The 230,686-nt window shown below is 44.8% G+C and carries 189 protein-coding genes, 7 tRNA genes and 3 rRNA genes (2 of these 199 running past the window's edge); 133 read left to right on the top strand and 66 right to left on the bottom strand.

What is annotated here, in order from left to right; genetic code table 11:
• A protein-coding gene (locus OCU35_RS11195; protein WP_102322195.1) for a LysR family transcriptional regulator crosses the window boundary here: on the bottom strand, window positions 1-358 show its 5' end (the start). Its footprint begins 509 nt before the window's first position; only the first 358 of its 867 coding nucleotides appear in the window; the start codon lies at window positions 356-358; its stop codon lies beyond the left edge, outside the window.
• A gap of 179 nt (window positions 359-537) precedes the next feature.
• On the opposite strand from OCU35_RS11195, the gene OCU35_RS11190 reads away from it, so the two are divergent.
• Window positions 538-1,941 (top strand): IS4 family transposase, encoded by a 1,404-nt coding sequence (locus tag OCU35_RS11190; RefSeq protein WP_261825301.1) that lies wholly within the window; start codon window positions 538-540, stop codon window positions 1,939-1,941.
• 36 nt (window positions 1,942-1,977) lie between these two features.
• Here OCU35_RS11190 and OCU35_RS11185 read toward each other — a convergent pair whose 3' ends face one another.
• From OCU35_RS11185 to gltB (OCU35_RS11155), 7 genes are all read right to left on the bottom strand, one after another.
• On the bottom strand, window positions 1,978-2,592 hold the full coding sequence (locus OCU35_RS11185; protein WP_017243583.1) for a trimeric intracellular cation channel family protein: 615 nt from the start codon (window positions 2,590-2,592) through the stop codon (window positions 1,978-1,980).
• A complete protein-coding gene (mtnN, locus tag OCU35_RS11180; RefSeq protein WP_017026860.1) occupies window positions 2,592-3,293 on the bottom strand; it encodes a 5'-methylthioadenosine/S-adenosylhomocysteine nucleosidase in 702 nt (233 codons plus the stop codon). Before mtnN ends, OCU35_RS11185 begins: the two co-directional genes overlap by 1 nt.
• A gap of 113 nt (window positions 3,294-3,406) precedes the next feature.
• Window positions 3,407-3,832 (bottom strand): DUF1499 domain-containing protein, encoded by a 426-nt coding sequence (locus OCU35_RS11175; RefSeq protein WP_017243581.1) that lies wholly within the window; start codon window positions 3,830-3,832, stop codon window positions 3,407-3,409.
• 9 nt (window positions 3,833-3,841) lie between these two features.
• Complete coding sequence (locus OCU35_RS11170) at window positions 3,842-5,254, bottom strand: FAD-dependent oxidoreductase (protein ID WP_261825369.1); 1,413 nt, start codon at window positions 5,252-5,254, stop codon at window positions 3,842-3,844.
• Between the two features lie 26 nt (window positions 5,255-5,280).
• Window positions 5,281-9,744 (bottom strand): glutamate synthase large subunit, encoded by a 4,464-nt coding sequence (gene gltB, locus OCU35_RS11165; RefSeq protein WP_261825368.1) that lies wholly within the window; start codon window positions 9,742-9,744, stop codon window positions 5,281-5,283.
• Window positions 9,745-10,014: 270 nt separating this feature from the next.
• Window positions 10,015-11,484 carry a glutamate synthase subunit beta gene (locus tag OCU35_RS11160; RefSeq protein ID WP_065209464.1) on the bottom strand — a complete coding sequence of 490 codons (1,470 nt, stop codon included), beginning with the start codon at window positions 11,482-11,484 and terminating at the stop codon, window positions 10,015-10,017.
• A gap of 2 nt (window positions 11,485-11,486) precedes the next feature.
• On the bottom strand, window positions 11,487-16,028 hold the full coding sequence (gene gltB, locus OCU35_RS11155) for a glutamate synthase large subunit (RefSeq protein ID WP_065209465.1): 4,542 nt from the start codon (window positions 16,026-16,028) through the stop codon (window positions 11,487-11,489).
• Window positions 16,029-16,550: 522 nt separating this feature from the next.
• Between gltB (OCU35_RS11155) and OCU35_RS11150 the strand changes: the two genes are divergently transcribed.
• The 3 genes from OCU35_RS11150 (at window position 16,551) to OCU35_RS11140 (ending at window position 20,460) form a co-directional block, all read left to right on the top strand.
• A complete protein-coding gene (locus tag OCU35_RS11150; protein ID WP_261825367.1) occupies window positions 16,551-17,489 on the top strand; it encodes a TIGR01212 family radical SAM protein in 939 nt (312 codons plus the stop codon).
• 86 nt (window positions 17,490-17,575) lie between these two features.
• Complete coding sequence (gene arcB / locus OCU35_RS11145) at window positions 17,576-19,945, top strand: aerobic respiration two-component sensor histidine kinase ArcB (protein ID WP_102322201.1); 2,370 nt, start codon at window positions 17,576-17,578, stop codon at window positions 19,943-19,945.
• Between the two features lie 50 nt (window positions 19,946-19,995).
• Window positions 19,996-20,460: a hypothetical protein gene (locus OCU35_RS11140; protein WP_017026868.1), complete on the top strand. Its 465-nt coding sequence runs from the start codon at window positions 19,996-19,998 to the stop codon at window positions 20,458-20,460.
• A 78-nt stretch (window positions 20,461-20,538) separates the two neighbouring features.
• On the opposite strand, the gene arcA is transcribed toward OCU35_RS11140, so the two are convergent.
• Window positions 20,539-21,252: a two-component system response regulator ArcA gene (gene arcA, locus OCU35_RS11135; protein ID WP_017026869.1), complete on the bottom strand. Its 714-nt coding sequence runs from the start codon at window positions 21,250-21,252 to the stop codon at window positions 20,539-20,541.
• A 417-nt stretch (window positions 21,253-21,669) separates the two neighbouring features.
• The gene (locus OCU35_RS11130) at window positions 21,670-22,182 is read right to left on the bottom strand and encodes a hypothetical protein (protein ID WP_017026870.1); all 513 of its coding nucleotides are present in this window, start codon (window positions 22,180-22,182) and stop codon (window positions 21,670-21,672) included.
• A gap of 427 nt (window positions 22,183-22,609) precedes the next feature.
• On the opposite strand from OCU35_RS11130, the gene thrA reads away from it, so the two are divergent.
• Genes thrA through thrC form a run of 3 tightly spaced genes read left to right on the top strand, consistent with a single transcriptional unit; the run spans window position 22,610 to window position 27,311 of the window.
• Entirely contained in the window at window positions 22,610-25,069 is a 2,460-nt protein-coding gene (gene thrA / locus OCU35_RS11125; protein ID WP_065209468.1) for a bifunctional aspartate kinase/homoserine dehydrogenase I, read from the top strand.
• Between the two features lie 2 nt (window positions 25,070-25,071).
• Entirely contained in the window at window positions 25,072-26,034 is a 963-nt protein-coding gene (gene thrB / locus OCU35_RS11120; RefSeq protein ID WP_017026872.1) for a homoserine kinase, read from the top strand.
• A complete protein-coding gene (gene thrC / locus OCU35_RS11115; protein ID WP_017026873.1) occupies window positions 26,031-27,311 on the top strand; it encodes a threonine synthase in 1,281 nt (426 codons plus the stop codon). The genes thrB and thrC overlap by 4 nt, the downstream gene beginning before the upstream one ends.
• A gap of 124 nt (window positions 27,312-27,435) precedes the next feature.
• Here thrC and grcA read toward each other — a convergent pair whose 3' ends face one another.
• Window positions 27,436-27,813: an autonomous glycyl radical cofactor GrcA gene (grcA, locus tag OCU35_RS11110; protein WP_017026874.1), complete on the bottom strand. Its 378-nt coding sequence runs from the start codon at window positions 27,811-27,813 to the stop codon at window positions 27,436-27,438.
• 319 nt (window positions 27,814-28,132) lie between these two features.
• On the opposite strand from grcA, the gene nfo reads away from it, so the two are divergent.
• The 3 genes from nfo (at window position 28,133) to OCU35_RS11095 (ending at window position 30,527) form a co-directional block, all read left to right on the top strand.
• Window positions 28,133-28,984: a deoxyribonuclease IV gene (gene nfo / locus OCU35_RS11105; RefSeq protein WP_261825366.1), complete on the top strand. Its 852-nt coding sequence runs from the start codon at window positions 28,133-28,135 to the stop codon at window positions 28,982-28,984.
• Between the two features lie 240 nt (window positions 28,985-29,224).
• A complete protein-coding gene (gene ung, locus OCU35_RS11100; RefSeq protein WP_102460237.1) occupies window positions 29,225-29,905 on the top strand; it encodes a uracil-DNA glycosylase in 681 nt (226 codons plus the stop codon).
• 70 nt (window positions 29,906-29,975) lie between these two features.
• Window positions 29,976-30,527, top strand: coding sequence for a hemerythrin domain-containing protein (locus tag OCU35_RS11095; RefSeq protein WP_102376575.1), 552 nt, complete (start codon window positions 29,976-29,978; stop codon window positions 30,525-30,527).
• A 57-nt stretch (window positions 30,528-30,584) separates the two neighbouring features.
• On the opposite strand, the gene OCU35_RS11090 is transcribed toward OCU35_RS11095, so the two are convergent.
• Window positions 30,585-30,770 (bottom strand): DUF3545 family protein, encoded by a 186-nt coding sequence (locus tag OCU35_RS11090; protein WP_017026878.1) that lies wholly within the window; start codon window positions 30,768-30,770, stop codon window positions 30,585-30,587.
• A 401-nt stretch (window positions 30,771-31,171) separates the two neighbouring features.
• Between OCU35_RS11090 and OCU35_RS11085 the strand changes: the two genes are divergently transcribed.
• The 4 genes from OCU35_RS11085 to OCU35_RS11070 all read left to right on the top strand — a co-directional run bounded on the left by OCU35_RS11085 (window position 31,172) and on the right by OCU35_RS11070 (window position 34,841).
• Window positions 31,172-32,626: an alanine/glycine:cation symporter family protein gene (locus OCU35_RS11085; RefSeq protein ID WP_026026043.1), complete on the top strand. Its 1,455-nt coding sequence runs from the start codon at window positions 31,172-31,174 to the stop codon at window positions 32,624-32,626.
• A 369-nt stretch (window positions 32,627-32,995) separates the two neighbouring features.
• Window positions 32,996-33,769 (top strand): peroxide stress protein YaaA, encoded by a 774-nt coding sequence (gene yaaA, locus OCU35_RS11080; protein ID WP_261825365.1) that lies wholly within the window; start codon window positions 32,996-32,998, stop codon window positions 33,767-33,769.
• Window positions 33,770-33,819: 50 nt separating this feature from the next.
• Window positions 33,820-34,374, top strand: coding sequence for a GNAT family N-acetyltransferase (locus OCU35_RS11075; RefSeq protein ID WP_261825364.1), 555 nt, complete (start codon window positions 33,820-33,822; stop codon window positions 34,372-34,374).
• A gap of 38 nt (window positions 34,375-34,412) precedes the next feature.
• On the top strand, window positions 34,413-34,841 hold the full coding sequence (locus tag OCU35_RS11070) for a VOC family protein (RefSeq protein WP_261825363.1): 429 nt from the start codon (window positions 34,413-34,415) through the stop codon (window positions 34,839-34,841).
• A 38-nt stretch (window positions 34,842-34,879) separates the two neighbouring features.
• Here the strand turns inward: OCU35_RS11070 and srmB are convergent, their stop codons facing one another.
• Window positions 34,880-36,100: an ATP-dependent RNA helicase SrmB gene (gene srmB / locus OCU35_RS11065; protein WP_017026883.1), complete on the bottom strand. Its 1,221-nt coding sequence runs from the start codon at window positions 36,098-36,100 to the stop codon at window positions 34,880-34,882.
• Between the two features lie 74 nt (window positions 36,101-36,174).
• Complete coding sequence (locus OCU35_RS11060) at window positions 36,175-36,900, bottom strand: tRNA1(Val) (adenine(37)-N6)-methyltransferase (protein ID WP_102454699.1); 726 nt, start codon at window positions 36,898-36,900, stop codon at window positions 36,175-36,177.
• A 307-nt stretch (window positions 36,901-37,207) separates the two neighbouring features.
• On the opposite strand from OCU35_RS11060, the gene brnQ reads away from it, so the two are divergent.
• Window positions 37,208-38,521: a branched-chain amino acid transport system II carrier protein gene (brnQ, locus tag OCU35_RS11055; RefSeq protein ID WP_017031283.1), complete on the top strand. Its 1,314-nt coding sequence runs from the start codon at window positions 37,208-37,210 to the stop codon at window positions 38,519-38,521.
• A 93-nt stretch (window positions 38,522-38,614) separates the two neighbouring features.
• Here brnQ and fldB read toward each other — a convergent pair whose 3' ends face one another.
• Window positions 38,615-39,133 (bottom strand): flavodoxin FldB, encoded by a 519-nt coding sequence (fldB, locus tag OCU35_RS11050; RefSeq protein ID WP_026026340.1) that lies wholly within the window; start codon window positions 39,131-39,133, stop codon window positions 38,615-38,617.
• 117 nt (window positions 39,134-39,250) lie between these two features.
• On the opposite strand from fldB, the gene xerD reads away from it, so the two are divergent.
• From xerD to lysS, 5 genes are all read left to right on the top strand, one after another.
• Window positions 39,251-40,162, top strand: a complete 912-nt coding sequence (gene xerD, locus OCU35_RS11045; RefSeq protein WP_017243565.1) for a site-specific tyrosine recombinase XerD — start codon at window positions 39,251-39,253, stop codon at window positions 40,160-40,162.
• 52 nt (window positions 40,163-40,214) lie between these two features.
• The gene (dsbC, locus tag OCU35_RS11040; RefSeq protein WP_065209476.1) at window positions 40,215-40,955 is read left to right on the top strand and encodes a bifunctional protein-disulfide isomerase/oxidoreductase DsbC; all 741 of its coding nucleotides are present in this window, start codon (window positions 40,215-40,217) and stop codon (window positions 40,953-40,955) included.
• A gap of 62 nt (window positions 40,956-41,017) precedes the next feature.
• Window positions 41,018-42,757, top strand: coding sequence for a single-stranded-DNA-specific exonuclease RecJ (gene recJ / locus OCU35_RS11035; RefSeq protein ID WP_261825362.1), 1,740 nt, complete (start codon window positions 41,018-41,020; stop codon window positions 42,755-42,757).
• Between the two features lie 117 nt (window positions 42,758-42,874).
• A protein-coding gene (gene prfB, locus OCU35_RS11030; RefSeq protein WP_102322210.1) for a peptide chain release factor 2 occupies window positions 42,875-43,973 on the top strand; the annotation gives its coding sequence in 2 pieces (ribosomal slippage) (window positions 42,875-42,949 and window positions 42,951-43,973; 1,098 coding nt in all).
• Window positions 43,974-43,985: 12 nt separating this feature from the next.
• A complete protein-coding gene (gene lysS, locus OCU35_RS11025) occupies window positions 43,986-45,491 on the top strand; it encodes a lysine--tRNA ligase (protein WP_102334348.1) in 1,506 nt (501 codons plus the stop codon).
• A 51-nt stretch (window positions 45,492-45,542) separates the two neighbouring features.
• Here the strand turns inward: lysS and OCU35_RS11020 are convergent, their stop codons facing one another.
• Window positions 45,543-45,986: a CBS domain-containing protein gene (locus OCU35_RS11020; protein WP_017031277.1), complete on the bottom strand. Its 444-nt coding sequence runs from the start codon at window positions 45,984-45,986 to the stop codon at window positions 45,543-45,545.
• Window positions 45,987-46,233: 247 nt separating this feature from the next.
• On the opposite strand from OCU35_RS11020, the gene queA reads away from it, so the two are divergent.
• The 7 genes from queA to ispH all read left to right on the top strand — a co-directional run bounded on the left by queA (window position 46,234) and on the right by ispH (window position 53,576).
• Window positions 46,234-47,286, top strand: a complete 1,053-nt coding sequence (gene queA, locus OCU35_RS11015; protein ID WP_017026893.1) for a tRNA preQ1(34) S-adenosylmethionine ribosyltransferase-isomerase QueA — start codon at window positions 46,234-46,236, stop codon at window positions 47,284-47,286.
• 205 nt (window positions 47,287-47,491) lie between these two features.
• Window positions 47,492-48,628, top strand: coding sequence for a tRNA guanosine(34) transglycosylase Tgt (gene tgt, locus OCU35_RS11010; protein ID WP_017243560.1), 1,137 nt, complete (start codon window positions 47,492-47,494; stop codon window positions 48,626-48,628).
• Window positions 48,629-48,771: 143 nt separating this feature from the next.
• Window positions 48,772-49,107, top strand: a complete 336-nt coding sequence (yajC, locus tag OCU35_RS11005) for a preprotein translocase subunit YajC (protein ID WP_017243559.1) — start codon at window positions 48,772-48,774, stop codon at window positions 49,105-49,107.
• Window positions 49,108-49,129: 22 nt separating this feature from the next.
• Entirely contained in the window at window positions 49,130-50,983 is a 1,854-nt protein-coding gene (gene secD / locus OCU35_RS11000) for a protein translocase subunit SecD (protein WP_083188935.1), read from the top strand.
• Between the two features lie 14 nt (window positions 50,984-50,997).
• The gene (gene secF / locus OCU35_RS10995; protein WP_017031275.1) at window positions 50,998-51,945 is read left to right on the top strand and encodes a protein translocase subunit SecF; all 948 of its coding nucleotides are present in this window, start codon (window positions 50,998-51,000) and stop codon (window positions 51,943-51,945) included.
• 88 nt (window positions 51,946-52,033) lie between these two features.
• Entirely contained in the window at window positions 52,034-52,465 is a 432-nt protein-coding gene (gene fkpB, locus OCU35_RS10990) for an FKBP-type peptidyl-prolyl cis-trans isomerase (protein ID WP_102359901.1), read from the top strand.
• Window positions 52,466-52,631: 166 nt separating this feature from the next.
• Window positions 52,632-53,576, top strand: a complete 945-nt coding sequence (gene ispH / locus OCU35_RS10985; protein WP_102499620.1) for a 4-hydroxy-3-methylbut-2-enyl diphosphate reductase — start codon at window positions 52,632-52,634, stop codon at window positions 53,574-53,576.
• A gap of 66 nt (window positions 53,577-53,642) precedes the next feature.
• Here the strand turns inward: ispH and OCU35_RS10980 are convergent, their stop codons facing one another.
• Entirely contained in the window at window positions 53,643-55,127 is a 1,485-nt protein-coding gene (locus tag OCU35_RS10980) for a carbon starvation CstA family protein (RefSeq protein WP_261825361.1), read from the bottom strand.
• Window positions 55,128-55,345: 218 nt separating this feature from the next.
• Here OCU35_RS10980 and OCU35_RS10975 point away from each other — a divergent pair, with 218 nt between their 5' ends.
• Window positions 55,346-55,702, top strand: coding sequence for a DUF2799 domain-containing protein (locus OCU35_RS10975; RefSeq protein WP_017243555.1), 357 nt, complete (start codon window positions 55,346-55,348; stop codon window positions 55,700-55,702).
• Window positions 55,703-55,746: 44 nt separating this feature from the next.
• Here the strand turns inward: OCU35_RS10975 and murQ are convergent, their stop codons facing one another.
• Together murQ and OCU35_RS10965 are read right to left on the bottom strand one after the other, a co-directional pair.
• Complete coding sequence (gene murQ / locus OCU35_RS10970) at window positions 55,747-56,649, bottom strand: N-acetylmuramic acid 6-phosphate etherase (protein WP_102359899.1); 903 nt, start codon at window positions 56,647-56,649, stop codon at window positions 55,747-55,749.
• An 8-nt stretch (window positions 56,650-56,657) separates the two neighbouring features.
• Entirely contained in the window at window positions 56,658-57,776 is a 1,119-nt protein-coding gene (locus OCU35_RS10965) for an anhydro-N-acetylmuramic acid kinase (RefSeq protein ID WP_261825360.1), read from the bottom strand.
• A 94-nt stretch (window positions 57,777-57,870) separates the two neighbouring features.
• On the opposite strand from OCU35_RS10965, the gene nagZ reads away from it, so the two are divergent.
• Window positions 57,871-58,860 (top strand): beta-N-acetylhexosaminidase, encoded by a 990-nt coding sequence (gene nagZ, locus OCU35_RS10960; RefSeq protein ID WP_261825359.1) that lies wholly within the window; start codon window positions 57,871-57,873, stop codon window positions 58,858-58,860.
• Here the strand turns inward: nagZ and btsR are convergent.
• Together btsR and OCU35_RS10950 are read right to left on the bottom strand one after the other, a co-directional pair.
• The gene (gene btsR / locus OCU35_RS10955) at window positions 58,834-59,559 is read right to left on the bottom strand and encodes a two-component system response regulator BtsR (RefSeq protein ID WP_017026905.1); all 726 of its coding nucleotides are present in this window, start codon (window positions 59,557-59,559) and stop codon (window positions 58,834-58,836) included. The two genes, nagZ and btsR, sit on opposite strands and share 27 nt — an antisense overlap.
• Window positions 59,552-61,237, bottom strand: a complete 1,686-nt coding sequence (locus OCU35_RS10950) for a sensor histidine kinase (protein ID WP_170962219.1) — start codon at window positions 61,235-61,237, stop codon at window positions 59,552-59,554. Before OCU35_RS10950 ends, btsR begins: the two co-directional genes overlap by 8 nt.
• A gap of 266 nt (window positions 61,238-61,503) precedes the next feature.
• On the opposite strand from OCU35_RS10950, the gene OCU35_RS10945 reads away from it, so the two are divergent.
• Together OCU35_RS10945 and tyrA are read left to right on the top strand one after the other, a co-directional pair.
• Complete coding sequence (locus OCU35_RS10945) at window positions 61,504-62,574, top strand: 3-deoxy-7-phosphoheptulonate synthase (protein WP_017243550.1); 1,071 nt, start codon at window positions 61,504-61,506, stop codon at window positions 62,572-62,574.
• A 16-nt stretch (window positions 62,575-62,590) separates the two neighbouring features.
• Entirely contained in the window at window positions 62,591-63,718 is a 1,128-nt protein-coding gene (tyrA, locus tag OCU35_RS10940) for a bifunctional chorismate mutase/prephenate dehydrogenase (protein WP_261825358.1), read from the top strand.
• 88 nt (window positions 63,719-63,806) lie between these two features.
• Here the strand turns inward: tyrA and OCU35_RS10935 are convergent, their stop codons facing one another.
• Window positions 63,807-65,210 (bottom strand): IS4 family transposase, encoded by a 1,404-nt coding sequence (locus OCU35_RS10935; protein ID WP_261825357.1) that lies wholly within the window; start codon window positions 65,208-65,210, stop codon window positions 63,807-63,809.
• Between the two features lie 131 nt (window positions 65,211-65,341).
• The gene (gene ettA, locus OCU35_RS10930; RefSeq protein ID WP_017026909.1) at window positions 65,342-67,009 is read right to left on the bottom strand and encodes an energy-dependent translational throttle protein EttA; all 1,668 of its coding nucleotides are present in this window, start codon (window positions 67,007-67,009) and stop codon (window positions 65,342-65,344) included.
• Between the two features lie 198 nt (window positions 67,010-67,207).
• Here ettA and OCU35_RS10925 point away from each other — a divergent pair, with 198 nt between their 5' ends.
• Entirely contained in the window at window positions 67,208-69,130 is a 1,923-nt protein-coding gene (locus OCU35_RS10925; RefSeq protein WP_261825356.1) for a transglycosylase SLT domain-containing protein, read from the top strand.
• 32 nt (window positions 69,131-69,162) lie between these two features.
• Window positions 69,163-69,459: a trp operon repressor gene (gene trpR / locus OCU35_RS10920; protein ID WP_017243547.1), complete on the top strand. Its 297-nt coding sequence runs from the start codon at window positions 69,163-69,165 to the stop codon at window positions 69,457-69,459.
• A gap of 57 nt (window positions 69,460-69,516) precedes the next feature.
• On the opposite strand, the gene yjjX is transcribed toward trpR, so the two are convergent.
• From yjjX to bamD, 5 genes are all read right to left on the bottom strand, one after another.
• Window positions 69,517-70,032, bottom strand: a complete 516-nt coding sequence (gene yjjX / locus OCU35_RS10915) for an inosine/xanthosine triphosphatase (protein ID WP_102429884.1) — start codon at window positions 70,030-70,032, stop codon at window positions 69,517-69,519.
• 12 nt (window positions 70,033-70,044) lie between these two features.
• Window positions 70,045-71,223: a prephenate dehydratase gene (gene pheA, locus OCU35_RS10910; RefSeq protein WP_017031263.1), complete on the bottom strand. Its 1,179-nt coding sequence runs from the start codon at window positions 71,221-71,223 to the stop codon at window positions 70,045-70,047.
• A gap of 128 nt (window positions 71,224-71,351) precedes the next feature.
• A complete protein-coding gene (gene hpf / locus OCU35_RS10905) occupies window positions 71,352-71,708 on the bottom strand; it encodes a ribosome hibernation-promoting factor, HPF/YfiA family (protein ID WP_102451323.1) in 357 nt (118 codons plus the stop codon).
• 267 nt (window positions 71,709-71,975) lie between these two features.
• Window positions 71,976-73,427 carry an MltF family protein gene (locus OCU35_RS10900; RefSeq protein WP_102376583.1) on the bottom strand — a complete coding sequence of 484 codons (1,452 nt, stop codon included), beginning with the start codon at window positions 73,425-73,427 and terminating at the stop codon, window positions 71,976-71,978.
• Between the two features lie 89 nt (window positions 73,428-73,516).
• A complete protein-coding gene (gene bamD / locus OCU35_RS10895; protein WP_102334411.1) occupies window positions 73,517-74,242 on the bottom strand; it encodes an outer membrane protein assembly factor BamD in 726 nt (241 codons plus the stop codon).
• A 142-nt stretch (window positions 74,243-74,384) separates the two neighbouring features.
• On the opposite strand from bamD, the gene rluD reads away from it, so the two are divergent.
• From rluD to OCU35_RS10840, 11 genes are all read left to right on the top strand, one after another.
• Window positions 74,385-75,359 carry a 23S rRNA pseudouridine(1911/1915/1917) synthase RluD gene (gene rluD, locus OCU35_RS10890; protein ID WP_017031260.1) on the top strand — a complete coding sequence of 325 codons (975 nt, stop codon included), beginning with the start codon at window positions 74,385-74,387 and terminating at the stop codon, window positions 75,357-75,359.
• The gene (gene pgeF / locus OCU35_RS10885; protein WP_261825355.1) at window positions 75,359-76,081 is read left to right on the top strand and encodes a peptidoglycan editing factor PgeF; all 723 of its coding nucleotides are present in this window, start codon (window positions 75,359-75,361) and stop codon (window positions 76,079-76,081) included. Before rluD ends, pgeF begins: the two co-directional genes overlap by 1 nt.
• An 89-nt stretch (window positions 76,082-76,170) precedes the next feature.
• Window positions 76,171-78,747, top strand: coding sequence for an ATP-dependent chaperone ClpB (gene clpB, locus OCU35_RS10880; RefSeq protein ID WP_261825354.1), 2,577 nt, complete (start codon window positions 76,171-76,173; stop codon window positions 78,745-78,747).
• A gap of 508 nt (window positions 78,748-79,255) precedes the next feature.
• Window positions 79,256-80,808 (top strand): 16S ribosomal RNA (locus OCU35_RS10875).
• 127 nt (window positions 80,809-80,935) lie between these two features.
• A tRNA-Glu gene (locus tag OCU35_RS10870) sits at window positions 80,936-81,011 on the top strand.
• Between the two features lie 2 nt (window positions 81,012-81,013).
• Window positions 81,014-81,089 (top strand) — tRNA-Lys (locus OCU35_RS10865).
• 37 nt (window positions 81,090-81,126) lie between these two features.
• Window positions 81,127-81,202 (top strand) — tRNA-Ala (locus tag OCU35_RS10860).
• A 35-nt stretch (window positions 81,203-81,237) separates the two neighbouring features.
• A tRNA-Val gene (locus tag OCU35_RS10855) sits at window positions 81,238-81,313 on the top strand.
• Between the two features lie 418 nt (window positions 81,314-81,731).
• A 23S ribosomal RNA gene (locus OCU35_RS10850) occupies window positions 81,732-84,621 on the top strand.
• A gap of 150 nt (window positions 84,622-84,771) precedes the next feature.
• Window positions 84,772-84,887 (top strand): 5S ribosomal RNA (gene rrf, locus OCU35_RS10845).
• Together the 16S, 23S and 5S rRNA genes with 5 tRNA genes alongside form the textbook arrangement of a ribosomal RNA operon.
• A 193-nt stretch (window positions 84,888-85,080) precedes the next feature.
• Window positions 85,081-85,157 (top strand) — tRNA-Asp (locus tag OCU35_RS10840).
• 875 nt (window positions 85,158-86,032) lie between these two features.
• On the opposite strand, the gene OCU35_RS10835 is transcribed toward OCU35_RS10840, so the two are convergent.
• From OCU35_RS10835 to rdgC, 5 genes are all read right to left on the bottom strand, one after another.
• Window positions 86,033-86,890, bottom strand: coding sequence for an EamA family transporter (locus tag OCU35_RS10835; protein ID WP_435433572.1), 858 nt, complete (start codon window positions 86,888-86,890; stop codon window positions 86,033-86,035).
• A gap of 2 nt (window positions 86,891-86,892) precedes the next feature.
• A complete protein-coding gene (locus OCU35_RS10830; protein WP_017028939.1) occupies window positions 86,893-87,348 on the bottom strand; it encodes a DUF6314 family protein in 456 nt (151 codons plus the stop codon).
• A 104-nt stretch (window positions 87,349-87,452) separates the two neighbouring features.
• Window positions 87,453-87,707 (bottom strand): YfhL family 4Fe-4S dicluster ferredoxin, encoded by a 255-nt coding sequence (locus tag OCU35_RS10825; RefSeq protein WP_017028938.1) that lies wholly within the window; start codon window positions 87,705-87,707, stop codon window positions 87,453-87,455.
• A 3-nt stretch (window positions 87,708-87,710) separates the two neighbouring features.
• Complete coding sequence (gene trhP / locus OCU35_RS10820; RefSeq protein ID WP_017028937.1) at window positions 87,711-89,084, bottom strand: prephenate-dependent tRNA uridine(34) hydroxylase TrhP; 1,374 nt, start codon at window positions 89,082-89,084, stop codon at window positions 87,711-87,713.
• Between the two features lie 139 nt (window positions 89,085-89,223).
• Window positions 89,224-90,132 carry a recombination-associated protein RdgC gene (rdgC, locus tag OCU35_RS10815; protein WP_017028936.1) on the bottom strand — a complete coding sequence of 303 codons (909 nt, stop codon included), beginning with the start codon at window positions 90,130-90,132 and terminating at the stop codon, window positions 89,224-89,226.
• A gap of 182 nt (window positions 90,133-90,314) precedes the next feature.
• Here rdgC and phoB point away from each other — a divergent pair, with 182 nt between their 5' ends.
• From phoB to OCU35_RS10800, 3 genes are read left to right on the top strand one after another with little or no spacing between them, the layout of a single operon-like run.
• Entirely contained in the window at window positions 90,315-91,004 is a 690-nt protein-coding gene (gene phoB / locus OCU35_RS10810) for a phosphate regulon transcriptional regulator PhoB (RefSeq protein WP_017028935.1), read from the top strand.
• Window positions 91,005-91,040: 36 nt separating this feature from the next.
• Entirely contained in the window at window positions 91,041-92,354 is a 1,314-nt protein-coding gene (gene phoR / locus OCU35_RS10805) for a phosphate regulon sensor histidine kinase PhoR (protein WP_017242921.1), read from the top strand.
• The gene (locus tag OCU35_RS10800) at window positions 92,351-93,304 is read left to right on the top strand and encodes a PstS family phosphate ABC transporter substrate-binding protein (RefSeq protein ID WP_065209490.1); all 954 of its coding nucleotides are present in this window, start codon (window positions 92,351-92,353) and stop codon (window positions 93,302-93,304) included. Before phoR ends, OCU35_RS10800 begins: the two co-directional genes overlap by 4 nt.
• A gap of 22 nt (window positions 93,305-93,326) precedes the next feature.
• Here OCU35_RS10800 and ppx read toward each other — a convergent pair whose 3' ends face one another.
• On the bottom strand, window positions 93,327-94,859 hold the full coding sequence (gene ppx, locus OCU35_RS10795; RefSeq protein ID WP_065210335.1) for an exopolyphosphatase: 1,533 nt from the start codon (window positions 94,857-94,859) through the stop codon (window positions 93,327-93,329).
• 4 nt (window positions 94,860-94,863) lie between these two features.
• Window positions 94,864-96,957, bottom strand: a complete 2,094-nt coding sequence (gene ppk1 / locus OCU35_RS10790) for a polyphosphate kinase 1 (protein ID WP_102360375.1) — start codon at window positions 96,955-96,957, stop codon at window positions 94,864-94,866.
• 200 nt (window positions 96,958-97,157) lie between these two features.
• Here ppk1 and OCU35_RS10785 point away from each other — a divergent pair, with 200 nt between their 5' ends.
• The 4 genes from OCU35_RS10785 (at window position 97,158) to phoU (ending at window position 102,556) form a co-directional block, all read left to right on the top strand.
• Window positions 97,158-99,338, top strand: a complete 2,181-nt coding sequence (locus OCU35_RS10785; RefSeq protein WP_261825353.1) for an ABC transporter permease subunit — start codon at window positions 97,158-97,160, stop codon at window positions 99,336-99,338.
• A 61-nt stretch (window positions 99,339-99,399) separates the two neighbouring features.
• The gene (gene pstA / locus OCU35_RS10780) at window positions 99,400-101,031 is read left to right on the top strand and encodes a phosphate ABC transporter permease PstA (RefSeq protein WP_102454658.1); all 1,632 of its coding nucleotides are present in this window, start codon (window positions 99,400-99,402) and stop codon (window positions 101,029-101,031) included.
• Window positions 101,021-101,839: a phosphate ABC transporter ATP-binding protein PstB gene (pstB, locus tag OCU35_RS10775; protein ID WP_017028928.1), complete on the top strand. Its 819-nt coding sequence runs from the start codon at window positions 101,021-101,023 to the stop codon at window positions 101,837-101,839. The genes pstA and pstB overlap by 11 nt, the downstream gene beginning before the upstream one ends.
• A gap of 15 nt (window positions 101,840-101,854) precedes the next feature.
• Window positions 101,855-102,556: a phosphate signaling complex protein PhoU gene (gene phoU, locus OCU35_RS10770; RefSeq protein ID WP_017028927.1), complete on the top strand. Its 702-nt coding sequence runs from the start codon at window positions 101,855-101,857 to the stop codon at window positions 102,554-102,556.
• Between the two features lie 41 nt (window positions 102,557-102,597).
• Here the strand turns inward: phoU and OCU35_RS10765 are convergent, their stop codons facing one another.
• Together OCU35_RS10765 and OCU35_RS10760 are read right to left on the bottom strand one after the other, a co-directional pair.
• Window positions 102,598-103,335 carry a copper homeostasis protein CutC gene (locus OCU35_RS10765; protein ID WP_261825352.1) on the bottom strand — a complete coding sequence of 246 codons (738 nt, stop codon included), beginning with the start codon at window positions 103,333-103,335 and terminating at the stop codon, window positions 102,598-102,600.
• 109 nt (window positions 103,336-103,444) lie between these two features.
• The gene (locus OCU35_RS10760) at window positions 103,445-104,053 is read right to left on the bottom strand and encodes a peroxiredoxin C (protein ID WP_102501825.1); all 609 of its coding nucleotides are present in this window, start codon (window positions 104,051-104,053) and stop codon (window positions 103,445-103,447) included.
• Window positions 104,054-104,248: 195 nt separating this feature from the next.
• On the opposite strand from OCU35_RS10760, the gene OCU35_RS10755 reads away from it, so the two are divergent.
• Together OCU35_RS10755 and OCU35_RS10750 are read left to right on the top strand one after the other, a co-directional pair.
• A complete protein-coding gene (locus tag OCU35_RS10755) occupies window positions 104,249-105,160 on the top strand; it encodes a hydrogen peroxide-inducible genes activator (RefSeq protein WP_017031251.1) in 912 nt (303 codons plus the stop codon).
• Between the two features lie 125 nt (window positions 105,161-105,285).
• Window positions 105,286-105,597, top strand: coding sequence for a DUF6482 family protein (locus tag OCU35_RS10750; protein ID WP_017031250.1), 312 nt, complete (start codon window positions 105,286-105,288; stop codon window positions 105,595-105,597).
• Window positions 105,598-105,614: 17 nt separating this feature from the next.
• Here the strand turns inward: OCU35_RS10750 and mutH are convergent, their stop codons facing one another.
• Complete coding sequence (gene mutH / locus OCU35_RS10745; RefSeq protein WP_017031249.1) at window positions 105,615-106,280, bottom strand: DNA mismatch repair endonuclease MutH; 666 nt, start codon at window positions 106,278-106,280, stop codon at window positions 105,615-105,617.
• A gap of 612 nt (window positions 106,281-106,892) precedes the next feature.
• Between mutH and rppH the strand changes: the two genes are divergently transcribed.
• From rppH to OCU35_RS10715, 6 genes are all read left to right on the top strand, one after another.
• The gene (rppH, locus tag OCU35_RS10740; RefSeq protein WP_017028921.1) at window positions 106,893-107,411 is read left to right on the top strand and encodes an RNA pyrophosphohydrolase; all 519 of its coding nucleotides are present in this window, start codon (window positions 106,893-106,895) and stop codon (window positions 107,409-107,411) included.
• Between the two features lie 12 nt (window positions 107,412-107,423).
• Window positions 107,424-109,676, top strand: coding sequence for a phosphoenolpyruvate--protein phosphotransferase (ptsP, locus tag OCU35_RS10735; protein WP_261825351.1), 2,253 nt, complete (start codon window positions 107,424-107,426; stop codon window positions 109,674-109,676).
• Between the two features lie 2 nt (window positions 109,677-109,678).
• Complete coding sequence (locus OCU35_RS10730) at window positions 109,679-110,473, top strand: sulfite exporter TauE/SafE family protein (RefSeq protein WP_198590156.1); 795 nt, start codon at window positions 109,679-109,681, stop codon at window positions 110,471-110,473.
• Window positions 110,474-110,495: 22 nt separating this feature from the next.
• Window positions 110,496-111,320 carry a prolipoprotein diacylglyceryl transferase gene (lgt, locus tag OCU35_RS10725; protein WP_065599009.1) on the top strand — a complete coding sequence of 275 codons (825 nt, stop codon included), beginning with the start codon at window positions 110,496-110,498 and terminating at the stop codon, window positions 111,318-111,320.
• The gene (locus tag OCU35_RS10720; RefSeq protein WP_261825350.1) at window positions 111,320-112,171 is read left to right on the top strand and encodes a thymidylate synthase; all 852 of its coding nucleotides are present in this window, start codon (window positions 111,320-111,322) and stop codon (window positions 112,169-112,171) included. Before lgt ends, OCU35_RS10720 begins: the two co-directional genes overlap by 1 nt.
• Before the next feature lie 115 nt (window positions 112,172-112,286).
• Complete coding sequence (locus tag OCU35_RS10715; protein ID WP_240698231.1) at window positions 112,287-113,279, top strand: Solitary outer membrane autotransporter beta-barrel domain; 993 nt, start codon at window positions 112,287-112,289, stop codon at window positions 113,277-113,279.
• 218 nt (window positions 113,280-113,497) lie between these two features.
• Here the strand turns inward: OCU35_RS10715 and OCU35_RS10710 are convergent, their stop codons facing one another.
• A complete protein-coding gene (locus OCU35_RS10710; RefSeq protein WP_017028915.1) occupies window positions 113,498-114,646 on the bottom strand; it encodes a Na/Pi symporter in 1,149 nt (382 codons plus the stop codon).
• A gap of 343 nt (window positions 114,647-114,989) precedes the next feature.
• Here OCU35_RS10710 and nhaR point away from each other — a divergent pair, with 343 nt between their 5' ends.
• Together nhaR and OCU35_RS10700 are read left to right on the top strand one after the other, a co-directional pair.
• Complete coding sequence (gene nhaR / locus OCU35_RS10705) at window positions 114,990-115,877, top strand: transcriptional activator NhaR (protein ID WP_017028914.1); 888 nt, start codon at window positions 114,990-114,992, stop codon at window positions 115,875-115,877.
• 84 nt (window positions 115,878-115,961) lie between these two features.
• Window positions 115,962-116,261, top strand: a complete 300-nt coding sequence (locus OCU35_RS10700) for an ArsR/SmtB family transcription factor (RefSeq protein ID WP_017028913.1) — start codon at window positions 115,962-115,964, stop codon at window positions 116,259-116,261.
• 95 nt (window positions 116,262-116,356) lie between these two features.
• Here the strand turns inward: OCU35_RS10700 and rpsT are convergent, their stop codons facing one another.
• Window positions 116,357-116,617: a 30S ribosomal protein S20 gene (rpsT, locus tag OCU35_RS10695; RefSeq protein WP_017028912.1), complete on the bottom strand. Its 261-nt coding sequence runs from the start codon at window positions 116,615-116,617 to the stop codon at window positions 116,357-116,359.
• A 300-nt stretch (window positions 116,618-116,917) separates the two neighbouring features.
• Between rpsT and murJ the strand changes: the two genes are divergently transcribed.
• The 18 genes from murJ (at window position 116,918) to OCU35_RS10605 (ending at window position 138,141) form a co-directional block, all read left to right on the top strand.
• Window positions 116,918-118,477, top strand: coding sequence for a murein biosynthesis integral membrane protein MurJ (murJ, locus tag OCU35_RS10690; protein ID WP_261825349.1), 1,560 nt, complete (start codon window positions 116,918-116,920; stop codon window positions 118,475-118,477).
• Between the two features lie 126 nt (window positions 118,478-118,603).
• Entirely contained in the window at window positions 118,604-119,536 is a 933-nt protein-coding gene (gene ribF, locus OCU35_RS10685) for a bifunctional riboflavin kinase/FAD synthetase (protein ID WP_017028910.1), read from the top strand.
• A gap of 94 nt (window positions 119,537-119,630) precedes the next feature.
• On the top strand, window positions 119,631-122,462 hold the full coding sequence (gene ileS / locus OCU35_RS10680) for an isoleucine--tRNA ligase (protein ID WP_261825348.1): 2,832 nt from the start codon (window positions 119,631-119,633) through the stop codon (window positions 122,460-122,462).
• Between the two features lies 1 nt (window position 122,463).
• The gene (lspA, locus tag OCU35_RS10675; RefSeq protein WP_017028908.1) at window positions 122,464-122,976 is read left to right on the top strand and encodes a signal peptidase II; all 513 of its coding nucleotides are present in this window, start codon (window positions 122,464-122,466) and stop codon (window positions 122,974-122,976) included.
• A 187-nt stretch (window positions 122,977-123,163) separates the two neighbouring features.
• Window positions 123,164-123,499, top strand: coding sequence for a preprotein translocase subunit SecG (gene secG / locus OCU35_RS10670; protein ID WP_017028907.1), 336 nt, complete (start codon window positions 123,164-123,166; stop codon window positions 123,497-123,499).
• A 15-nt stretch (window positions 123,500-123,514) separates the two neighbouring features.
• Window positions 123,515-123,598: transfer RNA gene (locus OCU35_RS10665), tRNA-Leu, on the top strand.
• A gap of 50 nt (window positions 123,599-123,648) precedes the next feature.
• A tRNA-Met gene (locus OCU35_RS10660) sits at window positions 123,649-123,725 on the top strand.
• Between the two features lie 208 nt (window positions 123,726-123,933).
• The gene (gene rimP / locus OCU35_RS10655; protein WP_017028906.1) at window positions 123,934-124,389 is read left to right on the top strand and encodes a ribosome maturation factor RimP; all 456 of its coding nucleotides are present in this window, start codon (window positions 123,934-123,936) and stop codon (window positions 124,387-124,389) included.
• Window positions 124,390-124,412: 23 nt separating this feature from the next.
• On the top strand, window positions 124,413-125,900 hold the full coding sequence (nusA, locus tag OCU35_RS10650) for a transcription termination factor NusA (RefSeq protein WP_017242909.1): 1,488 nt from the start codon (window positions 124,413-124,415) through the stop codon (window positions 125,898-125,900).
• 20 nt (window positions 125,901-125,920) lie between these two features.
• Window positions 125,921-128,611: a translation initiation factor IF-2 gene (gene infB, locus OCU35_RS10645; RefSeq protein ID WP_065599002.1), complete on the top strand. Its 2,691-nt coding sequence runs from the start codon at window positions 125,921-125,923 to the stop codon at window positions 128,609-128,611.
• Window positions 128,612-128,719: 108 nt separating this feature from the next.
• Window positions 128,720-129,115, top strand: a complete 396-nt coding sequence (rbfA, locus tag OCU35_RS10640) for a 30S ribosome-binding factor RbfA (protein WP_261825347.1) — start codon at window positions 128,720-128,722, stop codon at window positions 129,113-129,115.
• A complete protein-coding gene (gene truB / locus OCU35_RS10635; RefSeq protein WP_017031239.1) occupies window positions 129,115-130,062 on the top strand; it encodes a tRNA pseudouridine(55) synthase TruB in 948 nt (315 codons plus the stop codon). The genes rbfA and truB overlap by 1 nt, the downstream gene beginning before the upstream one ends.
• 174 nt (window positions 130,063-130,236) lie before the next feature.
• Window positions 130,237-130,506, top strand: coding sequence for a 30S ribosomal protein S15 (gene rpsO, locus OCU35_RS10630; protein WP_017028901.1), 270 nt, complete (start codon window positions 130,237-130,239; stop codon window positions 130,504-130,506).
• 370 nt (window positions 130,507-130,876) lie between these two features.
• Window positions 130,877-133,000, top strand: a complete 2,124-nt coding sequence (gene pnp / locus OCU35_RS10625; RefSeq protein ID WP_017028900.1) for a polyribonucleotide nucleotidyltransferase — start codon at window positions 130,877-130,879, stop codon at window positions 132,998-133,000.
• Between the two features lie 119 nt (window positions 133,001-133,119).
• A complete protein-coding gene (gene nlpI, locus OCU35_RS10620; protein ID WP_261825346.1) occupies window positions 133,120-134,010 on the top strand; it encodes a lipoprotein NlpI in 891 nt (296 codons plus the stop codon).
• A gap of 461 nt (window positions 134,011-134,471) precedes the next feature.
• Window positions 134,472-135,800 carry a carbohydrate porin gene (locus tag OCU35_RS10615; protein ID WP_261825345.1) on the top strand — a complete coding sequence of 443 codons (1,329 nt, stop codon included), beginning with the start codon at window positions 134,472-134,474 and terminating at the stop codon, window positions 135,798-135,800.
• 303 nt (window positions 135,801-136,103) lie between these two features.
• Complete coding sequence (locus tag OCU35_RS10610) at window positions 136,104-137,114, top strand: LacI family DNA-binding transcriptional regulator (RefSeq protein ID WP_017028897.1); 1,011 nt, start codon at window positions 136,104-136,106, stop codon at window positions 137,112-137,114.
• A gap of 25 nt (window positions 137,115-137,139) precedes the next feature.
• Window positions 137,140-138,141: a LacI family DNA-binding transcriptional regulator gene (locus OCU35_RS10605; protein ID WP_026026333.1), complete on the top strand. Its 1,002-nt coding sequence runs from the start codon at window positions 137,140-137,142 to the stop codon at window positions 138,139-138,141.
• Here the strand turns inward: OCU35_RS10605 and OCU35_RS10600 are convergent.
• Complete coding sequence (locus OCU35_RS10600; RefSeq protein WP_102360336.1) at window positions 138,138-139,010, bottom strand: U32 family peptidase; 873 nt, start codon at window positions 139,008-139,010, stop codon at window positions 138,138-138,140. The two genes, OCU35_RS10605 and OCU35_RS10600, sit on opposite strands and share 4 nt — an antisense overlap.
• Before the next feature lie 14 nt (window positions 139,011-139,024).
• Window positions 139,025-140,038 (bottom strand): ubiquinone anaerobic biosynthesis protein UbiU, encoded by a 1,014-nt coding sequence (gene ubiU / locus OCU35_RS10595; RefSeq protein ID WP_065209501.1) that lies wholly within the window; start codon window positions 140,036-140,038, stop codon window positions 139,025-139,027.
• A gap of 193 nt (window positions 140,039-140,231) precedes the next feature.
• Between ubiU and ubiT the strand changes: the two genes are divergently transcribed.
• The 14 genes from ubiT (at window position 140,232) to deoD (ending at window position 154,256) form a co-directional block, all read left to right on the top strand.
• A complete protein-coding gene (ubiT, locus tag OCU35_RS10590; RefSeq protein WP_017242906.1) occupies window positions 140,232-140,768 on the top strand; it encodes a ubiquinone anaerobic biosynthesis accessory factor UbiT in 537 nt (178 codons plus the stop codon).
• Window positions 140,758-141,261, top strand: coding sequence for a GNAT family N-acetyltransferase (locus tag OCU35_RS10585; RefSeq protein WP_017028892.1), 504 nt, complete (start codon window positions 140,758-140,760; stop codon window positions 141,259-141,261). The genes ubiT and OCU35_RS10585 overlap by 11 nt, the downstream gene beginning before the upstream one ends.
• A 7-nt stretch (window positions 141,262-141,268) precedes the next feature.
• Window positions 141,269-141,670, top strand: a complete 402-nt coding sequence (locus tag OCU35_RS10580) for a DNA polymerase III subunit psi (RefSeq protein WP_261825344.1) — start codon at window positions 141,269-141,271, stop codon at window positions 141,668-141,670.
• Entirely contained in the window at window positions 141,663-142,106 is a 444-nt protein-coding gene (rimI, locus tag OCU35_RS10575; protein ID WP_017028890.1) for a ribosomal protein S18-alanine N-acetyltransferase, read from the top strand. The genes OCU35_RS10580 and rimI overlap by 8 nt, the downstream gene beginning before the upstream one ends.
• A 267-nt stretch (window positions 142,107-142,373) precedes the next feature.
• Window positions 142,374-144,035 (top strand): hydroxylamine reductase, encoded by a 1,662-nt coding sequence (hcp, locus tag OCU35_RS10570; protein WP_017242904.1) that lies wholly within the window; start codon window positions 142,374-142,376, stop codon window positions 144,033-144,035.
• Window positions 144,036-144,102: 67 nt separating this feature from the next.
• Window positions 144,103-145,086, top strand: a complete 984-nt coding sequence (locus OCU35_RS10565) for a hybrid-cluster NAD(P)-dependent oxidoreductase (RefSeq protein ID WP_261825343.1) — start codon at window positions 144,103-144,105, stop codon at window positions 145,084-145,086.
• Between the two features lie 163 nt (window positions 145,087-145,249).
• Window positions 145,250-146,839, top strand: coding sequence for a peptide chain release factor 3 (prfC, locus tag OCU35_RS10560; RefSeq protein WP_065209504.1), 1,590 nt, complete (start codon window positions 145,250-145,252; stop codon window positions 146,837-146,839).
• Window positions 146,840-146,934: 95 nt separating this feature from the next.
• On the top strand, window positions 146,935-147,708 hold the full coding sequence (locus OCU35_RS10555; RefSeq protein WP_102382319.1) for a TatD family hydrolase: 774 nt from the start codon (window positions 146,935-146,937) through the stop codon (window positions 147,706-147,708).
• Window positions 147,709-147,910: 202 nt separating this feature from the next.
• A complete protein-coding gene (locus tag OCU35_RS10550; protein WP_017242557.1) occupies window positions 147,911-149,155 on the top strand; it encodes a NupC/NupG family nucleoside CNT transporter in 1,245 nt (414 codons plus the stop codon).
• Window positions 149,156-149,341: 186 nt separating this feature from the next.
• The gene (locus OCU35_RS10545; protein ID WP_017028884.1) at window positions 149,342-149,512 is read left to right on the top strand and encodes a XapX domain-containing protein; all 171 of its coding nucleotides are present in this window, start codon (window positions 149,342-149,344) and stop codon (window positions 149,510-149,512) included.
• A 370-nt stretch (window positions 149,513-149,882) separates the two neighbouring features.
• A complete protein-coding gene (gene deoC, locus OCU35_RS10540) occupies window positions 149,883-150,656 on the top strand; it encodes a deoxyribose-phosphate aldolase (protein WP_017031226.1) in 774 nt (257 codons plus the stop codon).
• Between the two features lie 235 nt (window positions 150,657-150,891).
• Window positions 150,892-152,226 (top strand): thymidine phosphorylase, encoded by a 1,335-nt coding sequence (gene deoA / locus OCU35_RS10535; protein WP_261825342.1) that lies wholly within the window; start codon window positions 150,892-150,894, stop codon window positions 152,224-152,226.
• Window positions 152,227-152,241: 15 nt separating this feature from the next.
• The gene (gene deoB / locus OCU35_RS10530; protein ID WP_102322051.1) at window positions 152,242-153,462 is read left to right on the top strand and encodes a phosphopentomutase; all 1,221 of its coding nucleotides are present in this window, start codon (window positions 152,242-152,244) and stop codon (window positions 153,460-153,462) included.
• 74 nt (window positions 153,463-153,536) lie between these two features.
• Window positions 153,537-154,256 (top strand): purine-nucleoside phosphorylase, encoded by a 720-nt coding sequence (deoD, locus tag OCU35_RS10525; RefSeq protein WP_017031223.1) that lies wholly within the window; start codon window positions 153,537-153,539, stop codon window positions 154,254-154,256.
• Between the two features lie 78 nt (window positions 154,257-154,334).
• On the opposite strand, the gene OCU35_RS10520 is transcribed toward deoD, so the two are convergent.
• Window positions 154,335-154,898, bottom strand: a complete 564-nt coding sequence (locus OCU35_RS10520) for a YtjB family periplasmic protein (protein ID WP_017028879.1) — start codon at window positions 154,896-154,898, stop codon at window positions 154,335-154,337.
• 108 nt (window positions 154,899-155,006) lie between these two features.
• On the opposite strand from OCU35_RS10520, the gene serB reads away from it, so the two are divergent.
• From serB to fusA, 3 genes are all read left to right on the top strand, one after another.
• Window positions 155,007-155,924, top strand: coding sequence for a phosphoserine phosphatase SerB (gene serB, locus OCU35_RS10515; protein ID WP_261825341.1), 918 nt, complete (start codon window positions 155,007-155,009; stop codon window positions 155,922-155,924).
• Complete coding sequence (gene radA, locus OCU35_RS10510; RefSeq protein WP_017028877.1) at window positions 155,924-157,303, top strand: DNA repair protein RadA; 1,380 nt, start codon at window positions 155,924-155,926, stop codon at window positions 157,301-157,303. The genes serB and radA overlap by 1 nt, the downstream gene beginning before the upstream one ends.
• A gap of 190 nt (window positions 157,304-157,493) precedes the next feature.
• A complete protein-coding gene (gene fusA / locus OCU35_RS10505; RefSeq protein WP_261825340.1) occupies window positions 157,494-159,578 on the top strand; it encodes an elongation factor G in 2,085 nt (694 codons plus the stop codon).
• Window positions 159,579-159,669: 91 nt separating this feature from the next.
• On the opposite strand, the gene OCU35_RS10500 is transcribed toward fusA, so the two are convergent.
• Window positions 159,670-161,376, bottom strand: coding sequence for an AMP-binding protein (locus tag OCU35_RS10500; RefSeq protein WP_017031221.1), 1,707 nt, complete (start codon window positions 161,374-161,376; stop codon window positions 159,670-159,672).
• 443 nt (window positions 161,377-161,819) lie between these two features.
• Window positions 161,820-162,041: a hypothetical protein gene (locus OCU35_RS10495; protein WP_261825339.1), complete on the bottom strand. Its 222-nt coding sequence runs from the start codon at window positions 162,039-162,041 to the stop codon at window positions 161,820-161,822.
• Between the two features lie 108 nt (window positions 162,042-162,149).
• Between OCU35_RS10495 and OCU35_RS10490 the strand changes: the two genes are divergently transcribed.
• Entirely contained in the window at window positions 162,150-163,592 is a 1,443-nt protein-coding gene (locus OCU35_RS10490) for a class I SAM-dependent methyltransferase (protein ID WP_261825338.1), read from the top strand.
• On the opposite strand, the gene OCU35_RS10485 is transcribed toward OCU35_RS10490, so the two are convergent.
• From OCU35_RS10485 to OCU35_RS10460, 6 genes are all read right to left on the bottom strand, one after another.
• Window positions 163,517-165,235 carry a sulfatase-like hydrolase/transferase gene (locus OCU35_RS10485; protein ID WP_261825337.1) on the bottom strand — a complete coding sequence of 573 codons (1,719 nt, stop codon included), beginning with the start codon at window positions 165,233-165,235 and terminating at the stop codon, window positions 163,517-163,519. The genes OCU35_RS10490 and OCU35_RS10485 overlap by 76 nt on opposite strands.
• A gap of 444 nt (window positions 165,236-165,679) precedes the next feature.
• Window positions 165,680-167,233, bottom strand: a complete 1,554-nt coding sequence (locus OCU35_RS10480; protein ID WP_261825336.1) for a glycosyltransferase family 39 protein — start codon at window positions 167,231-167,233, stop codon at window positions 165,680-165,682.
• A gap of 85 nt (window positions 167,234-167,318) precedes the next feature.
• A complete protein-coding gene (locus OCU35_RS10475; RefSeq protein WP_261825923.1) occupies window positions 167,319-168,041 on the bottom strand; it encodes a class I SAM-dependent methyltransferase in 723 nt (240 codons plus the stop codon).
• A gap of 10 nt (window positions 168,042-168,051) precedes the next feature.
• Window positions 168,052-168,402, bottom strand: a complete 351-nt coding sequence (locus OCU35_RS10470) for a GtrA family protein (RefSeq protein WP_261825335.1) — start codon at window positions 168,400-168,402, stop codon at window positions 168,052-168,054.
• A gap of 6 nt (window positions 168,403-168,408) precedes the next feature.
• A complete protein-coding gene (locus tag OCU35_RS10465) occupies window positions 168,409-169,350 on the bottom strand; it encodes a glycosyltransferase family 2 protein (protein WP_261825334.1) in 942 nt (313 codons plus the stop codon).
• Complete coding sequence (locus OCU35_RS10460; protein WP_261825333.1) at window positions 169,343-170,527, bottom strand: glycosyltransferase; 1,185 nt, start codon at window positions 170,525-170,527, stop codon at window positions 169,343-169,345. Before OCU35_RS10460 ends, OCU35_RS10465 begins: the two co-directional genes overlap by 8 nt.
• Before the next feature lie 651 nt (window positions 170,528-171,178).
• Here OCU35_RS10460 and OCU35_RS10455 point away from each other — a divergent pair.
• The 20 genes from OCU35_RS10455 (at window position 171,179) to OCU35_RS10360 (ending at window position 192,596) form a co-directional block, all read left to right on the top strand.
• Window positions 171,179-172,243 (top strand): phosphatase PAP2 family protein, encoded by a 1,065-nt coding sequence (locus tag OCU35_RS10455; protein WP_315972630.1) that lies wholly within the window; start codon window positions 171,179-171,181, stop codon window positions 172,241-172,243.
• A 435-nt stretch (window positions 172,244-172,678) separates the two neighbouring features.
• Window positions 172,679-172,867, top strand: coding sequence for a Flp family type IVb pilin (locus tag OCU35_RS10450; protein ID WP_261825332.1), 189 nt, complete (start codon window positions 172,679-172,681; stop codon window positions 172,865-172,867).
• 340 nt (window positions 172,868-173,207) lie between these two features.
• On the top strand, window positions 173,208-173,402 hold the full coding sequence (locus OCU35_RS10445) for a hypothetical protein (protein ID WP_261825331.1): 195 nt from the start codon (window positions 173,208-173,210) through the stop codon (window positions 173,400-173,402).
• Window positions 173,403-173,508: 106 nt separating this feature from the next.
• Window positions 173,509-173,694, top strand: a complete 186-nt coding sequence (locus OCU35_RS10440; protein WP_261825330.1) for a Flp family type IVb pilin — start codon at window positions 173,509-173,511, stop codon at window positions 173,692-173,694.
• A 49-nt stretch (window positions 173,695-173,743) separates the two neighbouring features.
• Entirely contained in the window at window positions 173,744-174,241 is a 498-nt protein-coding gene (locus tag OCU35_RS10435) for an A24 family peptidase (RefSeq protein WP_261825329.1), read from the top strand.
• Between the two features lie 31 nt (window positions 174,242-174,272).
• The gene (locus tag OCU35_RS10430) at window positions 174,273-175,595 is read left to right on the top strand and encodes an AAA family ATPase (protein ID WP_261825328.1); all 1,323 of its coding nucleotides are present in this window, start codon (window positions 174,273-174,275) and stop codon (window positions 175,593-175,595) included.
• Window positions 175,592-176,329 carry a Flp pilus assembly protein CpaB gene (cpaB, locus tag OCU35_RS10425; RefSeq protein ID WP_261825327.1) on the top strand — a complete coding sequence of 246 codons (738 nt, stop codon included), beginning with the start codon at window positions 175,592-175,594 and terminating at the stop codon, window positions 176,327-176,329. Before OCU35_RS10430 ends, cpaB begins: the two co-directional genes overlap by 4 nt.
• Window positions 176,330-176,336: 7 nt before the next feature.
• Entirely contained in the window at window positions 176,337-177,812 is a 1,476-nt protein-coding gene (locus OCU35_RS10420; protein WP_261825326.1) for a type II and III secretion system protein family protein, read from the top strand.
• Between the two features lie 11 nt (window positions 177,813-177,823).
• Window positions 177,824-178,039 carry a hypothetical protein gene (locus tag OCU35_RS10415; RefSeq protein ID WP_261825325.1) on the top strand — a complete coding sequence of 72 codons (216 nt, stop codon included), beginning with the start codon at window positions 177,824-177,826 and terminating at the stop codon, window positions 178,037-178,039.
• Window positions 178,040-178,063: 24 nt separating this feature from the next.
• Entirely contained in the window at window positions 178,064-179,293 is a 1,230-nt protein-coding gene (locus tag OCU35_RS10410) for a Tad domain-containing protein (RefSeq protein ID WP_261825324.1), read from the top strand.
• 6 nt (window positions 179,294-179,299) lie between these two features.
• Window positions 179,300-179,737 carry a TadE/TadG family type IV pilus assembly protein gene (locus OCU35_RS10405; protein WP_102551804.1) on the top strand — a complete coding sequence of 146 codons (438 nt, stop codon included), beginning with the start codon at window positions 179,300-179,302 and terminating at the stop codon, window positions 179,735-179,737.
• Window positions 179,734-180,294, top strand: coding sequence for a TadE family protein (locus OCU35_RS10400; RefSeq protein ID WP_261825323.1), 561 nt, complete (start codon window positions 179,734-179,736; stop codon window positions 180,292-180,294). Before OCU35_RS10405 ends, OCU35_RS10400 begins: the two co-directional genes overlap by 4 nt.
• 15 nt (window positions 180,295-180,309) lie before the next feature.
• Complete coding sequence (locus OCU35_RS10395) at window positions 180,310-181,530, top strand: AAA family ATPase (protein WP_102489835.1); 1,221 nt, start codon at window positions 180,310-180,312, stop codon at window positions 181,528-181,530.
• A gap of 12 nt (window positions 181,531-181,542) precedes the next feature.
• Window positions 181,543-182,991, top strand: a complete 1,449-nt coding sequence (locus tag OCU35_RS10390) for a CpaF family protein (RefSeq protein ID WP_102489834.1) — start codon at window positions 181,543-181,545, stop codon at window positions 182,989-182,991.
• Between the two features lie 2 nt (window positions 182,992-182,993).
• Window positions 182,994-183,959, top strand: a complete 966-nt coding sequence (locus OCU35_RS10385; RefSeq protein ID WP_261825322.1) for a type II secretion system F family protein — start codon at window positions 182,994-182,996, stop codon at window positions 183,957-183,959.
• Between the two features lies 1 nt (window position 183,960).
• Window positions 183,961-184,896, top strand: coding sequence for a type II secretion system F family protein (locus tag OCU35_RS10380; RefSeq protein WP_261825321.1), 936 nt, complete (start codon window positions 183,961-183,963; stop codon window positions 184,894-184,896).
• Window positions 184,897-184,907: 11 nt separating this feature from the next.
• A complete protein-coding gene (locus OCU35_RS10375) occupies window positions 184,908-185,927 on the top strand; it encodes a tetratricopeptide repeat protein (protein WP_261825320.1) in 1,020 nt (339 codons plus the stop codon).
• A gap of 197 nt (window positions 185,928-186,124) precedes the next feature.
• Window positions 186,125-189,223, top strand: a complete 3,099-nt coding sequence (locus tag OCU35_RS10370; RefSeq protein WP_261825319.1) for a beta-galactosidase — start codon at window positions 186,125-186,127, stop codon at window positions 189,221-189,223.
• 78 nt (window positions 189,224-189,301) lie between these two features.
• Window positions 189,302-190,387, top strand: coding sequence for an ABC transporter ATP-binding protein (locus OCU35_RS10365; protein ID WP_102329559.1), 1,086 nt, complete (start codon window positions 189,302-189,304; stop codon window positions 190,385-190,387).
• Between the two features lie 64 nt (window positions 190,388-190,451).
• Window positions 190,452-192,596 (top strand): alpha-galactosidase, encoded by a 2,145-nt coding sequence (locus tag OCU35_RS10360; protein ID WP_261825318.1) that lies wholly within the window; start codon window positions 190,452-190,454, stop codon window positions 192,594-192,596.
• A gap of 50 nt (window positions 192,597-192,646) precedes the next feature.
• Here the strand turns inward: OCU35_RS10360 and OCU35_RS10355 are convergent, their stop codons facing one another.
• Window positions 192,647-193,990, bottom strand: a complete 1,344-nt coding sequence (locus tag OCU35_RS10355; RefSeq protein WP_026012623.1) for an MATE family efflux transporter — start codon at window positions 193,988-193,990, stop codon at window positions 192,647-192,649.
• A gap of 295 nt (window positions 193,991-194,285) precedes the next feature.
• Here OCU35_RS10355 and galM point away from each other — a divergent pair, with 295 nt between their 5' ends.
• The 4 genes from galM to OCU35_RS10335 all read left to right on the top strand — a co-directional run bounded on the left by galM (window position 194,286) and on the right by OCU35_RS10335 (window position 198,647).
• Window positions 194,286-195,356, top strand: coding sequence for a galactose-1-epimerase (galM, locus tag OCU35_RS10350; RefSeq protein ID WP_261825317.1), 1,071 nt, complete (start codon window positions 194,286-194,288; stop codon window positions 195,354-195,356).
• A gap of 266 nt (window positions 195,357-195,622) precedes the next feature.
• Window positions 195,623-196,537, top strand: coding sequence for a carbohydrate ABC transporter permease (locus tag OCU35_RS10345; protein WP_017031198.1), 915 nt, complete (start codon window positions 195,623-195,625; stop codon window positions 196,535-196,537).
• On the top strand, window positions 196,537-197,385 hold the full coding sequence (locus OCU35_RS10340) for a carbohydrate ABC transporter permease (RefSeq protein WP_017242546.1): 849 nt from the start codon (window positions 196,537-196,539) through the stop codon (window positions 197,383-197,385). The genes OCU35_RS10345 and OCU35_RS10340 overlap by 1 nt, the downstream gene beginning before the upstream one ends.
• A gap of 35 nt (window positions 197,386-197,420) precedes the next feature.
• The gene (locus OCU35_RS10335; protein ID WP_017029105.1) at window positions 197,421-198,647 is read left to right on the top strand and encodes an ABC transporter substrate-binding protein; all 1,227 of its coding nucleotides are present in this window, start codon (window positions 197,421-197,423) and stop codon (window positions 198,645-198,647) included.
• A gap of 47 nt (window positions 198,648-198,694) precedes the next feature.
• Here OCU35_RS10335 and OCU35_RS10330 read toward each other — a convergent pair whose 3' ends face one another.
• Window positions 198,695-199,696 (bottom strand): substrate-binding domain-containing protein, encoded by a 1,002-nt coding sequence (locus OCU35_RS10330; protein WP_102322076.1) that lies wholly within the window; start codon window positions 199,694-199,696, stop codon window positions 198,695-198,697.
• A 436-nt stretch (window positions 199,697-200,132) separates the two neighbouring features.
• Between OCU35_RS10330 and OCU35_RS10325 the strand changes: the two genes are divergently transcribed.
• Entirely contained in the window at window positions 200,133-201,437 is a 1,305-nt protein-coding gene (locus OCU35_RS10325; protein WP_261825316.1) for a dicarboxylate/amino acid:cation symporter, read from the top strand.
• A gap of 118 nt (window positions 201,438-201,555) precedes the next feature.
• On the opposite strand, the gene dapD is transcribed toward OCU35_RS10325, so the two are convergent.
• From dapD to OCU35_RS10310, 3 genes are all read right to left on the bottom strand, one after another.
• On the bottom strand, window positions 201,556-202,587 hold the full coding sequence (gene dapD, locus OCU35_RS10320) for a 2,3,4,5-tetrahydropyridine-2,6-dicarboxylate N-succinyltransferase (RefSeq protein ID WP_065599225.1): 1,032 nt from the start codon (window positions 202,585-202,587) through the stop codon (window positions 201,556-201,558).
• Between the two features lie 289 nt (window positions 202,588-202,876).
• Window positions 202,877-203,170: a YebG family protein gene (locus OCU35_RS10315; RefSeq protein ID WP_102359673.1), complete on the bottom strand. Its 294-nt coding sequence runs from the start codon at window positions 203,168-203,170 to the stop codon at window positions 202,877-202,879.
• Window positions 203,171-203,224: 54 nt separating this feature from the next.
• The gene (locus tag OCU35_RS10310) at window positions 203,225-204,157 is read right to left on the bottom strand and encodes a LysR substrate-binding domain-containing protein (protein WP_261825315.1); all 933 of its coding nucleotides are present in this window, start codon (window positions 204,155-204,157) and stop codon (window positions 203,225-203,227) included.
• Between the two features lie 104 nt (window positions 204,158-204,261).
• Here OCU35_RS10310 and OCU35_RS10305 point away from each other — a divergent pair, with 104 nt between their 5' ends.
• The 4 genes from OCU35_RS10305 (at window position 204,262) to recD (ending at window position 214,740) form a co-directional block, all read left to right on the top strand.
• On the top strand, window positions 204,262-205,227 hold the full coding sequence (locus OCU35_RS10305; RefSeq protein ID WP_065599227.1) for a TDT family transporter: 966 nt from the start codon (window positions 204,262-204,264) through the stop codon (window positions 205,225-205,227).
• Between the two features lie 74 nt (window positions 205,228-205,301).
• On the top strand, window positions 205,302-208,733 hold the full coding sequence (gene recC, locus OCU35_RS10300) for an exodeoxyribonuclease V subunit gamma (protein ID WP_261825314.1): 3,432 nt from the start codon (window positions 205,302-205,304) through the stop codon (window positions 208,731-208,733).
• Between the two features lie 263 nt (window positions 208,734-208,996).
• Window positions 208,997-212,581 (top strand): exodeoxyribonuclease V subunit beta, encoded by a 3,585-nt coding sequence (gene recB, locus OCU35_RS10295; protein WP_261825313.1) that lies wholly within the window; start codon window positions 208,997-208,999, stop codon window positions 212,579-212,581.
• The gene (gene recD / locus OCU35_RS10290) at window positions 212,581-214,740 is read left to right on the top strand and encodes an exodeoxyribonuclease V subunit alpha (protein ID WP_261825312.1); all 2,160 of its coding nucleotides are present in this window, start codon (window positions 212,581-212,583) and stop codon (window positions 214,738-214,740) included. Before recB ends, recD begins: the two co-directional genes overlap by 1 nt.
• Before the next feature lie 18 nt (window positions 214,741-214,758).
• Here recD and argA read toward each other — a convergent pair whose 3' ends face one another.
• On the bottom strand, window positions 214,759-216,078 hold the full coding sequence (gene argA, locus OCU35_RS10285) for an amino-acid N-acetyltransferase (RefSeq protein ID WP_017029115.1): 1,320 nt from the start codon (window positions 216,076-216,078) through the stop codon (window positions 214,759-214,761).
• 192 nt (window positions 216,079-216,270) lie between these two features.
• Here argA and mltA point away from each other — a divergent pair, with 192 nt between their 5' ends.
• Window positions 216,271-217,356, top strand: a complete 1,086-nt coding sequence (mltA, locus tag OCU35_RS10280; RefSeq protein WP_017029116.1) for a murein transglycosylase A — start codon at window positions 216,271-216,273, stop codon at window positions 217,354-217,356.
• 265 nt (window positions 217,357-217,621) lie between these two features.
• On the opposite strand, the gene OCU35_RS10275 is transcribed toward mltA, so the two are convergent.
• Window positions 217,622-219,025 carry an IS4 family transposase gene (locus OCU35_RS10275; protein ID WP_261825311.1) on the bottom strand — a complete coding sequence of 468 codons (1,404 nt, stop codon included), beginning with the start codon at window positions 219,023-219,025 and terminating at the stop codon, window positions 217,622-217,624.
• A 171-nt stretch (window positions 219,026-219,196) separates the two neighbouring features.
• Here OCU35_RS10275 and tcdA point away from each other — a divergent pair, with 171 nt between their 5' ends.
• Window positions 219,197-220,009: a tRNA cyclic N6-threonylcarbamoyladenosine(37) synthase TcdA gene (gene tcdA / locus OCU35_RS10270; RefSeq protein ID WP_017031185.1), complete on the top strand. Its 813-nt coding sequence runs from the start codon at window positions 219,197-219,199 to the stop codon at window positions 220,007-220,009.
• Window positions 220,010-220,021: 12 nt separating this feature from the next.
• Window positions 220,022-220,453 carry a cysteine desulfurase sulfur acceptor subunit CsdE gene (gene csdE / locus OCU35_RS10265; protein WP_261825310.1) on the top strand — a complete coding sequence of 144 codons (432 nt, stop codon included), beginning with the start codon at window positions 220,022-220,024 and terminating at the stop codon, window positions 220,451-220,453.
• Between the two features lie 36 nt (window positions 220,454-220,489).
• On the opposite strand, the gene csdA is transcribed toward csdE, so the two are convergent.
• From csdA to OCU35_RS10245, 4 genes are all read right to left on the bottom strand, one after another.
• Complete coding sequence (gene csdA, locus OCU35_RS10260; RefSeq protein WP_261825309.1) at window positions 220,490-221,701, bottom strand: cysteine desulfurase CsdA; 1,212 nt, start codon at window positions 221,699-221,701, stop codon at window positions 220,490-220,492.
• Window positions 221,694-222,299, bottom strand: coding sequence for a DJ-1 family glyoxalase III (locus tag OCU35_RS10255; RefSeq protein ID WP_017242531.1), 606 nt, complete (start codon window positions 222,297-222,299; stop codon window positions 221,694-221,696). The genes csdA and OCU35_RS10255 overlap by 8 nt, the downstream gene beginning before the upstream one ends.
• The gene (gene panE, locus OCU35_RS10250) at window positions 222,289-223,179 is read right to left on the bottom strand and encodes a 2-dehydropantoate 2-reductase (protein WP_261825308.1); all 891 of its coding nucleotides are present in this window, start codon (window positions 223,177-223,179) and stop codon (window positions 222,289-222,291) included. Before panE ends, OCU35_RS10255 begins: the two co-directional genes overlap by 11 nt.
• A 115-nt stretch (window positions 223,180-223,294) precedes the next feature.
• Entirely contained in the window at window positions 223,295-224,104 is an 810-nt protein-coding gene (locus OCU35_RS10245) for a nucleoside-specific channel-forming Tsx family protein (protein WP_261825307.1), read from the bottom strand.
• Between the two features lie 290 nt (window positions 224,105-224,394).
• Between OCU35_RS10245 and OCU35_RS10240 the strand changes: the two genes are divergently transcribed.
• Genes OCU35_RS10240 through OCU35_RS10225 form a run of 4 tightly spaced genes read left to right on the top strand, consistent with a single transcriptional unit; the run spans window position 224,395 to window position 227,665 of the window.
• On the top strand, window positions 224,395-224,967 hold the full coding sequence (locus tag OCU35_RS10240) for an LON peptidase substrate-binding domain-containing protein (protein ID WP_102335064.1): 573 nt from the start codon (window positions 224,395-224,397) through the stop codon (window positions 224,965-224,967).
• A gap of 21 nt (window positions 224,968-224,988) precedes the next feature.
• Window positions 224,989-226,368, top strand: coding sequence for a DUF4397 domain-containing protein (locus OCU35_RS10235; protein ID WP_102335063.1), 1,380 nt, complete (start codon window positions 224,989-224,991; stop codon window positions 226,366-226,368).
• Window positions 226,369-226,412: 44 nt separating this feature from the next.
• Window positions 226,413-227,000 (top strand): sigma-70 family RNA polymerase sigma factor, encoded by a 588-nt coding sequence (locus OCU35_RS10230; RefSeq protein ID WP_065209549.1) that lies wholly within the window; start codon window positions 226,413-226,415, stop codon window positions 226,998-227,000.
• Window positions 226,997-227,665 (top strand): ChrR family anti-sigma-E factor, encoded by a 669-nt coding sequence (locus tag OCU35_RS10225; RefSeq protein ID WP_017029126.1) that lies wholly within the window; start codon window positions 226,997-226,999, stop codon window positions 227,663-227,665. The genes OCU35_RS10230 and OCU35_RS10225 overlap by 4 nt, the downstream gene beginning before the upstream one ends.
• Window positions 227,666-227,746: 81 nt before the next feature.
• Here OCU35_RS10225 and OCU35_RS10220 read toward each other — a convergent pair whose 3' ends face one another.
• The 4 genes from OCU35_RS10220 to OCU35_RS10205 all read right to left on the bottom strand — a co-directional run.
• Window positions 227,747-229,147: an AmpG family muropeptide MFS transporter gene (locus OCU35_RS10220; RefSeq protein ID WP_017242527.1), complete on the bottom strand. Its 1,401-nt coding sequence runs from the start codon at window positions 229,145-229,147 to the stop codon at window positions 227,747-227,749.
• Window positions 229,148-229,211: 64 nt separating this feature from the next.
• Window positions 229,212-229,757, bottom strand: coding sequence for a peptidylprolyl isomerase (locus OCU35_RS10215; RefSeq protein WP_017029128.1), 546 nt, complete (start codon window positions 229,755-229,757; stop codon window positions 229,212-229,214).
• The gene (locus OCU35_RS10210; RefSeq protein ID WP_102481079.1) at window positions 229,754-230,329 is read right to left on the bottom strand and encodes a YajG family lipoprotein; all 576 of its coding nucleotides are present in this window, start codon (window positions 230,327-230,329) and stop codon (window positions 229,754-229,756) included. The genes OCU35_RS10215 and OCU35_RS10210 overlap by 4 nt, the downstream gene beginning before the upstream one ends.
• A gap of 75 nt (window positions 230,330-230,404) precedes the next feature.
• Window positions 230,405-230,686, bottom strand: the final stretch of a protein-coding gene (locus OCU35_RS10205; RefSeq protein ID WP_261825306.1) for a methyltransferase. It continues 870 nt past the right edge of the window; the window shows 282 of its 1,152 coding nt (coding positions 871-1,152); the start codon falls outside the window, past its right edge — the gene reads right to left on this strand; the stop codon is at window positions 230,405-230,407.

Below are 230,686 nucleotides of genomic sequence, written 5' to 3'. Positions count from 1 at the left end.
TAGATAGGGCTCTATCTACTGCCCGAAAATACTCTATTTGAGTAGACAGGTAACCTGATAACAAGGTTTCTGAGCAGTCCATTTTGATGATGGCATCGGATGATAGGGTTTGCTCATCACTGATTAGGCCTTGCAGCTCAATAAAAGTAGGGCCGACATTGCGAATTAGCGCCTCAGCCGCTGGCGTTAAGCGAATGAGTCTGCCGTCGGGTTCAACTAACTTTTTGTCTAACTTCTTTTCAAGATTCGCAATGCGTTTGCTTACGGCTGATTGGCTAATATAAAGCTGAGAGCCAGTGCGGCTCATGGTTTTTTCTTTATTTAACACCAACAGTGTTTCTATACCTTCGAGTAGCATGCTCAGTCGTGAAAATGTGGAATAGATAGCTGACAGTGTAGTGCTATCAGCTACAAGCCACAAGCTAGAATCTAGAAGCTAGAAGCTAGAAGCTAGAAGCCTGACTTTCATACACAAGTCTTGTTATCTAATCTCAGTGTGATCTAATACTTCTTTTAGCTTATTAGGTCACACTTTCTATGTTTACTTCCAACTCTGAGCACTGGGCTGAATTTATTTTTGGTCGTGCACAGCTTGGCGATCCTCGTCGCACTAACCGCCTGGTTAAAGTAGCCAGTGATCTAGCTAAAAACGCTGGTAAATCGGTGAGTCGTTCTTGTGATGACCCTGCCAGTATCGAAGGTGCTTACCGCTTCATTCGTAACGATAGTATCAGCCCCGAAGCCATTGCTGAGGCTGGGTACACTCAAACTGACGAGTTAGTTCGTCAGCGCCCTTTAGTCTTAGCACTCCAAGATACTACTGGTCTGAGCTACCGCCATTCTGTTTGTGAAGAACTCGGCGAAGTCAATTCAGGGAGCGACACCCGCCACAGTAATAAAGGACGAACACTCTATGCTCATTCCACATTGATGTTGGATGCTCAGAGTGAACAAGTGCTTGGGTTGGCTTATCAACATTATTGGTACCGACAAAGTAAGCAAGTACAACAAACCCATCAATTACAATGCAGAGAGCGTAGCGAAAAAGAGAGTTATAAATGGCAACATAATGTTGAACAACTCTCATCACGACTTGAAACACTCGACAATGTCATTGATGTTTGTGATCGCGAAGCGGATATGTACGAATACCTAGACTATCAAATCAGTCAAGGTCACCGTTTTGTCGTACGAGCAAGCGACAATCGACGCTTAGTCGGCTTTGATGAAAAGCTTTTTACAGTACTCGATGCCCTTGAACCAAGCGCTCACTACACCATAGATATTCAACAGAAAGGTGGACGTCGAGCGCGAACCGCAACGATAGCATTGAGTCATACATCGGTGACGTTGCAAAAGCCTCAACGCGCTAAAGCAGAAGCCACTATTACTGTAAATGCCGTGGTCTGCCAAGAAGTCGAACCCAACGGCGAAAAAGGTAAATTACGCTGGGTACTTTATACGACCGAACCAGTGACAACTCCCGAAGAAGCTCGTCAAATAGCTCGCTACTACGAACTAAGGTGGCGCATAGAGGAGTTTCATAAAATCTGGAAATCAGAAGGTACACAAGTAGAAAGATTGCGTATGCAAAGTCGTGATAATTTACGTCGTGTAGCCGTTATTCAAGCCTTTATCGCAGTACGTTTATTTCAGTTACGGGAACTGACGCAAAACAAGGAAGAGGCGAAGAATATTCCATGCACGGTTTATTTCAGTAACGTCAGTTGGAAAATACTATGGAAAGCGGCGCACAAAACTAAGCCAATACCAACAGAGCCCCCTTCACTGCATTGGGGATATTACGCCCTCGCCAAGTTAGGTCGCTGGCATGATAGTAAACGGAATGGTCGTGTGGGAGTTGTAGCATTATGGGATGGCTGGTTACAGCTAATGCAACTAGTCGAATCCTATGAAATGCTCAAAGGACTCGACTTGTGATCAAGAGACAGGCTAGAAGCTAGAAGCTACAAGGTGTTATCGATTAAGGGCAAAGGTGGGCAAAGACAAATGCCAACGAATTGCGGCTAAGCGTATGGATAGGGTTACCGCGATACCGCCTAACATGGCGCTGGTAGAGCTCAGCCCAAGCATCAATAAGCCTACGTGCATGCTTCCTCCAGCCATACAGGCTGTGGCGTAGACTTCACTACGAAGTACCATGGGGATTTCGCGAGCGAGAATATCACGCAGGATACCACCGCCACATCCCGTGAGTACGCCCATCATCACTGCAATTAAGTGAGAGTCTTGGTAGGTCAACGCTTTTTCAACGCCAATGCCGACGAAGGCGGCTAAACCAATGGCATCACATACAGGGAGTAGGTACCAAGCCACGCGTTTGGGGCGTCGCACAATCAGCATGGTGATTAAGCTGGTGATAATTATCACCCAGATATAGCTGGTATCGCCGATCCAAAAGACCGGCGTTGCACCAAGCATCATATCGCGGATAGTCCCGCCACCAATGGCGGTAACCGATGCCAGAACCATCACCCCAAAAGGGTCCATTCTCAATCGACCTGCTAGCAGTACTCCAGAAATCGCAAAGATAGCGGTACCAAACAGGTCGATAAAGTACAGCAGGCTCATTATGCAGCTTTAACCAATGACAACATGTTAAGAACCATCTCAGACGAGCTTTCTGCTGCTAGCGGCAAGAACTCTTCAAAGCTCATTGGTGACTCTTTGTCTGCCACATCAGAAATAGCGCGAACGACAACAAAGGGTACGTTAAATTGGTGACAGGTCTGTGCAATGGCAGAGGCTTCCATCTCTACAGCAATAACAGAAGGGAAGTTTGTACGAATTCGTTGCTGGGCTTCAGCTGTGCATACGAAGGTGTCGCCAGTACAAATTAGGCCATGGACCGCGTGTTTGTCGCCCATTTTATCCAGTGCAGATTGCGCTAGATTGATCAGCTTCTCATCCGCTTTAAATGCCGCAGGTTGGCTAGCCATTTGGCCAATTTCGTAACCAAATGCCGTGACATCGGCATCGTGGTGGCGAACCTCTGTGGAGATAATCACATCACCTAGGTTTAGTGTCGAATCGAAGCCGCCCGCAGAGCCAGTATTGATGATGACGTCAGGTTGATGTTCACTGATCAGTAGCGTTGTGCCTACTGCTGCCGCCACCTTACCGATGCCCGATTGAAGTAGAACGACTTCAACACCATCGATATCGCCAGAGAAGAAGGTGCAGCCACCTTTTTTCTCTTCTTTCATTTGGTTGATAGATTGTTTTAGGATGGCAACTTCTTGTTCCATCGCGCCGATAATGCCGACTTTCATGAAAATCTCGCTCTGATCAATATAGCTATGTAGATAGAGCGAGATTGTAGCATAGGAGTTTTAGGGAGGAGAGATTTATACCAATCACACTGAGTATTTTAACCCGCTAGGTATTAAATCAATCCTGCTTGTTTCAGTGCCTCACGCAGTGCGTCAGCACGTTTGCGGTTTACCCCAAAATCCGAGTGCCCAGTGCGAGATTCCGAGCGAACGATCAGCGTGTTACCATCGATACGAAGCTCAAGATCATCCACAAAGCGGAATACTCGGCTGGTGTACTCGATCCGCAAATAGTCCTGCTCTTTGTCTGCGGTCTTTGCGCGTCCTAGACTTAATGCCGCTTTTTCAATGTCGTCCAAGCTGGCATTTTCCGTTAGCGTAAAGGGCGCTAGCGTAAACTCTTCACGGCTATCTTGCGTTGATACACAATTGGGTTTGTCACCACAAGGCTGAGCACTTCGGTCTTGCATGCTTATCTCTCCATTACTGCAGCCAAGTAGCGTTGTTGCCACTAAGGCTAATGTGAATATTTTGAACATCTTATCTCTCTATACATCAAGGAAGTCGAGTATGCCATCAGCAGCCTTGCGACCTTCATCAATAGCCGTTACCACTAAATCAGACCCTCTTACGGCATCGCCGCCAGAGAAGATCTTCTTGTTAGAGGTTTGAAACGCAAAGGCTTGATCGGCAGGGGCTTTAATTCTTCCCCATTGGTCCAAATCAACACCATGAGGTGTTAACCAGTCCATGGCATGGGGTTGAAAGCCAAAGGCCATAATCACAGCATCCGCTGCTAACACGTGTTCACTGCCAGCGACCTCAACAGGGCGGCGACGGCCGGCTTCATCGGGTTCACCAAGGGTGGTTTTTACTACTTTGACGCCGGTGACATTGCCATTGTCATCGACTTCGATTCCCAGAGGCTGCAGGTTAAATTGAAAATCAACGCCTTCTTCACGCGCATTCTTCACTTCACGTCGTGAGCCGGGCATGTTCTTTTCGTCGCGGCGGTAGGCACAAATCACATTGCTGGCATTTTGACGAATGGAGGTGCGTACACAGTCCATCGCCGTATCGCCACCACCAAGTACAACCACTCGCTTATCTTGCATGCTGACCAGTGGGTGTTTGTCCTCAAATCCCATAACGTCATAGGTGTTGGAGATCAAAAATGGCAGGGCATCATAAACGCCATTGGCATCCTCATTGTCCAAACCCGCTCGGATATTCTTGTAGGTGCCAACACCTAAAAAGACGGCGTCATGTTGTTTGATGAGTTCATCCATAGAAATGTCTTTGCCGACTTCTGTATTGAGCTGAAACTCAACGCCCATTTCAGTGAATATCTTGCGTCGGTTTTGCATCACCTCTTTTTCCAGCTTAAAAGAGGGGATGCCGAAGGTAAGAAGCCCGCCGATTTCAGGGTAGCGGTCATAAACGACAGCCTTAACCCCATTGCGAACCAAGATATCTGCTGCTGCTAATCCTGCTGGTCCAGCACCTATGATGGCGACGGTTTTGTCTGTCCATTCAACATTGGACATGTCGGGCTTCCAGCCCATTTCAAAGGCTTTATCGTTGATGTATTTCTCTATGTTGCCTATGGTGACTGCGCCAAACTCATCGTTTAGGGTACATGAACCCTCACATAATCTGTCCTGAGGACAGACTCGCCCACACACCTCTGGAAGAGAGTTGGTTTGATGAGACAGCTCTGCCGCCTCTATAATGCGTCCTTCATTGGCCAGTTTTAGCCATTGAGGAATATAATTGTGAACGGGGCATTTCCACTCACAATAGGGATTACCACAATCTAGGCATCGATCAGCTTGCGCGCTGGCTTGCTGCTTGGTAAAGGGTTCATAGATCTCCACAAACTCTATCTTGCGGATCTTCAATGGTTTCTTCGCCGGATCGACACGACTTACATCGATGAATTGATAAACATTCTGACTCATAACTCAGTATCCTTACTTCGAGCTCATTACTGAGCTTGAACCCTTAATTCAGCGGCGCTACGGCTTTGATGCCCTAGCAAGGTGTTCAAATCTGCAGCCTTTGGTTTGATCAGGTAGAACCTTGGTATCCAATGGTCAAAATTCGCCAAGATAGCTTCGGCATGAGAAGACGCTGTTTCTTCAAGATGCTCTGCAATTAAGCCACGCAAGTGTTCTTGGTGAATAACCAAAGATTCAAGAGAGATAGCCTCTACAGACTCTTGGTTTACGCGGCCTTGGAAGTCTTGGTTATGGTCAAATACGTAAGCGAAACCGCCCGTCATACCTGCGCCAAAGTTAACCCCCGTCGCCCCTAAGATAGCGACAATACCACCGGTCATATATTCGCAGGCATTGTCACCCGCACCCTCGACCACTGCTATAGTGCCAGAGTTACGCACCGCAAATCGCTCTCCAGCTCTCCCTGCCGCAAACAGTTTGCCACCCGTTGCACCGTACAAACAGGTGTTACCGATAATGGCCGCTTGCTGACTTTCAAAGGCTGAACCTAAGTGAGGTCGGATGGAAATCTTGCCGCCAGCCATGCCTTTACCTACGTAGTCGTTGGCATCGCCAGTGAGCTTAATGTTTACGCCTCCAGCGTTCCAAACCCCAAGAGACTGTCCTGCTGTGCCGTTTAGGTTTAAGCAAATAGGGGAGCCTGCGACACCTGCATTACCATATCGCTTGGCAATCTCACCAGAAAGGCGAGCGCCAATAGAGCGGTCGGTATTCTTCACGTCATAATAGAGATTCAACGGCGCTTTAGCTTCAACCGCTGCCAGTGCTTCTTCAACGATAGTTTGGTTGAGGAAGGCCTTATCAAACGGCTTGTTCGGTTCAGACCAGAATACAGGTGCACCCGTAGGAGAGACTGGAGTCTCAAGGATATCACTGAGATCAAGCTTACTTTGTTTAGCGGTAAAGCCTTCGACAACCTCAAGTAAGTCGGTGCGACCAATCAAATCTGTCAGCTTCTCTACGCCGAGTTCAGCCAGATAACCTCGAACCTCTTCGGCAAGGCCAGTGAAGTAGTTGATGACCATTTCCGGTAGGCCTTTGAAATATTCCTTACGCAGGGTTTCATCTTGAGTGGCGACGCCAGTAGCACAGTTGTTAAGGTGGCAAATTCTCAAAAATTTACAGCCCATTGCGACCATTGGTGCGGTGCCAAAACCAAAGCTTTCAGCGCCTAAGATTGCGCCTTTAATCACGTCTAGCCCTGTTTTTAAACCGCCATCCACTTGCAGGCGAATCTTGTGGCGAAGCCCATTCGCCACCAGTGCTTGTTGAGTTTCAGCAAGCCCTAGTTCCCATGGACTGCCGGCATATTTCACAGATGTCAGTGGGCTAGCGGCCGTGCCGCCGTCGTATCCTGAGATAGTGATAAGGTCGGCATAAGCCTTAGCCACACCCGTGGCAATGGTGCCAACACCCGGTTCTGAAACCAACTTCACCGATACTAAGGCATCTGGATTGACCTGCTTAAGGTCAAAGATCAATTGCGCTAGATCCTCAATGGAGTAAATGTCGTGATGAGGTGGAGGGGAGATCAAGGTTACCCCTTGCACTGAGTGCCTTAATTTAGCAATTTCTGCCGTCACCTTGTGACCCGGCAACTGACCGCCTTCGCCGGGTTTTGCTCCTTGCGCTACCTTGATCTGCAGAACATCTGCATTGGTAAGGTAATGAGGAGTAACCCCAAAGCGGCCTGAAGCGACCTGCTTAATGCGGGAGTTGCGGTTGGTACCAAAGCGACTTGGATCTTCGCCCCCTTCTCCTGAGTTGGAGTAGCCACCAAGATGGTTCATGGCTTGAGCCAGTGCTTGGTGGGCTTCAGGACTTAGAGCGCCGATGGACATAGCTGCGGAGTCGAAGCGCTTGAACAGCTCTTTAGCGGGTTCAACTTGCTCACTAGCCAAAGGTTGCGGGGCTTTCTTGAGCTGCATTAAATCACGCAAAGTCGAGACTGGGCGCTGATTTACCTGATTGGCGTAGGTTTGATAATCTTGGTTTTCCCCTGTTTTTACTGCCGTTTGCAGTTGGCTAACGACGTCAGGGTTGTAGGTATGATACTCACCACCGTGAACATATTTTAGTAGGCCACCATGTTCGATATCTTTACGTTTCGCCCACGCTTTTCGAGATAGGTTAAATAGGTCTTGTTGGAAGTCATCGAAGTGAGCGCCTTGAATACGGCTACTGACACCTTTAAAGCACAGCTCAATGATGTCTTGATGCAGACCAACGGCTTCAAATAGTTGTGAGCAGCGGTAAGAGGCAATGGTCGAAATGCCCATCTTCGACATGATCTTAAACAGCCCCTTATCTATACCCTTACGATAGTTAAGCATGACCTCGGCATACGGCTTATCGATGCCACCGTTATCGATTTGCTCTGCCAGTATTTCGTAGGCGAGGTATGGATAAACGGCGGTTGCGCCAAAGCCAAATAGAACCGCAAACTGGTGAGGGTCGCGAGCGGTGGCGGTTTTAACGATGATATTGGTATCACAGCGCAATTGCGCTTCTACCAATCGGTTTTGTACTGCGCCCACTGCCATAGCAGCAGGTATAGGCAGCTTACCTTTTTCTAGGTTTCTATCGGATAGCACTAGTAGCACCGCGCCATCACGCACCGCTTGCTCTGAGGCATCACATAGGGCTCTGATGGCTTGCTCTAGAGAAAGCTCATCTGGTGAGTAGCATAGATTAAAGTACTGATGCTTATAATGTTTCTGATTCAGCTCCAGCAGTTGTTGCATGTCAGAGTAGAGCAACACAGGAGAATCAAAGGTCACTCGATATGCGTGCCCATCGGTCTCGTTAAAGACATTCATCTCTTTACCGACACTTGTGGCAAGAGACATGACGTGTTTTTCACGTAGTGGGTCTATAGGAGGGTTGGTGACCTGAGCAAACTTCTGTCTAAAATAATCGGTCACTAGGCGCTCGCGTGAAGAGAGCACCGCCATCGGCGTATCATCCCCCATAGAACCAACCGCCTCTTGGCCCATGTCACCGAGAACCTTAAGAACTTGCTCTCGCTCTTCTCGGCTGAAGGCGAATTGCTTTTGGTAGGTCTTAAGCTCGTCATTGCTCAGGCTACGCTGTCCGATTTCATCACTGCTCAAGTCAGAGAAAGGGGTGAGCTTATGAACGTTGTTCTCCATCCATTCGCGATAAGGGTGGCGACTCTTTAAGTCGTTATCGATTTCGTCGGAGTGCCACAGCTTGCCTTCTTTGGTATCGACAACCAGCAGTTCGCCAGGACCAACTCGTCCTTTTTCAGACACCTCGTCCGGCGCGTAATCCCAGATCCCAACCTCTGATGCTAGGGTGATCAGCTTGTCTTTAGTGATGACGTATCGCGCAGGACGCAGGCCATTTCGGTCTAAGTTACAGGCTGCGTAGCGTCCATTCGACAACACAATACCTGCAGGCCCATCCCAAGGTTCCATATGCTTAGAGTTGAAATCATAGAAAGCACGTAAGTCAGGATCCATATCTGGGTGGTTTTGCCACGCAGGTGGCACGAGCATACGCATGGCCCTAAAGATATCCATGCCGCCAGCGAGGAAGAGATCAAGCATATTATCTAGGCTTGATGAATCAGATCCTGTTTCATTGACAAATGGAGCGGCGGTTTGCAGATCGGGCAGCAATGGTGAAGAGAACTTGTAGGCTCGAGCTTTCGCCCACTGCCTGTTTCCTTGAATGGTGTTGATCTCGCCATTGTGAGCAAGGTAGCGAAACGGCTGTGCCAGTGGCCAGCGAGGCTGAGTATTGGTCGAGAAACGCTGGTGGAATAAACAGATCGCAGACTCAAGGCGAAGATCCGCTAGATCAAGGTAGAAGCGCGGTAGATCCGCGGGCATGCACAGCCCTTTATACACGATCACCTTGGTTGAAAGGCTACAGATATAGAAGTCTTGTTGCTCAGAGAGTGCTTTCTCAATTCGGCGTCGCGCTATATATAGACGGCGCTCAATGTCTTTCTCGCTCCAGCCCGCAGGTGCAGAAACAAACACTTGCTCAATAGAGGGTAGGGATTCTAATGCAATAGGACCCAACACATCGCTATTGGTTGGTACGGTTCGCCAGCCTTCGACTGATAGTGTCTCTTGTCCTAGTTCTTTATTGATGGCCGCTTTGCATTGCTGACTGATAACAGGATCGCGGCTTAAGAAAAACATGCCTACGGCATATTGCTTACCTAGGTTCCATTGTTGCTCTTGGGCAATCATACGGAAGTAAGAATCGGGTTTTTGCAGCAACAGTCCACAACCATCACCCGTTTTACCATCGGCGGCAATACCACCACGGTGGGTCATTCTATCCAGTGCTGATATGGCTGTGCGTACTAATTTATGACTTGCCTCGCCTTCCATATGGGCGATTAATCCAAATCCACAGTTGTCTCTTTCTAAGCTCGGATCATACAAAGCCATCGCATTACTCCTTTTGCTCATTGCCTTAGCAATGACATCTCCATTGAATATCTATACCAATCGACTCAATAACTGTTCATTCTAGTTGGTTAAATATGTCACATTATGGATACATTTTTTTTGCATGGGTTTGACAAATTAAATCCAAAACGGAAAAAGGTCAAGGAGTGAACGATGCAGAAGTAGGGTGATGTGAGGCAGTTTACGCGAGATATAAAAAAGGCCAGCGTTGTTACGGCTGGCCAAAGATTGAAATTTTTAACTGTCTAACTATTCAGCAAGCATTAAAGAATCAGCTTTAGCTTCAAGGTTAGAGTTTTGCATTAGGTATTTGTCGATTGCGATTGCGCTCTCGCGGCCTTCGTTGATACAGCGAACAACTAAAGACTGCCCTGTGCGCATATCACCGGCAGCAAATACCCCTTTTTGGTTTGTTGCAAAGCCTTCGCTTGCGACATTGCCTCGGTCATCCAGTTTAATGTCCAACTGAGCTAAAACGCCCGTTGGCTCTGGATGCAAGAAGCCCATTGCTAGGAACGCCAAATCACAAGGGATCACACGCTCACTGCCTGCCACTTCTTTAAATGATGGACGCTCACCAGGAGCTGCATCTTGCCAAACGATATCAGCAATACGTAGACCTGTTACCTCACCCTTATCGTTACTGATAAATTCTTTGGTTAGGATGTTCCAATGACGCTCACAGCCTTCTTCGTGAGAAGTGGTTGTTTTCATGATCATTGGGTATTGCGGCCATGGCATGTTAGCAGGGCGTTTCTCTGGTGGGATCGGCATGATCTCAACCTGAGTGATGCTCGCCGCTTTATGGCGGTTAGAGGTACCTACACAGTCAGAACCCGTATCACCACCACCGATAACCACAACATGTTTGCCTGCCGCGTGAATTTCTTCACCCTTTAGGTCCATATCGTTAGCGCGACGGTTGTTTTGACCTAAGAACTCCATAGCGAAATGAACGCCTGATAGTTCGCGACCTGGGATCGGAAGATCACGCGGTACAGTCGAACCACCGGTCAGCAACACAACGTCAAAGTCTTGGCGTAATTGCTGAGCGTTGATATCAACACCAATGTGAGCGTTCACTTCGAACTTCACACCAGCTTCAGCCATAAGGTCAATCTTACGGTCGATGATGTCCATGCCTAGTTTAAAGTCAGGGATACCAAAACGCAGTAGACCACCCACTTTCTCGTCACGTTCAAATACCGTCACGCAGTGACCAGCACTGTTTAGCTGCTCAGCCGCGGATAGACCCGCAGGACCACTACCAATGATTGCAATGCTCTTGCCTGTGCGAGCACGAGGCTTCTTAGGCTTGGCATAGCCTTCTTTGTAGGCACGCTCAACAATCGTCTTCTCGATGTTACAGATAGTAATAGGGTCTTGGTTGATCCCTAATACACAGGCTGTTTCACACGGAGACGGACAGACACGGCCCGTAAACTCTGGGAAGTTGTTAGTAGAGCTTAGAATGTTCCAAGCTTCTTCCCAGCTGTCACGGTAAACCGCATCGTTGAACTCAGGAATGATGTTGCCGATTGGGCAACCGCTGTGGCAGAAAGGTACGCCACAGTCCATACAACGTGATGCCTGAGTATTGATCTTTTTGCCGAACTCTTCGTTGAGTACAAACTCTTTGTTGTCCTCGATACGAACAGATGGGTCGCGTTTTTGTGGAAGCTCACGACCGTGCTCCATAAATCCAGTAGGCTTACCCATGATTAAACTGCCTCCGCTTCTGTTTGTTGCTCAGCGACTGCCTTACGCTTCTGAAGAACCGCTTTGTAGTCACGTGGCATTACTTTCACCATTGACTGCAAGCTCACTTCAAAGTTGTCTAGGAAAGACTGAGCAACCTCACTTCCTGTGAATTGAACATGTTTAGTTAGCATATCGAGTAGCAGAGCTTTGTCTTCTGCTTCGATAGGGTCTAGGTCTACAAGCTCAGCGTTAAGCTTGCTTTCAAAATCGCCACCTTTATCCCAAACGTACGCCACACCGCCACTCATACCAGCAGCAAAGTTACGACCTGTTGAGCCAAGGATTACAGCTACACCACCTGTCATGTATTCACAACCATGGTCGCCGATACCTTCAACAACCACTTTCGCGCCCGAGTTACGAACACAGAAGCGCTCGCCAGCTAGACCACGGATGTAAGACTCACCTGAAGTTGCACCGTAGAAACAAACGTTGCCCACAACAATGTTGTCTTCAGGAATGATGCTTGAGTTAGCATCTGGATAGAGTACTAGCGTACCGCCAGATAGGCCTTTACCCCAGTAATCGTTCGCATCGCCCTCAACCTCAAACTTCACGCCCTTAGCAAGGAACGCACCGAATGACTGGCCTGCACTACCGTTGAACTTAACTTTCATTGGTTCAGGTAGGCCTTGGTCTTTGTACACCTTCGAGATTTCGTTAGACAACATGGTGCCTACGCTTCGGTCGGTGTTGATGATTGGGAATTCAGCCTCAACAGCAGCACCATTCTCTAGAGCAGGAATCGCCGTTTGGATAAGTTTGCGGTCCAATACATCTTCAAGATTATGGTTTTGCTCAATCTGGTTAAATACGCCGTCTTCTGCACGCGCTGGTTCTACGTGTAGAACTGGCGTCAAATCTAGGTTCTTGTATTTCCAGTGTGCGATATCTTCACGAACTTTTAGTTTGTGAGACTGACCAACCATCTCTTCGATAGTGCGGAAGCCAAGCTCAGCCATGATTTCACGCATGCCTTCAGCCATGTATTGGAAGAAGGTCACAACGTCTTCTACGCGGCCATCAAAGCGCTCACGCAGAGTTTTGTTTTGAGTTGCGATGCCAACAGGACAGGTGTTTTTATGACACTTACGCATCATGATACAGCCTTCAACTACTAATGCTGCGGTTGCTACACCCCACTCTTCAGCGCCAAGTAGTGTTGCCACTGCAAGGTCACGAGGAGTTTTCATTTGGCCATCAGACTGAACAACGATACGGTTACGTAGACCGTTCTTCAGTAGTGTTTGGTGAGTTTCAGCTAGACCTAGCTCCCACGGCAAACCAGTGTGACGGATAGACGACATTGGCGATGCACCTGTGCCGCCATCAAAGCCAGCAATAAGAACCACGTCGGCTTTCGCTTTCGCTACACCTGATGCGATCGTACCTACACCCGCTTCTGATACTAGCTTCACGTTAACGCGGCCAGCACGGTTTGCGTTCTTCAAATCGTAGATCAGCTGAGCCAAATCTTCGATTGAGTAGATATCGTGGTGTGGCGGTGGTGAAATTAAGCCAACTCCTGGAGTGGAGTGACGGGTTGCACCGATCCAGTCATCGACTTTATCGCCCGGTAGCTGACCACCTTCGCCTGGCTTAGCACCCTGCGCCATCTTGATCTGAACTTCGTCAGAGTTGGTCAGGTAGTAAGAGGTTACACCGAAGCGGCCTGACGCCACCTGCTTGATAGCAGAGCGTTCCCAATCACCGTTCTCTTTGCGCTCAAAACGAGATGGGTCTTCGCCACCTTCACCTGAGTTTGATTTTGCACCGATGCGGTTCATAGCAACAGCAAGGGTAGAGTGCGCCTCGTAAGAGATAGAGCCAAATGACATAGCACCTGTCGCAAAGCGCTTCAGGATGCTTTCGATTGGTTCTACTTCTTCAATTGGGATAGAACCTGCTGGGTTCTTAACAAAGTCCAACTGGCTACGCAAAGTGGCAGCGTTATCACCTTGGCTATCAACCGCTTGGGTGTATTGCTTAAACTGTGCAAAGTCTTTGTCGCGAGTTGACTGCTGTAGCAATGAGATGGTTTCAGGGTTAAACAGGTGTTTTTCACCACGCTGTTTCCACTGATAAACACCTCCGACATCAAGTAACTGTACTGGGATCTCACGCGTCGGGTAGCCGATACGGTGACGAACCATCACTTCTTTAGCGATGTCATCAATAGTTAGACCCTGAATACGAGAAACCGTACCCGTGAAGTACTTATCAACAACAGATTTGCTGATACCGAGTGCTTCAAAGATTTGAGCGCCGTGGTAAGACTGCAGTGTTGAGATACCCATTTTAGAGAAGATCTTCAGTAGACCGCCATTGACGCCCTTACGGTAGTTCTCGAATAGGTCTTTAATGTGCGCTTCTGGGTCGAGCTTCTTCGTGCGTTGCAGATCAACCATAGTTTCAATAACTAGGTAAGGGTTAATTGCGTTAGCACCGTAACCGATCAGCGTTGCAAAGTGGTGCGTTTCGCGAGCGTCGCCCGTCTCAACCACAATGTCACACTTAGCACGTAGACCTTTACGAATTAGATGGTGGTGTACTGCGCCCACTGCCAGCATCGCAGGGATTGCGGCATGGTTCGAGTTCACGGCACGGTCAGTCAGAAGGATGATTGAGTAGCCATCGACTACCGCATCTTCAGCGTATTGGCAGATACGTTTTAGGGCGCGCTCTAGCTTGCCTTTGTCTTCGCCTGCTTGGAATACGATATCCAGAGTTTTAGCTTGCAGGTGCTCGTTATCGATAGCACGCAGTTTCTCTAGTTCAGAGTTCGATAGAACCGGAGACTCAAGCTCTACTTTTTGACAGTGTTCAGGCGTTTCAGTCAGTAGGTTATGATCCTCACCAAGGTAAGTATTCAAAGACATAACCATGCGCTCACGAATTGGATCGATTGGCGGGTTGGTTACCTGAGCGAACAACTGCTTAAAGTAGTTAGAGAGATGTTGTGACTGATGCGATAGCACGGCTAGCGGCCAGTCAGCACCCATAGCAGAAAGAGGCTCTTTGCCTTCTTTTGCCATTGGTACAATGATTTCGTTGACTTCTTCAGAGCTAACACCGAATGCTTGCTGCTTGTGCAGTAGGCGATCAGGAGAAGGTTGATTGAATTCGTTTTCTGCATCTGGCAGTTTTTTCAGGCTCAATAGGTTTTCTTCAACCCACTTCTCATACGGCTGAGCGTTTGAGATTGAATCTTTCACTTCTTCATCAGAGATGATGCGACCTTGTTCTAGATCGGCAACGAAGATACGACCAGGTTGCAGGCGACCACGGAATTCAACGTTTTCTGGTTCAATTTCTACTACGCCAGACTCTGATGCCATTACTAGGAAGTCATCTTTAGTCACTGTGTAGCGAGAAGGGCGCAGACCGTTACGGTCTAGTGTTGCACCTACTTGAACACCATCAGTAAAACATACTGATGCAGGGCCGTCCCATGGTTCCATGATGTTTGCGTGATACTGATAGAAAGCACGACGCTTAGGGTCCATGTTCTTGTTCTCTTGCCATGCTTCTGGGATTAGCATCATCAGAGCATGTGGAAGAGTACGGCCGGATAGCACTAGAAGCTCTAGAGCCATATCGAAGTTGGATGAATCTGAGCTACCTTCTTGACAGATAGGTAGAAGCATGTCGATTTCAGCTTGGCTGAATAGATCCGATTCAAGAATCGCTTCACGCGCCTTCATCCAGTTCAGGTTACCGCGAACTGTGTTGATCTCACCATTGTGCGCAATATAGCGGAAAGGCTGAGCCAGACGCCATCTTGGGAAGGTATTGGTTGAGAAGCGTGAGTGTACCAAGGCAAGTGCTGTCACCATGGTTGGGTTTTGTAGGTCAAGGAAGTACTGAGGTACTTGCTCTGTGGTTAGCTGACCTTTATAAACCAATGTCTTATAAGACAGTGAGTTGATGTAGAAGTCATCGCCAATGTTAGAAACACTTTCCAGACATACTCGAACAGTATAGTTACGCAGAACGTACAGCTTTCTTTCAAGCTCTTCAGGTGTTGTGCTTGGGCCACCTGTAATGAATACGTGTTCGAATTGAGGCTCAGTGCTTAATGGGTCGGCACCCAGCATAGAGTTATCAGTAGGTAGAACGCGATAGCCTAGAACTTCAAGGTCTAGTCGTTGTGCGTTGCGCTCTAGAATGTCACGACACTGTGCACGTTTGTACTCATCACGAGGGAAAAGTACGACACCCACACCGTATTTCTCGAAAGACGGCAGGCGAATGCCCAGTTTAACGGTCTCTTCTAGTAGAAACTCATGTGGCTTCTGAAGCAGGATACCTGCACCATCACCTGAACATGGATCACAGCCTTGGCCACCACGGTGTTCCATACGGGCTAGCATATCCAATGCTTGAGTTACGACTCGATGAGATTTTCGGTTTTTGAGGTGAGCAACAAAACCGATGCCACAAGCGTCATGCTCCAATTCAGGAGTATATAAACCCTGGGCTGATTGCTCTCTATCCAACATAGGTAAATCCTTCCAATCTAATACGGCAGTGGGAGTACTCCCGTGCCATTCCTTATAATTGTCTTCTTAAGGGCTAATTGTGTGCATTAGCCTGCTTCCATTCCGTCTCTCGCTGAAAAGTTTGCGAGAAAAACATTCCTTGGTCATTTCCAATATTTAGCTTCTGATTAATAGAATCTTATAAAGGTAGGTGTGGAATATGACCGACTATTCGTCTAAATTGAAGGCTTTAAATGAGCCGATTTTAGGCGATAGTTGTAACTATCCTACAATTTTGTCTAGCTTAATTCCAACTAAAGTTGCACCAAAATGGATTTTTTATGAACAGTTATTGGTTACATTTAGTTAACAAATATGCGTTTATATTCACATGCAACCCTTTGCGTGAATAGTTAGTGCAAAAAATACCCATCGAAATAAAAAAGTGAAAATGCTAAAATACGCGACCTTTGCTTGCAGGGATGTAATTTAGTTTCATGACAGGATGTCGGCCATAAATCGCTTTTACAGGTTAATACTCCAATGCAGTTACATGAACTCGTCAATACCTTAGGTCAGGACCTTCAACGTCGTTACGGCGAAAAGGTGCATAAACTGACTCTTCATGGTGGTTTTAGCTGTCCCAATCGCGATGGCACGATTGGCCGTGGTGGCTGCACGTTCTGTAATGTCTCCTCATTTGTCGATGAAGCGACACAAGTACAAGCAATCCAAGTTCAACTGAGCGATCGCTCCAAAGAAATTAAGCGCGCTAAGAAGTACTTTGCGTACTTTCAGGCGTATACCAATACCTTTGCTGAGGTTCAGGTCCTTAGAAACATGTATGAAGAAGCCCTAGAGTCTGCCGATATCGTGGGGCTTTGTGTTGGAACACGCCCAGACTGTGTTCCTGATGCGGTGATGGACCTGCTGGTGGAGTACAAGCAAAAAGGTTATGAAATCTGGCTGGAGTTGGGTCTGCAAACTGCAAACAACGGTACGCTAAAGCGTATTAATCGTGGTCATGACTTCGAATGCTATGCAGAGATCACCAAGAAAGCCCGTGAAAATGGCATTAAGGTATGTACGCACTTGATTGTGGGCCTGCCTAAAGAGACCAAGCAAGACAACATTGAAACCCTACAAAAAGTGCTCGAAGTCGGCACTGATGGTATCAAGCTGCACGGCTTACATATTGTGGAAGGCAGTACCATGGCCAAGGCATGGAAGGCGGGAAAACTTGAAGCTCCAGAGCTAGAAGTTTACGTTGATATTGCGTCGGAATTGATTCGAATGACACCTCCAGAGGTGGTTTATCATCGTGTCTCTTCGGCTGCGCGCAGGCCTACTTTGTTATCCCCATTATGGTGCGAAAACCGCTGGTTAGCGATGACCGAAATAGGGCGAGCCTTGGATCGCGATGGTGCGCAGGGCTCTCTTATTGACCAACCCTTCATCTACACTAAGCCGGTATTGAGTTAACTTACCTCTAAATTACTCTCTTGCCTTACTTACTTTTACGGTTAGGCAAGATAGACTACAAGCAGTTACAGCAATTGGACTGCTTGATGAAACAACTGAAAACCTACTCACAATACTACGTCGACCTTCTGGTAAAACTCGGGATCTATCGATTCTCTTTTCTCATTGCCGTTGCATTGATCACTTTGGCGATCTTTGTACAGCTAGGCATTAGTTGGGTCTTAGCAGAAGAGTTTGAGTATAAGCACATGCTTCGCTCCCTCGCTTTTGGTCTGATCATGACGCCTTGGGCGGTGTACTTTATTTCGATAGTGGTTGAGCAGCTTGAAGAGTCTCGCCGTCGCCTCTCAAAACTGGTATCTAAACTCAGCGATATGCGAGAGCGAGACCTCGAACTGAATAATCAGCTTACCCAGAACCTAGATAAATTGAATCTTGAGATGAAGGAGCGCTTATCCGCTGAGGACTCCCGAGAGCAAGCGATGTTGGATCTTGAACATGAGGTGATCCAGCGAGAAGTGACCCAGATAGCCCTTTCTGAAAGAACGGCGCTACTTCGCTCATTTATCGATGCCTGTCCGGATTTATTTTATTACCGCACCGCCGATGGCGTCTTTTCGGGGTGTAACCAAGCGGTAGAAAAACTGACAGGCAAAACGGAAAAAGAGCTTGTCGGCCTAACGCCGTGGCAGGTCTATAAAAAAGAGATCGCGCAACAGATCGTAGAAACCGATCTGATTGTGTTTGAAAACAAAGAAGAACTCATTTACGAGCAATGGCTCGAGTACCCTGATGGGAGAAAGGCCTACTTTGAACTGCGTAAGGTGCCATTCTTCAATAAAGATGGCCAGCACCTTGGCTTGGTGGGCTTTGGTCGTGATATCACTGAGCGCAAACTCAACGAGAAATCTCTAGAGAAGGCGAGTCGAGATAAAACTACCTTTATCTCTACCATTAGTCATGAGTTGAGAACGCCACTGAACGGCATTGTCGGTCTTAGTAGAATGCTGTTGGGCACCAGTCTCGATAAAGAACAGCGCCAGTATATGCAAACCATCAATGTCAGTGCGATTACACTGGGGCATATCTTTAACGATATCATCGATATCGATAAGTTCGACCGCAATAAACTGGAGCTTGTGCCATCAGAGCTGAATTTTAATGATTTTGTTACTGAACTGGATAGCTTATCGCGCCTTATGGCAGAACAAAAAAGCTTAAGGTTTGAGTTAGAAAGATTGACGGATATGCCCGATAGCGTTGTTGTTGATGCTACACGGCTGCGCCAAGTGTTGTGGAACCTAATAAGCAACGCGATGAAGTTTACCGCTGAGGGGGGGGTCTTCGTCAATGTGAGTGCTGATGCTACAGAAGATAACCAAATAGCCATCCGCTTTGAAATAGAAGATACCGGTGTCGGGATCCCTGAGTCAGAACTTGAGAAGATCTTTGCTATGTATTATCAAGTGAAGTCAGAAGAAGGGAATTTGCACGCGGTGGGCACTGGCATTGGCCTAGCTGTTTCTCAATCCTTGATTCGAAAAATGGGTGGTGATATCTACGCAAATAGTGAATTGGGGCATGGCAGTACCTTTACTGTTGAGATAACTGTGCCTCGCGGTAAAGGTATCACCGAGGTTGTTGAAAACCCTGAGCCTCTGCAACGTCCCCTTTCTATCTTTATGATTGAGGACATTGAACTCAATATCACTGTGGCGCGCTCGTTGATCAATAGCTTTGGCCATTCGGTTGATGTGGCAATGACAGGCAAAGAAGCTTTGAGTAAGTTTGAACCCACCAAATACGACATCGTGCTGCTGGATATACAATTGCCGGATATGACAGGGTTTGATATCGCTAAAGAGCTACAAAGTCGCTATACAAACCTGCCTCCTATCGTTGCGCTAACAGCTAACCTTGTGAAGGATAAAACTGCTTATCGTGAAGCGGGTATGCAGGATGCTATTAGCAAGCCGTTGTCAGCAAAAGCGCTGCGAAAAATATTGAAGAAGCTTTGCTATTTAGATGATCAAAGCGTCGATGAAAAAACCCACGCCACAAAGTCTGTACTCGAAGACTCTACTGTAGAGAAAGTGGTAACAGATGAGCTGGTTGATAAAGAGATGCTCACCTCTTATATCGAGATTGTCGGTAAAAAGCCGGTATTGGATAGCGTACAGCTGTTCAAAGAGATGATGCCGGAATATGTCGCTATCTTGGATTCCAACTTGGTGGCAAGGGATCAAGAGGCCATTGTCTCTGAAGCGCATAAAATTAAAGGTGCAGCAGGATCGGTTGGACTCAAGCGTATTCAAATGGTCGCTCAACAAGCTCAGTCACCAGAATTGCCTGCATGGTGGGAGAACATCAATGATTGGATCGATGAGATAAAAACAAGTTATCTATCGGATATAGATGTTCTTAAAGATTGGATTGAGCAAGAGTTTGATAAATAATAGGTTTATAATCAAATACATTCATAATGGTTTACGTACAGGAGTCAGCCATGAGAGTTAAAGTATTAGGAACAGTATTACTCAGTTCTGCGTTATTGTTTGGTTGCGCCTCTACTGGTGAAGAAGTGCCTTGGATGGAAGCTGCACCTACAGCACAGGTTGAGCAAACCAGCGTGACACTTGAATCAACGATGTGGGGCAACAAAATGCCGACCTTTGACGAGGCGCATTCTATTCCACTGCATGGCAGTTTAATCTTGACGTCAAATGACGCCATTCCAGCGGATTTGGGTGTGACTTCTATCTGGATTAGACACAATGGTGAAGCGCTACAAATTGACGCTGATGCTTTTGATGTAGAAGCGGTTACTGAAAAACAGTGGAAGATTTCATTTAAACAGATGGAATACTACGACGGTAGCTTTGAGTCTGCTGACGTGGCGGTAGAGCTGGAGAGCGACGTTCAGAAAATCTGGCTGGTGGAAAAGTCCGTTGATGTGGATACGGTTTACTAGCTTAAAGCTTTGCTAAGCCCAGAAACGAAAAAACCCAGCGCTCGCTGGGTTTTTTTATAATCAATATAAAATCGACTATTAGTCTAGGTCACCACAGAAGCGGTAGCCTTCACCGTGAATGGTGGCGATGATCTCTGGAGTACCAGCAACCGATTCGAAGTGCTTACGAATACGACGGATAGTTACGTCTACTGTACGGTCGTGTGGCTTCAGCTCACGTCCAGTCATCTTCTTCAGCAACTCTGCACGAGTTTGGATTTTGCCTGGGTTTTCACAGAAGTGAAGTAGGGCACGAAACTCTGAGCGAGGTAGCTTGTAGCCTTCGCCATTTGGATTAACCAAAGAGCGGCTATTGATATCTAGAACCCAACCGTTGAAAGTGTACTTCTCAACGTTTTTGCTTTCTTCTTCATCTTTGCTCACATTCATTGAACGAGATAGAAGATTACGAGCACGGATAGTCAGTTCACGAGGGTTGAAAGGCTTAGTGATGTAGTCATCAGCGCCGATTTCAAGACCCAAAATTTTGTCAACTTCGTTGTCACGGCCTGTTAAGAACATAAGTGCAACGTTCGCCTGCTCTCTTAGCTCACGAGCCAAAAGTAGACCATTTTTACCTGGTAGGTTGATATCCATTATCACCAAGTTTACTGAGTGCTCAGAGATCACTTGATGCATAGAGTCGCCGTCGATAGCTTCGAATACACTGTATCCTTCAGCTTCAAAGATGCTCTTGAGGGTACTACGAGTAACTTGTTCGTCTTCTACAATAAGAATGTTAGGGGTTTGCATTGGCTCTACCTAAACTATGTGTAATGGGTTTTAAATATATAAATTCTAGGCAAAAAAATAACATTAAGGTAATCATTTTGTGCATACATATTGATGCGACTTATGACCTTTTGAACCTCAATGTCCCCCTCCTTGGAAATTCTCTAAGATACCTATAAGTCCGTAAGTATCTTTCATTCTTAGCCAAATTAGTTGCGCATCATACCGACTTAACAGCTTTCTAACAATCGGTCATTGTTAATTTATTTCACTTTATTGATTTAAATCAATCGATATTTTTAACAATGTCTCGAAAAGGCAGTGAAAAACCGTGATGTAGCTCTATATTCGCTGTTACTAAGTTACAGAACTGCGTTTCATCGTGTGACTTAAAGGGGGCGTAGTTACGCAGGTGTAAAAATCATGTATAAGAAATCTTTAAAAACTGAAGCCTAGCTTCACTTCGATGGCACTTTGCCAGTCTTCATAATCGAGCGTTGCTTTCAGGTTAAGGCTCTCGGTAAGCATATATTTACCTGATAGTTCAGCCCCCATGGAGTCTGCAATGCTCTCTTCACTGGAGTCTGATGCGGTATAAATGGCACTGTTAAGAGACAGTTTTTGGTTGAACTGATAGTTAACACCGCTGAGAAAGCCTCTATTGGGCTGATTATCACCTGAGTTTGATATTCGGGTTGCGACATATAAATCTATGTTATCGAGAACTGAGTAGGCATACCCAGTGTCCATTCGCCATTCATCAAACTGCTCACCAGAGGTGGAGTCTGCTGACATAAATAGTCGGTGAGGGGAGCGAGAGCCAAGAGAGGCGGCGCTGGCATCGTACTCTGTTTCGTTTTCAAAATCGGACGCAGCGTGAGCAAATGTGGTCAGCAACAAAGAGGCAACTAGCGCAGCAAACAGCATCGCAGTACGAAGATTCAATCGCATTTTGCCTCCTAATCAGTCCTTTGAAGAGTATCAATTATGGATGGAGAAAAGACGATTTTCCAATCTGTTAGTTATAATTTGTCTGTCTAGTCTATGCAATATTGTGCATTTCCTTTTTTTAGCTAAATTTTTCATGCTGTTATGTGACGGCTGTAGTCTCATTTTTATTACCAAAAATGAAAAATTAATCTGTTTTGTTAATTTGTCGTTGACGAATTAAAGCAAAATAGGTAATTCTAGAGCCAGACACAGAAAATAGATTGATTAAAACATACTGATGAATACACGTAGCCTGATTACCCGAATGATTATTACCAGCACCACGAGTGTTGGGGCAGGCTGCTGAAAGAAACATTTTTTAAAAAAGGCCTGTATCCCACCAGATACAGGCCTTTTTTTTTACAATTTTTAGCTCAGGGAGAATGGAATGCGAGTATTGAAATTTGGAGGATCTTCGCTAGCGGATGCAGATAGATTTTTGCGAGCGGCGAACATCATTGCGAATAATGCGGATCAGGAAGAGCTAGCAGTCGTGCTGTCAGCTCCAGGGAAAACCACCAACAAGCTGGTAGCGATCATCGAAGCCGCTTTAAACAAGCAAGACGCTGAGCTACAAATCAAAGAGCTGCGTAACTCTTTTACTGAGTTGTCTAATGAGATAAAGAAAGAACTACCTAACATCCAACTGGCAGAGTTTGAGGCTCAAGTTAAGGAGTCTCTAGATAATCTGGTTGAGTTTGTTCAAGGCATCAAGCTTTTAGGCATGTGCCCAAACAATGTTAATGCTCGCATTATCAGTAAGGGTGAGAAAGTCTCTATTCGCTTAATGAGAGCGGTTCTTGAAGCGAAAGGTCAAGCAGCAGGTCTGATAGACCCAGTTCAATACCTATATGCTAAAGGTGATCACCTTGAAGCTATGGTTGATGTCGAAGTCTCAACGCAAAACTTTGTTCAATCGCCACTTCCAAAAGGGCAAGTGCACCTAATGCCTGGCTTTACTGCCGGCAATGAAAAAGGTGAACTAGTGACACTAGGTCGTAATGGCTCTGATTATTCAGCGGCAGTATTGGCTGCATGTTTACGTGCAGACTGCTGTGAAATATGGACAGATGTTGATGGTGTCTACAACTGTGACCCTCGCCTCGTAGAAGATGCACGCCTATTAAAATCTCTAAGTTACCAAGAAGCGATGGAGCTTTCTTACTTTGGCGCATCGGTTTTGCATCCAAAGACCATTGCTCCTATTGCTCAGTTCCATATCCCATGTCTGATTAAGAACAGCTTTAATCCACAAGGTGCAGGCACCTTAATTGGCCTAGACACTGGCGAAGACAATCTGGACATCAAGGGTATTACTACCCTTAATGAGCTAACAATGGTCAACGTATCAGGTCCAGGAATGAAGGGCATGGTAGGTATGGCGAGCCGCGTATTTGGCGCTATGTCTTCGGCTGGTATCTCTATTGTTCTTATTACGCAGTCTTCATCAGAATACAGCATCAGTTTCTGTATCGAAGCGGCGGATCGTCAGCGAGCTAAATCAGTACTTGAAGAAGCGTTTGAGCTAGAGTTGAAAGACAGCCTATTAGAGCCTGTAGAGTTTATTGATGACGTGGCTATTTTAACGCTGGTAGGCGATGGCATGCGCACCTCTCGCGGTGTCGCGTCTAAGTTCTTCACCTCATTAACTCAGGTGAACGTGAACATTACCGCTATTGCTCAGGGCTCTTCTGAGCGCGCAATCTCAGCCGTTATCCCTGAAGATAAGATCTCTAAGGCGATCAAGGCGTGTCATGAAAACCTATTTAACTCTAAGCATTTCCTTGACCTATTTGTTGTTGGCGTAGGTGGTGTTGGCGGTGAGTTGGTGGATCAGGTGGCTCGTCAGCAGCAGAAACTTGCCAAGAAAGGCATTGTCATTCGTGTGTGTGCTCTAGCAAACAGCCAAGGCATGCTACTCGACGGTGAAGGCCTAAACCTTGAGCATTGGCGTGACCGCATGAGCAATGCTAGCGAGAAGTTCAGCCTAGCGTCGCTAAGTGCAATGGTTCAGCGTAACCACATCATCAACCCTGTATTAGTGGACTGTACTTCAAGTGAGAATGTTGCAGGACAATACGCTGACTTCCTTCAAGCGGGCTTCCACGTCGTCACACCGAACAAGAAGGCCAACACAGCAAGCATGGCGTACTACCATCAGCTTCGTCAGGTGGCGCGCTCTTCTCGTCGTAAACTCATGTATGAAACAACGGTTGGCGCAGGCTTGCCGGTAATCGAGAACCTACAAAACCTAATCAATGCAGGTGATGAACTGGTTAAGTTCAACGGCATCCTATCCGGCTCTCTTTCTTTCATCTTCGGTAAGCTAGATGAGGGAATGACACTGAGTGAAGCGACTAAGGTTGCGATGGAGAATGGCTTTACTGAACCAGACCCTCGTGATGACCTATCAGGCATGGATGTGGCGCGTAAGCTTCTTATCCTAGCTCGTGAAACCGGTATGGCCATAGAACTTGAAGACGTTGTTGTCGACCAAGCGCTACCACCAGGCTTTGATGATTCGGGCTCTATTGAAGAGTTTGTCGAGCGTCTACCTCAAGCTGATGCGTACTTCTCGGAAATGTCGCAAAAGGCGGCAGAAGAAGGCAAGGTACTTCGCTATGTAGGTGAAATCGTTGATGGCAAGTGTCGCGTGACGATTGCCGCAGTCAATGAAGACGATCCTCTATTTAAAGTTAAAGATGGTGAAAATGCCCTGGCATTCTATAGCCGTTACTACCAACCAATTCCACTGGTTATGCGTGGCTACGGTGCGGGTACAGAGGTAACTGCTGCCGGTGTATTCTCTGATGTTATGCGTACATTGGGCTGGAAACTGGGGATCTAAACATGAAAGAGAGTGTTTGTGTTTACGCTCCAGCATCCATCGGTAACGTGAGCGTTGGCTTTGATGTGCTGGGAGCTGCGGTATCACCAGTTGATGGCACACTGCTTGGTGACCGAGTGATGGTCACTGTTGGTGAATCTGCATTTGAACTAAAAACAGCGGGCCGCTTTGTGGCAAAGCTACCCGCTGATGCGAAACAGAATATTGTCTATCGCTGCTGGCAGGTGTTTGCTCGTGAAATGTCGAGCAAGGGACAACCTATGCGTCACCTTGAAATGACCCTAGAAAAGAACATGCCAATCGGTTCAGGCCTGGGTTCAAGTGCTTGCTCTATTGTCGCGGCATTGGATGCACTGAATCAGTTCCATGACAATCCGCTTAACGAAACAGAATTGTTGGCGTTAATGGGGGAAATGGAAGGCGAAATTTCTGGTGGTGTTCACTACGATAACGTCGCACCTTGCTATCTTGGTGGCGTGCAGCTGATGGTTGAGGAGCTTGGTATTATCAGCCAAGAGGTACCGAGTTTTGACAACTGGTACTGGGTCATGGCTTATCCTGGCATCAATGTCTCCACTGCGGCCGCGCGTGAGATCTTGCCGGCTCAATATCGTAGACAAGACATCATCGCTCATGGGCGTCATTTAGCTGGTTTTATTCATGCTAGCTATTCAGGCCAACCTGAGCTTGCCGCTAAGATGATCAAAGACGTCATTGCTGAACCTTATAGACAGCGTCTATTGCCAGGTTTCCCTGAAGCTCGCAGCTATGCGGCAACCGCAGGCGCTCTGACCTCAGGAATTTCAGGCAGTGGTCCCACAATGTTTACTATCTGTGATAGTTTAGAGGTTGCGGAGCGAGTCAAATCTTGGCTTGAAGTTAATTATGTACAAAATGATGAAGGATTCGTGCACATCTGCAAGATAGATCAGCAGGGCTCGAAAGTAACAGGAAGTAAATTATGAAGCTGTATAACATCAAAGAAAATGACGAGCAGGTCTCTTTTGGACAAGCGGTTCGTCAGGGGTTAGGACGCAACCAAGGGTTGTTTTTTCCAACTGATATCCCAGCACTCGATAACATCGACGCGTTGCTCGAGGAAGACTTTGTAACCCGAAGCAGTAAGATACTTTCGGCGCTTATTGGTGACGAGCTTTCTGAGTCTCAAGTCTCTCAGATGGTAGACACTGCATTTCAATTTCCAGCGCCTATCAAATCAGTTAAAGATGGCACGTATGCACTAGAACTGTTCCACGGTCCTACTCTTGCGTTTAAGGACTTTGGCGGTCGCTTTATGGCTCAGTCACTAGCAACGGTTTCTAAGGGTGGCAAGATCACTATCTTGACGGCAACCTCTGGTGACACAGGCGCAGCGGTTGCTCATGCCTTTTACGGCATGGCGGATATCAACGTCGTTATTCTGTATCCAAAAGGCAAGATCAGCCCTCTTCAAGAGAAACTGTTCTGTACCCTTGGCAAGAACATTCATACTGTTGCCATTGATGGTGATTTTGATGACTGTCAGGCATTGGTGAAGAAGGCATTTGATGATGAAGCTCTACGTCAAGAAATTGGCCTGAACTCAGCGAACTCAATCAATATCAGCCGTTTGATGGCTCAAATCTGTTACTACTTTGAAGCCGCTGCTCAAATGAGCAAGTCAGAGCGTGAAAATCTCGTGATTTCAGTGCCAAGTGGTAACTTTGGTAACCTAACAGCTGGCTTGCTTGCCAAAGCCTTAGGTTTGCCAATCAAGCGCTTTATCGCCGCAACCAATGCCAACGATACTGTGCCACGCTACCTAGAAACGGGTAAGTGGGAGCCAAAACCAACGGTTGCGACGACTTCAAACGCAATGGATGTTAGCCAGCCCAATAACTGGCCTCGTATTGAAGAGCTTTGTCAGCGCGAAGGCTGGGGATTAGATACTCTTGGTAGTGCAGCCGTAACGGATGAGCAAAGTGCCGCGAGCGTGAAGGAGCTGCACGATTCAGGCTATCTATGTGAGCCTCATGGCGCGATTGCTTACCGTGCACTTCAAGAGCAACTTGCTGAGGGTGAAACCGGCCTGTTCCTATGCACCGCTCACCCTGCGAAGTTCAAAGAAGTGGTCGATGATATCCTAGGCACTGATATTGAATTACCAGGACCTCTGGCAAAGCATGCTGCGATGGACCTGTTGTCTGAAGACCTTGCTAATGATTTTGACCTGCTAAAAACAGTGTTGAGAAAAGTACAGTAATCTTCTGCAGATAAAAAAAACGGCGCTCAGGCGCCGTTTTTTGTGTCTATAGCAAATGAATAGACACAAAAAAGCCCGGCAACGTGAATTGCCAGGCTTTTAGCATTTTTACTAAAGCTCTAGATTATAGAGACTCAGTGAAAGTACGTGCGATAACGTCTTTTTGCTGTTCAGCTGTTAGAGAGTTGAAACGTACAGCGTAGCCCGATACACGGATAGTTAGCTGAGGGTATTTCTCAGGGTGCTTAACAGCGTCTTCTAGAGTATCACGCTTAAGAACGTTCACGTTTAGGTGCTGACCGCCTTCGATTTTAGGTGCTTTTTCGATAGCGATTTCACGGCTCTCGTAGTCACCTAGATCTGAAGCAGGGATTACTTGATCTGCTTCATAGCCAGACGCTGCAACAACACAACGAGCTTCGTTCTTTTCAGAATCTAGTAGCCAGATAGAGTTTAGAAGCTCATCGTTAGCTGCCTTAGTGATTTGAATTCCTTGGATCATAATTTTCTCCTCAGCCACATATGTGGGTTCGATTTACGGATAAACTTGGAGCTTTTTCAATCGCTCACTGCATGTTTGCCATTTTAATATTGATTTACGTCAAAAAACAACTAAAAACCATATTTTTTTTAAGGTGTTTTCCATGACTATGATCAAGTTATAATTAATTCATTGATTTACAGTTCGATCTTTAACAATATTGGCGAAATTAGCCGTTATTGTGTGGTTTTTTAACAACATTTGTATCAAATTTGTTGCTGTATGCGTTGAGCATATCATGGTGTAAGTGACAAGAATTGGAAGATAAAGAGAACTTTTTATGTCGACAAACAAGTTTATTGGTGCGCATGTCTCCGCCGCTGGTGGCGTAGAAAATGCTCCTCTTAGAGCAAAAGAAATTGGTGCCAACGCCTTCGCCTTGTTCACTAAGAATCAGCGCCAGTGGGTGGCTAAGCCCTTAACGCAAAAAAGCATCGATTCATTCAAGAAAAACTGCACGGCGTTAGGGTTCAAAACTGAGCAGATCCTGCCACACGACTCATACTTGATAAATTTGGGTGCCCCTGAAGACGAAAAACTAGAGAAGTCTCGCGCCGCATTTATTGATGAGATGGAGCGTTGTGAGCAGCTGGGTTTGACGCTATTGAACTTCCACCCGGGCAGTCACTTAAAGAAAATCTCAGAAACAGAGTGTTTGGCGCGTATTGCTGAATCCATCAACCTTGCTCACAAAGCAGTACCGAATGTCATAGCGGTTATTGAGAACACCGCAGGGCAGGGAACTAACCTCGGCTGGCGATTTGAACATCTAGCGGAAATCATTGAACAGGTTGAAGATAAAAGCCGTGTTGGCGTATGTATCGATACCTGCCACACCTTTGTTGCTGGGTACGACCTAAGAACGTTTGAGGCGTGTGAGAAGACATTTGCAGAGTTTGATCGTGTAGTGGGTATGCACTATTTGCGTGCAATGCACATCAATGATTCAAAAATAGCACTGGGTGGGAAGGTCGATCGACACCATTCATTGGGGGCTGGAGAAATCGGTTGGGATTGTTTTAAGTACATTTGTCAGGATTCGCGTTTTGACGGAATCCCGCTGATCCTAGAAACCATCGAGCCTGAGATATGGAAAGATGAGATTCAAAGCCTGCGAGCGTTCGCACTTTAAATTATTTTTCTAATTGTTTGCTTTATTGGCACGCTTCTTCCATTACTTAAAGTGACAGCCGTCACAAATAGAATTGGAGTGTGCCATGTTTACATCTATCTTCCCTCAAGCTCGTCCATGTCAACGTGGTCAAGGTCACCATCGCTCTCCTCAGCGCAGTACTAAAAAGAAGTAATACCTAAATCTGACTCAGTATGCCAATATCTTCTTTATTGTGACAAAGAGATAGAGAAGACGGCATTGAGTTGGCAAGCATTTATTGAACAGGAGCGCTCGCAAGAGTACTTCCAAACCCTACAAGCTTTTATCGATGAAGAACGTGCTTCAGGTAAAGCCATTTATCCTGCACCGGAGCATGTGTTTGCCGCATTTGAGCAAACACCGATAGAGAAGACTAAAGTGGTCATTCTTGGCCAAGACCCTTATCACGGCCCAAATCAAGCCCACGGTCTGAGTTTTTCAGTGTTGCCGGGTAATAAAATCCCACCTTCTCTTCGCAATATCTATAAGGAACTCTCACAAGACATTGAAGGCTTTGAGGTGCCAGATCATGGCTATCTAAAGTCTTGGGCAGAGCAGGGCGTACTGCTACTGAATACAGTGCTGACCGTTGAACAAGGCAAAGCCCACTCTCATGCAAAAAGTGGCTGGGAGATATTCACGTTAAGAGCCATTGAGTATTTGGCTAACCAGCAGAAAAATATCGTTTTTATACTTTGGGGGGCACACGCTCAGAAAAAAGTGGCCAGCATCAATGCGGATGATCACTGCATACTCACTTCACCTCATCCATCCCCATTATCGGCTCGACGTGGCTTTTTTGGTTGTCGACATTTTTCCTTAGCCAACCGTTATTTAGATCAACACGGCAAAAACGGCATAAACTGGCCTATCCCAACCGCTAATTTGACGCTTTTTTGAGGTATCCCTAAAACATAGATCGGTAAAATTGCTTAAACTTAAGTCAGTTATTGATATGGAGGGATGAATCATGATGATTGAAAGGATCCGTCGCGAGCACGGGTACATGGTGCGCTTGCTCGCGATCTTGAGGAAGAAACTGACGCAACTGAAAAGTGAAGAACCGATCAACTATACCTTGTTAAAAGAGATTGTTGATTATCTTTGCGATCACTCTGAAAAAACGCACCATCCTAAAGAAGATCTTATTTATCATTACTTTATTGAGAAGTATGGCGAGCAAGATAAGATCAGCAACCTTGAAGCCGAACACATCATCCTATCTAAGACAACGCACGAGTTTTTGGATGTTGTGGAAATGGTATTGCAAGATGCTGTGGTTCCTTTGGATGTGTTTGCACAGCAGCTGGAAACCTTTATTCAAGAGCAAAAACGACACCTGGATCTTGAGGAGCGTGAAGTTCTACCTTTGATCAATAAAACTTTTAGTACTTCAGATTGGCAATATCTTGAGAAAAAATGGGGTGCACAAGAAGATGACCCTGTGTTTGGTGAGACCATTGCTGATAAGTACAAGCAGCTGGCTGCTAGAGTCAAGCAAACGGATGAAGAGTGTATTTAGGACAGATATAAAAAAGGATGGGTTAGACCCATCCTTTGTTTTTCAAGGGAATCCGTTTTACAGCTGAATGTCTTCTAAGCGATATTCACTGCACACGTCCAAATCCAACAACTCCTTTTGTAGTCTCTGACGATCTTTGATTGCTTCAATTTCACGCCACTTACGTTTTACCGGTTTTGAGCGACCTCTTCGAGTCCCACTTTCTTCTGATTCAAAGATACTTTCAAGTTGCAAGCCATCCATAAGCTATCCCTTCTAACTGTAATTAAGTACTTTTCTAGCGATTACCTAGCGTGGGTTAAAAACCCTTTAACCAGCTAAGCAAGCTTGCCGACATTATTACCACGAACATTGCCACTTTATCTTTGAACTGTTTCGCAATTATTTCTCAATCGTGAAGCTTTTGTTCATCAATGAGGGCTATTTCACACTGGCAAATAACATAGCTGTATGAAAAATATACGAAAAAGTGTGCAATTTGATTTCTGATGTCGATGACGGCATGATGCGCTCGAAAAATGTAATTCGAAGAATGGTGTATGGGTAATCGTTTGCCTTCTACAATACTCAGGTCAAATTATAAAAAAACCGAGTAGTAACCATTCCATTGCTCTTAATCGAGCCTATTTGAGTACGAGGTTGATGTGACAGACATAATCAATTTAATGAACGATCTTCTTTGGGGGTCAATCCTTGTTTACCTACTTGTAGGTGGCGGTATTTACTTTACCGTTCGTCTTGGTTTTATTCAGTTCAGACACTTTGGTCACATGTTCAGTGTCCTAAAAAACAGTCGTAAAGCCGACAAAGCTGGTATTTCTTCTTTCCAAGCACTTTGTACCAGTCTTGCCGCGCGTGTTGGTACCGGTAATATGGCCGGTGTTGCGGTAGCACTAACCGTAGGTGGCCCAGGTGCTATCTTCTGGATGTGGCTGATCGCTATGCTAGGTATGGCAACGTCATTTGCTGAGAGTTCACTGGCGCAGCTATATAAGACCAAAGACGAAGACGGTAACTACCGTGGCGGCCCTGCTTACTACATGGAAAAAGGCCTAGGAATGCGTTGGATGGGGGTATTGTTCTCTATCTTCCTCATTATCGCTTTCGGTCTAGTGTTTAACTCAGTTCAAGCAAACTCAATAGCGAGCGCGATGAATACGGCATTTGGTATTGAACCAATGTACGTGGGTATCGGTGTTGCAGTGCTGTCTGCATTCGTTATCTTCGGTGGTATTCGTAAGATTGCTCGCACAGCAGAACTTATCGTTCCTGTGATGGCTCTAGCTTACCTTGCTCTAGCACTATTCGTTATGTTCTCTAACTTGGATAAAGTACCAGACGTATTGGTTCTTATCTTCAAGAGTGCATTCGGCTTGCAAGAAGCGGCTGCGGGTGGCGTAGGTTACGCCATTGCTCAAGCAATGATTAATGGTATCAAGCGCGGTTTGTTCTCGAACGAAGCGGGTATGGGTTCTGCGCCTAACGCTGCAGCGTCTGCAACACCTTACCCACCGCACCCTGCATCACAAGGTTATGTACAGATGCTAGGCGTGTTTACGGATACCATTGTTATCTGTTCTGCAACCGTTGCGATTATCCTGGTTTCTGGCGAGTACGTACCTCACGGTGAGATTACCGGTATCGAGCTCACTCAGCGAGCGTTGACCGCAGAAGTGGGCGAGTGGGGCGGCATTTTTGTTGCTGTTGCTATCTTCTTCTTTGCGTTCACCTCTATCATTGCGAACTACTCGTATGCTGAGACAAACCTTATCTTCCTTGAGCACAACCACAAAGCGGGTCTAAACATCTTCCGTGTGATTGTACTGGGCATGGTGTTATTTGGCGCTGTATCGAGCTTGCCTGTGGTTTGGGCTATGGCTGATGTCTCTATGGGCTTGATGGCGATAGTCAACATGGTGGCTATCCTGCTGCTGTCTGGTATCGTAGTGAAGCTGGCAAAAGACTATAACCAACAGCTAAAAGCAGGCAAGGTGCCAACCTTTAACGCTAAAGACTACCCAGAGCTTCACTCTCAACTAGAAGAGGGTATCTGGGACGACCATGAAGAGCTTAAGGCTCAGGTGGAAAGAAACAAATAATCGACAACGCCGATTGAAACAATAGTAAGAGCCGTGCTGACTTAGCACGGCTTTTTTTATACTCTAGGGTCTGTTGACCTTTTGCGATTGAATTTTGCTCGACCAGAAGTCATTTAATCAAGGCGAGGGACTTGCCGCTTAGTCATCTAAGCAAAAGTCGCTCAACGATGAGTAAATGGTTTCTGGTCGAGCCCTTCGGGTAGCGCTTTGTTGGGCATTTCTACCGCGTTAGTCACTTTTCATGTGGAACCACCACACCTAAAAGCGACTGCCTTGTATTAATACCCAACAAATCGCTACAAAAACAACCTCAAAAGATCAACAGACCCTAAGTACATATCGCAAGTAACCCGAGTAAAGGACATTGGTATGCTGATTTTAGTCTCACCGGCAAAAACGCTAGACTTCGAATCGCCACTGGCGACAGAGCGCTATACACAACCTGATTTTATTGCTGATTCAGCAGAGTTGGTGAAGGTGTGTAAAAAACTAACTCCAGCGGATATCTCTGGCTTGATGAAGGTCAGCGATAAGATTGCAGGACTGAACGTGGCACGCTTTCAAGAGTGGAGCAAAACCTTCACGCCCGAGAACTCACGCCCAGCGATCCTTGCTTTTAAGGGTGACGTCTATACCGGGCTTGAGGCTGAGACATTCAGTGAGCAAGACTTTGACTATGCGCAGAGCCATTTCCGCATGCTATCGGGCTTGTATGGACTGTTAAAACCATTAGACCTTATGCAACCCTATCGCCTAGAGATGGGAACAAGGCTCGCCAATGATAGAGGCAGTAACCTGTATCATTTCTGGGGAGACAAGATCACCGATAAAGTGAATGAAGCCTTGGCTGAGCAAGGGGATGATCTTCTGATCAATCTAGCATCAAATGAGTACTTTAAAGCGGTCAAGCCAAAGAATGTGCAAGGCCGAGTCATCACTCCAGTGTTTAAAGACCTGAAAAATGGCCAATATAAGGTGATTAGCTTCTTTGCTAAGAAGGCAAGGGGCATGATGGCGAAATACATTATTCAGAACCAAGTCGATAGCCTCGATGCTCTAAAGCAGTTTGATTACGCAGGTTACTACTTTAGTGACACCGATTCGACCCCTAGAGAGTTAGTGTTCAAGCGCGATGCGCAGTAGGGAAGAGGTTCTAGATTTCTAGGACCTAACCCCCTAAAGCTTGTTGTCTAATGATGCTTGAAACCCCCAGACTGCTTTTGAGAACGTGGAAGCCAACGGATTTTGATGCCTTTGTGCAGATGAACCAGAGCCCTGAGGTCATGCGATTCTTCCCTGATACGCTGACCCCTATGCAAAGCGTAGAATCGGTACGACGCTTGTCTGAAGAACTCGACAGCCAAGGCTGGGGAATGTGGGCGATAGAATGCAAACTCACTCATCAGTTTGTCGGCATGGTGGGCTTACAGCAACGTTCAGCTGAAGATGGCATTTTAGGTAGTCCCTTTGTTGAAATTGCTTGGCGGTTGCAGAAAGAGTTCTGGGGGCAGGGTTTGGCGCCAGAGGCCGCTGCTGCTGTGTTGGCGCATGCCTTCATACAGCTTAAATTCGATACTATCTATAGCTTAACGGCCTTAAGTAACCTTCCGTCTCAGCGAGTAATGCAAAAGATAGGGATGCACAATACCGACAGAGATTTCCAGCACCCTAAACTCGATACTGATTCTCCCCTTAGTTGGCACTGCCTCTATAAACTCACCAAATCACAGTGGTTAAGCTCAAGATGATCCTAAACTAAGGGAATCACTTTAATGGGAGTAGAGCCATGGACGCGAGAGTAAGCATCATTACACTGGGGGTATCAGATCTAAAACGTTCGCACGCCTTTTATTTAGCGCTCGGTTTTCCTTCCAGTTATACAGAAGAGCAAGATATCGTGTTCTTCAGAACATCGGGTGTCTGTGTTGCCCTTTATCCCATGCAAAAACTAGCGGAAGATATTGGCATTGATATCCCTGACAATCAAAGTCCAACGCCAATGATGACCCTCGCACACAATACCAAAGCACAGCATCAGGTGGATGAGATCCTAGATCTGGCGGTAAAAGCGGGTGGAACTCTGGTTAAGCCTGCTCAACGAGTATTTTGGGGTGGTTACAGCGGTTATTTTCGAGATCCAGATGGGCATTATTGGGAAATAGCTCATGCCGATTTTTGGCAATTCAATGAAGATGGCAGCTTAGTGATTGAGTAACAAAGAAAAACCCCCGACTCAAAGAGCCAGGGACTGTATTATTTCTTCTTTTTCTTAGCCTTGGTTGCTGTCTTAGCAGCGGGCTTCTTTTTCTTCTTCTTAAACACAGGTTTTTTGTGCTTAGGACGAAGCTCCTTGATGAAGCGCTCTTTAATTGCTTCTTTCGTGTAGCGCTCAACACGCTCAATCATTGACTGATCGTGGGCCTCAACGATAGATACTGCGTTACCTTTTTTGCCTGCTCGTGCTGTACGACCAATACGGTGAAGGTAGACATCAGCGGTGCGAGGTAAATCGTAGTTAATTACATGGCTAACGTCTGGCAAGTCAATACCACGAGCGGCAACATCGGTCGCCAGCAATACGTTCACTTGGCCATCACGGAAGCGAGCAATCGCGTTGTTACGGCGATCTTGAGGCATCTCACCTTGGATCCAGCTACAAGGGATTTGAGCGCTGTCCAGTTGTTGACGAAGTTCTGCAAGACGCTCACGAGTCTTCAAGAAGATAATGCTTCTTTCTGCTTGCTCGGTGATGATGTGCTTCAGCAGTTCTAGCTTATGCTCCGCATCATCGGCACGGTGATACCACTGTTGAATCTTCTTACGTTCTTTTAGCGAAGGCTGTGCATCAATTTCTGCAGGGTCTTTAAGTAGACCTTCAGTGAAGCCTTCAACGCCCTTGCCTTCAAGAGTTGCTGAGAACAATAGCGTCTGTTTACGCCAGCGACACTCGTTCGACAGTCGGTCTACGATTGGGCCAAAGCCCATGTCTAGCATTCGGTCAGCTTCGTCTAAGATCAGCCATTCGATAGCACGGCAGTCAAAACGCTCTGCGTTGATGTATTCCATCAATCGACCCGGCGTCGCAACCACAATATCTTGAGTGGTTGATAGGATATCAGCGTGGTCTTGATACATAACACCACCGGTGATGGTGAAAATATTAAGGCTGGTATGCTTTGCTAATTCTTTAGCTTGCTCCGTAATCTGCATCGCCAACTCGCGAGTAGGAGTCAGGATCAATACTCGTGCTGGACCGCCACGACGACGTGGAAAGTCTAAAAGGTATTGCAACGCTGGAAGTACAAAAGCCGCGGTTTTGCCTGTGCCTGTTGGGGCAGAAGCTAGGATATCTCTACCGTCCAGGGCTTGAGGGATCGCTTCACTTTGTACTTTTGTTGGTCTTTCAAAGCCGATTTCTTCTATGGCTTTAATAAGGGATTGGTCTAAATCTAACTCAGCAAAAGTTCTTAACACTGCAGTGCTCCGCAAACGGGTGGACGATAAAAGAAAGTATTATAGTTTAATGGTGACGCACGTCACACTCTTATTTACATCTTTAAGTAAAAACTCTGTGTTAGCGCAACAAACTCCGCGCTATAGCCATCACCTTTATGAATGATGAGCTCTGTTTCTTCGGTTGGAGCGCTGTTATCCATATCCAATCGCAATTCAAACAGATAGCGGCTGTGAGCTTTGTTGTGTGTGGTTTTTACCTTACACAAGCGACTCAAGTGCCAACCGTTGTTGGTGGCGCGCAAAATACACTGCTTCGCTTCTTCTAAGGGCAAGATAAAACTCGCGCTACCGCTACTTAAGAGTAGCGCTTTACAAGAGTCTAGAAGGTCTGGATGAGATAAGGTGTCGGTATGTCTGGCGGTCGCTCTGGTGGTTAGAGAAGATTGTTCACCGGAATTGAAATAAGGGGGATTACAGATAATGGTATCAAATGCTGCCTTATTTGATTTCGAGAAGGAGACGATATCCGAATGATGCAACTGGAAACGCGCTCCCCATGGGCTGGCGTCAAAGTTCGTTTTCGCCGCTTCAATCGCAGAGTGGTCAATATCTACAGCCACAATATCCAGTTCAGTATTTCGCTGCGCACACATCAGGGCCAGCAAACCCGTACCAGTACCAATATCAATAAGCTTGTTGCTGCGACTTACATTTGTCCAAGCGCCTAGTAGCACCCCATCGGTGCTCACTGGCATGCCACTATTGCCCCCCCAAATAGAGAATGACTTGAACTGAAAGTTCTTTGTTTTTGTCGTCATGGCTAGATCGAACCCTAGGTTGTTTGTAACGAAAATTGTGCTTTGTTTTATGCAAATGCGGTGTATGCAATGGTTTTGTTATTATTTCTGGGTGTTCTGTTGGTTTTTGGTTTAGCTTGAAACACTGCTTTAGTGTGTCTAAATCAGTTTAACGCACTGCTGTTTGGTTAAAAAACCGAAACTATATGGTGTTTAAGCTCGTTTGCTTGAGATTGTTGATTGGCCTGTTCATTATGCTTCTCATAAAAATTAATCATAGAGGCGCTGAATTAGCGCGTCCAGCAAACTATTTATCTTCGAGGTTATTTTGAAGAAGAGCTTATCCATTTCAGACATTGTTGCACTTGGCTTTATGCTATTTGCGTTTTTCTTAGGTGCTGGCAACATCATCTTTCCACCAATGGCCGGCCAATTAGCAGGCGAGAACCTAATTCCTGCAATGGGAGGCTTTTTGCTTACCGCTGCTGGACTGCCTCTGATTACGGTGGTTGCTGTGGCTACAGCGGGTGGCACATGGGATCATTTAACTAGCGATCTTCCTAAGAAGGTGGCTCTGTTAATCGCAGCGCTAATTTTCATTATCATAGGCCCTGCATTTGCTGCGCCACGCGCAGGCTTAGTGGCTTATGAAATGGGTATTCGCCCGTTTGTTTCTCAACCGGGAACGCTGCACCTTGCTCTGTTTTCTATTACCTTCTTTGTTCTTGCGATGGCACTGGCTTGGGCTCAAGGGTCTTTGCTAGACACTATTGGTAAGGTTTTAACCCCTATCATGTTTGTTGGCTTGGTTGCTCTTTCTGTTGCTGTAGTGCTTAACCCTCAAGGTCCGATTATTCATGCGCAGGGTGACTATATGAGTCAGCCCTTTACTAAAGGGATCTTGGAAGGCTATCTAACTATGGATACCTTTGCATCCTTGATGTTCGGTATGTTACTTGTTCAAGCGATTAATTCTAAGGGTGTGACAGAGCGTAAAGATGTTGCACGCTACCTTATCGCGGCAGGTGTTATTGCTGCTGTAGGTTTATGCCTTGTATATATCGCTCTGTTCTACCTAGGAGCGACAAGTAACGGTATTGCGGCAGGGCTTGAGAATGGCGGCGCTATTCTGGCTGAATATGTGAAGGCGCTGTTTGGAGATAAAGGTCAGTGGGTTCTTTCGGTTATTGTGCTGTTGGCATGTTTAACCACAGCGGTTGGTTTGATTTCTGCGAGTTCAGATTTCTTCAGCAAAAACACTAAGCTGGGCTACAAGTTCTGGGTTGTTGTAAATGGCAGTGCGTGTGCGCTTGTGGCTAATGTTGGCCTTGCGCAGTTAATTGAGCTATCTGTCCCAGTACTGTTTGCGCTTTACCCAATAGCGATTGCCTTGGTCGCACTGACGTTTGTTCGTCCATGGTTACCTAATCCAAAGTTGGCCTATCGCTTTGTACTTATGATCGCTTTCATTTGCGCGTTAATTGATGCTGCAAAAGTGGCAGGACTTGATGTATCGCTATTCAAATTCTTGCCAATGTTTGAACTAGGCCTAGGTTGGGTGTTGCCTACCTCTGCGGCTTTAGTTGGCATGCTATTCACGGGTTCACAACAGTCGGACATAGAGAAGCAAGCCGAAGCCTAATTCATTTAGGATAGAATACGCATCTCGATACGGGAAAACCCAATAAAAAAGGAGGCATTTTAAATGCCTCCTTTTTTCTATTTCTGCTTTGATTTACAGCGAGTCAGCATACTCAACAAGGATCTGCTCACACCAAGAAGCGATGCGTTCGTCGCTGAATTCGTACTGAGAGTCCTCATCAAGTGCGAGTCCTACAAACTTGGAGCCATCTTCGGTGAGTGCCTTTGATGCTTGGAATTCATAGCCTTCTACTGGCCAGTAGCCGATAAAGTTAGGTTTGCTTGGCTGAAGCTGCTGATGAAGTAGTCCCATCGCATCCTGAAACCATTCGCCATATCCTTCTTGATCCCCTAAGCCGAATAACGCGACGTGCTTGCCTGTTAGCGGTACGCCATCTATGTCGTGCCATAATGCTCCCCAGTCTTCTTGAAGTTCACCGAAATCCCATGTGGAAATCCCTAGAATCAAAAACTCATAGTCGTTCATTAGGGAGAGTGGGGTATCTTTTACATTGTGCAGATCTACAATATCGCTTCCAATGATGTCTCGAATTTTTTCTGCTGCCATTTCGGTATAGCAGGTGGTAGAGCCGAAAAATAGTCCTATTTTCATCATTTTAATTATAGCTAATGGTCATGTTGCTGATTCTACCTTTATTTTTACTAACTTTCAGTGCCCGCCTCTAGCAATCGGCCCAATGCTTGTATACTTTAAGGTGACTGTATTGGTATGACTGGAACTTTTAGCTTGTTAAATCAGAATCTTATAGAGCAATTCTTAGATGCTATCTGGATGGAAAAGGGCTTGTCAGAAAATACCTTAGCCTCTTATCGACTGGATCTAAGCAAGCTATCGCAATGGCTAGAGCAGAATAAATCTGATTTATCCTCCGTCAGTTACCAAGAGCTATTAGATTATCAAGCCTGGCTGGTGGACAAGAACTTTGCCCAATCCAGTCGTGCTCGAATGTTGTCTGCTATGCGCCGATTGTTTCAGTATCTTTATCGAGAAAAGATACGCTCTGATGACCCTAGTGCGCTGTTAATTAGACCTAAACTTCCAAAGCGGTTGCCAAAGGACATAAGCGAGCAACAGGTTGAGAGTCTGCTTGATGCGCCCAATGTCGATGACCCGATAGAGCTTCGCGACAAGGCGATGCTTGAGCTTTTATACGCAACGGGTTTGCGCGTGTCAGAGCTTGTAGGGCTGACCATGGAAAACATGAGCCTGCGCCAAGGTGTTGTCCGAGTAGTCGGTAAAGGGGGAAAAGAGCGACTAGTTCCCATGGGTGAAAATGCCATTGATTGGATTGAACGTTTTCTTACCCAAGGCCGGTCTCAATTAATGGGAGAAAATTCCTCGGACGTTGTATTCCCGAGCAAACGCTCTCGCCAAATGACACGGCAAACGTTTTGGCACCGTATCAAGTACTATGCACAGATTGCTGGTATTGATACCGACACCTTATCACCACACGTGATGAGACATGCCTTTGCCACTCATTTATTGAACTATGGTGCAGACTTACGTGTCGTACAGATGTTGCTGGGACATAGTGACTTATCTACGACTCAAATTTATACTCATGTTGCCACAGAGAGATTGAAACAGATCCATCAGCAACATCACCCAAGAGCGTGATCGTGCAGTTTTTATGCTCACACGCTGTACTCATTATTTAGTAGGAAATTGTATGAAAATTTTAGGTCGAGTCTTCGGCTTGGTTATGTGCTCTTTGGTTGCCTTTAGTGTGAGTGCAACAGAGTTAAACGAGGCTCAAATTAAGGAACGATTCGCTAAAATCGGTGTATCCGTAATGCAAATCGAATCTATTGAGGTTGATGGATTGGTAGAAGTGACCACCAATCAGGGAACCTTTTATGCAACCCCAACGGGCGATTACTTTATTCCTGGTAAATTGTACTCTCTCGATGATAAGGGTAATTTCCAAGATGTGGCTGCACTGAGGAATGGCCCAAAGATCGTGAGCCTACTAGACCAAGCTAGCGATGAAATGATCGTGTACAAGGCAGACAATGAAAAATATGTTGTGACTGTGTTTACGGATATTTCTTGTGGCTATTGCTTGAAGCTACATCGCCAAATGGCGGAGTACAACAAATTGGGCATTACAGTGCGCTACCTTGCGTTCCCAAGAGCGGGTGATCGCAGTGACATCGGCCAAACCATGGCGAATATCTGGTGTAGCGCCGACCCAGCTAAAGCGATGAACGATGCCAAGTTACGTGGTGAAGACGTGAGTGCTTCTAGCGACAGTATTCAGCAGTGCCAAACTACGGTTTCAGAGCAATACCAATTAGGCAAAGCCATTGGCGTGTCAGGTACTCCCGCGGTGTATACCTCAAAAGGTATGAATGTTGGCGGTTATCTGTCACCTGAAGACCTACTGAAGCGACTAGAATCACAAGGCTAACCTCTATAAGCGCTGTCATTGAGCACAGCGCTTTTCTTCCTCATTACTAGACCTAAGAAGCCATGATCGAGATTAAACGTCGTCCCGCTGCTGATATTTCCAATCTGCCCACAACACTGTCTGCATTGATGCGACGCATTTATGCCGCTCGTGGTATCGAGTCTTCGGTGCAACTAGAGCGCGGCGCTAAAGGATTGCTTCCACCACAGAAGCTTCATGGCATCAAAGCGGCAGCAGAGCTGTTGCTTAGTGCTATTAAAGAGAACAAGCGCATTATTGTGGTTGGAGATTTTGATGCGGATGGCGCAACCTCTTCGGCATTGTCAGTGCTAGCGCTGCGTATGCTAGGTTCGAGCAATGTTGATTATCTTGTGCCGAACCGTTTCGAAGATGGCTATGGCTTAAGTCCTGAGGTGGTGGAACAAGCCATTGAGATGGGCGTTGATCTCATCATGACAGTAGACAATGGCGTTTCGTCTATCGAAGGGGTGCGATTTGCCAAGCAAAACAACATTCAAGTATTGGTGACCGATCATCACTTGCCTGGGCATGTATTGCCTGAAGCCGATGCCATGGTGAACCCAAACCTTCATGAATGCGATTTTCCATCTAAGGCATTAGCCGGGGTTGGCGTAGCCTTTTATTTGATGGTGGCGCTACGAGCATTGATGCGCCAAACAAACTGGTTCATTGAATCTGGCGTGGCAGAGCCTAATCTGACGGAATTGCTCGATTTGGTGGCGCTAGGTACCGTCGCCGATGTGGTGCCACTGGATGAGAACAATCGAATCTTGGTACATCAAGGTCTGCAACGCATTAGAGCTGGCCTAGGTCGTCCCGGTATTCAGGCATTGATTGAGGTATCAAAGCGAGAATCTAGCCGCTTGGTGGCGTCTGATTTTGGCTTTGCATTAGGGCCGCGTATTAACGCGGCTGGACGCTTGGATGATATGTCGTTTGGCGTAGAGCTATTGATGTGCAATAACATTCATGCCGCCAGACGTATGGCCACTGAGCTTGATGCGCTTAATATCACGCGCCGAGAAATTGAAGAGGGAATGAAGCAAGAGGCGCTCGCCTTTTGTGAGCGATTGCAGTTCAGCTCCGATCAAGAAATGCCCTATGGAATTACGCTATTCCAACGTGACTGGCACCAAGGGGTGATAGGTATCCTTGCTTCAAGAATCAAAGATAAATTCCATCGACCTGTCATCGCATTTGCCGATGGTGGTGATGGTTTTATTAAGGGATCTTGCCGTTCAATCAAAGGGCTGCACATGCGTGATGCCTTAGACAAGATTGACGTACAAAACCCGGGATTAATCCTAAAGTTTGGTGGACATGCCATGGCTGCGGGTTTGACCATTAAAGAGACGGACTTTACTCGCTTTAGTGAGCTGTTTGATCAAGCGGTGCGAGATGAGGTGGATGAACACGCCTTAAAGGGTATTGTCTTGTCTGATGGAGAGTTAACACCGGAAGAATTCAACATGCACACCGCAATGGAAATCCGTAATGGTGGTCCTTGGGGGCAAGCCTTTCCTGAGCCTATCTTTGATGGTGAGTTTAAGGTGTTGCATCAAAAGTTGGTGGGCGAGAAGCACCTTAAGCTGATGCTTGAGCCTTTGCATAAATCTCATGCCACCAACATTATGATCGATGCGATTGCCTTTAACGTCGATCTGCGTCGCTGGCCAGATCCTGCAACCACTAAGATCAAAATGGCCTATCGGCTTGATATCAATGAGTTTAGAGGCAACCAATCACTACAGCTTATGGTTGAACATATTGATGCTGCCTAACAAGGCAGCTCAGTTTTCCTCGTCCTAATATCCACTAACTTCAAAATATTTCTGTATCTTGGTCACATTTTTGAGTAAAATTCCGCGGTTATTTTCTATTCAAAATATTGGCCAAAGATGTTTGAAATCAATCCGATTAAAAACCGCCTACAGGACGTGTCTGAACGCACGAATGTCCTGAGGGGGTACCTTTGACTATGACGCTAAGAAAGAGCGCCTAGAAGAGGTAAATGCAGAGCTAGAACAACCGGATGTATGGAATGAACCTGAGCGTGCCCAAGCGCTAGGTAAAGAACGTGCATCACTAGAAGCTGTCGTTGAAACCATTGATTTATTGGATCAAGGTGTAGAAGACGCAGAAGGCTTGCTTGAACTAGCGGTTGAAGAAGAAGACCAAGAAACCTTTGACGAGATTGAGCCTGAACTGGCTGAGCTTGAAGCTAAGCTAGCCAAGCTAGAATTCCGTCGTATGTTCTCTGGTGACCACGATGGCGCTGACTGCTATATAGACCTTCAATCAGGTTCTGGTGGTACAGAGGCGCAAGATTGGACCAACATTATGCTACGTATGTATTTACGTTGGGCTGATGCTAAAGGGTTCAAGACAGAGGTTATCGAGGTTTCTGAGGGTGAAGTTGCTGGCCTTAAGGGCGCAACAGTGAAGATCTCTGGTGAGTACGCCTACGGCTGGCTTCGTACTGAAACGGGTGTACACCGTTTGGTACGTAAATCACCGTTTGATTCCAGTGGTCGTCGCCATACCTCGTTTGCATCTGCATTTATTTACCCAGAGATTGATGACAACATTCAGATCGATATTAACCCATCAGATCTTCGTATTGACGTATACCGCGCCTCAGGTGCTGGTGGTCAGCACGTAAACACCACTGAATCTGCGGTTCGTATTACTCACGTACCGACTAATATTGTGGTTCAGTGTCAGAATGACCGTTCTCAGCACAAGAACAAAGACCAAGCAATGAAACAGCTTCGCGCTAAATTGTTTGAGTTTGAACTGCAGAAGCAAAACGCTGAGAAACAAGCGAATGAAGATGCGAAATCAGACATAGGTTGGGGTAGCCAAATCCGCTCGTATGTACTGGATGATTCGCGAATCAAAGACCTTCGCACTGGTGTAGAAAACCGAAATACTCAAGCCGTTCTCGACGGTGACCTAGACAAATTTATCGAAGCCAGCCTGAAGTCTGGACTGTAAAAAGGGTGAAATATGACTGACCAAGTTCAAATTGATGAAAACAAACTGATTGCAGAGCGCCGTGCGAAATTGGATTCAATCCGCAAGGAGTGTCAAGCAAACGGTCACCCTAACGACTTTCGTCGTGACAGCCTAGCGGGTGACCTTCAAGCTCAGTTTGGTGAGAAATCAAAAGAAGAGCTAGAAGAACTTAACCATGTTGTGGCTATTGCTGGCCGTATCATGGCAAAACGTGGTCCATTCTTGGTAATTCAAGAAACCTCTGGCCGCATCCAAGCATACGCTGCGAAAGATGTACAAAAAGACCTTAAAGCGAAATACCAAGGCCTTGATATCGGTGACATCGTTGGTGTTAAGGGTGCGCTGCATAAATCAGGTAAGGGTGACCTTTACGTGAACATGGCAGAGTACGAGTTGCTGACGAAAGCACTGCGTCCGCTACCAGAGAAGTTCCACGGTCTAACAGACCAAGAGATGCGTTACCGTCAGCGTTACGTTGACCTTATCGTGAACGAAGATTCTCGCTCTGCGTTCATCATTCGCTCTAAGCTAGTATCGTCAATCCGCAACTTCATGAGCTCAAAAGGCTACCTAGAAGTTGAAACGCCAATGATGCATGTGATCCCTGGTGGTGCAACAGCGCGTCCATTTATCACACATCACAATGCGTTAGATATCGACATGTACTTGCGTGTTGCGCCTGAACTTTACCTTAAGCGCCTAGTGGTTGGTGGCTTTGATCGTGTATTTGAGATTAACCGTAACTTCCGTAACGAAGGTCTATCTCCACGCCACAACCCAGAATTCACTATGATGGAATTCTACCAAGCTTACTCTGACTACAAGGACCTAATGGACCTTACCGAAGAGATGTTAAGCACTGCGGCAATGGATGTATTGGGTTCAACGTCAATGCCTTACGGTGAAGAAACCGTTGAGTTTGGTGGCACTTACGCTCGCATGAGTATGTTTGAAGCGATCAAGCACTACAACCCAGATCATGTTGAGATCCAAGCGCTAACAGAAGCAGACCTACAAGATCGTGACAAGATGGTAGCCATCGCTAAATCGGTACACGTACAAGTAGAGACATTCTGGACTTGTGGTCAGCTTCTTGAAGAGATCTTTGGTGAAACGGCTGAGCCTCAGCTAATTCAACCGACTTTCATTACAGGTTACCCAGCGGACATCTCTCCACTGGCTCGCCGTAGCGACAGCAACCCGTTCTTCACTGACCGCTTTGAGTTCTTCATTGGTGGTCGCGAAGTAGCAAATGGTTTCTCTGAGCTTAATGATGCAGAAGATCAAGATGCGCGCTTTAAAGCGCAGGTAGATGCGAAAGATGCCGGTGATGATGAAGCAATGTACTACGATGCTGATTACATTACAGCACTAGAGCACGGTCTTCCGCCGACAGCCGGTCAAGGTATTGGTATTGATCGCCTAGCGATGCTATTTACCAACACTCACACTATCCGTGACGTGATCCTATTCCCTGCGATGCGCCCTCAGCAATAATCGCAGTTATAGAAGAATGAATAAGCCACATCAGCAATGATGTGGCTTTTTTTATGTTCCTGACTCTACGGGCTCAACTTCTTCTTGAAGCTCAAGTAGATTAATCGCAATAGCGACAAAATCACTGTCAGTAATAATGCCGACCAACTTGCTATTTTGGACCACGGGTAGACACCCAACCTTGCGCTTTTGCATCATCATTGCACTTTCTCGCAATCCTGCGTGAGGACTTACGGTGATGACACTCTTACACATAGCTTGGTTAAGAGGGGTATCCAAGTTATACGCGCTTTTGTCAGGGTTAATCTGCAAGCTAGAGTCTTGAGCCGCTAATATATCCCTTTGAGTGACTAGCCCTAATAGCTCATCATCAACATCGACAACGGGCACGTGCCTAATCTCATGCTCTGCCATCAGCTTTTTAGCATCAGCCAGAGTGTTGGAACGCAACAGGGTGTAGGGGTTGCGAGTCATAAGCTCGACAATTTTTATCATAATAATCTCCTAGCAAGTTCCTAATCGATTCAACTGATTTAACTATAGTAATCAGGTTCAATTCATACTTTGATTTACCCCTTAATTTGGATGAAAAAACGCAGAAAAATCCACTATTAAGTAAACTTGTGACCGGACAATATCTCGGCTGATTTTCGTGAGTGATTGAGTATCTTTCCTTGATCTTGTCAGGGGGCAATCTATACTAGCGCCCTGCAAAATATTTAGCCTAGGAACGTTAATCGCCATGCAAGTTTCAGATTTTCATTTTGATCTACCCGATGAATTGATCGCGCGCTACCCGATGCCGGATCGTACCTCGAGCCGCCTGCTGCAATTGACGGGCAATAGCGGTGAAGTTCAAGATAAAAACTTTACTGATATGCTGGACTTGGTGGGCGAGGGTGACTTGTTAGTGTTTAACAACACTCGAGTGATCCCAGCTCGCGTATTTGGCCGTAAGGCCAGTGGTGGCAAAATAGAGGTTCTGGTTGAGAGAATGGTGGATGAGCATACGATATTGGCTCATGTACGCTCTTCAAAATCACCAAAGCCGGGTACTGAGTTGTTTCTTGGCGATAAAGATCAGTATGCAGCTGTTATGGTTGCCAGGCACGATGCCTTGTTTGAGATTCGCTTTACCTCTGATAAAGCCGTGCTACAAATCCTAGAAGAAGTCGGCCACATGCCTTTGCCTCCTTATATTGATCGTCCGGATGAGGACTCAGATCAGGAACGCTATCAAACGGTTTACAATGAGAAACCAGGAGCCGTGGCGGCGCCAACAGCAGGTCTGCATTTTGATGATGAGATCTTAGAAAAGATTAAAGCAAAAGGCGCAAATCTTGCGTTTGTTACCTTGCACGTAGGCGCGGGCACCTTCCAGCCAGTGCGTGTTGATAATATTCTCGAGCACCACATGCACGCTGAATACGTAGAAGTCACTCAAGAAGTGGTTGATGCGATTAATGAGACCAAAGCCAAAGGCGGTCGCGTTATTGCAGTAGGCACGACTTCTGTGCGCTCATTGGAGAGCGCAGCTCAAGATGCGGTTCGCAAAGGCACTGAGCTAAAGCCATTCTTTGGTGATACCGATATCTTTATTTACCCAGGTTACGAGTTTCAACTTATTGACTGCTTGCTGACCAACTTCCATTTACCAGAGTCGACACTGATTATGTTAGTGAGTGCCTTTGCAGGCTACGACAATGTAATGGGAGCTTACCTGCATGCAGTGGAGCACAAGTATCGCTTCTTTAGCTATGGCGATGCGATGTTCGTAACTCGTAAGGGCTTGTAAATTAAGTTGAAATGTTAGATACCATTCCGGTTTAATCTGAAGGGTTCTATACAATTCATTTCGTGAGTGCTAGCTATGCTAGGAGGCCTTGCCCTGCGGGGCCTTTCGCGTAAAACGCGGCCACTCTTTTTTGGGACAAGTCGAAAAGTCGATTCTTGTCCTAAACTAACCGTCAGATTGTTTCTCTGGCACATTGGAGTAATTCGTGAAATTTGAACTTAAAAAAAACGACGGCACAGCTCGTCGCGGTCAGCTGCAGTTTGAGCGAGGTTCGGTTCAAACCCCTGCATTTATGCCTGTTGGTACCTACGGTACTGTAAAAGGTATGACACCAGAAGAAGTAAAAGGGACTGGAGCTGAAATCTTACTAGGCAACACTTTCCACCTATGGCTAAGACCTGGCCAAGAAGTGATGAAGTTGCATGGCGACCTGCATGACTTCATGAACTGGCAAGGGCCTATCCTTACTGATTCAGGTGGTTTTCAGGTATTTAGCCTAGGCGATATCCGTAAGATCACTGAAAAGGGCGTTCACTTCCGTAACCCAGTTAACGGCGACAAGATCTTCATGGATGCAGAGAAGTCTATGGAAATTCAAAAAGATCTTGGCTCTGATGTGGTCATGATCTTTGATGAGTGTACTCCTTACCCAGCGACGCATAACGAAGCTAAGAAATCGATGGAGATGTCTCTTCGTTGGGCTCAGCGCTCGCGCGATCACTTTGATAAGCTAGAAAACCCTAATTCTCTATTCGGAATTGTGCAGGGTGGTGTTTATGAAGACCTGCGTGATGTTTCAGTTGAAGGCCTGACTAAAATCGGTTTTGACGGTTATGCGGTAGGTGGTCTTGCTGTTGGTGAGCCAAAAGAAGACATGCACCGTATCCTTGAGCACACGTGTCCACAATTACCTGAAGATAAGCCTCGCTACCTGATGGGCGTAGGTAAACCTGAAGACTTGGTAGAAGGCGTTCGTCGCGGAATCGACATGTTTGACTGCGTAATGCCGACTCGAAATGCACGTAACGGTCACCTGTTTGTGACTGGCGGTGTGATCAAGATCCGAAACGCGAAACATAAAACCGATACAACCCCTCTAGATCCTGAGTGTGACTGTTACACTTGTCAGAACTATTCTAAATCGTACTTACATCATCTAGATCGTTGTAATGAGATCTTGGGCTCCCGCCTGAACACCATTCATAACCTTCGCTACTATCAGCGCCTAATGGAGAGTATCCGTACAGCGATTGATGAAGACAGGTTTGAATCTTTTGTAGAAGAGTTTTATGCACGTCGCGAGCGCGATGTGCCGCCGATGCTAAAAGCTGACGCAGAATAAAAAACAATCATAGAAGGTGATGTAATCATACAAATTGTTGCATCTTCCTTGGTGGCTTTGTCGCTTACCCCTTGAAAAAGGGCCGACGAGGCCACATTTAGTCTTATAACTTAAATTTATTATTTTTTAAAAGGGGATTTTTAATGAGTCTATTCATTTCTCAAGCTCACGCAGCTGCAGAAGGCGGAACACCAGGTGGTGGTTTTGAAATGTTGATCATGCTTGGCATGTTCGCTGTTATCTTTTACTTCATGATTTACCGTCCACAATCTAAGCGTGTTAAAGAGCACAAAAACTTAATCGCTTCTATGGGCAAGGGTGATGAAGTTCTAACTAGCGGTGGTCTAGTGGGTAAGATTTCTTCAATCTCAGAAGAGAATGATTTTCTTGCTATCGAACTGAACCCAAATAACGAAGTTGTAATCAAAAAGGACTTTGTTACTGCAGTGCTACCAAAAGGTACGCTGAAATCTCTTTAAGAACAGCTAGAGGATCCTCGCTGTGTTAAACCGTTATCCGTTATGGAAGTACTTGATGGTGGTTATGGCCATCTTAGTTGCGGCTTTGTACGCGCTTCCGAATCTTTACGGTGAAGATCCAGCCATTCAAGTCACAGGGGCACGTGGTGCCTCTGTTGATATGGCAACCATGGACTCTGTCACCAATGCTCTTGATAAAGAGAATCTTTCCCACAAATCTATCGCACTAGAGAATGGCTCCATTCTTGTTCGCTTCAATGACACTGATACCCAAATTAGTGCTCGTGACGTAATTAGCGAAGCGCTAGGCTCAGATCTTATCGTTGCACTTAACCTTGCTCCTGCCACTCCAAGTTGGCTAGAAAGCATTGGTGCTAACCCTATGAAGCTTGGTCTTGACCTGCGTGGCGGTGTTCACTTCTTGATGGAAGTGGATATGGACGCTGCGATGGACAAGCTGATTTCGCAGCAAGAAGAAGCCTTCCGCAGTGAATTACGCGAAGACCGCATTCGTTACCGCGCAATTCGTGCTGGTGAAGATTCAGTTGAAGTGATTTTGCGTGATGCAGAGCAGCTTGCTCAAGCAGAAACCACGCTTAAGTCTAAGCACCCAGACATGATATTTGTTGATTCAGATAGCAATGGTCGCTTTATGCTGACGGCTACCTTCAACGAAACGCGTCTTACTGAAATTCGCAACTACGCTGTTGAGCAAAATATTACTATCTTGCGTAACCGTGTGAACGAATTAGGTGTTGCTGAGCCATTGGTTCAACGTCAAGGCTCTAGCCGTATCGTTGTTGAACTGCCAGGTGTTCAAGACACTGCGCGCGCTAAAGAAATTCTAGGTGCTACGGCAACACTAGAGTTCCGTGAAGTGGATATGCAGGCGGACTTAGCCGCTGCTGCCAATGGTCGTGTACCAGCTGGTAGTGAAGTTAAGTATGACCGAGATGGTCGTCCAGCTGTATTGAAAAAGCGTGTCATTCTTGGTGGTTCTAGCATTACCGATGCAAGCTCAAGTGCTGATGAATATGGCCGTCCTCAAGTAAACATCTCGCTAGATAGCGAAGGTGGTAGCAAGATGTCTGCTTTCTCTCGCCAGAACATTGGCAAGCTGATGGCAACGGTATTTGCTGAATACAAAGACAGTGGTAAGCGCACACCTGAAGGCAAGGTCATCCTTGATAAGCATGAAGAAGTCATCAACCAAGCGACCATTCAGTCAGCTCTTGGTCGTAGCTTCCGTATCACAGGTATCGACTCTGCTTCTGAAGCACATAACCTAGCATTACTACTTCGTGCTGGTGCATTGATTGCGCCAATCTCGATTGTAGAAGAGCGCACCATTGGTCCTTCTATGGGTCAGCAGAATATCGATATGGGTATTCAGGCGTGTATCTGGGGTATGGTGGCAGTAATGCTATTTACTCTTATTTACTACCGTAAGTTTGGCTTCATTGCCAACATGGCACTAATGGCGAACCTTGTATTGATTATCGGTGTAATGTCGATGATTCCTGGCGCGACTATGACGCTACCGGGTATTGCGGGTATCGTATTGACAGTCGGTATGGCGGTGGATGCCAACGTGCTGATATTCGAGCGTATCCGTGAAGAATTACGTGAAGGTCGAAACCCTCAGCAAGCGATTCACCAAGGTTACGCGAACGCATTTAGCACCATTGCCGATGCCAACATCACAACGCTACTGACCGCAATCATCTTGTTTGCTGTAGGTACCGGTGCGATTAAAGGCTTTGCTGTGACTCTGTCTATCGGTATTTTAACCTCAATGTTTACTGCGATTATCGGTACACGTTGTGTGGTTAACCTGCTGTACGGCGGTAAGCGCGTTAACAAACTGTCGATCTAATTGAAGGTATTTCCATGTTTCAAATAATGAAAGCTGACAAAACGATCGACTTTATGCGCTGGTCAAAAGGCGCAGTAGTATTTTCGTTGTTAATGATTGCAGCTTCTATCTATACCATTTCAACTAACTGGTTGAACTGGGGTCTAGATTTTACCGGTGGTACTCTGATTGAGGTGGGTTTTGAACACCCAGCTAATCTAGAAGAAATCCGAGCTTCTCTTGATGAAAAAGGCTTTGGCGATGCAACCGTGCAAAACTTTGGTTCTGCTCGTGATGTAATGGTGCGTTTACGCCCACGTGAAGATCTACAAGGTGAGCAGCTTGGTAGTCAAATCATTCGTGCTCTAGAAGAAGGCACTGGCGAATCTGTTGAGATGCGCCGTGTTGAATTTGTGGGGCCTAATGTAGGTGACGAACTGGCAGAGGCGGGTGGTCTGGCGATCATCGTTTCTCTTATTTGTATCTTGCTGTACGTGTCTATGCGATTTGAATGGCGTCTGGCTGCGGGTGCGGTACTTGCACTAGCGCACGACGTTATCATTACGGTGGGTATCTTCTCTATCATGCAGATTGAGGTAGACCTGACCATCGTTGCGGCACTATTGACGGTTGTCGGTTACTCCCTCAACGATACCATCGTTGTATTTGACCGGATTCGTGAGAACTTCCGTAAGATGCGTAAGGGTGACTCGGTTGAGATCATCAATGGTGCAATTACTCAGACATTGAGCCGTACCTTGATAACATCCGGTACTACCTTGTTCGTAGTTGTCGCCCTATTTACTAAAGGCGGTGCTAACATCCACGGCTTTGCAACAGCATTGCTACTGGGTATTACAGTAGGTACGTACTCATCTATCTATGTAGCATCGAACTTGGCGCTGAAACTGGGTGTCTCTCGTGAGCACTTAATGCCACCTCAAGTTGAGAAGGAAGGCGCAGAATTTGACGAAATGCCTTAAGCCTTCGTTTAATTTCTAGTAGTCTTTTAAAGCGGTCAACGGTGAGTTGGCCGCTTTTCTTTTGAGCCCAATGTTGTAAGGAAACACCATGTCAGTAATTACGAAGAACAGTGCAGTGACTATGCACTTTGCTATCAAGCTTGAAGATGGGTCTATTGCCGATAGCACCTATCAAATGGGTAAGCCCGCTAAGTTAGTGATTGGTGATGGCAGTTTGAGTGACAACTTTGAGGCATGCTTGCTGGGTTTGCAGGCCGGAGACAAAAATAGTGTTGAGCTAAAAGCAATCGACGCTTTTGGTTTATCTAACCCAGATAACATTCACCATATGGATCGTGCCAAGTTTGTGGGTGAGGCCCAGGTTGAGGTAGGCACTATCATGGCGTTTAACGGTCCTGATGGTGTAGATATCCCAGGCATCATTACTGAGATTGCCGGCGATTCAGTGACCGTCGATTTCAACCATCCTCTAGCAGGTCGTGATGTCACTTTCGATGTAGAAATCGTCGCGATTGATTAGCACTCGAACATCCTACTCTTCAACTAAACTTACCTAGCGGGAATACCCACTCACTATTCGTGGTCATTCCTGTCTTGAGGTTACCTCGATAATATCGGTACAATGGCGCGACTTTGAGTTGCTCATTGACTGGGTAACAAGGCCTTCACTAATGAAAGATAAGACAATGGAAATCCTATTAGCTAACCCTCGTGGTTTTTGTGCCGGTGTAGACCGAGCAATCAGCATCGTCGAGCGAGCGCTTGAGATGTATCAACCACCGATCTATGTCCGTCATGAAGTGGTGCACAACCGTTTTGTGGTAGAAGGACTTAAGGCACGTGGAGCCATTTTTGTCGAAGAACTCAGTGAAGTACCAGACGACAATATTGTTATCTTTTCGGCGCACGGTGTTTCTCAAGCCGTACGCAAAGAAGCCAAGCAGCGTGATTTAACCGTCTTTGATGCAACCTGTCCTCTAGTGACTAAAGTGCATATGGAGGTGGCTCGCGCCAGCCGTAAGAGCATCGAAGTGGTACTTATTGGCCATGCTGGACACCCAGAAGTAGAAGGCACCATGGGGCAGTACGCCAGCGAAACCGGCGGTATGTATCTAGTGGAGAAGCCGGAAGATGTAGACTCACTAGTAGTGAAAGACCCATCTAATCTGCACTACGTGAGCCAGACTACGCTCTCAGTGGATGAAACTGCGGATGTTATCGATAGATTGCGTCAAGTGTTCCCAGAGATCCAAGGGCCACGTAAAGATGACATTTGCTACGCTACTCAAAACCGTCAAGATGCGGTACGCACAATGGCAAATGAAGTAGACGTGATGATAGTCGTGGGTTCAAAGAACTCATCGAACTCGACACGACTTAAAGAGCTAGCAGAAAAACTAGGTACTCCAGCTTATCTGACTGATTGCCCTGAAGATCTCGATGCACAGTGGTTCAAGGGTAAGGATAAGGTGGGTATGACAGCTGGCGCCTCTGCACCTGAAGAGCTTGTTAATACCATCCTAGATAAGATCAAGACCTTATCGGATTGCAATGTGGTGACGGAAATTACTGGTCGCGAAGAAAATATGTTCTTCGAAGTCCCTAAAGAGTTACAAGTTAAAGCGGTTTAGCGTTTATTTGAATACAAAAAACGGGCACCCAATGGGGAGCCCGTTTCGTTTTGTGCAGCCTGAGTTCTAAGCGTTTTCAGTGACTGGCTTAGGTTTCTCTTCGTCAAGGTACTCGTCGTCGCCCTTGCCTTTGGAGATCTTAATCACCGTGCCTGTAATACCTAGCATCGCTAGTACACCAACGACGGTAGAAATCTGCATGCCTAGACCAAAACCAAGTGTTGAGTTGTTTAGAATGAAGGTAATAACTACAGTGGTCATGAACATCGCCGGAACTGTGGTTATCCAGTGGAACTTGTTGTGACGCAATAGGTAAGCAGAAGCAGTCCAAAGCATCATTACTGCAGTCGTTTGGTTAGCAAAACCGAAGTAGCGCCAGATAACACCGAAGTCTACTTGAGTTAGGATGCCACCCACAACGAACAGTGGAACAGCCATCATTAGGCGGTTACGCATAGCGCGTTGGTCTAGATTGAAGTATTCAGCAAGGATCAAACGGCTTGAGCGGAATGCAGTATCACCAGAAGTGATTGGCAGGATAACTACACCAAGGAAAGCGATGATGCCGCCAAATACGCCGAGTAGACCAAATGATGAGTCATAAACCACTTTGCCTGGGCCGCCATTTGCAACCACGTCAGCTAATGCTTCTACAGAACCGAAGAAAGATAGTGCTAGAGCACACCAAATAAGAGCGATAATGCCTTCACCAATCATTGCACCGTAGAATACGAAGCGACCATTCTTTTCGTTATCCATGCAGCGAGCCATCAGTGGAGACTGAGTTGCGTGGAAACCAGAGATAGCACCACAAGCGATGGTGATGAATAGCGCAGGCCATAGAGGCAAGTCGTTAGGGTTCATGTTAGAGAACATATCGCTCATTTCAAAGCTACCCATAACGGTGTGTTCACTTGATACCGCAACAGCTGTGATCAGGCCTACCGACATGAAGATAAGTAGTGCACCGAACAGCGGGTAGAAACGACCGATGATTTTGTCTACCGGTACGATAGTCGCGATGATGTAGTAAGTGAAGATGATGGCAACCATAGTGCCCATGGTCACTGTCATATCGGTTTGGTCATTCACAAGGTTTGTGATCATGCCTGCTGGAGCCGATACGAAAACCACACCTACAAGAAGAAGCAGAACAATGGCAAAAATGTTCATAAAGTGTTTAGCGCCATTGCCTAGGTAACGTCCTGTCAGCGTAGGTACTGAAGCACCACCGTTGCGTACGGAAAGCATACCAGAGAAGTAATCGTGTACTGCACCCGCAAAAATACAGCCTAGTACGATCCAAAGCATTGCTGCTGGACCGTAAAGTGCACCCATAATTGGGCCGAAGATTGGGCCTACACCAGCGATGTTAAGTAGCTGAACTAGGTAAACCTTTTTGGTCGACATTGGCACGAAGTCAACGCCATCTTGCTTAGTAATTGCTGGGGTTTGACGGTTTTCATTTATGCCGAATATTTTTTCTATCACGGCGCCATAGATAAAGTAGCCTGCAATCAATGCTGCTACACAGGTAAGAAACCACATCATAATTATATTCTCTTTAGGGTTCGGGTTTGTTTCACAAAAATTTCTGATTACATAATATGAAAACCCTAGCGCAACTACATTCGGAGCTTGGGTTAGTGGTCGAATAGTCATTTAAGTGGCGAAATATCCGCTTGAGTGGTTTAGAGAAAGGCGACTTTTTAGGTAATGTGATCTGTGTATGCTAAGCTCTTAAAAAACAATATGTTAAGTGAGTCACAATGAAAGGATTTAAGCTGGTTCTACTGTCTGTTATTCCATTTTTGTTTGCCTGCGCAACCGGAGATGAAGCGTTAGCCGAGAAGGGTGACTGGGAAGGCATCGGTTATGCCGATGGTGTGAAAGGACGCACTCAGCGTTCCTATTCCACTCTCAATGAGCTTGGCTCTGCCAATATGGGCGCCTATGAAAAGGGCTATAGCAAAGGCGTTGCAGAGTTCTGCAACCCTAACTTTGCCTATCAAATGGGATTGTCTGGCGTGTACTACGAAGGGGTATGTTCAGGTACCAAAGATGCACAAAAGTTTCGTATGGAGTGGCAACGCGGTTGGAATGAGAGCAGCCAATCCGGCTATTAAAATAACGAACTGACTGCTCTTCTAGTACAAGACAAGGAAAGGATTTATCCGCGGATAAATCCTTTTTGTTGATCTAGTTGCTGCTGAGCTTGTTGCTTATTTTGCCCAGTCAGCTGCATTATGATCGCAAGCTTCACTTGCATATCGGCGTCAAATAACACCTTTTCGGCCTGTTGTTCGCTGCACTCAGTGGCCTGCATAATAATTCTCACCGCGCGCGCATTCAGCTTTTCATTACTGGGTTTAACGTCAACCATCAGGTTTTGATAAGCTTTACCTAGCTTAATCATACTGGCTGTACTCAACATGTTGAGCACTAACTTTTGCGCTGTTCCTGCTTTTAATCGAGTTGAGCCCGTCAAAACCTCTGGCCCCACAACAGGACTAATTGCAGTCTTAGCCAAAGAAGCAATAGCTGAATCTGGATTGCAAGACAGTGAAACCGTATACGAGCCCACAGTGTTGGCATAGTTTAAAGCACCTATGACATAAGGGGTTCGGCCACTGGCTGCTATACCTACAACCACATCTTTATCTGTTAGGTTCAGCTGTTTCAGGTCTTGCTCGGCTAGGGTTAGGCTATCTTCCGCCCCTTCTTGAGCGCGAAACATCGCTTCTTTACCTCCGGCAATTAACCCGATCACCACGTTGTCATCCACGCTGAAGGTGGGAGGACACTCAGAAGCATCAAGTACGCCAAGTCGCCCACTGGTGCCTGCCCCAAGATAGATGAGTCGGCCACCTTGCTGGAATGCCTCGCAGATGACCTCTACAGCCTTCGCTATGTGTGGCAACTCTTTTTGGATAGCCCTTGGAACTTCTGCATCCGCTTGATTCATTTTCTCAACGATCTCTAAACAGCTTAGGGTATCGATATCCATGGTTTCAGGGTTGCGATTTTCTGAGACTAATTTTGACAATGAGTCGATCAATGTACTTTGTGACATGTAAAACCTTATTCTGGGTTGTAGATGACGCCAAGGGAGGTGGCCTGGCGTGCTCCGGTGACCTTAGGTAGATTGCTGGGAAGATTATGAATGCGGCGATAGGCTAGCCAAGCAAAAGCCAGCGCTTCCATATAATCACTGCTAATGCCTTGAGAATCCGTTGTATCGACATTCCAATCTGCTAGCAGTGCCTGTAGCCTTTGCATCAGCGCTGAATTGCGAGCGCCCCCACCACACACCAATAACTGATCGCTATGTTGGGTGCTGTAGAGTTGGCACTGCTGGGCAATACTAAGGGCGGTAAACTCCAGTAGCGTTGCTTGCACATCTTCCGCTAACAATGGCTCTTCCAGCGTATTAACAATATTCTCTAGCCACGCCAAGTTGTAGTGCTCTCTGCCTGTGCTCTTTGGTGGAAGCTCGAATAGGTAGGGGTCTTGCATTAATTGGCTCAGCAATTGCGGATGGATTTTACCACTGGAAGCAAAAAGCCCATTATGATCAAATTGCTTGTTAAGGTGTTTTTGCACCCAGGCATCCATCAACATGTTGCCCGGCCCGGTATCGTAACCCAGCACCTCTCCTGTAGGTTGAAGCACTGAGATATTGGAGATGCCTCCAATGTTCAATATCAACTTACAACCATTGGTTACCGCGAATAAGGTTTGATGATAGGCAGGCACTAAAGGGGCGCCTTGACCGCCAAGGGCCATATCTTTGCGCCTAAAATCCGCTATCGTGGTAATGCCACTACGAACCGCAATCAGGTTGGCGTCACCAATTTGAGTGGTAAAAGGGGTATCGCCCGTAGGCTGGTGGTAAACGGTTTGACCGTGACAGCCGATGGCGGTGATCTCGGTAGAATCTAGTTCTAGAGACGCCAAAAACGCCTTAACCGCATCGGCATATAACAGGGCAAATTGATGATCGAGAGTGCCGAGTTCTTGCAGCGTCGTAGATTGCCCTTGGCATACACTCAATGTTCGTTGTTTTAGGTCTTTGGGCAGAGGGAATTCAAAGGTCTCGAGGCAATGGGTTTTGCCATGCTCAAAGTGAGCGAGAGCGAGGTCGACACCATCTAAACTAGTGCCAGACATGATTCCAATATAGAGCTCTTTTTTGTCCATATTTGAGGGGTCAAATCCGTTCAGTCATTGTCAAAATACAATAAACTGAATACCCTGCTAATGCCACACTAGATATGCGATATAAGGATGAAAGATGGGCCCGCTTTGGTTAGATGTTGAAAGCTTTGAAGTTGATGCAGAAGAAAAAGAAATCTTGCAGCACCCTACGGTAGGAGGTGTGATCCTTTTTGCTCGTAACTACCACGACAATGAGCAGCTACAAGCGTTAACAGAGTCTATCCGTGCTGCTGCGAAACGCCCAATATTGATTGGTGTTGACCAAGAGGGTGGCAGAGTACAGCGCTTTCGAGACGGATTTACGCGTATTCCTCCGGCGCAAAGCTTTGCTACTCATGCTAATGGTGAGCAGCTGGCGGAGCAGGCGGGTTGGTTAATGGCCTCAGAAGTGATCGCACATGGTATTGACCTTAGTTTTGCCCCTGTATTAGACCAAGGGCATCAGTGTCTTGCGATAGGTTCGCGCGCTTTTGGTGAAGATAAAGAGACCATACTTCGTCATAGCACGGCATATATGCTTGGCATGAAACAGGCGGGCATGGCCACAACAGGCAAGCACTTTCCTGGGCATGGTGGTGTTATTGCTGATTCCCACAAAGAGACCCCTATCGATCAACGCGAGACTATCTTTGATCTCGACATGGATATCTTCCGCGCGCAGATTGATGCCGGACTACTTGATGCAATGATGCCTGCGCATGTGATTTATCCAGCCTATGACGATAAGCCTGCCAGTGGCTCTGAATATTGGCTTAAGTCGGTGCTTCGCCAAAAGCTAGGCTTTCAAGGCTTGGTATTCTCTGATGATTTAAATATGGAAGGGGCGGGCATCATGGGCGGCGCCGCAGATAGGGCAATACAAAGCCTAAACGCTGGATGCGATATGGTCCTGATGTGCAACAACCGTGAGCGAGCTGTGCAGATCCTTGATGCTCTACCTGTCACAGAAGTGCCAAAGGCACAGCAGCTAGTGAAGAAAAAGTCTTTCAATTTGAACGAGCTGCGTACAAGCAGAGAATGGAAAGAAGCGACGGAAAGTTTAGCTAAAGCCGAGCTTTTCCTTTAACACCTTCAGATAACGCCTGCTAACAGGGGCTTGGTGGCCACCAATGGTGATGATTTCCGCCAAGCCTTGATCCAGCAATTTAATCTCACGAATCGCTTTTGGACTGACTAGGTATTGCCTGTGGCAGCGCATCAGTGAGGTTTTCTCTTCAAGTACCTTCAGAGTTAATTGACTGCTGGTGGTGTGTTCACTGGTTTGTATGTTCACACCGCTGATATCGCTATAAGCCACCTCAATATCTTCCACCGGAACCAGCATTATTCTGTTATGGCCAATACACGGTACTTGTTCGAGAGTGGCTGGAGTAATGGCGGATAGATCATTGCTAAGCTTTTCTTTCTTAAAGCGTTTAATGAGTCGGCAAACCGTTTTTTCTAGTCGCTGAGGGTCAACAGGCTTGAGAAGATAATCAAAGGCATTGTCCTCAAAGGCTTGTAGAGCATATTGATCATAGGCAGTAATAAACACCACCAATGGCATAGTGTCTGGGTCTAGCATGCTCAGCAATTCAATACCTGATACCTGCGGCATGTGGATATCTAGAAACACTACATCGGGTTTCAAGGTATTGATCTTTTGTAGCCCTTGTATGGCATTGGCTGCTTGATCAATGACTTCTATCTGCTGTGTTTGTTCGAGAAGCTCTATAAGCTCCTCTCTAGCAAATAATTCGTCATCGATGACTAGGGCCTTAAGCATGCTTATCCTTGTGGTTGCTTGGGATGATAAAACTCATTCGAGTGTAATTGTTGGGGTCGCACTCAATCTTCAACTGATATTGCTCCCCAAAGTAGTTTGTTAGACGCTTCGCGACAATCTGCATCCCAAGTCCGGTCTGGTCTTTGTTCTCAGGTTCATAAGAACCAGCATTATCTTCTACAGTAATACGATCGCCAGTGGCATCAGGGCTGCTATAGATCTTCACTATGCCATTTTCTAACAGGTTAGAGACACCATGCTTAATGGCGTTTTCCACTAAGGGTTGCAGTGTGAAGCTGGGCACCATTTTGTCTAACAGATGCTCTGCAATATCAATTTCAACCTCTAAGCGGTCGACAAAGCGTGACTTCTCGATGGTTAGGTAAGAATTGACGTGTGTTAACTCTTCTCTAAGGGTAACAAACTCAGTATTTCGCTTCAGGTTTCCACGAAAAAACTGTGAAAGATGCTGGATAAGTTCTCTGGCTTTGTGAGGATCTCGACGCGTTATGGCGCTAATAGTGTTAAGAGCATTGAACAAGAAATGCGGGTTTACCTGCGCATGCAGCAGTTTGATCTCAGCCTGAGAGAGCAGCATCTTTTTCTGCTGATATTCACTATTGAGGATCTGGCTGGAAAGTAGCTCTGCAATCCCTTTTGCCATCGTCATATTGATGGAAGAAAAAAGCTTCACCCTTGGTTCATACAGCTTGATAGTACCTATCACCTTATCGTCGGCAATAAGGGGAATAACCAACGCAGACCCTAGTTTACAGTCCGAGGAAAGAGAGCATTGATAAGGGCTTTTTCTGCCATCAAGGTAGATTATTCGCTGCTCTCTTATAGAAGTGTGGGTGTATTCAGAAGAGATTGGCGTATTGGGCCTATGATGATCCGAACCAATGCCTTCGAAGGCTAAGATCTTATCTTTATCGGTGATGGCAACTGCGCCCACATGGGTTTCATCTTGAATAATCGACGCTATTTTCTGCGCACTTTGTGTATTGAGTCCATCAGACAATACGCCGACGGTTCTCTCTGCAATATTTAGCGCTCGCTTCGAGTAAGCCGAAGAGTATTTTTCTAAGATGGCGCGCCTATCTTGCAGGATGCTAATAAAGAATGCCGCGCCAAGGGAGTTGGCCAGAATCATAGGTATAGCGATAGCCTCTACCAGCGATATTGCTTGTTCCATGGGCTTGGCGACAATCACGATGATCAGCATCTGTATGATTTCAGCAACCAAGGTGACATTAAATACGATCACGGCACTGAATAGGCGATCTGTCTTGCCTTTCTTGACCATATACAAGTGTACTAGGCCACCAATTAACCCTTCCGCTGTAGTAGAAATGGCACAAGCCAGGTCGGTAAACCCACCCATTGAATAGCGGTGCATACCACCAGTGAAACCCACCGCGAATCCAACCAATGGCCCGCCAAATATTCCACCAAGCACCGCACCAATTGCGCGAGTGTTAGCGATAGCATCATCAATCTGCAAACCAAAATAGGTGCCGAGAATACAGAACAGTGAAAACATCACATAACAGATTAGTTTGTGACTGCGCCTTTCTGAAATATTGAGAAGAGGGATAACCAGTGGAGTCTTACTTAGGGTATAAGCCACCATAAGGTACACACACATTTGCTGTAGGAGAGAAAGGATTAATTCCATTTTTGGTGAACTCAGCGCAATAGATACCCCTAATTCTATACTTATTGTTGTTTTGGGCTGGATTTTTTATTGTGAAAACAAGGGGTAGAGCACTCGTGAGGTGAACGGAAAACGACAACAAACAATCGTCATTAATCTGCGCTGTAAACTTTTATTTACGGCAAGTGTAATTTTTAGCGTACAAAGTTGTTGATTTTAATTCTGAGTTCGGTATTGTTTGATGCATACCTTGAGAGTTTATGTACAGATTTATTTACGGTGACACTATGCAACGCAGCGAACTTAGCAACATTCATATCAGTGACGAACAAATCCTTATTACTCCAGAAGAACTAAAGGCGAAGATTCCTTTAAGTGAATCTGCACGACAGTTTGTTCAACAATCCCGTGAGACGATTGCTGACATCATCAAAAAGAAAGATCATCGCTTACTGGTAGTATGCGGCCCTTGTTCTATTCATGATGTTGAAGCCGCTAAAGAATATGCGAAGCGTTTAAAGGCACTGTCTGAGGTCGTTGGTGATCAGCTATACCTTGTGATGCGAGTGTACTTTGAGAAGCCTCGTACTACGGTAGGTTGGAAAGGTCTTATCAATGACCCGCATCTAGATGGATCATTTGATATTGAACACGGCCTGCACACAGCGCGTAACTTGCTGGTGGAACTGGCAGAAATGGGTATCCCTCTTGCAACAGAAGCGCTAGACCCAATCAGCCCGCAGTACGTAGCCGATACCTTTAGCTGGTCAGCGATTGGTGCTCGTACTACTGAGTCGCAAACACACCGTGAAATGGCCAGTGGTCTATCAATGCCGGTTGGCTTTAAAAACGGTACTGACGGCAGTCTTTCCACTGCGATTAATGCAATGCAAGCGGCATCGTCAAGTCACCGATTCATAGGTATTAACCGTGAAGGTCAGGTGGCACTGCTGACGACTAAAGGCAATCCAGATGGTCACGTTATTCTTCGTGGTGGTAAGCAGACTAACTACGATTCAGTGTCTGTTCGTGAGTGCGAAGATGAATTAGCGAAAGCGGACCTAGATGCGGCGCTTATGATTGACTGCAGTCATGCGAACTCGCGTAAAGATTTCCGTCGCCAACCATTGGTAGCGTCTGATGCCATTCAACAAATCAGAGAGGGCAATAAGTCCATCATTGGCCTGATGATTGAAAGTAATATTAATGAAGGTAACCAAGGTTCAGATATTCCTCTAGACCAAATGAAATACGGTGTTTCTATTACTGATGCATGTATCAATTGGGAATCAACTGAGGCACTATTGACTAAAGCTCATGAAGAGCTGATTCCGTTTTTACAAGACAGATTGAAGTAAGTAGTAGAGTACGAAAATGGCAAAGGAACTACAGGGTTTAAGAGATAAGATTGATTCAGTAGACAAGCAAATGCTTGATCTACTGGAGCAACGATTGAAGTTGGTAGAAGAGGTTGGTGAGGTTAAGAGCGAACATGGTCTGCCTATCTATGCCCCAGATCGTGAAGCCGCAATGCTAGCATCACGTCGACAAGAAGCAGAAAAGCGTGGCGTTCCTGCTCAACTTATTGAAGATATCCTACGCAGAGTGATGCGTGAGTCCTATGCCAGTGAAAAAGACTCTGGCTTCAAGTGTCTTAAACCCGATCTGGGCGAAGTGGTCATTATCGGTGGTAATGGTCAGCTAGGTGGCTTGTTCAAGAAGATGTTTGAGCTGTCAGGCTACAAGGTCAGTGTTGTAGGTAGCAAGAACTGGCACGAAGCGGACTCATTGTTTGCAACAGCGGGTCTGGTGGTAGTGACAGTACCTATCAACAAGACTGAGTCGGTCATTGCTAAGCTCGACAACCTGCCTAAGGATTGCATCCTATGTGACTTCACTTCCATTAAAGCCAAACCATTACAGGCAATGATGGATGTTCACGCAGGTCCTGTCGTGGGTCTTCACCCAATGTTTGGACCCGATGTCCCTAGCCTTGCGAAGCAGGTTATCGTTCATTGTGAAGGACGCGGCGCAGAGAGCTATCAATGGCTTTTAAATCAGTTTGCTATCTGGGGGGCAAGCCTATGCCCTATGGATGCAGAGCAACACGACAATGGCATGACCTTGATTCAGGCGCTTCGTCACTTTACCTCTTTTGCTTATGGCTTACACCTAAGCAAAGAAAACCCAAACATTGATACCTTGCTGAAGTTAAGCTCGCCAATCTATCGCCTTGAGATTGCGATGGTCGGTCGACTGTTTGCCCAGGACCCTGATCTTTACGGTGATATCATTCTCTCTTCAGAGCAAAACGTAGAGATGATCAAACGCTTCCATGCTCGATTCGGTGAGGCACTGGCGTTATTGGATAACCACGACAAAACCGCCTTTGTAGATCAGTTTAATGCGGTATCCGGATGGTTTGGCGACTACTCACAACAATTTATGAGTGAGAGTCAAAACCTGTTAAAGCAAGCCAACGATTCAATACAAAGAGACTAGACAAACAAAAGGGCCGCAATTAGCGGCCCTTTTACTTACTATTTTTAGCTGATAGCTGATAGCTGATAGCTGATAGCCTGTCTCTTGATCACAAGTCGAGTCCTTTGAGCATTTCATAGGATTCGACTAGTTGCATTAGCTGTAACCAGCCATCCCATAATGCTACAACTCCCACACGACCATTCCGTTTACTATCATGCCAGCGACCTAACTTGGCGAGGGCGTAATATCCCCAATGCAGTGAAGGGGGCTCTGTTGGTATTGGCTTAGTTTTGTGCGCCGCTTTCCATAGTATTTTCCAACTGACGTTACTGAAATAAACCGTGCATGGAATATTCTTCGCCTCTTCCTTGTTTTGCGTCAGTTCCCGTAACTGAAATAAACGTACTGCGATAAAGGCTTGAATAACGGCTACACGACGTAAATTATCACGACTTTGCATACGCAATCTTTCTACTTGTGTACCTTCTGATTTCCAGATTTTATGAAACTCCTCTATGCGCCACCTTAGTTCGTAGTAGCGAGCTATTTGACGAGCTTCTTCGGGAGTTGTCACTGGTTCGGTCGTATAAAGTACCCAGCGTAATTTACCTTTTTCGCCGTTGGGTTCGACTTCTTGGCAGACCACGGCATTTACAGTGATAGTGGCTTCTGCTTTAGCGCGTTGAGGCTTTTGCAACGTCACCGATGTATGGCTCAATGCTATCGTTGCGGTTCGCGCTCGACGTCCACCTTTTTGTTGAATATCTATGGTGTAGTGAGCGCTTGGTTCAAGGGCATCGAGCACTGTAAAAAGCTTTTCATCAAAGCCGACTAAGCGTCGATTATCACTTGCTCGTACGACAAAGCGGTGACCCTGGTTGATTTGATAGTCTAGATATTCGTACATATCCGCTTCACGATCACAAACATCAATGACATTGTCGAGCGTTTCAAGTCGTGATGAAAGTTGTTCAACATTATGCTGCCATTTATAACTCTCTTTTTCACTACGCTCTCTGCATTGTAACTGGTGGGTTTGTTGTACTTGCTTACTCTCTCGGTACCAATAGTGTTGATAAGCCAAACCCAGTACTTGTTCGCTCTGAGCATCCAACATCAATGTAGAATGAGCATAGAGTGTTCGCCCTTTATTGCTGTGGCGTCTGTCGCTCCCTGAATTGACTTCGCCAAGTTCTTCACAAACAGAATGGCGGTAGCTCAGACCAGTAGTATCTTGGAGTGCTAAGACTAAAGGGCGCTGACGAACTAACTCGTCAGTTTGAATGTATCCAGCCTCAGCAATGGCTTCAGGGCTGATACTATCGTTTCGAATGAAGCGGTAAGCACCTTCGATACTGGCAGGGTCGTCACAAGAGCGGCTCACCGATTTACCGGCGTTTTTAGCTAGATCACTGGCTACTTTAACCAGGCGGTTGGTGCGACGAGGATCGCCAAGCTGTGCGCGACCAAAAATAAATTCAGCCCAGTGTTCAGAGTTGGAAGTAAACATAGAAAGTGTGACCTAATAAGCTAAAGGAAGTATTAGATCACACTGAGATTAGATAACAAGACTTGTGTATGAAAGTCAGGCTGATAGCTGATAGCTAGCAACTAGCAACTAGTAGCTTGCAGCTTACCTGCTTATTTACTCACACGCTTGTACTTGATGCGGTGTGGTTCAGCAGCCTCAGGACCAAGCGTCTTCTTCAGCCATTCCATGTACTCGTTATAGTTACCTTCGTAGAAGTTAACCTGACCCTCATCACGGTAATCGATGATGTGAGTGGCGATACGGTCAAGGAACCAACGGTCATGCGAGATAACCATTGCACAGCCAGGGAACTCAAGTAGAGCTTCTTCTAGTGCACGCAAGGTTTCAACATCAAGGTCGTTGGTTGGCTCATCGAGAAGCAATACGTTGCCGCCCGTTTTAAGAAGCTTAGCAAGGTGAACACGGTTACGTTCACCACCAGAAAGCTCGCCGATGATTTTTTGCTGATCTGAGCCTTTGAAGTTAAAGCGCGAGCAGTAAGCACGTGCTGGGATTTCAAAGTTGTTGATCTTGATGATGTCAGCACCCTCAGAGATCTCTTGGAAGACGGTCTTCTTGTTATCCATGCTGTCACGGAACTGATCAACAGAAGCCAGTTTCACGGTATCACCCATTTCAACACTGCCTGAATCAGGCTGTTCTGTGCCACTTAGCATCTTGAATAGAGTTGATTTACCCGCACCGTTGGCACCGATAATACCGACGATAGCACCCTTTGGCATGCTGAATGACAAATCATCTATCAATACACGGCCATCAAAAGATTTGGTTAGGTTCTTAACCTCGATAACTTTATCACCTAGACGCTCACCAGGTGGGATGAACAATTCATTGGTTTCGTTACGCTTCTGACGATCACCGCTTTGCAGTTCTTCAAAGCGAGCCATACGAGCCTTAGACTTAGATTGACGACCTTTAGGGTTTTGACGAACCCACTCAAGCTCTTTCTCAATCGTCTTTTGACGAGCGCTCTCTTGAGAGGACTCTTGTTGTAGACGTGCATCTTTTTGCTCAAGCCAAGAGGTGTAGTTACCTTGCCATGGAATACCTTCACCACGGTCAAGTTCTAGAATCCAACCAGCAGCGTTATCTAGGAAGTAACGGTCGTGGGTAATCGCCACAACGGTGCCTGTATAGTCAACAAGGAAGCGTTCTAGCCATGCAACAGACTCTGCGTCCAAGTGGTTGGTTGGCTCATCAAGAAGCAACATGTCAGGCTTTTCAAGAAGCAGACGACAGATAGCAACACGGCGACGCTCACCACCCGATAGGTGTTCAATCTTGGCATCCCACTCAGGTAGGCGAAGTGCATCAGCAGCACGCTCAAGAGAGTTCTCAAGGTTGTGTCCGTCTTTCGCTTGGATAAGCGCTTCTAGGTCACCTTGCTCTTTAGCGAGAGCATCAAAATCAGCATCAGGTTCAGCGTAAGCCGCGTAAACCTCGTCTAGGCGCTTCATTGCACCTGCTACGTCTGATACTGCTTCTTCAACGATTTCACGCACGGTCTTGGATTCATCCAGCTTAGGTTCCTGTGGAAGGTAACCAACGTTCAGTCCAGGTTGAGGACGTGCTTCACCGTCGATATCTGTATCGATACCCGCCATGATGCGAAGAAGTGTCGACTTACCAGCACCGTTTAGACCTAGAACACCAATTTTGGCGCCTGGGAAGAAACTGAGTGAGATGTCTTTTAGGATTTGACGTTTTGGTGGCACAATTTTGCTCACCCGAGACATGGTATAGACGTATTCAGCCATTACCTAGAGATCCTGTGTTAAATGGAGATAAAGCGTTATTTTATACCATGCGAGCGCTTTTTGTTACTGCGTAAGGCGCAAAATCCTACCTCCTTGAATTCCTAAATAGTTATTTACATGTTTCTTACAAATGTCACCAATTGTTGCGTATTATGAAAGAAGGCAATTGAACCATTATCATCACCGTAAGAGAGAAATATGTCTGCATTCATCAAATGGTTAGGAGTAGGGGTAGGGATGGTTTCCCTATCTGTCTCAGCATTAACACTGCAACAGCAAAGAGATATGTATGAGGATGCTCAATCTCTAATCACTGAAAATAAGTTAACCGAATATCAACCTCTTAGAAAACAGCTAGATAGTTATGCACTGACGCCTTATCTGGACTATCGCGTGTATATGACTGATATCGCGACGCGTACTCCTGATGAAGTCGAGCAGTACATTAAAGACCACTATCAATACCCTTTTTCTCAGTCGGTGAGAGGGGCTTATCTTGATGCGTTAGTCGAAGCGGAAGATTGGCACGGGTTTTATCGCTTTCAAGCCAATAAACCACGAATGCAAAGTTACCAATGCAGCTACTACTTTGCTCAGTATCAAGTAGGAAAAACCGTTGATGCGTTTAAGGGGGCATCAGAGTTGTGGCTGACTGGCTCAAGTATCGCACCTGAGTGTGATGAATTATTTGAAGCTTGGAGCGACGCAGGGTTGCGCAAGGATGAACTGATCTTGCAACGTATTGAGCTGGCATTTGCGCGTCGTAATGGTCGATTATTGAATCACCTAAAAGATCTACCTAAGTCGGAAGCGGCAAGAGAAAACGCGGTCGCCATCTATAACCTCTACAAAAATAAATCGAAGATAGAAAAGTTTGCCACTTCTCAGCCTCAGAGTGAAATAAATAAGAAGGTCTCCTTGGCCGCGTTGAAGCGCATTACTTATCAAGAAGCGAATCCAGAGCTTGCCATACAGGTACTAGACAATGTGGCGAAGGCTCAGCAGTTTTCCGATAAAGAGTATCAAGATACGGCAGATTACATCGCTTATAGCTTGATTAACACGGAAGACGAAGACCTTGCTAAGTGGCGTGATAAAGCGCTTTTGAGCAGTACTAATCCTAAATGGTTGGAGCGAAGAGCGCGCTTAGCCATTCAACATCAGGATTGGAAAGGTCTCGATGTGTGGATCAGCAAGCTGCCAAGCAAAGAGAAAAACTCCAAGCGCTGGAAGTACTGGCAAGCTCGTACGGATATCGCTTTAGGTGATGTTGAGAAGGGCAAGGCTCAGATGCAGAGTCTACTCGGTGAAAGAAACTTCTACAGCATTGCCGCTGCAGACTATCTAGGTAAGCCGATTAAATACAGCACCTCTGTGTTGACTGAGCAGAAGGCATCGGTCAAGCCATTCTCATCGTCACTGGCACGAATAAAAGAACTGATTGCCGTTGATAAGATCACAGCTGCAAAACGCGAGTGGCGCTGGTTATTGGCGCGCGCCAATGCCGAACAGAAAAAAGCATTGGCTCAATATGCAGCGTCGATGCGTTGGAATCACCTGACCGTCATTGCCACTATCGATGCCAAGATGTGGGATCATATTAGTTTGCGTTTTCCTATTGCACATCAATGGTGGTTTAACTTTTATGCTGAGAAATACGATCTTGATCCTGTGACCCTGATGGCGTTGGCAAGACAAGAAAGTGCGTTAGATATTGATGCCCAATCACCCGTTGGGGCGCGCGGACTAATGCAGATTATGCCAAAAACAGCCTCATATACGGCCAAGAAGTACGATATCGACTACGCCGGTGAAGATGAGCTGTTTGAGGTGAATAAGAATATAGAAATAGGCAGCCAATACCTTGCCGGGTTACTTGGTGACTATCAGGGCAATCGCATACTGGCGTTTGGCGCTTATAACGCAGGGCCACATCGAGTTAAACTTTGGAGAAAGCGCACTGGCGGGAAAGTGGATGCCTACTCGTATATAGAAGCGATTCCATTTAAAGAAACCCGTGGTTACATTCAAAATATCTTGATGTTTGAGGTCTATTACCGCGACATTTTAAATGAGCAAGGGTCATTTTTATCTGACTTAGAGTCTGAAATGAAGTATTAATAGGGGAGTTTCAATTAGTCAGTCAACATACTATGAATTCAGTTGAGCAAGAGTGGCAAAAGCTGCTTTTCACCATCGCCAAGGCCACAGAAGAAGGAGAGCATCAGACACTACTGTCGATTATGCTCACTCCTGACGAAAAAGAGGCCTTGGTCACTCGCGCCAAAATTTTGCATAAATTGCTTAATGAGAAATGCTCACAGCGCCAGATCAGCCAAGAACTGGGTGTGGGTATTGCGACGGTGACGCGCGGGTCTAATGAGTTAAAGAGGCGTTCAGAAGAGGAACAGCAACTGGTTTCTCGCCTGCTTAAACCCTTCATAGAATAAAGCCTCAGCACTAATTAAAGATACTGAGGCTTTAGTGTCGTGTAAGGTCAAGACGCTTTAAAAGGCGTCTTGATTAACAAATGGAATCAGAGCCAAGATCAAAGCTTGGTGATATACACTGCTTCGGCTCAATCGGTTATTCGTTAAAATACCAATCGCGCCGCCTTTTTGTTTTATATTATTCGTGCCATAGACTTTATCCATCGCATCCCCGAGTTCTTTGCCTTGCTCTATTAAACTCAGCACCTTGGGAGGCAGCATCAAACTAGACGAGCGTGACTCTCCATGCTGATTTTTTGATTCTATGACCATCCACGCGAACGTGGCATTGCCTTCAATACCCGCCTCAAGCCCCACATAATAATCCGCACTTTGGATGACTTGTTTTGCGTTTGAAACTCGATTTTGAGCGCCTAGTTTCGTCTCTTCGTTAGAGAGAGGTTGATCACTCACTTCGCTATCAACGCTCACCCCATCAAAGCTGAAGGCTTGCTCAGGAAATACCTCACCAAAAGCACTTTCCACCGCTTTTATTTTGGCTGGGTTCAGAGAGGCGACAATGACTGTTTGCATCTTAATGCTCTCCTATGGAACCTTAATCTGAGTAGGCTTGATATTCTCACTTGGATAACAGCCCAACACTTTTAGGAAACGAGTGATTTTCACTAGTTCGTTGATGGCCATTTGGGTAGCTTGTGAGTCTAAGTGCGCCTCAAGGTCCATATAGAACATTTCTTCCCAAGGGTTACCCATGATTGGGCGTGATTCTAGCTTGGTAATGTTGATGCTGTGGCGCTGCAATACCAACAGTGTTTCAACAAGCGAACCAGCCTCTTGAGAGGTGGACATGATCAGGGTTGTTTTCGCTGGGATCTGATCCGAAACGCTAACAGATTTACGAGCGACAACAATAAAGCGCGTATGGTTTTCTGTTTGGTTGGCGATGTTTTCTTGTACGTTTTGCAGGCCATATAGCTTGCCACTTAATGCGTTACCAATGGCGGCAGCATCAGAGCGATTAAGTTCTTTCACCTTTAGCATGGCATCCGCTGTACTTGCGCAGGTCTCTAGTTTAACGCCCTTCAAGCGTCCCAAGAAGTCACTGCATTGCTGGTGAGGCTGTGGATGAGAGTAAAGGGTCTTAATCTCTTCTAATCGCACGTCTGTTGTGGATAGTAGGCAGTGCTCAATAGGCTGTGATAGTTCACCAACGATATACAGCGTAGTGTGCTGAAGCAGGTCGTATACCTCGTTGATAGAACCAGAGCTGGTGTTCTCTATTGGCAATACGCCGTAGTCGGCATGTCCAGACTCAACCGTTTTGGTGACCTCTTTGAAGGAATCACAGTTGAGTTCTATAAGGTCTGTATTACGTCGGCTGAAGTAATCGCGACTTGCTAGGTGTGAATATGATCCTTTAGCCCCCAAGAAAGCGACTCTTGCCAGTGGTTTACGTTGCAGAGCAGGGTTCACTAGATTTTGCAGGTAGGATTGCTGCAACAATACAGAATCTTCAATGATGGTGTGAAATACCTTAGTGATGTATTCCGCATCCAATTGGTACTTGTCTTTACCATTGTTAATTAGCTTTACAAGAAGCTGCTGCTCTCTATCTGCATCGCGAACAGGCTTCGATGTTTCCACTTTGCTTTTCGCAACTTCTAGGCTCAAGCTACGACGCTCTGACAGCAAACTCAGTAGCTTGTCATCTAGAACATTGAGTCGATTGCGAATTTCATCGAGAGAAAGTGGTGTTTCAGCCATTCCTAATTCCTTTATATGGGGGGTGAAAAAGTGATATACGATTCACAATAAGCTAAGGCGGGAATTAGGGTCAAGGAAAAACAGCGCCATAAAGGCGCTGTTTGTGAAAGTTAAGTTCTAGTGATCTGTTAGTAGACTTCTTCTTCTTCAATAACAGACTCTTCTGGTTCAGCAGGAACCTCTGCATGACTCGCTCGTCGTGCTTCTGGTTTGTGACGAAGTTTGTTCAGTTGTCTCTCTAATTTCTGTTCTACTTCGTTGATGGCAGTGTATAGGTCTGCGTGAACAGCTGAGGCAACTAGTTGGCCTTTTGGTACGCTAAGTACGGCTTCAAATTTCTTATTCTTGTTTGGCTCTTCTTGGAAGCTAGCGTTGCAACCAATAATATCGACTTGCCACTTTTCTAATTTTTTAAATTTTTCTTCAATGTGAGCGCGAATCGCAGAGGTGATTTCGATGTTTTTGCCAGTGATATTCATTTTCATATATGTCGCTTCCTCTGTGTAAACCCCTTATGGGATGAATTCAGATTACGACTCTAATGAAATGTTTTTTGTGATCCGTATCACATTAAGGCGTAGTTGTTTAATAGCCGGTAATGTTTGTGATTATTTGCATAGCTTTGCAAGAAAACCCTTGCGGTCATCACTTTTTGATGTCAAATTTGAATGGATAGAGGCACTAAGAATCAATGATTTTTAGTGCCTCTGTTCGTTCTATAGCTGCTTGATTTATAACGCAAGTGGACGAAACTAATCATCAACGTCAAAGATTAACTGCACCGCTTCGATCTCTTCAATCAATTCACTGTTATGTTCGTTTCGCTGATCTTGGATCTCACCTAGCTGTTTATAGATGGTGTAGTAGCGATTGATGTTGGCAACATACTGTACAGGTTCACGGCCAATGTTGCGTCGAGCCACAATCTCAACATTGTTAAACCATACGTTATGGTCAAAGCCTTGTTTCTTCGCCAATGCTCGCATTCTGCGTATCTTAGCTGGGCCAGCATTGTAGGAAGCTAGGCTAAAGTAAACTTTATCGTTGGCCTCGATGTCTGGGTCACTAAAGTATCGGTCGTGAATAAAGCGAAGGTATTTTGTGCCAGCGTGAATGTTGTTTTCGACGGGCTTGATGTTGGGAATATTGATGTAAGGGTCTCTCGCCGTTGCAGGTAACACCTGCATTATGCCTACGGCTCCTCGATGTGAGACCTTGCTGTTGTCTAAGCCTGATTCTTGGAAAGCCTGAGCCGATAACATAACCCAATCAATCTGGTACTCCTGTCCATAGCGCTCAAACAACTTAGACAAGTTCGCTAACCTTTCCATTTTTTTAGGATTCAATGCACGAGTCAACCAGCGGGTGTCTTGTAGGTACTTACCGTAGATGACATTACCCAGCAAGGTTCCGCCCTTGGCGGTCTTCAAGTAGCTGTTAATGACCTTTTTAAATTCAGGGCTGTCATGGCGCAGAGCCCATGCAATTTGTCCGTCAGTTCGCAATGGCAATTGCTCGTGTACTTGAACGTTTTCCATGACGTTCACCCATAATTGCGCTTTGTGGCTATCAATGATGGTGGCTGGAATCAGCCCTTGATTGACCATTTCGATCAGTTCAATGTCTTGAAGGTTTTCTTGAATAAAGTTGACTCTAACCGGTGTGAGTCCGTTGCTGGATAGCTTTCGGTTGAGAACTTGGATGCTTTCAAAGTAGCTTGAACTGGCGCGTATCCACACTTCCATGCCACTGGCCTGCTCGAAGGAGGTAATTTCTTCAACCTTGTCACTGGTTAGCAAGAGTTCATTCACCCCTTTTAGGATAGGGGTGCTGAAGTCGATGATCTTCTCTCGGCGTTCTGTAATGGTAAGGTTTGCTACCGCAATATCACCATATCCCTCATTCAAAGCGTCAAACAGTTCGTCTCTGGCGACTGGAATAATTTTAACCCTCATAAAAGGGTGCGCCTTCTTGAGGTTCATTTCGAAGTGATGAAGTTGTTCGGCGATAATGCCTTTGGGTCTACCACCCTCGACATAATAAAAACCAAGATCAGCGGATACTAATGCGCGTACAACGCCCTTCTCTTTAAGGGTTTTATAGTCACCAGTATAGGTATTGTTAAGTAAAGGAGACAGCTCCAATGCTTGTGTAGAAAAGGATAGTAATGATGAGGCAAGTAGCCAAACTATAAGATTTTTCATACAACATTCCGTGTTGGGTTATGAAAAAGTGGCGCATGCGCCACAACGGAATGTTAAAAATTTAACATTCCGTTTCTAGAATTTAACACTTAAAGGGGATTTAGCTCAATCAATTTTTCAGTTCGAGCTACAGCATCGTCTAATTTAAGCTCTTTATAAGCAATAAGTTGCAAGCGTAGAGACTTTCTAGCCGCTTCTGTATCAGGATAGCTGCGCTGAATCTCTTGGCTGCGATTGATAGCTGCGATCCATGCTTCACGGCGGATATAAAAATCTGCTGTCGCATAATCATAGTTTGCTAGACGGTTTTTGAGAAAGACTAAGCGTTGCTCTGAATCTTCAGCGTATGGGCTATTTGGGTAGCGTTGCAACAGGCGCTTGAAGTCATTGAATGCTAGTTTTACGGGCTCTGGGTCTCGATCTGAACGGTCGATGTTAAACACATCGTGAAGGAAATTTCTGTCCTGCGCCATATGAGTAAGACCACGCATATACAGAATCCAATCTGATTTTTCGTGCGTTGGGTTCAAGCGAGTAAAGCGCTCAATGGTCGCCAAAGCGAGTGGTAGTTCATCATTCTTATAGTAGGCATACACAAGATCCAGCTGAACTTGCTCTGAATACGGACCGAATGGGTAACGAGAATCCAAAGCTTCCAGTTTTTCTACAGCAGAAGACCAATTACCTGCTCTTAAAGAGATTTGAGCCTCAGCATACAATTCTGCAGGTGGGATATCAGGTACGATTTCATCGCTACTGCTGCATCCAAAAAGCAACAAAGCAGACAGAAGACCGATTATAGTTTGATGTTTCATGTTAAAACGAGAAGCCATGCTCAATTAATTTATTTCCTTGGTTGCCGTTACAATCGACGAGTAAGCAGATACAATAACGGATAGAACGCTTATTTTTTCATATAAACAAGCATTAGTCCCACAGTTTTTTAAAAAGTTCGATATGGCCCAGCAGATAGAATTAAAAAGTACCGTAAAAGAGAGCCAACTAGGCCAACGCCTAGATCAGGCCATTGCAGAATTGTTCGACGAGTTTTCTCGTTCGCGCATGAAAGAGTGGTTGCTTGCTGGAAAAGTCAGCGTTGATGGCGTTGTCGTGACCAAAGCTCGCATAAAGGTAATGGGCGGTGAAGAGATCACAGTTCAAGCCGAGATCGAAGATGAAGAACGTTGGGAAGCGCAAGATATCCCTCTAGATATCGTCTACGAAGACGAAGATTTATTGGTTATCAATAAGCCTCGTGGCTTTGTTGTTCACCCGGGAGCGGGTACCCCTGACAGCACAGTGCTTAACGCTTTGTTGTTCCATTATCCTCAAATCGCCGAAGTACCGCGCGCAGGTATTGTGCACCGTCTTGATAAAGACACTACAGGTTTGATGGTGGTGGCGAAGAATGTTCCAACTCAGACTCGTCTTGTGCGTGCTTTGCAAAAGCGCCGTATTACTCGTGAATACGAAGCGATTGCCATTGGCAAAATGACAGCCGGTGGCATGGTAGAAAAACCTATTGGTCGTCACTCTACTAAGCGTACCTTGATGGCAGTAAACGAATTAGGCAAGCCGGCCTTAACGCACTATCGAGTTGCGGAGCATTTCCGTGAACATACTCGTATTAGACTTCGTCTAGAAACCGGTCGTACTCACCAGATTCGTGTACACATGTCTTATTTGCAACACCCTCTACTTGGGGATATTGCTTACGGCGGTCGTGCGCGCATCCCGAAAGGGGCTTCTGAAGAACTAACTGCGATGATTCGTGGTTTTGATCGTCAAGCCCTGCATGCGGTTATGCTGAAGTTCGACCATCCATCAAGCGGTGAAGAAATGCAGTTTCATGCACCTGTGCCTGATGACATGGTCGAAATGGCAGAGGCTCTGCGCCAAGATATGCGTCTGAACTACGAAGACGAATATTAATGAGTTACTTGCATCCTAGCTGGGACGTTACAGATCGCGTGAAATCCATTAGCTCTACTCGAGTGGGTGGCTTCTCATCAGACGATTTTGCGAGCCTTAACCTAGGGATGCATGTGAATGATGACCCAGTTATCGTTCAAAAAAACCGAGATCATCTTGCTCAGGCGAGCAAGATGCCTTCATCTCCTGTGTGGATGAATCAAACACACTCTACCACTGTGGTCGAATTGACCGAGCCTACCTCTGAAACCATTGAAGCTGATGCCTTAGTGACGTCTATACCAGGGGTTGTATGCAGTGTTATGACCGCAGATTGCTTACCTGTTTTATTCGCTAGCGTCGACGGCACGAAAGTGGCCAGCGCTCATGCTGGATGGCGCGGTTTAGTCGGTGGGATCTTAGAAAATACGTTAAGCCATTTTACCTCTCCGGTTATTGTTTGGGTTGGTCCAGCCATTAGCGTGGATGCATTTGAAGTGGGAGATGAAGTAAGGCAGCAATTTGTTGATAGTAACGGTGACGATGCCATTGCTTTTCATCAGCACAAACCGGGCAAGTGGATGGCCGATCTTCCCTTACTCGCCAAGCTGAGACTGCAAAGAGCGGGTTGCCATGATGTTACCCTTTCAGGCTTATGCACATACTCCGACCCTGAGCGTTTCTTTTCTTACCGCAGACAAGCATCTACTGGACGCCAATCTAGCTTTATTTGGATTGAATAACCCTCCTTCTTATACCTAACACTTGAAAATGTCTTTTGATGCAACCATGTGATTATTAAATAATCATTCATTGCTCTCAGGAGGCCAACATGCGTTACGATCGTTTAACCGGTAAATTTCAAGCCGCACTTTCTGATGCCCAGTCTTTGGCAGTAGGCCGAGATCATCAATATATCGAGCCATCACACTTACTCTTCTCTTTACTCAATCAAGAGGGAGGGAGCGTAAGACCACTATTAACCTTAATACAGGTTGATATTGCGCAGCTGCGTGCTCAATTATCAGAAAAGCTGGATAGCTTTCCAAAAGTCAGTGGCATGTCTGCTGATGTACAAGTCTCTTCATCACTGACCAAGCTACTTAATCTGTGCGATAAGTTCGCGCAAAAACGCAAAGATAGCTACATCTCATCTGAGTTATTCTTGCAAGCGGCGATTCATGACAATAGTCAGCTCGGGCCAATGCTCAAGTCTCAAGGTGTCACTGAAAAGAAAATCGTTGAAGCCATTGAAAAGATCACGGGTGGTCAAAAGGTAGATGACCCTAATGCCGAAGAGCAGCGTCAAGCATTAGAGAAATACACCATTGACCTCACTGCTCGTGCAGAGCAGGGCAAACTCGACCCAGTTATTGGTCGAGATGATGAGATTCGTCGTACCATTCAAGTGCTGCAGCGCAGAACCAAAAACAACCCCGTGTTGATTGGTGAACCGGGTGTAGGTAAAACCGCTATTGTCGAAGGGCTTGCTCAGCGCATCATCAATGATGAAGTCCCAGAAGGACTTAAAGGGCGTCGTGTACTTGCTTTGGATATGGGCGCACTGATTGCCGGTGCCAAATATAGAGGTGAGTTTGAAGAGCGTCTAAAAGCAGTGCTGAATGAACTGGCCCAAGAAGAGGGTAATATCATCCTCTTTATTGATGAAATGCATACCATGGTCGGTGCGGGTAAAGCCGATGGCGCTATGGATGCCGGTAATATGCTAAAACCCGCTTTGGCTCGAGGCGAACTTCACTGCGTCGGAGCAACAACATTAGATGAACACCGCCAATATATAGAGAAAGACCCTGCGCTTGAGCGCCGCTTTCAAAAAGTGCTGGTGGATGAGCCTAGTGTGGAAGATACCATCGCAATCTTGCGTGGCTTAAAAGAGAAGTATGAGCTTCACCACCACGTTGATATTACTGACCCTGCTATTGTTGCAGCCGCGACCCTATCACATCGTTATGTCTCTGACCGCCAATTGCCAGACAAGGCGATAGACCTAATAGATGAGGCCGCCTCTTCTATTCGTATGCAGATCGACTCAAAGCCAGAGGCGATGGACAAGCTTGATCGTAGAATCATTCAATTGAAGATGGAGCAGCAGGCGCTAAATAAAGAAGATGACGATGCCAGTCGTAAGCGCATAATGCTAATCAACGAAGAGTTGTCTGACAAAGAACGCCAGTATGCTGAGCTTGATGAGGTATGGACGGCTGAAAAAGCCTCACTATCGGGTACACAAAATATCAAAGCAGAGCTAGAACAAGCGCGTTTAGATATTGAGTTTGCGCGCCGAGCTGGCGATCTCAATCGAATGTCTGAGCTGCAGTACGGTCGTATCCCTGAATTAGAGAAGCAGCTGCAACTTGCCTCTGAAGCTGAGCAGAAAGAACTGACCTTACTTAAGAATAAAGTAGGGGATGCGGAAATCGCTGAGGTGCTCTCAAAACAAACCGGTATTCCTGTGGCGAAGATGCTTGAGGCTGAAAAGTCTAAGCTATTGCGCATGGAAGAAGAGCTGCATGAAAATGTCATCGGACAAAATGAGGCGGTAAGCGCCGTTTCTGATGCCATACGTCGCAGTCGTGCGGGGCTCTCTGATCCCAACAAACCCATTGGGTCATTCTTATTCCTCGGTCCAACTGGGGTAGGTAAGACCGAACTGTGCAAGACACTCGCCAACTTTATGTTTGATAGTGAAGATGCCATGGTTCGCATTGATATGTCCGAATTCATGGAAAAACACTCTGTTGCTAGATTAGTCGGCGCGCCTCCTGGTTATGTCGGTTACGAAGAGGGCGGGTATCTTACCGAAGCCATAAGACGTAAGCCTTATTCAGTTATTCTATTGGATGAAGTAGAGAAGGCGCATCCAGACGTATTCAATATACTTCTGCAGGTGCTCGATGATGGACGACTTACCGATGGACAAGGTCGCACGGTGGATTTCCGCAATACTGTCTTGATCATGACCTCTAATTTAGGGTCTACGCAGATCCAAGAGGGATTTGGTGAGGCATCCTATGTGCAAATGAAAGAGCGAGTAATGGAAGTAGTGAGAAGCCATTTCCGTCCAGAGTTTTTAAATCGCGTGGATGAAAGTGTCGTCTTCCACCCTCTAGGTGAAAAACATATACGCAATATTGCGTATATTCAGCTTCAAGCATTGATTGCGCGTTTAGAAGCCAAAGAGTACCAGCTGTCTATTACTGATGAAGCGCTGGATAAAATTGCTCATATTGGTTTTGATCCTGTTTATGGTGCGAGACCGCTTAAGCGTGCTATTCAACAATATATTGAAAATCCATTAGCAAAATCACTGTTGTCAGGAAAATTTGCTCCAGGAGAGCCAATAGAATTGGTTGTTGAGGGTGAGGATATCGTCGCTAGACTAGGTTAGTCGCCTAAATTACTCGTTTAATTCACGGTACAATGGCCACGGAAACGTTTGCTTTGTTTGAAAAACAAACGGTCAGTGCTTTTTGTTGAAAAAAGGCCTTTCTAGGGGTTGTCAGGGGGCGTTTTATTCTTATAATGCGCCTCCGTTGTCACGATAAACATCGCAGACAACAAGCGGTTCTAAAAAGATGAAATGATTAATAAAAAAGTGGTTGACACTGATAATTATCTCATTAGAATAGGCCGTCCGCTTGGAGAGGTAACCCTTGAAAAGCAACGCTCTTTAACAATTTAAACCTATCAATCTGTGTGGGCACTCGTTGATGATAATCGAAAAGATTTATCAATGAACTGAGTGACCAAAACGATGACTATTAGTCATTGGCACAGTCAATTCATTATCGTTCTGTTGGAACGATAATAGCTTTAAAATTACTTCTTACTTTCGAGTAAGGAACAGTTTTGAAGTCAGTATTCATTGAGCCGAAGCGAAAGCTTCAACAAAACTTTAATTGAAGAGTTTGATCATGGCTCAGATTGAACGCTGGCGGCAGGCCTAACACATGCAAGTCGAGCGGAAACGACAACATTGACCCTTCGGGTGATTTGTTGGGCGTCGAGCGGCGGACGGGTGAGTAATGCCTGGGAAATTGCCCTGATGTGGGGGATAACCATTGGAAACGATGGCTAATACCGCATAACGTCTACGGACCAAAGAGGGGGACCTTCGGGCCTCTCGCTTCAGGATATGCCCAGGTGGGATTAGCTAGTTGGTGAGGTAATGGCTCACCAAGGCGACGATCCCTAGCTGGTCTGAGAGGATGATCAGCCACACTGGAACTGAGACACGGTCCAGACTCCTACGGGAGGCAGCAGTGGGGAATATTGCACAATGGGCGCAAGCCTGATGCAGCCATGCCGCGTGTATGAAGAAGGCCTTCGGGTTGTAAAGTACTTTCAGTCGTGAGGAAGGCATTAGAGTTAATAGCTTTAGTGTTTGACGTTAGCGACAGAAGAAGCACCGGCTAACTCCGTGCCAGCAGCCGCGGTAATACGGAGGGTGCGAGCGTTAATCGGAATTACTGGGCGTAAAGCGCATGCAGGTGGTTTGTTAAGTCAGATGTGAAAGCCCGGGGCTCAACCTCGGAACCGCATTTGAAACTGGCAGGCTAGAGTACTGTAGAGGGGGGTAGAATTTCAGGTGTAGCGGTGAAATGCGTAGAGATCTGAAGGAATACCAGTGGCGAAGGCGGCCCCCTGGACAGATACTGACACTCAGATGCGAAAGCGTGGGGAGCAAACAGGATTAGATACCCTGGTAGTCCACGCCGTAAACGATGTCTACTTGGAGGTTGTGGCCTTGAGCCGTGGCTTTCGGAGCTAACGCGTTAAGTAGACCGCCTGGGGAGTACGGTCGCAAGATTAAAACTCAAATGAATTGACGGGGGCCCGCACAAGCGGTGGAGCATGTGGTTTAATTCGATGCAACGCGAAGAACCTTACCTACTCTTGACATCCAGAGAACTTAGCAGAGATGCTTTGGTGCCTTCGGGAACTCTGAGACAGGTGCTGCATGGCTGTCGTCAGCTCGTGTTGTGAAATGTTGGGTTAAGTCCCGCAACGAGCGCAACCCTTATCCTTGTTTGCCAGCACGTAATGGTGGGAACTCCAGGGAGACTGCCGGTGATAAACCGGAGGAAGGTGGGGACGACGTCAAGTCATCATGGCCCTTACGAGTAGGGCTACACACGTGCTACAATGGCGCATACAGAGGGCAGCCAACCAGCGATGGTGAGCGAATCCCAAAAAGTGCGTCGTAGTCCGGATTGGAGTCTGCAACTCGACTCCATGAAGTCGGAATCGCTAGTAATCGTGAATCAGAATGTCACGGTGAATACGTTCCCGGGCCTTGTACACACCGCCCGTCACACCATGGGAGTGGGCTGCAAAAGAAGTGGGTAGTTTAACCTTCGGGAGGACGCTCACCACTTTGTGGTTCATGACTGGGGTGAAGTCGTAACAAGGTAGCCCTAGGGGAACCTGGGGCTGGATCACCTCCTTATACGATGATTACTCACGATGAGTGTCCACACAGATTGATACGGTTTAGAAAGTAAAGAGATTTTGAAGCACCCCCCAAGGTGTTTCAACAGTTTATGTTTGCTCTTCGGAGTAAAGATAAATCTAGTGTCCCGTTCGTCTAGAGGCCTAGGACACCGCCCTTTCACGGCGGTAACAGGGGTTCGACTCCCCTACGGGATACCATTGGGTCGTTAGCTCAGCTGGTAGAGCAGTTGACTTTTAATCAATTGGTCGCAGGTTCGAATCCTGCACGACCCACCATTTTCTCCCTTTAAAAGGAGGAAATAGTTCCTAAGATGGGGCTATAGCTCAGCTGGGAGAGCGCCTGCCTTGCACGCAGGAGGTCTGCGGTTCGATCCCGCATAGCTCCACCATCTTAGAATGTTCATACCACTGAACAATAAAATGTGGGCGATTAGCTCAGTTGGGAGAGCACCTCCCTTACAAGGAGGGGGTCACTGGTTCGAGCCCGGTATCGCCCACCATTCTCTAACTATTTTTGGAAACTTATTCCAAACCAGAACAAGAAATTGATACTGGTTGGGATTTTTGTCGCCTAAGCGAATTAACTGAAAGTAATTAGAAAATGTTTTTTTATTGCCTTTTGGCTAGAAAATCATGCTCTTTAACAATTTGGAAAGCTGACGATTAGTAATGTGATTTCATTACTAATCAAATTTAAAAGTTCTCAAATCCTAGTGATTCTTTTTAACTAAAGAGTTGTTAGGTACCAACACACATTCAAGTGTTCTTGGGAATGTACTCTTGCCAGAGTGCATTCAAATTTGAGTCCGGCAAAATCGAATGTTATCTCGCTCATAATAAAGAGATAACGCACCTTGGAAACGTCATACTGCAGCGTAGCAACTGCATTGCGTTAAGCAAGACCCTTTGGGGTTGTATGGTTAAGTGACTAAGCGTACACGGTGGATGCCTTGGCAGTCAGAGGCGATGAAAGACGTAATAACTTGCGATAAGCCCAGATTAGGTAGTAATAACCATTTGAGTCTGGGATTTCTGAATGGGGAAACCCACGTGCATAAGCACGTATCATTAACTGAATACATAGGTTAATGAGGCAAACTCGGGGAACTGAAACATCTAAGTACCCGAAGGAAGAGAAATCAACCGAGATTCCGAAAGTAGCGGCGAGCGAAATTGGATTAGCCCTTAAGCTTTTAATGCGTCAGGTGAAGAGTCTGGAAAGTCTCGCAGTATAGGGTGATAGCCCCGTAACCGACAACGCATTTTAAGTGAAAACGAGTAAGGCGGGACACGTGATATCCTGTTTGAACATGGGGGGACCATCCTCCAAGGCTAAATACTACTGACTGACCGATAGTGAACCAGTACCGTGAGGGAAAGGCGAAAAGAACCCCTGTGAGGGGAGTGAAATAGAACCTGAAACCGTGTACGTACAAGCAGTAGGAGCGCCTCGAAGCGTGACTGCGTACCTTTTGTATAATGGGTCAGCGACTTAATTTTAGTAGCAAGGTTAACCGTATAGGGGAGCCGTAGGGAAACCGAGTCTTAACTGGGCGTCGAGTTGCTAGAATTAGACCCGAAACCAGGTGATCTAGCCATGGGCAGGTTGAAGGTTGAGTAACATCAACTGGAGGACCGAACCGACTAATGTTGAAAAATTAGCGGATGACTTGTGGCTAGGGGTGAAAGGCCAATCAAACCTGGAGATAGCTGGTTCTCCCCGAAAGCTATTTAGGTAGCGCCTCGGACGAATACCAATGGGGGTAGAGCACTGTTAAGGCTAGGGGGTCATCCCGACTTACCAACCCTTTGCAAACTCCGAATACCATTGAGTACTATCCGGGAGACACACGGCGGGTGCTAACGTCCGTCGTGGAGAGGGAAACAACCCAGACCGCCAGCTAAGGTCCCAAAGTATAGCTAAGTGGGAAACGATGTGGGAAGGCTCAGACAGCCAGGATGTTGGCTTAGAAGCAGCCATCATTTAAAGAAAGCGTAATAGCTCACTGGTCGAGTCGGCCTGCGCGGAAGATGTAACGGGGCTAAGCTATACACCGAAGCTGCGGCTGCATACTTTTGTATGCGGGGTAGGGGAGCGTTCTGTAAGCGGTTGAAGGTGGTCTGTAAGGGCTGCTGGACGTATCAGAAGTGCGAATGCTGACATGAGTAACGATAAAGGGGGTGAAAAACCCCCTCGCCGGAAGACCAAGGGTTCCTGTCCAACGTTAATCGGGGCAGGGTAAGTCGACCCCTAAGGCGAGGCCGAAAGGCGTAGTCGATGGGAAACGGGTTAATATTCCCGTACTTCTTATAATTGCGATGGGGGGACGGAGAAGGCTAGGTGGGCCTGGCGATGGTTGTCCAGGTTCAAGTATGTAGGCGGAAAGTTTAGGTAAATCCGGACTTTCTTAACGCTGAGATACGATGTCGAGCTGCTACGTGCAGTGAAGTCATTGATGCCATGCTTCCAGGAAAAGCCTCTAAGCTTCAGATTATAAGAAATCGTACCCCAAACCGACACAGGTGGTCGGGTAGAGAATACCAAGGCGCTTGAGAGAACTCGGGTGAAGGAACTAGGCAAAATGGTACCGTAACTTCGGGAGAAGGTACGCTCTTGGCGGTGAAGTCCCTTGCGGATGGAGCTACTAGGAGTCGCAGATACCAGGTGGCTGCAACTGTTTATTAAAAACACAGCACTGTGCAAAATCGTAAGATGACGTATACGGTGTGACGCCTGCCCGGTGCCGGAAGGTTAATTGATGGGGTTAGACTTCGGTCGAAGCTCTTGATCGAAGCCCCGGTAAACGGCGGCCGTAACTATAACGGTCCTAAGGTAGCGAAATTCCTTGTCGGGTAAGTTCCGACCTGCACGAATGGCGTAATGATGGCCACGCTGTCTCCACCCGAGACTCAGTGAAATTGAAATCGCTGTGAAGATGCAGTGTACCCGCGGCTAGACGGAAAGACCCCGTGAACCTTTACTACAGCTTGGCACTGAACATTGACCCTACATGTGTAGGATAGGTGGGAGGCTTTGAAGACGGTACGCCAGTATCGTTGGAGCCGTCCTTGAAATACCACCCTTGTAGTGTTGATGTTCTAACTTAGTCCCCTTATCGGGGATGAGGACAGTGCCTGGTGGGTAGTTTGACTGGGGCGGTCTCCTCCCAAAGAGTAACGGAGGAGCACGAAGGTGGGCTAAACACGGTTGGACATCGTGTGGTTAGTGCAATGGCATAAGCCCGCTTGACTGCGAGAATGACAATTCGAGCAGGTGCGAAAGCAGGTCATAGTGATCCGGTGGTTCTGAATGGAAGGGCCATCGCTCAACGGATAAAAGGTACTCCGGGGATAACAGGCTGATACCGCCCAAGAGTTCATATCGACGGCGGTGTTTGGCACCTCGATGTCGGCTCATCACATCCTGGGGCTGAAGTCGGTCCCAAGGGTATGGCTGTTCGCCATTTAAAGTGGTACGCGAGCTGGGTTTAGAACGTCGTGAGACAGTTCGGTCCCTATCTGCCGTGGGCGTTGGAAGATTGAAGGGGGCTGCTCCTAGTACGAGAGGACCGGAGTGGACGAACCTCTGGTGTTCGGGTTGTCATGCCAATGGCATTGCCCGGTAGCTAAGTTCGGAATCGATAACCGCTGAAAGCATCTAAGCGGGAAGCGAGCCCTGAGATGAGTCTTCCCTGGCACTTTAAGTGTCCTAAAGGGTTGTTCGAGACTAGAACGTTGATAGGCAGGGTGTGTAAGTGCTGCGAGGCATTGAGCTAACCTGTACTAATTGCCCGTGAGGCTTAACCATACAACACCCAAGGGGTTTTGTGGACTCAAAGTAGAACTTTGAATGTGTGATATAAACTTTTAACTCTCTTTTATAGAGAAGCAGCTTTCCGAATTATTAATTTTTGCTTTCAGCTTTTTTTGAAAAAGCTGAAGACAAATAAGAAATTTGCTTGGCGACCATAGCATTGTGGACCCACCTGATTCCATGCCGAACTCAGAAGTGAAACATAATAGCGCCGATGGTAGTGTGGGGTTTCCCCATGTGAGAGTAGGACATCGCCAGGCTTTGAACATAAATTGTTCCCGTAACTTGCATCTTTTGCCGATGCGATGCTCATGTACTAACGTACACTGAGCTTCTCTCGACAAAATCTGCGGCGTCACAGAAACAATTTAAAGTCCAAAGCAACAAAAGTGTCAGACTTTGGATGAAAGACTTTGATTGGTTTCATTAGAAATTAATCGCACAAATTGGTGCGGAGTGGTAGTTCAGTTGGTTAGAATACCGGCCTGTCACGCCGGGGGTCGCGGGTTCGAGTCCCGTCCACTCCGCCACTAATAAGAAGCCCTAGTCGAAAGACTAGGGCTTTTTTTCGTCTATAGCTTTAGCATTAATTGAAACAAAACCTCAGACTAGCCGTCCGCGACGAAAGGCTGAGGTTTTTTGCTATCTGGATTATATTTTGCTCTGGGAGCAAACGAGTCCCGCTCGTGCGCGAGTTCGATTGAACCCAAGCCGGGCCACTCCGCCACTAATAAGAAGCCCTAGACTGGCCGTCCGCGTCGAAAGACTAGGGCTTTTTTTCGTCTATAGCTTTAGCATTAATTGAAGCAATACCTCAGACTAGCCGTCCGCGACGAAAGGCTGAGGTTTTTTGCTATCTGGATTATATTTTGCTCTGGGAGCAAACGAGTCCCGCTCGTGCGCGAGTTCGATTGAACCCAAGCCGGGCCACTCCGCCACTAATAAGAAGCCCTAGACTGGCCGTCCGCGTCGAAAGACTAGGGCTTTTTTTCGTCTATAGCTTTAGCATTAATTGAAGCAAACCTCAGACTAGCCCTCCCAACAGAAATGCTAAGGCTTTTTTCGTGCCTTTAGAACATCTTTCTTAGTGAATAACCCCTAGTTGTACTTACCCTCTGCTTCTTACAACTCTATCCATTGATATTTATATATTCGCTGCGACCTATTCGGGTTGTTATAGGCTAGCTTATATGTGAGCTGTGGTAATGAGTACGCACCTGTTTCAACGAACACCTACAGGTTTCTAATGATATTAATAGTCATGCACTAGAAAGAGTTAATGAGACCACCAGAGTTCTAGTCTGTTCCATAGAACCCAGAACCCAGAACCAAGAGCCCAAAACCCCAAAACCCAGCCACAAAAAAGGCCACCTCTCGGCAGCCTCTCCAATCTTAACTATCAGAACTAACTCTTAACAACCTTCCGCTTTATTCTCGAATGAATAAACAAAGCTAACAGGATGATGCCACCGCCAATGATAAGGCGAGTCATGTCTACATCTCTATTCCAGATAGTGACATTAACAATCAAACCTGCCGGGATTAGTGCGTTGTTCATGATGGCAAGGTAACCAGGGTCTACTTGGCTTGCGCCTCTGTTCCATAAGAAATAACCCAACCCAGAAGCACCGATGCCTAACCAAAGTAGGACACCAATTTGTGTTGGATCTGTAGGCAGTTCAGCTTTGCCCCAGATAGCCCAAGCGATGGTGACGACCACTAAAGCACCAATATAGAACCAACCAAAGATATCTCGTTGTGCCATTTCTTCGCGGCTCTCTTTGAAATACTTATAGCCAACCTGACCAAATGCAAAACAGAGGTTAGAGCACTGGACGACTAAGAAGCCGATAAGGTAATCCTCGGTTAGGTTGTCGTAGCGAATAACCAGAGCACCGATGACAGCGACAAAAGCACTGACTAAATACAGAGGGTTGAATTGCTTTTTGAGGGCATCATAAATAAGGGTGACATAAATTGGGGTAAAGACGGTAAACACCAATACTTCTGGTACCGTAAGTAGCAAGAAGGATTGATAGTAGAAAATGTACATTAAACCAAGCTGGATACCACCAATACCCATAAGTTGCAGTGCTTCGGACTTTTTAACCGCCTTGAAGCGAAGCAAAGGTAAAAATACCACTGCGGCTAATGCGATACGAATCCAAACCGATACATACGCATCTACTTGTCCCGCTAAGTAGACACCAATTAAACTGAACGATAACGACCACATGATCGTTGTAATGATTAAATATCCCAAAACTACCTCGTATAGCGATAATGCAAGTTTTCTTGTTTACGCGGACCGCTGATTGACCAATTAAACTCGATGGAGTCATTATTCCATTTGGCCATGCCGCTATATAGGTCATCACCACAGACATGTGCTGAATCACTAATCCATTGTTTTGTCTCAGCATTGTAGCTGAGTACAAATAGCTCTACTGCGTTCTCTCTGCCGAAGCGGCTGTGCAGCAGTTTAATTTTTAAAGCGTCCAAACGTTGCCATATGAACTCGTTTTGAGTATCGACAGTATGTCCATTTTGCTCGAGAGTGAAACGCCCTTGCTCTTTAAAATAAAGGGTATCGGTATCTTCCATCTCTATGTTGACTGAACCACTCCCTTCTCCTGCCCAACCCATCACAGAATTGGCTCCGGGTTTTGATTGGTATTGGTAGTGATTAATCAATTGCAGCTGTTGCCAAAGATCAAACATAGTCGCTCTCTGTCTTCCCTAGATAATTGCATCTTTTTTAGTTATAAAAAATCCGATAGTCACTAATGAGTATCGGATTTTATAGGATGATAATTTAAGTGGCTCTATGCCATACCCTGAATAATCACAAACTTCTCTAGTAGTTCTTCTTCGGTCTCTACATGCTGAGGGTCAGTGATAATACACTTAGTAATCGGACACACCGATTGGCACGTTGGTGCGTCATAGTGACCCTTACATTCAGTGCATAGGTTCGGATCTATCTCATAGATAGAGTCCCCCATGCTGATGGCATCGTTTGGGCATTCAGGTTCGCACATATCGCAATTAATGCACGTTTTTTGGATCAATAGAGCCATCGATTATTTACCTGATGGGTTACGAGTATCTTGACCTGAGTTAAGGTTGCGCATTAGCAAGCCAAACTCTAGGTTCATGTCTTGTGGTACTGGGATAAATACAAAGTGCCCATTACCTTTCGCATCGTCGATGCTCTCAGATTTACGGTTCTCCATGACTTCAAGGTTGAAGACAACATTACCTTCTGGCGTCATTAGCTCTAGGCTATCACCGACCAAGAATTTGTTCTTCACTTCTACTTCAGCAAGATCGCCACGGCGTTTGCCGGTAAACTCACCCACAAACTGTTGTGAGTCTGATACTGAATAGCCGTACTCATAGTTCTGGTAAGCATCATGAGTATGACGACGAAGGAAACCTTCAGTGTAGCCACGATGTGCAAGGCTCTCTAGAGTCCCTAGTAGGTTCTCATCAAATGGCTTGCCTGCAACAGCATCATCAATTGCTTTACGATATACCTGAGCAGTACGTGCACAGTAATAGAAAGACTTAGTACGACCTTCGATCTTCAAAGAGTGTACACCCATCTTAGTTAGGCGCTCTACGTGCTGTACCGCGCGTAGGTCTTTAGAGTTCATGATGTAGGTACCATGCTCATCTTCGAATGCCGCCATTTTTTCTTCAGGGCGATGAGATTCAGATAGAAGCACAACCTCGTCAGTTGGCTTACCTAAACCTAGAGTATTGTCTGGACGCTCTTGGCTCTCTTGAGGAACAGCTTCTTGAATTTCAACAATTTGACCTGTCTCATCTTCCGTTGCTTTCTCTGCTTTGTACTCCCAACGACATGCGTTGGTGCAGGTGCCTTGGTTCGGGTCACGCTTGTTGATGTAACCAGACAGTAGGCAGCGACCAGAGTACGCCATGCAAAGAGCACCGTGTACAAATATTTCTAGTTCTGTTTCAGGGCAGTGCTCACGGATCTCTTCGATTTCTTCAAGAGAAAGCTCACGAGAAAGGATAACGCGCTCTACACCTTGAGTAGACCAGAACTTCACTGTTGCCCAGTTTACTGCGTTTGCCTGAACGGATAGGTGAATTGGCATATCCGGGAATGCTTCACGAACCATCATGATAAGGCCTGGATCTGACATGATCAGAGCATCAGGGCCCATTTCAACCACGGGCTTAAGGTCGCGAATAAAGGTTTTTAACTTAGAGTTATGAGGCTGGATGTTACAAACCACATACAGTTTCTTGCCTTGGGCATGTGCTTCATTGATACCGATTTGCAGGTTTTCGTGGTTAAACTCGTTGTTACGAACACGAAGACTGTATCGTGGTTGGCCTGCATAAACCGCGTCTGCGCCGTATGCAAATGCGTAGCGCATGTTTTTTAGGCTACCCGCAGGAGAAAGTAATTCTGGTGTGAACATGTTTGTATACTCTATTCTGATTTCAAGTCAGGATCTCGCCACCTTGTAGCGAGATATAAGGAGGGCGAATTTTACGGGATCGTCGCAAAAATCGCCACTAAAAAGTATACATGTCACAGAATGTAGTGGGTAATTAGGGTCAGTTTTTCTCTAAACCGCCTAATTCGGTATGTAAATTGCCCACCAAAGCCAGCAATTCACTGCTCATCAATGAAAAGTCAGCATCAAAACGAGCGGCTTTATCTTCACGAGGAATGTCTTCGTTTTGATCTTTTACCTCTTCACCAAACTTAATTCGCTTCAAACTTGCGTCTTCTGCAAGGATAAACTCGACACGTTCCTGCCAATTTAACGCCAATTTTGTAACAAACTTATTCGCTTCGATATGATTTAGGATTTCTTCGCTTTGCAAATCTTGCTGCTTACAACGGATGATGCCACCGTCTTCTAGCGCGGATTTTAGCTCTGCTTCAGCGAGGATTTCGAAGCCTGTTGGTTGGCTTTCGCCCTTAACCCATTCGGTCAACGTCGTCTCAACGGGTGTCTCTGGTAGGGCTGGTACTACAGGTAAACTACCGATGGTTTTACGCAGTAGCGCAAGCGCATCTTCTGCTTTTTTCGAGCTAGCAGCATCTACAAGAATGACACCATCTTCGATGGAAACAAGCAGGTAGGTAAGTTGGCTACGAGTGAAGGCGCGAGGCAGTAAATCCATAAGGATTTCATCTTTGATGGTATCGCGCTCAGTCTTCTTCAGACGGCGGTTTTCCTGCTCTTCAAGCATATCAACCTTGTTCGCCACAGCATCATTGACCACTGAAGCAGGAAGCAGTTTTTCTTCTTTTTTTGCACACAGCAGAATGCGATTTTGCGCGACATGGCTGAGTAATTGATCTTGGCCTGGCATCGCAAAAGACCAACCAAATTTTTGTTTGTCTTGGCTGCCGCAAGGCTTGAATTGAAACTCTTTAAGTTGCTCTTCAAGAGCTTCAGCTTGTATGTCTACTTCACGGTTGAAGCGATAGACTAGGCAGTTTTTAAACCACATGATGTGTCTCTGTATTGCAATGGGAAAACCTAATGATAAAGGAAGGTTTGTACCTATGCCTAATACAATATTCGTCTTGTGCGATGAATTTATTATGATTTTTTGTTTTCAATAGACACAAAAGTGTCATAATTTAGCAAGATAATAAGCCGAGTTTACGAATAATCGAGGTTATCAGAAAAATGTCTAGAAGAATCCTAGTTGTAGAGGATGAAGCACCAATTCGCGAAATGCTTTGCTTTGTTTTAGAACAAAAAGGTTATGAAACGGTAGAAGCTGAAGACTACGATACCGCGGTAAGTATGCTCAAAGAACCCTTTCCAGACTTGATCCTTTTAGATTGGATGTTGCCTGGTGGTACTGGTATTAACTTCATCAAGCACCTTAAACGTGATGAAATGACGCGTAACATTCCAGTTGTGATGCTGACTGCTCGTGGAGAAGAAGAAGATAAGGTGAAGGGCCTAGAAGTAGGCGCTGATGATTACATCACCAAACCTTTCTCACCAAAAGAGCTACTTGCTCGCCTGAAAGCAGTGATTCGTCGTGCATCGCCAACCTCAACAGAAGAGGTGATTGATGTGCAAGGACTGCGTCTTGACCCTGTATCACACCGAGTGACGGCTCATGACCAAGCACTGGATATGGGACCAACCGAATTTAAGATGCTGCACTTCTTCATGACGCACCAAGAGCGTGTCTATAGCCGTGAGCAGCTTCTGAACCATGTTTGGGGCACCAATGTTTACGTGGAAGACAGAACAGTCGATGTTCACATTCGTCGTCTACGTAAGGCGCTGGAAGCCACTGAGCATCATAAACTTGTTCAAACTGTACGCGGTGCAGGTTACCGATTCTCGACCAAAGCCTAACCAGCAGGCTCGTCGAACTCTGGAGTACGCCTTTAGATGGTAGAAAAACTGACATGGAGAAAGCTGGCTTTAGAGCTGGCTTTTTTTTATACACCTTGGGTTTTGCTAGGATGGTTTGTAGGATACATGCCATGGATGCTACTGATTGCAACCGTATTGCAATTAGGGTGGCATCTGCATAATCAAATCCGTTTTTCACAGTGGCTGTGGAATGACAAGCGCCTTTCTCCTCCTTCAAGCTCCGGTAACTGGGAGCCTTTGTTTAATGGCATGTACCGCTTGCAGCAGCGTCAACGCCGTAAACGAAAAGAGCTTACTGGGCTTATTCGCCGCTTTCGCAATGGTGCAGAATCCTTGCCCGATGCGGTAGTGGTGTTTCGCGATGAAGGCAATATCGTTTGGTGCAACCGATTAGCACAGCAACTGCTGGGCTTTCGCTGGCCAGAGGATTCTGAACTCCCTATTACTAATCTACTTCGTTCTCCAGATTTCATTAAGTATCTGAATAAAAATGACTTTTCAGAGCCTTTAGAGATGCGCTCTCCTCTAAACGTGGAGCGTATACTGGAATTGCGTATTGTGCCGTATACCGATGGTGAGCACCTGATGGTAGTACGTGACGTTTCTCAGCTTAAAACCCTTGAGGGTATGCGTCGTAACTTTTTTGCCAATGTGTCTCATGAACTGCGCACCCCGATGACGGTATTGCAGGGCTACTTAGAAATGACGGCCGATCCCGATATGTTGGTGGGCCCAATGTGGCCAAAAGCTCATGGAGTCATGACTGAGCAGCTCAATCGAATGAACAGCCTAGTGAATCAGCTTCTGACGCTATCTAAGATCGAAGCCGCTCCAATGGGCGGGGGTGATGATATTGTCGATGTACCGCGCATGTTGCATGTGCTTGAGAAAGAAGCTCAGGCACTAAGCGGTAGTAAAGAACATCAGCTTAAGTTTGATATTGATGAGTCGTTGAAGGTAATGGGTGATGAAGACCAGTTGCGCAGCGCCATCTCTAACTTGGTTTACAACGCGGTGAAATATACGCCAGCGGGCTCACATATCCATGTTACCTGGAATGAGACCGTACAAGGTGCTTACTTGCAGGTCGCCGATACGGGTGAGGGAATCGAACCTCAGCATTTGCATAGGCTGACCGAGCGCTTTTATCGGGTTGATAAGGCACGCTCAAGAGAAACCGGTGGCAGTGGTTTAGGTTTGGCTATCGTGAAGCACACCCTGAGTCATCACGATTCACTGCTAGAAATACAAAGTGAAGTGGGCAAGGGCAGTCAGTTCTCCTTTGTGCTGCCTAAGCGCTTAGTAGCTAGGGAGTTAGCACAATCGTGAGACGCTCGTTGATTGCTGGTGTGCTGGTTTTTGTGACGTCCTTTTGTAGCGCATCAACCCCTTTACCAGATTACAAAGCCATTCAAGGTATCTCGGGTAATCTAACATCCGTGGGCTCAGACTCCCTTGCGGGTATTATCACTGCGTGGGCGGAAGAGTTTTCTGCCCTGTATCCTAGCGTTAATGTTCAGGTGCAAGCCTCAGGCAGTTCAACGGCTGTTCCTGCTCTTACTGAGGGAACGGCGCAGTTTGGGCCTATGAGCCGGGAAATGCAGCCGAGTGAAATTGCTGCTTTTGAACGCGAGTATGGCTATGCGCCTACTGAGCTTGTAGTGGCACTTGATGCTTTGGGCGTATTTGTACATCAAGACAACCCAATTCAAGGGCTGAATTTTGTTCAGCTGGATGCCATCTTTTCAATCACTTACTTTTGTGGCACCAATCGATATATCGATACCTGGAGTGACCTTGGGGTGTTGCAGCCTTGGGGTAAGCTAAAGATACAAAAGTATGGGCGTAACCCGGTGTCGGGCACTCATGGTGTGTTTAAGAGTAAAGTATTGTGTGGTGGAGACTTTGACAGCTCGGTAAATGAGTTGTTGGGGGCGACGTCTGTGGTTCAGGGCGTTGCTTCGTCGGTATCCTCTATCGGGTACTCGGGCGTAGCATCAAAAGCGGTAGGCACGCGTTTGCTCCCTATTGCTGAGTATGATGATAACTATACGCTACCAACACCAGAGAACATTATTAGCGGTAAGTACCCACTGAGCCGCCAGCTTTATATCTATGTCAATAAGCAGCCGAACAAGGCGTTGCCGCGAAGTCAGCGTGAGCTGATTCGTTTTATCTACTCCAAACAAGGGCAACAAGCGGTATCTCGTGAAGGGTATATTCCCATCTCCCGTGAGCTGGCTCAAAAAGAGCTGAGCAAGGTCGATTTGAAACTATAAAGGGCTCACAGAGCCCTTTTAGCTATCTTTCTTCAAGTAAATCACCAAACTCGAACCTCAACCCCCAGCCGGCACTGTGCCAATAGAACTGCTCTTGCTCTAAGTCTGATATCAATAAGCGATTTTCTCGCAAATGATCTAAATCCGAGTGAGACAATACCCAATCGCCATCCTCAATGGTGAGTTGCCAAAGGCCGGCCTTTGCATCATTTCGCGAGACATTAATCACAATGGAGAGGCGCAAAATCTTGATAAGCTCAAGGATGTCTTCCTTGGCATACAAGCTAAACTCATCCATCTCACTGAGCTTTAAAGCCTTTCTGTGATATCGAACTAGAGTGGCGATCAACCTTTGTTGCTCGCTGTTGAAGCCGGGCATATTGGTATGCTGAAGAAGGTAGTGAGAATGTCGGTGGTAGCCTCGATAGTTCAGGCTCAATCCTACTTCATGCAATAAGGCAGCCCAGTTAAGTAGCTTGACCAATTCGCTGCTCTTTTCTAACTCCGTATCGGCAATCACTTGTTTAAGGAAATGCTTGCTGTGCTGTCTCACTCGATTAGCTTGCTCGACATCGATTCTGTGCTGAAGTGCTAGGTTCTCCGCTGTACGCATACGAATATCGGAATGTGCAAAGCGCTCTTCCATCTCATACATTGCCCCTTCCCGCAGGGCGCCGGAAGAGTAATGAAGCTCTTCGATCTCTAGGGACTGTAGAATGGCTTGTAAGATAGCAACGCCAGGAGCGAGCACTGACAGTCGCTCCTCGATAATGCCCTTGATCGCTATCTTCTCTACCTTCTTAAACTCACAAAGGTGCTTCACCAGCTTTTTGAGGCGCTTGGGTGTGATGATACCGTCTTCATAGTCCAGGCTAATCAAACACTCACGAATGGCTTTTACTGTTCCAGAGGACCCTAAGGTTAACTCCCAGCCATGTCGCTTGTATTGCTTCGCCAGAAACTCCAATTCTCGCAGGGCTGCAAGGTTTGCGGCAGCGAAGTTCTTGGTATTGAGCTTTCCGTCGCTAAAGTAGCGATGAGCGTAGCTAACACACCCCATCTGCTGGCTATTGACCAGCTCTGCTTCAAAGCCTTCGCCAATCACAAGCTCGGTACTACCACCACCGATATCGACTACAAGTTTGCTCTTGGATACGGGTTGAGTGTGAGCAACACCTAAATAGATAAGGCGCGCCTCTTCTTCACCCGGAATCACTTCAATGGGAAAGGGAAGCACTTGTCTTGCTCGCTGAATAAATAGGTGGGCATTGTTGGCAATACGCAGGGTATGGGTGGCAACGATTCTCACATTGTCTTTTTTGAACCCGTCCAGTCGTTCGGCGAACATCTTCAAGCAATCGAGGCCACGTTGCATGGCCTCGTTGGTGAGATTGTTGCGCGAGTCCAGTCCACTAGCCAATTTAACTCGTTGCTTATGGCGACTGATTATCTGTAGGTCTTGCCCTACCACCTTTGCGACCACCATATGGAAGCTATTGGAGCCAAGGTCAATGGCTGCAATATCTTTTTCTGGGGTAGCCTCACTGCTGTGCATCACGTCAGGATGCTTCAATTGTTTGCTCACTCAGTCTTCTAGCCTGCTTTTCTACTTGTTTAATATACTCGTAGGTAGCGATCTGAGAGCGAACCTTGCGGCGATTTCCTCGTGCCACGTAGCTGTTCGACATCTCCTTGTCGATCCATCGAGCCTTAACGGTATCTGTAAATTGTAGCTCCATAATATCAATGATTCTTTGCTTTAGCTTATTATCATTAATCGGCGCTGCTACCTCGATACGGTGCTCTATATTCCTAGTCATCCAATCTGCCGATGAGATAAACACCTTAGGGTCACCATTATTCTCGGTAATGATGACTCGCGGGTGCTCAAGAAAACGGTCTATGACACTGATGACTTTGATATTCTCACTGATCCCTTCTACTCCTGGAACAAGAGAGCACATGCCTCTAATGATCATGCGTATAGAGACACCCGCACTGCTTGCTTGATAGAGCTTGTTGATCAGCCCTTTATCTACGAGGTTATTGATCTTAAGGGTGATCCCACTTCTGTTGCCCAATTCTGCGTTCTCTATCTCATCATCTATTAGCTTGTAGAGACGCTTGCGTGAGTTCTTTGGAGAGACGATCAACTGATGAAAGGCAACAGGGCGATAAGGATTCTCAATATATCCAAAGACATTACGAACCTCATCAGTAATCTCTGGCTTGGCGGTCAGCAGAGAGTAATCGGTATAGATGCGAGCTGTTTTCTCATGGAAATTACCGGTACCTATATGAGCGTAGCGCTTTATTTCGCCACCTTCACGGCGGCTAATTAATAGCAACTTAGAGTGTATCTTTAGACCGGGAGCACCAAAAACCACTTGTACTCCAGCGTCGGTTAACCGCTTTGACCATAAGATATTCGCTTGTTCATCAAAGCGCGCCTGCAACTCAACCACAACGGTCACTTTCTTGCCGTTGTTTACCGCATCAATCAATGAATTCATGAGCTTTGAGTGTTTGGCGACGCGGTAGATATTGATCTTAATACTGAGCACTTTTGGATCAAACGATGCTTGCCTGACAAGCTCAGAGACGTGATCAAAGGTGTGGTAAGGGTAATGAAGCAAAATATCTTCCGCGCTAATGGCATCAAAGCTGTTGTTGTACTGCTCAAATACGGCGGATTTAAGTGGTGGCAATGGCTTATTTTCTAGGTAGTCACGGCCTACGTTTGGAAAGCCAATGAAGTCCTTGAAGTTATGATAGCGCCCACCCGGTATTAAGCTGTCATAGTTGGAGATCTCAAGTTTTCGGCATAGAAATTCTAGCATTTCACGTGGCATGTCTTTCTCGTAAACAAAGCGCACAGGCATGGCGGATAGACGCTGACTCAGGCCTTCCGACATTTGCTCAAGTAGGCTGTGCTCAACCTCGTGACTGAGATCGTACTCCGCATCTCGGGTCATCTTCATGGAATAACAGTTGATTTCATCGTACTCAAAGAAGCCATTGAAGATATCGTCTAGGCAGTAGCGAATCACGTTGTCTAACAGGATGATAGTCTTACGACGCTTTCCCTTCTGCTCTGGCACCATAACAAAGCGTGGCAGGTGATCGGTTGGGATCTCCAGCAGTGCGTATTGCGATACGTTGTCTTTGACGAGCGCTACGCTTAGGTAAGCGTATTCATCTTTGAGGAAATCCAGTACATTAATATCCTCATGCATTACGACAGGCGTGATATGGGGCAGTACTTGCTTACGAAAGAACTTTTTGAGCCATTGCTGCTGAGTTTCGTTGAGCTGCGCTTCGTTGACTAAGAAGATACGGCGGCGGGCCATTTCGAGAAGCAATTCGCTATACAACTCGTCAAATCGCAGATTGAGTTTCATTGCCTTGCTTTGCATTTTGCTGAGTAGGCGTTTTGAATTGTCTTGACGACCTCGTTCTTGGTTGATCAAGATACGGCGTTTAACATCGGAAAATCGTACCTTGTAGAACTCATCGAGGTTGTTGGAAAATATGCCTAGAAACCGGATTCTTTCTATTAAGGGAACCGACTTATCAGCGGCCTCTTGCAGGACTCGTTCATTAAAAGAAAGCCAGCTAAGTTCTTTTTCTACATACAGTTTTTCTGTGCTCATCTTCTTTTCCGTTTTCTAGTTTGCAATGCAAGTCTAGTGCTAAAATGGGGGGAGTGAATATTATTGCAGTTAGATTTCAGCCATGTGACAGTGGTCACGTTGCGTGTAAGGAAATGTGTCGCACAAACTATTACTAATTTGTGTCACCTTTATGTCAAATGCTTGAGTTACAATCGTCAGATCAGAGAAGATCACATTAAATGAATAGGGCTACATCGTTGTTAAAAGAGACCAATAGAGCTCGTCTGATCAAAGATAAGTTGATAACCGTATTGGTCAAGGCTAGTGGCCTAGGAATGCTGGTGGGCTTATTCGGCATTCTTATTTATTTCATTTCAGAAACCCTGCCGATTTTTGGCACTTCCACCTATCAGCAAACGGAATATCACCTGCCTGTTTCCGGTAATTCATTCATTGATGTCAATATTGATAATACCGGTCGAAATGGCACAGCAATTAACAACAAAGGCGAGGTTATCTACTTCTCGCTAGATGATGATATTAAAGTGATCAATCGAGCCTTGGCGCAAAAAGATCCGGTAGCTATAGCGAAGGACTCTCCGCAACCATGGACGGCAATGATAGATGCGAGTGGCAATATAGAAGTGGTGATGCCCGAATTTATCGTCTCTCATTCGCAAACTAGAAAGGTGTACACGCCTAACTTGAGAGTGAATCGTGAGCTTTCGGCTCTGCGATTCGATAATCCCAACTTTGATACCCAATATTTAGATTTCTCCGTGCTACCGGCTGGTGCGGTACTCGCTAGAGCGAGTGAAACCGAGGTAGAAGTCTTTGATTACTTTGCAGGGAACAGCTACCAAATAGTGTCGTTACCTGTGGAGTTTGATGACGTCAACGGCCTGTATATCGCCAGAGATGGGCTTTATGTGGTGGTGCTTGATGGAGACACAGCAAAATTATTCTTTCGGCGCACTAGGACAGAAGCGTTTAGGTTAGCGTTTCAGCATCAAGAGAAAACACAACAAGGGGCCCATAGAGAGTTTAAGTTTCTCAGTGGAGATAAAGGTGCCATTGTCTCCAATGGCACTGAAGATCTCGAATTTTGGTTCTTGGTGTTTCAAAATGAAAGACGCTTGCAGACTGCTCGAAAATATACGACCAGCTCTGAGGTGACAAATATACTTTCAGAGCACACGACCAAAGGCTTTTGGACTATTGGTGCCGATGGAACGCACAGTCTTTTTTATGCGACACGCTCTAAGCCGATTATAAATATAAGCACTGACAGCCCTCCATTGCTGAGTAGCTTATCGCAAAACGATCGTTACTTGATGAGTGTGTATCAAGATAAAATCCAGCGCTTTCGCATTGATGCCCCTCATCCTGAGATCTCAGCAAAAGAGTTGACGCAAAAGGTGCAATATGAGGGTTACTCCGAGCCCGATTACGTTTGGCAAACCTCTGCGTCAGCAGAAGATGTCGAACCCAAGTTTAGTCTTGTCCCATTGGTGTTTGGTACCATTAAAGCGGCGCTGTATGCCATGTTGTTTTCTGTTCCTATCGCGGTACTAGGCGCTGTCTACACCGCCTACTTCATGTCGACCAAGATGCGAAATACCATTAAACCGGCGATTGAATTAATGGAAGCATTACCGACATTGGTGATTGGTTTCCTTGCGGCAGTTTGGCTTGCGCCGATTATGGAGAAAAACCTACTTGCCTTTATGCTGAGCATTGTGGTTATTCCGCTTACCGCCCTTGGGTGTGGTGGTTTATGGGCATCACTACCATTGCGAGTAAAATCTCAGGTGCCTAAGGGATTACACCTAATTACTTTGCTGCCAGCGATTGTTCTGATTTGGTGGGGACTGTTTGAATACTCTCCATACTTGGAAAAACTCTTCTTTGATGACGGCTTGATTTACTTTCTTGCCGACAAGGGGTGGGACTATCAGCAGCGCAATACCTTAATTGTTGGTATTGCGATGGGCTTTGCGGTTATCCCAACCATATTTACCATCTCGGAAGATGCTATTTACTCTGTGCCTAAGCATTTATCCAATGGTGCATTGGCGCTAGGCGCTACCGAATGGCAAACCCTGACTCGAGTCGTATTGTTAACGGCGAGCCCCGGCATTATATCCGCCATTATGTTGGGGCTTGGGCGCGCAATGGGAGAAACCATGATAGTGCTAACGGTAACCGGGAATACGCCAATAACCGACTGGAATGTGTTTGAAGGCTTGCGTTCATTGACGGCAACGATTGCGACGGAATTGCCGGAATCAAAAGTGGGCAGCTCCCACTATCGATTGCTGTTTTTGTCAGCTCTGATTTTGTTTTTGTTTACCTTTATTGTGAATAGCGTCGGTGAGAGTGTTCGCCAGCGTCTTCGTGATAAGTATCGATCTCTATAGGCAGGTATACTGAGTGATTAAGTGGTTTAGGTCGGGTAAACCTTGGATATGGTTAACTTCTATGGCAGTGACGATCAGTATTCTTTCAATGCTGACCGTACTGCTGTTTATCGGCTGGAAGGGCATGAGTCACTTCTGGCCACAAACGGTTTATGAGTGGAAGAACGACTCGGAACAGCCATTAATTGGCCAGATTTATCAAACACAGCAGGTGCCCTGGTCTCAATTATCCATAACTCAACGCCAAGCTATTCCTAGCACTTTGCGAAGTGAACTAGAAACTCAGACTCTTCCCGAGCTTGAGCGTCTGGTGATTAAGGTGGGTAACCGAGATATCTATGGGGGGGATTTTGTCTCAGAGTTTTCTCATGATTGGTCACAGCCTGTTGCTGAACCTGATTTACTCGTAGTAGAGCGAAGAAGAGGCGGTCAGTTCTTTGGCCGCGTCGTAGCCTTTGAGGATCAAGGTGAAAAACACCCGATTAGCTCTGCAAAAGAGATCAAAGAGTTGCTGGCTCTTACTCAAGGAGAGAGAGATAAGATTGAGTCTATAGTCGATGCTCAGGTTGAGCCCGCAAGTGATGGATTGCGAAGAGCAGACCAGGCATTGCGTCGCTTGCAAGCGGATAACTCGACCGATAAACAACGAATTTCGCAATTGGTGTCCACCAAAGATCAGCTGAATGCCAATAGAACTCAAGCGGAACTGCAGATAGAAGAAATTCGCCAGCAAATAGAGCAGCGTATGCTGGTGGTAAAGGACATGAATGGCGATGTTCACAGTATCAGCTTTTCTTTGATTTTAGATGCTTGGTATCCAAACCAGATGACCTTGCTTGATAAAGTGGGGCATTGGTTTCACCAAGGCGCCTTATTCTTGTATGACGAGCCTCGCGAGTCCAACTCTGAAGGTGGCGTGTTCCCCGCTATTTTTGGCACCATATTATTAGTCTTGCTCATGTCGGTGGCTGTGATGCCACTGGGGGTGCTTGCAGGGTTATATTTGCATGAATATGCCCAGAATAATTGGCTGACTCGATTGATTCGAATCACAGTACAGAACCTCGCTGGTGTTCCGTCGATAGTATATGGGGTATTTGGCTTAGGCTTCTTTGTGTATACCCTAGGGGGGAGCATCGATGATCTGTTCTACTCTGACAATTTGCCTGCGCCCACCTTTGGCACACCAGGCTTGCTATGGGCATCGTTGACTTTAGCCATGTTAACCCTGCCTGTGGTAGTAGTGACCATTGAGGATGGCTTGTCGCGTATTCCCAAATCGGTGAGAGATGGCGCGTTTGCTCTTGGAGCGACTAAATCTGAGACCATTTTTAGAGTGGTATTGCCAATGGCGCTTCCTGCTGTACTGACCGCACTCATCTTAGCGGTGGCGAGAGCGGCAGGTGAAGTGGCGCCACTGATGTTAGTTGGGGTGGTGAAACTTGCGCCTAACCTGCCTATTGATGGTCAATTTCCTTATATACATTTAGAGCGTAAGTTTATGCACCTTGGCTTCCATATCTATGATGCTGGATTTCAAACCACTAATTTAGAAAGCGCCAAGTCATTGGTCTATGCGACTTCTATGTTGCTTGTTACCGTTATTATCGGCTTGAACCTTATAGCGATTCGCATACGAAACTCTTTACGCAACAGTTACCGAAATTTAGGATTTGATGAGCATGTACTCTAGCCCTGCAACAATAAATGTATTGAAGCCTCTTGATGTTGCTAACCTGCCTGCAGGAAAAACTGCGATAGAGATAGAAAACCTCAACCTTTTTTATCGTCAAAAGCAGGTATTACATGATATCTCTATGCGAATTCCCAAAGGTAAGGTAACGGCATTCATTGGGCCATCAGGCTGTGGCAAGTCGACTATCATGCGTTCTATCAATCGAATGAACGACCTGATAGAGGGGTGCAAAGTCGAAGGCAATATTCGATTACTTGGTAAGGATATCTACGATGAAGAGGTCGATGTATCCGCGTTAAGACGAAGAATTGGTATGGTTTTTCAAAAACCTAATCCATTTCCTAAAACCATTTACGAGAATGTAGTTTTTGGGCTTCGCTTACAAGGCATTAAAAACAGTCGAGTACTTGATGATTGTTGTGAACAAGCACTGCGCGGTGCAGGGTTATGGGATGAAGTGAAAAATCGTCTCCATGAAAATGCAGTGAACCTTGCAGCGGGTCAACAGCAAAGGTTGGTCATTGCCAGAGCCATTGCCATTGAGCCTGAAGTATTGCTGCTTGATGAGCCAACTTCTTCATTGGATCCTATCTCTACACTGACCATTGAAGAGCTGATCAATGATCTAAAAACAAAATACACGGTAGTCATCGTCACCCATAACATGCAACAGGCCGCTAGAGTCAGTGATTACACGGCGTTTGTGCATATGGGAAGAATTGTTGAATACGCGGATACAGATACGGTGTTCACATCACCGAAAGAGAAGAAAACTGAAGATTACATAACGGGTCGAATAGGGTAAGGAGAAGTAAACTAAATGCATACTGGTCGCCATATATCGGGGCAATATAACGTTGAGCTAGAGGCTATTCGAAGCCATGTCCTCACCATGGGAGGATTGGTAGAGCAGCAATTGGCATATGCATTGCGCTCGCTGGTTAAGCAAGACTATGAGCTGGCGAAAAAGGTAGTGGCCGAAGACCATAATGTAAACTCTATGGAAGTCGTTATCGATGAGGCGTGCACTAGGATCATCGCAAGGCGTCAGCCGACAGCCGGTGATTTAAGGTTGGTCATGACCATTATCAAGACCATCACTGAACTCGAACGCATTGGGGATGTGGCTTCACGACTTGCTCGCACCTCTTTGGAAAACAAAAGCGCAGATCCTCGCTATCAAAATTCTCTTGAGCCTCTTTGTCGATTGGCTATTGATATGCTTCATCAAGTGCTCGATGCCTTTGCTCGCCTTGATATTGACGCGGCGGCAAACATCTATGAGATCGATGATAGAGTGGATGAGGAGTATCAGAATATCATTCGTCAGCTCACCCAAAATATGATGGATGAAACGGAAATGATTCCAACTATCTTGCAGGTAATGTGGTCAGCCCGAGCTATCGAGCGCGTTGGGGATCGTTGTCAGAATATCTGTGAATACATTATCTACTGCGTGAAGGGTAAAGACGTTAGGCATTCTGACGATAAAGAAATCTACAAATACAAAGATAAAGAGTAAGCCTCCTTACTCTTTACTCCATAGAAAACTTACTGGAACCCTTATTGGAAAAGGCTTTTCACGGACTGAATAGCAGTAAATCCAGTCACAGGGATCTGGAAGTCATCCACGTCACTGGCTCCCATTTGCGCTTCGTTTTGAATACACGTCATCTTGCTTGCGCGTACGGTTTTACCTGACAGGTGCAGCTCGCTGATGCCTGTCTTATTCAAAATCTCTTGCGCATTGCCAGCATTAACGCCAGCCCCAGCCATAATTTGAATTCGCCCAGCCGCTTGTTGATGTAGCTTAGCCAGTGTTTCGATACCTGCCTGTGCTGTGCTTTTTTGTCCCGACGTCAGGATTCGTTCGCATCCAAGGGAGATAACGTCTTCCAAGGCTTGCTCAACATCTTGGCATTGATCGATTGCGCGATGAAAAGTCACCCCCATTCCTGATGCTGCGTCGATGAGCTTTTTGCACATAGAAACATTTACTTTGGCATCAGTGGTCAAAACACCAATGACGATGCCATCTAAGTTCGCCTCTTTCGCAGCCTGAACATCGGCAAGCATGATGTCGAGATCTTCTTCTGAGAAGAGGAAGTCGCCTTGTCTAGGTCTTATCATTGCGTAGATTGGGATGGAAGAGGCTTGTTTAGCTTGCTTCATGAATCCAAAGCTGGGAGTGAGTCCACCAAGAGCCAGTGAAGAGCAAAGCTCGATACGTGTTGCGCCAGCGCGAATCGCCGTGTGTAGGGATTCTATATTGTCGATACAAACTTCAAGTTGATAGGTCATAGGAATAGGCCGAGTGATTTTTCACGATTATATCTAATCACCAGACAATAAAAAGCAGGCCAATACAATGTATTGGCCTGCTTAACGTTAATTAGCTACAAGTAGTGAATTACTTGCTTAGGTCTGAAGCGTGCTCAGATAGGAAGTCTGCAACACCTTTTGGAGATGCGTCCATACCTGCTTTGCCTTCTTCCCATTGTGCTGGACAAACTTCACCGTTCTTCTCGTGGAAGTTCAGTGCATCAACCATGCGTAGCATTTCGTCGATGTTACGGCCTAGAGGAAGGTCGTTAACTACTTGGTGACGTACAAGACCGTCAGAATCGATTAGGAAAGAACCACGGAAAGCAACGCCTGCTTCTGGGTGCTCAACATCGTATGCTTTACAGATTTCGTGCTTAACGTCAGCAACTAGTGGGTATTTAACTGGACCGATACCGCCATCTTCGATAGCAGTGTTACGCCATGCGTTGTGAGAGAACTGAGAATCGATAGAAACGCCGATTACTTCAACGCCTTTGTCTTGGAAATCTTGGAAACGGTTGTCGAACGCGATCAATTCAGATGGGCAAACGAACGTGAAGTCTAGAGGGTAGAAGAAAACTACCGCTGTTTTGCCTTTAGTGAATTCTGCAAAGTTGAAGTTATCAACGATCTCACCATTGCCTAGTACAGCTGCTGCTGTGAAATCTGGTGCTTGACGGCCTACTAATACCATTTTGAACTCCTAAAATATGTAATGATGCCTGTGTTTCAGGCTTAGTCCATGTTTGTACGGGACAAACTATAATACACAATATACTATTGAAAAAAGCGAATTAAATAGATTAAGTCAATCGAAAAAAGCGATGTTTAAAACTTGTTAACCAGCGCACAAAACGAATGATAACCGACGGTAATTTTTGAAACTTATATGAATAAATGGCCCAGTCTCAAACAGCTCCACTATCTGATCACTTTGCATGAAACGCGTCACTTTGGTGAGGCCGCTCAGCTGTGTTTTGTTAGCCAATCGACTTTAAGCAAAGGGATTCAGAATCTCGAAGAGCAATTTGGTTGTTCACTGTACGAGAAGAAAGATAAGAAGAGTGCATTGGTGTTTACCCATATCGGTGAAATGGTGGTTAAACAAGGACGAGAACTGCTCACTAAGAGTCAAGATTTGATGGAGCTTGGCCAACTTGCGTGTGGCGGTGCAATGCAGGGGCAATTGAGGCTTGGGGCTATCCCCACTATCGCCCCGTTTCTTTTAAGTGGCCTGGTTCATGAAGTGAACAAAAACTTCCCCGACTTAACCTTATTACTAAGAGAAGACACCACCGCAAATCTGCTGACGGCTTTGCAAGACGGACAATTGGATGTATTAGTGCTAGCCCTGCCTGTGGATATCGGTAACTTTGCCAGCAAGGTGGTTGGGCGAGATCAATTTAGAATGGTGATCAGTGAATCTCAAGCGGGAAGCGTAAAGACTCCATTGCATTATTCGGATCTCCCTGATGAGTCGGTGTTCTTACTAGAAAAAGAGCACTGCCTTACCGATCATGCCGTTTCAGCGTGTAATCTGACTGAAAAGAGCAAGATAAACCCATTTACAGCAACGAGTTTACATACCTTAGTACAGATGGTGGCCAATGGTCTGGGCACTACCTTTATTCCTCAGATGGCGATTGATCACGGGCTACTGGCAAACCATTCACTGCGTGTTATCGATCCACCAGGTCGTCAGGCCTACCGCAATATAGGGTTAGTGTGGAGGCCAAGCAGTACCCGAACTGAAACCTTTGCTCAATTGGCCGAAGTGATCGAGAAATTATTAGAGAAATAACGATATAGCCACATTTTCTGCTCCCTTGCGTATATCTAAATGAGTCTAATTTTCAGAAAGATCCCCAATTTAGTTGATCCTCTATAGTTGGTGGTCTTTACTAAAAAGTAGTGTGGGGGTGTATCATGCAAAAACATCAGTTCGACCAATGGATTCATGCTGATATCGAGAGGCATATGGAAGTGCCAAAAGTCTTCGTTATCGGGTGTGCTGATCTTTCTACTTATCAGCTTGCTGTTGAATTTAAGCACAAGCTTGAGCCGATACGTGAAGACGATAAGCCAATGTCTTTTGCTTCATTAGAGATCGTCAAAGAAGAGTTGATTAAGCTTGGATTAGATAGCGCTTACTTGCGACTGCATAACGCTTATGACGAATGTGGCTCACCAGAAGACAAGCCATATTGTGATATTGAGTTATCTCTTAAGAGTTATTAGCGCTCAGCAAATTCGAGCTATTGGCTTTCAAGCAAAATAGAGTGGGTAAAGTGGCTTCGTAGGTAGAAACCTCGAGGCAAGGTCTTTATTTGCTTACCACTCGCACCATAGGCATCAGTCAGCGCTCGACTATTGGCGGCTTTGGGGCGAATTTGCATGACCTCACCGTGCCTTGCACTGATCTCATGGATCCTTCCTGTAGCGATCATCTCCATTAATTCCTCCCAATCCTCTCTCAGCAATGTTTCTTGCTCATGAGATGGTGTCCATAATTTGGGAAAACCGACGTGGCGCTCTGCAATGGGTAATTCTCTCTCACCTTCTACCGGAACCCACAATACCTTGCTGAGTTTTTGCCTGACATGACTTTGCTGCCATGTCAGTCCATGAATTCCAGTCAAGGGTGCGACACAAACAAAGGTGCTCTCTAGAGGTTTACCTGAGTGACTAAGAGGGATTGTTTTTAGTTCGATACCAAGGTGAGCAAAATCTTGCTCAGGTCTACTTCCTGCTTCAGCACCAAGGTGAGCTTCGATAAGTTGACCTACCCAGCCTTTATCGCGACGAAGATCCTTTGGCACCTCAATACCCGCTTCTTCTGCTAATTCAGCAAAGGAATATCCAGCTAAGGATTCTGCTTTGTCTAGCAGTTCTCGCTCGGATTGTGGGGGAGTTGTCTGCACAGCTGATCTCCATTTGCAAAAGATCGTTATTTATCAAAGATCTTTGATGATAGGGGAATGGGCAATTATAAGCCAACTAGAGTGCAAAATGAAGGTTATCCACAGGGTGGGTGATAATAACTGTAATAATTGATACTTATGTATAAATAAACAGGGGTTTATGTCACGTTATAGGCTTGTTTTGCTGACTTAAGTATGCCTCTCTAAGCTTAGTGTGTGGATAAATGAATGTATGGTTGAATTTTGAACGATCCTAAAGGATCAAATATTAAGCAATTATGCCCTGAGTGATCTATATACAATTTTTGGTTTATAGTGTTGATATTTAAAGATTTATTATTTTGTTGTTATGCCTTTATAGTTTTCATTGAGATCAAAAATTAGTCCGTAAATTAATTATCTCAAGTTTTCTCACAAAGTTACTCACAGATATAGTGAATAAATAGCACTAAACAAAGTGACTCTGTTGATAAAGTAAGATTTGCTCGCTATTTATCCAATGTTAGCATCCTGACTTCATAGTTTGACAACTTTTACTACGGTTGCATTTGCTCAACTGGGGGATCTGTGGAAAAATCGACTCATATAAAATTTATCAGTAGAGGTTAGCCAGTGATCGATGGCGATGGTTACCGCTTAAATGTGGGAATCGTAATATGTAACAACCACGGTCAAGTGTTTTGGGCTAAACGATACGGACAACATTCATGGCAATTTCCACAAGGTGGAATCGACGACGGTGAGACGCCAGAACAGGCGATGTACCGAGAATTGTATGAAGAGGTCGGATTAACCAAACAAGATGTAAGAATTGTCACTACTAGTCGTCATTGGTTGCGTTATCGCTTACCAAAAAGATTGGTACGTTGGGACTCCAAACCTGTCTGTATCGGGCAAAAACAGAAATGGTTCTTATTGCAACTCACCTGTGATGAATCGCAGGTGAACATGCAAAGAGGGCCAACTCCAGAATTTGATGGATGGCGTTGGGTAAGTTTTTGGTACCCAGTGAGACAAGTTGTCTCTTTTAAAAGGGATGTCTACCGCAGAGCAATGAAAGAATTCGCTTCTTTTGCTATGCCTTTCACAGATCGAAAGCAAAACCGAAAACGCAAACACCGCAAAGGGTAGTGAGGCGCAATAATGCTAAATCAGCTAAGGGATATAGTTGAGCACGTATCTCGGGTCGAAGATATACATCAAGCACTTGAGGTGTTTGTTGAACGTACCTGCGATGCGATAAATAGCGAATGTTGCACCATTTACCTTTCTAATCACCAAAAGCAGCGCCTTGAGTTAATGGCAACCAAGGGGCTGACTTTTTCTGGTGAGCGCCTGCATATAGGCTTTCAAGAGGGTTTGGTTGGCTTAGTCCATAGAACCGCAGAACCCTTAAACGTTGCAAAAGCTTCTCTACACCCTGATTTTAAATTTTTCCCCCAGCTTGGCGAAGACGTCTATCAAGCCTTTTTAGCGACGCCTATTGTCCACCGCAAGCGAATGCTTGGTGTGGTGGTCATCCAACAGAAAACGCCGCGATTATTCAGTGATACCGAAGAGTCTTTTCTAGTGACTCTCTCCGCTCAGTTAGCGGTGCTTATTGCCAGTGAGCAACAGCAAGGTAATTGGCTTCTACAAGAGAGAAAAAGCTCCACTGTAACTGGTCTCTCAGCATGTAACGGGATTGCGATTGGACCTATCTGGCGTGGTAACGATGAGCCCTTGCTCAAAGACGTATCACCCGCATCTGCTATTGATATCGAGAAAGACAAGGAATGGCTTCTCGTAGCGATAGAGTCGGCTCTGACCGAATTTAGACGCCTTAGAAAGCAACTCGATAGCGACCTTAATAAAGATGCCTTAGCTATCTTTGATTTGTTTACTCACCTTTTGAATGATCCCAAACTTCGTGGAGATCTGATTAAGCAGATAGAGAAAGGGGACGCGGCTGATTGGGCTCTGCGTCAGGTGATAGAGCGTTACTCTAATCACTTTGCCCGTATGAATGATATTTACCTTCAAGAGCGCTCTCAAGATGTTAGGGAGCTAGGTCAGAGGTTGCTGTATTTCCTCTATCATTCGCAAGCCAAAGAAATCAAACTTGAGAAACCGGTTATCTTTGTCGTGAACGAGCTCACAACGACGTTGTTAGCATCAGTACCAAGAGATAAGCTCCTTGGGGTGATTTCATTGCAAGGTGGGGTAAACTCTCACGCGGCAATCCTATCTCGCGCTTTGGGCATACCGTCGGTCATTGGTTCAAACCTCAAAGGTATCGAAGCAGATGATAGACATATCATCTTAGATGGCTATAGCGGTGAGGTATTGCTAAACCCTACAGCCAAAGAGATGAGCGACTATCAGAAGCTATTGGCTGAAGAGCAAGAAGTTCGCTCTATGGTTGAATCAGAGGTGCGTGAGCCAGCGCTAACCTCGGATAAGGTTCCTATCACTATTTTGCTTAATGCTGGATTGGGCGGCGACGCGAGCTACTCATTCTTTGATGTTGTGGATGGTGTGGGACTCTATCGTACCGAGATATCCTTTATCGTTAAGCAGGCCTTCCCTTCCGAAGATGAGCAGGTGGAGACGTATCGAAAAGTTTTGGCGTACTCACAGGGGAAACCGGTTGTGATGAGGACGTTAGATATTGGTGGGGATAAATCACTACCATACTTCCCAATGGAAGAGGAAAACCCATTCTTGGGCTGGAGGGGGATTCGCTTTACTCTCGATCATCCTGATATCTTCTTGATTCAGGTTCGAGCGATGATGAGAGCGAGTGTCGGTCAAAAGAGTGAACTGAAGATCCTTTTACCTATGATCTCCGGCGTGCCTGAATTGGACTCCGCACTCTCTTTGATTGCTCAAGCTTATCATGAGGTGGCGCTCACTCATCCGCGAGTGAAAAAGCCTAAAGTGGGCATCATGCTTGAAGTACCTTCCATGATCTATCTACTGCCGGTGATTGCCAAGCGCATTGATTTTGTCTCTGTGGGGACTAATGACCTTACTCAATATCTATTAGCCGTGGATCGAAACAACAGCCAAGTTTCAGAGCTCTATGAAGTGGTGCACCCCTCGGTATTGATGGCGTTAAAACAAATACACGATGCCTGTCGATACTCAAAGATCCCAGTTTCAATCTGTGGCGAGTTAGCGGGTGACCCTATCGGTGTTTTACTGTTATTGGGTTTGGGATTCAAACAACTTAGTATGAACTCAGCCAATGTGGCCAATATAAAATACGTAATTAGGCAATCAAATCTTGATGATTTAGAGGCGCTTGCCAATCAAGCCATAACTAAAGCGTATGCCTCTGATGTGCATAAGCTTGCCTTCGACTACCTAGAGAAACGAGACCTTGCCGGGTTTGTTCGGCCCGGAAAACATTAATGATTACATTCGAATTAATCGCCATCTTAGTGATGATTGGTGCGCTGGTGGGCGTGCTTGCAGGATTGCTAGGCATCGGCGGTGGCCTTATTATCGTTCCTGCATTGTTATTTTTACTGCCAAAGTCCGGCGTATCAGCGGATATTGCCATGCAAATGGCGCTGGCCACTTCCTTAGCTTGCATCATCATTACCTCTGGCTCATCGGCACTTAATCACTATCGAGTGAACAATGTCGATATGTTTGTGGTCAAATTCTTGATTCCAGGTGTGATACTGGGTGGCTTTGGTGGTAGTTTTGTGGCGGAATTTATACCAAGCCAGTATTTGCCCCCTGTTTTTGGTTGTATTGTCCTGTTCTTATCCATCAAGATGTTTATCTCGGTGAATGCTAGGGAAGTAAAACCTTTACCAAGCGCAACAAAGACCTTTATATCTGGAACTACGATCGGTACTATCTCAAGCCTAGCGGGTATCGGAGGTGGCTCTCTGATGGTTCCATTTCTTAACCGTCACGGCATAGAAATGCGCAAAGCGATTGGCACCTCATCGTTTTGTGGTGCACTACTTGCTGCTTCTGGAATGATTGGTTTTATTCTGCATGGAGTCGGGGCGAAAGACTTGCCCGCCCATAGCGTGGGCTATGTGTACCTTCCAGCCTTGCTGGCGATTGCCTGTAGCTCTGTACTAACCAGTAAGCTTGGTGTGAGGTTAACCTCGGTATTACCCACCCAGGTACTGAAAAAATGTTTTGCCGTATTGCTGCTGATAATAGCGATACGAATGCTTTTCTTTTAATGATTTGCTCTAAGAAGATTTTATGAATCAAGGATTTATCTCTTTTCCCCATATCGACCCAATATTGCTAGAAATTGGTCCAGTTTCTATTCGCTGGTATGGACTGATGTACCTATTTGGCTTCGCATTTGCTATGTGGCTAGCCAATCGTCGCGCGGATCAACCTAATAGTGGTTGGACGCGAGAGCAAGTGTCCGACATGCTGTTCTTAGGGTTTCTCGGTGTGGTCGTTGGTGGGCGTGTTGGTTATGTATTGTTCTACCATTTCGACCTGTTTTTAGATAATCCGTTTTACCTGTTCCAAGTATGGACAGGGGGAATGTCTTTCCATGGTGGCTTGCTCGGTGTGATCTCAGCGATGGCATTCTATGCCTACCGCAACGGTCGTACCTTCTTCAATGTGGCTGACTTTATCGCACCGCTTATCCCGTTTGGATTGGGCGTTGGTCGTATCGGTAACTTTATGAATGACGAACTGTGGGGCAGAGTAACGGATGTGCCATGGGCGGTAATGTTCCCATCGGGCGGCTATTTGCCACGACACCCTTCTCAGCTTTATGAAGCGATTTTAGAAGGGATAGTGTTGTTCTTTATCTTGAACTTCTTTATTCGTAAACCTAGACCGGCTGGCGCTGTGTCAGGGCTGTTCTTGATTGGCTATGGTTCTTTCCGCTTTATCGTAGAGTACTTCCGTGAGCCGGATGCTCACCTAGGGCTGTTTGGTAACTGGATCTCTATGGGGCAAATACTTTCAACTCCAATGATCCTAATTGGCGCCGCTATGATGTGGTGGGCATACAAATTCAACCAGAAGTCCCTTGAAGTGAACAAGGCGAAGGAGAAGTAATGAAGCAGTATCTAGACCTATGTCGCCGTATCGTTGATGAAGGGCATTGGATTGAGAACCAGCGCACTGGTAAGCGTTGTTTGACTGTTATCAATGCAGATTTAACCTATGACGTAGCGAATAACGCTTTCCCATTGGTGACGACCCGCAAAAGCTTCTGGAAAGCGGCTGTTGCTGAGCTGCTTGGATACATCCGTGGTTACGACAACGCAGAACAGTTCCGCCAACTCGGCACTAAAACCTGGGACGCAAACTCGAACCTCAACGACGCATGGTTAAACAACCCGTATCGTAAGGGTGAAGATGACATGGGGCGTGTTTATGGCGTTCAAGGTCGTCAGTGGGCTAAGCCAGATGGTGGACACATTGACCAACTACGTAAGATTGTTGATGATCTTACAAAAGGTGTTGATGACCGTGGTGAGATCCTGAACTTCTACAACCCAGGTGAGTTCCACATGGGCTGTTTGCGTCCATGTATGTATAGCCATCACTTCTCTTTGCTTGGCGATACCTTGTTCCTAAATAGCACGCAGCGCTCTTGTGATGTCCCATTAGGGCTGAACTTCAATATGGTGCAAGTGTATGCCTTCTTGGCCATCATGGCGCAGATCACCGGTAAGAAGCCGGGTGTGGCTTATCATAAGATTGTGAATGCGCATATTTACGAAGACCAACTTGAGTTGATGCGCGATGTGCAGTTGCAGCGAGAGCCACTCAGTGCACCTAAATTTATCATTAACCCTGAGATTAAGAGCTTAGAAGACCTAGAAACTTGGGTGACCTTAGATGATTTCTCAGTGGAAGGTTACGAATCTCACCCTGCGATTCGCTATCCATTTTCGGTATAAAGACAAATAATTTAAATTTATCTCACTGAATTTTAAAAACTATTGCTTAAGAGGCTAATATTTAGGTATTAGCCTTTTTTATGCTCGGAACTCAGTGGATAGAGTTAATTTTAAAATGAAACATGGATGTAGTGCAGCCTTAATGATGGCGGTATGGGGATTCTCCAATACTGCCATTGCTAGCCTTATTGATCCTGACCAGTATCTTACGGATATCTACTCAACGGCCTTGGTGTTGACGGACAGTGAACTGCTGACCATTGGTTTTGGTAGCTTTGACCCAAACCAGATTTTTGGCACCAATAACCCTGACTTTGGTGGCCAAGAGGTAATTGATACCAAGCGGAAAATCGCGGTGACCTCTCTTCCTATCTCTTTTTTATTCTCTAATGAAGAAAGCCTTTGGCTACATCGATTAAAGCTCAGGGCCGCCTATATGGGGTTAACGAGAGATATTGACTATGACCAACTAGAAGACTTAGGTATTACTTGGGAGAGCGATAAGAATGAAGACCACGTAATAGCAGGTTATGCCGAATATGCCCTGGGCTATCAGATATCAGAGGGGTGGCAGTTATTCGCAGGCACTGGGCTTCATCTCATGCACTACAAGAATAAATTTACCGCCAATAGCCCTGCTGCAGAAACAATAGAAGAGCTAGGTATTAATTCAGCGATTAATGGCTCGTCGAACATTTGGATAGCCGAGCCTCAAGCTGACTTGATCTATACCAAAGATACCGGTCCGGGAGAGGTTCGCTTTAATAGCGAATATCACTATTTTTGGGGCAGAAGCTTTGGCGGCAGCATTGGAACCTCTAATGCGACCACTGAAGGTTGGCGTATCATGAACGGCATACAGTACAAGTATCATCTAGACCCTTGGGGAAGCCGCAAGCAAGACTTGCTGTTTAGAGTACGTCGAATTGATGTCGGTGGTAATTTAAGAGAGCCCTTGGATACCACTCACTATGCTGAATATAGCTTTGGCTGGGTGATGGACACTAGCGACTACTCATCATTGATCTACAACGTGGGTATAGGTATTTCATTAAACTATGGCAGCTCATTGAAAGGCGGTGCATTGGTCATCTATTACAATGAATAATACCAATCACACTAAGTAAGTGATCAAAAATAGCGAAGGAAAAATACTCGAGAACAAGGCAGCATTTTTCGATAAGTAGTTATTCTACAATCAAAAATTCTAACGCAGTTATCGAGTATTTTAACTAGCTAGGGTGATCAGTTATTTAGTACGATTGGTATAAGTCTACAGACGAAAAAAAACCTGCCAATCGGCAGGTTTTTTAATTCTTTAGTTGTTTATGCCGTCATCGCGATAATCGCACCTGGCATAACAACGAATACTGCAATTAGATATCCAGCAACAACGCTCTTGTTCTTAATGGCCATTGTTGAAATCCAATCAGCACCCTTCAGTGGCAGTTCACGTAGGAACGGAATACCAAAGATGAACAAGGTTGCCGCTACGTTGAACAACAAGTGCACTAGAGCAATCTGAAGCGCAAAGGCTGCAAACTCACCAGTTACTGCTGTTGCCGCAAGAAGCGCAGTAATACAGGTACCGATGTTTGCACCGAGTGTAAATGGATACACATCACGTACCTTAAGAACACCAGAACCTACCAATGGAACCATTAAGCTAGTCGTTGTTGATGAGGACTGAACCAGTACCGTTACAACAGAACCAGAGAAGATACCGTGAAGAGGACCGCGACCAATAGCGTTCTTCAAAATCTCACGTGCACGACCCACCATCAGGCTCTTCATTAGTTTACCCATGATGGTAATAGAGATGATGATGGTAGCGATACCCAAAATAATCATGCTCACACCGGCAACGACAGGACCGAAGGCGGTTAGCGGTTCTTGAATCACACTAATTAGAGGTTTTGTCAGAGGCTTAATGAAGTTAAAGCCACCCATGTCTAGGTCACCCGTGCTCATTAGCGGAGCGACTAGCCAAGCTGAAAGCTTGCCAAAGATGCCAAACATCATCTCTAGTGGTAGGAAGATCAATACCGCCAGCAAGTTGAAGAAGTCATGAACGGTCGCACTTGCAAATGCACGTTTAAACTCTTCTTTACAGCGAAGGTGACCAAGGCTTACTAGAGTGTTAGTTACCGTGGTACCGATATTTGCACCCATAACCATAGGGATAGCGATTTGAACCGGAAGTCCGCCCGCTACAAGGCCTACAATAATAGAGGTAACTGTACTTGATGATTGAATAAGAGCCGTTGCTACAAGGCCGATCATCAAACCTGCTACTGGGTGAGATGCAAAGTCAAAAAGTGTTTTGGCATGTTCGCCAGAGGCCATCTTAAAGCCACTGCCAACCATTGAAACTGAAACAAGAAGTAGGTACAGCATGAAAGCCAAGTTAGCCCAACGTAGCCAGCTGGTTTTACCTGCTGTTACTGCTGAAACTGAGGATGCTTGGTTGTTCATTTGTTATCTCCGGGCCCGTTTTAGGCTTTTAATCAACTGTTGGCGAGTTTAGATAACTAATATTTCAGTTATATTACAGTTTTATAAATAATCGCCTTTTTCTTACCCAATGTAAGTAAACGTTTGCGTAAGTTTTTAAGTTCGCTAAGGTGTTGATTTTTAAGGTTTTAACTTTTGTTGCTAACCTTGCTGTTGGACGCTCCTTGAGCAACTTTAGTGTCAAATGTTGATCTGGTCCAAATATTAATGTGACAAAACTGTCATCTTACTTTAACTTGGTTTCGGTAATATCGAAGGTTAATGCACTTTACCTTTAATTTTAAAGGTTGGTATAGGAGAGGAAATGTCGCATTTAAATTATAATCATCTCTATTATTTCTGGATGGTTTGCAAACAAGGGTCTTTAACCAAAGCTGCCGATGCTCTATTTCTTACGCCACAAACGGTGACAGGGCAGATCAAAGCACTAGAGCAGCGCCTCAATGGCAAGTTAACTAAACGCAACGGCCGAAGCATAGAGCCTACTGAGCTTGGGCAGTTGGTATTTAAGTATGCCGATAGAATGTATGACTTGAGCTATGAAATGCTCGATATCGTTAACTACAGTCAGCGAGCCAATCTATTGTTTGAGGTTGGGGTAGCGGATGCACTCTCAAAAAGCTTAGTTAGCCGTATTCTTTCTACGACGATTCCATCTGATGGTAACATTCATCTTAGATGCTATGAGTCCACCCACGAATTGTTGTTGGAGAAACTGTCTCAGCATAAGCTGGATATGATTCTTTCTGATTGCCCTATTGATTCCTCTCAAAATGCTGGCCTTTATAGTAAAAAGCTAGGAGAGTGCAAAATGAGCTTTTGCTCAGCGACTCCGATTGATGAAAAAGAGTTCTTAGCCAATTTAGAGCAATACAAGCTATTGATTCCAGGTTCTAGAACGTCAATGGGACGCAAGATAACAGAATGGTGCGATAGACAAGGGTATCAACCTACCATTCTTGGCGAGTTTGATGATTTTGCCTTAATGAAGGCATTTGCCGAGGCGCATCCTGATACCGTATTTGTTGCTCCAACTCGTTATCCTTATAAAAAAGACACTGGTGGTTTTCATAGAATTTCGTCAATAGATGCTTTAAAAGAAGAGTATTACGTGATTTTTGCAGAACGAATGATCCAGCACCCAGCAGTAAAAAGTGTCTGTGACGCTGATTTTTCTAATATTTTCCATTAATTTTCACCAGCAGAGGTTTAATTTTGTCAGCCTCAACGGTAATCTTAATTCAGTAATCGAACTATGAGATATGATTGATACGCTATGAACTTGCAAGCAATGGAGAAAAACTCTCCTCAAGCCATATCATTGCTTAAGGCAATGGCAAACGAGAGACGCCTTTTTATCTTGTGCATGTTGCATGACAGGGAGTTATCGGTAGGAGAATTGTGCCAACAACTCGACCTTAGCCAGTCAGCATTATCTCAACATCTTGCTTGGCTTAGAGGTGACGGGTTAGTTGAAACTCGCAAAGAGGCTCAAACGGTCTATTACTCGCTAAGTAGTCCTGAGGTGAAACGCATGATTCATCTGCTGCACGATATGTATTGCTCAGAAGAGTAGTGAGGGGCGCAACTGGCGCCTTTTGACGTGTTACAGGATCGACAGATACAAAAAAACCGGCAGAAGCCGGTTTTTTATCTGAATCGAAGTTCTAATTAAAGAGCTTTGATTGCAGCAGCGAAGCGTGCCTTATGACGTGCAGCTTTATTCTTATGAATAAGGCCTTTAGTCGCAGCGCGATCTAGGATCGGTGCAACAGCTTTAAGTTCAGCAGTTGCAGCTTCTTTGTCGCCAGCTTCAATAGCAGCGATAGTTTTTTTCATGTAAGTGCGCATCATAGAACGACGGCTAGCATTGTGCTGGCGACGTTTCTCAGCTTGGATAGCGCGCTTCTTAGCAGATTTACTGTTTGCCAAGGGTCTAACTCCCAAAAACTTGTTCGGTAACAATATAGGGCGTGGAGAATGCCTGTTTGCTAATCGAAAGTCAATTGATTTGTGTGAAAACTCATCTAAAACAATGTAATTTTGTTTCGACGGGTTAACACGGTTAAGATGGCGGGGATTTTAACAGCATTTGGGGGTTAGATCTACACTCAACCTCAGATACTTCCCCCTAAGTGTATATATCAATAAGTTGGAGTATCTTTCTGGTAGGCTATGCCTTCGCTAGGAGCATGCTAATTGCTAGTTGCATCAGTTGATTAAGGAATAAAAGTGAGTAAAGGACTTCTTCGGTCGGGCGCTATTGTCAGTGCCATGACTCTAGTCTCTCGTGTTTTAGGGTTAGTTCGCGACGTTGTGGTTGCCAACCTTATGGGTGCAGGAGCAAGCGCAGACGTATTCTTCTTTGCCAACAAGATCCCAAACTTTTTAAGACGATTGTTTGCTGAAGGGGCTTTCTCACAAGCCTTTGTCCCCGTGCTAACTGAATATCACTCCAAAGGTGATATGAATGAAACGAGGCAATTGATCGCTAAGGTGTCAGGAACGCTCGGGGTGATTGTCTCCATTGTCACCGTTGTTGGTGTTTTAGGATCCGGTGTGGTGACGGCAATCTTTGGTACTGGCTGGTTCCTAGATTGGCTAAATGGCGGTCCATCGGCTGAAAAATTTGAGATGGCCAGCTTAATGCTGAAGATCACCTTTCCTTATTTATGGTTTATCACCTTTGTTGCCTTATCAGGGTCAATACTGAATACCTTGGGCAAGTTTGCGGTTTCTTCTTTTACTCCCGTATTCCTGAACGTGATGATCATTCTATCGGCAACCATGATCTCACCACGCCTCGAAAATCCAGAGATAGGATTGGCGATAGGTGTTTTCCTTGGTGGTTTGGTGCAGTTTTTCTTCCAACTTCCTTTTCTTATTAAAGAAGGCGTTCTGGTTAAACCTAAATGGGGCTGGCGTGACCCTGGTGTGGTGAGAATTCGCACCCTGATGATCCCTGCATTATTTGGTGTCTCTGTCAGTCAGATCAACTTGCTGCTGGACACCTTCATTGCCAGTTTTCTGCAAACCGGCTCGATTAGCTGGCTCTATTACTCTGACCGTCTTCTTGAATTTCCCTTAGGCTTGTTCGGTATTGCCATTGCAACTGTGATTTTGCCTGCCTTATCTCGAAAACACGTCGATGCACAAAGCGAAGGCTTTGCTTCAACGATGGATTGGGGTGTGCGCATGGTGTTACTGCTTGGATTGCCAGCCATGCTAGGTTTGATCGTATTGGCAAAACCTATGCTAATGGTACTGTTTATGCGTGGAGAATTCGGTGTCCATGAGGTGCAGCAGTCTTCTTATTCATTAGTGGCCTATGCCTCCGGCTTATTGAACTTCATGTTAATTAAGGTACTAGCGCCTGGTTATTACTCCCGCCAAGATACGAAAACGCCAGTGCGCTACGGCATTATCGCGATGACGTCTAACATGGTGTTCAATATTATTTTTGCTTGGCATTACGGTTATGTTGGCCTAGCAATGGCCACGGCCTTGTCGGCATTTGTGAATATGGGCTTATTGTATAGAGGCTTGCACAAAGCTCAGGTGTACCGTTTAACTCGTCAAACCCTTGGCTTTATATTGCGCCTTGGAATATCGGGTAGCGCTATGGTAGGCGCCATCTTATATCTACTTAAGCCACTAGAGAGTTGGCTGAGCATGTCTCTTACTGAGAGAATTCTTGAGTTAACCTTGATGATAGGGACTGGTGCTGTGGCGTATTTATTAACGGCATTAGTGCTTGGTGTTCGATTTAAGCACCTAAAAGCCAGTGCTTAATTTAGGTCAAAATAAATCAGCGCTTCTCGTTGCTAGCATCTATTACAGGTTTCGGTATATAATTCGCCAGTTTAGGGCTGTATGGCCCACAATGTCGACTGAGAAGGTTAGGTTTTAACACGTTACATGCATCTTATCCGAGGTAGCCACAACATACGCTCTGAGCATCAGGGGTGTGTCTTGACCATAGGTAACTTTGATGGTGTCCACTTAGGGCATCAAACGGTCTTGAAGCAGGTACAACAAAAAGCTGAAGTTCTTGGTCTTCCCGCTGTGGTGATGACGTTTGAACCGCAGCCTTTAGAGCTATTCCTGCAAAGTAAGGCGCCAGCTAGGCTGACTCGGTTGCGTGATAAATACGTGCAACTCAGTAAATTGAACCTAGAGCGATTGCTGTGTGTGAACTTTAGTAAGCGCTTTGCCGGACTTCCTCCAGAGCAGTTTATTAAAGAGTTGCTGGTGGAAAAGCTTGGTGTGAAATTTCTCGTTGTCGGTGATGATTTTCGCTTTGGACGTAAACGTCAAGGTGACTTTTCTATGCTTCAACAAGCAGGAAAAGAGTATGGATTTGAGGTTGTGAGCACTGAAAGTTTCTGTCTAAATACAGAAAGAGTCAGCAGCACAGCAATTCGTCAGGCGTTAGCCAATGACGAACTGGCACAAGCCAAATCCATGCTAGGAAGACACTACAGCATTAGTGGGCGTGTATCACACGGACGAAAGCTAGGAAGAACCATAGGTTTTCCTACTGCGAATATCCCATTAAAGCGAACTGTGTCTCCCGTCTCTGGCGTGTATGTGGTGGAAACCAGCATAGACGGTCGAATGGTTGGTGGCGTGGCTAATGTTGGCCAACGACCAACAGTAAACGGTGTACGACAGCAACTAGAAGTACACTTTTTTGATTTTTCAGAAGATTTATACGGCAGACAATTAGAGGTCTGCCTTTTACACAAGTTGCGCGAAGAAGTGAAATTCCCTTCGTTCGAGGCACTTAAAACACAAATTGAATTAGATGCAGAAGCTGCTCGGGTGTGGTTGCTTCAGCACAGGCGCTGACGATATTTGAGGCTTTGCAATACCATTTGCACTGCATTAAATAGGCGTTCGCCATAATGTCTAACTTCGCCCAATATTACGGAACTAAGAATCGATGACTGACTATAAAGATACCCTGAACCTCCCAGAAACAGGGTTTCCAATGCGCGGTAATCTGGCGAATCGTGAACCAGAGATGCTTAAGCGTTGGTATAAAGAAGATCTTTACGGTGCTATCCGTGAAGCTAAAAAAGGCAATAAGCCTTTTGTTTTGCATGATGGCCCTCCATACGCAAACGGTGACATCCACATTGGTCACGCGCTAAATAAGATTCTTAAAGACATTATTATTAAATCAAAGACTCTTTCTGGTTACGATGCACCTTATATCCCAGGCTGGGATTGTCACGGTCTTCCAATCGAATTAATGGTTGAGAAGAAAAAAGGCAAGCCAGGGCATAAGATCTCTGCGGCTGAATTCCGTGAAGAGTGTCGTAAGTACGCTGCTGGTCAGGTTGAAGGTCAGAAAGAAAGCTTCAAGCGTCTAGGTATCATGGGTGAGTGGGATAAGCCATATCGCACTATGGACTTCGGTACTGAAGCCAACATCATTCGCGCTCTAGGCAAAATCGCAGACAACGGTCACCTACTGAAAGGCTTTAAGCCAGTTCACTGGTGTACGGACTGTGGTTCAGCTCTTGCAGAAGCGGAAGTGGAATACAAAGACAAGGTTTCTCCGTCAATCGATGTGAAATTTGCGGCGGCTGATGAAAAAGCAGTATTGAGCAAATTCTCTCTAGCGGATGGCCATGAAGGCGAAGGTGATATCTCAGTTGTTATCTGGACAACGACGCCTTGGACTCTTCCTGCTAACCGCGCTGTATGTATGCGTGACGATCTTGAGTACGTGTTAGTTCAAGTAGAAGGTGAAAACCCTCAGCGCTTGATTCTTGCTTCTGATCTTGCAAAAGATGTGATGGATCGTGCGGGTATCGAGCACTTCCATAACCTTGGCTTTGCTAAAGGTGCTGATCTTGAACTGTTGAAATTCCAACATCCGTTCTATGACTTTACTGTTCCAGCGATCCTTGGTGAGCACGTAACAACAGATTCAGGTACAGGTATCGTTCATACTGCACCAGGTCACGGTCAAGAAGATTTCGTGGTTGGCCAACATTACAACCTAGAAGTGGCTAACCCTGTGGGTTCAAATGGTGTGTATCTTCCAGATACTGAACTGTTTGCGGGTCAGCACGTGTTTAAAGCAAACAACTCTGTACTAGAAGTACTTAAAGAGAAAGGTGCTCTGCTACATCACCATGCTTATGAGCACAGCTACCCACACTGCTGGCGCCACAAAACGCCAATCATCTTCCGTGCTACGCCACAATGGTTTGTCTCTATGGATCAAGCTGGGTTGCGTACAAATGCACTTGAAGCTATCAAGGGCGTTCAGTGGATGCCTGAGTGGGGTCAAAGCCGCATTGAAGGTATGGTTGAAGGCCGCCCAGAGTGGTGTATCTCTCGTCAGCGTACTTGGGGTGTACCAATCACCTTGTTTGTACATAAAGAGACTTCTGAGCTTCATCCAGACACTCAACAGCTTATCGAGAAAGTCGCTCAACTTGTTGAGCAAAAAGGCATTCAAGCTTGGTGGGATGTAGACGCAGCAGAACTTCTTGGTGAAGAAGACGCAGCAAACTACGAGAAGACTCTAGATACTCTAGATGTATGGTTTGATTCAGGTGTGACTCACTACTCTGTCGTTGATGCTCGTGAAGAGTTTAACGGTGCAGGTGCAGATCTCTACCTTGAAGGCTCAGACCAACACCGTGGCTGGTTCCAATCATCATTGATCTCTTCTATTGCAATGAAGGGTGAAGCACCGTACAAGCAAGTATTGACGCATGGCTTTGTGGTTGATGGCCAAGGCCGTAAGATGTCTAAATCAGTGGGTAACGTGGTTGCGCCTAAAGATGTGACTAACAAGCTGGGCGCAGACATTCTTCGTCTATGGGTATCTTCTACAGATTACACGGGTGAAGTTGCGGTTTCTGATGAAATCCTGAAACGCAGTGCTGATGCATACCGTCGTATCCGTAACACCGCGCGTTTCTTCCTTGCGAACCTAAGTGGCTTCAACCCTGCAACGGACCTTGTTCCTGCAGAAGAGATGGTTGCGCTAGATCGCTGGGCAGTAGGTCGTGCACAAGCAGCACAACAAGAAATTGTTAAGGCTTACGAAGAATACAATACACACGCAGTAACCCAGCGTTTGATGCAGTTCTGTTCTATCGAGATGGGTTCTTTCTACCTAGACGTAATTAAAGACCGTCAGTACACAGCGAAGCAGGGCAGTCATGCTCAACGCAGCTGTCAAACTGCACTTTACTACATCGTTGAAGGGCTCGTTCGTTGGATGGCGCCAATCATGTCGTTCACTGCAGATGAGATCTGGAACGAAATGCCAGGTGAGCGCGATAAGTTCGTATTCACTGGTGAGTGGTTCGACGGTCTATTCGGCTTAGCGGAAGGCGAAGAGCTGAACAATGAGTTTTGGAGTGACGTACAACAAGTTCGTGCTTCTGTGAACAAGCTTCTTGAAGACGCGCGTAAAGAAAAACTGATCGGTGGTTCACTTCAGGCTGAAGTCACTCTGTTCGCAGACGACGCACTGGCTAGCAAGTTAAACAAGCTTGGTGATGAACTTCGTTTTGTTCTGTTGACGTCTCGCGCTGATGTAGCTCCAGTATCAGAGAAATCTGACACGGCTCAGCAAACTGAAATTGAAGGTTTGTTTGTTCAAGTGAACGCGACTGAGCTTGAGAAGTGCGACCGTTGTTGGCACCACACTGCAGATGTAGGCACGATCGAAGGCCATGAGACTATCTGTGGTCGCTGTGTGTCAAACGTAGAAGGCGAAGGCGAGGTTCGTAAGTTTGCCTAATATGAACTTACTAAAGCAGACAGGGTTACGCTGGCTTTGGCTGGCGGCTCTGATCTTTGTTGCTGATATAGCAATAAAGTTAGTGGTTATGGACACCATGGGATATGGCTGGGCGAACCGCATTGAGGTATTGCCCTTTTTCAACCTGCTTTATGTGCACAACTACGGTGCTGCATTTAGCTTCCTTGGCGACCAAGGTGGTTGGCAACGCTGGTTATTTACTGGCATCGCCATTGCCGTATGCGGAATGTTGATGTTCTGGATGCGAAAACTACCTCAAACTGAAAAGTGGAATAACATTGCGTATTCACTGATCATTGGTGGCGCTCTAGGTAATGTCTTTGACCGTATAGTGCACGGCTTTGTGGTTGATTACCTCGATTTCTTCGTGGGAACGTATCACTGGCCTGCTTTCAACCTTGCTGATAGCGCTATTTGTATTGGTGCCGGCATGGTTATTCTTGATGGCTTTATTAGCGGTAAACGCGACTCAGCTGATTCTGCTGAGAAGTAATAACCTTTGATTGGGTGCTCGATAAGTGAGCACTTGATGGTGGTGGCAGTATATTTTACTTGTCACCGCTACAAGGTTTCGCTAGTATTGCGTCCGCCCTATAAAGGGGCGCGCTAGCTTTGTTGTAATCTAATTTAAATCACGATTATGACGCGCTGGCTCAACAATTTGGAACATAGGTGGAAAGATGTTTGAAACTCTACTTGTGATTTACCTGTTGGCTGCGCTTGGTGTGATTGGCCTAGTTCTGATTCAACAAGGTAAAGGCGCAGATATGGGAGCCTCGTTCGGTGCAGGCGCATCAAATACAGTATTTGGCGCAGGCGGCTCTAGTAACTTTTTAACCCGAATGACTGCAGTTTGTGCAACAGTCTTCATCGTTGTTTGTTTGTTTCTTGGTAATATGTCTACGCATAAAACCGAGTCTCAGTGGGTTGACCCAACAGCTGGTCAAACTATTCAAAAAACAGACGACGCAGTGAGTGAAATTCCAGCCGAAAAAGGCGCGGATATTCCTCAGTAAGCTGAAATGCTTATTGCCGAGATGGTGAAATTGGTAGACACGCCAGCATGAGGTGCTGGTGCCTTTGGTGTGAGGGTTCGAGTCCCTCTCTCGGCACCATATATTGTTTGAAAAGCAATCTATTAAGCATATAATGCTTAGTAGTCGGACGCGGGGTGGAGCAGCTTGGTAGCTCGTCGGGCTCATAACCCGAAGGTCGTCGGTTCAAATCCGGCCCCCGCAACCATTTTTAGTTGAGTCTGAATTTTCAAACATCATAACTGAATTTTTTCGGTTATGAGCTAAGCTTCTTTTAGCTTAGTGATATCAGGGTCCAGCAGCATAAAACCCCGACTATCGGGGTTTTTTGTTATCTGCGGTTTATCACTGTGGATGTGTGCTTGGTAAATGAAATGGGCTTTATGCCCTTTTTTTGTTTCTGGAGTGGTTGAACAATGACTGGTTTAGAAAGACAACTAACTGAGATGCTTGAAGCGCCTGTAGAGGCATTAGGTTATGAGTTAGTTGGACTTGAGTTTATTCGCGCGGGCGAATATTCGACATTACGCATTTATATCGATAGCGAAAACGGTATTAATGTTGACGATTGTGCTGAAGTAAGCCATCAGGTTAGTGCAGTAATGGATGTAGAAGATCCTATTTCTGTTGCTTATAACCTTGAAGTGTCTTCACCAGGACTTGAACGACCGCTTTTCAAAGCCGCACACTATGAACAGTTTGTAGGCCAAGAGGTCAGCATTGTGTTGAAGATGGGTGTTGGAAATCGCCGCAAGTGGAAGGGCGTTATCAAGGGTGTTGATGGTGAACTCATCACTGTTGAAACCGACAACCAAGATAATGAGTTTGCTCTGAGCAACATATCTAAAGCCAATCTGATCCCTAAGTTTTAAGTCTATTTAAAGAGGCTATAAGAATGAATAAAGAAATTCTAGCTGTAGTAGAAGCGGTTTCAAATGAGAAAGCCGTTCCTCGCGAGCGTATTTTTGAGGCGCTAGAAATCGCGCTTTCAACTGCGACAAAGAAAAAGTACGAGATGGAAATCGAAGTACGTGTTGAGATCGATCGCAAGAGCGGTAACTTCGAAACTTTCCGTCGCTGGGAAGTGGTTGCTGAAGTTGAAAATCCAACATTGGAAATGTCAATCGAAGCGGCACAGTTCGATGATGAAACACTGGGTTTAGGTGATTTTGTTGAAGACGAAATCGATTCGGTTAAATTTGACCGTATTACGGTGCAAACAGCGAAGCAAGTTATCGTACAAAAAGTACGTGAAGCAGAGCGTGAGCAAATCGTTGAGCAGTTTATTGATAACGAAGGTGAGCTAATCACTGGTGTTGTTAAGAAAGTAAACCGTGAAACGGTTGTTCTAGACCTTGGTAACAACGCTGAAGCCGTTATCCTTCGTGATGACCAGCTACCTCGTGAAAACTTCCGTCCAGGCGACCGTGTACGTGGTCTTCTTTATTCTGTACGTCCAGAAGCGCGTGGCTTCCAGCTATTCATTACTCGCTCTAAGCCTGAAATGCTAACTGAGCTATTCCGTATCGAAGTGCCTGAAATTGCAGAAGACATCATTGAGCTTAAAGCAGCAGCTCGTGATCCAGGTTCTCGTGCGAAGATCGCAGTTAAAACTAACGATCGCCGTATCGACCCAGTAGGTGCATGTGTAGGTATGCGTGGAGCACGCGTACAGGCTGTATCTGGTGAGTTAGGCAATGAGCGTATCGATATCATCCTTTGGGATGACAACCCAGCACAGTTCGTTATCAACGCAATGGCTCCTGCTGATGTAGCGTCAATCATCGTAGATGAAGACACGCACTCAATGGATATCGCTGTTGAAGCTGATAACCTAGCGCAAGCAATTGGCCGTAGTGGTCAAAACGTACGTTTGGCATCACAACTTACTGGTTGGGAACTGAACGTAATGACTGTAGAAGACCTACAGAAGAAACACGAAGCAGAATCAACTGAAGCTATTGAAAGCTTCATGAAGCACCTAGACCTTGAACAAGATTTCGCAGAAATGTTGGTAGAAGAAGGCTTCTCAACTCTTGAAGAAGTGGCATACGTGCCAATGAGTGAGCTTTTGGAAATTAACGGTCTAGATGAAGATTTGGTCGAAGAACTACGTAGTCGAGCTAAAGATGCACTCACCACCCTTGCACTTGCGCAAGAAGAGTCGTTTGAAGGCCTGCACCCAGCTGATGACCTATTAGCATTAGAAGGCTTAGAGCGCGAAATGGCGTTCAAACTAGCTGCCAAAGGTGTAGTGACCCTAGAAGATCTTGCTGACCAAGGCACAGATGATCTTGAAGGTATCGACGACTTAACAGAAGAACGTGCTGGTGAGCTAATCATGGCTGCACGTAATATCTGTTGGTTTGGTGACGAAGAATAATCCGGCACGGAGGTAGTTGCATGACACAACTTACAGTTAAAGCCCTAAGTGAAGAAATTGGTACGCCGGTTGAGCGCTTAATTGAACAATTAGAAGACGCAGGTCTGAAAAAGAACTCTAGCGACAATGTCACTGACGAAGAAAAGCAGGCATTGTTGACGCACCTGAAGAAAGAACATGGTGATACGTCTGGCGAGTCTGAACCAACCCGTCTAACTTTACAACGTAAGAAGCGAAGCACACTGAGTGTTGCAGCTGGCGGCGGCAAGAGCAAGGATGTGACAGTAGAAGTACGTAAGAAGCGTACCTACGTGAAGCGTAGCTCTGTTGATGAGCAAGCTCGTCTAGAAGCTGAGGAAAAAGCTCGCCTAGAAGCAGAAGTTGCAGCGAAACAAGAAGCTGAAGAGAAAGCGAAACGCGAAGCTGAAGAAAAAGCACAGCGTGAAGCAGAAGCAAAAGCAAAACGTGACGCTGATGAAAAAGCGAAACAAGAAGCAGCAGCTAAGGCGAAAGCTAACTCAACTGAAGCTCCACAAATTGACTCTGAAGAGCGTAAAGTGAAAGATCAAGCAGCAAAAGATGCGGCTGACCTAAAACGTCGCCAAGAAGAAGAAGCTAAGCGCAAAGCGGAACAAGAAGCAGAAAAACTTCTTGAAGACGCACGTAAACTTGCAGAAGAAAATGCAGAGCGCTGGGCAAAAGAAGAACAAACTAAGAAGACCGAGACTACGGACTACCACGTCACGACTTCTACTTACGCTCGTGAAGCTGAAGATGCAGCTGACCGTCGTGCAGATGGCGGTGGCCAACGTAAGAAGAAGAAGAAAAAGCCAGCTGATGCTAATGCAAACGCTCGTGGTAACAACCGTAACCAACGCGGTCAGCGCGGTCGTAAAGGCAAGCTAGCTAAGCCGACTTCAATGCAACAAGGTTTCGATAAGACAGCAACAGTAGCAAAAGCTGACGTTGCAATCGGCGAAACCATCGTTGTATCTGAACTGGCTAACAAGATGTCAGTTAAAGCGACTGAAGTGATCAAGGTTATGATGAAGATGGGCGCTATGGCGACTATCAACCAAGTAATCGACCAAGAAACTGCAGCACTTGTTGCTGAAGAAATGGGTCACAAAGTGGTTCTTCGTAAAGAGAACGAACTAGAAGAAGCAGTAATGTCAGATCGTGACAGCTCACTTGAGTCTGTATCACGTGCTCCTGTTGTTACTATCATGGGTCACGTTGACCACGGTAAAACTTCTACACTTGATTACATTCGTAAAGCACACGTTGCTGACGCGGAAGCGGGTGGTATTACCCAGCACATCGGTGCTTACCACGTAGAGACTGAGAACGGTATGATTACCTTCTTGGATACTCCTGGACACGCCGCGTTTACCGCAATGCGTGCTCGTGGTGCTCAAGCGACAGATATCGTAGTTCTAGTTGTTGCTGCAGATGATGGCGTAATGCCACAGACTGTGGAAGCGATACAGCACGCACAAGCGGCTGGCGTTCCATTGATCGTTGCAGTGAACAAGATCGATAAAGAGGGTGCAAACCCAGACAACGTTAAGAACGAACTAGCACAGTACGACGTTATTCCTGAAGAGTGGGGCGGTGAGAACATGTTTGTTCACATCTCTGCGAAACAAGGTACTAACATCGAAGGTCTACTAGAAACTATCCTTCTACAATCTGAAGTTCTTGAACTTACAGCGGTAGCAGAAGGCATGGCATCTGGTGTGGTTGTAGAATCTCGCCTTGATAAAGGTCGCGGTCCTGTTGCAACGGTTCTTGTTCAGTCTGGTACGCTTAACAAAGGCGATATCCTACTTTGTGGTCAAGAATACGGCCGTGTTCGTGCAATGCGCGATGAGAACGGTGCTGAAATCACAGAAGCAGGTCCTTCTATCCCTGTAGAAATCATCGGTCTATCTGGTGTTCCTGCGTCAGGTGACGAAGCAACTGTAGTTCGTGATGAGCGTAAAGCTCGTGAAGTAGCAAACTACCGTCAAGGTAAATTCCGTGAAGTGAAACTAGCACGTCAACAGAAAGCGAAACTAGAGAACATGTTCTCTAACATGACGGCTGGTGAAGTTGCTGAGCTTAACGTTGTACTTAAAGCTGACGTTCAGGGTTCTGTGGAAGCTATCGCTGATTCTCTACGTAAACTTTCTACTGAAGAAGTGAAAGTGAACATCGTAGGTTCTGGTGTTGGTGGTATCACTGAAACTGACGCAGTACTTGCTGCAGCGTCTAACGCTATCTTACTTGGTTTCAACGTTCGTGCTGATGCATCTGCTCGCCGCGCTGTCGAAAACGAGAACCTAGACCTTCGTTACTACTCAATCATTTACCAATTGATTGACGAAGTTAAACAAGCGATGGGCGGTATGCTTGCTCCAGAATTCAGACAAGAAATCATTGGTCTTGCTGAAGTACGTGACGTATTTAAGTCACCTAAACTGGGCGCAATCGCTGGTTGTATGGTTACTGAAGGCGTGATTAAGCGTAACAACCCAATCCGTGTACTTCGTGAAAACGTTGTAATCTACGAAGGTGAGCTAGAATCTCTACGCCGCTTCAAAGATGACGTACAAGAAGTTAAGAATGGCTACGAGTGTGGTATCGGCGTTAAGAACTACAATGATGTTCGCGTTGGTGACCAAATCGAAGTATTCGAAATCGTTGAAGTTAAGCGTACTCTTGACTAATCAACACATTGACAAAAATTGTCTGACCCCTAAGGTTAGATAATTGGTTGTTGAATACACCATGGGGGGCTTATGCCCCTCATTATTTTTTCTAAAGTGAGAAAAGAAATGTCAAAAGAATTTAGCCGCACACAGCGTGTGTCGCAACAACTGCAAAAAGAACTGGCTGTTTTAACACAGCGTGAAGTTCGTGATTCTCGTATCGGAATGGTGACCATTTCTGACGTAGAAGTCTCTCGTGACCTTGCGGTTGCCAAAGTGTTTGTTACCTTCTTCTGTGTGGGTGAGCAAACGCCAGAGTCTTGCCTTGCTGCTCTTCAAGAGCATGAAGTTGAGATTCGCATGATGCTAGGTAAGCGTATCCGCCTTCGCCTAACTCCTGAAGTTCGCTTTGTTTATGACAACACTCTCGTTGAAGGCATGCGCATGTCTAACCTTGTGAGCGAAGTTGTCTCTAAAGATGCTAAGAAGAAAGCAGAGTCAGGTCGCGAGGACGAAGAGTAATGGCAAGACGTCGTAAAGGTCGTCCAGTTAACGGCGTCGTATTGCTGGATAAACCAACCGGAATCTCTTCAAATGATGCGCTACAGAAAGTAAAGCGCATCTACTTTGCTGAAAAAGCGGGCCATACAGGTGCTCTTGATCCTCTAGCAACAGGCATGCTGCCTATCTGCTTAGGTGAAGCGACCAAGTTTTCGCAGTTCTTGTTGGACTCAGATAAGCGCTATCGCACCATTGCTAAGTTGGGTGAGCGTACTAACACCTCGGATTCTGATGGTGAGGTAGTGGAAACACGCCCAGTTTCAGTAACCAAAGAGCAGCTGTTAGACGCGATTGCGACCTTCCGTGGTACCACGGATCAAGTCCCTTCTATGTTCTCTGCGCTGAAGTACCAGGGCAAGCCTCTGTATGAATATGCACGTCAAGGCATCGACGTCCCTCGCGAATCTCGCAAGATCACTGTGTACGAGATTGAACTGATTCGCTTTGATGGTGACGAAGTTGAACTCGAAGTTCACTGCTCTAAAGGTACCTACATCCGCACTATTGTTGATGACCTTGGTGAAATGTTGGGTTGTGGTGCTCACGTGTCTTACTTGCGCCGTACAGGTGTTGCTAAATATCCATACGAAAAGATGGTGACGCTGGAGCAACTGCAAGAGCTGCTTGATAAAGCGAATGCTGAAGAGATTGCACCGAAGGAACTATTGGATGAGCTATTGCTACCCATGGATACCGCGGTAGAGGACCTACCAGAAGTGAACTTGATTCCAGAATTAACGGATATGGTTCAGCACGGTCAACCTGTACAGGTATTTGGCGCGCCAAGCGAAGGCGTGGTTCGCATGACTTCAGGTGAAGAAAAAACCTTCATCGGCGTTGCTGAAATCGATGACGATGGACGTATCGCACCGAAACGCTTAGTGGTGTTTCGCGAAGAGCAGGCTTAGAAACATTCCTAGGTCCTAGGTCCTAGAACCTAGGGCCATAGAACCTTAGTTCTACTGAACCGATCTTACCCCTTGCTTTACCAAAGTCTTATCCGTATAATTCGCGCTTCGCGTAGTGGCTGAATCAGAGATTGGCGCTACAACTTTTAAACTTACTCTTATCAGGAGAGAATTATGTCTCTGAATGCAGAAACTAAAGCAGCAATCGTTGCAGAATACGCACAAGGTGAAGGCGATACAGGTTCACCAGAAGTTCAAGTAGCTCTACTTACAGCTTCTATCAACCACCTTCAAGGTCACTTTGCTAACCATAAGCACGATCACCACAGCCGTCGTGGTCTGCTACGTATGGTTTCTAGCCGTCGTAAGCTTCTAGATTACCTTAAAGGTAAAAACCTAGCTCGCTACCAAGACCTAATCAAACGTCTAGGCCTACGTCGCTAATTAAGCGACTGCGTCAAGCAGTTTGAAGAAAAAGGAGCCTATGGCTCCTTTTTTTGTATCTGTTGCCCCATCCTAAATAAGGTTGAACAATACTCTGACGAGAATGTTTTCAGGTATAATTCAGCTTTTTCCGCTCTAGATTACAAAATCTAACGCAAGTAGTTTATACTACGCCTCGTTATTTGTATTTTCACGAATAGCTACCGACCCAACACATTACAGTCACAGATTGTCGGCCAATAGGTCGCGACTATTACAAGTAGATTCAAGACCCCGTCTTTAGTCTGTTTTTACTAGTCGCGATTAGTAATGGTTTGGGTTTTCACTAAATTTTTCTATGGCTCAAAGGCTATGGAACAAGGAAACAAGAATGTTCGAAAAACCAGTTGTTAAGACTTTCCAGTACGGTAACCACACGGTTACTCTAGAGACTGGCGTAATTGCACGTCAAGCTACCGCTGCTGTTATGGCGACAATGGACGATACTTCAGTATTCGTATCTGTTGTTGCTAAAAAAGAAGCGGTAGAAGGCCAAGATTTCTTCCCTCTAACAGTAAACTACCAAGAGCGTACTTACGCTGCAGGTAAAATCCCTGGTGGTTTCTTCAAGCGTGAAGGCCGTCCTTCTGAAGGCGAAACACTAACGGCTCGTCTTATCGACCGTCCAATTCGTCCTCTATTCCCAGAAGGCTTCAAGAACGAAGTTCAGGTTATCGCGACAGTAATGTCTGTTAACCCTGACGTTCAACCAGACATGATCACTATGCTTGCAACATCTGCAGCATTGTCTATCTCTGGTGTTCCATTTAACGGTCCTATCGGTGCAGCACGTGTTGCTCACATCGATGGCGAGCTAGTGCTTAACCCGTCAATGACTGAACTAGAAAGCTCTAAGCTTGACCTAGTTGTTTCTGGTACTGAAGGCGCTGTTCTTATGGTTGAGTCTCAAGCAGACAACCTAACAGAAGAAGAGATGCTAGCGGCTGTTGTTTACGGTCACGACCAACAACAAGTTGCTATCCAAGCGATTAACGAATTTGCTGCAGAAGTAGCAACTCCTTCTTGGAACTGGGAAGCTCCAGCTGAAAACACTGAGCTTGTAAACAAGATTGCTGCACTAGCAGAAGCTCAAGTTGTTGAAGCTTACCAAATCACTGAAAAGATGGCGCGTTATGACCGTATCCATCAGATCGGCGACGAAGTAAAAGCAACGCTACTTGCTGAAAACGCTGAGCTTAACCCGAAAGAAATCCACACTATCTTCCATGATCTTGAGAAGACAGTAGTTCGTCGTGGCATCATCGCGGGTAACCCACGTATCGATGGTCGTGAAAAAGACATGGTTCGTGCTCTAGACGTACGTACTGGCGTTCTTCCACGTACTCACGGTTCTGCACTATTCACTCGTGGTGAAACTCAGGCGATCGTTACTGCTACTCTTGGTACTCAACGTGATGCACAAATCATCGATGAGCTAACAGGCGAGCGTAAAGACAACTTCCTACTGCACTACAACTTCCCTCCATACTGTGTAGGTGAAACTGGTTTTGTTGGTTCTCCTAAGCGTCGTGAAATCGGCCACGGTAAACTGGCTAAGCGTGGTATTGCAGCGGTAATGCCTTCTGTTGAAGAATTCCCATACACAGTTCGTGTTGTATCGGAAATCACAGAATCTAACGGTTCTTCTTCAATGGCTTCTGTATGTGGTACTTCTCTTGCTCTTATGGATGCAGGTGTGCCAATTAAAGCTTCTGTTGCGGGTATCGCAATGGGTCTAGTTAAAGAAGGCGACGACTTCGTTGTTCTTTCTGACATCCTAGGCGACGAAGATCACCTTGGTGACATGGACTTTAAAGTAGCCGGTACTAACGACGGTATCACTGCACTGCAGATGGATATCAAGATCGAAGGTATCACTAAAGAGATCATGCAAATTGCTCTTAACCAAGCGCAAGGTGCACGTAAGCACATCCTATCTGTAATGGATGACGCTATCTCTGGTGCTCGTGAAGAGATTTCTCAATTCGCTCCACGTATCCACCAAATGAAGATCAACCCTGAGAAGATCCGTGACGTTATTGGTAAAGGCGGCGCAGTTATCCGTTCACTTTGTGAAGAAACTGGCACTACTATCGAAATCGAAGACGACGGTACAGTGAAGATCGCTGCAACTTCTGGCGAACAAGCACAAGATGCAATCGACCGCATCAAGGCGCTAACGGCTGAAGTAGAAGTAGGTACTATCTACATGGGTAAAGTAGCTCGTCTAGCTGACTTCGGTGCGTTCGTAACTATCCTTCCTGGTAAAGATGGTCTAGTACACATCTCTCAAATCGCTGATAAGCGCGTAGAGAAAGTATCTGATTACCTAACTGAAGGCCAAGAAGTAAAAGTTAAGGTTCTTGAGATCGACCGTCAAGGTCGTGTACGTCTAAGCATGAAGGAAGCTGTTGAAGCTCCTGCAGCAGATGACGCAGCACCAGCCGCTGAATAATATTGATTTTTAAGAAAAAATTGATGTATGTGTAAATAAAGAGGAGCTTTTTAGCTCCTCTTTTTCTATGCTAAAGGAATATGATTCGAATTCGATGATCCACATGGAGGTAGTATTTCGTGAAATGGTTTAGTGTGCTGATAGCGGGTGTAGTACTGATGATGTCCGGCTGTTCAAGCATCGGCGGTCAAAGTCAACAATGGGCGCCGCCACCAATGGCCGTTCCTCTACAGCCTTCAATCCAACAAGAAGTACAGATTGCGCGCACAACGCAACTGCTACTGCGCAATGATATTAATGATCAAGAAAGGGCAGAGCTGCATTTTCAGCGTGGTGTTTACTACGATAGCCTAGGGCTACGAGAGTTGGCACGTTACGACTTCAATCAAAGCTTATCGATTAATCCGGCTCAACCGGATATCTTCAACTTGCTTGGCGTTTATTTTACCCAGGTAGGGCAGTATGACGCAGCCTATGAGGCGTTTGATTCCACGTTAGAATTAGACCCTAATAATCAGTATGCAGAGCGTAACAGGGCGATAGCGCTCTATTACGGTGATAGAGTAGATTTAGCTCTAGAGGAAATGACTCGTCATTACAATGATGACCCAAGCGACCCGTTTCGCGCATTATGGTTGTATATCGTAGAACATGAAACCAATCAGCAGCAAGCGTTCGAGAAACTGACTACCAGCTACGCGAATCGTGACCAACAGTGGGGCTGGGTTCTGGTGGGTTTGATGCTGGATGAAGTACCGGAAGATGATGCCTTCATGGAGATCGCGGCAGGCGCGAAAGACAACCTTACCTTAGCTCAGCGTTTAACTGAGGCCTATTTCTATCTAGCGAAGCGACACCAGCTAGAAGGCGAGTATGCTGAAGCGGTTAGCTTGTATAAGCTTTCTTTAAGCTTGAACGTCTACGAATATGTTGAACATAGATACGCGTTTCTTGAGTTAGGGCGGATTTTTTCTGATATTCGCGCCGAGCGAAAACAGCAACTAGAGTAAGCTTCGCAAGAAAGTGAATAATTAATGTCATTTTATTGAACTTACCTCAGTCTCTAGACTCTTATAAATACCGTTCTCATTGAGACGGTATTTTTTGTTTTTACTCCCATCACTCTAGTTATTGTTCAATTCATCAGCGTTATAGTTTTCATTTCTTTCATAAATTTCAAAAACGTGAAAGTTATGAAAGAAATTCATCAAAAACTCATTTCTTCCCTTGATATTTTTGTGACCATTTTCCGCTATCCCATGAAATGAAACCGCTTTCTCAAAGTTTACTTAATAGTGCTTTAGGTCTTAACTTGTTGTATTTATTGATGTGATGTGTTTCATATGAGCTGTGAATATTTCATGGGATTCTTATGCATCATTCATTGTGAGGCATCGCTGAACTTTCATCTCTTTCATTAGATAACATTTGTTTCGTGGACATAAAACCTATAACAAAACTAGGAAATAACATGAAACTTTTTAAACTCTTACCTCTATCCCTAGCCGTGGCTGGTACGCTAGCTTCTGCCGCTGCACTGGCAGATAATCATGATACCGTTGTAATGGAAGCACGCCTTGCTGAGGTTATAGCTCAAGCAGAAGAACGTCTTGCTGATATCGAAGCTCGTGCCGCTGGCGAAGCTGTTAATGTGCAGGGTTCTGCTATCGAGAACACTCAACCTGAACTTCCTCTTGGCGTTGTATTCTCAGGTTACGCTCGCTACGGTGCTGGTTACCAAAGCGGTGATTCTCTTTACGTAGGTACTGCTGGTGGTATCGGTGGTGGTAACAAAACTGGCCGTCTAGGTAACGAACAAAACGGCGGTGAGTTCCAGTTCTCTCGTTCTTTTGAAAGTGACGCAGGCGCAGTTTGGGACTTAGTGTTCATGATTGACCACTGGGCTGATGGTTCTTGGGCTACTGATGGCGGTACAAACGTTAAGAAAATGTACGCTGGTGCATCTAATGTATTTGAATCTCAACCAGACCTATACATTTGGGCTGGTCGTGACTTCCACCAACGTCCACAAACAGACATCGATGATTACTTCTGGATGACACACGATGGTCAAGGTGCAGGTTTCTATAACTTAGATCTTAGCGCACTTAAGTTTGACCTTGGCTTTGTTGGTCAAGTTGAAGACGACATGGTAGGTGATAACGGCAAGTACGCTATTACATCTAAGTTCCATGGCATGAACTTCGGCGGTTTAGATCTAGCATTCTACGCAAACTACGGATTTAAATCTGAGAAGCTTGAAAACGATGCGAATGTAGCAGATAGCGCATACCAAGTAGCTGCTGAAGCTAACTTCTCTGGACAAAAATTTGTTGTTCGTTACTCAGACAATGCTATTGATAGTGTATACGACCTCAAAGAAGACCAAACCGCGTTGCTATTCAGCTTTAGCGGTGGCGTAAGTCTAACTGATAATGCAGGTATCCAATACTTGACGTCTTACCAAGCGCTAGAGGGCGATGCAGTAGAAGATCGTGCTCAATACAATGTTATCGTTCGTCCTACATACCAGTGGAACGACGTTCACTCTACATGGTTAGAGGGTGGCTATAACGTAGTTGACTTCGATGATGAAGACGCAACTAACTCCTCTTGGAAAGTAACACTTTCTCAAAACATCGCAATCGGTGGAATGACTTGGTCTCGCCCAATGCTTCGCTTCTACGCAACAGTGGGTGAAGCGGACAACGAGTACATCTCTAAGAATGCAGATGGTTCATACGTAACTAGCAACCCAGACACTCTAACTGTTGGTGCTATGTTCGAAGCATGGTGGTAAGCACTAGCTAACTGTTAATTTGATGTAAGTTCTTCAATTGGCCCCTTTTCCCTTGAAGGGGCCATTTTTCGACAAAATAACTCCCGTCGGTTGGGGCACGTAAGTGCCCACTTTTCGTTATTAAAACGTCCTTATTTTTATGTCCGACAAATGTTTTCGTTCCAGAAAGCGTTATGCGGGTCAAATTTCTAGAGATCGTTTTAGTTTAGATCTTGAGCCTGTGATCCTCTTCCTTAATTTTATGTCACTTCATTGATATTGTCCCAACCCAAGAAAGCGCTTTCTTTTTAGTTGGGGGTAAAAGTGGCAACAATTAAGGATGTATCAGAGCTGGCCGGAGTGTCTCAAGCAACAGTGTCTCGTGTCGTCAATGGCACCACACGGGTGAGTCACACTAAAAAATTGAAGGTCGAAAAGGCGATCCGAGAACTTGGATACAAACTGAGTGCCTTTGGCCGCACCCCAAGCAACACACGTACAGGCAGCATTGGGATCATTGTTCCTGAATTGGGTGGCCCTTTTTATTCCGAGATCCTCAACAACATTGAAAGCACTCTTAGTCGCTATGGTTATCACACCGTGGTCACGTCAGGCCAATCCTCGGAGCACTATCAAAAAGAATCCATTGAGTTCCTGCTGGGAAGAAGAGTCGACGGGATCATTCTGCTCACACCAAACCTTACCGATGACTATTTGATCAATCTAGAAGATCAAGGTGTCCCTTTAGTGGTCCTCAATCGTACAATCCCTGAAATGCCTCGCAGTTGTATCAACATTGACAATGAACTGGGTGGACGTATCGCCACGCAGCACCTCATCAAGCAAGGGCATACATCCATTGCCTGTATCTCCGGCCCTTTATCAGAGGCGGATGCTAGAGCTCGTTTATTGGGTTATCGCAGAGCACTTGAAGAAGCGGATATTCCGTATGACGAAATGTTGGTGTGTGAAGGGGGATATACCGAGACTTCAGGTAATACGGTCATGGCAAAGCTGCTACGTCGAGAGCGTGAGTTCACGGCTGTGTTTGCATGTAATGACCACATGGCGTTTGGCGCGTATGAAACCCTGCGAGAACAAGGCTTTTCTGTACCCGACGATATTTCATTGATTGGCTTTGATAACGTCAATTTTGCACGCTACCTTACGCCAGCACTGACTACCGTCAGCTTTCCTATTAAGGAAATGTGTATGGAAGCGGTGGAGCTGATGTTCCAAAAACTGAATAAGAGCAAAACACAGGTGAGGTTTCGCTTGCTTCCTGCGTTGGTGATACGTGAATCCGTCACTGATATGCAGCTCGTGACTTCTTAATAAGGATTTGCGGAGAGTCATGGATATGTCTAAAGCAAATAAGAAGGTTACTGTTCAGCAAGTTGCTGAAATTGCGGGCGTTTCCGCAAGCACAGTATCTCGGTTTTTAAACCAAACCACCTATATTGCGGATAACAAAAAGAGAGATATTCTTGAGGCCATTCGTCAGACAGGCTATCGCGCTCGCGTAGCAAAATGTAATGAGAGATTAAATAAGAGCAGAACCATAGGCGTTCTGGTTCAAAACCCCGAAAGCCCGCACACGACCCGCATCATTGAAGATATGGAAAAAGTGCTTATTGCCTGTGGCTATTCAATCTTAATTGCAGCAGGTCATTGGCAACCCAAAAGCCAGTTGCATGCCTTAGAGTACCTAAAGAAAAGTGATGTTGATGGTGTTGTTATTGTGACCGGTAATCTTAAACCGCAGCAAATCATGGATTATGCCAAATCACTGCCTGTTATTGCCGTTGGATACCAACTCTCCGGCGAAAATGTGCACTCATTGAGTATCGATAACTCTATTGGTGGCTACATGGCAACCCTGCATTTATTGCAAAAGGGCCACACCCAAATTGCTCATATCAAAGGAATACAAGAGCAGCCTGATGGGGCTGCACGCTTTGAAGGGTACAAGCATGCGCTTAGGGAAGCGGGACTGGACATCAAACCCCAGTTAATTAAACAAGGCGACTTCAACAGTGAGTCAGGGTATCACAACACCATTGAATTGCTTGATTCTAAAGTGCCGTTTACAGCTATTTTTGCTGGTAACGATCAAACTGCGTATGGCGCAATTAAAGCGCTGCATGATAGAGGGTTAAGAGTACCAGAAGATGTAGCGGTAATCGGTTTTGATGATCTCGCCACTTCGCGATATTTCACGCCGTCGTTGACAACGATGAGGCAACCCATAGAAGAGATCGGGGCAGTATGCGCCGAGTCTATGATCCGCATCTTAGAGATAGGGAAGCCGCTGACACCGCGACTTCCCCCTATAGAACTGCTAGTTCGCCAATCGACTTAACGCAGTTCAAGTCCTGCAATTTGATGCCAGTAACCATTACACTGGCGATCTTCAATGATAATCGGGCTTTCACCCGCTTCATTCGCCTTGAAGGCATCAAGATGCGTAAAGGTATCTACCCCAAGCGGACTCAAACGAACCACATCAACCAATCCTTGCATTGATGGAATATCGTTCCCTAGGTTGTAGCAATAGCCTGACTGAGTTTGGATTCCGTTTAAATTAAAAACAGTCTGGCCTTCTTGGCTGTCCACTTTAAGACCGGTAGGGTACTTAATGCAGCAGGTCTCACAGTCATCTTTTGCCTTGTTTTCTGCGCGCGCGGTAAAGCAACGTGCGGAGTAGGCCAGAGGTAAATAGCCGTGACTAAATACTTCAACCTCGAACTTATTGCGGATACCAATCTCATCACATTGATTCAAGGTATTGGATAGCCAATCACGAGACAACTCTACCGGCATACACCAACGAATCATTCCCTGTTTAAGGAACAAATTGAGCGTATGCGCGTTGTAGGTATTAACCGCAGGCCCTACAACAAAGGGCACGCCTTTTTCGTTGGCCAGTTGAATAGCAGAGACGTCATTGGCTTCAATAGCGAAGTCACCGTTATCGATGTACTTCTTCATGATGTTCACCTCACTCGGTGCTTCAAGTAACGCCATCGTGGAGAGCACCACTTGTTTGCCTGAATCGGCAAGCTCTTTGGCGATATCAAACCAATGCTTTGGTTTCACTTCTCTGCGTTTCGAGCACACTGACTCACCCAGGTAAATGACATCAGCATTAGATTGTTTTGCTTGCTGATAAAAGCTTTCTACATCTTGTTTTGGCCAAAAGTAGAGTAGAGGCCCTAATGAATACTTCATATTAATATCTCCTACTATTGCCATTTGCGATGATATGCGCCGAGGGTGGTTTGGGTTCCCTCTGATACGTTGGCCAGTGCTTTGTCCCATTCAGGCTGTACCTGATAGTTTTCTGGATCTCGCTGATAGGCATCAATCGCTGCGCGCCAGGTACGAGTCACCTGCTCAACGTAAGCGGGGCTGCGTTGGCGACCTTCAATTTTCACGGATGCCACATTGGCGGCAAATAGCTCAGGCAATAGGGACAAGGTGTTTAAACTGGTGGGCTCTTCTAGAGCATGGTAGAGCTTGTTTTCACCCTCAACGGTGGCATTGAAGCGACCCTTACATAGGGTTGGGTAGCCCGCATTTTCACCTTGAGCGTAGCGATCAATTAGGATCTCGTTCAGTCTAGACTCAAGGCCAGAATCGGTTTCTTGCCAGCGAACATATTTAGCTGGAGAGCATGCGCCAACGGTGTTTGGGGATTCCCCTGTCAGGTAAGAAGACAGGTAACAGCGACCTTCAGACATGATACATAGGCTGCCAAAGGCAAAGACTTCCAGTTCCACATCAGAGGTAAGATTTCTAGAAAGCTGTTTAACCTGGTGAATGGATAGCACTCGTGGCAGAACTACACGCTTAATGTTGAAGTTACTGTGGTAATAATCAACCGCGGCGACGTTGGTCGCGGATGCTTGAACTGACAGATGAAGCTCAAGCTCTGGGTAGCGTCTTGCGGCGTATTCTAATACGGCAATATCGGCCACAATGAGGGCATCAATGCCATTTTGCGCTGCCATATCCACAGCATTGGTCCATCGCTCAAACCCTGATGGCTGAGCAAAGGTATTTAATGCCACATGAATTTTCTTGTTGGCGTTGTGCACATACTGCACCGCTTTCTCGAATTTTTTACCGTTGAAGTTTAAACCAGCGAAGTGACGGGCATTAGTATCGTCTTTAAAGCCGACATAAACCGCATCCGCGCCACAATCAATGGCTGTTTTCAGTGCAGGTAGATTACCCGCGGGGCAGAGTAGTTCCATAATTCTGATAATTTACTGAGCAAATAGTGAAGCAGTTTATCTACAGGTGATGAGTCGGTAATTGATATGGGGCAGTTTTGTTATTCGCCTGTATGATTTTTAATCGCGCTATGTAGTAGTTTGACCAAACTCAGTTCATTTATTTGCGCAATTCAGTATGATGAGCACCAAACTATGGATGAGAGTAGTAATCGTGCTTGAGAAAGTTAGACAACAATTAGTCGCAAATGCCGCGACCATTTTTCGTGTTCCTGCCAAATTAATGCCAGCAAAGATTCAAAGTATGACCCTATTAGAAGGCCTCAAACTTGCTTTTAAAGAAGCATTGGAAGATGGCGATTTTGAATTTCTCGAGGGCAAGTGGCTGAAGGTTTCTGTTAGCGATATGGATCTTAGCTGGTTCATCAGTTGTGATGACGGACAGCTATTGGTCAATACTGAACAAACGGAACATCATGTTAGCTTTAGTGGCTCATTGAATGATCTGGTTCTCATCGCAGGAAGAAAAGAAGACCCTGATACCTTGTTTTTCCAACGTCGCTTAAGCATTGAAGGTGATACTGAACTAGGGTTAGAAGTTAAGAACCTAATGGACAGTGTTGACCTAGATGCACTACCAAAAACAGTGAGAGTTGGCTTGGAGCAATTAGCAACATTCGTTTCTAAAGGCGTTCAGACCTCAACTGAATTATCATCAAACTCGATGAGAGAGACTGAAAATGCTTATTAGAACTGAAGCGCCTGCAGACAACCTTGGAATTCTCGCTCTTTTAGAGCACGCTTTTCCAACAGATGCTGAATCAAAGTTGGTTAATAGCCTTAGAGAGAATGGCAAAATCACCCTAAGTATCGTGGCAAGCGATGACGAAGGGAAAGTGATCGGTTGTGCTCAGTTCTCACCGGTAACCCTTTCTGGTAATGATTATGGTTGGCAGGGGTTAGCGCCTGTAGCTGTGCACGAAGATTACCGTAATCAGGGCATTGCAGAGAAGATGATCAAAGAAGGCCTAGATTCATTGTTGGAGTTTGGCTACTCTGCCTGTGTTGTATTAGGTGAACCTGAATACTACTCTCGCTTCGGTTTCTCGTGTGCTGAAAAGAACCGTTTTCGTTGTCAATGGGATCTACCTGTCGGTGTTTTTCAGGTATTAGATCTGACCGGCGAAAGCTTCGATGGCCTTTCTGGTCTTATTGAATACTGTGAAGAATTTGATCAATTCTGAGGCTCCATTGAAATCAAACAACTCCTCTGCATTTTTAGCTGAAATGGACATTCAGGAGTGGCATCTTGCCCACCCTGAGAAACTTCAAGGCTATCAACAACCTGAGATCTCACTTGAGGGCTCGGTGAAGCTATTGTTTGTGTCACCTCAAGTGCCTTCTGGGCACTACGCTGAATTTCTACAAAAAGTATTGAAGGCGATGAAGTTAGATCTTAGCAATTGCCGACATCTTTATCCTAATCAACTTCAGCAGTTGGGTGCGCATTCCCTGCAATGGCTTTGGTTCAGTGATTGTGCATCGCAGCCACTCGACGGCGTTAAAGTTATCGCATCTCCAGCACTCTCTGAGATAGATGGTCACAACCAAAACCGTCGTCAACTATGGAATCAACTACAAGCCAATGCCTGATCTTGTCCCGTTAGCGCCATCGCACCTAGAGAAGGTGTGGCAGATAGAATCTAAAGCACACTCTCATCCCTGGAAACGCTCTATGATTGACGATCTTGCCAGTCGCGGGGCTATGCACTTTGCTTTTGTCCAAGATGATCAAGTTGTCGGTTATTTTTATGCGCAGAATATTGTCGGCGAAGTGACCTTACTTAATGTCGCGATAGACCCGCAGTGCCAAGGACAAGGGCTGGGTAGCAAGCTGGTTGAGGGCTTTATTGAAATGTGTGAGCAAAAGGGGATTGATAGTATTTGGCTTGAGGTACGTGAATCAAACCAAATAGCTCAATCGCTATACCTTAATGCTGGCTTTAATGAAGTCGATAGACGCAACAACTATTACCCAACCGCTGGTGGTCGTGAAGATGCGATCATTATGAGTTATCTCTGCCTCTAATCTTCCTAAGAATCGCTACGGCTTAAGTCAGTAGCGATTTTTTTTATCCTTTATTCATCGTTACTTTGCGTGGACCTAGGATAGTTCTGCCTGATTTTTGCCCGCCACGCCTAACAAATACAACTGCTTCTCATTCACTGCTGGTTTTTATTGATCTAGATCAGTTAGTCATTAAGTTGCAATTAAAATACTTCTTTAAAGGATGATGAAAGACTAATATTTGTCACTCATAACATATATTTTAAATATCATTTAAGGGAAGGCGAAATGTTCTGTATTCAATGTGAGCAAACAATGCAAACTCCAGTTGCCAATGGCTGCCAATACGCCATGGGTATGTGTGGTAAAACAGCAGAGATTTCTGATCTACAAGACGTATTGATTTACATCCTTCAAGGTGTGAGCGCGTACGCCAATGCAGCGCGCGATCTAGGTGTTGTAGACTCAGAAGCAGATGCGTATGTGCCACAAGCATTCTTTGCAACCTTGACCAACGTGAACTTCGATGATGCACGTTTGATTGAATACACAGAACAAGCGCTTTCTTACAAAGCTAAGCTAAAAGCGGCTTACGAGGCGGCATGTGTGCTGCAAAACGTTGAGCCTAAAGTGCTTGAAGGTGCTGCGCAATTCACCATTGAAGCCGAAAAAGTCACCTTACTAAGCAAAGCAACGGATACTGCGCTGAACCACGATGTGAGTGAAGTGGGTGAAGATATCTTAGGTCTGCGTCTACTTGCCCTATATGGCCTAAAGGGTGTTGCCGCTTATATGGAGCACGCACGTATCCTTGGTCAGCAAAACGACGAAGTGTACGCTGAGTTCCACCGCATTATGGCTCGCCTTGGTGAGAACCCAAGTGAAATGAATGAGCTTCTTGAGCTTGCTATGGCATGTGGTCATTTGAACTACAGCGTAATGAAAATGCTAGATACCGGCGAAACTGAGGCCTTTGGACACCCTGTTCCTACTAAAGTGAACATGAAGCCCATCGCAGGTAAGGCGATCTTGGTATCAGGTCACGACCTTATTGACCTGAAATACATCCTTGAGCAAACCAAAGACAAGGGCATCAACGTGTATACCCACGGTGAGATGCTGCCTGCGCACGCATATCCTGAACTGGGTGGTAAACACCCGCATCTAGTCGGTAACTACGGCAGTGCTTGGCAAAACCAGCAAAAAGAATTTGCGAACTTCCCTGGCGCAATCGTGATGACATCTAACTGTCTGATCAACCCAGAAACCAATGGTTATGCGGATCGTATGTTCACTCGTAATATCGTAGGTTGGCCTGGTGTTGAGCATCACACAGGGCATGATTTTTCTGCTGTGATTGAGAAAGCGCTGGAGTGTGAAGGCTTCAAGTTTGACGAGATCCCGCTGTACACGACCACAGGTTTTGCTCATAACGCATTAATGGAAGCAGCACCTGCCGTCATCGAGCAAGTGAAAGCGGGCAATATCCGTCACTTCTTCCTAGTTGGCGGGTGTGATGGTGATAAAAAAGAGCGTAACTACTTTACAGAGTTCACCAAAGCAGCGCCTCAAGATACGCTGATCCTGACTCTTGCATGCGGTAAGTTTAAGTTTAACGACCTAGAGTTTGGCGACGTGAATGGTATTCCGCGTCTATTGGATGTGGGCCAATGTAACGACGCTTACTCTGCAATTCAGTTAGCACTGGCTTTGGCTGATACGTTTGAGTGTGGTGTAAACGAATTGCCTCTGTCGTTGATTCTGTCTTGGTTTGAGCAAAAGGCGATTGCCATATTGCTGACTCTATTAGCTCTGGGTATTAAAGATATCCGCGTAGGTCCTACCGCGCCAGCATTCTTAACTGAGAACCTACTTAATCATCTTAATGAGCAAACGGGCCTTCGCTTGATCACTACGGTTGAGCAGGATCTTGCTGATATCCTAGGTTAATCCAAGCTTGAACCACATAGAGGAGCTTAGCTCCTCTTTTTTTGACTGCTAACTATGAGTTTTAAAGATGCAACTGACCTGTACAGACATTCGCCAAGACACCTCCGATGTAACGACTTATTGGTTTGAAACCAGTGGTGATATTGATTTTATTCCAGGGCAATTCTTGCCTCTTGAAGTGGATATTGAGGGAGAGACCCATCAGCGCTGTTATTCACTGGCCTCCATGCCGGGTGAGAAACACTGCAGTCTAACGATCAAGCGCGTAGAGGGTGGATTAGTATCAAACTATCTTGCGGACAGTTTTTCTGTTGGCCACAGCTTACGTAGTGGCAGTGCAGCCGGAGACTTTACTATTCAGTTAGTGGATGAACAGTCATTATTGATGCTAAGTGCGGGCTGCGGGATCACGCCGGTTTATTCAATGTTGCAGGCTCGATTAGCGCAAAACCCTGATGCGGATATTGTGTTTGTTCACAGTGCTAGTACCCCAAGTGATCGCATCTATGTGCAAGAGCTAGAGGCGCTTGCAAAGCAGTATACAAATTTAAAATTGATTTGGGCGGTAAGCCGTGATGATGAATTAGGTCAGTATCATGGGCGCTTATCTCAAGAGCTTCTGCAATTACAAGTCAGTGATATTTCCTCTCGCACTGTATTAATGTGCGGGCCTGAGGCTTACATGCAATCGGCGAAAACATGGTTTGATGCATTAGGGGTGAATGCTGACCAAGTGCATCACGAGCAGTTCCACGGAGCCATCGAAAAAGTGGCTACAGGTTCGGGTGATCAGTCTCACACGTTAAGTGTCAATGGCACAGAAGTGGCCATCTCTGATGATGAAACTGTGCTTGAGGCGCTAGAGAAAGAGGGCTTACCTATCTTTGCCGCTTGTCGTGCCGGTGTATGTGGAAGCTGTCGTTGTAAGGGTGATAAAGACAAAGTAGTGAGCTCTACCACTGGGCCTCTTAGTGAGGAAGACGTAGAGCAAGGGTATTTTCTTGCTTGTACGAGCCAAGTTAATGACGATATGTTTGTTGAAATTGGCTGATCTATGGTCTTGTATTGTAAGGGCTCAACCTAAGGTTGGGGCTTTATACCAATCAAAGTTATCTACTACGATTGGTATTATTCCATAGATAGATTGTGAAATGGCGCAGAATCAGCGAAAATAGCGCCAATTTTCGCCAGTGTACCAACTAAAGAATTCGAACATGACAAATAGTCCATTTCAGCAAGAAGTGAGCAAGCGCCGTACGTTTGCGATTATCTCTCACCCGGATGCGGGTAAGACAACCATTACCGAAAAAGTTCTATTATTCGGAAACGCGATCCAAAAAGCAGGTACGGTAAAAGGTCGTGGCTCGAACCAACACGCAAAATCTGACTGGATGGAGATGGAGAAGGAGCGTGGCATCTCGGTAACCACCTCTGTAATGCAGTTTCCATACAACGACTGTCTAGTGAACCTTCTAGATACTCCAGGACACGAAGACTTCTCGGAAGATACCTACCGTACTCTAACCGCAGTAGACTCCTGCTTGATGGTTATCGATGCAGCGAAAGGTGTCGAGGATCGTACTCGTAAACTAATGGAAGTGACGCGCTTGCGTGACACGCCAATCGTAACCTTCATGAACAAATTGGACCGCGATGTTCGCGATCCAATGGAAGTTCTGGATGAAGTGGAAAGCGAACTGAAAATGGCGTGTGCGCCTATCTCTTGGCCTATCGGTTGTGGTAAAGAGTTTAAGGGTGTTTACCATATTCACCGTGATGAAACCATCTTGTATGAATCTGGCCACGGTCATGAAATCCAAGAAGTTCGTATCATTAAAGGGCTTGATAACCCTGAGCTTGATGTAGCGGTAGGCGAAGACCTAGCGGAAAGTGTGCGTGAAGAAATAGAGCTTGTGATTGGCGCATGCCCTGAGTTTGATCTTGAGCTGTTCCTTGCGGGCGAACTGACACCTGTTTACTTCGGTACTGCATTGGGCAACTTCGGTGTTGACCACATGCTTGACGGACTAACTAAGTGGGCTCCAGGCCCGCAAGCGCGCGAAGCAAACGAGCGTAAAGTGGTTGCTGATGAAGAGAAATTCTCAGGCTTCGTATTTAAGATTCAGGCAAACATGGATCCTAAACACCGCGACCGCATCGCATTCATGCGTATTGTATCGGGTACTTACTCGCAAGGCATGAAAATGAATCACGTGCGCACAGGCAAAACGGTCAGTATCTCAGATGCTGTGACCTTTATGGCTGGTGATCGTGCACGTGCAGAGAAAGCCTACGCCGGTGATATCATTGGTTTACACAACCACGGCACCATTCAAATTGGCGATACCTTCACTCAAGGTGAAGCGCTTAAATTTGCCGGTATCCCGAACTTCGCTCCAGAGCTATTCCGCCGTATTCGCCTAAAAGATCCATTGAAGCAAAAGCAGCTTCTAAAAGGTCTGGTTCAGCTTTCTGAAGAGGGTGCGGTACAGGTATTCCGCCCGCTACAAAACAATGACCTTATTGTTGGTGCGGTAGGTGTGCTTCAGTTTGATGTGGTTGTAGCTCGCCTAAAAGCAGAATACAACGTAGAAGCGATTTACGAAGGTGTAAACGTCGCAACAGCTCGCTGGGTTGAGTGTGATGATGCTAAGAAGCTAGAAGAGTTTAAGCGTAAGAACCAAACTAACCTTTCACTAGACGGTGGTGACAATCTGTCATACGTAGCACCGACTATGGTTAACTTAAACCTAGCCCAAGAGCGATTCCCTGACATTCAGTTCCGCGCCACACGCGAACATTAATCCTTTGAAAGCCAGTTGCATGCAACTGGCTTTTTTTTGCTTCAAGATCTTCAGTTTTGACATAGGATTAGAAGAACAATGATTGAAGGTTACTTATGTGGTTCGACACGCACTGCCATTTAGACTTCCCCGAATTTACTTCACAGCAAGATAAATACTGCGATTTATTCAACCAGAATAAAATCGTTCGCTTCTTTGTTCCCAGTGTGGGGCCAAGTAATTGGCAAGATGTGCTTGGTCTGGCAAGTGATACGCACAGTATCGGTCTTGGCATCCATCCGTGTTTTCTGCAGCCTCTGATAGACAACCACACTTTAGATAATGACCTTGAGCGTCTTGGTGCTTTAGCTCTTGAAAATCGAGATCATATTTCAGCCATCGGAGAGTGCGGTTTAGATAAGCGTATAGATACTCCTATTTCAACTCAGTTGTCTGCGTTCAATGTTCAGATTGATCTGGCTGAGCAGCTAAAACTTCCTTTAGTTATACATTCGGTTCAGCAGCATCATAATATTCGAGAGTCTTTAAAAGGCAGGCAGAGAGATAATCTTGGAGTTGTTCATGGGTTTAGCGGTAACTATCAACAAGCAAAGATGTTGGTGGATCTAGGCTTAAAAATCGGGGTTGGGGGTGTGATTACTTGGCCAACTGCACAAAAAACACGCGAAGCAATAGCAAAGCTGCCTCTAGATAGTATTGTATTAGAGACGGACGCACCTGATATGAGGATTTCGGGACAGCAGCATCATCCTAACTCGCCTCATTTTATTCCCTTAATATTTAATCACTTAGTTGAACTTCGGCCAGAAAGCTCTTCTATAATATCTGAGAAAATATGGGAAAATAGTATTTATCTTTTTTCACGTTAGTTTCATTCAGATACAACAAATGTCATTTTTGATTTTCGTTTTGTGATCGCGATCAATATTAAGGTAAACGTTTGCGTATAGAATCTCGCGCAAATGTGACCGGTGACCAGTTTTACTATTTTTTGAACTGTATAATCGCCGACGTTTTAGACACTTTTACACTCTTTTTTTTGAACATTTTAGAATAAGGAAGCCATAAACTATGAGCCTGTTTATGAGCATAGTAGGTATGCTGGTACTGATTTTAATCGCAGTACTACTATCAGATAACCGTAAAGCAATTAACGTTCGTACCGTAGCTGGTGCATTTGCAATCCAATTCGCATTGGGTGCATTCGTACTTTACGTACCTTGGGGTAAAGACCTTCTGAAAAGCGTTTCAGATGGTGTTTCAAGTGTAATTAACTATGGTGCTGACGGTACTGGTTTCCTTTTCGGAAACTTAGTTAACTTCTCAGTAGACGGCATTGGCTTCATCTTTGCTTTCCAAGTTCTACCAACACTAATCTTCTTCTCTGCACTAATCTCAGTACTTTACTACTTGGGTGTTATGCAGTGGGTTATCCGCATTCTTGGTGGTGGCCTTCAGAAAGCTCTAGGTACTTCTCGCGCGGAATCAATGTCTGCAGCGGCTAACATCTTTGTTGGTCAAACAGAAGCACCTCTAGTAGTACGTCCATTCGTTCCTCGTATGACTCAGTCTGAGCTATTCGCTGTAATGTGTGGTGGTCTAGCTTCTATCGCTGGTGGTGTACTAGCGGGTTACGCTTCAATGGGCGTGCCAATTGAATACCTAGTAGCGGCATCATTCATGGCTGCACCGGGTGGTCTACTATTCGCTAAAATCATCAAGCCTGAAACTGATGAGCCTATCGACCAACTTGCAGACATGAACGCTGAAGGCGAAGACAAGCCTGCAAACGTTATCGATGCGGCAGCTGGCGGTGCATCTGCTGGTCTAAGCCTTGCGCTTAACGTTGGTGCAATGCTTATCGCATTCATCGGTCTTATCGCGCTAATCAACGGCCTACTAGGCGGCGTTGGCGGCTGGTTTGGTTTCGAAAACCTTACTCTAGAAATGCTTCTAGGTTGGTTGTTCGCTCCTCTTGCATTCCTAATCGGTGTTCCTTGGAACGAAGCTGTTGTTGCTGGTGAGTTCATCGGTCTTAAGACTGTTGCTAACGAATTCGTAGCATACGCTAACTTTGCACCTTACCTAGGTGACGCGGCTCCAGTTGTACTGAGCGAGAAGACTAAAGCAATCATCTCATTCGCATTGTGTGGTTTTGCTAACCTTTCTTCTATCGCTATCCTATTGGGTGGTCTAGGTAGTATTGCTCCTAAGCGTCGTGGTGATATCGCGCGCATGGGTATCAAAGCTGTTGTAGCAGGTACTCTATCGAACCTAATGGCAGCAACTATCGCTGGTTTCTTCTTGTCTTTCTAAGACTCTAGAAACAAACCTTTTAAAACGCCCTAGTGAATTTCACTAGGGCGTTTTTGTTTTCATACGACTGGCTAGAACTTCATCACTTTTTTTTGAGATGCAAACCGTTTGCTTTCATCATAAATGCAACATTGGTCATACTTCGCACTATAATAAGCATCGAAGTTAACAAGATGGATGAAGATTATGAATGAAGTTTTGCTAGCCGTATTTGCAGGCTTTGCGGTGGGGATATTGTTCTCTGCTTTGAAGCTGCCAATCCCAGCGCCACCTGTATTGTCTGGTGTTATGGGAATCGTAGGTGTATACCTTGGTGGACACTTCTATCAATGGTTGATAGAAAGGTTTTTTCAATAATACCAATCACACTAAGTAAGTGATCAAAAATAGCGTAGGAAAAATGCTCGAGAACAAGACAGAATTTTTCGATAAGTAGTTATTCTACAATCAAAAATTCTAACGCAGTTATCGTGTATTTTAACCAGCTAGAATGACCAGTTATTTAGTACGATTAGTATAAATACCTACATCCGTTGTAGAATGCAACGGTCAGCGGTTTAGGATTAAAAACCGTGCGGTGACAAGGAAAGCAATTGGTCAATTCACCAAGTCTTCATGGAACCAAGTCCGTTCATTGAGTCTGGATGCGCAATTGTTGGAACCCTATCTATACTGGAAGTGTTCCAATTAATGCCACCAAAACTATTCAAACTTTTCGGAGAAAAAAATGAGCGATTTGAAAGCTGCAGCTTTGCGTGCACTTAAATTAATGGATCTTACTACTCTTAACGATGACGACACCGATCAGAAGGTGATCGATCTTTGTCACGCAGCTAAATCAGCTGTGGGTAATACTGCTGCGGTATGTATTTACCCTCGTTTCGTCCCTATTGCGAAGAAGACATTGCGTGAGCAAGGCACACCTGATGTTAAGATTGCGACAGTAACTAACTTCCCTCACGGTAACGACGATATCGATATCGCAGTTGCTGAAACCAAAGCGGCTGTTGCTTACGGCGCTGATGAAGTTGATGTGGTATTCCCATACCGCGCGCTGATGGCGGGCAACGCTGAAGTGGGCTTTGAGTTGGTAAAACAATGTAAGGCTGCGTGTGGCGATATTCTTTTAAAAGTGATTATCGAAACCGGTGAGCTAAAAGAAGAAGCCTTGATCAAGCAAGCCTCTGAGATCTGCATTAAAGCGGGTGCTGATTTCATTAAAACTTCAACAGGTAAAGTGCCTGTGAACGCAACACCAGAATACGCTCGTATGATGCTAGAAGTCATTCGTGATATGGGCGTGACGAATGTTGGCTTTAAGCCTGCTGGTGGCGTACGTACTGCTGAAGACGCAGCGCAATACCTAGCTATGGCTGATGATATCCTTGGTGATTCTTGGGTAGATAGCCGCCATTATCGCTTTGGTGCTTCGAGCCTGCTTACGAACCTACTGAATACCTTAGAAGTCACAGACGAGAAAGCTGATCCAGCTGCCTATTAATTGTCTGAGAAGGCTCGTGCTTTTATAGAGTAACGAGCCTTTGTTTTTCATAATAATCTAATACCAATCACAGTAAGTAAGAGGTCATAGATAGCGCAGGAAAAACGTTGGATAACAAGGCAGAATTTTTTGATAAGTAGTATCCTACAATCAAAAATTCTAACGCGGTTATCGAGTGTTTTAACCCGCTAGGATGAGCAGTTATTTACTACGATGGGTATAAAGGTAGGGCTATATGTATTTACCTCAAGAAATCATTCGTAAAAAGCGTGACGGCGAAATCCTTACAGCGGATGAAATCAACTTCTTTATTCAAGGTGTCGCTAAAAATACTGTCTCTGAAGGGCAAATAGCGGCATTTGCAATGACCATCTTTTTCAACGAAATGACGATGCCTGAGCGAATTGCACTCACGTGTGCGATGCGTGATTCTGGCATGGTGATTGATTGGAGCCATATGAACTTTGATGGTCCTATCGTTGATAAGCACTCTACAGGTGGGGTGGGTGATGTGACCTCTTTGATGCTCGGCCCTATGGTTGCGGCGTGTGGTGGTTTTGTACCCATGATCTCAGGTCGTGGCTTAGGCCATACCGGCGGCACGCTGGATAAGCTTGAGTCTATTCCGGGTTACAACATTACTCCAAACAACGATGTCTTTGGCAAGGTAACCAAAGAAGCTGGCGTGGCCATTATAGGGCAAACCGGCGACTTAGCTCCTGCTGATAAGCGTGTTTATGCCACCCGCGATATCACAGCAACTGTAGATAACATCTCACTGATCACTGCCTCTATTTTGTCTAAGAAACTGGCCGCAGGGCTTGATTCATTAGTGATGGATGTGAAAGTGGGTTCTGGCGCTTTCATGCCAACCTACGAAGCCTCTGAAGAACTCGCACGTTCTATAGTGGCTGTTGCTAACGGCGCTGGCACAAAGACGACTGCTATTCTTACCGATATGAACCAAGTGTTGGCATCTTCTGCAGGTAACGCAGTAGAAGTGCGAGAAGCCGTTCGCTTCTTGACGGGCGAATATCGTAATCCACGTCTTCTTGAAGTCACTATGGCGTCATGCTGCGAAATGCTGGTACTTGGCAAGTTAGCTGAGTCCACAGAGCAAGCAGAAGAGATGCTAATGAAGGTGTTGGATAATGGCAAAGCGGCAGAGTGTTTTAACAAGATGGTTGCAGGCCTTGGTGGCCCGTCCGATTTTGTGAGCAACTATAATAAATACTTACCCGTAGCTGAGATTATTAAGCCAGTATTTGCGGATGCTAGCGGCGTTATCACCAGCATGGACACTCGCGCCATCGGTATGGCGGTGGTTGGCATGGGCGGTGGTCGCCGAGTTGCAACAGACAGTATTGATTACGCTGTGGGCTTTGATCAGTTTGCGCGCTTAGGTGATGCAGTTGATGCGAATCAGCCTCTTGCGGTGATTCATGCTCGCAACGAACAGCAATGGCAAGAAGCGGCTAATTCACTTAAAGCTGCGATTCACATTGGTGACAAATCTCAGTATCAAGCGACACCAAACGTGTATGCGAAGATACGAGCTGAAGATCTATAGGCCGAGGATACAGTAATGAAACGAGCCATAATTTTAGTATTAGATTCATTTGGTATTGGCGCTACAGAAGATGCTGATAAATTCGGCGATGTAGGGTCTGATACCTTGGGGCATATTGCTGAGCAATGTGCAAAAGGCCTGGCTGACAACGATACTCGTAGCGGTCCATTGACCCTGCCAAATCTATCGCGTCTAGGCTTGGGTTTAGCGGCTAAAGAGTCAACGGGAAGCTTCCCTATCGGTTTAGATGCCAATGCCGACATCATCGGCGCCTACGGTCATGCAGCAGAGCTTTCGTCAGGTAAAGACACTCCATCGGGTCACTGGGAAATGGCTGGCGTACCGGTGCTGTTTGATTGGGGTTATTTTACCGATAAACAAAATAGCTTCCCTCAAGAGTTGCTCGACAGAATCGTTGAGCGTGCAGGCCTTAAAGGTTACCTAGGCAACTGCCACGCTTCTGGTACTCAGGTACTGGACGACCTTGGCGAAGAACATATGCAAACCGGTAAGCCAATCTTCTATACCTCCGCAGACTCTGTATTTCAGATTGCATGTCATGAAGAAACCTACGGCTTAGACAATCTACTTGAGCTTTGTCATATCGTTCGTGAAGAACTAGAAGACTACAACATTGGTCGTGTTATAGCGCGTCCATTTGTTGGCGATAAAGCGGGAGAGTTTAAGCGTACTGGTAACCGTCGCGATCTTTCAGTTGAGCCACCTGCAACAACCGTGTTGCAAAAACTGGTTGATGAAAAGCAGGGTGAGGTGATCTCCATAGGTAAAATTGCCGATATCTACGCGAACTGCGGCATTACCAAGAAAGAAAAAGCGACGGGTCTAGAAGACCTATTTGATCTGACCCTTGAGCAGGTGAAAAAAGCCGAAGACAACAGCATCGTCTTTACCAACTTTGTTGATTTTGACTCGGCTTATGGCCACCGCCGTGACGTACCTGGATACGCTGCAGCTCTTGAGTATTTTGACAAGCGTTTGCCTGAAATTCTTGAGATTTTAGAGCCTAACGATGTGCTTATTCTTACTGCAGATCATGGCTGTGACCCAACATGGGAAGGTACCGATCATACTCGTGAACATATTCCAGTATTGGTTTACGGGCATAAGATTGAGGCTGGCTCATTAGGTCGCCGCTCTACCTTTGCTGACATCGGTCAGAGCTTGGCTCACTACTTCCAGACTTCAAAGATGGATTACGGAACTAACTTCCTTTAATCAAGGAAGTCAAAAATTGCGCTAATAGGGCCTGTTGACCCTAACTAAAAACAAATTAGAAAAGGAAAGATAAAATGGCTACTCCTCATATTAATGCAGAAATGGGTGATTTCTCTGACGTAGTATTGATGCCTGGTGACCCGCTACGCGCTAAATACATTGCTGAGACCTTCCTAGAAGACGTGGTTCAGGTGTGTGATGTGCGAAACATGTACGGCTTCACTGGTACTTACAAGGGTCGTAAGATTTCTGTAATGGGACACGGTATGGGTATCCCATCATGTTCTATCTATGCCACTGAGTTAATCAAAGACTACGGCGTTAAAAAGATCATTCGCGTTGGTAGCTGTGGCGCTGTGCGTGATGATGTGAATCTTCGCGATGTTGTGATTGGTATCGGTGCATGTACTGACTCAAAAGTGAACCGCATTCGCTTTAAAGACCACGACTTTGCCGCGATTGCTGACTACGGCATGGCGAGAAACGCAGAGCTTGCAGCGCAGAAGCTAGGCATCAACGTAAAAGTTGGTAACCTATTCTCAGCTGAACTGTTTTACACGCCAGATCCTGAAATGTTCGATGTTATGGATAAGTACGGCATTCTAGGTGTAGAAATGGAAGCAGCTGGCATGTACGGTCTTGCAGCGGAGTACGGTGCTAAGTGTCTGGCTATTTGTACTGTTTCTGACCACATCAAACGTGGTGAAGTGACAACTTCAGATGAGCGTGCAACTACGTTCAATGAAATGATGGTTGTGGCTCTAGAGTCTGTATTACTAGGCGACGCTGAATAATCTTCTCAGTTTAGAAAAGCCAAAAGCTTGGTTCCTGAAAGGGGGCCAAGCTTTTTTTTTGGTTTTTTCTTAGTAGGACTATTTTCTTCTTAGGACAAGCGTTAGCAGAACCCCAGACAAGAAGCTCATCATGATCATCAGGAACATCGCTCTATCACTGTTGCGATAGTGGTGATCGGAAAAGGCCGTAACGCGCCCTTTTTCAAAGGTAATACGCACATAGCCGATAATGGCATCTTGAGAAAAGATAGGCTCAACCAATTGCTGCTTGCCAATGCCTTCAGAACCTAAAGGTGTATCCATACCCAATGATTCACGCACAGTCTTCGCGTTGGTACTAGAGGCGATTTTTACACCGCTATTGTCATATACAGTCGCATCCGACACTAACGTATCGCGCGCCAACTGATTCGCGAGATAGCGAAGCTTTTCTTGATCTTCGGTCACCAAAAAGTCACTAGCACTCAACGCCGCCTGAGAAATCAATAGCTTGGTCAGCGTTTGTAACTGCTTGGTTTGAATTTGCTGATTACCTTGGCTGATATAAACGCTATTACGCACAATCGCGACTAGCATCAAAACCAGTAAGCCAATAAATATCAGTTTTATAAATCGACGCAGTGAAAATAGAGATTCTTTCATTTTGCTAAACGTAATTAATGTATGCCATTGCATAGTGAGACTTGCGCAAACAAATTGCAATAGGGTAAGTTGAGGGTAATGTTATCCCCAAAACGGATTTGAATATTCATGGAAGTCAAAGAATTACAAACCCTCACCCCGTTGACAGATTTTAGCCGCAGCGAACTGGCTGTTGTCTTTGCTGACGGTAGCAATGACGTGCTAAGTCAGTTGTTTGCTAATGATGAGCAATTTGCAACTTGGAACGTCGGTCGCTATCAGGTGCTACTCACTAAAAGTGCATTGGTAGAAAAAATGGCGGCCTTATTAGCAGCCAATAAGGCCGACTTTGCTCATCTTACTGATTTGCCCGATATGAGTGAGCCAGGTCTTGCCCTGTTTGATATGGACTCGACCTTAATTGAAATAGAGTGTATCGATGAAATAGCAAAGCTTGCGGGTGTGGGAGAGGAAGTTTCCGAGGTCACCGAGCGTGCAATGCAAGGCGAGCTGGACTTTGAGCAGAGTTTGAGACAGCGCGTTGCTAAGCTTGCTGATGCTGATGAATCCATCCTTAAAGAGGTGCGCAGTGTATTGCCATTGATGGCTGAGGCTAAACTGCTTGTCGACGGGCTGAAAGCGTGTGGCTGGAAGGTGGCTGTGGCATCTGGGGGGTTCACCTACTTCTCCAATCATCTTAAAGAGTTGCTCGAACTGGATTTTGCACAGTCTAATCAGCTAGAAATCATCGAAGGTAAACTCACAGGACATGTTGTGGGGGATGTAGTGTCGGCGCAAACTAAGGCTGATATCCTAGAGCAGCTAAGAAATGACTATCAGTTTGAGAAAAGTAACTGCATCGCTGTGGGCGATGGCGCCAATGACTTGGTAATGATGGCCGCTGCGGGTTTAGGTATCGCTTATCATGCTAAGCCAAAGGTAGTCGAACAAGCTCAGACTGCGGTAAACTATGCCGACCTTGGTGGTGTGCTGTGTCTCCTGTCGGCAAGCCACGTCTTACAAACCCTACAAACAAAGAATCTTTAATGGCAAAAGTAAAAACGGCTTACGTCTGTAATGACTGCGGCGCAGATTTTCCGCGCTGGCAAGGCCAGTGCAGTGCATGTGGTGCTTGGAATACCGTCACAGAGGTGCGCTTGGCCGCATCTCCGCAAGTGGCGCGCAACGAACGATTAAGCGGTTATGCGGGAAGCGCTGAGCAATCTAAGGTGCAGATGCTGGCCGATATTGACTTGCAAGATGTGCCTAGGTTCACCAGTACCTTCAAAGAATTCGACCGAGTCATGGGTGGGGGTATTGTACCCGGAGCCGCCATCTTGATTGGTGGTAGCCCTGGTGCAGGTAAATCGACCTTGCTATTACAAACCATGTGTCGCCTAGCTGCGGATATGCCCACCTTGTATGTTACGGGTGAGGAATCCTTGCAGCAGGTAGCCATGCGAGCCTCTCGCCTTGGCCTGCCGAAAGACAATCTTAAGATGCTCTCTGAAACCAACGTTGACAAGATTTGTCAGGTGGCAGAAAAAGAGCAGCCTAAGATCATGGTCATCGACTCCATTCAAGTCATGCATGTCTCTGATGTTCAATCGTCCCCGGGGACCGTAGCGCAAGTTCGCGAGTCGGCAACCACGCTAACGCGATTTGCTAAGCAAAATAACGTCGCGGTATTTTTGGTTGGCCACGTCACTAAAGATGGTTCTCTAGCCGGTCCAAAGGTGCTTGAGCATATTATTGACTGTTCGGTATTGCTTGATGGTGGCGCAGACAGCCGCTTTAGAACCTTGCGTAGCCATAAGAACCGTTTTGGCGCGGTCAATGAATTGGGCGTTTTCGCCATGACAGGGCAGGGACTTAAAGAGGTGTCTAATCCATCCGCTATCTTCTTGTCTCGCGGTGAAGAACAAACCTCTGGCAGTTCGGTCATGGTTATCTGGGAAGGCACTAGGCCACTGCTTGTAGAGATCCAAGCGCTGGTGGACTACTCACAATTAGCCAACCCTAGACGAGTGGCTGTGGGGCTTGAACAAAACCGACTATCAATGCTTCTTGCAGTACTTCATAAACATGGCGGGCTGCAGATGGCAGACCAAGATGTGTTCGTCAATGTGGTGGGCGGGGTTAAGGTCACTGAAACCAGCGCCGATTTAGCCTTATTAATGGCTTTGCTCTCCAGTTTTAAAGATAGAGCGCTACCAAAAGATGTGGTGATCTTCGGTGAAGTGGGCCTTGCAGGAGAGATTCGCCCAGTGCCTAGCGGTCAAGAGCGCCTAAATGAAGCCTTTAAACACGGGTTTACTAAAGCCATTGTTCCTGCGGCAAATATGCCTAAAGGTGGCATCGCTGGCATGCAAATCCACGCTGTAAAGAACCTTTCTGAAGCGATTCAAGCGTTTGATGAAATGTAATAACGGCTTCTATAAATAATATTACTGCCAAGGTCTAAAGACGCTTTTCACAAGCTTGATTCTCATCTATAGTTCTTGGATTGAAAAGAAAAGGGCGAAAATTTCGCTCAACAAGCACACAGAGCTATCAGTCTAGTCAGATTGTGGTATACTCTGCGCGCATTTTATATCCTATTGATAGAGTAAAACGATGACTGATTTATCAAAATACAGAAATATTGGTATTTTCGCGCACGTTGATGCGGGTAAAACCACGACGACTGAGCGTATCCTAAAGCTTACCGGCCAGATCCACAAAACTGGTGAAGTTCATGATGGTGAATCAACTACTGACTTCATGGAACAGGAAGCTGAGCGCGGTATTACTATCCAGTCAGCAGCAGTAAGCTGTTTCTGGAACGATCACCGTCTAAACGTTATCGATACTCCTGGACACGTTGACTTCACAGTTGAAGTTTACCGTTCTCTTAAAGTACTTGATGGCGGTATCGGCGTATTCTGTGGTTCTGGTGGTGTTGAGCCTCAATCAGAAACTAACTGGCGTTACGCTAACGAATCAGAAGTATCTCGTCTGATCTTCGTTAACAAACTAGACCGTATGGGCGCAGACTTCTACAACGTTGTTGACCAAGTTAAAAACGTTCTAGGTGCGACTCCTCTAGTTATGGTTCTACCAATCGGCCGCGAAGATGACTTCGTGGGTGTTGTAGACCTTCTAACTCGCAAAGCATACGTTTGGGATGACACTGGTCTTCCTGAAAACTACGAAATCCAAGATGTTCCTGCGGACATGGTTGACGACGTAGAGCAATACCGTGAAGAACTAATCGAAACTGCTGTAGAGCAAGACGACGACCTAATGATGGCTTACATGGACGGCGAAGAGCCTTCTATCGAAGACATCAAGCGTTGTATCCGTAAAGGTACTAACAACCTGTCGTTCTTCCCAACTTACTGTGGTTCTGCATTTAAGAACAAGGGCGTACAAATCGTTCTTGACGCAGTTGTTGATTACCTACCTTCTCCAACAGAAGTTGATCCTCAACCTCTTATGGATGAAGAAGGCAACGAAAATGGTCAGCACGCTATCGTGTCTGCTGACGAAACATTCAAAGCGCTTGCATTCAAAATCATGGATGACCGCTTCGGTGCTCTAACTTTCGTTCGTATTTACTCTGGTAAATTGAACAAAGGCGACACCATCTTGAACTCATTCACTGGTAAAACAGAGCGTGTTGGCCGTATGGTTGAGATGCAAGCTGATGACCGTAACGAACTAACTAGCGCACAAGCTGGTGACATCATTGCGATCGTTGGTATGAAGAACGTTCAAACTGGTCACACTCTATGTGATCCAAAAGACCAAGTAACTCTAGAGCCAATGGTATTCCCAACTCCAGTAATCTCTATCGCTGTATCTCCAAAAGATAAAGGCGGTTCTGAGAAAATGGGTATCGCTATCGGTAAAATGGTTGCAGAAGATCCATCTTTCCAAGTTGAAACTGACGAAGAAACTGGCGAAACCATCCTTAAAGGTATGGGCGAGCTTCACCTAGACATCAAAGTTGACATCCTTAAGCGTACTTACGGTGTTGACCTAACTGTTGGTGCTCCTCAGGTTGCTTACCGTGAAACTATCACTCAACCAATTGAAGATAGCTACACGCATAAGAAACAGTCTGGTGGTTCTGGTCAGTTCGGTAAGATCGACTACCGCATCAAGCCAGGCGAAGCTGGTTCAGGTTTCTCGTTCAAATCATCAGTTGTTGGTGGTAACGTTCCTAAGGAATTCTGGCCTGCAGTTGAGAAAGGTTTTGCATCTATGATGGAAAACGGTGTTCTTGCTGGTTTCCCAACTCTAGACGTTGAAGTTGAACTATTCGACGGTGGCTTCCACGCAGTGGATTCATCTGCAATCGCATTTGAAATCGCAGCGAAAGGCGCATTCCGTCAATCAATGCCTAAAGCTGGCGCTCAACTTCTTGAGCCAATCATGCACGTTGACGTGTTCACTCCAGACGATCACGTAGGTGACGTTATCGGTGACCTTAACCGTCGTCGTGGTATGATCAAAGATCAACAAGCTGGCGCTACTGGTGTTCGTATTAAAGCTGACGTACCTCTTTCTGAGATGTTCGGCTACATCGGTCACCTACGTACAATCACTTCTGGTCGTGGTCAGTTCTCTATGGAGTTCTCACACTACGCAGCATGCCCAATGAACGTGGCAGAAGAAGTAATTGCTAAAGCTAAAGCTGAGAAAGAAAACAAGTAATTGTTTCTTCTTAAATAGCTAAAAGAAAGCCCCGATAGTGAAAGCTATCGGGGCTTTTTGTTTTTCTAGAACCTAGAACCCAGAACCTAGGCTATTCTTCCCAAACCACGAACTTATCCTTAGGCCATTCGGCACCCACATCGTGGTACTTCTTCTCTAATACATGTCGTTTGATTTTCAGGGTAGGCGTGAGTATCTCATTCTCAATACTCCACGGTTCCTTGATAAGCAGTACGCCCTTTATTTTCTCGTGCCCTTCCAACTTCTCATTGATATGCGTAATGGCTTTAGCAATACTTTTCTCGTATCTATCCTTATCAAAGTTAGGAAAATCGTGAGGCACAATCAGAAGGATAGGAGCAGGCATTCCTAGTCCCACGAGACAAAGCATTTCCACGCGAGCAACTTCGATAATTGCTTTTTCTATTGGCACTGGCGCGACAAACTTGCCTTTGGCTGTCTTGAATGTATCCTTCTTGCGCCCTTGAATAGTCAGGTAACCTTCTGAATCGATAGAGCCAATATCACCGGTGTGCAGCCATCCATCTTCGTTAAACGCTCTAGCTGTCGCTTCATCGTTCTTGTAGTAACCAGAGAACATCCCTTTACTGCGCACAAGGATTTCTTCGTCCTCTGCTATCTTCAGCTCAATACCCGGCCCTGCTTGACCTACGGTACCGATTTTTGAAGCGTTGAAGGGATAACTTAACGTGCTGTAGGCGAAGGTCTCTGTCATCCCCCAAGCTTCGGTAATATTAATACCTACCTTGTGATACCACTCCAATATTGCCGGGCTAATAGGCGCGGAACCACACCCCAGAACTCGGCCCTGATCTAAGCCTAAACCATCAACGATCTTCTTCTTAATGATTGAATTTAGAATTGGAATCTTAAGTAGAAGATTTAACTTCTTCGGTGGAAGCTTATCTTGAATACGCTGCTGGAAAAGAGTCCATAAACGAGGCACGGAAATAAACAAAGTAGGGCGATGCATTTTTACATCTTCTATGAAGGTTTCTAATGACTCTGGAAACGCCGTTTCTAAACCAGCTTGAATAGATGAACCAAAGATATACACCCGCTCGGTAATGTGCGCTAGCGGCAGGTAAGAGAACATTCTATCGCCGGGTTGAATTCCGATGTGGTCTACAAGATTTTTCACCGACCAGCTAAAAGCACCATAAGTAAGCATAGCGCCCTTAGGAACCCCAGAGGTGCCTGAGGTATACACAATAGACATAAGCTTGTCATCGTGATGCTGAGGATGTTCATCATGAGGTATCGCATCATGAACTAACTGCGCAAATTTATACTGACATTCAGGTGCAGAATCATAAGGGAAAGAGATAGTGATCAGCTCTGGAAGCCTACGCATCACTTCAGACGTAGCATTAGCATCATCAAGCTTACCTGCAATCAGTACCTTACTTTCACTATGCGTTAAACAATACTCAATGGTGTCAGCACCAGCGGTCGGGAAAATAGGAACGCTAATAAAGTCACCTAACATCAAGGCTAAGTCTGTAATAAACCACTCAACGCAGTTCTTAGAGACGAACGCAACTTTATCCCGAGGTTCCAACCCTAGCTCTCGCAGCGCACTAACCAGCTTCAGCGCCATGTTAGCCACTTCAGAGTATGTATACTCAACAAACTCTCGGTCTATTATCTGCTTTAGATAGACCTCATTAGGGCGCTCATGAGCCCATTTAAGTATGAGCTCATTAGGTGGTGGGATTGTGCAAGGTGGATTGGTGAAAACTTGCTGCTCTGCTTCGGTCCCTGAAGCCTTATCCATAAGCGACTCTTCCTTTAAGTGTATGTTACTCAGAAGCTTAGCAGGTTTTTAAAAAAGCGTTGGTTGCATGAGAGAAGGATGACAAAATCAATATGGCCTGAAAAGAAGAATCAGTGTTGGAATTACGGACCGATTATCTGAAATTATGTATCTGATTTTAACTGAGTATCCCAGTATGTTTTCGTGTCCATTCGGTTGGGCTTAAAAGGCTATGAGTAAGTGCCAATATAGAACGTTTTTAGCTTTGTCATTAAGTATATAAACACGGAAGGTTAAGCATTTTCATGCAAAGGCACGCTACATTAAACTATGAGTGAAGTGCGGATTCAACATGCGCCATCCCTTAATTGAAACACTATAATATTACTGCGTAACTACAGAGTATTACGGAAATTATTATGCTTATTGCACTTTAAATCTACCAATACAAATGTTGCTGGTTCCTACTCTTTGTCCGGTGCATCTTCAATCCGGTTATCTTCTTTATTCCCCTTTTTGAATAAACGTAGAAGCTTATCTTTCCAAAGTCCAAGAGTAGCAAATATGCCGAACGCACCAGCTATAATGGCTTGTAATATAATACTACCAGAGCCGGGATCGATATATGCAAACGCTGAAGGGCTTAAAGATAATACCAACAACAATGTAACAAACGGCTTTGACATGATACACAATCTCATATTTATCTTTCCAAATTCTAACTAGATGAGCATATACTCATTATTGGTCATTGAATCACAACAAGCAAATTATTATAAAAAATAAGGTCGTAAATGAGTAACATAGAAAGAAACAACGCATCATTCAGAGATAATAGCGGTTTTGTGTTTAGTAAAAATGGACAAGTGTATAGACAGATCAATAAAATATTTCAAAATGAATTTGAGTCGTATGCCAGCAGTGGGTTACATCAAGCTCTGATCAAACAAGGATTGGTTGTTGATTACAAGGAAGCTGATATAGAGCCTGATTTCATGAGTAGTGAAGTAAAATATAAGATTATTAAACCAACTCAAATAGCTCATATTAGTTACCCATATGAATGGTGCTTTAGCCAATTGAAAGATGCCGCACTTCTGACTTTAGAAGTTCAACTGTTAGCTTTAGAGTTCGGTTTTACACTCAAGGATGCGAATAGTTATAATATACAGTTTCATAAAGGAAAGCCTATTTTTATTGACACCCTTTCTTTTATCCGTTATGAGCAAGGGCCTTGGGTTGCTTATCGACAATTCTGCCAACACTTTTTAGCTCCGTTATTGTTGAAATCAAAATGTGATTATCGATTAGGCAGGCTAACTGAATTATATATCGATGGAGTTCCTCTCGATCTTGCTAGCAAACTGTTGCCACTGAATTCTTGGTTCAATATTAATATCTTATCTCATATACATTTACACTCTAAAGTTCAAAGCTACTATGCAGGAAAACCACAAATAGGAAACTCAAAACTTAAAATAGCAAATGACACAATTAGTAAATCAAAACTTAAATCAATTATACAAAGTTTAAAGTCTATGATAATTAAAACAGAATGGCGAAGTGCTTCGACAGAGTGGGGCGAATATTATGAGAATAACAATTACTCTGAAGTAGCCATGAATGAAAAGTATAATTTCATCGAAGAGTACTTAAGAACGTTAGAAAACCCTATAGAATCAGTAGCGGATATTGGAGCAAATAATGGCTATTTTAGTAGGTTGGCAAGTTTGTATTCTGACAGAGTTGTTTCATTCGATATAGATGAACTTGCCGTTGAAAAAAATTACAAAAAAATGAAGAAAGATAAAGAAACTTCAATTACACCAATTGTCCTTGACCTACTAAATCCTACTTCTGCTATAGGATGGGCAAACAAAGAACGTAATTCATTTATAGAACGATCTCGTTTTGAAGTAGTCTTTGCATTGGCGATAATCCACCATTTAGCTATTGGTAACAACCTACCATTTAATGAGATAATCAAATTTTTTCATTGTATAACACTACGAAATTTAGTGATTGAATTTGTACCTAAAGAAGACTCTCAAGTTAAAAAAATGCTAAAAACTCGTGAGGATATATTTGATGACTACAATGAAAATGGGTTTGAGAATTCATTATCAGACAAATTTGAAATAATTAAAAAACAGAAGATAGCTCATTCAACAAGAACATTATATTTCTTGGAAAGAATTGACAACCTAACTGATGAATCTAATAAATCAGTCTCATAACCTTGTTCTTTTAAATGCTCAACAATCTTTATATATTGCTGAGCATGAGTCATCATTCTTTCAGAACAATAATCTATATTATCATAAACTTTTTCGTGTGATAATTCAGGAGCGTTCGATTTTTCAAGGGTAATAGTATATAAGTATCCACAGTAAACCATAGAAGCACTGCCTAGTGTATAGAACGGTGGGTGAATATCATTAAGCACTATACCTTTCCCTCCTTCCACCTTTGTTGTTCCACCACTTCTCCCTGAGGTTTTTGCAATAAATATAGGATAAGAAACTTGATCCCTTGATATGAGGTCTTTACCAACCATCCATTTAGGGGGCGATACACCAAGATAAGAAAGTATTGTTGGTGCAATATCTAATCTTTGTGATGGAATTAGATCTCTACCGGTATACATTTTATTAGGGAACCGAACTACAAGAGGAATAGTTTTATTTATTGCCCATCGTATACCATGATCACTTCCAAAAACCAAAATGGTATTTTCCAATTGCCCTATAGATTCAAGTAAAGTATAGATATCTTTGATATAATTATCCCATTGAAGAATAGAGTTATCATAATGTCCTAAATCCCATGGTTCATATTGTATTTTCGATTCTGTAAAAACTGGAAATTGATAGTCAAATCGTGGACCATGAGATCCAAGAAGGTGCACGTTTGCAAAAAACGGTTTTTCGGATTCGATTATTTTTTGTTTTAGCCGTTCGACACGACCTTTATCTGAAAAGTAATTAGATATTTCACTTTTGTTTATAACAATTGAAAATGGGTTAACATAAAGTCTATAACCACTTAAATGATATACACGTTGTTGTAAGCGCCAATAACTCTCTTCAATAAATTCTGTCGCATCGGGCCATCTTAGCAAAAAGTACTTTTTTAATCCTGTTTCAACCCCACCCAAGTTACGGCCATTGCCATAGTTAAAAGCATTACGCATTCTTAGGTCATATGAATCTACGTAATGTCGAATATTGATGTCAATATTATAATATCCCATTTTTAAAAGAATACCAGGAAGGTGTTTATACATAGATTCGCCTTTTAATGTGTCTGGCCTAAAAATCAACCTAGTAAATGTCGGATGCTGTCCGGTTAATAGAGAACCTACAGATCCAGTTGTTTTCTCTGAATTAGTGAAGTGATTCTCAAAGACTAAACTTTCATTTAATATACTTGATAAGAATGGTGTGGTATCTCGATTGTAACCATATACTGACATATTGGAGGAGTTAACCCCGTCCATGTTAAAAAATAGTATATTTGGAAGATCAGTACGTACTGCTGACAAATCAACATTAATGTTTTCTGATATATTGGATTGGTAAGATGTAGCCAAACAAAAAACTGAGGATAGTATTAAAGAGACTAGAACATATTTTACTTTTTTATAACCATTAGAAATAGAACTATAATTAATACAGATCGACAAAAATTTAAACTGGAAGTATAAAAAAATAACAGAAAGCAAAATACAATAAACAGCTTTCGATACTGTTGTGTTTAAGTTGGTAGCTGAAAAATGAATAACATTATATGAAAAATTATCTAATATTAAAAAAACTGCACTAGCAAATATCAAAGAAGGTAGGCTAACTAAAAATAAGTATGCATATATCCCTTTCAATTCTATGTACTTGTTAAATATGTATAAAGTAAAATTTAATGTTATGAATAATAAAGATGAAATTACTATTAATGGAACAGGAGATACTAACAGGATCTGTAAGGATTCGGATATAGATAAATATGAGAAAACTGAAGGTTTACCTAAGAAAAATAGCCACTCCATCAAAAAGTAGAAGTAGCAACTAAAAATTAACAGTATAAAGATTTTTAATGTTACTCTATTGTCGAATTTATCACGTGACATGAACAGAACCATAAAAATTTATAATTATTAATTGTAGACTATATATTTATGATTATCATTTAATAGTAATGAAAAATATCACTACATTATGAATTAAGGTGAAAATAATCAAGAGGATGCACGTGGAAATTGAACTAGAGTTTCAATTAAGTATGGTATTTTTGAATGTATAATAAAACCATTTCAAATCGAGATAATTCATGGACTAATGAGGTATGGTAGTGAATTTGGGTTACTATCGCGTAACGAGGATATTGCTTCATTTGAGAAGTACCAATGTAACATGCAGTTTCCGCCTTTAGCTGACAAAGAATGTTCTCCATTGTCGAGCCATATAGTTTCTCCAGAGTACAATTTAGCATTATTGACATGGCAAGCCACATTGGAATTACTATCTATAGTGTAAAGTCCAGAACGAATCAAGCTTATATTTTCACTAGTGTTTGTCGAAAACCCTAAGGTCAGAACATGAGGTGAAATGGTGACATAGTGGTTATATAATAGTTTTCGATCACTAATAGTAAGCCAGCCAGGTACTCTATAACTCTCTATAATTATGATAGGCTTAGTCTTTTCTATTTCTTGCCAAACATTATATAGACCAGAATAGTAATCATTGGTCTTTATGGCAGAACTTCTCCAATGATACGTAGATTCTCGGTAAAGGCCAATTCCCTCGTACGCGAAGATAGGCTCAGTTATCTTGGTGTTATTATTAATAAATGTATATAAAAGCCTTTGATGTTCATTTGTGTTGCTTAAAATGAACATCAGAAACCTAATAACAAAAATAGCGATTACCATTATAGTTACAAGTTTCTTAAAACTATCACCAATAAAATTACTAGAAAGAAGTTTATTTAATGAGATACCAACAAAAACGATCAGAATGGAATATAATGTTATAAGGTTGTATGAGTGATAATGAGGATTTAAGTATACTGAGAAGAGAGCTAATAAAAGCAAAGAAATTATTATATTTCTTTTTGATGATTGCCATTGACTTAGTGTTTTAATAAATATTAAAAATCCAGATACTACTAATAAATAATATATAGAATCTACCTTAATGAAAGAAAGTAGGACATTAGATCGAATAGAACTGGAAACATTTTCCTGACTATGGCTTATTATTGATAACTTTATAAGCTCTAAAGTTGTTTCATAAAAAACAGAAAGAGATGATGTGCCATTGATAAAAAATAGAGCTAAGATTGGTATTAAAGCCCCAAACAATAATGAGATCAAATTGGAAACTGTTAATTTTAAGTTAAAATCATTTCTTCTTTGCATTATAATATAATGAATAATAACAACAATAACTATAAATGCTTTGAATTTAAATAATATTGCTAAAGATAAAAAAATTCCAACAAATGTGAATTTCTTACTTTCTCTATGCTCAGAAATATATAAAGTAATAATTGACTGTAACCAAAGTATTAAAATAATCAGATCAGGTCTAATATCCAAACCTCTGGAAATCATGGCATAGGATAAGAACAACATAAGTATGCTAGTATAAGCAACTTTATCTGAAAATAAATATTTAACTATAGTGAATAACTGATAAGACAGGTAAGATAATAATATCAAGAATATAAAACGGAATATGTAAATTAGTTCAAATTGACTCCCTGTTAATTGATATATTGGTTGTAGAATATCAAATAGCAAAGTATAACTATCTACATTGAAGTCTACATTTGGAGTCTTACCATTACTTAATAACCATGTTGTATATAACGCCATGTAATCATCGTTAATAAGGACTAGACTTAAAGATAGCCAAAAGAATAAACATAATATCAAATATAGACAAAGACGTTGCAAATATCTAACGTTCATTTCTTCTCAACAACCAAACAGTTTTTGTCTTTAATATACTCGGCCAATAAGGTTCTATATTTTGTATCATACATAGAATCCATTTTGGGAAAAAGTTATAAATAAAACTGGGTAACATCAATATTGACTCGCAGCGAATAATATCAAAGTCATTATCACTAGCCAACTTTGCAACACTTTTGTTACTGTTGGTATAAATATCGCCTCCTAGTTTATTAGAGAAAAGGTTAGACCATGCTCTAGGTGACCAACCCAATGAATCAAATATAAGATAGCCATTGGAAGATATTATCCTTGAAAATTCATTGAATAGTTGTTGTTGATCGTCACTATGAAATAAAAACCTTGAAGACACAATAGTTTCAAAACTACCATCCTCATAGCTAGTGTTATAAATGTCTTGTTTAGTTATATTAATGCATTCAATGTTATTCGATTTTTTGCATTGTAATAGCATTTCCTCCGAATAATCAGCAGCGTAAATTATATTGAATCCAGAAGATTCTATGAGACTTAGCATCCTTCCTGTACCTGTAGGAATATCAAGAATTGGACCATCTAAGTTACATTTCCCCAAAAACTTTGCCATTACTCTACATTCTTCTTGATGAACAAACTTTCCACCAGCGTTAGAAAAGCGTAGATTTTCATAATTTTCTACAGTACGTTTGTCACTATAGAAATCTTTTTTATTTTGGCTATTACTTTTAATAAGAATATCCTTAAATTGTATTTTCTGCTAGTAAATAGTTTACAGGAAATCTAATTATTATTACATATATTTGAGCTAATAATATAGGGACAGACAGAGCATCTACAAAAAAATATAGTAATAATAGACCAAGAACCAATGATAACGTCATAGATATAGAAAACTTAACTAGTTTTGAATTTCCTACTGTGGTGTGGAATGTATATGTCGAGTTTAGATAGTAGCTTGAAATTGTCCCTAGAATGAAAGATAGTAAAGACGCTAATAAATAATACGCTCCTATGTAAATAAGAAAGCTGAAAACCATATAGCTTAAAAGGCTGTTAAGAATCCCAAATAAACCAAATTTAAATATTTTCATTAATAATTAAATGTCTTTTTTTAAGTTCTTTGTGTAATGAACAATATAGTCAGGCCTAGCTTGACCCTGCTCGTATATCCTTCCTACATAGGATCCAATTAAAGCTATAAAAAACAATAAAACACCAGAGAAAAAAACCTGGAAAAATATGATAGAAGTCCAACCATCTACCGTAGTGTCAAACATGAATTTACTAATCATTGCCTTAGCTAGATAAAGTAGGCTAAGAGACCACATTAACGTTGAAACTATGAACATTAGCTTTATAGGAAATCGTGAAAAATTTAATGTAGCATCAGAAGCAAGCGAAAGCATTTTCTTCAAATTATATTTAGTTTGCCCTGAGTGACGACCATCTCGTTCATACTTTATAATTGATTGACTAAATCCTATGGTGGCAAAAATGCCACGAAGATATTTATGTTTTTCTCTATATTTGATAATTGACTCTCTTACTATCTTCGTAAAAGCACGAAAATCACCACAATCTTCAATTAATTCTGCAGTCGATGTAATCGATAGAAATCTATAAAATACTTTTGCCGAAAATTTTTTAAAAAAAGTTTCGTTTTTCCGTGTCAAACGTTGTGCATGAACTATGTCAAATCCTTGTTCTATTTTTGCTATAAATTTATCTATAAGCTCAGGAGGATCTTGAAGATCTATATCAATAGTTATATTAATATCTCCTGTTGCCATCTCTATACCCGCAAATAAAGCATTTTGATGGCCGACATTCGCAGCTAGGTGAAGGACGGCTAGCCGACAGTCTTCTTTCGCTAGGCGGTCTAATATTTTGGCACTATCATCTAAACTGCCATCATTTACAATGAGAAACTGAAACTCATATTGATTATAAGAGTTTGCTATTTGGCAAAGACGTGTATAAAACTCTTCAATTACTAGTTCTTCGTTATAACATGGAGCAATAAAGCTTACTTTATTCATTTGATGACCACTTATCAGATAGTATATTATGATAGCCATTGATAAAAACCTCTAGCGATAAAATACCATTATTCGTTGAATCTTCATGAAGGAACATCTTATTGTAAGACTGATTCATATGAAAATTTTCAATAGCTAATGCACTTTCATCTAGATTATTCAGAAAAATTTCTATAGAGTTCTTTCCAAATTTAATAGTGTCACATAGTTCAGGGAATCTAGGAATAGCAACAGGGGTACCAATAGACAAAGATTCTACTATAATATTTGGTGTTAGGCTTGTTCCTACACATGTCCTTAGGGGTAATATAAGAAGATCTGTTACTGCTAATTCTGCTCCAACATCTATATCTTCCTTGTATTTAATAACGTCATTTAGATTAAGATTGTCAATTCTTTTTGTTATTTTTTCTGAGTCACCAAATCCACTCAGACACAAGTTAAATTTGAAATTTATATTACTTCTTTTTTTTAGTTTATATATAAGTTCAATTAGATAGTCTACGCCTTTTGAATGTTTAGCGTGCCCTATATAAGCCAATACAAAATGATTATCATCAGACTGCTTGATAGGGGTATCACTTATCGGAAAAACACCATTTTGAATAAAGTTTATATTACTTTTTGATATAGATTCCAATTGATTTTTTTGAAATCTACTATGTACTATTATGTTTTTGAAATGATGAAGTATTCTTTTATAAATGACTGAAGATATATATGAATTAAAGAGTATTATATGTAGGTAAGCAACAATATTACGTAGGAAAAATTTATAATTTTCTTTCAATTCAGAATAAGTCAAGAAAGACTGCCATACAGAGATGGTTGTTCTATGCCTTAGTTTACTATCAATGAAAATATAGACAATAAGGAGTTCTATTGGGGTTGCAATATGTATATTTATTTGTGGATATGGGCGTGATGTGGCTATTTTATTTATAGTTGAACACGTTTTCACAAGATTAATAACTCCCTCAATGAGAGAGTTATAGCGACTATGCTTACGAAAATTATGTTGTTCAATATCACAATCAGTATCAAATGATGTTGGTGATACTGAAATAACTGCTATATTTTTTCTTGAGAAACATTCAGCAAGGTTTATAAAATTTTTACTTATTGCTTCTTTTTTATTATTCCTAAATCGACCAATACCTAAAATCAATGAATCCATTCTTTTCTCAAACGACTGGTTTACTCCTATTAGAGTATGCCACCATTTTAAGTCAATACTGAAATTTCAAAAACGAGAGCTATGTCGAAAAATTGACAAAGTTTTTTTTCAAGCGATTTATAGAGTATTCGCACGACAAAAAGAAGAATTGATACTGAATCAGCTGTGTACGATATGGTTATAACTAGGATATTTTCCGCTGTGTGACGAACCGATAATCAACTAGTTCCACGCTGAACTTTAGAACATTTAACCGCGTCGATTTGTCTTTAACAAGGATGAATTAACACTTTGAATCAAGTTCAAAAGCAATCGCTCCATATTTACTTATTTCTGCTCTATAAATCTATGAATCTACGAATCTACGAATCTACGAATCTCTGAAGCGGCCTTAAGACTTGCATTAACAAAGCGACAACTGGCATAGTGTGCGGAGGGGGCGTTTAAATAGGAATATGTCCTATGATAAGGGTTTGTAATCGTAATAAAGAGTTATATTATCGGTGTTCGTAATATGATTACTGCAAACGCATTAACTAAAAGTAAGCAAGAAGGTATTGAAAACTATGGATGATTATCAACTTACAATATGCCTTTCTACAATTAGCTTTGGAGATGTGAGTGAGTCTAATTATAGTTAAAATTAAGGATATGACGACATGGAGTAAATTTGTACTTATACATTTATTTCTTTGGTTAATTATACTGTTGATTTCAGGTTACTTTGGACATATCGATAAAATTGATTTCTTTCTTTATCTATCGACAGTGACACGATCTCTAGGAGTGACCCTAGCCGTTCATTTTATTTTTAAATTCCTTGTATTAGCTATAAGAAGGTCAAAATCACCGCTAACGGATATACTTAAAGATTATAGAATCAGATTTCTAAACTTAAAATCTATGTTATACTCGACCATAATTATTACTTTTTTTGGCATTAACTGTAGTATATATACTTCGTTCAAGGTCCTGATACCTCAAATTAACCCCTTTAACTATGATTTATTGTTTTTTAATTTGGATAAATATATGCACTTTGGGTACTCTCCTTGGGAGATAACTCATAGTGTTCTCCCAAATGCGATATTAACAGTGCTTATAAATACTATATACAATATATGGTTTTTGGTCTTCTGGGTATTTGTATGCTCTGTTATATTTTCACTAGAGTCCATAAAACTTAAACTAGCGACAATTTCCTCCTTTAGTATGGTTTGGATAATAAACGGTTCAGTTTTAGCTGTGATTTTTTCTTCTGCTGGGCCTTGTTTCTTTGATTCTGTAGTAGATATATCTATCGTTCCAGATTATTACTCCGATTTAATGCGAACGTTAACTGAACAACAGAATCTTTTAGAGAAAAATGGGATTTGGTTAGAGATACGTGCATTGATGATTCAAGATTATTTGTGGTCGGCCTACACAGATCAATCTACAGACTTTGCTGCTGGTATATCTGCATTTCCAAGTATGCATGTTTCAGTTGCAATGTTGATTTGGCTGATAACAAGAGAGTATTTTCCTAAACTCGGTAAACCTGCATTATTGTTTTTAGTTTTGATCATGGTTGGTTCTGTCCACTTAGGTTGGCACTATGCAGTTGATGGTTACATGAGTATAGTGACAACATATGTTATATGGCGGTTCTGTAAAGCCATTTTTATGTTAGGAAATGATGGGGTAAGAGATTTGGAGTCTGAACTGATTAAATGATGCATACTGGAAGGAATTAATACGCAACACTTAACTGGGTTTATGTTCTATTTTTCGGTGCTTTATTAAACTTAAATGCTGTTTAGTTTTATAACTACGGCCTTTAATGCTAATGATGTATATTTGATAGCTTAAGTTAACATGCTGATTTTTCAAGTAAAACTACTTTGAGATAGGATACTCATGGGAAATAATCAGATATCCGTATTTTGATAGTCGTATGTGGCGACCTAAGGTAATCTGAACTAAATTTACCGATGTTGGTGGGAAAGTAGCTAATTGTTGTATTAGGATATTAACAATATTAGGTCTACTACTGATAAGCACCTCCATGCCGTAGGTTGATGCCATTTACTAAACCATTGTGGTTTACAGAAACGTCAGAATCTAAGCAAGCAACCTACAAGTATATGTAATGACAAAAGGAATTTGGTTATGAATACACTTAATAATATTGTTTTGTTTTTTAAAGACGAAGAAGGTCTTACAGTTGTGGAATACGTGATTGGTGCTGCCTTACTTGTCCTCGCACTAGTTGGTGTTTTTTCTGCTCTTCGTGACGGTTTGTCAGCGAGTTTGAGTAATACGTTAAACAACTTACCATCCACCTTATCCCAGCCATAGCCAAAAAATCTTAGAAATATTGTAAAGCGCGATTCAATATCAAGAATTTCGAATCGCGCACCACCTCATTATCCTTACCTTTATCTGTACTCTTTCTTTTCTTTTGACGCATTAACCGCGAACAACGGGAAGGCAACTTTAATGGTATAGTTATTATTCGGTTAGGAAGCACTTTTACATAGTTTGATTTTGTCTCGATTGATAAGAAAGTACATATCTAAAATATACCTAGGAACAATAAGCGCCATATTCGAAGAAAATGTAAATGTAGTCTAATATTCAAATTGAAAGTAAAAGTTGATAAGTTGCTTTAAGTTGTAGAGTAATCGAAGGGAAGGTCATGTTCTTAAGAGAGAGCACAAGGAAGTTTATAATAGACTTTTTTGTTGATGAAGAAGGTCTTACTGTTGTTGAGTATGTTGTAGGCGCAGCAGCGTTGGTTGTTGCAATCTCAGCTGTATTTGTTGAATTTGGAAATGGGTTGCAAGAATCAATGAGCGCGACTATGAATAGTTTACCTACAGTAAACAATTAGTTAAATGTGATAACACTCACAATCATGACGTTTAAGTATTGTTTATCACATTTTAGATGCAATACTTAAATTGCAACTTATATTGCTGTTTTTATGGAGATTATATATGGATATTAAGAAACAAATAGTTAGTTTCATGCAAGATGAAGAAGGGCTTACGGTTGTTGAATACGTAATTGGTGCTGCGCTTTTAGTTCTAGCGCTCGTCGGTGTTTTCTCAGCGTTAAGAGATGGGCTAAGTGCAAGCTTAAGCGCTACTATTAGCTCGATCGGAAGTGCTACTCTTAACTAACAGTTATATTGAAGCCTCTATGGTTAGAGGCTTTTTTTGAGCTTGCAATATGCCCATTATTTTGTGGGGGATACTTTCTGTCATAGCTGTTTATGACCTGAAAGAAAATCGCATCCCTAATAAGCTACTTATTACAATAATCGTTGTTAAGACGTTTTTTTTAGTTTCTGTAAATATGGACAGCTTCCTAGATTCATTAATTTCAGGGACTGCTCTTTTTGGTTTAGGTTTCATATTTTTTATTTTGAGAGCAATGTCTCCTGGCGATGTCAAACTACTTGCCACTATTGGCTTTGCAAGTGGAATAACGCAATTCGGAAGCCTACTTTTTTACCTTACAATGGCAGGCGGTTTGGTTGCTACTTTTTGCTTATTTGATGCTATTTCTAAAGGGTATAAACCAAAGTCTGTGAAGCAAAAAACCAATGAACTAGCGTTAACCAAAGATTTGATTAACGTGCCACATAGCCGTTATGAGCAAAAGTTAGTCATGCCTTTTGCTCCATCAGTTGTTATTGGGCTAGCTCTCTTCTATTATTTTAACTAAATACTAAAATGCAATTTCATGGATAGAAATTATGCCCGTATTGACACCTCAGGTAGCGTCTCCGAGTATTGTTACCAGTTTTGATGATCTAAAAATACCTAGTGCAGTTGTTGATAACTTAGTCTTAAAGCACTTAGCGGCTTACCCTAAGTCAGATGTGTTGGTTTTGAGCCGTCACCTAGGAATCGTATCTCACCTAATTGAAAGCATATTAGGTGATCTTCGTAAAAAATCTCTTGTCGAAGTCTTTCAACCCGCATCAATAAGCCCTCAAGTTAGTGCTGCTAGTGCAAACGTCAGATACGGTTTATCAGAAAAAGGTTTAGTACAAGCAGATGAGGCATTTAAAAAAGATGCTTATCTTGGCCCTGTTCCAGTTTCACTAGATACCTACAATGAAATGGTTATAGCTCAAGATCTTCGAGCAAACCTTATCAAACGACTAGATGTAGAAAGCGCACTATCGGACGTATATGGGGCAGAGCGGCTAATTAAAGTATTAGGCCCCGCAATAAATTCTGGACGAGCTTTATTGTTGTATGGGCATGCAGGTACAGGTAAAAGTTTTGTAGCAGCAAGGATATTAAACTCTCTCCACACCTCGGTTTATGTACCACATTCTGTTTATGCTGCGGGGAATATTATAAAGGTGTTCTCGCCTCAGCATCATAATCCTGTCGATTCTTACGCGTCTGAAGATATCATTAACTTTAAAAATCAGTATGACAAAAGATGGGTTTTATGTGAGCGCCCAAATATTCAAGTCGGTGGTGAGCTCACAATGGATATGCTGGAAGTAAATCACTCTGAGCATAACCGGGTTTGGATAGCACCGCTTCAAATGATGGCTAACAATGGCATTCTAGTGATAGATGATCTTGGAAGGCAGCCTATGCCTGTGGCTACCTTGTTAAACCGTTGGATCGTACCGATGGAATACAACTACGACCATTTATCTCTTCCAAATGGCCAACAAATTACAATTCCATTTATTTTGACCATGGCTTTTTCAACTAACTTAGATCCAAAGAAAATAGCAGATCCCGCATTCTTGCGCCGATTAGGATATAAAATCCAATTCAAACCTTTGTTAGAAAATGATTACCTCAAACTATGGACAGATTTATCCAACAAAAAAGGTTTAGAGTTACTACCGACAAGTGTTGAAACTCTACTAAGCTTACACTCATTACATTCTGTAGGGTTATTTCCTTGTATACCTAAGGATATTGTCGGAATCAGCCAGGATATTATTGATTTTGAAGAGTTACCTTCAGCGATAGACCCAACTGTATTGCAACGAGCATGGGATTTGTACTACACCGCTGATGAACATGGAGGTAAGGCGTTATGAGTAAAGGAATGGTCTTTTTCTTACTTTTGCTATCGGTCATATTTGGTTTGGGTGCTGTATTTGTCGCAAAGCAATGGATGGAAAAACAAACCCGTGTTGAAGTGAAAATGGAACAAGTAGAAAGGCATCCGATTGTAGTTGCAGCTTCAGATATTCCGGAAGGGACCATTATTGAAGAAAAGCATATGACGACAAAGCTTCTTGAGAAAGATTGGCTGACGGAAACACAAGTCAAAGACAGTCAAACAGTGATAGGGAAAATCGCCAAAAAAGAAATATATGCAGGCGAAATACTGCATTCATCTAGATTGATCAATCCTGGTGAAGGTACGACGTTAGCGACGTTATTACCAGAAGACATGCGAGCAATCACAATTCGAGTCAATGATGTTGTTGGTGTGGCAGGCTTTCTATTACCCGGTAGTAAAGTTGATATTTTGAATACGGTTAACTCAAGGACGTCAACCGTTCTAAAAAATATTAAAGTATTAGCCGTTGACCAAACTGCAAAAACAGCTGACAACAAGCCGATAATAGTAAGAGCCGTTACTCTGCAGTTAACCCCGAGAGAAGCTGAACGGTTACTTTCAGAGAATAGTAAAGGTTCTATACAATTAGCCTTGAGAAACCCTCATGCAGTTGATAAGCCCGTCCCAAGAAGAAAATACGTTCCACCACCGAGTGTTACGATAATTAAGGGCACATCACAATCCAACGTTAGAGTGAATGAATGAGGTCATTATGAAAAGGATTTTTATATTAGCTGCCATGCTCAGTTTGTTGTTGCCGGCGTTTTCAGCGTTAGCTTCAATAAACGCAGGAAAAACCGTAACTATACCTCATCACAAATCAACACATGTGAAAATATCAGGAAAGGCGAAAAGAGTATCTCTTGGGGACCCAGCTGTCTTAGATATCGTCATGCTTAAAGCAGATGAACTTTTTCTGATAGGTAAGAAACTAGGTTCCACCAATCTATCTGCTTGGGATAGTCAAGGTAGGTTGATCGAGTCATTGAATATCGAAGTAACTCATGACCTCAATAATTTGAAAGAGAAGCTGTATGAGTTCTTGCCAAATGAAGAAATTAAGGTCCATAGCTCGCAAGATAAGTTGATATTGAGTGGGCTAGTTAGTAGTGCTGAAAATATGAATTTGGCAGTGAAGGTGGCACAAACTTATTCATCAGGTAAGGCTGCTGATAAATCGGATAGCGATGCGGGCGAGGCTGATTCTGGCGTCATTAACTTGATGACTATTGGTGGGGCACAACAAGTAATGTTAGAGGTTACTGTCGCCGAAGTGCAACGTTCATTGGTGCGACGTTTTGATTCTAACTTTCACTTTTTTCAACAAAGTGGTGACTTTACTTGGGGTGTTACTAGTGCCGGGGCCGGAATTGCTCCAGGGATAGGTGGAATCTTAGAGCCTGTATTAGGTGGTGTAGGTACCAACGACTTTGGCTTTTTAGGTGGCTTAGTTGACAGCAATACATTGTTTACTTTTGCTTTAGATGTAGCCAAAGAAAATGGTGTTGCAAAAGTCTTGGCTGAACCTAACTTAACTACTTTAAGCGGCTCAAAAGCCGAATTTTTGGCGGGTGGTGAGTTCCCTATCCCAATTCCAAGTGATGACGGTATCGGTATTGAATATAAAGAATATGGCGTAGGATTAAAATTTACGCCACTAGTGCTATCGGATAAAAAAATCAATCTGACTTTGGATGTAAATGTTAGCGAAGTGGCTGCAACCGGAGCTCTTGCGTACAACCCTGGTGATTCAAATGCAGCATACATTGTCCCACCTTTAACAAGACGAAGCGCTTCCTCTACGCTTGAGTTAGCTGATGGGCAAACTATTGGTATAGCAGGGCTATTAAATGAGAATACTAGGGATCTTTCTTCAGAAATGCCCGGTATAGCAGATGTTCCTGTGCTTGGTAATCTATTTAAAAGTAAGCAATATGTATCGGGAGAAACAGAGCTTGTAATATTGGTTACTCCTAGGCTAGCTAAACCGATAGATCGAAATAAAGTCACTCTTCCAACAGATGCTTTTGTAGAACCTACAGATGTTGAATTTTATTTGATTGGAGGTAGTGCATATATCGATAATGAACTAACGCAATCACCGACCGAAGAGCAGGACAATAACACATCTCAGCCAGTGGGTGGTAACACCGGCGGCTCTGAGGGATCGTTTGGGCACTCCTTATGAGGAATTCAATTATGATCAAATTATTATTTGTCGGGTTCGTTGCTATTTTGCTAAGTGCATGCAGTAACAACCCCGGTCTTGGTAATTCAGTTGCTCAATTAAAGCAAGAGCAAGTTTATAACCCTGAGGCGACAGCTGAGAATCAACAACTAGTTATAAATGGCAGCGGAGAACGCACTCAAACAGCAGTTAAAGGCTATAATAACAACAAGGCGATTAAGCTTTAAGCTTGGGCTTTGGAGGAGGTTGTTATGAAAACGCATAGCTCAATAGTAGAAAGCAAGAAAAAGCAAGGGGGGCTAGTAGTTGTCCTTTTTACATTGTGTCTGCTTATACTGCTGGGATTTGCAGCCCTTGCTATCGATATTAACCATATGATCCTCAATAAATCTAGGTTACAAAATAGTGTTGATTCTGCAGCCCTTGCATCTTCTGTAGCCATAGAAAATGGTTCTAGTTCGCGTGATTCTATTGATCAGTCGCTGGCAACGCTAGGTGAAACAGCTAATGCTAGTGGTAATAGTGAGCTCTTGTTTGGCGGGAATTATAACCAGTTGACCCAAGTGTCTAATACCAAGTACGTAGCCGAATACGATGATTACGAGGTGTATTATTACTTCAGTAATAATCCAACAGAGTTTGGTGACAGTGTTCCATTTCAAGAGAGCAGGGATATTTATACAAGGGTTGTGGTATCAGATCACTCTCTTGAAAGCTACCTTATCCATATTTTTGGCTTAGCTAAAAACGTTTCTGCTTCAGCCGTTTCGGGGAGAAGTTCTGGCTTTAAAGGTATCAGCAATATAGCTCCTATAGGTATTTGTGATCAGTTGGAAGATGACCCTGATAGCAATGGCTATATCGGTGGCAAGAAGTACGCTCTTGCTGGGAAATGTAGTGGTAATAACGATAAACAATGTTCTACTCCAGATACTGGTGGAGATATCGGCGCAGGAAACTACAACTATTTGAGACTGGATGGATATGGAAATGGTGCAGATGGCGTGGGTGATGCTATTGGAGGGAAAGCGCCTGGTGAGTTTGATGATGGTGAGTCGGGTATATATCTTATTGAAGGTGAAATAGTCACTAAGCCCGGTATTAATAATGGGCCTGTAACTGGTTTTAACTCTCGATTTGAGCAAGTGGACGGTTTCCCTCCTCCCGATCCAGCTCCATTGAACTCAGAATCCATTACTACTTTTCAGGATTATGTAGAGGCAGGAGGATCTAAGTTAGGTCGTCGTACAATGACTGTACCTGTGGTTGAATGTGATGCTAATGGTAATAAACCGGTGACAATTTTGGGATTCGAGTGTTTTTTCCTCTATCAAAAATATGATAAGAAAGAAAAAATCATCTGGGGAGAATTTATCGAAGGTGGGTGTCCTGTAGCTAATGGGGTTGGTGGTAATGACCCAATCGCATCTGGTCCATATAGAATACAACTATACAAAGACCCATACTCTGGCGAATCGTAGGATGCAATGATGAGAAGTTTATCTAAGCAACAAGGATTAGCTGCGGTAGAGTTGGCAATAGTTACACCTATACTGGTATTACTTCTAGTAGGCATTGTTGAAATTGGCAGGATGTTTTTGCAGTACACTATGCTAAATAAAGCAGTCCAAAATGGTGCGCGTTATTCTCTGGTTGATATTTATGGTGCCCAACCTGATGGTGCGCTAGCAACAGACTCCAATATTAAAAATATAGTCGTATATGGAAAAAGAACTGGGGGTACAGTACCCATTCTTCCCGGCCTTAGTGTCGAAGACGTTAGTTTGTCTTCAACCACAGCAACACATGTCGTGGTTACAGCAACATATGACTACACTCCTATTTTTGCCAAGCTTCCATTTACTGATATATCTCTAAGCGTAGATTTAGTTGCGTCATCTACGCTAAGGAGAACATCATCATGAAGCAGTTAGGCGATTTTAAGAATAAACAGGGTGGTTTAGCTATTGTTGAGTTTACTATAGTAGCTACGTTTTTTTTGATATTTCTTTTTGCTATTTTCGAGTTTGGTAGGTTTTTGTTTTCTTTACAGATGCTAAATGAAGTAACTCGCAAGGCGGCTAGATTAGCCAGTGTTTGTTACATAGTAGATAAGCAAAAATTAGGAGATTTGGATCTAGGTGATATATATTCAAGGGCACCTATTGATTTAAGTAATCTGACGCTATCGATCGACTATTTAGACGACTCTGGTACCGAAGTCACCATAGCAACATATACGGGTGAAGATCAAGATTTCACTGTAGATGACGATGAGTTTGAGAACGTTCGATACGTTAGAGCAAGAATTGAAGGGTTTAGTTATGCTTTCGGAGCATTGACCCAAATATTAGGAGCAAACACTGCATCTCCCCCCTTCGAAACAATCCTGCCTAGAGAGAGTTTAGGTGTATATCGTCCATACTATTCAAACGCAACTACTTACATTGAAGAGCCTAGTAGTATGGATTGTCAGAATTAATTTTTAGGAAATGGAATGAGTGTAATACCAATGCATGGAAGCGAAAATGAAACCAAGGTTTTACTAAAAACCAACATTTGTGTGTGGGTCATTTACGCAAAGGAATCGTTTGAACTGCATATGAAGCAGCAGTTAAGCATGTGCTCAAATATAACCACTAAATTCATTCGATTAGAAGATTTTAGTGGAGATGGAATAACAGGGCTGTTGCTTCCTGAACTTCTTTTTATCCAGTCAGAGTCTGATTGGGCTCAAAAACTGACAGCTCTTCATGCTAGCGATAGCCACTTGTTTGAGAAAGGTGCGTCACTCATTGTGTTTGGAGATGAGAACGACAACCTTGCGTTAAAAACATCGTTAAAAATAGGTGCATCAGACTTTCTTCCCGATAACTCGCCACTAGAAAGCTTTAAAGATATATTACTGGAGACATCAACAGAAACTGCTACTAACATGCATTTGGGGGAGTTACTGTTGTTTTTTAACACTAAAGGTGGCAGTGGAGCGAGTACAATAGCGCTCAATACAGCAGCGGAGCTTGCTAAAAATAAAAGCAATAAGGTATTGTTACTTGACCTGGATGTGAACTTCGGTGTTTTGGCTGATTATCTAGATGTATCCCCTAAGTATGGTATACCTGACATACTTGATTCTATAAACGAAATCGATGAGCTGTCGCTTAATTCGCTAGTAAAGAAACACTCATCTGGTGTTAATTTTCTGAACTTTGTACAGTTGCAACCGTTGGAAAATCAAAAATTAACACAAAAACTCAATCAAGTTATTCCTGCGTTACAGTCTTATTATTCCCATATTGTTATAGATTTGTCTCGAGGTATTGAGAGTAACTATGGCTTTATGGTTCCAATTGGTTCGCATGTTTATTTTGTTACTCAGCAAAATTTAGCTGCTCTTAGAAATACAAACACACTTCTGAACGTATTTCAGTTTGAGTATGGGCTCAATAAAAACAATGTAGAAATAATCGTTAATAGATATGATAAGAATTCAGATATTAAACTATCTGATATCGAAGATAGTTTCCCTGATTTGAGAGTTCATGTTTTTCAAAATGAATTTAAAACTGTAAATGAGGCTCTTAATCTGGGGAAACCATTTGTTCTGCATAAGAAGAACTCTACAGTATCAAAGGCAACTAGCAGATTAGTTAATTCAATATGTGATGATGACAAAGAAACCGAAAAATCAGGCTGGTTAAATAAATTATTTCGGTAGCAAGGATGAATTATGTTATTTAAACGTAAAGCTATAAATAAAGACTTTGAAAAAAAAGCATTGGCCGTAGATGAAGACCAACAGATAAAGCCTGATTTTGATAACTCTACGGTTACAGAACCAAAATCGGCTCCTAAGACCGTTAAACCCTTAGAGGTTTCTTCTGAGTCAGACAAAGCTCTTAAACAAGAACAAGATACCAAGCATTATTTTCATCAGAAACTACTAGAGACATTAGATCTTGGACTTCTGTCTAGCTTGGATGAGAAAAGAGCGAAGAAAGACCTTAATGAAGCAATAAACCAATTGATGAACGATGATCAAACACATCCTGTCAGTTTGGAAAGCCGTAAAAGAATCATTAAGCAAATTGAGGATGAAGTGTTTGGCTTAGGCCCTTTAGAGCCATTGCTCCATGAGAAAGCCGTCGCCGATATACTAGTAAATGGTCCAAAAAATGTCTACGTTGAGCGGTTTGGTAAACTAGAAAAGACGTCCATTACGTTTCTAGATGAAAGGCATCTAAGGAATATTATAGACAGGATCGTTAGTCAGGTGGGGCGTCGAATCGATGAGGCATCACCAATGGTGGATGCAAGATTAAAAGATGGCTCTCGTGTTAACGCTATTATCCAGCCGTTGGCTATTGATGGGGCTTCCATTTCTATACGTAAATTTGCCGTTGATCGACTGAATATGGATAATATGCTCGGTTTTAATTCATTATCACCGCAAATGGCTAAGTTTATCGAAGCATGTGTTACGGGGGAGCTAAACGTTCTTATTTCTGGTGGTACAGGCTCGGGTAAAACAACAACCCTGAACATATTCTCTAGTTTTATTCCTGCAGATAAACGTATCGTCACAATTGAAGATTCAGCAGAACTTCAGCTTCAACAGCCACATGTTATTAGGCTTGAAACTCGACCTGCTAACCTAGAGGGTAAGGGTGAAATTACGCAGCGTGATCTTGTTAAAAACTCATTGCGTATGAGGCCAGATCGAATAGTCATAGGTGAGGTTCGTGGTTCTGAGGCGGTTGATATGTTGGCGGCAATGAACACTGGTCATGATGGCTCTCTCGCTACTATTCACGCCAATACCCCCCGAGATGCTTTAAGCCGAGTGGAAAATATGTTTGCTATGGCAGGATGGAATATGAGCGCTAAAAACTTGCGTTCTCAGATTGCTTCAGCCATTCATCTAGTCGTTCAGATGGAACGTCAGGAAGACGGTAAGCGAAGAATGGTGAGCGTTTGTGAAATCAATGGCATGGAAGGTGAAGTTATAACCATGTCTGAGATTTTTAAGTTTCAACGTCAAGGCGTCGATGAAGACGGCAATATTATCGGTGATTATGTAGCGACGGGTATTGTTCCTGGTTGCCATGACCAACTCGTCAAGAGAGGGTTGGATGTGCCATTTGAGTTATTCACCGAAACTCACCCAAGAGGACTCTGATTATGAGTGATTTTGGTGCATTTCTTGCTCTACTATTTTTTGCGGTCGTTTTTATATCTCAAGCACTATTACTACCTGTTGCAGGTAAAAAAGCGAAACATAGTGAATTAGCGAAGCGTTTGAAGGAAACCCAGCAGACACTAGATGATGAAAGTAAATCATTGCTCCAAGAGCACTACCTCAAGGGGCTAACTAGTACTGAGCGACTTTTAATCCGATTTGATTTTTTTGAAAGTTTGAATCGAATGCTAGGACTTTCTGGGTTAGGAGTTAAAATTAGCACCCTACTAGGTAGTTTGGTTGTTATTTCTTTACTTATCTTATTTGTATGCCTTGCTACGGCACAACTTTGGTATTTATCAGTGGCAATGACTATTGCACCTAGCTTACTTACTTATTTGTTTATTCAGCGGAAAATTGGCAAAAGGCTTGAAAAATTCGAAGAGCAACTACCTGACGCAATCGATATTATTAAGCGAGTATTACAAGCTGGACAGCCAATAAATCAGGCATTTAACGAGGTTGGTAAGGAGATGCCTCAACCTATAGGTGAAGAGTTTGCTTCAACGTTCAATTTGCTTAATTATGGTTATGATATGAGGCTAGCAATTATGCAAATGGTAGATCGCGTTCCAACCGTTTCAATAATGGCGTTCTCTAGTGCTGTTTTACTACAAAAGGAAACCGGTGGTAACTTGACAGAAAACTTAGACAAAGTTTCTGTAGTTTTAAGAGCGCGATTTAAGCTAAGCCGAAAAATAAAGACGTTATCTGCTGAAGCGCGTTTATCATCATGGATTTTAGTATTGTCACCATTTTTTGTTTACCTTCTTAACCTAGCGGTTAACAGGGAAATGGCTTTGATTTTAACTGAAGATCCCAGAGGCATTAAAATGGTAAGTGCCGGGATAATTAGTATATTGATAGGTTCTTTATGGATAAAGAAAATCGTAAACATTAAGGTTTAATATGGACAGTTTAACCAGTCTTTTTGAACAAATATTCAGTGACAGTGAAAATGTCATTTTGCTGCTTATCATGCTAGCTACAGTAGCTATTGTCATGACCATCGGCTTTGCTATTTCTGCATTAAATTCACCTTTAAAGAAAAGAATCAAGATATTACAAGGTGAAAATGTAAAAGAAACAAAGAAAAATACAAAAGTTTCCGAAACATTAGAGAGCTTGTCACCATATATTGCGCCAACAAGCCAGAAAGAAAAAGAAACTATTCGAACTCAACTTATGCATGCTGGTTTTCATCAAGCTAGCACTTTAAATGTCTTTTACGCTATCAAGCTTGTTTCAGCCGTAACAGGTTTGATTTTTTCGGGATTGGCTTATTTATACTTAGCTAATACCTCCTATCTTCTTATCGGTATGATGGTACCACTAGCATTAGGGGTCTTTGCACCTAATATTGTTCTATCTCGTCTCATATCAAATCGCCAAGATAAAATAAACCAGGGTGTACCTGATGCTCTAGATTTACTCGTTGTCTGTACGGAATCAGGGCTAGGCTTCAATGCTGGTTTGAAGCGAATAGCAGATGAGCTTGTTATTTCTCACCCTGAACTAGCTGATGAACTGGACACTGTTTGTGCTAAGATTCAGGCTGGTGTCGAGATGCCTACAGCACTGAGTGAATTGGTTGATAGAACAGGTATATACGAACTAAAAGGTTTGGTAAGTATGCTAGGGCATGCCTCAAGAATTGGTGGTAGCCTCGCAGATACACTAAGAGCATATACTGAAGATTACCGGGATAAGCGTAACCAGGCTGCCGAAGAAGTAGCAGCTAAAATACCGACAAAAATGCTGTTTCCAATGATACTGTTTATCTGGCCTTGTTTTTTCATTGTTGCAGTAGGCCCTGCATTGTTAATGTTGTTAGATGCACTTTAAATAAGGAAGTTATGGTGAATAAATCTAAAGTTTTTGTCATTATTGCGCTGGTTTCAGCCGTTATAGGGTGTTCATCTACGGAAGAAGTCAATGAGTTCGATAAGACCCTTTATTCTGGTAAACCAATTGACTCGTTAACTAGCGAAGATGCTCCAAAAACAGAAATAGAAGCAATTCAAAGAGGGGACGCGGCACTTCAGACGAACAATATAGATTTGGCTCTTTACGAGTATATTCGTTCATTATCTTTTAAAGATGGAACTAAGCAAGCGGATACATTGTTTACCGTAGCGCAGATTCACCTACGTAAGAGCAACGGTCAATTAGCAGAAAGAGCATTAGTTAAATCTCTAGAATATAATCCAAGTCACATTAAATCTTTGGAGCTGCTTGGTGTGATAAACAGTAAGAGAGGCTTAAATGATGAGGCTATAGTTTATTTCTTGAGAGCTATTAATTCTGATCAAGAAAGATTGGGTTCAACAGAAGTTGCTACTAGTTATGTAGATATGAACGAATCGATAGTCGAAGCATTGAAATATGATTCTAAATCTCCAGAGAGAAGCTATATTGGGCTCGGAATTCTATCTGATGTGAATGGAGACTTAGACATAGCTAAGCGATACTACGAAAAAGCTCTCGAGATAAACCCAAGCTCATCTAAAGCTATTGTCAATCTTGCTTATTCTCATTATATGAGCGGAAATTATTACTTGGCTCAACGTATGACAAACAGAGCGCTCAAAATGGACCCTAACAACGAGAGGGCGATAAATAACTTAGCACTTATTTACATAGCGTTAGGAGAGAATCGTCAAGCGTTAAGTTTGTTCGAAAGAAATATGGATACTCCAGAGGCTTTAAATAATTTAGGGTACTTCCTGATATTGAATGGGCGATCAGAAGAAGCAGTTCCATACTTGCAGCAAGCTATTGATAAGAGACCGTCTTACTATAAAGTAGCCAATGAAAACCTTGAAAGAGCCCTGTCTGATATAAGGTCGACCAATAAACAAGAACTAGAAAACTAAAGTAAATGTTGATTTTAAAGGCTTATCTATAGATAAGCCTTTTTTATTTGATCATTATTAGCATACCAATCCTAATTTTGACATCTTCAATGTGTTACCTCGATCAGGTAAATTTTTCAGCTCTAGTGCTACATTCAGTGTAAACGTTCTCATTGGTTTATACGTGAACTTTCTCACTTCGAGCTTTAGGATTACAAATGTCCAATTTCCAACAGGTTTTGAATGCAAGGCACTGGGAAAACTCCCATGTGGATTCAGTTCGCTGTCTCTCAGCACACTCCAGATTGCGCTCTTATACATCTATTATTCATGCTCTACAGCAAAGCACCTCAGAACAACTCACATCCCTCAATGGCACATGGAAGTTCAAGCTATACGAACAACCAGAACTTGTCTCCGAAGACGATATTTGTCCTTCGTTAGACGACTGCAACTGGGAGACAATCCCCGTCCCAAGCAATTGGCAACTGCAAGGCTACGACAAACCCATTTATACCAACGTGAAGTATCCATTTCCCAACACGCCACCTCACGTACCTACCGATAACCCCACAGGTATCTATAGAACCAACTTTGAAGTATCCAAAGAGTGGTTAACTCGAAGCAATCGAATTATTTTCGACGGGGTCAATTCCGCTTTTCACCTTTGGTGTAATGGTGAATGGGTTGGTTACAGTCAAGATAGCCGTTTGCCTGCCGAGTTTGATTTATCGAAGTTTCTTACTGAGGGTTCCAATCAGATAACGGTGATGGTGTTACGTTGGTCAGATGGTTCTTATCTTGAAGATCAGGATATGTGGTGGCTCAGTGGCATCTTTCGTGATGTGACCTTGCTGAGCAAGCCCTTGCTTTCAATCAGTGATGTGTTTGTCTCTACCAAACTCGACGCTTGTTATCGAGATGCCATTTTATCAGTGGAAACCAAGCTTTCTGCGAAGAGCGAAGGACATCAAGTTCAGGTACAGCTGTTTGATGCACAGAGCAATCCTGTCTTTGAGCCAGTGACTGAGCTTTGCGGCACTAAATGGATTGATGAGCGCGGTTCGTATGATGATCGTACTTTTCATGAAATATCCGTATCCAACCCATTAAAGTGGAGCGCAGAAGAGCCTAATCTGTATACCGTTGTGGTTTCTTTGCTCAATAGCACTGGGGAGTTTATTGAGGCGGAAAGCTATAAAGTAGGCTTTCGTCAAATTGAGATAATGGACGGTCTTCTTAAGCTCAATGGCAAGCCTTTATTGATTCGTGGTGTGAATCGTCATGAGCATCACCCTGAGCGAGGGCATGCGGTCACTCGTGAAGATATGCTGCAAGATATTAAGTTGATTAAGCAGCACAACTTTAATGCTGTGCGCACCGCCCATTACCCGAATCATCCCACATGGTATGAGCTTTGTGATGAGTATGGGCTGTATGTGGTGGATGAGGCTAATATTGAGACTCACGGGCAGCAGCCGATGGGAAGGCTGTCTAATGATACCAATTGGCTTGCCGCATATATGAGCCGCATGACGGGTATGGTGGAGCGCGATAAAAATCACCCTAGCGTTGTTATTTGGTCTTTGGGTAATGAATCAGGTTTGGGCACTAACCATCACGCTATGTATCAATGGGCCAAGCAACGTGATCCTAGCCGACCAGTGCAATATGAGGGTGGGGGCGCAGAGTCCGCTGCCACTGATATTATTTGTCCTATGTATCCTAGAGTCGACATCGATCTGCCGTACTCGGAACATGATCCCGAGCATCTTAAATTTGGTATTAAGAACTGGATCAGCAAGCCAAATGAAACTCGTCCTCTTATTATGTGTGAGTATGCTCATGCCATGGGCAATAGCCTAGGAGGGTTTTATAAGTATTGGGACGCCTTTCGTCGTTATCCTCGTCTGCAGGGCGGGTTTATCTGGGACTGGGTCGATCAAGGTTTAGTGAAGGTTGATGAAAAAGGCCAGTCTTACTGGGCCTATGGTGGTGACTTTGGCGATACTATTAATGACCGACAATTTTGTATCAATGGATTAGTGTCTCCAGATAGAGTGCCTCATCCAAGTGCATTAGAGGCGAAAAAGGCGCAGCAGTTTATTCAATTCAGGCTTGTCGATACCAAACCTCTCAGTATTGAGTTAAAAAGTGAGTACTTATTTACTAAGGTGACAAATCAGCTCGCCATTTGGCAGATCACCGAAAATGGCGAGACGATTGTAAATGGTGAATTTAGGCTCGATATTGAAGCTGAAGGGCGTCAGTACATTGAATTATTTAAGGAGTTACCTCTCGCTAAGGCAGGTTGTGAATACCACCTAAACCTACAATTATTCCTTATAGAGAATATGCCTTGGGCAGATGCGGGCCATCAGCTTGCACACCATCAGTTTGAACTTCCGGCAAGTAGTGAACTGCAACTACAGCGCACTTCTCCGACAAATGACAATCTGTCGATAACGGAGACAGATGCGCATCTATCTATATTTAATGACAACTTTTCCATCGAGTTTGATCAAACTACAGGACTATTAACAAAGTGGCTCAAGGGCAGTAAATCGATACTTGAGTTACCTCTTATTGATAACTTCTATCGAGCTCCGCTGGATAACGACATTGGCACCAGTGAAGCGAATAATCTTGACCCTAATACTTGGGTGGCAATTTGGAATAGTGCGGATCTTAATAACTTGCAACGGCGCTGTGTTTCGATTGAGACGTCAAGCGTTGGTAATGATTGCCTCGTCGAGGTGATATCGATCCACAAGGCCAATGATGTGGATGCCATCCAGTCGAATTGGCAATACCGCATCTCACCTGAGGGACAAATTGAACTCACCGTGAATGTTTACCTCGCCAATGGCCTACCTTGTCTGCCAAGAATTGGAATGGAGTTTGCGGTACCCAAAGGGCCAAAAGCGGTACAGTTTTATGGTTTAGGACCTCATGAGAACTATCCAGATCGTAAGCTTTCTGCTTATGTAGGTAAGCACACACAAACTATTGAAGAGATGCATACGGATTATGTGTATCCAACGGAGAATGGTTTGCGATGCGATGTGCGAAATGCCTCTATAGGGTCATTAAATATCAATGGTTTATTCCATTTTGCGGTAAGTCGCTATAGTCAATGCAATCTAGCGGAGGCGGATCACATCAATGACCTACATGATTCGGGTAGATTATATATACGCATAGATTCTGAGCATATGGGGATCGGTGGTGATGACTCATGGAGTCGCAGTGTTCATGATGAATACTTGCTGAAGAACAAGCACCATCACTATCAAATTACGCTTTCGGCAGACTAACACTTATACCAATCTAACAATTTAGTTCGGTTGGTATTAAGTCGCCTTGATTAGATTGAGGCCAACAAGGAACGAGTAATGGCTAACATAAAACTGACCAACCTAGTTAAATCCTTTGGTGATACTGAAATTATCCACGGTGTTGATCTTGATATTAAAAACGGTGAATTTGTCGTTTTTGTTGGCCCGTCAGGGTGCGGGAAATCCACCTTGCTCCGCTTAATTGCAGGGCTTGAGGAGATCACATCGGGCACTTTAGAGATCGATGGTGAAGTGGTCAACGATGTCGACCCTGCTGAGCGCGGTATTGCGATGGTGTTTCAAACCTATGCTCTCTATCCACATATGACCGTTGAAGAGAATATGGGCTTTAGTTTGCGCATGAATGGCGTTGATAAAACCGTGATTTCGGAAAAGGTCATGGCCGCAGCAACCGCTTTGCAGTTGGAGAGTTTGCTGCATCGCAAGCCTAAAGAGTTATCGGGTGGTCAGCGTCAAAGGGTCGCTATAGGTCGTGCGATTGTGCGTGATCCTAAGGTTTTTTTGTTTGATGAGCCCTTATCAAATCTTGATGCAGAGCTTCGTGTGGATATGCGACTGCAGATTGCTTCCTTGCATGATGAACTTCAGAACACCATGGTTTATGTCACTCACGATCAGGTCGAAGCGATGACACTGGCGGATAAGATCGTGGTGTTACGTTTAGGTAATATCGAGCAGGTAGGCTCTCCATTAGAGCTCTATAATCGACCAGCGAACGAGTTTGTCGCAGGGTTCATTGGCTCTCCAAAGATGAACATGCTGCCTGCGGTTGTGGTCGATATGGTAGATAACAGTGCAACCATAAGAACGCCGGATGACCAAGTGTTTTCTATTCCAGCAGATGTCAGTTCTCTTGAGTTAGGAGACAAGGTGACCTTTGGCGTTCGTCCTGAGCATCTTTCCATTGAGCAAAATGGCGAGCACACCCTGCATTTTATTACTCAGGCCGTTGAGCGTTTGGGTAACAGCACCTATTTATTTGGCCAGGTGGGGGGTTATGACAACTATAAGGTACATGTCAGTGGCGATCGGGAAATCAAGCGTGGCGATGAATTACAGCTAAGCTTTGATACCAAAAATTGTCATCTATTCTTCGAGAATAGCTGTATTACTAACCTTTAGCCTACCGTTATCAATGACGCAGTGGTCATGAGCAAGTTCTTGAGGCTGCGTTTGAGGAGCCATTATGTCTCAAGAACTGCCTCAAGAGTTTGTGCAACTCAATAGCCAAGTATCTTCACTCATCGTCAGATTATTGCCTGCTCCAGAGATCGTATACTGGGGCAAGGCTATTCCAACCTTAACCTCCGAGGCTGAATTTTCAGCCATTATCGACAGAGCTATATCTCAAGCTCGATTAGATGTGGATGTCCCTGTCACTCTTTGTCCTGAAATCGGGCGTGGTAGTTTTGGAGCATCAGGGCTTGAGGGGCACCATCAAGGTAAGAATTGGGCGCCTGTATTTCAATATGTCAGCCATACCCTCACCGGAGAGTGTCTGACCGTAGAATGTGCGGATAAGCTTGCCAAACTTTCAATTAAAATCGACTTGATACTTGATGGACAAAGCGGTGTGCTAAGTAAATCAATCAGCCTCACTAACCATCACGAAGCAGATTATCAATTAGAAAAATTGGTTCTCACCATCCCCATTCCTTATCGAGCTAAAGAGGTGATGTCATTTTCTGGCCGATGGAGCCGGGAGTTTCAAGCTCAGCGGCACAGTATTGAGCATGGCGTCTTTACCCAAGAGAATCGCCGAGGGCGCACTTCTCATGAATACTTTCCTGGTTGTATCGTCGGCAATAAAGCCTTTACCCACCAAATCGATGAGGTATGGGGCTTTCACCTAGGTTGGAGCGGAAATCATCATTGGCGAGCGGAAGCCAAAAGCGATGGTCGGCGCTTTGTACAAGCGGGTGAATTACTGATGCCTGGAGAGGTAAGCCTTAAACAGGGTGAAAGCTACACCTCACCGACGCTGTATGCCTCATATAGTTGCAGTGGCCTCAATGGATTGCGACAGGCGAATCATAACTATGTTCGCCAAAATATCTTGGTACTTGAGCAAGATAAACCTCGACCCGTTCACCTCAATACATGGGAAGGTATCTACTTTGAACACGACCCTGATTATATCTGTCAGATGGCAAGCGAGGCGGCGCAGATGGGAGTCGAGCGCTTCATTATTGATGATGGTTGGTTCAAAGGGCGAAACAATGACAAAGCCGCGCTAGGGGACTGGACTTTAGATAAGACAAAGTATCCCAAAGGGCTTAATCCTGTGATTGAGCACATAAATAAATTGTGTATGGAGTTTGGTATCTGGGTGGAGCCCGAGATGGTAAACCCTGATTCCGACCTATTTAGGGCTCATCCAGAGTGGGTGTTAAGCACATCGGGCTATCCACTGACTACTGGGCGTAACCAATTGGTGCTCAATCTGCAAATTCCTGAGTGTTTTGATTACTTGTATCGTTGTCTTGATGACCTACTGAGCCAGAACAATATCGCCTACATTAAATGGGATATGAACAGAGAGTTGCTTCAGCCAAGCCATGAAGAAAAGGCGGGCGTTAGAGGGCAAACCTTAGCTTTCTACCACTTGGTTGATAAGCTTAGAGTCGCTCACCCTGAGGTAGAAATAGAGTCATGTTCTTCTGGCGGTGGCCGAATGGATTATGAAGTGCTGAAGCGTACCCATAGATTCTGGAGTTCAGATTGCAACGATGCACTTGAGAGACAAACTATACAGCAAAATATGAGCCTGTTTTTCCCGCCGGAAGTATTAGGCACACATATTGGTCCAGCTCACAGCCACACCACACGTCGCCAGCATAGTATTAATTTTAGAGGTGTCACGGCACTGTTTGGTCATATGGGTGTGGAGCTAGACCCTGTTAAAGAAAGCGAACAAGAGCGCAGGGCTTTTGCCAGATACATAGAGCTGTACAAACAACATCGAACACTTTTGCACAGTGGACATTCGTTTGTGATTGATAGCTGTGAGGCTACGAGAAATACCTATGGTGTTTACGACGATACTCAATTGCTACTGGCTATCTGTCAAAAGGCGATGCCAGATTATTCACTTCCAGAGCCGATTCTGTTGGACATGCTTGATGAAAACGCCAGTTATCAGCTGTCTTTATTAGAGCTTCCTGAACATGGTGAAGGGATAATGAAGCACTACCCAAATTGGATTGAGCAATTGCGTGCTAATCAAGAGGTAAAAGTGCATGGCAGTGTGCTAAAGCAAGTAGGTCTGGCACTGCCGATACAAGACCCTGAAACCTGTTTCTTACTTCACTTTGCAAAATGTGATGGTTAGTCAGTGGAGCGTTAAACATAAGGGCGAACTCAATGAGTTCGCCCTTATGTTTAAATCAGTTTAAATCGTTCCCAGATTCTAGAACGCCAGCGGAATGCCATGATAATACCGCGAATCCATTCATCTGCCGCAATAGCCAGCCATGCGCCAATAACGCCTAGGCCAAAGTAGATGCCAAATACGTAGGTGAGTCCTACGCCAAATCCCCACATGCACAAGATACCTACCTGTACAGGGTATTTCACATCACCAGTTCCTTTGAGCGCAGAGATGAAGATTAGGTTAAATACACGACCGCCCTCAAGCAGTATTGAGCCCATCATCAAGCCCATAGCAAGGGTTATTACTTCTGGGTCTTCGGTGAAAACCCTAAGTAGGGTTTCGCTGCCAAGGTAGAAGAGGGTGCTGACTCCCACAGAGGCGAGAAAGCCCACCACAAAGTATTTCTGAACCTTAATCAGTATGCTGTTATTCCAACCTTTGCCGACAAAATAGCTGGTTTGGATCTGGCTGGCTTGCCCTAGTGATAAAGAGAAAGCAAAGGTAAAGCGAGCCAAATTCTGTGCATAGGTAAAGGCCGTTAGTGATGCGGTGCCCATCTGCACAACAAAATAAATGATAACCATCTGCGAAAGGTTGTAAGAGAGGATCTCTCCTGCGTTCATAACGCCCAAGCGCAGTATCTTTTTATAGGTGGAAGAAAGCACCTGCGTTGCTTTGCTGAGTCTAGGCTTAAGATCTTTTTTGATCAGCAGATACCACATGCAGATCGCCCCAAGCAATTGGCTGATCACAGTAACGGTGGCAACGCCAGGTACACCATAAACCGGTAAGCCGAATGGTGAATACAAAACGCAGTAGTTGCCAATGACGTTTAAAACACCAAAAATTAGGTTGATCAGCATTGGAGAGCGAGAGAAACCATGGCTGCGCAAAATGGTAGAAAACACCACGCTGGTGGTAACAAATCCGGCGCAAGTACCACTAATGATCAGGTATTGGTGTGCATACTCTGCAACTTGTGGCTCAAGGCCAAACAGCCCCACTATGTTGTCTGAGAAAAAGAAGAACAAACTGCCTAGAATAATGGAAACGGCAAAGCCTAGGATAACGCTGGCAATCCCCACATGTTCTGCATCGCCAGAGCGCCCAGCACCATTATATTGAGCAATTAAGATGCCTGTACCGGTGCTGACCATCATAGATACTATGATGATAAAGAAACTGATCGGCGAAATAACGCCAACGGCAGATACGGCAAGATCTGAGTAACCACTTAGCATGAACACATCACTGGTGTTCAGGGCATTACGCAATAATGCCTCGACGAATATAGGCCAGGTTAAGGCGACGATATTCATTCGTTTATTCATGGTTTGTGAAGAATCAGACATAAAATGTGCACGGGATTTTAATTGGTGCGCAAGTATACAGATATCATAATTTTGATGCATTGATTAATACGCAGTTTTCATCAAATTTATCAATGAATGATCAAGTAGTCGTGAGCACAAAGATGTTGGATTTTGAACTTAACCAACAAACTCAAAAAGCAATGCGTGATGACCTAGTCATAACCACTATTAGAATAGATACCTACCTCGTGATTATTGTTATCTTTATCTCAAAGAATATCGATTTTACGGGGCTAGCCACACGTAAAATGCACATTTTAAAGGATAGAGTTCAATGACCATTTCACATGCTCATTTATTAGAAAGTTTGAGCAAGGGTGTTGCCAGTGATGGACAGCCCGCACGCGTTTATCAATTAAAGAACAGTCACGGCATGGTAGCGACATTCATGGATGTTGGAGCAACATGGCTCAGCTGTCAGGTCCCAGTTCGAGATGAGATGCGTGAGGTTCTCCTTGGTTGCGATACCATGGATAAATTTAACCAGCACTCAGCCTTCATGGGAGTAACAGTAGGTCGTTACGCCAATCGCATCGCTAACGGCCAGTTCAGCATCGATGGCACACCTTTTCAGATAAAAGTCAGTGAAACTGGCCATATGCTGCATGGTGGTAAAGTTGGCTTTGATAAATATCGGTGGAACGTTGACGCTGCCACTGAGCAACGTATTCAGTTTTCAATCGTATCTGCTGATGGTGACCAAGGTTTTCCTGGCGAAGCCAAAGTTATAGTTACTTATGAATTAACTGAACTCAATGAGGTTAAGATTGGTTATACAGCGACAACTAGCAAACCAACCTTAATGAACCTAACGAACCACGCTTACTTTAATTTGATGGGCGCCGACTCTGGCGAAGATTGCCTAGGTCATGTGCTTAGTGTTAATGCTAATCAGTTCTTACCTACCGATGAATTAGGCATTCCTGTTGGTGAGTTGCGTGACGTTGCAGAAACTGGCTTTGATTTCTTGTCGCCAAAGGTGATTGGTCAAGATCTACTACTGGATGAAGAGCAAAAGCCGTGTAACGGGTACGATCATTCTTTCTTATTGAGTGAAGAGTGCTTAGAAGGGGAGTGTGCAGCAACAGTAACCTCTCCAGATAGTTTGCTAACCATGAAAATGTTCACCACAAAACCGGCTGTACAGCTTTATACTGGCAACTTCTTACAAGGTACTGCAAATCGTATCGATGGACAGTACGATACTTACGGTGGGGTCGCATTGGAAACCCAGTATCTGCCTGACAGCCCTAATCATCCTGAGTGGCCACGTCAGAATTGCGTCCTTCGAGAAGGTGAAACCTATAGGCACACTACGACCTATCAGTTCCTCAATAATATGTAGTTCTTCTCATCGGTTTTTAGAAGTTAGAGGCACTTTCGAGTGCCTCTTTGCATTTCTGCTCAATAGAAAAACCCTATAATAATTTCAATGGCTTACCACTTAACACTTTTCTCGGGAATTGGTGAAAAAACTGCCACATAGGTAACAAAATGAACGCTATCTGATATTGGCCTATAAATTGGGGTCTACACTCTAATCATTGTTGCAGGTGCCGCCTGCTGCTGAGGTTTCCACCTCTATAACTCAATGATTTTTGGAGTATCGATATGCAGCCATCTCTCGCGAATGAGACTGCAAAAGGTCGCCCTCCGGTAAGCAAAAAAAAGGCAAGTTCTAAACTATCGCCGTGGCTGTTTCTGTTGCCGGCGTTATTGGTGTTTTGTGTCTATGTTGTTTACCCGATCTTTCAGAGCATCTGGCTCAGTTTTTTTGAATGGGATGGCCTAGGCGAAAAGACCTGGGTAGGCCTTGATAATTACAGAGAGTTGTTTGATTCTGAGGCGTTCTATACCTCGTTGAAAAACAACACCTTATGGCTGGTGTTTTTTATGCTAGCCCCGCCTATTGGCTTAATGATCGCCTTGTTTTTGAATCAACAGGTGAGGGGGATCCGCGTTGTAAAATCGCTATTCTTCTTCCCTTTTGTTATCTCTCAAGTTGTTGTTGGTCTTGTGTTTGCTTGGTTTTACGATCCGTCGTTTGGCCTGTTTAACATTGCTATTGGAGCGCTAGGCTTCGACCCTATTTCTATTTTGGCCGATGAAGACTTAGTCACCTACGGCATCATAGCCGCCGGTCTATGGCCACAAATCTCCTATTGCATGATCTTGTACTTAACGGGTCTGAATAATCTCGATCCTGAACAAATTGAAGCGGCTCGCTTGGATGGCGCGAAAAGTTGGCGAATGCTGTGGTTTATCGTTCTGCCTCAACTAAGACCGGCCACCTTTATTGCCATTGTTGTGACCGTGATTGGCGCACTGCGCTCTTTCGACTTGGTTGCCACTATGACCGCGGGTGGTCCTTGGGGCAGCTCTAGCGTACTTGCTTATCAAATGTATGAAGAGTCGATCTTCAATTATCGAATGGGATATGGCGCTTCAGTTGCGGTGGTGCTGTTCCTGATTATGGATATCTACATCGCTTACTTTTTATGGCGCATGCTAAGGAGTGAGAAGTAATGTTTCCCAAACCGATTCAAAAATCAGGTGCGTTAGCCAGCATGAGTTATCGCGTTGCCCTGCCTATCGCACTGGTCTTGTGGCTACTTCCTCTCATTGCGGTAATGCTCACCTCAATACGTTCAATGGACGATATCAACAAAGGCAACTACTGGGGCTGGCCGGAAGACACTCAGATGGTGGAGAACTATACGCAGGTCTTTACCTCTACGGCGATGGGCGACTATCTACTTAACAGCCTAATGATCACCTTGCCGGCGGTTGCGGGCGCAGTGGCTTTATCGACGCTGGCAGGCTTTGCTCTGGCTAAATACCGCTTCTCAGCCAATATCTGGATCTTTGCTCTTTTTATCGGCGGCAACTTTGTGCCGTTTCAAATCTTAATGATCCCAGTGAGAGACTTAACTATTGCGTTTGGTCTCTACGATACTCACTGGGCTCTGATCTTCTTCCATATCGCCTTTCAAGCCGGATTTTGCACCCTGTTTATGCGCAACTTTATTGTTGGGATACCCGATGCATTAATTGAGGCGGCGCGAGTGGAAGGGGTGAAGGAGTGGCGCATATTTTGGTATGTGGTTCTGCCTTTAGTCAGGCCAGCCTTGGCAGCCTTAGCTGTGCTGGTATTTACCTTTATTTGGAATGATTTTTTTTGGGCGCTAGTGCTGGTGCAAAGCGATGAGGTGAGGCCGGTTACAGCAGGCTTGAGTTCTTTGCAGGGACAGTGGTTAGCGTCATGGCAATTTATGTCAGCTGGAGCCGTCGTAGCCGCGATTCCCCCAGTCGTGCTGTTCTTTACTATGCAGCGACACTTTATTGCCGGCTTAACCCTAGGAGCGACCAAGTAACTTGGTCGAATAGTTAATAATAAGGACTAATAACTATGAAATACGTGAAGCTACTCTCTGCCAGTATAGCCTTGAGCGCTATGCTGGGAACTTCAGTTCAGGCAAGAACTCTGGTCATCAATTCTGATGCGTCAGATCCGGCTCCAAAAGAAGCATGGGCAGAGATTGTTGACCGTTTTGAAAAGGCCAACCCAGAGATTGAGGTCAAATATAACCTTTATGACCACGAGTCTTACAAGACCACAATTCGTAACTGGCTAGTGACCTCACCGCCGGACGTGGTGTTCTGGTATGCGGGTAACCGTATGAAAACCTTTGTAGACCGTGGCTTGTTTGAAGATGTCAGTGACATCTGGAAAGACAATAACATGGTACAAGACTTTGCATCTGCAGCACCTGCGATGACGGTGGAAGGTAAGCAGTATGGTGTGCCATACACCTATTACCAATGGGGCATTTATTACCGTAAAGATATCTTTGATAAGCATGGTATCGCAGAGCCCAAAACCTGGGATGAGCTAAAGGCTGCATCGGCTAAACTAAAAGAAAATGATGTCACTCCGTTTACCATTGGTACTAAATACCTTTGGACGGCGGCAGGCTGGTTTGACTATCTCAACTTGCGCACCAATGGCTTAGATTTCCATATCCAGTTGATGGATGGCAAGGTGCCTTATACCGATGATCGAGTGAAGAAAACATTCGAGAACTGGGCTGAGCTGGTGGAGCCTGGCTACTTCCTGAAGAATCACGCGTCATATTCATGGCAAGAAGCGCAACCTTTCTTATATAACGGACAGGCTGCAATGTACCTAATGGGCAACTTTATTACACCAAACTTCCCTGAGGAACTCGACGGCAAGATGGGCTTCTTCCAGTTCCCTGTGATCGATCCTGCAGTAGGTATGGCAGAAGACGCGCCAATGGATACCTTGCACATTCCAAGTAAAGCGAAAAACAAAGACGATGCACGCTTGTTCCTAGAGTTTGTTGCACAGGCTGAGAATCAGCAGTTGATCAATGAACTGCTACTTCAGATCCCAACCAATAGTAAAGCAAAAGCCAAGTCTGACCCGTTCTTAGATAAAGGCGTTGCAATGCTGGCATCTTCCGACGGTACTGCTCAGTTCTACGACCGAGATACCGATCCGGCGATGGCAAAAGAGGGCATGAAAGGCTTCCAAGAGTTTATGGTGCACCCTGATCGCATCGAGAAAATCTTAGAAAGACTAGAGAAAACAAGAGCGCGCACGTTTAAATAGCAGCTCCTGATAGTAAAAGCCCCTTCTATATAATAGAAGGGGCTTTTTTATTTTATAGGACTGACCGAGTCACGCTTTACTAATGTGGGTGAGAAGCGCAGTGGGTGCTCAGAAATCGGAGCATCACTGGCGAGGCGTAAGGCAAGTTCCGTAGCCTTTTCTGCCATTAACTCAACAGGATAACGAATAGTCGTCAGGCGAGGCTTCACATAGCGAGCAATTAGACCGTCATCAAAACCAATAATGGAGATATCCTCTGGGGTGGAGAGGTGGTTTTCATCCATTATCGACATAGCGCCAGCGGCCATGTAATCGTTATAGGCCACTACAGCAGTAATGGGCAGAGACTTAGCCAGTAGATTGGTCATGGCCGCTTCGCCGCCCTGGTTATTAGGGTTACCAAACTCAGTGTAGTGTTCGGGAAGCACTTGATTGTGGTCAGTCAGTGCATCTTTATAGCCATTGATGCGCTCTTCTGTATCAGAGATAGCGTGTGATGAGGCGATACACGCAATTTGCGTATGCCCTTGCTTCAGTAAGTACTCAGTCGCTAGGTAGGCGCCCTTATAATTATCCAGAGAAATACAACGAGAACTAATGGCATCGATGTGCCTGTTGATCACAACCAAGCCTTTCACTTCGTTGGCATAGTCAATCAACTCTTCGTCTGTGAGTCCCTTTGCGTGGATGACCAACGACTCACAGCGACTATTAATAAGAAGCTCTATGGCTTGGCGTTCCTGTTCTCGGTCATGATAGCCATTACCGATAAGAATGTGCTTTCCATTCTCTCTGGCCACTTTATCGACCGCGCCCACTAGGCTACCAAAAAAAGGGTCTGCAACATCGCTCACCAATACACCTATGGTATTCGTGCTTTGGCTGACTAACGCTCGAGCGTTGGCATTAGGTCTATAGCCAAGGGATTTCATTGCTGTCGTAACTGATTGAACGGAGGCTTTGCTCGCTTTGGGGCTGTTGTTGATGACTCTTGATACGGTTGCGACCGAAACCCCTGCCAATTTTGCGACATCTTTTATCGTTGCCATACATTGCGTCCTAATAATTCTTCATTTCATTAAACGAATAAAATGTAAACGAATCAACATAAACCGAATCGTGTCATTTATTGTTGGGATAAGTCTAATAAAAATAACGCTCTAAGTATTGTAAACGTTATCAGTTACTGGGTGCTTATCGTCTTGTTGCATGGATTTTTGTACTGGAGAGGGTTTTAGGCGGTCAATTATTGTATCACTGTGATTTTATAGACATTTAGTGTCTGATTTTTAATCGCCAATGTGTGTTTTTTGTAAAAATACAGTGTTGCAGGGTCCTTGAAGAGGTAGCATCGTGTGATCTTGATCGCGTTTTTATTTTTTTTAAGCCAAATGATAATAAATATCAGCTATTCGCCTGCTAACCTGCTCGCGACTTTGTAGCCGTTCAAAGCAAAAACTATAAGATAAATAGGAGTGTTCATAGATGAATACCGATAAGAAAATGTCACTGACCGCCCGAGTAATTCTCGGTATGGGTTTAGGGATACTGACAGGCTTTATCATTCGATTAGCTTTTAGCGAAAACCAGTTTATTAATAACTATCTAGTCAATGGCTTGTTTGACGTAGGTGGTTCAATTTTTATCGCTAGCTTGAAAATGCTTGTTGTGCCTTTGGTGTTTGTATCACTGGTTTGTGGTACTAGCTCACTTAAAGACATTGCCACTCTAGGCCGTCTAGGTGGTAAAACAATCGCGTTTTACTTAGTAACTACGATGATCGCAATCTCTATGGCGATCTTCATGGGTACTGTATTCCAGCCAGGCGCTGGTGCAGACCTGGCTGCTGCGACAAGCTTTGCTGCAACTGAAGCCCCTTCACTGGGCCAGGTTATTGTAGGCATGTTCCCGACTAACCCAATTAACTCAATGGCACAGGGTAACACCCTACAGATCATTGTGTTTGCAGTATTGTTCGGTATCGCGATCAGTGCTTGTGGTGAAACAGGTGAACGTGTAGCTGCTGGATTCCAAGACATTAACGAAGTGATCATGAAGCTAGTAGCGCTTCTAATGAACATTGCACCATACGGTGTGTTCTTCCTGATGGCGAAGCTGTTCACAACCATTGGTCTTGGCGCAATCATGAACCTAGGTGAGTACTTCCTAGTTCTAACTGCTGCACTTCTGATTCAAGGTCTAGTGGTTTACCCGCTTATCCTAAAAGCAACAACAGGTCTTAACCCTCTTAACTTCCTGAAGAAGATGGAAGATGCGGTAATGTTCGCATTCTCAACCGCTTCTTCAAACGCGACGATTCCAGTGACTATGGAAACTGCAACTCATCGTTTAGGTGTTAAGAACCGCGTAGCCTCTTTCACTGTACCACTAGGTGCAACCATCAACATGGATGGTACTGCTATCATGCAGGGTGTGGCGACAGCCTTTATTGCTCAGGCATTCAATATTGACCTAACCATGGGTGACTACCTAACGGTTATCCTAACAGCAACGCTAGCATCTATCGGTACAGCCGGTGTTCCTGGTGTAGGTCTAATCATGCTAGCGATGGTATTGAACCAAGTAGGTCTTCCTCTAGAAGGTATCGCTCTAATTATGGGTGTTGACCGTCTACTTGATATGATTCGTACCGCAGTAAACATCACTGGTGACAGTGCTGTTACGGTTATCGTTGGTAAGTCTGAAGGTGCACTGGATGTGGATACATTCAACAACCCAGACGCTGGTAAGAAAGAAGAAGAAGTTCATCTTCACCCAGTAAGAGACTAACTTATTGATTTAGTATCGAAGGGAGCCTTGGCTCCCTTTTTTTGTATCTATTAAAGTTCAAAAACAAAAGAGGCTGCGTATAAACGCAGCCTCTTCTTTTAAAACCATTAGCTGGTGATTAGTTATTACTGTGCAGTTCGCTGTTTAGCTCTACTGCAGACTTGTTCGTTAGACACTCAACCGCACCCGTTTGCGAGTTGCGACGGAACAGTAGGTCAGACTTACCTGCTAGGTCACGAGCTTTTGCCACTTCAACTTCTTGGCCATTGTTATCCAGCATGCGCACCTTAGTACCTGAAGTCACGTAAAGACCTGACTCGATAGTACAACGATCGCCTAGCGGGAAACCAAGACCAGCGTTTGCGCCAAGTAGGCTGTTCTCACCGATAGAGATAACCACTTTACCGCCACCAGATAGCGTACCCATGATAGATGCGCCGCCGCCGATATCAGAGCCGTCACCGACCATAACACCTGCAGAGATACGACCTTCAACCATGCTAACGCCAGTAGTGCCAGCGTTGAAGTTGATGAAGCCTTCATGCATAACGGTCGTGCCTTCACCCACGTGTGCGCCAAGACGAACGCGAGACGTATCTGCAATACGTACGCCTGCAGGAACCACGTAATCCACCATTTTAGGGAATTTATCTACGCAATCTACGCTTAGAGCGCGGCCTGCAAGACGAGCTTCCATTTGGCGATCAGCAAGTTCTGGAAGGTCGATAGGGCCTTCGTTAGTCCATGCGATGTTGTGAAGAAGACCAAAGATGCCGTCAAGTACAGTGCCGTGAGGTTTAACTAGACGGTGAGAGATCAGTTGTAGCTTAAGGAAGCCTTCAGCAACAGACTGTGGTTTTTCATCACTTTCAAGTACAACGATAACCAAAGGTTGCTCAGATGCCGCTGCTTTTGATGCAAAACGTGCGCTTTCCGCTTGGCCATTGCTTTCAAACGCGCTTGCAAGTGCAGCACATTGCTCAGAAGTAATTTCTAAGCTTTGGTTGCCTTGCTCATAACCCGCAGCCTGTTTTACCGCTGCAACAAGCTCTGCTGTAGGGTTCAAGATAGGGGTTGGGAAGAAAGCTTCAATAATTTTGCCATCACGGTTTTTAGTCGCGCTACCGAGTGCTAGTGCAAAGAAAGACATCAATTAATCTCCATATATCGTGTTCAAGCACGCCTCTCACACCCATTTGCAATGCATCAAGATGAGTAGACGTACCTCTCAAATTTTGTTGATAGCTTTACACTATAAAGAGCGTTCGCTTGGCTGAAAAGGGGTAAATCACGAAAACTGACAAAATGCTGAAACAAGGGAGGCAATAGGGGCTAGGGGAGTAGAAAGCGTGGGTGTTTTATAAAGGGGAGATAGAGTGGTGCGAAGAAAAAAGAGCCCTGCAATTCAAGGGTGAGTGCAGGGCATTAAGATAGCGTTTTTAAGCAGCGTCAGACTCTGAAGAATCAGGTACAACTTCAACCTTTGGCTTCTTTGGCGCAGGTTTGCGCTTAGCACCCAGAGCGTAAAGAACCTCTTCTTTGTGCTTAGCTAGATACATAGACAACTCTTCTTGCTGGCCTTCATCGGTGATGATTTCGCTATTGCCCAAAAGCTCGAACAATTCATCTGCCATATCCAGCATCTTGTCATATGCGTCCGCTTCGGCTTTCGAGGTAAAAGTCATCTTTTCTTCTCCGTTGCGTTCTACCACGTACTTGACGATAACAGCCATGGTCCATCCTCATAAAATTGTTTATAAATTGAATACTGGTTATTTATACATAAATCACTCTTTACAGTCTAGCCGAGTTGGTGATTTTGTGGGGTGATCGGTTAAACGCCATGCAAGACTGTATTGTAAGAATGCATCGAGTAATGGGTTTAAGTATTTGTCTTTGTGCAAAACGATCTGCATTGAGCGCTCGAGAGGCAAACTAATGTTGAGTTTCTTCACCTTGCCCGCCTTTATGGCACTATCTACCGACAGCTCCGACAAACACGCAAGGCCAAGCCCTGCGGTTACGCCATTGATGATCGCTTCGCTACTACTGAGTTCAAACTCTGTCTGCCAACTGGATAAATGCTCGGCGACATGATTGATGAAATAGTCGCGAGAACCAGACCCGGCTTCTCGCAGTAACCACTTCATATCTTCAAGATCACTAAAGGTAAGGGCTTCTTTATTCGATAAGGGATGATCGGCCTGACTTATCACGCACATCTGATCAAAACCAAAAGGATGATGAAGGAGCTTAGGTGAATCTTCATTGCTCTCAATAAACGCGATATCAATTTGGTAATCGAGTATTTTCTGACCTAGGTCAGAGGAATTTGATAGCAAGGCTTTAAAATCGACCGCCGGATGTTTTTGTTTGAAGTCTTGTATAAGAAACGGCAGCAGTTGATTACCTATGGTATCGCTTGCCCCTAGTCGCAATTCACCACTAAGTGATTCAGCGTTATTGAATAGGCTCTGAATCGAGTGAGCTCGATGCAGCAGTTCATCGGCTATAGGCAATAGCTTTGTGCCTTCACTGTTGATGAACAATCGATTGTTGATTCGATCAAAGAGGGTGTGACCCAGTTGGTTTTCGAGCTCATTGAGGGACAAGCTCACTGCAGCCTTGGACAAAAATAGAGTCTGGGCTGCAGCAGACAAAGAGTTGGCTTTGGCCACAGAGGTGAACACCTCTAGCTGACGTAGAGTAAATGGAATCATAGTGTTTTATTTTACTTAACGTTGGTTTTGAATCTTTAAATATTCATAAACATAGCTCAAGAGTAAACTAAGCGCATCAAGTAAATCATGAGCGGAGTAATCTAATGCAAACACAATCTCGTTTAGCCAACGCACCCACCCCAATGGCAGGGCTAGCTCTAGGTATTGCTAGCCTAGGATGGAGTTTGGAAAATCTTGGTGTTTTTGGCGGTTATGCGCAAATCACAGGGGCTGTTATTGCATCCGTGTTGTTATCCGTTTTAGCGGGCAAGTTTCTGCTTCATTCACATCTACTAAAACAAGACCTTTCACACCCAGTTGTGGGGAGCGTAGTGCCTACTTTTGCTATGGGTTGCATGGTGGTGTCGTATGCCATCGGACAACATTTAGCATGGCTTGGTAACCTAATGTGGGTGATGTCTGTCGCCTTGCATATTGTGTTCTTGGTGAGCTTTATTTTTCATCGAAGCCAAAACTTTGAGCTGCACCATATGGTTCCAAGCTGGTTCGTACCACCGGTAGGCATTGTTGTCGCGGCGCTGACTTATTCTGGCAGTTCATCTCTGCATTGGATTGGTGAGTACACCTTATACTTTGGTATGGCGACTTACGCAGTCATGCTTCCAGTGATGATTTATCGCTTTATATTCTCAGAACTGGTTCAAGATGCAGCTAAGCCAACCATCGCTATTTTGGCTGCGCCTGCAAGCCTTTCATTGGCAGGTTACCTCTCTTTTGTTGAGTCACCATCACCGGTCATTGTGGCTTTGCTGTTTGGTATTGCCATCCTTATGACATCGGTTATCTACATGGCTTTCTACCGCTTGTTAAGACTGCCATTTAGCCCAGCGTATGCAGCCTTCACCTTCCCTTTAGTGATCAGCGCAACGGCCTTGTTTAAAGTAGTCGCATGGATGAGCGAGATTGGTGTACCGGCTGAGTATGTTGAGCAAGTGCATGGCATAGCATTGGTTGAACTAGCAGTGGCGACCCTAGTCGTAGGTTATGTAGCGATACAATATTTAAATAACCTATTGATCCAACCAAGGTTAGAGGTGAGTCTTAAATAACTCACTTTGAGGCATCAATTGCAGTAGGGTGTGGTAATCTTATTGCAATTGATTCAACGGATTGTGAGCCTGCCTTGTTTACTGTTTATCATTCAAACCAGATCGATCTTCTCAAATCTCTACTCATTGCACTTATTCGCCAGCAACCCTTAACCTCTCCCTTTGAGCAAGAGCAAATCTTAGTGCAAAGCCCAGGTATGTCTCAGTGGTTAAAGATGGAATTGGCCAAGGATATGGGGATTGCCGCCAATCTCAATTTTCCTCTTCCTGCGACCTTTATTTGGCAGATGTTCATAGAAGTATTGCCTGATGTCCCTAAGCGTAGTGCCTTCAATAAAGAGGCGATGACTTGGAAGTTGATGCAGGTATTACCGAGCAAACTTGAGCAGGACGAATTTTCCTCCCTTGCGTCTTACCTTGAGCACGATGAGGACAACTCAAAGCTGTTTCAATTGGCGGGCAAGATTGCCGATATCTTCGATGGCTACTTAGTCTATCGCCCTGACTACATTACCGCTTGGGAAAACAGTGAGCATCCTGCGGAGCTAGAAGAACAAGGCTTGTGGCAGGGTGAGTTATGGCGCGAGTTGTATCGCTTTACTGAGCAATTAGGCCAGTCGAAGTACCACCGTGCAAACCTGTATCAAGACTTCATCGATAAACTGGCCAACCTGTCTGAGATAAACAGTGATAATGTACCCAAGCGCCTGTTTGTGTTTGGCATTAGTTCTTTGCCACCAAAATATCTGGAAGCGCTCAAGGCCTTAGGTGAGCATATTGATGTGCATCTGATGTTCCATAACCCATGTCGCTATTACTGGGGGGATATTAAAGACCAGCGCACTCTAACAAAAATGGCAGCTAAGGTGAGGCCGCGCATTCGCTGGCATGGACAAGAGTTGAATGAGGAGCAGGGGATCCCTGTTCTTAAAGGCGATATTGAACACAATGCCCTGCCAGAGTTTCACCACGATGCCATCAGCAACAACTTGCTGGCTTCTATGGGTAAGCAAGGGCGTGACAACCTACATCTATTGTCTGAGCTTGATAGTAACGAGGTTGAAGCCTTTGTGGATCTTGATGCTAAGACGCTGTTGCAGAACATTCAGCAAGATATTTTACAGCTCAATCAACATCAAGATGACACTAAGCTAGAGCAAAGCCTGCATAAGCAGGCGGTATCGAAACACGACCGTTCTCTATCCATACATTGTTGCCATAGTGCCACTCGTGAAGTGGAAGTATTGCACGATCAGCTTCTACATCTATTCAATCAAGACTCGTCACTAAAGCCGCGCGATATCATTGTGATGGTAGCGGATATCAATGCCTACTCTCCGGCGATCAATGCCATCTTTGGCAACGCCACCGGTGACAGAAGGATTCCGTACTCTATTTCCGACCGAAGCGTGGCGGAAGAGACGCCGATCTTAAATGCGTTTCTTCAGCTGTTGGACTTACCTAACAGTCGCTGTGGTCGCAGTGAGATGATGGAGATATTGGAAACCCCTGCAATACTGCAACGCTTTGGGTTATCGGCCTCAGATTTTGAACTGATTAATTTGTGGGTCGAAGAAGCGGGCGTGCGCTGGGGGCTTGATGACTCAACCGCCACTGAATTTGAACTGCCTAGCCTAAATCAGAATACCTGGGTGTTTGGTTTACAGCGTATTTTGCTTGGCTACAGCATGTCGGCCATATGTCAGCCATTAGAGTTGAGCAGCGGCAGGTTAGCACCCTATGAGCAAATAGAGGGAATGCAGGCTGAGCTTGCAGGAAAGCTCGCAGCCTTCATTGATAAGGTATTGCATTATCGCAGCGCTCTCAATGAGCCTCAGCATAGTGCGCAATGGCAAACACAGCTGAATGCCTTGGCCAATGATTTCTTTGAGCTAGATATTGAAAATGAGATAGCCCTAACCAGTATTCGTGATGCCCTGCCTTCATTGACGCAGCAAACAACTGAGTCTGGTCTAGATACGGCTTTGAGTCATCAAGTGGTCTCTGAATACCTGCAAGACAAACTGGATAGCTCCCGTGTCAGTCAGCGCTTTTTAGCCGGACAAGTGAATTTCTGTACTCTAATGCCAATGCGCTCCATCCCGTTTGGTGTGGTGTGTCTACTGGGAATGAACGACGGTGTTTACCCTCGAACCGTTGCCCAAGAAGGCTTTGATTTGATGACGGTAAAGAGCCGCATCGGTGATAGAAGCCGTCGTGATGATGACCGATATCTATTCTTGGAAGCGCTACTTTCTGCTCAACAAGGCTTGTATATCAGTTACATAGGGCAATCCATTCTCGATAACAGCGAATGTTTACCCTCGATCTTGGTGACCGAGCTACTCGAGTACTGTTCACAAAATTACTGTCTTGATGGCGACGAGCCTCTCTCTGTGGACGACTCAGGTAAACACTTGCTGAAGCATCTTACCTCTCATCACAGCATGACCCCATTTAGTCGTGAGGCTTTTGAAAATAGCCAAAGCTTTGCTGCTGAGTGGTTGCCTGTGGTGAACGGGGTTTACTCTCAAGCTGATAAGTTGAGTACGCCTTTATCCGATTACTTTATGGAACGAGAGGCATTGTCTGAGATTGAATTAGATCAGCTGTTATCGTTTTGGTCGTTGCCTGTGAAGTACTTCTTCAATCAGAGGCTTCAGGTATGGTTTAACAGTGAAAAAGAGCTGATTGAAGATGAGGAGCCCTTTTCCTTAGGGGGGCTTGAGCGCTATTTGTTACGTGATGAGATAGTCGCGGCTATGTTAAACGGTGGAGGTACAGAGGTAGAGCAAGTGGCTCACTACTACCGTAGCTCAGGGCAATTACCCATTGGAAACTTTGGTGACCTAGAGGTCGCTGAGAACCAAGATGCCATGAGAGAACTAGTCACTGAGATTGAGTTCTATACTAGCAATAAGCAGCCTTCTTTACCTGTCTCTTTGAAGGTGCAGTACCGCGACAAGTGGCTAACGATCACTGGCTGGTTAGATAGCCATTATGCCTCTGGTCTGGTTCATTATCGCGTAGGTCGTGTTCGCTCCAAAGACATTCTGCAAGCGTGGATTAAACACTTGTGTGCGTGTGCTTCAGGTGTGGCGGTGACGAGTCATCTTATTGGAATATCAAGCAAAAAAGAGATTGAGTACTTTTCTTTGGCGGCTATTGAGCCGCAAGATGCATTGGATTTTCTACACGATCTCGTCGCGCTATATTTTGAGGGTATGACTAAACCACTGCCTTATTTCCCTCGTTCGGCGCATGCAGCGACACAAGAGTTTGTGAAGAAGTCGAAGAAGGGAGATACCGAAGTTGCCAGAGAAGCAGCAATAGGCAAATTTAGCTCGACAGTCCTTGGTGATGATTACAACTCGGGTGAAGCGGATGATATGTACATTCAGCGCGCATGGCCACAATGGAGCGAAGAATTGCAACAAGGTGGGTATCAATTAGCTGAAAGGGTCTTGTTGCCTGCACAAGAAAGACTGCAAGAAAAATCCAAATAACGGAAATCGGCAAAAAGAGAAAGGGTGGCCACCAGCATTTATTATTTGTAGGGTAATTGCTGGTGGCCAAAGGGTCAGAGAGACCTCTTATTTTTTAGTTCTTTATAGGCTTGGTGCGTAGCACTCATAATTTGAGGGCAAGCTTACGCATAACTGTTTGTTATATCAGTGAGTAGGATCGCAAACTTCATCGGATAATGCTCAACAAACAGCAATGAAACTCGGCTTCATAACATTGATCACATATTTAGATAGGGTTCACTATGACAAATGATGCGCAAATTCTTCCTGCGCCGCTTGAGACAATGACATTTCCTTTGCATGGCGCACGCTTAATTGAGGCATCTGCGGGCACGGGAAAGACCTTTACCATTGCCGGACTCTATCTAAGGCTGTTATTGGGACACGGCGATAACGACTCAGCGCACCAAACACCACTTACTGTAGAGCAGATTTTGGTGGTGACCTTTACTGAGGCGGCAACCGCAGAGCTCAAAGATCGCATTCGTGCGCGGATCCACCAAGCACGGGTGGCGTTTAGCCGAGGTCATAGTGATGATCCTGTGATCAAGCCACTGTTAGAACAAACGGATGATCGCGATCGCGCCTGTGAATTGTTACTGGCTGCCGAGCGGCAGATGGATGAAGCCGCAGTTTATACCATTCATGGATTTTGCCAGCGCATGCTGACACAAAATGCGTTCGAGTCGGGTAGCCGCTTCAAAAGCCAATTTATTAAAGATGAAACCCAGCTAAAAGAGCAAGTGGTGGCCGATTATTGGCGTCGCCATTTCTATGGTATGAGCGCCAGCATGGTGTCAGAGATCCGCAGTCACTGGAAAACACCGCAAGCCCTGTACGCGGATCTGAATAATTTTATCAGTGGTAATGAGGTCTACATTCACTCAGAGGTTGAAAAGGGAGACCTAGAAACCCTGTATGCTGAGCGTATTGCCGTTCTTGCCGAGCTCCAGAAGCAATGGTCAGCAGACAGCGCTGACTTTGAAAAGTTGATTATGGAATCTGGGATCACCAAGAATCCCTACAACAAGAAGAACGTACCGAACTGGATAGGACAGATTGATAGTTGGGCAGCAAAACCACTCAACAGTATTGCTGTGCCTGAGTGCTTGGAGCGCTTTAGCTCCAGCACGCTGCAAGCCAAGACTAAACCTGACAAGCAAGCGCCAGAGCATGTGGTATTTGATCATATTGATGAATACTGCTCATTGCCTGCTCTTGAGGTGAAGCAGGCTATCCTAAGCAATGCCATTCCCGAATGTCGTGCCGAGTTGCAAAAAGCAAAGGGGCAGCAGCAGAAATTGTCCTTTGATGATCTGCTAAGTCAGCTCGACTATGCCTTGCAAGCGGACGATGAAGGGCTGTTGTCCGAGCGTATTCGCGGGCTATATCCCGTTGCGATGATTGATGAGTTTCAAGATACGGATCCTCAGCAATACAACATTTTTAGACATCTCTACCTGCAGCATCCTGAGTGTGGATTGTTCATGATTGGTGACCCTAAGCAGGCGATCTATGCTTTTCGTGGCGCCGATATTTTTACCTATATCCGCGCACGTAAAGAGGTGACCTCGCACTTTAATCTCACCACCAACTGGCGCTCCAGCAAAGATATGGTAGAGGCGAGTAACGCGCTGTTTCAAGAGGCTGAATCTGCGTTTATTTATGATGATGACATCCCTTTTACTGCCGTCTCTGCAAGCCCGAGAGCCGATAAAAAGTCGTGGTCGCTCAATGGTGAAACTCAATCAGCCATGACGGTTTGGCTGAAGGAGAGCGAGGGCGAAGCGGTAGCAAAGGGCGATTATAACCAAAGCATGGCGCAGTCCACCGCCACGCAAATACAGCGCCTGTTAAGCGCATCAGATACTGGCAATGCACTGCTGCATGGCTCCAAAGATGAGCCAATTCAAGCGGGTAATATAGCAGTGCTGGTGCGGACAGGGCGCGAGGCGAATTTGGTTCGTAGAGCACTGTCAGAGAAAGGCGTTGCTAGTGTGTATCTCTCCAACAGAGACAGCGTTTTTGCAAGCCCAGTGGCCAGTGATGTGTTGTTATTTCTACGTGCAGCATTGCACTTTGATAACGACAGAGCACTGCGCACAGCCGCCGCCAGTTCCTTGTTTGACCTTTCTCTATTTGACCTAGAGCGTTTGAATCAAGATGAACAATATTGGGAACTGCTGAGCCAAGAGTTTAGTGACTACCGACAGCTGTGGCTGAAGGCCGGGATCATGCCGATGATCCGTAGGCTCATCCAATATAGAGAGCTAGCTCAGAGGCTACAAAATGAGCATCAGGGGGAGCGAGTACTCACCGACCTCATGCATCTGGCTGAGCTGTTACAACAAGCCTCAGCAGAGCTAGAAAGTGATCATGCGCTGCTGCGTTGGTTTGAAGAGCACATCTTTGAAGCGGGCAGTGGTGATGCTGGAGACGAACAGAAGCAGCGCTTGGAGTCGGAAAAGAATTTGGTTCAGGTGGTAACCATCCACAAATCCAAAGGCTTGGAATACGACATTATTTTTGTTCCCTTTGTCAGTGCTTATAGAAAAAGTGACAAGGCACTGTATTACGATGCTGAGCAGCATCGTACGCGATTTGATCTGGATAATAATAGTGAGGGTATTGCGCTTTCGGATAAAGAGAGGCTTGCTGAGGATCTGCGTCTTATCTATGTTGCGGTCACTCGAGCTGTCTATGGCTGCTATCTCGGCGTTGCGCCGTTAAAAGAAGGTCGTAGTAAAAAAGCCAGCGCACATCTGAGTGCGATTGGTTATTTGTTGCAGGGTGCAGAAGCGCAAGAAGCCTCAGCGCTCTCTAGTGCTCTGCATGTGTTAGAAAACAGCTATCCATCAATACAGGTTTGTGAACCGTTTGCGTGGGATGACGTTTGCTATCAAGCCCCACACGTTGAGCAGTCCCTGTTACAAGCTAATAAGATGCAACAACAGATAGATTGGCGCTGGAGAATGACCAGTTACTCTGGGCTGGTGAAACAAGGGCATGGCTCAAGCCACAAAGACGAGAGTGTTTGGTTGGATACAAGCTTAGATATTGATGCCTCTGATGACCAAGCGCCACTGCTTGAGCTGAACAAAAAGACCATGTTTAACTTCCCACGCGGCGCGAGACCCGGCACCTTTTTACATACCCTGTTTGAAGAGGTCGAATATACAGAGTCAGCCTTTACCGCAGACAACGAAGAGATCATCAAGCAGCTTCTGATCAAAGAGCAGCTAGGTGAAGAATGGCTGCCAGTACTGCAAGAGATGATCGATAAGGTGCTCAATACCGACCTAGATGGTAATGGCATCAAGCTATCGGAAAAACAGCCGCAGCAAAGGCTGGTGGAGATGGAGTTTCTTCTTCCCATCCAAATCCTCTCCGCACAGCGATTTAATGCCATCACTCATAAACATGACTCTTTGACCGCGCAAGCTGGAGATCTCGGCTTTGCCCCTGTTGAAGGAATGTTGAAAGGGTTCATTGATTTGGTGTTTGAGCATCAAGGAAAATACTATGTGCTGGATTGGAAGTCTAATCACCTTGGAGATAACGCAGAGGATTATCATCAGAAGAGCCTCGATGAGGCGATGATCGGTCATCGCTATGATGCGCAGTATCAAGTCTATGCCTTGGCGCTGCACCGCTTCCTAAAAAGCCGTGTACAAGACTACTCATACGAGACTCATTTTGGTGGGTGTTTTTATCTATTCTTGCGCGGTATGGATGGCAGCGGTGACTATGGCGTATTTCATGCCAAGCCATCGCAACAAATGCTAGAGGAACTGGATTCACATATTCGTGGCGAGGAGGCTATCTAATGGTAATGACTAGCGAAAGCCTATCAGAAACACTTAACCTTACCGACATTGCACCTGAACAGTTGGCCAATTATCGACAGAAAAACTGGCTAGAATGGCTCGAGGTCATGGCCAGTGTGGGAATGATCAGAGATATCGACTTTCAACTAGCAAAGTTCTTTGCTGCGCAAGAAAAAGGTGCGTCAGCGCAGTTCATCGCCGTTATGGCTTGCGCGGTAAGTTATGAGCTGAGCAAGGGCAACTCATGCCTACCCATTTTAGATAACTGGAATCCCTTAAAGGTGCTCGGGGTTAACCAGCTTGAGCCTTTATTTGCCCCAGAGCTATTGCAATGTGATTGGGTCCGCGAGCTCAAAGCCTCTAGCTTAGTGGCGCATGATTTCCAAGATGCAATGCGTCTGCCACTGGTGTTTGAGTTTGGAAGCCTGTATTTGCAAAAGTATTGGCATTTTGAGGGAGCACTAGCACAAAAAATATTGGAGTATGCAGAGCCCATTGCCATGGAGGCGAGTAAGCTCTCCACCTTGAGGCTTCAGTTAGATCAGCTGTTCGCTTGGCAGCTGAACTATCTATTCTCTGAGCTCCAGACACTGAAGAAAAACAATGCCAGCACAGCGGTAGTTCAAAGAGCCATTTGTGAGTCGTTGGATGTGCTTGATGTTGAGGGGATTGCCATTGATAAAGTCGTGGCTATTGCTACACAGGCGCGCCATGTTAGTGAGCTTGAGGTGCTTAAGGAGTATATCCCCTTGAGTGCCTGCTTGAACCATCAGAAAGTAGCGGCAGCGACGGCCTTAACTCGGCGATTTTGCGTCATCTCTGGGGGCCCAGGTACAGGGAAAACGACGACGGTTTCCAAGCTGCTAGCAGCCTTAGTATCATCCAGTGACTCTGAGATCACGATAAAGCTAGCGGCGCCCACGGGCAAGGCAGCCGCTCGTCTTACCGAGTCCATTGGCCAAGCCATAGACTCACTGCCTGTTGCACCTGAGATAAAGGAAAGGATCCCAACCTCAGCCAGTACACTGCATCGCTTGCTTGGCGCTATTCCTAATCGAACTGAGTTCAAGCATAACTCTCACAATCCCTTGCATTTAGATTTATTGATCCTTGATGAAGCATCTATGGTCGATTTACCTATGATGTATAAATTGCTCAGTGCATTACCTGCTCATGCCAGATTGATTTTACTCGGTGACAGAGACCAACTGTCATCGGTTGAGGCAGGCGCTGTACTAGGGGATATTTGTCAGCTTGGAGGCCAAGGTTATGGCTTGGCGCATCGAGAGCACCTCAATAAGCTGACGGGCTATCAATTACCCTCTTCGAATCAAATAGGAACCTCGATTGGCGATAGCTTATGTGTTTTGCACAAAAGCTTTCGTTTCCATAGCCGTTCTGGTGTGGGCAAACTGGCAAGGGCTATTAATTCAGGTAGCAGTAAAGAGGCCGAACAGGTCTTCTTGGCAGGTTTTGAAGATTTAGCACACTTTGAAGTGACCGCTGATAGGTACCAACAACTCATCAATACCTTAGTAGGGCGTTATCAAGAGTACCTATCTTTGCGATACGCAAATAATGGCGAAATGACAATGCCTTCGTTTGCTCGTAGCGTTTTGCAAAGCTTTGCCAATACGCGACTGCTGTGCGCTGTGCGTGAGGGAGAATTTGGGGTAGAAGGCACGAATACCAATATAGAGCGAGCGCTGGCACGTAAGAACCTCATACCCGTCGAACGAGACACATGGTATATCGGGCGTCCAGTCATGGTGACCAGCAATGACCATAGCCAGCAGTTGTATAACGGAGATATTGGCATATGCTTGCTTGATGAAAGCTTAGAAGAGCCGCGTCTGAAGGTGTATTTCGAGCTTCCCGACGGCAGTGTAAAGGGCGTACTGCCTAGCAGGGTTCCGCCCCACGAAACAGCCTACTCTATGACAATACATAAATCTCAGGGTAGTGAGTTTAGCCACACCTTGCTGCTGCTACCTAAGACGCCAACACCGGTATTGACACGAGAGCTGTATTACACCGGCGTGACTCGAGCGAAACATCAGCTGAGTGTGTATGCGGATAAAGCCATTATGCAACGAGCTATAAAGCAGAAAACAGCGCGAAGCAGTCACCTGTCACAGCGTTTGGCAACCGATGACTAACGATTTAACGGCTATGACTTAGGTGACATCCAGCGCTAGGATTTTTGATTTACGCTGGAAGTTATAAAGGTCCTGCTTTTTAATGGGCAGGGCCTCAAGGTCGATTTCACTAAAGCCTTGTTCTCTAAACCAATGCAAGCTGTGGGTGGTGAGAATAAACAACTGCTTGATCCCTAAAGAGTCAGCTTGGTTTTTCATATGCGCAAGCAGGTGAGCCCCTCGATTTCCATCACGGTACTCAGGGTGAATAGCCACACACGCCATTTCCGCCATTTGGTCTTCAATATAGGGATAGAGCGCCGCGCAGCCAATGATAAGTTGGTCTTTGACTATGATGGTAAAGCGCTCAATCTCTTGCTCTAGTTGCTCACGAGAGCGACGCACTAAGATGCCATTATTCTCCAGCGGCTCTATGAGATCCAAAATACCGCCGATATCATCAATACTCGCGATACGCACTTGCTCCGCACTAGCGGTGACGACTTGTGTACCAATACCATCTCTAGAGAAGAGCTCTTGGATCAAGGCTCCATCATCCACATAGCTGACTAAGTGGCTACGTTGCACCCCTTTACGGCACGCTTTGACTGCCGCCTGCAAGAAGCGATGAGTGCTTGGGGCGTTGTTATTCGCCTCTTGTTGTAGAATATGCTCCACCTCATGAGGGAATAACTCTGCAGCAACCTCACCATTAGGCTTGATATAGCCTTGGTCTGAGCTAAACCCGATCAACTTATCGGCGCTTAATTTAATGGCCACCTGAGTGGCGAGTTCTTCTGAAACAAGATTAAAGCACTCTCCGGTAACGGAACCGGCAACAGGGCCAATCAACACAATGGAGCCTTGCTCTAGCGTGCGGTTGATTCCTTCTACATCGATACGTCTTACCCGGCCACTGTGCTGATAATCGATGCCGTCTTCGATCCCTAAAGGCTGCGCGATAACAAAATTGCCACTGACTACGTTCAGTTGAGTTCCCGCCATTGGCGTGTTGTTCAGACTCATAGACAAATGAGCAGTGATGGCCAGTTGCAACTGCCCTGAGGCTTGCATGACATGCGGTAACATAGAGGATTCTGTTACACGAATATCTTTATGGTAGGGCGAGCTTAATGATTGCTGACCCAGACGCTGATCAATCTGCGGACGAGCACCATGTACCAGAACGAGTTTCACTCCAAGGCTATGTAGCAGAGCGATATCACTGACAATATTAGGAAAGTTGTCATGACTAAGCGCCTCGCCACACAGGTAAATCACCATGGTGCTATCACGGTGTGCGTTTACGTATGGGGTGGACTGACGAAATCCTTTTACCAGCTCAGTACTGCGATACATGCTTAAACTCTTTGAGTGAATTTTTATACAATAATAATGACTATTTATATAATTACAACTATTAACCGCATAATGAAGAATGACGCACTTCTATGTTAATTGTGTGTGATTTTTCTTACAGGCATTGCGCAAAGCAGGGGAGTTTGTCATTCTGCTTTTCTAAGGTTTATTCAAGGACATAAAACCCAGTCAATGCGCAAATTTATACCTCTTCTTACCCTGGCTACTTTGATGGCAGGGTGTGCTCAGCAAGCTGAACGTGGTCAGCAAGATTTTGACCAAGAGTTTCAGCAACCGCTTACTCAAACAGACACCGTTGAGAGCAACGCCTTTAGGGATCTCAATTCATTTGATGCGCAGGCAAAACAGGTGTTGGATAACTCACCGTCAATGGCGAATAAGTATCAAGACCTTTATCAGCAATTGTCTGAGTGGGCTCTGCAAAGTGGAGATCCGACTGAGCTTGCCAACTACGGTGTGCAAAGTGCCCAGATGAAAGGGGGAGACAGCAAGGGCAATGTGATGTTTACCGGTTACTTCTCACCTGTGATTGAATTGCGTCATGAGCCTGACGCCACCTACAAATACCCTGTTTATGGAAAACCTAGCTGTTCTCAGCAATGTCCAACTCGCGCGCAGATTTATGATGGTGCACTTGAGGGGAAAGGGCTTGAACTCGGTTATGCTGATAACATGATTGACCCTTTCTTAATGGAGGTTCAAGGCAGCGGCTTTGTACACTTTGGCGATGACAACAGCATGCAATATTTTGCCTATTCGGGGAAAAACAACCGACCTTACGTCAGCATTGGCCGTATTCTCATCGAGCGTGACTTGGTTGATAAAGAAAAGATGTCGCTTCAAGCCATCAAGCAATGGGTGACAGAAAACGACGAAGAGACGGTGAAAGAGCTACTGGAACAGAATCCTTCTTATGTATTCTTTGTGCCAAAAGACGATCTAGCGGTACGTGGAACCGCAGGTATCCCATTACTACCAATGGCTTCGGTGGCAGGGGACAGAGAGCTTTTGCCTATGGGTACTCCAATCCTTGCGGAGGTGCCTTTATTAAATGCTGATGGTACTTGGTCTGGCGCTCATGCACTGCGTTTGCTTTTAGTTCTAGATACCGGCGGTGCGGTCAAGCAAAACCATCTTGACCTTTATCACGGCATGGGCGCTCGAGCGGGCGTGCAATCAGGGCACTATAAGCACTTTGGCCGAGTGTGGAAGCTAGGGCTAGAGAACTCAGAAACGGCTAATCCTTGGGAGTTGTAGTAAAACTAGCTTGAAGCTGTAAGCCTTAAGCTATCAGATTAATAGCTGATAGCCTGTCTATTGTTCACAACCTCAGGTTTGCTATGTGTGTCATTCCTGAGGGCTTTTTTGGGCCAGCATACTGGTCGGGCAATACAGCAAAAAGGTCCCCGATAAAAGCTCCCGGGGACGATGGTTGTTTGGTGTATGTTTTATTAGTGATGAGCAAGACCTAAGACTGGGCCTAACCCGACTTACAGCTGATCGCTGACAGCCTGTCTCTTGATCACAAGTCGAGTCCTTTGAGCATTTCATAGGATTCGACTAATTGCATTAGCTGTAACCAACCATCCCATAGTGCAACAACACCTACACGACCATTCCTTTTACTATCATGCCAGCGACCTAACTTGGCGAGAGCGTAATACCCCCAATGCAGTGAAGGGGGCTCTGTCGGTATTGGCTTAGTTTTGTGTACCGCTTTCCAAAGTATTTTCCAACTGACGTTACTGAAATAAACCGTGCATGGAATATTTTTCGCCTCTTCCTTGTTTTGCGTCAGTTCTCGTAACTGAAATAAACGTACCGCGATAAAGGCTTGAATAACGGCTACACGACGTAAGTTATCACGACTTTGCATACGCAATCTTTCTACTTGTGTACCTTCTGATTTCCAGATTTTATGAAACTCCTCTATGCGCCACCTTAGTTCGTAGTAGCGAGCTATTTGACGAGCTTCTTCGGGAGTTGTCACTGGTTCGGTAGTATAAAGTACCCAGCGTAATTTACCTTTTGCGCCGTTGGGTTCGACTTCTTGGCAGACCACGGCATTTACAGTGATAGTGGCTTCTGCTTTAGCGCGTTGAGGCTTTTGCAACGTCACCGATGTATGGCTCAATGCTATCGTTGCGGTTCGCGCTCGACGTCCACCTTTTTGTTGAATATCTATGGTGTAGTGAGCGCTTGGTTCAAGGGCATCGAGCACTGTAAAAAGCTTTTCATCAAAGCCGACTAAGCGTCGATTATCACTTGCTCGTACGACAAAGCGGTGACCCTGGTTGATTTGATAGTCTAGATATTCGTACATATCCGCTTCACGATCACAAACATCAATGACATTGTCGAGCGTTTCAAGTCGTGATGAAAGTTGTTCAACATTATGCTGCCATTTATAACTCTCTTTTTCACTACGCTCTCTGCATTGTAACTGGTGGGTTTGTTGTACTTGCTTACTCTCTCGGTACCAATAGTGTTGATAAGCCAAACCCAGTACTTGTTCGCTCTGAGCATCCAACATCAATGTAGAATGAGCATAGAGTGTTCGCCCTTTATTGCTGTGGCGTCTGTCGCTCCCTGAATTGACTTCGCCAAGTTCTTCACAAACAGAATGGCGGTAGCTCAGACCAGTAGTATCTTGGAGTGCTAAGACTAAAGGGCGCTGACGAACTAACTCGTCAGTTTGAATGTATCCAGCCTCAGCAATGGCTTCAGGGCTGATACTATCGTTACGAATGAAGCGGTAAGCACCTTCGATACTAGCAGGGTTGTCACAAGAGCGACTCACCGATTTACCAGCGTTCTTAGCTAGATCACTGGCTACTTTAACCAGGCGGTTGGTGCGACGAGGATCGCCAAGTTGTGCGCGACCAAAAATAAATTCAGCCCAGTGCTCAGAGTTGGAAGTAAACATAGAAAGTGTGACCTAATAAGCTAAAGGAAGTATTAGATCACACTGAGATTAGATAACAAGACTTGTGTATGAAAGTCAGGCTGACAGCTTACAGCTTTTTACCCTAGACATTAATCACAAGAGTGCGTATAAAACGCACTCTTGTTGTTTTATGTTCAGAGAAAAATCGTCATGCGAGAATTAACGACCCCAGCATCCGAATCCTATGACCAACGCTTTGGTGGCACTCGTCGCCTGTATGGTAATAGTGAGGTAGAGATTTTACGCGCCGCTCATGTGTGCGTGATTGGCATTGGTGGCGTTGGTTCTTGGGCTGTAGAGGCCTTGGCGCGAAGCGGTGTCGGTGAGCTAACCCTGATTGATATGGATGATGTGTGTGTAACCAACATTAACCGTCAAATCCATGCCATGACAGGCACTGTAGGTAAAAGTAAGATTGAGGTGATGGCCGAGCGTGTCGCCTTAATTAACCCTGATTGTAAGGTTAACCTGATTGATGACTTTATCGATCAAGACAACCAAGCTGAGTATCTGAGCAAAGAGTTTGACTATGTGTTGGATGCGATTGATAGCGTTAAAGCAAAGGCGTCTTTGTTAGCCTATTGCCGCAGTAACAAAATCAAAGTCATTACCATTGGCGGTGCTGGTGGTCAGGTTGATCCCACTCAGATCTGTGTTGCGGACCTGAGTAAAACCGTGCAAGACCCATTGGCAAAGAAGATCAAAGATCAGTTGCGTCGCTTCCACAACTTTAGCAAGAATCCAAAGCGTAAGTTTGCTATCGACTGCGTCTTTTCTACTGAACAACTGAAATACCCACAAGCAGACGGCAGTGTTTGTGCTGTTAAATCCACAGCGGAAGGGCCTAAGCGTATGGACTGTGCCACTGGTTTTGGCGCGGCGACCGTAGTGACAGCAACCTTTGGTTTCGTGGCGGTCTCGCGTATCATTGAGAAACTGATTCAAAAGCACAGCTCGAACTAAGGCCGAACCACAATGACTTATCCTGAGAACCCTTTTGGCACCTCAATCACAGAGGCGGATATTCTAGCGCAGATGCAGCAGTGTCAGGGTTGGGAACAACGTTATCGTCAGGTGATACAGTGGGGCAAGAAACTGCCAACAATGCCAGAGTCGCTAAAGGCAGAGCAAGTGCTTGTTGCAGGTTGTGAAAGTCAGGTATGGCTGGTTGGCGAGCAGGATAATGGCGTTTGGCAATTTTGCGCAGATTCTGATGCGCGTATTGTACGTGGCTTGATTGCATTAGTGTTAGCGGTTTTCAATGGCAAAACCAGCGAGCAGATCCAGCAGTTTGATGTGGAAGGTTACTTTGAAAGCCTTGGCTTATTGCAACATTTAAGCCCATCACGCGGTAATGGGCTTAAAGCTATTGTCGAGCAGATACGAGCGACAAGCTACAAGCTGTAAGCGATCAGCTAACCAAACTGACAGCTTGCAGCTTTTCTAAAGCATATCTACAGCTTTGGTCAGAGCGGCGATAAACGCATCCACTTCTTGCTCTGTGTTATAGACCCCAAAAGAGACTCTTACCGTCCCCTTTATACCTAGCGCGTCCATTAATGGGTGAGCGCAGTGATGACCGGCGCGTAGCGCAATACCTTGCTGATCAAGTAGGGTAGCGATGTCCTGATGATGTACGCCTGGCATCATAAAACTGATGACACTTGCCCCAGCTTGATAACCCACTAGCTCTATATCTTCGATATTACAGATCGCCAGGTAGGCTTTTTGTTGTAATGCTTGCACATGTGTTTCGGCGCTCTGATGGTCTATGTCTTTGAGCCAATCTATGGCACTGGAAAGGGCGAGTGCGCCAGCCACATTCGGCGTGCCTGCTTCAAATTTCCCGGGAAGATCACTGAATGAAGTCCCAGAAAAACTCACCTTTTGCACCATCTTACCGCCGCCATGCCATGGAGGCATAGCTTCCAGTAGGGCTAGCTTTCCATAAAGCACACCGATACCGGTTGGCGCATATAGCTTGTGGCCAGAGAAAACGTAGAAGTCACAATCGAGGGCTTGTACATCTATGGGTTCGTGCACAATGCCTTGCGCACCATCAACCACGACGACTGTGTTAAATTGCCTCGCAAGGGCAATCATTTCCTCAATAGGATGGCGAGTACCTGTGACATTAGACACCTGACCAATAGCCAAAATCTTGGTATTGTCATTAAGCAGTGAGCGATACGCATCTAGATCCAGTGTGCAGTTTGCCAACATAGGGATCTTAACGACGGTCGCCCCTGTTTGCTCTGCAACAATCTGCCATGGAACGATATTCGCGTGGTGCTCCATTTCACTGATCAGTATCTCATCACCGGCTTTTAAAGAGTTTCTAGCATAGGTCTGCGCGATAAGGTTAATCGCTTCGGTTGCACCGCGGGTCCACACGATCTCCTTATTTGAGGAGGCGTTGATAAAGGAACGTACGTTATCTCTTGCACCCTCAAAGGCTGTGGTTGCCGAAGCGGTTAGACTATGGCTTCCTCGGTGCACGTTGGCATTGTGCTGTGAGTAGTACTGACTAATGGTGTCGATAACTCTAGCTGGCTTTTGAGTAGTGGCTGCACTATCAAGGTAAACCAAGGGCTGTTGATTTATTTGTTGTTGCAGGGCCGGAAATTGGGCTCGAATGGCGTGAATATCAAACACCTTTAGCTCCTAGTTCGTGATAGTGAAGGTTGGGTAGTGGCACCATAGGCTCGGCGACGCTCCAAGCAAAGGCTTTACCAGAAAGCAGAATAATGATTTCCATAGCAAACTCAAAGGCGGTCGCTGGGCCTTGGCTTGTCAGTAGCTTATGGATTTGATCGTAGGTTACCCGTTTCTCACGCCAGTTTTGCTCTGGAATATGAGACTTAAAGCTTGGGTGGCATGTCATAAGGGCGTCGGGGTATAAACCGTGGTGCTGCAGCATCAGAGCTGGCGTTGCACAAATGGCAGCATTGAGCCTGCCATCGTAGTGCTGCTGTTTAATCATTTCGACGAGTAGAATACTTTTTTGAAATACCTCCGCACCACCCACGCCCCCAGGCATAGCGATAACGTCAAATTCTTCATCGGCAACATCCACCAGCTTCACTAGCGCAGTAAGAGGTATGCCTCTTGAGCCGTTGAAGGTCAGTGCGCCTTCAGGATCGACACTGGCGACGGTTACTTGATAATTGGCGCGAATGAGCACATCAATAATGGTAATTGCTTCCATTTCTTCTGTGCCTGGTGCAATAGGAACTAAGGCTTTAATGGTCATTTTGGGCCTCTTTTTGTTTTATTTTCTCGAAGAGATTCTTGTTCATCGGCGTATCAATGTTGTGCGCTCGTGCTCGCTCGAGTAAGTACCCAGTAATATAGTTGATCTCTGTTGGGCGATTGTAATGAATATCTTGATGCATGGATGAGAAGTTCTTGCTAGTCGCTTCTATCACCTGTTTTGTTCGAGCAAATAGCTCTGCATTGTCACAAGAGAAACCCTCGGCATTTATCACCGCGCTGATCTCACTACACAAAGTCTCAATGATCTCCAAGGTATCCTTTGCAGCTAGTTCACCATTTCGGCAATCTCTCAAAGCCGTTAACGGGTTAATGCAGCAATTGATCGCAAGTTTATTCCACAGCGCTTGATAGATATTGCTATCGGCGTGGGCTGGAGGCAGTGCCAGATTAAAGGCTTGAACTAAGCTGCCCAATTCCACTTCGGCCTTGTCATTGAGAGGACCGATAATGGTTTGTCCCTGACCGGTATGCAGAACCTGCTGTTGATTTTTTCGCAGTGCACCATGAGTGGTTGTGGCAAAGAAAACAGGATGCTCAGACATTTGCGGCAAAATAGCCTCAACAGCGCCCATGCCATTGTGACTAAATAAAATAGAACAGTCGGCTTTGAGCTGCGAAAGAATAGACTTAAACGCGCTTTGTACTTGCCACGCCTTGACAGTTACGATCAATAAGTCGGCATTCGCCAACTGAGACTCTTGATTACAAGGAAATAAAATAGCAGGTTGATCGTCTAACGACAGTGAGAGTGATGACTCAGAACCGCGCGTCCATAACGAGACTGTGTGGCCAGCGTTGTTGAGATAACAGGCCCAAAGAGAGCCAATGGCACCGGCGCCAAGGATGCAAATATTCAAACCATACTCCAGAGTATTCATGCATGGCTAGGATACTCTCAATAGCATCATTTCGCGAATTAACGGGATCAAAAAAGGCGCTAAAAAGCGCCTTTTGTATAACTTAGAGTTCGACTTAGAACTTGTAAGTTACTGCAACGTAGTGACTTACGCCTGATGATTCGAATGCATCGCTATCTTTGATACCGTATACATCTTTGTATAGCTTAAGGCCGTAACCTACTGCGTAACGATCTGAGTGCCAGTAGATACCGTTGAACATTGCGCCGCCGTTGCTAGCAGAAGAGTACTCTTCTTTCATGCCGAATTGGTAGTCAATGTAACCTTGGTACGAGATGAACGAACCGTTGTCGAAGAAGTAGAATGGTTTGAACCAGTTAGTAGACACTTGGTAACCGTTCCAGTCTTTTACGTTTGAATCGTAAGTACCGTAAAGGTTAAGACCAATTTTGCCTAACCAAGGAACCATTACGTCAGAACCAAGACCGATTTTCTGTTGGTTAACACCAAAAGTGCCTTTAGCAACGTTAGTAGTAACGCCATCCCAAGTGATTTCTGAAGCGATGTAAAGCTCTTGTACTGGACCGAAAGATAGGTCTTTCTTAGTCATTGCGTCAAGAGACATACGTGGTGCAAATTTCATGAACATTTTTGCATCAGCGTCTGCTTTATCAGAGCTTGGGTTGCTTAGTAGGTTGAAAACATCAACGTAGCCGTAAAGATCGAAGATACCAGAGCGGCCGCCGAATTCCATTTCTAGGTAGTCGTGGCTAGAGTTGCCAGGCTTTTCATCGAAAGCACCCATTAGGTTGAATTGCATCCACTTGTAGTCGTTCTTGTGGATGTCACCGTCTGTGTAGTCAGCAGCCATTACAGGTGCTGAAGTAGCCGCTAGTAGGCCAAGAGTTAAAAGTGATTTACGCATAATAATGGGTACTCTAAAAATGTTTGTGCGAAAAAATGAACTTGCCATTCCATAGCAACCGTTTCCGTGAAGCGAATAATAGAGATCTGGCACGCAAATGGAAGTGGCAAAATGTAAAAGTTCAATTCAGATCGGTGATCTTAATCACAGTTCTGCAAAGAGGGTGCTCAAAGGTCAGTCAAACGGACATTTCTAAGGGAACTTTTTAGGTAACAAAATGTGGCAGGGTTTCTGATCTATCTATTTTCGTTTGCGTAACAGTTCTGGAGATTAGAAAAGAAGAGTGGCTTATGTCTGTAATCAAACTGTTTCCCTTAAGTTCAGTCGTTTTACCTGAAGGGAAAATGAACCTAAGAATCTTTGAACCTCGCTATAAGCGTATGATCAGCGACTGTTGTAAGGCGGGAGAAGGTTTTGGTGTTTGTTTGATTAGCGAGCCCGGTACTTCTTCTCCTAGCAATATCTCGCGTGTCGGCACACTCGCAGAAATTATTGATTTTGAACAACTTTCAGACGGTTTCCTTGGCGTAACTATTGTCGGAACTCGTCGCTTCAAGGTGAAAAGAGTTTGGAGTGAGTTTGATGGCTTACGTTGCGGAGAGGTAGAAAACCTCAGCAACTGGGATAGCCGAGAACTCTCACGAGACAATCTTTACATCAGTGATCAATTGCAAAGGGTTTATCAGCGGTTTCCAGAGATTAAGAATCTCTACTCACATTGCTTCTTTGATGATGCAACTTGGGTAAGTCAGAGATGGTTGGAACTACTTCCGATAGAGCAGCAGCAATTTGAGCACCTCATATCCCAAGCGGATTGTGATGAAGCGTTGAGATTCCTCAGTCAAGCCATTGAAGCCCAATGAGTACAATACGGAGATACAATCATGTCTAATAAAACACTTTCTGCCGTGCTAGCAGCCTCGGCACTAATACTTGTCGGCTGTGATGACGACGATGACGATAATGCGGCTCAAACACGAGTCCAAGCGGTACATGCTTCATCAGACGCCCCGTTGGCTAATGTCACCATTAATGGAGACGCGTCGAGCACTAGCTCGGCCTACAACAGCCAAACGTTGTCTGCCGTGAACTATGCTACCGCTTCTGGGTACATCGCATTAGATGAAGGCGAAAATTCAGTTCAGGTCGATGTTGAGTTACCGGGCGGTGAAGTAGCAACCGTCATCCCTAATACCGTGCTCAATCTAGATTCAAGCCTTTTATACACGGTAATGGTCATTGGTAACGCAGACCCAAGTTCAGAATTTGCGGTAGAACCACTCATTATCACTCGGGACGCTGCGGGTGATGGCGACGCAACCAACGTTGATGTGCAAGTGGTGCATGCATCGCCTGGCGTACCTGAAGTAGACGTGCACGTCACAGGTCCCGATGATGACATTAATCCAGCTGCGCCTCTTGCAACGCTATCCTATAAAGCTTCTACCGGCGTGGTGAGTGTACCAGCCGCTGATTACAGGGTTCGCTTAGCGCTAGCGGGCACCGATACTGTGGCTTTTGATTCAGGAACTGTCCCATTGCCTGCGGGTGCAGAGCTAACCATTGCCGCTATTCCAAACGTCAATAACACTATGGATACAGACATGCCAGCAGCACCTGTGAAGCTACTGGTGATGGACGGAACGGGCTCATCTATTATTCACGATGCCAACGAGATTGCGCAGGTACGTGTAGGCCATCTGTCTGCTGATGCTCCAGAAGTAGATGTCTCAGTGGATGGCGCGGTAGCACTTAATGACGTGGTATTCACAGTGGTGTCAGGTTACTTAGACTTAGCAGCCAAAGCATACGACTTGGGTGTATTTGCCTTCGACGACCCGACAACCCTGCAGATTGATGCGCAAGGCGTCGAGTTTGAGAAAGGTAAAGACTACAGCGTGTATGCCATCAATGATCTAGCGAATATTGATGCGCTTGTTATTGAAGACAATCGTCGTCCTGTCGCGACCAGTGCCACCTTGAGTGTGCTGCACGGTGCATCTTTACCCGCAGCTGCCACAGTTGACGTATACTTAACGGATTCAACGGATTTATCCAATAGTGATCCAGCCCTACCTGGGTTTGCGTATACAGATATTGTACAGAACGTTTATGTTGCAGAAGGTACCTATGTAGTGACAGTCACTGGCGTAGGCAGTAAAGAACCTGTTCTTCAACTTGAAGGTGTGGCACTAGAAAACGGTAAGGTGTACAAGGCGATTGCAACCAATGGTGGCATACTCGCTGCAGACATCACCGAATAATCTATCAGGGAGGTTCGTCCTCCCTAGCTCTCAAAAGGTGAATCATGGAAACGTTAGCCAAAGCCTCAAACCCGACTCGGGCAGAGTGGAACGAGTGCATGGTCAAGGTACAGCAGGGAGATAAGGCCGCCTTTGCTAAGGTGTTCAAACATTTCTCCCCTCGCTTAAAGCAGTTTGCTTATAAGCATGTGGGGAATGAACAAGTAGCAATGGAGCTAGTGCAAGACGCTCTAGCGGCAGTTTGGCAAAAATCTCATCTGTTTGACGGTAGTAAGAGTGCACTATCCACATGGATATACACCATTGCTCGAAACCTTTGCTTTGACCTTCTTCGCAAACAAAAAGGCAGAGAACTGCATGTACACTCAGAAGACATTTGGCCAGATGATTACTGTCCACCTGACTTGGTTGACCAGTATTCACCTGAGAGAAACATGCTAAGAGAGCAGATTGTCCGGTATCTAGATACGCTTCCCGTGAAGCAGAAAGAAGTGGTTAAAGCGATATACCTTGATGAGTTACCTCATCAAGAAGTAGCAGACAAATTTGATATTCCTCTCGGAACAGTTAAATCAAGATTGAGACTGGCAGTAGAGAAGTTGAAAGACACAATAAGGGCGGATCAAGTATGAAACATCATCCAAGTAACGAGTTGTTGAAAGCCTATGCGGATGGAAGCATCGATGCTTGTAATGGACTGACGCTCGCAGCTCACGTAGAGACCTGTAGTCACTGTCATAGCAAGATAGAAGAGTTTGAGGCTCAAGCTTCCCAATCTTTAATGGAACAAGACGCAGAGGTTGATTTCGACCAAAATATGATGGAGGCGATGTTTAATGACATCATCTCTTTAGACAAACAGAGCGCCATCACCAAGCCTAAATCAGCGGTAAAAATTGAAGTGAATGGTAAACAGTTTTTCCTTCCTAAGTCGCTGCAAAACGTGAGTACACGACTGAGTGATTGGAAAAGCTATGGTGGCAAAGTGTATACCGCGCACCTTGACATTGGAGAACAAGAGCGCGTGAGCTTGCTGTACATAACAGGAGGAGTGCAAGTCCCTCAACATACCCACAAAGGTGTTGAGACGACACTGGTACTGCATGGCAGCTTTAGTGACGAAGAGGGACAATACAGTGCTGGTGATTTTACTGTCGCCGATGCTTCTATTAAACATGCCCCGCGAACCGAAGAAGGGCAAGACTGTCTATGTCTAACCGTTCTGAGTGATCCTATGGTATTCACTCAAGGTGTTGCACGAATCTTTAATATGTTTGGTCGAGGAATGTACCCTTAGAGGTGACGAACCTAGATACAAAAAATGCCACACTCTGTGTGGCATTTTTATTGAAGCAAGATCAGGGTCTAGCCATTAAAGCTAGGCAGAATCTGATTCTTCTTTTAACGATTGGTTGTGCTGTTTTTCATCTTCCAAACCGCGTAGACGAGCCTTTTCTAGGACGTCGTTAAAATACCCTCGAAGAGAATAAAGCATGATTAAGCTTGGGATTACCATGGCGGCAGTAATGATAAAGAACAGTGACCAGTCATTGAGATAGTCAACCAACTCACCACTGAAGGAGGCGAGGGTCGTTCGACCAAAGTTGCCTAAAGACGCAAGTAGTGCGTATTGCGTGGCAGAGAAGGCTTGCCCGGTTAAAATCGTTAAGAAGGAAACAAAGGCGACGGTGGAGAATGCCGTAGTAAAGTTATCGACAAGAATGGTGGCTAAGAACAAGGTTTCACTTGGGCCCGCTTTCGCTATCCAAGCAAACATCAGGTTACTGGATGCCATGGCTACACCGCCAATCATTAGACCACGTACAATGCCAAATCTGACGTTGAACATACTACCGACGATGGTAAAGAGTATGGTCGCTCCCCAGCCAAGTAGTTTAGAGTAATGACCGATCTGTTCGTTGCTAAAGCCTATCTCTTTGTAGAATGGAATCGACATTCGACCAAGGAAGGCTTCACCAATCTTAAATAAGAAAACAAACAGTAAAAGAGTGATTGCGACTCGCACGCCATTGCGTCTAAAGAAATCGGCAAAGGGTTCAATTAGGGTAACGCTTAACCAAGCAACGACTCGAGAGCCTACCACTTTGTTATGACGCTGCTCTGCCTCTGCTTGTAGTTTACTTCGAGCGGTATGCGGCTCTTTGGTAAGCAGTGTAAACAGCATGAGTATGCCAATAATGGCTGTCATCCCCATGTATACACCGTTCCAGCCAATGCTATCAGCATTAACGAAGGCTAAATAACCCGGTAGTGAATATCCCGTCCACCATCCAACAACGGCCATTGCTGACGCTTGAGGTAACTTGGACGCTTCACTTTTGGGGAAGCTATCAATTCGGTATGCATCGATGGCCACATCTTGAGTAGAAGACGCGATGGCGATGCCTAGCGCTAACATGGAGGTAAACATTAGGCTCTTGGCAGGGTCAACGCCGGAAATAGCCAGGGTACACATCAACATGATCCCCTGGCATAAAAAGATCCACGATCGACGTTGGCCTAATAGGCGGTGCAAAAGAGGCAATTTAACGCGGTCGACTAACGGTGCCCACATAAAGTTGATGGCATACACGGCAAATACTGAGCCGAAATAGCCAATGGCTGCGCGAGTTAATCCGGCATCTTTTAGCCAGCCAGACATGTTTGAGCCAATTAACACCCAAGGGAAACCGCTAGAGCAGCCCAACATAAACACCCAAAGTAGGCGCTTATCGAGGTAGCTTTTGAACGTCTCACGCCAAGACATTTTTTCCGTCATTCTATTTCCTTTTGCCCAATACAGTTGCAGGGTCCATAGACCCTGCGTTTACTCTAGATGAGATCTATTTTTGAATTGTCACTTTTGTGACAACGATAGGCGTGGAAGGGACATCTTTCATAAAACCAGAGCTTTTGGTCGGAACGCTGGCCATTTTCTGAACCACATCATAGCCTTCAACGACTTGGCCAAAAACCGCATAGCCAGGGTTTGAAGAAGAGTAGTTCAAGAACGCATTGTCTGAATAATTGATGAAAAATTGACGAGTTGCAGAGTCAGGGTTGTTGGTGCGCGCCATAGCAACACTTGCAACCTTGTTCTTTAAGCCATTGCTGGCTTCATTTTTGATTGGACCATAGGTTTGAATCTGGTTCATCTCTTCATCAAAGCCGCCACCTTGTGCCATAAAGCCAGGGATCACACGGTGAAAAATGGTGCCTGCATAGCTACCATCTTCTACATAGCGTAAAAAATTTGCGCTAGTGACAGGGGCTTTTTCATCATCTAATTGAATAGTGAAGTTACCCAGTGTTGTTTCAAACACCACCTTGGTGCTCGCAAAAACAGATGCACTAAACAGCGCGCACATTAATAGTAGTAATCGGCTCATTGAAATTTCTCCTCCATGTAATCGATAAGCTCTACGTCATTCGCAATCTCATTTAACACTAGTTTAGATACGTGATTGAGGATGAGTTCAATTTGCTCATTGGAAGCACCCATAGAATTGGTTGCTTTGGCACTGCCAGTATAGGTTTTCACAAACTTACCGCTCGGTGTTTCGACGGTAACCTTGAGAGTCACCTTTGCGTCCATCTCATTGCTAAATGTTGATGAGTTAACGCGTACTAAGGCTTCTTGAACTTCCAGTTCAACGTTATTTTCACTGCTTAGTGAAATAACAAAACCTTGTGACTCCAAAAGCGACTTCATCGCATTGTTAAACGCAATTCGGGCATTTTGCTTAGCATGGATGGGTAGCGCTTTATCCGCACCCTTCTTAACTAAGGCTAGGTACTGAGCCGTTCGCACGTCTGTTGTGCTCAGCGCCAGAGATTTTTGTTCATTCAACGTAATCTGGTTACTGTCAGCCGCTGGAGCAAAGTTTAGCTGTTGATCTGTCGGGTTAGCACAGCCGCTCAGGATAAGGGCTGAAAAAGCAACAATCAGCAAGTGTTTCATCGATAGTTCCCTTAATGAGATAGTGAAAAATGAAAGAGTAATTCTGAGACTATCACAAGCCTCAGAACAATAGCGCTATTTGATTGATTTTCTTGACGCTTTCTCAGCAGAAACAATCGTGAACTTTTTATTGTTGGCCACCACCTTTACCTTGTTTGGTCCAAACAGTCGGCCAAGTTTGGCGGGATACCCTAGATGGCTGTTGCCAATCACTAGTAGCTTACCTCCATCTTCTAGCACTTTATGTGCGTCAGTGAACATCTGCCAAGCAATGTGGTCAGTCACGGTATTTTGTTGATGGAAGGGTGGGTTACATACAACCAGGTCGTGGCTGCTGGCTTCAAAACCATCAAGGCA

It is taken from the genome of Vibrio breoganii (assembly GCF_024346795.1).
GTDB classification, from domain to species: Bacteria; Pseudomonadota; Gammaproteobacteria; order Enterobacterales; family Vibrionaceae; genus Vibrio; species Vibrio breoganii.
This window is presented reverse-complemented; position numbering and strand designations above follow the sequence as displayed.

Excerpts from the sequence above, each read along its gene's own strand:
- OCU35_RS11190 (WP_261825301.1), top strand. The coding sequence starts at position 538 with ATGTTTACTTCCAACTCTGAGCACTGGGCTGAATTTATTTTTGGTCGT.
- OCU35_RS11185 (WP_017243583.1), bottom strand. The coding sequence starts at position 2,592 with ATGAGCCTGCTGTACTTTATCGACCTGTTTGGTACCGCTATCTTTGCG.
- mtnN (WP_017026860.1), bottom strand. The coding sequence starts at position 3,293 with ATGAAAGTCGGCATTATCGGCGCGATGGAACAAGAAGTTGCCATCCTA.
- OCU35_RS11175 (WP_017243581.1), bottom strand. The coding sequence starts at position 3,832 with ATGTTCAAAATATTCACATTAGCCTTAGTGGCAACAACGCTACTTGGC.
- OCU35_RS11170 (WP_261825369.1), bottom strand. The coding sequence starts at position 5,254 with ATGAGTCAGAATGTTTATCAATTCATCGATGTAAGTCGTGTCGATCCG.
- gltB (WP_261825368.1), bottom strand. The coding sequence starts at position 9,744 with ATGGCTTTGTATGATCCGAGCTTAGAAAGAGACAACTGTGGATTTGGA.
- OCU35_RS11160 (WP_065209464.1), bottom strand. The coding sequence starts at position 11,484 with ATGGGTAAGCCTACTGGATTTATGGAGCACGGTCGTGAGCTTCCACAA.
- gltB (WP_065209465.1), bottom strand. The coding sequence starts at position 16,028 with ATGTTGGATAGAGAGCAATCAGCCCAGGGTTTATATACTCCTGAATTG.
- OCU35_RS11150 (WP_261825367.1), top strand. The coding sequence starts at position 16,551 with ATGCAGTTACATGAACTCGTCAATACCTTAGGTCAGGACCTTCAACGT.
- arcB (WP_102322201.1), top strand. The coding sequence starts at position 17,576 with ATGAAACAACTGAAAACCTACTCACAATACTACGTCGACCTTCTGGTA.
- OCU35_RS11140 (WP_017026868.1), top strand. The coding sequence starts at position 19,996 with ATGAGAGTTAAAGTATTAGGAACAGTATTACTCAGTTCTGCGTTATTG.
- arcA (WP_017026869.1), bottom strand. The coding sequence starts at position 21,252 with ATGCAAACCCCTAACATTCTTATTGTAGAAGACGAACAAGTTACTCGT.
- OCU35_RS11130 (WP_017026870.1), bottom strand. The coding sequence starts at position 22,182 with ATGCGATTGAATCTTCGTACTGCGATGCTGTTTGCTGCGCTAGTTGCC.
- thrA (WP_065209468.1), top strand. The coding sequence starts at position 22,610 with ATGCGAGTATTGAAATTTGGAGGATCTTCGCTAGCGGATGCAGATAGA.
- thrB (WP_017026872.1), top strand. The coding sequence starts at position 25,072 with ATGAAAGAGAGTGTTTGTGTTTACGCTCCAGCATCCATCGGTAACGTG.
- thrC (WP_017026873.1), top strand. The coding sequence starts at position 26,031 with ATGAAGCTGTATAACATCAAAGAAAATGACGAGCAGGTCTCTTTTGGA.
- grcA (WP_017026874.1), bottom strand. The coding sequence starts at position 27,813 with ATGATCCAAGGAATTCAAATCACTAAGGCAGCTAACGATGAGCTTCTA.
- nfo (WP_261825366.1), top strand. The coding sequence starts at position 28,133 with ATGTCGACAAACAAGTTTATTGGTGCGCATGTCTCCGCCGCTGGTGGC.
- OCU35_RS11095 (WP_102376575.1), top strand. The coding sequence starts at position 29,976 with ATGATGATTGAAAGGATCCGTCGCGAGCACGGGTACATGGTGCGCTTG.
- OCU35_RS11090 (WP_017026878.1), bottom strand. The coding sequence starts at position 30,770 with ATGGATGGCTTGCAACTTGAAAGTATCTTTGAATCAGAAGAAAGTGGG.
- yaaA (WP_261825365.1), top strand. The coding sequence starts at position 32,996 with ATGCTGATTTTAGTCTCACCGGCAAAAACGCTAGACTTCGAATCGCCA.
- OCU35_RS11075 (WP_261825364.1), top strand. The coding sequence starts at position 33,820 with ATGATGCTTGAAACCCCCAGACTGCTTTTGAGAACGTGGAAGCCAACG.
- OCU35_RS11070 (WP_261825363.1), top strand. The coding sequence starts at position 34,413 with ATGGACGCGAGAGTAAGCATCATTACACTGGGGGTATCAGATCTAAAA.
- OCU35_RS11060 (WP_102454699.1), bottom strand. The coding sequence starts at position 36,900 with ATGACGACAAAAACAAAGAACTTTCAGTTCAAGTCATTCTCTATTTGG.
- fldB (WP_026026340.1), bottom strand. The coding sequence starts at position 39,133 with ATGAAAATAGGACTATTTTTCGGCTCTACCACCTGCTATACCGAAATG.
- xerD (WP_017243565.1), top strand. The coding sequence starts at position 39,251 with ATGACTGGAACTTTTAGCTTGTTAAATCAGAATCTTATAGAGCAATTC.
- dsbC (WP_065209476.1), top strand. The coding sequence starts at position 40,215 with ATGAAAATTTTAGGTCGAGTCTTCGGCTTGGTTATGTGCTCTTTGGTT.
- recJ (WP_261825362.1), top strand. The coding sequence starts at position 41,018 with ATGATCGAGATTAAACGTCGTCCCGCTGCTGATATTTCCAATCTGCCC.
- lysS (WP_102334348.1), top strand. The coding sequence starts at position 43,986 with ATGACTGACCAAGTTCAAATTGATGAAAACAAACTGATTGCAGAGCGC.
- OCU35_RS11020 (WP_017031277.1), bottom strand. The coding sequence starts at position 45,986 with ATGATAAAAATTGTCGAGCTTATGACTCGCAACCCCTACACCCTGTTG.
- queA (WP_017026893.1), top strand. The coding sequence starts at position 46,234 with ATGCAAGTTTCAGATTTTCATTTTGATCTACCCGATGAATTGATCGCG.
- yajC (WP_017243559.1), top strand. The coding sequence starts at position 48,772 with ATGAGTCTATTCATTTCTCAAGCTCACGCAGCTGCAGAAGGCGGAACA.
- secF (WP_017031275.1), top strand. The coding sequence starts at position 50,998 with ATGTTTCAAATAATGAAAGCTGACAAAACGATCGACTTTATGCGCTGG.
- fkpB (WP_102359901.1), top strand. The coding sequence starts at position 52,034 with ATGTCAGTAATTACGAAGAACAGTGCAGTGACTATGCACTTTGCTATC.
- ispH (WP_102499620.1), top strand. The coding sequence starts at position 52,632 with ATGGAAATCCTATTAGCTAACCCTCGTGGTTTTTGTGCCGGTGTAGAC.
- OCU35_RS10980 (WP_261825361.1), bottom strand. The coding sequence starts at position 55,127 with ATGATGTGGTTTCTTACCTGTGTAGCAGCATTGATTGCAGGCTACTTT.
- OCU35_RS10975 (WP_017243555.1), top strand. The coding sequence starts at position 55,346 with ATGAAAGGATTTAAGCTGGTTCTACTGTCTGTTATTCCATTTTTGTTT.
- murQ (WP_102359899.1), bottom strand. The coding sequence starts at position 56,649 with ATGTCACAAAGTACATTGATCGACTCATTGTCAAAATTAGTCTCAGAA.
- OCU35_RS10965 (WP_261825360.1), bottom strand. The coding sequence starts at position 57,776 with ATGGACAAAAAAGAGCTCTATATTGGAATCATGTCTGGCACTAGTTTA.
- nagZ (WP_261825359.1), top strand. The coding sequence starts at position 57,871 with ATGGGCCCGCTTTGGTTAGATGTTGAAAGCTTTGAAGTTGATGCAGAA.
- btsR (WP_017026905.1), bottom strand. The coding sequence starts at position 59,559 with ATGCTTAAGGCCCTAGTCATCGATGACGAATTATTTGCTAGAGAGGAG.
- OCU35_RS10950 (WP_170962219.1), bottom strand. The coding sequence starts at position 61,237 with ATGGAATTAATCCTTTCTCTCCTACAGCAAATGTGTGTGTACCTTATG.
- OCU35_RS10945 (WP_017243550.1), top strand. The coding sequence starts at position 61,504 with ATGCAACGCAGCGAACTTAGCAACATTCATATCAGTGACGAACAAATC.
- tyrA (WP_261825358.1), top strand. The coding sequence starts at position 62,591 with ATGGCAAAGGAACTACAGGGTTTAAGAGATAAGATTGATTCAGTAGAC.
- OCU35_RS10935 (WP_261825357.1), bottom strand. The coding sequence starts at position 65,210 with ATGTTTACTTCCAACTCTGAACACTGGGCTGAATTTATTTTTGGTCGC.
- ettA (WP_017026909.1), bottom strand. The coding sequence starts at position 67,009 with ATGGCTGAATACGTCTATACCATGTCTCGGGTGAGCAAAATTGTGCCA.
- OCU35_RS10925 (WP_261825356.1), top strand. The coding sequence starts at position 67,208 with ATGTCTGCATTCATCAAATGGTTAGGAGTAGGGGTAGGGATGGTTTCC.
- trpR (WP_017243547.1), top strand. The coding sequence starts at position 69,163 with ATGAATTCAGTTGAGCAAGAGTGGCAAAAGCTGCTTTTCACCATCGCC.
- yjjX (WP_102429884.1), bottom strand. The coding sequence starts at position 70,032 with ATGCAAACAGTCATTGTCGCCTCTCTGAACCCAGCCAAAATAAAAGCG.
- pheA (WP_017031263.1), bottom strand. The coding sequence starts at position 71,223 with ATGGCTGAAACACCACTTTCTCTCGATGAAATTCGCAATCGACTCAAT.
- hpf (WP_102451323.1), bottom strand. The coding sequence starts at position 71,708 with ATGAAAATGAATATCACTGGCAAAAACATCGAAATCACCTCTGCGATT.
- OCU35_RS10900 (WP_102376583.1), bottom strand. The coding sequence starts at position 73,427 with ATGAAAAATCTTATAGTTTGGCTACTTGCCTCATCATTACTATCCTTT.
- bamD (WP_102334411.1), bottom strand. The coding sequence starts at position 74,242 with ATGAAACATCAAACTATAATCGGTCTTCTGTCTGCTTTGTTGCTTTTT.
- rluD (WP_017031260.1), top strand. The coding sequence starts at position 74,385 with ATGGCCCAGCAGATAGAATTAAAAAGTACCGTAAAAGAGAGCCAACTA.
- pgeF (WP_261825355.1), top strand. The coding sequence starts at position 75,359 with ATGAGTTACTTGCATCCTAGCTGGGACGTTACAGATCGCGTGAAATCC.
- clpB (WP_261825354.1), top strand. The coding sequence starts at position 76,171 with ATGCGTTACGATCGTTTAACCGGTAAATTTCAAGCCGCACTTTCTGAT.
- OCU35_RS10830 (WP_017028939.1), bottom strand. The coding sequence starts at position 87,348 with ATGTTTGATCTTTGGCAACAGCTGCAATTGATTAATCACTACCAATAC.
- OCU35_RS10825 (WP_017028938.1), bottom strand. The coding sequence starts at position 87,707 with ATGGCTCTATTGATCCAAAAAACGTGCATTAATTGCGATATGTGCGAA.
- trhP (WP_017028937.1), bottom strand. The coding sequence starts at position 89,084 with ATGTTCACACCAGAATTACTTTCTCCTGCGGGTAGCCTAAAAAACATG.
- rdgC (WP_017028936.1), bottom strand. The coding sequence starts at position 90,132 with ATGTGGTTTAAAAACTGCCTAGTCTATCGCTTCAACCGTGAAGTAGAC.
- phoB (WP_017028935.1), top strand. The coding sequence starts at position 90,315 with ATGTCTAGAAGAATCCTAGTTGTAGAGGATGAAGCACCAATTCGCGAA.
- phoR (WP_017242921.1), top strand. The coding sequence starts at position 91,041 with ATGGTAGAAAAACTGACATGGAGAAAGCTGGCTTTAGAGCTGGCTTTT.
- ppx (WP_065210335.1), bottom strand. The coding sequence starts at position 94,859 with ATGCACAGCAGTGAGGCTACCCCAGAAAAAGATATTGCAGCCATTGAC.
- ppk1 (WP_102360375.1), bottom strand. The coding sequence starts at position 96,957 with ATGAGCACAGAAAAACTGTATGTAGAAAAAGAACTTAGCTGGCTTTCT.
- OCU35_RS10785 (WP_261825353.1), top strand. The coding sequence starts at position 97,158 with ATGAATAGGGCTACATCGTTGTTAAAAGAGACCAATAGAGCTCGTCTG.
- pstA (WP_102454658.1), top strand. The coding sequence starts at position 99,400 with ATGGCAGTGACGATCAGTATTCTTTCAATGCTGACCGTACTGCTGTTT.
- pstB (WP_017028928.1), top strand. The coding sequence starts at position 101,021 with ATGTACTCTAGCCCTGCAACAATAAATGTATTGAAGCCTCTTGATGTT.
- phoU (WP_017028927.1), top strand. The coding sequence starts at position 101,855 with ATGCATACTGGTCGCCATATATCGGGGCAATATAACGTTGAGCTAGAG.
- OCU35_RS10765 (WP_261825352.1), bottom strand. The coding sequence starts at position 103,335 with ATGACCTATCAACTTGAAGTTTGTATCGACAATATAGAATCCCTACAC.
- OCU35_RS10760 (WP_102501825.1), bottom strand. The coding sequence starts at position 104,053 with ATGGTATTAGTAGGCCGTCAAGCACCAGATTTCACAGCAGCAGCTGTA.
- OCU35_RS10755 (WP_017031251.1), top strand. The coding sequence starts at position 104,249 with ATGAATAAATGGCCCAGTCTCAAACAGCTCCACTATCTGATCACTTTG.
- OCU35_RS10750 (WP_017031250.1), top strand. The coding sequence starts at position 105,286 with ATGCAAAAACATCAGTTCGACCAATGGATTCATGCTGATATCGAGAGG.
- ptsP (WP_261825351.1), top strand. The coding sequence starts at position 107,424 with ATGCTAAATCAGCTAAGGGATATAGTTGAGCACGTATCTCGGGTCGAA.
- lgt (WP_065599009.1), top strand. The coding sequence starts at position 110,496 with ATGAATCAAGGATTTATCTCTTTTCCCCATATCGACCCAATATTGCTA.
- OCU35_RS10720 (WP_261825350.1), top strand. The coding sequence starts at position 111,320 with ATGAAGCAGTATCTAGACCTATGTCGCCGTATCGTTGATGAAGGGCAT.
- OCU35_RS10715 (WP_240698231.1), top strand. The coding sequence starts at position 112,287 with ATGAAACATGGATGTAGTGCAGCCTTAATGATGGCGGTATGGGGATTC.
- OCU35_RS10710 (WP_017028915.1), bottom strand. The coding sequence starts at position 114,646 with ATGAACAACCAAGCATCCTCAGTTTCAGCAGTAACAGCAGGTAAAACC.
- nhaR (WP_017028914.1), top strand. The coding sequence starts at position 114,990 with ATGTCGCATTTAAATTATAATCATCTCTATTATTTCTGGATGGTTTGC.
- OCU35_RS10700 (WP_017028913.1), top strand. The coding sequence starts at position 115,962 with ATGAACTTGCAAGCAATGGAGAAAAACTCTCCTCAAGCCATATCATTG.
- ribF (WP_017028910.1), top strand. The coding sequence starts at position 118,604 with ATGCATCTTATCCGAGGTAGCCACAACATACGCTCTGAGCATCAGGGG.
- ileS (WP_261825348.1), top strand. The coding sequence starts at position 119,631 with ATGACTGACTATAAAGATACCCTGAACCTCCCAGAAACAGGGTTTCCA.
- lspA (WP_017028908.1), top strand. The coding sequence starts at position 122,464 with ATGAACTTACTAAAGCAGACAGGGTTACGCTGGCTTTGGCTGGCGGCT.
- secG (WP_017028907.1), top strand. The coding sequence starts at position 123,164 with ATGTTTGAAACTCTACTTGTGATTTACCTGTTGGCTGCGCTTGGTGTG.
- rimP (WP_017028906.1), top strand. The coding sequence starts at position 123,934 with ATGACTGGTTTAGAAAGACAACTAACTGAGATGCTTGAAGCGCCTGTA.
- nusA (WP_017242909.1), top strand. The coding sequence starts at position 124,413 with ATGAATAAAGAAATTCTAGCTGTAGTAGAAGCGGTTTCAAATGAGAAA.
- infB (WP_065599002.1), top strand. The coding sequence starts at position 125,921 with ATGACACAACTTACAGTTAAAGCCCTAAGTGAAGAAATTGGTACGCCG.
- rbfA (WP_261825347.1), top strand. The coding sequence starts at position 128,720 with ATGTCAAAAGAATTTAGCCGCACACAGCGTGTGTCGCAACAACTGCAA.
- truB (WP_017031239.1), top strand. The coding sequence starts at position 129,115 with ATGGCAAGACGTCGTAAAGGTCGTCCAGTTAACGGCGTCGTATTGCTG.
- rpsO (WP_017028901.1), top strand. The coding sequence starts at position 130,237 with ATGTCTCTGAATGCAGAAACTAAAGCAGCAATCGTTGCAGAATACGCA.
- pnp (WP_017028900.1), top strand. The coding sequence starts at position 130,877 with ATGTTCGAAAAACCAGTTGTTAAGACTTTCCAGTACGGTAACCACACG.
- OCU35_RS10615 (WP_261825345.1), top strand. The coding sequence starts at position 134,472 with ATGAAACTTTTTAAACTCTTACCTCTATCCCTAGCCGTGGCTGGTACG.
- OCU35_RS10605 (WP_026026333.1), top strand. The coding sequence starts at position 137,140 with ATGTCTAAAGCAAATAAGAAGGTTACTGTTCAGCAAGTTGCTGAAATT.
- OCU35_RS10600 (WP_102360336.1), bottom strand. The coding sequence starts at position 139,010 with ATGAAGTATTCATTAGGGCCTCTACTCTACTTTTGGCCAAAACAAGAT.
- ubiU (WP_065209501.1), bottom strand. The coding sequence starts at position 140,038 with ATGGAACTACTCTGCCCCGCGGGTAATCTACCTGCACTGAAAACAGCC.
- OCU35_RS10585 (WP_017028892.1), top strand. The coding sequence starts at position 140,758 with ATGCTTATTAGAACTGAAGCGCCTGCAGACAACCTTGGAATTCTCGCT.
- rimI (WP_017028890.1), top strand. The coding sequence starts at position 141,663 with ATGCCTGATCTTGTCCCGTTAGCGCCATCGCACCTAGAGAAGGTGTGG.
- hcp (WP_017242904.1), top strand. The coding sequence starts at position 142,374 with ATGTTCTGTATTCAATGTGAGCAAACAATGCAAACTCCAGTTGCCAAT.
- OCU35_RS10565 (WP_261825343.1), top strand. The coding sequence starts at position 144,103 with ATGCAACTGACCTGTACAGACATTCGCCAAGACACCTCCGATGTAACG.
- prfC (WP_065209504.1), top strand. The coding sequence starts at position 145,250 with ATGACAAATAGTCCATTTCAGCAAGAAGTGAGCAAGCGCCGTACGTTT.
- OCU35_RS10555 (WP_102382319.1), top strand. The coding sequence starts at position 146,935 with ATGTGGTTCGACACGCACTGCCATTTAGACTTCCCCGAATTTACTTCA.
- OCU35_RS10550 (WP_017242557.1), top strand. The coding sequence starts at position 147,911 with ATGAGCCTGTTTATGAGCATAGTAGGTATGCTGGTACTGATTTTAATC.
- OCU35_RS10545 (WP_017028884.1), top strand. The coding sequence starts at position 149,342 with ATGAATGAAGTTTTGCTAGCCGTATTTGCAGGCTTTGCGGTGGGGATA.
- deoC (WP_017031226.1), top strand. The coding sequence starts at position 149,883 with ATGAGCGATTTGAAAGCTGCAGCTTTGCGTGCACTTAAATTAATGGAT.
- deoA (WP_261825342.1), top strand. The coding sequence starts at position 150,892 with ATGTATTTACCTCAAGAAATCATTCGTAAAAAGCGTGACGGCGAAATC.
- deoB (WP_102322051.1), top strand. The coding sequence starts at position 152,242 with ATGAAACGAGCCATAATTTTAGTATTAGATTCATTTGGTATTGGCGCT.
- deoD (WP_017031223.1), top strand. The coding sequence starts at position 153,537 with ATGGCTACTCCTCATATTAATGCAGAAATGGGTGATTTCTCTGACGTA.
- OCU35_RS10520 (WP_017028879.1), bottom strand. The coding sequence starts at position 154,898 with ATGAAAGAATCTCTATTTTCACTGCGTCGATTTATAAAACTGATATTT.
- serB (WP_261825341.1), top strand. The coding sequence starts at position 155,007 with ATGGAAGTCAAAGAATTACAAACCCTCACCCCGTTGACAGATTTTAGC.
- radA (WP_017028877.1), top strand. The coding sequence starts at position 155,924 with ATGGCAAAAGTAAAAACGGCTTACGTCTGTAATGACTGCGGCGCAGAT.
- fusA (WP_261825340.1), top strand. The coding sequence starts at position 157,494 with ATGACTGATTTATCAAAATACAGAAATATTGGTATTTTCGCGCACGTT.
- OCU35_RS10500 (WP_017031221.1), bottom strand. The coding sequence starts at position 161,376 with ATGGATAAGGCTTCAGGGACCGAAGCAGAGCAGCAAGTTTTCACCAAT.
- OCU35_RS10495 (WP_261825339.1), bottom strand. The coding sequence starts at position 162,041 with ATGTCAAAGCCGTTTGTTACATTGTTGTTGGTATTATCTTTAAGCCCT.
- OCU35_RS10490 (WP_261825338.1), top strand. The coding sequence starts at position 162,150 with ATGAGTAACATAGAAAGAAACAACGCATCATTCAGAGATAATAGCGGT.
- OCU35_RS10480 (WP_261825336.1), bottom strand. The coding sequence starts at position 167,233 with ATGGCGTTATATACAACATGGTTATTAAGTAATGGTAAGACTCCAAAT.
- OCU35_RS10470 (WP_261825335.1), bottom strand. The coding sequence starts at position 168,402 with ATGAAAATATTTAAATTTGGTTTATTTGGGATTCTTAACAGCCTTTTA.
- OCU35_RS10465 (WP_261825334.1), bottom strand. The coding sequence starts at position 169,350 with ATGAATAAAGTAAGCTTTATTGCTCCATGTTATAACGAAGAACTAGTA.
- OCU35_RS10460 (WP_261825333.1), bottom strand. The coding sequence starts at position 170,527 with ATGGATTCATTGATTTTAGGTATTGGTCGATTTAGGAATAATAAAAAA.
- OCU35_RS10455 (WP_315972630.1), top strand. The coding sequence starts at position 171,179 with ATGACGACATGGAGTAAATTTGTACTTATACATTTATTTCTTTGGTTA.
- OCU35_RS10450 (WP_261825332.1), top strand. The coding sequence starts at position 172,679 with ATGAATACACTTAATAATATTGTTTTGTTTTTTAAAGACGAAGAAGGT.
- OCU35_RS10445 (WP_261825331.1), top strand. The coding sequence starts at position 173,208 with ATGTTCTTAAGAGAGAGCACAAGGAAGTTTATAATAGACTTTTTTGTT.
- OCU35_RS10440 (WP_261825330.1), top strand. The coding sequence starts at position 173,509 with ATGGATATTAAGAAACAAATAGTTAGTTTCATGCAAGATGAAGAAGGG.
- OCU35_RS10435 (WP_261825329.1), top strand. The coding sequence starts at position 173,744 with ATGCCCATTATTTTGTGGGGGATACTTTCTGTCATAGCTGTTTATGAC.
- OCU35_RS10430 (WP_261825328.1), top strand. The coding sequence starts at position 174,273 with ATGCCCGTATTGACACCTCAGGTAGCGTCTCCGAGTATTGTTACCAGT.
- cpaB (WP_261825327.1), top strand. The coding sequence starts at position 175,592 with ATGAGTAAAGGAATGGTCTTTTTCTTACTTTTGCTATCGGTCATATTT.
- OCU35_RS10420 (WP_261825326.1), top strand. The coding sequence starts at position 176,337 with ATGAAAAGGATTTTTATATTAGCTGCCATGCTCAGTTTGTTGTTGCCG.
- OCU35_RS10415 (WP_261825325.1), top strand. The coding sequence starts at position 177,824 with ATGATCAAATTATTATTTGTCGGGTTCGTTGCTATTTTGCTAAGTGCA.
- OCU35_RS10410 (WP_261825324.1), top strand. The coding sequence starts at position 178,064 with ATGAAAACGCATAGCTCAATAGTAGAAAGCAAGAAAAAGCAAGGGGGG.
- OCU35_RS10405 (WP_102551804.1), top strand. The coding sequence starts at position 179,300 with ATGATGAGAAGTTTATCTAAGCAACAAGGATTAGCTGCGGTAGAGTTG.
- OCU35_RS10400 (WP_261825323.1), top strand. The coding sequence starts at position 179,734 with ATGAAGCAGTTAGGCGATTTTAAGAATAAACAGGGTGGTTTAGCTATT.
- OCU35_RS10395 (WP_102489835.1), top strand. The coding sequence starts at position 180,310 with ATGAGTGTAATACCAATGCATGGAAGCGAAAATGAAACCAAGGTTTTA.
- OCU35_RS10390 (WP_102489834.1), top strand. The coding sequence starts at position 181,543 with ATGTTATTTAAACGTAAAGCTATAAATAAAGACTTTGAAAAAAAAGCA.
- OCU35_RS10385 (WP_261825322.1), top strand. The coding sequence starts at position 182,994 with ATGAGTGATTTTGGTGCATTTCTTGCTCTACTATTTTTTGCGGTCGTT.
- OCU35_RS10380 (WP_261825321.1), top strand. The coding sequence starts at position 183,961 with ATGGACAGTTTAACCAGTCTTTTTGAACAAATATTCAGTGACAGTGAA.
- OCU35_RS10375 (WP_261825320.1), top strand. The coding sequence starts at position 184,908 with ATGGTGAATAAATCTAAAGTTTTTGTCATTATTGCGCTGGTTTCAGCC.
- OCU35_RS10370 (WP_261825319.1), top strand. The coding sequence starts at position 186,125 with ATGTCCAATTTCCAACAGGTTTTGAATGCAAGGCACTGGGAAAACTCC.
- OCU35_RS10365 (WP_102329559.1), top strand. The coding sequence starts at position 189,302 with ATGGCTAACATAAAACTGACCAACCTAGTTAAATCCTTTGGTGATACT.
- OCU35_RS10360 (WP_261825318.1), top strand. The coding sequence starts at position 190,452 with ATGTCTCAAGAACTGCCTCAAGAGTTTGTGCAACTCAATAGCCAAGTA.
- OCU35_RS10355 (WP_026012623.1), bottom strand. The coding sequence starts at position 193,990 with ATGTCTGATTCTTCACAAACCATGAATAAACGAATGAATATCGTCGCC.
- galM (WP_261825317.1), top strand. The coding sequence starts at position 194,286 with ATGACCATTTCACATGCTCATTTATTAGAAAGTTTGAGCAAGGGTGTT.
- OCU35_RS10345 (WP_017031198.1), top strand. The coding sequence starts at position 195,623 with ATGCAGCCATCTCTCGCGAATGAGACTGCAAAAGGTCGCCCTCCGGTA.
- OCU35_RS10340 (WP_017242546.1), top strand. The coding sequence starts at position 196,537 with ATGTTTCCCAAACCGATTCAAAAATCAGGTGCGTTAGCCAGCATGAGT.
- OCU35_RS10335 (WP_017029105.1), top strand. The coding sequence starts at position 197,421 with ATGAAATACGTGAAGCTACTCTCTGCCAGTATAGCCTTGAGCGCTATG.
- OCU35_RS10330 (WP_102322076.1), bottom strand. The coding sequence starts at position 199,696 with ATGGCAACGATAAAAGATGTCGCAAAATTGGCAGGGGTTTCGGTCGCA.
- OCU35_RS10325 (WP_261825316.1), top strand. The coding sequence starts at position 200,133 with ATGAATACCGATAAGAAAATGTCACTGACCGCCCGAGTAATTCTCGGT.
- dapD (WP_065599225.1), bottom strand. The coding sequence starts at position 202,587 with ATGTCTTTCTTTGCACTAGCACTCGGTAGCGCGACTAAAAACCGTGAT.
- OCU35_RS10315 (WP_102359673.1), bottom strand. The coding sequence starts at position 203,170 with ATGGCTGTTATCGTCAAGTACGTGGTAGAACGCAACGGAGAAGAAAAG.
- OCU35_RS10310 (WP_261825315.1), bottom strand. The coding sequence starts at position 204,157 with ATGATTCCATTTACTCTACGTCAGCTAGAGGTGTTCACCTCTGTGGCC.
- OCU35_RS10305 (WP_065599227.1), top strand. The coding sequence starts at position 204,262 with ATGCAAACACAATCTCGTTTAGCCAACGCACCCACCCCAATGGCAGGG.
- recB (WP_261825313.1), top strand. The coding sequence starts at position 208,997 with ATGACAAATGATGCGCAAATTCTTCCTGCGCCGCTTGAGACAATGACA.
- recD (WP_261825312.1), top strand. The coding sequence starts at position 212,581 with ATGGTAATGACTAGCGAAAGCCTATCAGAAACACTTAACCTTACCGAC.
- argA (WP_017029115.1), bottom strand. The coding sequence starts at position 216,078 with ATGTATCGCAGTACTGAGCTGGTAAAAGGATTTCGTCAGTCCACCCCA.
- mltA (WP_017029116.1), top strand. The coding sequence starts at position 216,271 with ATGCGCAAATTTATACCTCTTCTTACCCTGGCTACTTTGATGGCAGGG.
- OCU35_RS10275 (WP_261825311.1), bottom strand. The coding sequence starts at position 219,025 with ATGTTTACTTCCAACTCTGAGCACTGGGCTGAATTTATTTTTGGTCGC.
- tcdA (WP_017031185.1), top strand. The coding sequence starts at position 219,197 with ATGCGAGAATTAACGACCCCAGCATCCGAATCCTATGACCAACGCTTT.
- csdE (WP_261825310.1), top strand. The coding sequence starts at position 220,022 with ATGACTTATCCTGAGAACCCTTTTGGCACCTCAATCACAGAGGCGGAT.
- OCU35_RS10255 (WP_017242531.1), bottom strand. The coding sequence starts at position 222,299 with ATGACCATTAAAGCCTTAGTTCCTATTGCACCAGGCACAGAAGAAATG.
- OCU35_RS10245 (WP_261825307.1), bottom strand. The coding sequence starts at position 224,104 with ATGCGTAAATCACTTTTAACTCTTGGCCTACTAGCGGCTACTTCAGCA.
- OCU35_RS10240 (WP_102335064.1), top strand. The coding sequence starts at position 224,395 with ATGTCTGTAATCAAACTGTTTCCCTTAAGTTCAGTCGTTTTACCTGAA.
- OCU35_RS10235 (WP_102335063.1), top strand. The coding sequence starts at position 224,989 with ATGTCTAATAAAACACTTTCTGCCGTGCTAGCAGCCTCGGCACTAATA.
- OCU35_RS10230 (WP_065209549.1), top strand. The coding sequence starts at position 226,413 with ATGGAAACGTTAGCCAAAGCCTCAAACCCGACTCGGGCAGAGTGGAAC.
- OCU35_RS10225 (WP_017029126.1), top strand. The coding sequence starts at position 226,997 with ATGAAACATCATCCAAGTAACGAGTTGTTGAAAGCCTATGCGGATGGA.
- OCU35_RS10220 (WP_017242527.1), bottom strand. The coding sequence starts at position 229,147 with ATGACGGAAAAAATGTCTTGGCGTGAGACGTTCAAAAGCTACCTCGAT.
- OCU35_RS10215 (WP_017029128.1), bottom strand. The coding sequence starts at position 229,757 with ATGAGCCGATTACTACTATTAATGTGCGCGCTGTTTAGTGCATCTGTT.
- OCU35_RS10210 (WP_102481079.1), bottom strand. The coding sequence starts at position 230,329 with ATGAAACACTTGCTGATTGTTGCTTTTTCAGCCCTTATCCTGAGCGGC.